The sequence below is a fragment of the Rathayibacter sp. VKM Ac-2856 genome (assembly GCF_013205055.1).
Taxonomy (GTDB): domain Bacteria; phylum Actinomycetota; class Actinomycetes; order Actinomycetales; family Microbacteriaceae; genus Rathayibacter.
Map to the genome: position 1 here is coordinate 55,693 of NZ_JABMLF010000005.1, position 224,727 is coordinate 280,419.

Here is a 224,727-nt window from a genome sequence, read left to right on the forward strand (position 1 = left end):
GACGGCGCGCACGAGCGCGTCCACGTCGGCCGCGGACCGCGGGGTGACGGCGGCGGCGGTCACTCCGCGGCGGGAGAGCAGCCAGGCCAGCGCGACGGCGGCGGGAGCGGCCGAGAGCTCGGCGCCGATGGCGTCCAGGGCGACCAGCACGCGGCGCCCTCGCCGACCGACGTGGGCCGCGGCGAGAGCGCCGTCGGGGAGCCGGCCGAGCCGCCGCCGGCCCCGCTCGACGCCGTCGAGGAAGCCGTGCGCCAGCGGCGCGGAGGAGAGGATCGAGAGCCCCTGGCCGGCGGCGACCATTCCGAGGTCGCCCTCCGCCCGGGCGCTGTCGAGGAGGCTGTAGGGCAGCTCGACGCCGGCGAGGCGCGGGTGGCCGTGACCGGCGAGCACCCGGGCCTCGAAGAGCTCCTCCGCGGTGAAGCCGGAGGCGATCGCGGTGCCGACGAGGCCGCGGGCGAGCAGCACCTCGAGGGCGCTGAGCAGCTCGTCGAGCCGGCCGGCGCCGTCGGGGCGGACCGCGAGGACGTCGAGACGCTCGATGCCGAGGCGCCGCAGCGACTCCTCGACCCGGGTCACCAGCGCGCGCGGCGAGGCCGTGGCGGACGGCGCGGCGCCGAGGCGGCCGAGCAGGCGGAAGCGGTCGCGGTCGCGGTGCCCGGCGAGCCAGCCGCCGATCCGCTCCTCCCCCTCGGGAGAGCCGTCGGCGACGACGACGCCGTCGCCGCCCCAGGCCGCGAAGCGCTCGAGCAGCTCGGGTCCGCCGAGGCCGCCGCGACCGAGCGCGGCGGCGTCGAGGACGAGCGGGAACAGGGACTCGGCGGTGTCGCCGAGACGGCGCCGGAGGGCGGCGGGAGCCACGACGGGCCCGCTGTCCGCGAGCGGCGGACGGACCGCGGTGCCGCGCTGCGTCCTCGCGGCCGAACCGGTCCTCACCCTCGCCACTCGCCCACTCCCCTGCGGCGGTCGGGTCCGCCGGGACCGAGAGTAGCCGAGCGCGCGGGCCGCCTCGCGGGGCGCTCGGACACGCTTAATCCGATCGTTACACGGTGCTTCCCCGCGGCGTCGCCGGCGTCGTCGGCGCCGGTGCGGCGACCCCGCCGGTGTCGGTGACGGCGGCTAGATTCGGGCCATGCAGCCCCTCACCCCGACCCCCTCGACGCCCTGGTGGACGAGCGCGGTCGTCTACCAGATCTACCCCCGCTCCTTCGCCGACTCCAACGGCGACGGCATCGGCGATCTCGGCGGCATCCGCGCGCACCTCGACCACCTCGCCGACCTCGGCGTGGACGTCGTCTGGCTGTCGCCGGTCTACCCCTCGCCCCAGCACGACAACGGCTACGACATCTCCGACTACCAGGACATCGATCCGCTCTTCGGCTCGCTGGAGGAGTTCGATCTGCTGCTGGCCGAGGCGCACGACCGCGGGATCAAGCTGGTGATGGACCTCGTGGTGAACCACACCAGCGACGAGCACGCCTGGTTCGTGCAGTCGCGGTCGTCGCAGGAGGACGCGAAGCGCGACTGGTACTGGTGGCGGCGCGGGCGCGACGGGGCCGCGCAGGAGTCCCCGCTCGACCCGGACGCCGAGCTCGAGGCCACCGCCGCGGCGGGCCTCGACGTCGCCGAGCCCAACGGCTGGCGCTCCTACTTCTCCGGGCCGGCCTGGACGCTCGATCCGGCGACCGACGAGTACTTCCTCCACCTCTTCGCGGTGCAGCAGCCCGACCTCAACTGGGAGAACCCCGAGGTGCGGCACGCGGTGCACGCGATGATGAACTGGTGGCTCGACCGCGGGGTCGACGGCTTCCGGATGGACGTCATCAACCTGGTCTCGAAGGACCTCGACGAGATCGACGGGCCGGGCGGCGGCTCCGGGATCGTCGGCGGCGTGGGCCCGCGGCTGCACGAGTACCTCCGCGAGATGAACGAGGCGGTGTTCGCCGGGCGCGACCAGGCCCTGATGACGGTCGGCGAGATGCCGGGCGTCACCCTCGAGGAGGCGGTGCTGGTCACCGATCCCGAGCGGCGCGAGCTCGACATGGTCTTCCAGTTCGAGCACGTCGGCATCGACCACGGCGTGGACAAGTTCCACCCGGTGCCGCTGGATCTCGTCGCCCTCAAGGCCAACCTCGCACGCTGGCAGGACGGGCTCGCGGAGCGGGGCTGGAACAGCCTCTACCTCGGCAACCACGACCAGCCGCGGCTCGTCTCGCGCTACGGCGACGACGGCGCCCTGCGCTACGAATCGGCGACGCTCTGGGCCACGCTCCTGCACCTGCAGCGCGGTACGCCCTACATCTACCAGGGCGACGAGATCGGGATGACGAACGTGCCGTTCGCCGGCATCGAGGACTTCCGCGACGTCGAGTCGCTGAACTACTTCGCCGAGGCCGTCGAGGAGCGCGGCGAGGACCCGGAGGAGGTGCTCGCCGGGCTGCGCGCGCAGAGCCGGGACAACGCGCGGACGCCCGTGCAGTGGGACGGCGGACCGCAGGCCGGCTTCACGACGGGCGAGCCGTGGATCCCGGTCAACCCGAACCACGTCGAGGTGAACGTGGCGGCCGACCGCGCCGCCGAGCGCTCGGTGTTCGAGTACTACCGGGCGCTGATCGCGCTGCGGCACGAGGACGAGACGGTGCGGCTCGGCCGGTTCGCCCTGCTCGAGGCGGAGCACCCGAGGCTGTTCGCGTTCACGCGGACCGGGGCCGACGAGCTGCTCGTCGTGGGCAACGTCTCCGGGGAGCCGCTCGAGGTCGCGCTGCTCGACGAATGGGCCGGCGCGGAGACGGTGCTCGGCAACGTGGCGGGTGCATCCGGCTCGACCCTCGGGCCGTGGGAGGCGCGGATCCTGCGCCGCTGAGCGATGTCGGGCCGCGCCTCCGCCCCGGCGGGGCGCGGCCCGGACCCGGCGACGCGCCTCAGGCGGAGGCGCGGTCGAGCTGGGCGATCTCGCTGCGGGTGATCGGAAGCGTGGCGGCGCCGAAGATCGACGCGAGCTCCTCGGCGCCCCGGGCGCGCACGATGACCGCGGAGACCTCCTGGTGCGCGAGCACCCAGGCGAGCGCGACGGTGCCGGAGTTGCTGGCGTGCGCGTCGGCGACCTCGTCGAGCGCCGCGAGCACCTTGTTGCCGTGCCGGCCGACGTAGTCCAGCGCCGCCTCGAACATGACCGACTCCGGCTCGTCGGAGCGGTGGCGCAGCTGACCCGTCAGGTAGCCGCTGGCGAGCGGCAGCCGGGCGAGGGTGCCGAGGCCCTGGCGGAGCACCTCGGGGGCGACGTCGGCCTCGTACTGCTTGCGCTCCATGAGGTTGTACTCGGCGATCACGGCGGTGAAGGCGGGCAGGCCGAGCTCGCGGGCGGCCTGCTCCGCCTCGGCGAGGGCGGCGCCGCTGAAGTGCGCCGCGCCGAGCGCGCGGACCGCGCCGCTCTCGATGAACGGGGCGACGGCCGCGAGGCTCTCGGCGATCGGGACCTCGGGGTCCTCGCTGTCGAAGGAGAGCAGGTCGATCCGGGTGCCGAGCCGCTCGAGGCTGCCCTCGATCGCGATCCGCACGTCCTCGGCGGCGAGACCCGGGGCGTCGGGGTGGCGGCCGACCTTGGTGGCGACGAGGAGCTCCTCGCGCCGGCCGCTCTGCTCGAGCCAGCGGCCGATCATGTACTCGCTGCGCCCGGTGGCGTAGTGGTCCGCGGTGGAGATCAGGGTGCCGCCGAGCTGCGCGAACGCGTCGAGCACCTCGGTCGTCTCGTCGATGCTCGCGGCCCAGCCGAAGACGGAGCCGTCGAGGGCGACCGGGTGCACGGGCAGACCGGTGGCTCCGAGGAGGCGGGGCGGAAGGGGCGTCTCCGGCGCGAGGGCCGGGGGCGTCGGGTCGGTCACGGGGTCCTCCGGTCGGGGCGGTGCGACGGCACGGTCCGGCCACCGTACCCCATGATCGGCGGGTGATCGGCACGACGGCGCCGCGCCCGGGAACGACGGACGCCCGCCCCACCGGAGTGGGACGGGCGTCGGTCGTGCGGGAGGGATCAGCTCTCGGCGGGAGCCTCGACGGGCGCCTCGGCGTCCTCGGCCACGACGGGCGCGAGGGACAGCTTGCCGCGGTCGTCGATCTTGGTGATCGAGACGAGCAGCTTCTGGCCGACTCCGAGGACGTCCTCGACGTTCTCGACGCGCTTGCCACCGGCGAGCTTGCGGACCTCGCTGATGTGCAGCAGGCCGTCCTTGCCGGGGAGGAGCGAGACGAACGCACCGAAGGTCGCGATCTTGACGACGGTTCCGAGGAACTGCTCGCCGACCTCGGGGTTGGTCGGGTTCGCGATGGCGTTGACCTGGGCGCGAGCGGCCTCGGCCGACGGACCGTCGACGGCGCCGATGTACACGGTGCCGTCCTCCTCGATGGAGATGTCGGCGCCGGTCTCGTCCTGGATCGCGTTGATCGTCTTGCCCTTGGGGCCGATCAGCTCGCCGATCTTGTCGACGGGGATCTGCACCGAGATCACGCGGGGCGCGGTCGGGGCCATCTCGTCGGGCTGGTCGATGGCCGCCGTGAGCACCGCGAGGATCGTGGTGCGGGCGTCCTTGGCCTGCTTGAGCGCGGCGTCGAGGACCGACGACGGGATGCCGTCGAGCTTCGTGTCGAGCTGGATGGCCGTGACGTACTCGGACGTGCCGGCGACCTTGAAGTCCATGTCGCCGAGCGCGTCCTCGGCGCCCAGGATGTCGGTCAGCGCCGCGTAGCGGGTGTGACCGTCGACCACGTCGGAGACGAGGCCCATCGCGATGCCCGCGACCGGGGCGCGCAGCGGCACACCGGCGTTGAGGAGCGACAGGGTCGACGCGCAGACGGAGCCCATCGAGGTGGAGCCGTTGGAGCTGAGCGCCTCGGACACCTGGCGGATCGCGTAGGGGAACTCCTCGCGGCTCGGCAGCACCGGCACGAGGGCGCGCTCGGCGAGGAAGCCGTGCCCGATCTCGCGACGCTTCGGCGAACCCACGCGGCCGGTCTCACCGGTCGAGTAGGGCGGGAAGTTGTAGTGGTGCAGGTAGCGCTTCTTCGTGACGGGCGACAGCGAATCGATCTGCTGCTCCATCTTGAGCATGTTCAGCGTGGTGACGCCCAGGATCTGGGTCTCGCCGCGCTGGAAGATCGCCGAGCCGTGGACGCGCGGGATGACCTGCACCTCGGCGTCGAGCGGACGGATGTCGGCGAGGCCGCGGCCGTCGATGCGCACGCCGTCGCGGAGGATGCGGCCGCGGACGACCACCTTCGTGACGGACTTGTACGCGGCACCGACCTGCGAGAAGGCCTCGGCGGAGAGCTGGCCGGACGCGATGCGCTCGGCGATCTGCTCCTTGACGCGCGCCTTGAGGGCGTCGTCGGCGTCCTGGCGCTCGACCTTGTCGGCGATCTGGTAGACGCGGACGAGCTCGTCGTAGCTGAGCTCGGCGACGTTGTCGTAGGTCTCCTGCGCGTAGGGCAGGAAGACCGGGTAGTCCTTGACGGGCTTCGCGGTCTCGGCGGCCAGCTTCGACTGCGCCTCGACGAGCGCGCGGAGGAAGGGCTTGGCGGCCTCGAGGCCCTGGGCGACGACGGCCTCGTCGGGCTTGGTGGCGCCCGCCTTGATGAGGTTCCACGAGACGTCGGTGGCCTCGGCCTCGACCATCATGATGGCGACGTCCGAGGAGCCGTCCTCGTTGGTGACGACGCGGCCCGCGACGGTGAGGTCGAAGACGGCGTTCTCGAGCTGCGAGGCCTTGGGGAAGGCGACCCACTGGTCGTTGCCCGAGCCGTCGGACATGAGCGCGAGGCGCACACCGGCGACGGGGCCCGAGAAGGGCAGGCCGGAGATCTGGGTCGAGGCGCTCGCGGCGTTGATCGCGAGGGCGTCGTAGAACTCGTCCGGCGCGATGCTGAGGACCGTGATGACGATCTGGACCTCGTTGCGCAGGCCCTCGACGAACGAGGGACGCAGCGGCCGGTCGATCAGACGGCAGACCAGGATCGCCTCGGTGGAGGGGCGGCCCTCGCGGCGGAAGAACGAGCCGGGGATCTTGCCGGCGGCGTAGGAGCGCTCCTCGACGTCGACGGTCAGCGGGAAGAAGTCGAAGTTGTCCTTCGGGTTCTTCGACGCGGAGGTGGCCGAGAGGAGCATGGTGTCCTCGTCGAGGTACGCGGCGACCGCGCCCTGAGCCTGCTGCGCGAGGCGGCCGGTCTCGAAGCGGACGGTGCGGGTGCCGTACGAGCCGTTGTCGAGAACGGCTTCGGCGAATGTGATTTCAGGACCTTCCAAGAGGTCTGTCTCCTTAACGTCTGCAGCGGCACCCCTCTGGGCGCCGGCGTTCGTCGGAGCGGCATGACGGTCAGGAATCGCACGCGATCCCACGGCAGGGCTTCGCGCCGTGCCGTCGTGTGGAGGGCGTTCGTGCTGGCCACCAGTAGAAGGGCTCCGGGTCTGCCCGATGTCGGCCGTTCTGACATCGCGAACCGGGACTCCACCACCGAGGACCAGCTTCCTGCCGGCCTGCTCCGTGGTTCGAACCCGATGACGACCGGCGGCCGCATCCGGATTCGGAACCGGTTCATGCTATCAGTGCGGGCCCCGATCGGCCAGGAATCGCGGGTCCGCCGCGCGGCTCCGGCCCGGGAGCACCGCCTCGCGACTACCAGATCGTGCCGGCCCCGACGGAGATCGCGGCGAGCATCAGGGCGCCGAGGACGAGTCCGACCACCGCGCGGGTCACGCCCGCGCCACGGCGCGCGCCGCCCTTGACGATCCCGACGACGCCGAAGACGACCGCCAGCAGATCCAGCGGGCCGCCGAGCAGCAGGCCGATGAACAGCGGGATCGGGGTGAGGAGCAGCCCGAGGATCCCGAGGACGAGAGACGCGGTGGCCGCGGCGTTGCCGACGGCCGGTGCCGCGGGCGCGAGCGGGGCGTGGTGCCCGGTCCAGGCCCGGCCGTCCCAGTAGCGCTGGGTGTTCACCTGACCCGGGTCGGGGTACCAGCCGGGCGGCGGACCCGCGGGGGCGGGACTCCCCCAGAACTCGGCCGGGGACGGCGCCCCGTGCGGCGGGGTCTCAGCCACGGGTCTCGTGCATGAGCAGCTGGACCCGCAGGCCGCCCTTGCCCTTCACGATGCGGGCGGGGATGCGCGGCTGCTTGCCGGCCTCGGTGAGGCGGGCGAGCGCCGCCTCGACGACGTTCTCGAGGCCGCGGGGCACGTAGCCGACGAGGTCGCTCGGCCGGTGGTTCGCGAAGAGCCGGACCGGCATCGGCGCGTCGGTGCGCTCCTCCTCGATCGTCCGGCGCGGGATCACCGCGGTGATCTCCTCCTCGCCGAGGGAGTGCACGCGGGCCAGCTCGTCCTGGTGCGGGAGGGAGTCTGCGATGCCGAGGAGGGTGTCGCCGCGCTTGGACTTGGGCCGCAGCTCGTAGTCGTAGTCGTCGAGCTTGCCCGAGCCGCGGTCGCCGGCGGGCAGGGGGTCGGAGTCGGAGCGTCCGAACGAGAAGAGCTTCATGCCTCCATCATGGAGCGCCGGGGCCGCCCGTGTCGCGGGCCGCGCCCCGTCGCTCCCGGCGTCGGCCGACGGGGTCAGACGGCGGAGCGCAGCATCCGCGCGATCGCGACGAGAACCAGCGCGAGCACCACGGCGACGAAGCCGACCAGCACCGGGACCGCGGGGAGGACGGCGAGCGCCGCTCCGATCAGGAGCACCGGGACGGCGAGCCCGACGTAGGAGGCGAGGAACATCCCGGCGAGCACCTCGCCGCGGGTCTCGTCGGAGGCGAGGGAGCCCGCGACCCCGAGGGCGAGGCGGAAGATCAGGCCCACCCCCGCGCCGGCGATCACGCCGCCGCCGATGAAGGCGGGCAGCACCACGGCGAGGGCACCCCAGGCGACCAGGGCGAGCCCGACGGTGAGGGCCGCGGCCGCGAGGATCAGCGCGCGGCGGACGGGCAGGCGTGCGGCGGTCAGCTGCGCGACGGCTCCCGCCGCGAAGACGCCGAACGAGACGACCCCGGCGAGCAGGTGCGAGGTCTCGCCGAAGCGGCCGGCGAGGAAGGTCGGCGCGAGCGAGGTGAAGAGGCCGAAGACGGCGAAGCCGGCGAACGCGCCGACCGCGGCCGAGAGGAAGGTACCGCGCGAGGCGGCGGGCACGGCGAGCCGCTGCGGCCGGTAGGCGGGCAGCTCCTCGCGGCGCTCCACGGTCTCGGGGACGAGGGCGACCGCGATCCCGAGGACGACCAGCAGCACGAGGAACACCTCGTAGGGCACGACCAGCGGGCGGTCGACCGTCACCGCGAGGATGCCGCCGATCAGCGGGCCGAGCGCGAGACCGCCGACGTTGACCAGGGTCGAGACGGCGCGGGAGGCGCCGGGGCCCTCCTCGGGCCGGGCGATCGCACGGAGCTCGGAGAGGTGGGCGGTCGCGGTCGCGGTGAGCGCTCCGACGCCGATGCCGGTGAGCAGGCGGGCGACGATGAGGCCGGGCACGTCGGGCCAGAGCAGGAAGACGATGCTCGCGAGCACCTCGACGAGGATCGAGGCGAGCAGGATCCGCCGCCGGCCGAGCCAGTCGCTGACGTGGCCGGCGAGGAAGAGGCTGGCGACCACTCCCACGGCGTAGGCCGCGAAGATCACCGTGACGACGAAGGCGGGGAAGCCGTCGCGCTGCTGGTAGATCGCGTACAGCGGGGTCGGCACGGTCGAGAAGGCCATCACGGAGAGGAAGGCGAGCGCGATCACCCAGAAGCCCAGGTGGTGCCCGAGCTCGGGGCGGCGCGCGGAGGCGGACGTGGTGCGGGCGGCGGAGCGCTCGGCGGGGGTTCCGGTGGTCGGCATGCGCCCAGAGTGCTCCTCCGGATCGTCCACGTCCAACGGAGGATCCTGGACTCATTGATCGGACCCGATGGATAATGCCGCATGGACGATCGCCAGCTCGCCGCCTTCGTCGCCGTCGCGGAGGAGCTCAGCTTCACCCGCGCGGCGGCCCGCCTCTACGTCGTCCAGTCGACGCTGTCCGCCACCGTCCGCGCGCTCGAGCAGGACCTGGGCGCTGCGCTGTTCACCCGGTCGACCCGGCGCGTGGCGCTGACCGCGGTGGGCGAGGCGCTGCTGCCCTCGGCCCGCGCCGCGATCGACAGCCTCGACCGGATGCGCTCGCTCGCGGCGGAGGACGCCGCAGGGCTGCGCGGGCGGGTCCGCGTCGGCACCTTCTCCGCGCTGGACATCCTCGATCTGCCCGGCGCGCTCGGCGTCTTCCGGCGCCGGCACCCGCTGGTGGATCTGCTCCTGCGCACCTCGCCGAGCGGATCGACTGGGCTCGCGGAGGATCTGCGGCGCGGCCGGCTCGACCTGGCGCTGCTCGCGCTCCCGGTCGCCGAGCTGGACGATCTCGCGGTGACGACCGTCGTCCGCGACGGCTACGTCCTGCTGGTCGAGAGCACGGACCCGCTGGCCCGGCTCGAGCGGCCGGCGCCCGGCGACCTCGAGGGCGCCGCCTTCATCGACACGCCGGTCGGCTTCGGCAACCGGGTCAGCGTCGACCGGGCCTTCCGCGCGGCCGGCGCGGCGCGGCGGGTCGCGACCGAGGTCGCCGACCTCCCCGCCATCCCCCGCTTCGTCCAGGCCGGACTCGGCCCGGCGGTGGTGCCCCGCGCGGGGATCGCACCGCTCGAGGGCGTGACCGCGATCGACCTCGACTGGCCGGGGCTCGTCTGGGAGGTCTCGGTCTGCAGCGCACCGCACGCCTCGGCGGCGGTGCAGGCGCTCACGGCGCTGCTGGCGGAGCGGGTGGACGCGGTCTGACCCGCGGCCCTCCGCTCAGCCCTCGCGCAGCGGTCCGCGGACGATCGAGTCGCCGGAGTGCTCCGGGTCGCCGTCGTCGGGCTCCTGGGAGATGTCGACGAGCGAGTACTCGGCCAGGTCGATGCCCGCCGGGACGGTGAAGCGGCCGTCCGCTCCGTCCAGCACGCCGAGGCCCACGAGCCCGGTCGCGTCGTCCGCGATCAGCCAGACCTCGCGATAGGTGTCGGCCGCGCCCTCCGCATCGAGGTGCACCACGAGCTCGCGCTCGCCGTCGGCGTCCTCGAGCTCGGCACTGCCGCTCGCCCCCTGCCAGGCGGGGAAGGCCTCGAGATCGGCGCGGGCGACCACGACCGCGTCGGTGCCCCGCGACGCCTGCAGCCAGACGCCGCCGACGACTCCGACCACGAGGGCAGCGAGCCCGACCAGCGCGGCGGGGAGCAGCCGGCGCGAGCGCGGGCGGCGGCGGGAGGGCCGATGGCGCCCGACCGGCAGCGCGGTCACCGGGGCGACGGGAGCGGCGGTCCCCGGCGCGCCGAGCGCGAGCTCGCCGCGGATCCGGTCCCAGACCTCGGCCGGCGGTGCCTCGAGGGTCAGCGAGCGGCTCTGCCGGCCGAGACCGGCGGCATGGCCGAGCTCGACCAGCTGCTGAGCGCACTCCGGGCACTCGTCGAGGTGGGCGGCGGCGTCGGCGGAGCCGGCCTCGCCGAGGGCGAGGAGGGCGAGCTCGTCGGGATCGAGGTGGGTCATGTGCTGCTCACCTCCAATCGGGAGCGGAGTCTGTCGAGACTGCGGCGGATGTGGCTCTTGACGGTGCCGAGCGGGAGTCCGGTGCGCTCGGCGATCTCGGTGTGCGTCAGGTCGTCGTAGAAGGCGAGGCTCATCACCCGCCGGGGAACGGGGTCGAGGCGGGCCAGCTCGTCGGCGACGAGCACGCGCTCCTCCAGATCCACCGGCGCCGCACCCTCGTCCACCGGGGCGACGGCGACCAGCGCCGCGGTGAGCCGGCGCTCCCGCGCCCGGTTCTCGTGGGCGTCCGCGATGCGCTTGCGCGAGATCCCGACGAGCCAGGCGCCCAGAGCGGCGCGACCGGGATCGAACCCCGCCCGACCCGTCCAGGCCGAGACGAACACCCGCTGGACCACGTCCTCCGCGTCGCCGCGATCGCCGAGCGAGCGCAGCGCGAGGGTGAAGACGAGCGGCGACCAGCGGGAGTAGGCCTCGGAGAGCGCCGACTCCTCCCCCGCCGCGAACCGGAGTCCGAGGCGCTGCACGAGGGCGCGCTCGTCACCGGCCTCGTCGTCGGGCTCGCGGGTCTGGGCGTCGCTCAGGGGGGTCCTCCTGGACTGGGGGCCGCGCCGGGGCGGAGGAGCCGGCGGCGCTGCGGTGGTGCTCATGCTACGGCCCGCTCTCGGCGGGAGGGCGGAGGGGGCCGATCGGAGTCATCGTCGGGCGGTCAGGGCGAGGGGGTCGCGGTGACGACCACGTTGCTCAGGTAGTGCCGGGTCTCGTAGTCGAAGTCGCCGCCGCAGGTGATCAGGACGAGCCGCGGGGCGCCGTCCTGCACGAAGACCGTCGAGAGGTCGACGGTGGTCTTCTCCGTCGTCTCCACGGTGTCGACCGTGTAGACGCGCTGCACGCCGTCCTCGCCGGTCAGCCCGATCCGCTGGCCTGGCTGCGCCTTCTTCAGCTCTGCGAACGGGCCGAGCCCGTAGGTGAGCGAGTCGACATGTGCGGCGATGACCGTGGTGCCCTCCGCCGCGTCGAGTCCGCGGCCGAAGCGGTACCAGCCGGCCACGTCGGTGTCGGGGACCAGCTCCATCGTGCCGTCGTCGGCGACGCCGACCGGCTGCACGGGCATGTCGATCGGGAGACCGTCGACCACGAGCCGCGTCGGTGCGAGGACGACCGGGGCCGGGGTCGCGCCCAGTCGCGCGTCGGCGACGGGGACGTCCGGGACCGCGGGCGCGGCCGCTGCGTCGGGAGTGCTGGAGGGGATCGCGGTCGGCGTCGACGTCTGGACCGGCGAGCTCGCGTCAGGGGCGGGCACGACCCCGACCGCCTGTGCCGAGCATCCGCCGAGGCCGACGCCGACCGCGATCACGCCGACCACGAGGAGGGCGCGCGGCCGGGTGGGGATCCTGCGCATCGCGTCCTCCTTCGTCGTGGTCGGCGGCCGGCCCGGGTGCGGGGCACGCCGGGCCGGCGGTCTTCAGTGCCGGTCGGGGACCGGCGGTCGTCCTCGTCGGTCAGCGACCGGCGACGGCCTTCCGGCGGCCGACCAGCGCGGCGCCGATGAGCGCCAGCGAGGCGAGCGCGGCTGCGCCCCACCAGCCGGCGGCGGCGTCGGTGCGGTTGTCGGCCGCGAGGCCGGCCTCACCGGCGGGCACGCCCGACGGCGAGGAGTGCAGTCCGCCGATGGTCTGCGTCGCGAGGGCGAGGTTGCCCTTCTCCAGGCTGCCCCAGGCGTAGACGATCGTGTTGACGCCCTCCTGGACCTGGACGTCGGCCGGGCCGATGACCGGGGCGGTGGTGCCGGTCGCGGCGACCACGGTCGAGATCGTGGCCGGCGCGAGGTTCAGGACGCCCTCGTTCGGGTTGGTCACGTTCGTCAGCACGGGCGAGCCGCCCGCGAGGATGTCGACGGCCGGCGCCGCGGCGATGTGGCGGACCGTCAGGCGACCCTCGCCCGCCGCGGTGGCGGAGATGTCGTTCGGGAACAGCGTGGCGGTGGGGGTGTTGTCGGGCTTCAGGTGCGCGGCGACGGTGTAGCTCTTGCCGGCCTCGAGGGAGAGGTCGACCGGGCCGATGACCGGGGCGCTCGCGTCCGCGGCGTCGGCGGCGGTGATCGCGACGGTGTAGGTGCCGGTGGGGAGATCCAGCGGGCCGGCCAGGGCGCCGGGCGCGAAGTCGTCGAGCGTCAGTGCTCCGTTGACGTACACGTCGACCGGGGTGTCGGGGACCGCGTGCAGCACGTAGAGGTCGGCCGAGTCGGCGTCGGCGGCGCTCGCGGGGGCGGCGGCGAGACCGGCGACGGCGAGGGTGCCGAGGCAGGCTCCGGCGAGCAGGCGGCGGGAGAGGCGGGAGGTGGTCACGGTGTTCCTCTTTCACGATGGGACCCGCGGGCGGGTCGGTGGGTTCTCGAGAAGGGCCTTCACCACTACTTCCGTCCGAGGAGCCTGGGCGGATGCACCGTTCCGGAGAATTCTCGAAGGAATTCTGCGCATCGGATGCGCCTTCGCACATCCGCCCTGGTCAGCGGCCCGATCCGGGTCTAGCCTCCGAGCAGAGGGAGTCCGCATGGTGCGTCGAGGCACGGTGGCGTCCGCGCTCGACGCGGCGCGGCGGGGTGGAGCGCGGCCCGGCGACCGCTCCCCGGCCGCGGTCCGCGGCAGCGCCGTGCGCGGGGGCCGACTGGGAGCGATCGCCGCCTGCGTCGGCGCGGTCGCCGTGCTCGCCCTCGCCCTCGGCGCGCTCGCCCCGCTCGCCGGTCTGCCGTCCGCGGCGAGCGGCGCCTCCGGACCCTGCGACGAGCCGCGCGAGCTGCTGGTCGCCTCCTCGGTGCTCGACGGGAGGGGCGAGGCCCTGGCCGGTCACCTGCTCGCCTGCACGGACGAGGACCGCCGGAGCCTGATGATCCACAACGGCACTCCCGTCGTCTGGCTGCTGAGCGGTCCGGGCGTGCGCGGGGTCGTCAGCCAGAGCGACCCGCGCCGCGACGCCGGGGTCACCGGACTGCTCAGCGCGTACTCCGCCAGGATCGGGCGCGGCCTGGTGGCCCCTCCGGGGGCGTCCGCCGCGATCTCGGCGGGACCGGGGCGGCTCGCTCCGCGGCCCGACAGGGAGGCGACGCGGCTCTTCCTCGCGCTGACGGCGATCATCGGCGCCCAGGATCAGGTGCGGGCCGACGAGCCGCAGCGGGCCCCGCGCAGCGTCGTGCGGACCGCGGCCCTGACCTGCGCGCTCGCGCTGGTGCGGGACGGCGCCTCTCCCGCGGCACCGGCGTCGATCGCCCGCGCGTCCGAGGAGCCGGCCTGCGCGGACGCCTGGGCGCGGGCGCAGGGCGTCGCGCTCGGGGACGGCTGGATCCTCCCGCCTCTCGCGCAGGCTCTGGCACTGCCCGGCCGGCCGGAGCTCGACGCGGCGCTCGCCCGCGCCGCGGACGACTGGTTCGCCGCGTCCGCCGGCTACTCCTGGGGCGGGATCGAGCGGCCGGAGCGGCTGGACTGAGCGGGCGCCCCGGGAACGCGGAACGGGCCGCCCTCCCAGAGGAGAGCGGCCCGTTCGGAAGAAGATCGCGGTGTCATCGAGACCCGCGCTCGACCCGGAGAGGGAGGAGCGAGAGGACTATCGACGGAGGCCGAGACGCTCGATCAGCGAGCGGTAGCGGCTGATGTCCACGTCCGACAGGTAGCCGAGGAGTCGACGGCGCTGACCCACGAGCAGCAGCAGACCACGACGCGAGTGGTGGTCGTGCTTGTGCTCCTTGAGGTGCTCGGTGAGGTCCTTGATCCGCTTGGTCAGGACGGCCACCTGCACCTCGGGGGATCCGGTGTCACCGGGGTGGGTCGCGTACTCTTCGATGATCGCCTTCTTGACGTCTGCTTCGAGTGCCATGGATGGGATCCCCTCTCTCTCGTTGCGCGGTGCCCTGCGCCTGATGCGTGGGCTCTCTTGATCCGCGGCCGTTGGACGGCAACCTCAGGAGCTTACCAGAGTGCGGGGGCCTGCGGAGGAGCGGGTCGAGTGCCGAAGCGGGTCAGGCGCCCACGGCCCGGTTCCAGAGCTCGACGAGCCACGGGGAGACGAGCAGCTCCCAGCCGAGGACGACGAGCACGTTCAGCGCCACGCCGATCCAGCCAGCGATCGGCGGCCGACCCTCGCGGCGGCGCGCGCGGATCGAGGAGACGCCGAGCAGCACGCCGACGAGCAGCAGGGCGTGGATGATCGCGGTGTAGAGGACTCCCACGAGCAGGTCGCTGACGGCCTGGTCGCCGGGGAAGGCGCCGAGCGAGATGATCGCGTACCAGACGAAGAACGCGATCGGGACGACGATCAGCGCGAGGAGGATCGACGCGGTCGCGGCTCCGTAGCGGCGGCGCAGGGCGGCGAAGCGGCCCTGCTCGGCGGCGGCCGGGGCGGCGGGGCGGCGGGTCCTGCTTCGGGGAGCGGAGGCGGCGGCGCGGCGCGCGGGGGCTGCTCCGGCGACGCGGGACGCGGGAGTGCGCGGGCGTCGGGGCGCGCCGTCGGAAGACGTGCTCATGCCCCCTACCCTACGGGCTCCGCTCCCGGGCACCCCGCCGCCGCAGGCTCGCGCGGCACGTCCGCCGAGCCGCGAGAATGGAGCGGGTGAGCCAGCCCCCCTCCGCGCCGCGGCGCAGCCACGTCGTCGACCTCTCCCCCCTCCGCGAGTCCCCCGCCTTCGCCCGCCTCTGGGCGGGCAACGTGATCTCGGGCATCGGCGGTCAGATGACCATCGTCGCCGTGGGCCTGCACATCTACGAGCTGACCGGGTCGACGCTCGCCGTCGCGATGGTCGGCGTGGTGGCGCTGGTGCCGACGGTGATCGCCGGGCTCTACGGCGGGATGCTGGCGGACGCGTTCGATCGGCGGCTGGTGCTGCTGCTCTCGGCGATCGTCGCCTGGGGCTCGACGGCCGGGATCGCGGCGCTCGCCTGGCTCGGCGCGGAGACGCCGCTGACCCTCTATCTGCTCACCGCGGTCAACGCGGTCGCGACGACCATCATCGGCGCGACCCGGATGACCGTGGCGCCGCGCCTGCTCCGGCTCGAGCTGGTGCCGGCCGCGGCCGCGCTCGGCGGCATCGCGGGCGGCGTGGAGGTGACCGTGGGGCCGGCCCTCGCGGGCGTGCTGGTCGCCTCCTCCGGCTTCGCGGTCACCTACACGATCGACGTCGTGCTCTTCCTCGCGGCGTTCCTCGGCATCGCCGGGCTGCCCGCGCTGGTGCCGGAGGGCGAGCGGCAGCGGCCGGGGCTGGAGTCGCTGCGGTACGGGCTGCGCTTCCTCCGCGGGGCGCCGAACATCCGGCTGTCGTTCCTGGTCGACATCGTGGCGATGACCTTCGGGCAGCCGCGGGTCGTGTTCCCGGCGGCGGCCGCGCTCCTGCTCGGCGGCGGGGCGGTGACGGTCGGCGCGCTCACCGCGGCGTACGCGGTCGGCGCGCTGCTGAGCAGCGTCTTCTCGGGGCGCCTGACCGGGGTACGCAGCCAGGGGCTCGCGATCGGCCGGTCGATCCAGGCCTACGGCGCGCTGATCGTCGGCTTCGGGGCGGTGCTGCTGGTGGCGGAGCTGACGCGGCACGACGCCTCGGAGCCGAATCTCGGCCTGATCGCGGCGGCCTCGGTCGCGCTCGCAGGGGCCGGTGCGGCCGACAACATCAGCTCGATCTTCCGGCAGACGATGCTGCAGACGGCGGTGCCGGACAACATGCGCGGGCGCCTGCAGGGCGTCTTCATCGTGGTCGTGACGGGCGGACCGCGGGTCGGCGACCTCTACACGGGGCTGCTGGCCTCGCTCGCCCTGCTCTGGCTGCCGCCGCTGGCCGGCGGGCTCGCGATCGTCCTGATCCTGGCGGCGGTGCTGCGGCTCAGCCCGGGCTTCCGGCGATACGACGCGCTGCACCCGGTGGCCTGACCGCGCCGCGACCCGGAGCGGGTGCGCGGCGCGGTGGCGGGTCACTCGCCGGCGTAGGCGCCGGCCGCGTTGCCCTCGGTGAGGTCGTTCGAGACCTCGCCGCTGTCGTCGTCGCGTCCCTCGACGCGGACGGGGCGGTAGACGTGCATGCCGTCGATCTCGCCGTCGAGCTCCCAGACGACCTCGACCTCCTCGCCGTCGATGTCGGCGACGCGGGTGAGGGAGCGCTGCGGGGAGCCGTCGATGAGTTCGAGGCGGATGCTCTCCTGCTCCGCGCCGCTGTCGAGCATGGCCGTGTACGTTGTGGTGTCCATGCCTCGACGCTAGACAGGCCGCGCGCGGGGCCGCCACCCCTTGCGGCGCGCGGGCTTCCGCGTAGCGTCGGCAGCATGACCGACACCACCATCACCCCCGCCACGGACGACGACCGCGCTCAGATCACCGAGATCGTGAAGAGCGCGAAGATCGGACTCCTCACCACCGTCAACGAGACCGGGCAGCTCGTCAGCCGCCCGCTCGCGGCGCAGGACATCGACTTCGACGGCGACCTGTGGTTCTTCACCCAGGACCCGTCCGCCAAGGTCGACGACATCCGTGCCAACCCGAGCGTCAACGTCGCGTTCGAGTCGAAGAAGGGCTACCTCTCGGTGGCCGGCTCGGCGACCGTCGTGCACGACCCCGCCAAGGTGGACGAGCTGTGGTCGCCCTCCGTCTCCGCCTGGTTCCCCGACGGCAAGGACGACCCGACCGTCGCGCTGCTGCGCGTCTCGGCCGAGACCGTCGAGCTCTGGGTGACCGACTCCCCCGCCCCCGTCGTGCTCTTCAAGGTCGCGAAGGCCGCCGTCACCGGCGGTCAGCCCGACATCGGCGAGAACCGCACCGTCTCCTTCGAGTAGGCGCCTCCCCCTCCCTCTCTCCCCCTTCCGCGAGATGCCACTTGTGCACGCTCGACACGGCGTGTCGCGTGCACAGGTGGCATCTCGCGGCGGGGAGAAGGCTCAGGGGCCGCCGAAGCGCTCGGTGCGGACGCGGGCGGGGTCGTGGCCCTGGGCGACGAGGGCGGTCGCGATCGCCTCGACGAAGGCGGTGGGGCCGCAGACGTAGACGGTCGGCTGCTCGGAGGCGGGGAGCGCGGCGGCGGCGAGGAGCTCGGGGGTCAGGCGGCCGGCCGGGCGCGCGGCGCCGGGCGGGGCGACGCGGGTGTACACGGTGTCGGTGACGACGCGGCCGCGCTCCGCGGGGAGCTCGCCGAGGGCCGTCAGGGCGTCGCGGTAGTAGGCGAAGACGCTCGAGCGCACGGAGTAGAGCAGGCGCATCGGGGCGCCGCTGCCGACCCGGCCGTGCTCGCGGGCCATCGCCATCAGCGGCACGAGTCCGCTGCCGCCGGCGATCAGCTGCACCGGCTCGGTCTGCTCGGGGCGCCAGACGAACCAGCCGCCGATCGGGCCGCGCACCTCGAGCCGGTCGCCGACCTCGAGTCCCTCCACCAGGTACGGCGAGACCTCGCCGTCGTCGAGGCGCTCGACCGCCAGCTCGACGAGATCGCCGTCGGAGGGCGCGCCGATCGAGTAGGAGCGGCTCGCCTGGTAGCCGTCGGGCGCGGTCAGGCGGACGTCGAGGTGCTGCCCGGCGAGGTGCCCGGGCCAGCCGGGGACGCGGAGCGCGATGAGGCGCGAGGTCGGAGTGAGCGGCAGGACCGACTCGGTCACCGCCTCCGTCCACATCACCAGTAGCGCTCCTCCTTCCAGGGATCGCCGTGCATGTGGTAGCCGTTCTGCTCCCAGAAGCCGGGCTCGTCGCCCGGCATCAGGCGCAGGCTGCGCACCCACTTCGCGCTCTTCCAGAGGTAGAGGTGCGGGACGAGCAGCCGCGCGGGGCCGCCGTGCTCGGCCGCGAGCGGCGCGCCCTCGTACTCCGTCGCGATCCAGGCCTTGCCGTCGCGGATCTCCGAGAGCGGCAGGTTGGTCGTGTAGCCGCCGTAGCTCTGCGCCATCACGAAGCGGGCGTCGCTCTCGATGCCCTCGAGCAGCAGGTCGACGGAGACCCCGCGCCAGTTCGTGCCGAGCTTGGACCAGCGGGTGACGCAGTGCAGGTCGGTGTGGACGTCCTCGCGCGGGAGGGCGGCGAACTCGTCCGCCGTCCAGCGGCGGACGCCTGCCGGACCGGCGTCGATCGAGAAGGCCCACTCGTGGATGTTCGGGGTGGGGCCGATGGAGAGGACGGGGAAGCCCTTCTCCAGGTACTGCCCCGGCGGGATGCTCGGATCCTCGGACCGCTTGCCGAAGAAGCCCCGCGTGATGATGCCCATGTCCGCCCTCGATTCGCCGGGTGCGCCCGGTCCGTGGATGCCGCTCGTCGCTCGCCAGGCTAGCGCTCGGGGCGCCGCCACCGCATCGGAGCGCGCCCGGCGAGCCCGACGGCGGTGTCGGAGGTGGGTGCGAGGATCTGCCCATGAGACGAACCGTCGTGCCGCCGTATCTGCTGGTCCGCATCGCCCGCCTCGACGACCCGGCGTTCGCCCGGGCCGCCCGGGCCGCGAGCCGCTCCCTCGAGCAGGACGTGCCTTTCCGGCGCGTCCGCCCCGGCGAGCCCTCCCCCGGGCGCTCGACCGCGACCGCCACTCCGATCCCCCGGGCCGACCGCGTCGCCGCGCTGCAGCGCACGATCTCGGACGCGGAGTCGACCGAGACCCTGCCCGGGACGGTCGTCCGAACCGAGGGCGCGCCGGCCACCGGCGACGCCGCGGCGGACGAGGCCTACGACGGCCTCGGCGCGATGTCCGACTTCCTGCAGAAGGCCTACGGCCGCGACTCGATCGACGACGCCTGGCTGCCGCTGGACGCGACGGTGCACTTCGGAGAGGACTACGACAACGCCTTCTGGGACGGCTCGCGGATGGTGTTCGGCGACGGCGACGGCCAGGTCTTCCGCCGCTTCACGGTCTCGCAGAGCGTGATCGGGCACGAGCTGGCGCACGGCATCACCGAGTACACCGCGAACCTCGTCTACCGGGGGCAGTCCGGCGCGCTGAACGAGTCGATCTCGGACGTCTTCGGCGCGATGCTCGAGCAGTTCGGCGCGGGCCAGGGCGCGGAGGACGCGAGCTGGCTGATCGGCGAGGGCCTCTTCACCGACGAGGTGCAGGGCACGGCGCTGCGCTCGATGATCGCGCCCGGCACCGCCTACGACGACGACGTGCTCGGGAAGGACCCGCAACCCGGCTCGATGGCCGACTACGTCGACACCGAGGACGACAACGGCGGGGTGCACATCAACTCCGGCATCCCGAACCGCGCGTTCGCGGTCGCGGCGCTCGAGCTCGGCGGTCCGTCGTGGGAAGGCGCGGGACAGGTCTGGTACGACGTGCTCACCGGCGGCGTGCTGACCGCCACCGCGGACTTCGAGGGCTTCGCGGCGCTCACCGTGGCCGCGGCGGCCGAGCGCTTCGGCGCGGGCTCCGAGGTCGAGGCGGCGGTCCGCACGGGGTGGACGACGGTGGGGGTCGAGCTGGCGGCGTAGGCCGCGGCGGGCTCTCCATGCTGGCCGGGTAGCCCGCGCGGCGGGCCCGCATGGTGGCCGGGCAGCCCGCGCAGCGGGCCCCCTTGCTGGTCGAGTAGCCCCGCAGGGGCGTATCGAGACCCGCCGTCGTCAGTGGTCGGGTCTGCAGACCTGCCTCTCGGCGACGGTGGATCTCGATACGCCCGCTCCGCGGGCTACTCGATCAGCATGGGCGGGCGGGCTGCTCGATCAGCAGGGGCGGGGGTGGGCGCGTACGATCGCGGCCATGGATGTGATCGTGTCGCGCAGTGGCGGCTTCGCAGGGCTGCGACGGGTCTGGCGGATCGACGTGGACGAGCAGCCGGACGAGCGCGCGTGGCACGAGCTGCTCGGCTCGCTCGACTGGGAGGACCGGCCGCGCGCCGGAGCACCGGCCGCCGGGCGCCCGGACCGCTTCGTCTACGAGATCCGGGTGCAGACGCACACGGTGCGACTCGGCGAGACGGAGCTGGACGGCGCCTGGCGCGAGCTCGTCGACCGGGTCAGGAAGGCGCAGCCGCGCTGAGGCGCGGTGCCGACGGACGACGAAGGCGCAGCCCCCGGTGATGGGGTGCTGCGCCTTCGTCGTCGTGAGGGTGGGTCTCGATACGCCCCTTCGGGGCTACTCGACCAGCATGGGGCGATACGGCCCCTTCGGGGCTACTAGACCAGCATGCGGAGGGGGCGGAGAGCCCCCCGGCAGGGAGCGCTACTTCGTGCCGAGCAGGTCGATCACGAAGATCAGGGTCTTGCCGGAGAGGGGGTGTCCTCCGCCGGCGGGGCCGTAGGCGAGGGCGGGCGGGCAGATCAGCTTGCGACGGCCGCCGACCTTCATCCCCGGGATGCCCTGCTGCCAGGCGCGGATGAGGTTGTTGAGGGGGAAGTTGATGGACTGGTTGCGGCTCCAGGAGGAGTCGAACTCCTCGCCGGTGTCGTACTCGACGCCGAGGTAGTGCACGTCGACGGTGGAGCCGGGCTGGGCCTCGGCGCCGTCGCCGATGACGAGGTCCTCGACGACGAGGGAGTCGGGGGCCGGGCCGTCGGGGGCGTCGAGCTCGGGCTTGGTCAGGTTCTCGCTGCTCATGCCCTCCATCCTAGGAGGGACGCCCCGGGCGCCGGATCCGGCGCCTCCGCTCACTCCACCAGGGTGAGGCGCTGGGTGGGCCGGGTCATCGCCACGTAGAGCGACGCGGCGCCGCGCTCCTCCGCCGCGATCAGCCGCGGCCGGGCGATGACGACGGAGTCGAACTCGAGCCCCTTCGCGTCGGCCGTCGACAGCACGGCGATCGGGCGGTCGAGACCCCGCGAGCCGCGGCCGACCTCGCGGCCGAGCTCCGCCTCCAGCCGGGCGGTGATCGCGTCGAGCTCGTCGTCCGGCGCGATCACGGCGAGCGTGCCCTCCGCGCCGATCGCGCGGTCCTCGCGGACGACGGCGAGCACACGGTCGGCGAGCGCCGCGTCACCGCGGTCGCGCACCGTGCGGACCGGCCACTCGGTGGAGCGCACCGCCTCGCCGGGGGTGATCTCGAGGCCGTTCTCGCGCGCGGTGCGCTCGGCGTAGGCGACGATCTGCGCGGGCGTGCGGTAGTTGACGGTCAGCTCCTCGAGGCGCCACGGGGCCGCCTCGCCGTCGCGGCCCTGCCGGCCGAAGGTGTCGCGGAGCGCGGCGTCCCAGCTCGAGGCGGCGGAGGCGCCGGACGCCTGGGCGACGTCGCCGACGATGGTGAAGGAGCGCATCGGGCAGCGGCGCAGCAGCACCCGCCACTGCATCGGCGAGAGCTCCTGCGCCTCGTCGACCACCACGTGGCCGTAGGTCCAGGAGCGGTCGGCCGCCGCGCGCTCGGCGGTGCTGCCGACGCTCGCGCGCTCGGCGAAGCCGGCGGCGAGGTCCTTCGCGTTGACGAGGCCGTCGACGCCCATGTTGCGGATCGCTGCCTCGGCGTTCTCGACGTCGCGGCGGCGCTGCTCCTTCTCGGCCTTCTTCTGCGCGTCGGCGTGGTCGTCGTAGGCGCCGAGCAGCTCGGCCGCCTCGTCGAGCAGCGGGACGTCCGAGACGGTGAAGGCGGCGTCGCGGTCCCGGCGGAGCAGGGCGCGCTGCTCCGGGGTCCAGCGCGGGGTGAGCGAGGCGAACCAGTTCGGCCGCGCGTAGAGGTCCTGCAGCAGCTTCTCCGGGGTGAGCGGCATCCAGGCGGTGTTGAGCGCGACGCGGACGTCGTAGGCGGTGCGGACGTCCTCGCGCAGGACCGCCTCGTCGGCCTCGTCGACCGTGTTGCCGTGGCTGCGCAGCTGGTCGGCGAGTTGCCGGGTCAGCTGGGTGATCATCGCCTTCACGAAGGTGACGCGGGCCTCGTTGTGCGGCTTGCGGGAGTCGCGGGCGCGCGTGATCGCCCGCTCCACGTCGTGCGGCTCGAGCCGCAGCTTCTCGCCGTTGACGTCGAGCACCAGCGTCTCGGCGGGGACGGCCTGGCGCGAGCGGACGGCGCGCTTGAGCAGCTCGGCCATCCGCGCGGAGCCCTTCACCCGGGCGACGGCCGGGCGGTCCTCCTCCACGATGTCGAGCCCCGGGTAGAGCTGGCCGAGCGTGGAGAGCACGACGCCGGTCTCGCCGAGCGAGGGCAGCACCGCCTCGATGTAGCGCAGGAAGGAGCGGGACGGACCGACGACGAGCACGCCGGAGGAGGCGATGCGGTCGCGGTGCGAGTAGAGGAGGTAGGCGGCGCGGTGCAGGGCCACCGCGGTCTTGCCGGTGCCCGGGCCGCCCTGCACGACGAGCACGCCGCGCAGCTCGGAGCGGATGATGCGGTCCTGCTCGCTCTGGATGGTCGCGACGATGTCGTGCATCCGCCCGGTGCGCTGGGCGCCGAGGGCCGCCATCAGGGCGCCCTCGCCCTGGAGCGCGGTGCCCTCGCGCAGCAGCTCCTCATCGAAGACCTCGTCCTCGAAGCGGAGCACCTCGCGGCCGCGGGTGGTCAGGTGCCGGCGGGCGCGCGTGCCCATCGGCCGGGCGGCGGTCGCCTGGTAGAAGGCGGCGGACTGCGGAGCGCGCCAGTCGAGCAGCAGGGTGTCCTGCTCGTCGTCGCGGAGGCCGATCCGGCCGATGTAGCGGTGCTCCGTCTCGGCGTCGGCGAGGGTGAGCCGGCCGAAGGCCAGCCGGTCGTCGGCGCCGGTGAGTGAGCGGATGCGGTCCTCGTAGAGCCGCGCGAACGCGTCGCGCTCCGACCGGCTCTGGTGATTGCCGCCGACGCTCTCGATGCGGACCGAGTCGAGCGCCTCCCTGGCCTGCGCGATCAGCTCGTCCAGGCGGGCGTAGAGCCCCGCCACGTACGCGCGCTCGCGCGAGAGCTCGGACTCGAGGATCGTGTCGCTGTCCGTCATCGTGCGCCCCTTCCGTGCCGGCGTCGCGGTCCGGGGCAAGAGGCGGATGCGCTCCGGGGACCGTCGAAAACAGGCGGTCCAGTCTAACGACCGCGCGGGCGCCGCCCGGCGCGACGGGGCCTCGCGGGAATCGCCGTGGGCGAACGCCGCCGCCCTCTTGCGGACGGCGGGTGAGAGGCGCATGCTGTCGGTCAAGAAGAGCTCGACGCCCCGTCAGAGCAGCCGGCCCTGCCGCTGCCGCAGGGCGTCGAGGTCTTTAACGGGCGGTCGCGGACCGGGTCGGCACCACTCCGGTCACCCCGATCCTGAGAGGCCGTTCAGGAACCGTCGAGCCCGGTAGGGTCAGGATGACCCCGGGACCCTCCGCGCTCCCGCCCGCCCGCCCGCGAACGGCCACGCCCCCGGGAGCCCGCATGACTCCGACGCCCGCCTCCGCACCGGTGCGCCGGCTGCGCTCGGTCCGGTTCCGGATCCTCGCGGCGATCCTGGTCGTCACCGCGCTCGGTCTGCTGGTCTCGGGCGGCGTCTCGTTCCTGCTGCAGCGCGATCGGATCCTGGCGTCGGTCGACGAGGAGCTGCGCCAGCAAGTGGAGAGCGTGCGAACGATCGTCGAGTCTCCGGCCGAGGCGGTGCCGATCGAGCTGGGCGAGTCGCCGCTGACCGCGGCGCCGACGGACGGCTCCGGCTTCACCGACATGGACGCACTGCTGCGCACCGTCCTCGGGCAGGTGCTGCCGCGGCTGGACGGGAGCACGGTCGGCCTGGTCGACGGCGCCGCCCGCTGGGAGCCGCAGCCCTACGCCCTCAGCTTCCTGCTCGACGACGACCCCGACTTCCTCGCGCGGGTGTCCGAGCAGACGGCGGAGGGAGCGACGGTGCTCGGCTGGGGCGAGACGGACGACGGGACGCTGCGCTACGCCGCGGTGCCGCTGCGCGTGGACGGCTCGGAGGCCGCCGGGGTGTTCGTGACGGCGGTGGACACCGACGCGCGGCTCTCGGACCTCGCCGACGTCTCGCGGAGCTACGCCGGCATCGCCGCCGCCGCCCTCCTCGCGACCGGGCTGGTGGGCTGGTTCGTCGCGGGCCGCCTGCTCTCCCCCATCCGCGAGCTCCGGCGGACGGCCTCCCGGATCACCGCGACCGACCTCGGCGAGCGCATCCCGGTCGGCGGGGACGACGACGTGTCGGATCTCACCCGCACGGTGAACGACATGATCGGGCGGCTCGAGGGGTCGTTCGACGCGCAGCGGCGCCTGCTGGCCGACGTCCGGCACGAGCTGGGCACGCCGATCACGATCGTCCGCGGTCACCTCGAGCTGGTCGATCCGGGTGACCCGGCCGACGTCGAGGCCACGCGCACGATCGCCCTGGACGAGCTGGACCGGATGGGGCATCTGCTGGAGGACATCGCGGAGCTCTCGGAGGCCGAGCGCGAGGACCGCGTCGCGCGACAGCCGGTCGACGTCGGCGAGCTCACTCGGCGGGTGCTGGCCAAGGCCTCGGGCATCCCCGGACGCGAGTGGCGGGCCGGACCGGTCGCCGAGGTGCGGATCCCGGCGGATCCGGCGCGGCTCACCCAGGCCTGGCTGCAGCTGGCCGACAACGCGGCGAAGTACAGCCCCGAGGGCTCGACGGTCGTGCTCGGCAGCGAGCGGCGGGCGGACCGGGTCGAGCTGTTCGTGACCGACGAGGGCCCCGGGATCCCCGCGGCGGCCCGCGAGCGGATCTTCGAGCGCTTCGGCCGCGTCGACGACGGGCGCGGCATCCGCGGCTCCGGACTCGGTCTCGCGATCGTCGCGGCCATCGCCCGCGCGCACGGCGGCCGGGTCGAGCTCGACTCCGTGCCGGGCCGCGGCACCCGCTTCGCGCTCTCCCTCCCCCTCGAGGCTCCCCGCACCGACGACGACCCCACCCCCCAGCACCCGAGAGGACGAGCCGAGTGAGCACCATCCTCATCGCCGAGGACGAGGAGCGCATCGCCGCCTTCGTCGAGAAGGGCCTGCGCTCGGCCGGCTACACCACGACCCGCGCGGCCCGCGGGGACGACGCTCTCGCGTACGTCCGCAGCGGCGGGTTCGACCTCGTGCTGCTCGACGTCGGCCTGCCCGGCATGGACGGCTTCGCGGTGCTGCGGGCGCTGCGCGCCGAGGCGGTGACCCTGCCGGTGATCATGCTGACGGCGCGCAGCTCGGTCGCCGACACCGTGGAGGGCCTGGACCTCGGTGCGAACGACTACCTGGCGAAGCCGTTCCGCTTCGACGAGCTCCTCGCGCGAATCCGCGTGCGGCTGCGCGAGGCGACGGCCGCGGTGCCCGGGCGCGGCGAGGACGACGGCACGCTCGTGCACGGCGGGGTGACGCTCGATCTGCGCTCGCGCCGGGCGACCGTCGAGGGCATCACGCTGGATCTGTCGGCGCGCGAGTTCGCCCTGGCCGAGGAGTTCCTGCGCCATCCCGAGCAGGTGCTCAGCCGCGAGCAGCTGCTCAGCCGCGTCTGGGGCTTCGACTTCGATCCGGGATCGAACGTCGTGGACGTGTACGTGCGCTACCTGCGCGGGAAGATCGGCGCCGAGCGGATCGAGACGGTGCGCGGGATGGGCTACCGGATGGTGGGCTGAGGCGGCGCGAGCGGCGGAGGGCGCTCCGCCCACGACGGCGGCCGTCGTCCGCGGCGGTCGCCGCCGTCAGTCGTCGGTGTCGTCGTCGACGTCGTCGTCCGGGTCGTCGGTGTCGTCGTCGTCGCCGTCGTCGTCCGCGTCGGCGGGCGCAGGGGCGGGGACCGGGACGACCGGGACCGGGGCGGTGCCGCCCTGCTCGGCCGGCGGGGCCTGCGGAGCCGGATCGGACGGCGGGCTGGTGGCCGCCGGGTCCCCGGCGCCGGGGTCGACCGCCGCAGGATCGGTCGCGGCGGGGTCTGCGCCGGACGGGTCGCCGGACGGGTCGCCGCTCGACGGGTCCGCGGACTCCCCCGCGCCGGGCTCCCGGCTCGGGCCGACGACGGGCGTGCTGCCGATCTCGGTCACCTGCTGCGGCTGCTGGAGCGCGGTCGCGACGGTGACGACGCCCCCGGTGATCGCGGCGAGGCAGAGCGCGGCGGCGGCGGCGAGCAGCACGGGACCGCGGCGGGGCATCGGCGTCTCCTGATCGGTCGTGTCGGGATCGGGACGGCGGAACGGGTTTCCTGATGATCTTCTCATGCGGAGAGGATCCTTCCTGCGGTTCGGGTGAGGGTACGGGCGGCGGAGGACCGCCAGGCCGGGCGGAAGAGGTAGAGGCAGGCGAGGCGGAAGCGGGCCGCCGTCTCGTAGACGGCGAGGCGCTCGGGTGAGGCGCCGGCCCGCTCGGCCGCGCGGTCGACGACGGCTCTCGCGCGAGCGGCGTCGTCCGCGGCGAGCAGACCCTGCGCGGTGCGGAGCCGGAGGTGGGCGCGCAGATTGCCGAGGTCGAGCGCGGCCTCGGCCCGGGCCGCGGTGTCGAGGTCGAGCAGGGTGAGGGCGTCCCCGGCGACGAGCAGCTGCTTGTCGTGCAGGTCGCGGTGGGCGAGGACCAGCGGCTCGGCCGGCGCGCCCAGGAGGGACTCGGCCACGCGCTCGGCGGCGGCGAGCACCTCGGCGCGGGCGGCGGGGACCAGCAGCGGCGCGGCGTGGGCCGCCCAGCGGGCGACGACGGCGGCCTCCGCCTCCGGCCCGTGCTCGGGCAGCTCGGCCGGGGCCGCGGGCAGGAGCGCCCAGCCCGCCGCCCAGCGCTCCCAGAGGGCGCGCCACTCGTCCTCGGTCGTCCGCGGGTCGGAGCCGACCTCGAGCACCGTGCGTCCGGGGAGCGCCGAGAAGCGGACGAGACCGGCCGGGTCGTCCGCCCGCTCGAGGATCCGCGGCAGGTCGAAGCCGGCGGCGAAGACTCCGGCGCTGCGGTGGGCCGCGCTGACGGCGGCGGCGGCCTGCGGCCGGAGCACCTTGAGGAAGCTGCCGCCGTCCGCGGCGCGCACCACGGCGCGGCGGCCGGGCCGGTGCACGATCACGGCGCCCTCGCGGCGGGCGTGCTCGAGCGCCGGGAGCCGGCGGTCGCGACCGGGCGGCAGCAGGGCGACGCCGCCCTCCGGTGTCCAGCGGCCGGCGCGGACGTCGGCGGCGCCGTCGGAGCGGGCCTCGAGCTCGACCCCGTCGCGGGCGGGCCAGGCGCGCGAGACGGTCCACGTCACGGCGTCCTCGACGATCTCGGCGGGGACCACGGGCGCGGTGCCGAGCGGGCTCGGGAGGGTCGGCGCGCTCGTCGCGTTCCGCGGGCTCGGCGTGCTCAGCGGGCTCAGCGGATCGGGCATGCGAGCACCTCCTCGGCGCGGGCGACGGCGGCCTCGACGCGCTCGCGCCAGTCCGGCTGCGCGGTGCGGAACGGCTCGACCGCGCGCAGCAGCACGCTCTCGACGGTGCGTCGGCGCAGCGCCTCCTCGTCGACGGCTCCCCCGGCCGCGCGATACGCGTCGAGCAGGGCTCCGGCGAGCGAGGAGCCGTCGGGCTCCGCCGCGAGGAGCCCGCCGAGGTCGCGCTCGGGCTCGTCGGCGCGGACCCGGTCGAAGTCGATCAGGCGGACGCCGTCGCCGACCAGGACCTGATCGGCCGAGAAGTCGCCGTGCACGACGACGGAGCGGGACGACGCCCCGCGGCCGACCGCACCGAGCGCCGCCCCGAGGCGCGCGAGGCGCGCTGAGAGGTCCGGCACGAGGTCCGCGAGGGCCCGCATCGCGGTGGCGAGCTCGCCCGGCGAGCCGGCGGGCACCCGCACTCCCCGCACCGTGTGCAGGCGGGCGAGCGCCGCTCCCGCGGTCGCGGCCGCGTCGACGCAGCGGCGCTCGGCCAGATCGCCCTCGCCCCAGCGCGGCGTCCAGGCGCCTTCGGAGCCGAGCAGCGTCGGCACGAGGACCGGCACGCCCTGATCGGCCAGCGCCGACTGCACGCGCGCCGCCTCGGCCGTCGCGGCGGCCGCCCCCGGCGCGACGATCTTGACGACGCGCGCACCGTCGTCGAGGACCAGCCGGCGGTGCGGATTGTGCCGGAGCACCCGCGAGGACGCGAGCAGGCCGGGATCGCTCTGCCCGAGGCGCCGCAGGCTCGGCGAGAGCTCGCGGTCGGCGAGCACGGGCCCGCTGACCGCGTGCAGCGAGGGGTGCTCGCGCAGCTCGACGCCGACGCGCGCGGCGCGCTCACGGGTCTTGCCGAGCTTGGCGGTGTCGGCGTAGGAGGCGATCCAGGCCGGTCCGTCGGACGACTCGTAGGCGACGACGACGTCCGCTCCGCGCTTCCAGCGACGACGCGTGACGCGGAGCGGCTCGCCGATCGCGTCCGCGAGCCGACGGGGGTCGAGCAGGTCGGCCAGGGCGGGCAGCGCCGGATCGCGGCGGGCGAGGTCGGCGACGGCCGCCTCCGTGGCGCGGCTCATGCGCGCACCTGCTCCCCGGGCTCCGTGGCCGCGGCGCGGTGGAACCAGGCGGCGACGCGGGAGTCGCGGCCGAGCAGCTCCTCGGGAGTGCCGTCCTCGACGATGCGGCCGTCCTCGAGCCAGAGCAGGCGGTCGGCGCCGGCGATGGCGGCGGGATCGTGCGTGATCGAGATCGTCGTGCGACCGCGGGTGAGCTCGGCGAGCGATCGGGCGACCTGCGCGCGCGCCTCCGGGTCCAGACCGGTCGTCGCCTCGTCGAGGACCACCACCGGGGCGTCCCGCAGCAGGGCGCGGGCGATGGCGATCCGCTGGCGCTGTCCGCCCGAGAGGGTTCCGCCGCGCTCGCCGAGCACGGTCTCGAAGCCGTGCGGCAGTGCCTGCACGAAGTCGAGCGCGTTGGCGCGGCGGGCGGCCTCCTCGACCTCGGCGTCGGTCGCGTCGAGGCGTCCGTAGCGGATGTTCTCGCGGACGGTCGTGGCGAAGAGGACCGAGTCCTGAAGCAGCAGCGAGATGCTCGAGCGCAGGCTCGCGAGCGTCGCGTCGCGCAGGTCCGTCCCGTCGATCGCGATGCGGCCGCGCTGCGGATCGGAGGCGCGCACGAGCAGGCTGACGAGCGTCGACTTGCCGGCCCCGGAGGCGCCGAGCAGGCAGACGCTCTCGCCGCCGCGCAGCTGGAGCGACAGGTCGGCGAAGAGCGGGCGGCCGTAGCCGTCGTCGACGCCGAGGGAGTCGAACGAGACCGCGCCGACGGTGGTCACGAGCGCTCGCGCACCGGGGCGGTCTTGCACCTCGATCTCCTCGTCGAGGAGGTCGGCGACCCGCTCGCCGGAGGCGGCGGCGCGCGCGATCCGACCGGTGTACTTGGCGAGGTCCTTCAGCGGCCGCATCGCGATCTTCAGGTACATCGTGAAGACGACGAGATCTCCCGGCGTCATCTGCCCCTCGAGCACGCGCCAGCCGCCACCGGCGAGGACGAGGGCCGTCGCGGCGCCGACGATGACGTCGGTGCGGCGCTCGAGCGCGGCGGCGAGGCGGCGCGCCTTCACTCCCTGGTGCAGCGCGGTCGCGTTGCCGCGGTCGAAGGCGCCGCCCACCTCCTTCTCGAGCCCGTAGGCCTGCACGACGCGGATGGCGCCGAGGGTCTGCGCGGCGGTGTCGGCCAGCGCGCCCTCGCCCTTGCGGGTGGAGCGCGAGGCGCTCGTGATCGAGGTGGAGCTGCGGCGCGAGGAGACGAGGTAGACGACCGCCGCGCCGACGACGACCAGGGTGAGCAGCGGATCCAGCCACAGCATCACGACGGTCAGCACGACCAGCGTGATCACGTTGCCGACCAGCGGCAGGCCCGCGGTGACCGCGACCTCCTGCAGCCGGCCGATGTCGCCGACCAGCCGCTGCACGGTGTCGCCGGCCGAGGAGACCGTGTGATACCGCAGCGACAGGGCCTGCACGTGGGCGAAGACGCGGGCGCGGAGCGCGGTGGCGACCCGCGAGCCGACCAGGGCGAAGGCGATGGTGGAGAGGTAGGCGGTGATCGCGCGCAGGCCCACCAGGCCCAGCAGGATCGCGCCGCAGGCGACGAGGAGGCCGACGGTGGCCGGCGGGGTGCCCGCGTTGGCGCCGGCGGTGGCGCCCAGGCTCGCGCTGACGCTGTCGATCACGATCTTCAGCGGCCAGGGCTCGAGGACCCGGAGGATCACCTCGGCGAGCAGCGCGACGAGGCCGCCGAGCATCAGCAGGCGGTGCTCGCGCAGGTGCGGGCGGACGATCCCGAGGCTGCGGCGGAGGGCGCCGGGGTCGGGGGTCGTGCGGCTCGCGCGGCTCATGCGGCCGCCTCCGCTCCGCGGGTGCCGCCGGGGAGGACTCCGTCGGGGACCGCGGCGAGGATGCGCTCCAGCACCCGGCTCCAGTCGTGCTCCGCGACCGCGTCGGCCCGGGCGGCCGCGCCCATCGCGCGGCGGCGGGCGGGGTCGGCCGCGAGAGCGCCGAGGGCCTCGGCGAGCGCCTCCGTCCGCCCGGGCTCGACGACGAGACCGGTGACGCCGTGCCGGAGGATCGCGGGGATCTGACCGACGTCCGTGGCGACCACGGGCAGCCCGGCGGCGAGGTACTCGTAGACCTTCAGCGGCGAGAAGTAGTCCTCGCCGGCGCGGGCCGGGTAGGGCGCGACGCCGATGTCGAGGCGGGCGAGCTGAGCCGGCATGTCCGCCGGGACGACGGCGCCGGTGAACTCCGCGTCGAGACCGAGCCGGGCGGCCTGCTCGCGCAGCGCGGGTCCTTCGGGCCCGTCGCCGATCACGAGGAGGCGGACGCGCTCGGGATCCAGGCGCGCGACCGCGTCGAGCAGGCCGCCGACGCCGTGCCAGGGCTTGAGGGTGCCGACGAAGCCGACGACGAGCGGTCCGTCCGCACGGGCGGGGCCCGGGGCGATCCGACGGGTGTTGACGCCGTTCGGAGCGACGAGCGGTGCGGCCGCGCCGTGCTGTCGGGTCCAGCGGGCGACGGGCTCCGAGACGCAGGCCACGACCGCCGCCGCGGAGAGCACCGCCCGGGTCGCCCGCTCCGCGCCGGCCCCGTCGATGAGGACGCGGTGCTCGCGCTGCTCGTCGATCAGGGGCGCGTTGACCTCGAGGACGGCGGCCACGCCGAGCGCTCGCGAGACGAGGGCCGAGGCGCGGCTGAAGAGGGAGTAGCGCTCGTGCACGAGGTCGCAGCCGTCGCGGACGACCGCCTCGGCGAGGCGGGCGGCGGCCTCGGTCACGGCGCGCTCGCGGCGGGCCGGGTCCTGCCCGCGGACGCGGTGCTCGAGCACGTCGACGTCGCGGAGATCGGCGGGGACGCTGTCGCCGGCTCGGGCGCAGTAGACGCGCACCTCGTCGCCGCGTGCGCGGTAGGCGCGGAGGATCTCCTGGGCGTGGACGGAGGAGCCCTTGCTGCCGAAGACCGGCACGCCGGGGTCGGCGCAGACGAAGGCGACGCGCATCAGGCCACCTCCGCCGCGGTCCCGGCGAGGGCGAGGACGGGGGCCGGAGCGGGGACGGGGGTCACCGCCGCGCGGGTCAGCCCGCCGAGCGTCCGCGCCTGCACGCGGGAGTCGAACTCCTGCTCCACCAGCGCGCGGGCGCGGCCGACGACGCCGGCGGTGTCGAAGCCGGGGTCCGCCACCCGCTGCAGGGCACGGGCGAGGTCGTCCGCGCGGCCGGGGCGGCAGAGCACGCCGGTGTCGCCGTCGCGGATCACCTCGGGGATCCCGGTGACCGCGGTGGAGATGCACGGCACCCCGGAGGCCATCGCCTCCAGCAGCACGGTGGGCAGTCCGTCCGCGTTGCCGTCGGCGCCCACCACGCAGGGGGCGACGAACACGTCGGCGCGGCGCAGCAGCTCGGCGACCTCGTTCTGCGGCAGCGGGCCGAGCAGCCGGACGCTGTCCTCGAGACCGGCCGCGCGGATCCGCTCGGCGAGCGCCTCGTTCAGCTCACCGCCGCCCGCGATCTCGACCTCCACCCTCGTCCCGCCGAGCGCCAGCATCGCGACGGCGTCCACGAGCACCGCGAAGCCCTTCTTCTCGACCAGGCGGCCCACCGCGGCGACCCGCAGTGCGCCGGTGCGCTCGGGGCGGGGCGCGAAGCCGAAGCGCTCGAGCTCCAGCCCGTTGTAGACGCGGTGCACGCGGTCGCGCGCGGCGGGGAAGCGCGCGGCGAGGTGGAGCACGTTGTAGTCGCTGACCGTCACCGCGAAGCGGGCGCCTGCGAGCTTGCGCTCCAGGTCCGCGCCGTCGACGGACTCGTGGAAGAGGTCCTTGGCGTGCGCGGTGAAGGAGTAGGGCACGCCCGTGAGCAGCGAGGCGAGCCGGGCCACGGTGGTGGCGCTCGAGGCGAAGTGGGCGTGCAGGTGCGTCACCCCCTCCCGCTGGAGCGCGGCGGCGAGCTGGACGGCCTGAGCGGCGTCCTCGGGGCTCGCGCGCAGCAGCTCCGGCAGCAGCCGGCCGACGCTCGCGAGGAGCTCGGGCGACTGCTCGGCGCAGCGCAGCCCCTGCCAGAGCGCGGACGCCTTGACCGGCTTGTCGAGGTAGCGGACGGGCGCGCTCACGCGGGCGAGCTCCGGGTGGAAGCGCGGGTCGTCGGGCGCGCGCAGGGAGAAGATCACGAGATCCTCCCCGGCGGCCTCGCGGGCGAGGATCTCGGAGACGACGAAGGTCTCGGAGAAGCGCGGGTAGACCTTGAGGACGTAGGCGGTGCGGGGCATCGGGGCTCCTCCGGTGGTGGGGACGGGCGCGGGGATCGGCGCGGGAACGGCGGTCGGGACGGGGACGGGGACAGGCGTGCGCACGGGCGACCCGGCGGACACGGGCGCGGTCGGCTCAGACGGCACGGTCCGCCTCCTCCACCGCGGTCCCGCGGGCGGCGGCGACCAGGCGGGCGGCGAGCGGCCCGACGGCGGCGAGGCCGTCCAGATCGATCCCCGTGCGGTGCACCTGCGCGCCGACGTTCGCGGCGAACCAGTCGCCCAGACGCTCGGCGCTGACCTCGGCCGGCTCCAGGACCTCGACGGCGCCCCGGGCGGCGAGCGCCTCCGCCCGCAGCCGCTGCTCCTGCCGGCGATGCGTGCGCGGGACGATCAGGGCCGGCGCGGTCGTGCTCATCACCTCGCAGACCGTGTTGTAGCCGCCCATGCCGACCACCGCGGAGGCGCGGCGCAGCAGCGCGAGCGCGTCCGGCACCGAGCGCACCACCGTCGTCGCGGGCCCCGCGAGGGCGCGGATCGCCCGGCGGTGCTCGGCCGGCATCTGCGGACCGGTGACGACGACGTGCCGATGACCCTCGGGGACCCGCGCGGCGACGGCCGCCTCCGCGACGGCGCGGCCGTCGGATCCGCCGCCGACGGTGGTGAGGACGAAGGGCTCCTCGACGACGGAGTGGCCGGTGCCCAGCCGCCCGTTCGCGAGGAACCCGGTGTGCGCGACGAGGTCCTGCAGTCCGCGCGGGATCTCGCCGGTGGCGACGAGGTCGTGCACCGTCGGGTCGCCGTAGACCCAGACGGCGTCGTACAGCTCCCGTACGGCGGCCGCCCCGCCGATCGCCTTCCACTCGGCCGAGACGGCGGAGCGGCGATCGAGCACGTCGCGCAGGCCGAGCACCACCACTGCGGCCGGGTTCGCCGCGCGGACGGCTCGCAGCGCCGGCTCCAGCTCGCCGTGCACGCCGAACGCGTGGCGGTCGACGATGAGGAGGTCCGGGGCGAAGGCGGCGAGGCCGGCGCGGACGACTCCTCCGCGCAGACCCGTGAGGGTGCGGAGCTCGACGTCGAGGTGCCGAGAGCGGTAGCCCTGCTCGCCGGTGGTCACGCCGGGGAGGGCGAGCCAGTCCCAGCCGTCGGGCGCGGCGAAGGCGGTGGCGGAGGACTGCCCGGTCACCAGGAGGCCGGTCACCTCCTCGCCGAGCAGCTCCGGCAGCGCCGTGTTCAGGGCGTGCGCGAGGGCGACGTTGCGGCGGACGTGACCGAGACCCACCGAGTCGTGCGAGTACAGGGCGATGCGGATGACCATGTCGTTCCTCCCGGAGCGGTGAGCGCGAGCCGGAGGCCGCGGCGGATCCTCGACCCGTGCTCACAGCCTCCCGACGGGCCGTAAGCCGGGTGTGAGACGGAGATGAGAGCCGTCTCATCTGCGGTCGGCGTCCGGACGACGGCGGGAAGAGAAGCGGCCCTCGCCGCGTTGCACGGTGCATGCCTTCGACGAGCAGCAGTGTCACCGCCCCCTCCCGCGCCTCGATCGACACCACCGAGTCGGCCCGCGCCGGCTGGGAGTCCTGGCTCGCGCGCCGCGCCGAGCGGGTCACCGGCCCGCGCGGCGACCTGGCCCTGGTCGAGACCCGCTGGCTCGAGCCCGGCGAGAGCGTCGACGACGAGACCGCGCTGGCCGGCTACGGCCCGACCGCGACCCTCACCCGGATGCGCCGCCCGAGCCTGGACACCGGCGAGGAGGAGTACGGCTACCGCGTCTGGGACGCCGCCTCCGAGGGCATCCGCTCGTTCGACGCGATCGAGACCTTCCCCTTCGACGCCGCGTGGGTGCTCGAGGCCTGGTTCGAGCCGGTCGACGACGCGCGCACGATCCCGTTCGAGCACCTGCGCGACAACGGCGCGACCCGAGAGCTGGTCGTGCCCGGCGACATCACCTTCTCCCTCGTCGACGACGGCCGGGCGCACGAGTACACCGTCGCCGCGTTCGACGACGGCGGCACCCTGCTCGTCCCGTTCGGCGACCCGACCAACCGCAGCGACGACCCGGCGCTCCGGAGCTACCCGGTCGGGCGCTTCCTCGTCGTGCAGCGCCTCGGCGGAGCGGCGGACGCCGGCACGCCCGGCCCGGTGCTGCTCGACTTCAACCGCGCCTACATCCCGCCGTGCGGGTTCTCCCCGCACTACAACTGCCCGCTGCCGCCCGCGCAGAACCGCCTGGGCGTCGCGGTGACCGCCGGCGAGCGCCGGGTGCTGCGCGCGGCCGCCTGAGCCGGAGCCGTTCTCCGCGCTGCGTCGCCCCGCGCGAGCGGGGCGACGGCATCCGTCGCCCGGCTCGGCTCAGCTCAGCCCGGCTCGGCTCGGCTCAGCTCAGCTCAGCTCAGGGCGATCAGGCGGTCGAGGGCCTCGGGCAGGTGTCGCAGCACGGAGACGTGGCCGTCATCGGCGTGCTCGAGCAGCTCGGCGCTCGGGAGCAGCGCGCGGAGCCGTCGCGCGTGGTGCGGCGGGATCACCCGGTCGAGACCGCCCTGGACGAGCAGGACCGGGCAGCGGATCGCGGCGAGGTCGACTCCCCAGGGCGCGGCGAACGCGACGTCGTCGTCGATCAGGCCGCCGTCGCCCCACTCCTCCGCGCGCGCGACGTCCTCGCCGAGGGCGCCCCACTCGTTCTCGAGGGCCGCGTGGTCGGCAGCCACGAACGACTCGGGATCGAACGCGTCGGTCTCGGCGAAGTCGGCGCGCGCCTCACGGCCGTCGCGCACCGAGGCGAGACCGCCCGGAGCGGCCATGCCGTCGAACCAGTCGGGCTGCCCGTCGAAGGGCGCGGGTGAGGCGAGCACCGCGACGCCGTCGACACGGTCCGGGAGCAGTGCGGCGCAGGCCAGGGCGTGCGGACCGCCGCCCGAGGCGCCCGCCGTCAGGATCCGGTCGAGGCCCAGCGCATCCAACACGGCGCGGACGTCCTCCGCCGCGGAGGCGACGCGGCGGCCGGGCTGCTCGGTCGACCCGCCGTAGCCGGGCCCGCCGTAGGAGAGGAGTCGGAGTCCGCCCGCGCGGGCGGCGTCGAGGACGGGGGCGAGCAGCGCGCCGGTCTGCGGAGAGCCGTGCTGCCAGAGCAGCGGACGGCCCGCGTCACCGCTGTCGTGCACGACGAGGAGCCGTCCCTCGGCGGTCGTGACCTCCATGGCGCGCACCCTGTCCTGCTCCTCTTCCCCGCGGACCGCACGGTCCGCTGATCGTCCGGGTCCGGACCGCTCAGCCGCCGGTCAGCGCCGAGCGGCGCGCCACGAGCTCGTCGAGCAGCACGCGCTCGTCGAGGGCGGCTCCGCGTCCGCCGCGACCCGCGAGCTGCTGCTGGCGGACGTGCGCGAGCCGGGTCGCCGAGCGGATGAAGCCGCGCATCGCGCGCGGGCGGTCGCCGCCGGCCACCCGGGCCCAGCGGGCGGCGGTGCGGCGCCCCTCGGCCGTGCCGATCATCCGCACCTCGGTCGGCGAGAGCCAGCCCGCGGCCGAGTACTCGCCCAGCCGCTCGAGCGTGACCCGGCGCTCCTGCCGGCGCAGCAGCGAGACGACCACGACGGCGACCACGAACAGCGGCACCTGCACGACGCCGTAGAAGCCGAACCAGTCGGCGACGAGGAAGGACGACCCGTTCCAGAGGGCGTGCAGGAAGGCCGCGAGTGCGAGCCCGAGGAGCGCGATCGGAAGCCGCGCGGCGGGCGGGCGGTTCATCGCGAAGCCCAGCGCGGCACCGAAACAGGACGTGAAGAGCACGTGCGCGAACGGCGAGAGCACGCCGCGGAGGAAGAAGGTGACGGCGAGCGAGCCGAGGCCGCCCTCCACCAGCGCGCTGCCGAAGTAGAGGATGTTCTCGACGAAGGCGAACCCGGAGGCGACGACCGCCGCGTAGACGATGCCGTCGACCGGCCCGTCGAAGCTGCGGCGCCAGATCAGCAGGATCAGCAGGACGCCCAGGCCCTTCGCGGACTCCTCGACGATCGGCGCCTGGATCACGGCGCCGACGAAGTCCGACTCGCTCGGCTGCGCCCCGGAGGCGTAGACCGCGATCTGCACGCCGAGGTCGACCAGCAGTGCGATCGCGACGGACCCGGCTGCGCCCCAGAGGAACGCGAACCAGAGGCCGAGCGGCGCCTCGGGCTCCCAGCGGTCGACCCAGCGGACCCCGGCCAGCACGACCAGCAGCGGCACCAGCGCGACGACGGCGCAGATCCCGGCGGCGGTCGCGCCGAGGCCCGAGACGACGTAGGCGAGCACGAGCAGGAGCAGGACGCCCAGCAGCGCGACGCCGATCGCGCCGAGCACCGTCGGGACGATCGAGGGTCGGGCGGGCGGCGGCGGCGGATAGGCGCTCATGGGCTCCGAGAGTAGGGCACCGGCGCCCGGCCGGTCCGGCGGTTGACAGCGGCCGTCCCGGCGCCGTGTCCGATTCCCGCGATCCCGCGGCGGCTCGGCGTGCCAGTCTCGGAGCATGCCCGACGATCCGCTGTTCGAGGAGCGCTACCGCGCGGTCGCGTCGCGCGACGCCCGCTTCGACGGCCGCTTCATCACCGGCGTGCACTCGACCGGCATCTACTGCCGCCCGAGCTGCCCCGCCGCCACGCCCCGCCCCGCGAACGTGCGCTTCTACCCCACAGCGGCCGCCGCGCATGAGGCCGGGCTGCGGGCCTGCAAGCGGTGCCTCCCCGACGCGGTGCCCGGATCGCCGGAGTGGAACCTCCGCGACGACACGGCGGCGCGGGCGATGCGCCTGATCGGCGACGGCGTCGTCGACCGCGACGGCGTCGAGGGCCTGGCCGCGCGCCTGGGCTACGGCACGCGCCAGCTCGGGCGCATCCTGCGGGTCGAGCTGGGCGCGCCGCCGCTCGCCCTCGCCCGGGCCCAGCGCGCGCAGACCGCTCGGCTGCTGCTCACGGGCACCGAGCTGCCGGTGTCGGAGGTGGCGTTCGCGGCCGGATTCGCGAGCATCCGGCAGTTCAACGCGACGATCCAGGAGGTCTACGAGCGCAGTCCGAGCGCCCTCCGCGCCTCCGCCCGCGGTGTCCGGACGGAGGCGGGTCGCCAGGCCGGGGCGACCACGCTCGAGCTGCGGCTCGCGGTGCGGGCGCCGTTCGATCCCGGAGTGCTCGCGGTCCTCGGCGCCGAGGCCGTACCGGGGCTCGAGGCGGCGGAGCCGGGGCGGTACTCCCGCTCGCTGGTGCTGCCGGGCGGACCCGCGGTCGTGCGGCTCGAGGCGGACGGCGACGCGATCCGCTGCACGGCGACCCTGCTGAGCGTCGCCGACGTCGGGCCGCTGGTCGCGCGGGTGCGGCGACTGCTCGACCTCGACGCCGACGCGAGCGCGATCGACGAGGCGCTCGCCGCCGACCCCGTGCTCGCGCCGCGGGTCGCCGCGAGGCCCGGGATCCGGCTGCCGGGCTCCGTCGATCCGGCCGAGACGCTGCTGCGCGCGCTCAGCGCACAGCGTGCGCCTGCTGCCGCCGCGCACGGGGTGCTGGCGCGGCTGGTGGCGGAGCTCGGCGAGCCGCTGCCCGCGGCGCTCGCGGCCGAGGGGATCAGCCGCTCCTTCCCCTCCCCCGCGGCGATCGCCGACGGGATCGAGGAGGCGCTAGGCGGTCCCGCGGGCCGAGCAGACCTCCTCCGCGGTGATCCCCTCCGCCGGGATCTCCTCGGCCGGGTCGCCGCCCTGCTCGCCGACGGCGGTCTGCACCTGGACGCGGGACTCCGCCGCGAGGAGCTCGTCGAGCGCCTGCTCGCGGTCGACGGACTCGACGCGGCGACGGCCTCCTCCGTCGCGACGCGCATCACCGGCGACCCGGACTCCCTGCCGGCCGACGACCGCGCCGTCCGCGCCGGCGCCGCAGCGCTCGGACTCCCCGCCACCCCCGCCACCCTCGCCGACACCGCACGCCGCTGGGCCCCCTGGCGCAGCTACGCGGCCCTCCACCTCGCCGCCGCCGCCACCCCTCCCGCCCTCCCCTCCCCTCCCGCGAGATGCCACTTATGAGCCCGACACGCCGCGCGAGGCGCACACAAGTGGCATCTCGCCGGCAGGACGACCTCCGCGAGATGCCACTTGTGTACACGACACGCCGGTGATGGCGTACGCAAGTGGCATCTCAGGGAAGAGAGGCGAGGGAGGACGGGGCGGGCTACTCCGCCTGGGGGTCGATGACGGGGAGGGCGGCGGTCATCGCCTCGATGCCGGAGAGGCGGGCGGGTGAGATCAGCCGCAGCACCTCCTCGCGCGACATGAGACCGGCCTCGACGACGAGGTCGGCGACGTTGCGGCCGGTGGCGAGCGCGGCCTTCGCGATCGCCGCGGACGCCGTGTAGCCGATGCTCGGCGTCAGCGCCGTCACGACCCCCACCGAGGAGGCGACCATCGCCTCGAGGCGGTCGACATTGGCGGTGATGCCGTCGATGCAGTTGATCCGCAGCGTGAGGCAGGCCTGGGTCATCCAGGTGATGCTCTGCAGCAGCGAGTGCGCGATGACCGGCTCGAACGCGTTCAGCTGCAGCTGGCCGGCCTCCGCCGCCATGGTGACGGTGACGTCGGCGCCCGCCACCGAGTACGCGACCTGGTTGACCACCTCCGGGATCACCGGGTTCACCTTGCCGGGCATGATGCTCGAGCCCGCCTGGCGGGACGGCAGGTTGATCTCGCCGAAGCCGGCCTGCGGACCGGAGGAGAGCAGGCGCAGGTCGTTGCAGATCTTCGACAGCTTGATGGCCGAGCGCTTGAGCGCGCTCGAGAACGACATGAAGACGCCGGTGTCGCTGGTCGCCTCGACCAGGTCCTGCGCCATCTCGAGGTCGAGGTCGGTGAGCTCGTTGAGGTGCCGCACGGCGGCGGCGCCGTAGCGCGGGTCGGCGGTGATGCCGGTGCCGATCGCGGTCGCGCCGATGTTGACCTCGGCGAGCAGCCAGATCGTCTCGGACAGCCGGGCGTGGTCCTCGCCGAGGGTGGTCGCGAAGCCGTGGAACTCCTGCCCGAGCGTCATCGGCACGGCGTCCTGCAGCTGGGTGCGGCCGACCTTGAGGACGCTGCCGAACTCCACGGCCTTCCGCGAGAACGCGGCCTGGAGGAGGGCGAGCTCGTCGAGCAGGCGCCGCAGCGACCAGGTCATCGCGATCTTGATGGAGGTCGGGTAGACGTCGTTCGTCGACTGGCTGCGGTTCACGTCGTCCAGCGGGTGCAGGAACGCGTAGTCGCCGCGGGGCCGGCCGGCGATCTCGAGCGCGACGTTCGCGACGACCTCGTTCGCGTTCATGTTGGTCGAGGTGCCCGCGCCGCCCTGGATGACGCCGACGACGAACTGGTCGTGGAACTCGCCGTCGATGATCCGGCGGCAGGCCTGCTCGATCAGCTCGGCCTTCGCCGGGGCGAGGCTGCCGATCTCGGTGTTCGCCCGGGCGGCGGCCAGCTTGACGGTCGCGAGGGCGCGGACGAGATCGGGGTAGATCGAGATCGGGCGCTTCGAGATCGGGAAGTTGTCCAGCGCCCGAGCGGTGTGGATGCCCCAGTAGGCGTCGGCCGGGATCTCGAGCGACCCCAGCGAATCGGTCTCGGTGCGGGTGGCGCCGTCCACGGGGGGTCCTTCCGGCTGGCTCTGCGGGTCGGTTTCTGAGGGGAGGATGCTCGGCTCGAGGATCACGTCAGCTCCATCGCTGTCGTCGTGCGACCCCGGGGGTGCAGGGGGTCCGCGGACTGCGGAGCCAGCCTACGCCGAGGCCTCGGAGGGCCGGTCCCGGGCCGCGGTGCGCCGGACGCCCCGCGCCACGGACCGGCCCTCCGAGGCTCGCGGACCCTCCCCCGCTGCCCCTCAGTCCACGCGGTCCGGCTCCGGGATGCTCGGTGCCGCGTGCAGGCCGCCACTCAGCGCGTAGCGCTCCTCGGGTGAGAGGATCAGGCGCTTCCTGCCCCAGACCGCGAAGCCGATCAGGATGACGACGTAGACCACCGCGATGGCGATGATGGCCGGCTGGAACGCCTCGTTGAGCAGGAAGCCGAGGAAGATCAGGACGTTGATCAGCCCGGCGATCACCGCACCCGGCACGCCCCAGGGGCTGCGGTACGGACGGGTCGCGTTCGGGAAGCGGCGGCGCAGCAGCACGAACGACACCATCTGCATGAAGTACGCGACGACCGCGCCCCAGACCGCGATGTTCAGCACGATGGCCCCGGCGACCGCGCCGGCGTTGTCCGGGTCGATCCGGCTGAGCAGGTCGACGACGACCAGGGCGACGAAGCCGATGGCGGCCCCGACCGTCAGCGCGATCCACGGGGTCTGGCGCTTGCCGGTGAGCGAGAAGACCCGCGGGTAGTAGCCGGCCCTTGAGAGCGAGTACATGTTCCGGCCGTAGGCGAACATGATGCCCTGCAGCGAGGCGAGGAGCCCGATCAGCGCGAAGAGCGCGAGCACCGCCGCCGCTCCGTCGCCGACCATCGCGCGGAAGCCGTCGAGGAGGGGCTCGGTCGAGACGCCCATGTCCTCGGAGCCGATCAGGGCGGTGTTGAGGAAGAGCACGAGCAGGCCGGTCACGATCAGGGTGCCGCGCGCCCAAAACCCGGCGCGCGGGATGTCGCGGACGGGGTCGTGCGCCTCCTCCGCCGCCAGCGGCAGCTCCTCGATGCCGAGGAAGAACCACATCGCGAACGGCAGGGCGAAGAGGATCGGGAGCACGCCGTGTGGGAGGAACTCGGTCTGGCCCGCGTCCGGCGCGATGTTCCAGAGGCTCGACCAGTCGAGCGCCGGCGAGAGCAGGGCCATCACCGAGAAGGCCAGGAGGATGGCGATGGACACGATCGAGACGACGATCGCGAAGCGGAACGAGATCGCCGCGCCCGCGGAGTTCAGCGCGACGAAGACGATGTAGAGCACCAGCCACCAGACCCACATGGCTCCGGAGAGGTCGAAGCCCAGCAGCTCGCTCGTCACCCCGTTCGCGTACTGCGCCGAGAAGAAGACGACCACGGCGGTCGTGGCCACGTACTCGATGGTCTCCGCCAGGCCCGTCACCAGGCCGCCCCAAGGGCCCATCGCCGAGCGGGCGAAGGAGTAGGCGCCGCCGGTGTGCGGCATCGCGGCGGACATCTCGCCGATCGAGAAGATGAGCCCGTAGTACATCACCACGAGGACGGCGAAGGCGATCAGCATCCCGCCGAACCCGGCGAAGTCGATGCCGAAGTTCCAGCCCGAGAAGTCGCCCGAGATCACGGCGGCGACCGCGAGGCCCCACAGTCCCCAGACGCCCGCGGAGCGGCGCAGGGTGCGCTTCTCGAAGTAGCCGGCCTCGGCCTCGCGGTAGGTCACCCCCGCTGTGCCGGTGACGTTCGCGGAGTCGGGTCCGGACGCCGTCGGCCGCCCAGCGCCCTTCCTCGCGGGAGTCTGCTTCGTCTGCTCTGCCATCGGGTCTCCTCGGCTCGGGGTGGTCCGAGCATAGGGACCTCAATGGACGCTGGGAAGACCGATGGCGTTACAGCGGTGTGAACGGCGCGGAACAGCCAACGGCACGACGTGCCGACCCGCCGCGCCAGGTCGACCCGCGTCCGCTCCCCCACTCGCGGCCCTGTGCTCTAATGGACCTCGATCCGACCAGGCGGCCCTGTCCGTCCGCCTGGCGGAGCGATCCCCGGAGGCACCCCATGACACCCGTCAGCGCCGATCGGGCCCCCGCGCGGGGCATGCTCACCCTCGACCGTCTCGACCAGCTGATCGACAGCGGCGAGATCGACACGGTGATCGTCGCGTTCACCGACATGCAGGGCCGCCTCGTCGGCAAGCGCATCTCGGCGCGGCTGTTCCAGGACGACGTCGCCGCGCACGGCGCCGAGTGCTGCAACTACCTGCTCGCCGTCGACGTCGAGATGAACACCGTCGAGGGCTACGCGATCTCCAGCTGGGAGCGCGGCTACGGCGACATGAAGATGATCCCCGACCTCTCGACCCTCCGTCTCGCGCCGTGGCTCCCCGGGACGGCCCTGGTCACCGCGGACCTCACGTGGCTCGACGACGCCCCGGTCGGCGAGGCGCCCCGGCAGATCCTCCGCGCGCAGCTCGACCGCCTGAGCGAGCGCGGCCTGGAGGCCTTCGTCGCCACCGAGCTCGAGTTCATCGTCTTCGACGACTCCTACCGCTCGGCCTTCGCGAAGGGCTACCGCGATCTGACCCCCGCCAGCGACTACAACATCGACTACGCGCTGCTCGCGTCGACCCGGATGGAGCCGCTGATGCGGGACATCCGCGTGTCGATGGAGGGCGCCGGACTCTACTGCGAGGGCATCAAGGGCGAGTGCAACCTCGGCCAGCAGGAGATCGGCTTCCGCTACGACGCCGCGCTGGTCACCTGCGACAACCACTCGATCTACAAGTCGGGGGCGAAGGAGATCGCCGACAAGCACGGCAAGAGCCTGACCTTCATGGCCAAGTTCAACGAGCGCGAGGGCAACTCCTGCCACATCCACCTCTCCCTCCGCGGCACCGACGGCACTCCCGTCTTCGCCGACGCGGAGGGCGAGCACGGGATGTCGCCCCTGTTCCGGCACTACCTGGCCGGCCAGCTCGCCGCGATGCGCGAGTTCACGCTCTTCTTCGCCCCGAACATCAACTCGTACAAGCGCTACGTCGATGGATCGTTCGCGCCGACCGCGGTCGCCTGGGGGCTCGACAACCGCACCTGCGCCCTCCGCGTCGTCGGCCACGGCCCCGGGATGCGCGTCGAGAACCGCGTGCCGGGCGGCGACGTCAACCAGTACCTCGCCGTCGCCGCGCTGGTCGCCGCGGGTCTGCACGGGATCGAGAACGAGCTCGAGCTGGAGGACGTCTGCACCGGGAACGCCTACGGCTCGGGAGCACCGCGCGTGCCGACCACGCTGCGGGAGGCCGCCGATCTGTTCGAGTCGTCCGCCCTCGCGCGCGCGGCCTTCGGCGACGACGTCGTCGACCACTACGTGAACAACGCCCGCGTGGAGCTCGCCGCCTACAACGCCGCCGTCACCGACTGGGAGAGGGTGCGCGGCTTTGAGCGGCTCTGACGGTCGGGAGGACTCTCCGCGCGGACCCGTCGCGCCGCGTCCGATCATCGGCCTCACCACCTACCGCGAGCGCGCCGTCTCGGGAGTCTGGGACGTCGAGGCCTCGTTCCTCCCCGCGAACTACATCGACTCGGTGACCCGGGCGGGCGGCGTGGCACTGCTGCTCCCGCCTCAGCCCGCCTCGGCCGAGACCGCCCGGGCGGTCGTCGAGCGCCTGGACGGCCTCATCGTCTGCGGCGGCAAGGACATCGACCCCGCCCGGTACGGTCAGCAGCCGCACCCGGAGACCGACGAGCCCCGCCCGGAGCGCGACGCCTGGGAGGACCACCTGATGACGGCCGCGCTCGAGAGCGACCTGCCGTTCCTCGGCATCTGCCGGGGCGCACAGCTGCTCAACGTCTCGCTCGGCGGCACGCTGCACCAGCACCTCCCCGACGTCGTCGGCGACCGCCGCTACCAGGCGGGCGGCGGCGTCTTCTCGCACGTCGACGTCGCCGTCGAGCCGCGGTCGCGCCTGCGCGGACTGCTCGGCGAGGACGCCGTGGTCGCGCAGGTCTACCACCACCAGGCGGTGGACCGGGTGGCCGACGGCCTGGCGGTCGCCGCCCGGACGGCCGACGGCACCATCGAGGCGCTGGAACTGCCGGATCGCCGCTTCGCCCTCGGCGTGCAGTGGCACCCCGAGGAGGACACCGCCGACACCCGCCTCTTCACCGGCCTCGTCGCCGCCGCCCTCGCCCACCGCGCGGCGGCGGACGACGCGGCCGACGCGGCCGACGATCGCTCCCGAACCACGAAGGACGCACTCCGATGAGCACGCAGACGCAGACCCTGGTCGACCCCTCGACCGGCGCCGCCTTCGACGAGATCGCCCTCGCCGATCTCGAGGCGGTGGACGCCGCGATCACGCTCGCCGCCGCTGCGCAGCGCGGCTGGGCGGCGCTGGCCCCCCTGGAGAGGGCGCGCGCGCTCCGCCGCTTCGCCGCCGCCGTCGACGGCGCACTCGAGGAGCTCGCGCAGCTCGAGACCCGCAATTCGGGTCACCCGATCACCCAGTCGCGCTGGGAGGCCGCGCACGTCCGCGACGTGCTCGAATACGCCTCCGCCGTCCCGGAGCGCCTGCTCGGCGCGCAGATCCCGGTCGCGGGCGGACTGGACGTCACTGTGCACGAGCCGCTCGGCGTCGTCGGGATCATCACGCCGTGGAACTTCCCGATGACGATCGCCTCCTGGGGGTTCGCGCCGGCGCTCGCCGCGGGCAACGCCGTCGTGCTGAAGCCCGCGGAATGGACGCCGCTCACCAGCCTCCGCCTGGCCGAGCTCGGACTCGCGTCGGGACTGCCGGAGGGGCTCTTCCAGGTGCTGCCCGGCCGGGGCGACGTCGTCGGCGAGCGCTTCGTGACGCATCCGCTGGTCCGCAAGGTCGTCTTCACCGGGTCGACCCGCGTCGGCAAGCGGGTGATGGCGGGCTGCGCCGACCAGGTGAAGCGGGTCACGCTGGAGCTCGGCGGCAAGAGCGCGAACATCGTCTTCGCCGACTCCGACCTCGAGCGCGCCGCGAGCACCGCGCCCTACGGCGTCTTCGAGAACGCCGGCCAGGACTGCTGCGCGCGCAGCCGGATCCTGGTCGAGCGGAGCGTCCTCGACCGCTTCCTCGAGCTGCTCGAGCCGGCCGTGCAGGGCGTCGTCGTCGGCGACCCGCGCGACGAGGCGACCGAGATGGGTCCCCTCGTCTCGGCGGCGCACCACGAGCGCGTCGCCGCGTTCGTCCCGGAGGGAGCGCCCGTCGCGTTCCGCGGCTCCGCCCCCGCCGGCGCCGGCTTCTGGTTCCCGCCGACGGTGCTGCTGCCGGGCAGCGGCGATGCCGTCTGGCGCGAGGAGGTCTTCGGCCCGGTCGTGTCCGTGCTGCCCTTCGACGACGAGGCCGACGCGATCCGCCTCGCCAACGACACCGACTACGGCCTCTCCGGGTCCATCTGGACCCGTGATCTCGGGCGTGCCCTGCGGATGTCGCGGGCCGTCGAGAGCGGCAACCTGTCCGTGAACTCGCACTCGTCGGTGCGCTACTCGACCCCGTTCGGCGGGTTCAAGCAGTCCGGGCTGGGCCGCGAGCTCGGACCGGACGCGGCGCTCGGATTCACCGAGACCAAGAACATCTTCTTCGCGGCCGACTGACCCGGCCGCTCCACCTCCCCCGCACTCGCACTCGCACCTCGAAAGGCCGTCCCATGGCGCTCCCTCCCCTCGACACCACTCCGATCGATCTCACGCAGCGCCTCGCCGGCAAGGTCGCCGTCGTCACCGGCGGCGCCAGCGGCATCGGCCTCGCCACGGCGACGCGCTTCGCCCGGGAGGGGGCACGCGTGGTCGTCGCCGATGTCGACGTCGCGCGCGGCACCGAGGTCGCCGAGGCGCTCGGCGGACTGTTCGTCCGGGTCGACGTGACCAGCGAGACCGAGGTGGACGCCCTCTTCCAGGCCGCCGTCGACGCCTACGGCTCGGTCGACATCGCCTTCAACAACGCGGGGATCTCGCCGCCCGACGACGACTCGATCGAGACGACCGAGCTCCCCGCCTGGGAGCGGGTGCAGGACGTCAACCTCAAGTCGGTCTACCTCTGCTGCCGCGCGGCGCTCCGGCACATGACGAAGCAGGGCCGCGGATCGATCATCAACACGGCGTCGTTCGTCGCGGTGCTCGGCTCGGCGACCTCGCAGATCAGCTACACCGCCTCGAAGGGCGGAGTCCTGGCGATGAGCCGCGAGCTCGGCGTGCAGTTCGCCCGCCAGGGCATCCGGGTGAACGCGCTCTGCCCGGGCCCCGTGAACACTCCGCTGCTGCAGGAGCTGTTCGCGGCCGACCCGGTGCGGGCGCAGCGCCGGCTCGTGCACATCCCCGTCGGGCGCTTCGCCGAGCCGGAGGAGCTGGCCGCCGCGGTCGCGTTCCTCGCCAGCGACGACGCCTCCTTCATCACCGGCTCGACGTTCCTCGTGGACGGCGGCATCTCCTCCGCCTACGTGACGCCGGAGTGAGCGCCGTGGACGCCGAGCCCGAGGGACGCGAGACCGCTCCCGCACCGAGTGGTGCGGAGGCGACCCTGCGGCGACTCGTGCCTCCGGCGAGCGCGGAGGAGGCGGTCCTCCGGCGCGTGCGCACGGGCAACGCCTTCGAGGAGACGGTCCAGCGGTTGATGCAGACGGTGAAGCTCGGACTGGTGGCACCGGGCGACCGGCTGGCCGCCGAGCGCGAGCTCGCGGCACGGCTCGGCGTCGGGCGCGACACCCTGCGGGAGGCGATCGCGTCGCTCGTGGAGGCGGGCTACCTCGTGGTCCGGCGAGGCCGGTACGGCGGCACCTTCGTGGTGGAGGACCTGCCGCCGGTGCCGACCGGGCGGCGCGGCTTCGACCGGGCCGAGATCGACGACGTGGTCGGGCTGCGCGAGATCCTCGAGGTCGGAGCCGCCCGGCTCGCGGCCGGAGCCGATCTGACGGCCGCCGACCGGGAGCAGCTCTTCCAGGCGCTCGCCGATGTGGAGGAGGCGACTCCCGAGGACTACCGGCGCCTCGACTCCCGGCTGCACCTGGCGATCGCGGAGCTGGCGGGAGTCCCGTCGCTTCTGCCGCTCGTCGTCGAGAGCCGGATGCGGGTCAACGCCCTGCTCGACGACATCCCGCTGCTGCCGAGGAACATCGCTCATGCGGACGAGCAGCACCGGGAGATCGTGACGGCGATCCTCACCGGGCGGGCGGCCGAGGCGGCCCGGCTGATGACCGAGCACGTCCACGCGTCTGCGGCCCTGCTGCGGGCCTTCCTCGCCTGAGAGACAGTGCGGGACGGTCAGTTGACGTCGGTGCCCGTCACGAGCGCGACGAACGGCACCAGGAGGCCGAGGAAGAGCAGCGCGACGACGAAGAGCGCGACGAGGCCGATCATGACCGAGTTGAGGACGATGCCCCAGATCGCGAGGGTGCGGCCGGTCGGCTCGCGGCGCAGGCCCAGGATGCCGAAGACGAGGCCGGCGACGGGAGCGATCACGGTGAGGCCGAAGAAGACCGAGGTGACGCCGAGGATGAGGCTGGTCAGCGAGAACGGGGTCGACGGCGCCGGGGTGACGGCGGCCGGGGCGACGGGCGGGGTGCCGTAGGGGGCGGGGTACCCGGCGGAGGGACGATCGGACTGCGGGCGGCGCGGCTCGGACACGGGCTCGGACTGCGGGCGCGACGGCCGCTGCTCCGGGACGGCCTCGGTCAGAACGGCGGTGGAGCCGTAGTCCTCGGTGGGCTGCTCGTCGGCGGCGGTCGTGCCGCGGGTGGCGCCGGTGGTGCCAGCGGTGGTGGCGGGGGTGGTCTCGGCGTTCGACATGGTCGGTGCTCCTTCTGCGGGGTGCGGTGCCGGGGGCGCCCGGCGATGCCTCCACGCTACGGAGGACGCGGATCCTCCCCCATCCGGATAACCCCCGGGCGGGCGGGGGAACCCCCCGCCCACTCCCGGGGGCCGGTGCGAGACTGGTGGTCCGGCGGTGCGCCGGGACGACTGCGAGGAAGCGGTGGCGGATGGACGACGACGAGACGCTGCGCCGTCGCCGCGACGGCCGGGGCGCCCGCGCCGTCTGGCTGGCCGGCCTCTCCGCGATCGCGGGCTTCGTGATCCTCTCGCCGCTGATCTCCGTCACGGCCACGGTGCTGGCCTGGGGCGCCCGTCGCCGCGGCGGCACCCTGAGCGACCGCAACGGTGTCGTCGCCGTCAACTGGCAGCTGACCTACCTCGCGCTCCAGATGATGCTCGTACCGCTGCACCTCGCGCTCGTCTCGGTCCGAGACACCTGGGGCGGCGGCTGGCCCACCGTGACGATCGCCGCCATCCTCGGTCTCTTCGTGCTGAACCTCGTCCTCTGCGTCGTCCTCGGCGTCCGCTCGGGCCGCGGCCACCCGGTCCGCCTCGTCATCGCCGTGCCGTTCGTGCGATCCTCCCGGCCGGTGCGCTGACCGCGGCTCGAGTGCCGGTTCCGCGACGTCGACCGAGGCCTGCGTCGGGTGTTCCCTTCAGCGCCGTCGGTGGCGGAGCACGAGCACCAGTCGGCTGATGAGCCAGAAGATCAGGACGCTGATGCCGATCTGCACGGCATTCAGTGGGCCGGTGACCCCGATGGCCCTGCTGATGACGCCGCCGACGGTCTGTGCGATGAACAGGATCGCGAGGAAGCCCCACGCTGTGTGCTCCCCGTACAACGACCTCCGACCGTCCCGGCCGGTCCTGTGCTCTGGATCTTCCACAGGTGAACCATACGAGGATGGTCAGTGACGAGTGCGCTTCCGGCGGCGCTCGCAGCGTTCCGGCGCGCTGCGTCGGCCCTTTGACCTTTCGAGCGTGTGACGGGGCCCTGCAGTGCGGACACCGCGGGGGACGGATGGGTACCCCGCGGGGTGGCAGGGTTGTCGGGTGACGCCGATCGCCTTCCCCTCGCCCGTGTCCGTGGTCGCCGACGACGGGACGCGGATCGCGACGTACTCGCTCGGGGACGAGGGCGCGCCGACGGTGCTGGCGGTGCACGGCTTCGCGTCGAACGCGGTGCTGAACTGGGAGACGGCGGGCTGGCTTCGGACGCTGAGCCGCGCCGGCTACCGCGTCGTCGCCCTCGACCAGCGCGGGCACGGCGCGAGCGAGAAGCCGCACCGGGCCGGCGCCTACGGGGTCGACCTGATGGTCGCCGACATCGTGCGCGTGATCGAGACGTACGACCTCATCGCCCCGCACTACCTCGGCTACTCGCTCGGCGCGCGGATGGGCTGGGTGCTCGGGATGGAGCACCCCGAGCTGCTGGCGACCCTCAGCCTCGGCGGGCTCACGGTCGGCGAGCCGCTGCAGCACTTCGATGCGGCAGCGGCGCGCGCGCGGGTGGCGGACGGCGGCGAGATCGACGACCGGTTCACCCGCGCCTTCATCGGCATGGCGGAGGGCGTCGCCGGGAACGACCTGGCCGCGCTGGTCGCCGTGGCCGACGGAGTGCGCGGCGGCGCGCATCCGAAGCTCGGCGCGCACCCGGACCTGCCGACGCTGATGGTGACGGGCGGCGCCGACCCGATCGCACCCGACGGGGAGCGACTGGCGGCGGAGGCGGGGGCGCGCTTCGTCAGCGTGCCGGGGCGCGACCACACGAGCACGGTGCCCGCGCGCGCGTTCAAGGACGCCGTGCTGGCGTTCCTGGCGGAGCACGCCTGACGGATGCGGGCGGGCTGCCGTCCGATCTGCAGGCGATCCGGGCAGGAGTGCGCTCTCGTCCGCGCGGATCCGACGGCGGAGTGCCTGATCGCCTGCAGATCGGACGGGGACCGGTCGCCGAGGTGCGCGGCGTAGCATCGCGGCATGCTTGCGATCCACGTCGAGAACCCCGGCCCCGACTCCCGCCTCGTGCTCCGCGAGACCGCCACCCCGTCGCCCGGACCGGGCGAGGTGCTCGTCCGGGTGCGGGCCGCGGGGGTCAACCGCGCCGACCTCGGGCAGCGCGCCGGCGTGTATCCGCCGCCGGCCGGAGCCTCGGAGATCCTCGGCATGGAGGTGTCCGGAACGGTCGTCGGCCTCGGCGAGGGCGTCACCTCGGTCGGCGAGGGCGAGGAGGTCTGCGCGCTGCTCTCCGGCGGCGGCTACGCCGAGTACGTCGTCGTCGACGCGGGCCTGCTGCTGCCGGTCCCCGAGGGCGTCGACCTGATCTCGGCCGCGGCGCTGCCCGAGACGACCGCGACCGTCTGGTCGAACCTGGTGCTCGTCGCCGGGCTCCGCGCCGGCGAGACTGTGCTGATCCACGGCGGCGGCAGCGGGATCGGCACCACCGCCATCCAGATCGCCTCGGCGATCGGCGCGCGGGTCGCGGTGACGGCCGGCAGCCCGCGGAAGCTCGACGCCTGCCGCGCGCTCGGCGCGGACATCCTGATCGACTACCGCGAGCAGGACTTCGTGGAGCGGATCGCGGCGGAGACCGAGGGCGGGGTCGACGTGATCCTCGATCCGGTCGGCGGCGACTACCTGGCGCGCGACGTCGAGGCGCTCGCGCTCGGCGGCCGAGTCGTCTTCATCGGCAACCAGTCGGGCGCGCAGGGCTCCCTCGACATCGGGACGCTGATGCGCAAGCGCGCTGCCGTGCACGCCACCACGCTCCGCGCGCGGCCGCTCGAGGAGCGGCGGGCGATCGTCGCCGCGGTGCGCGAGAGCGTCTGGCCGCTCGTCGCGGACGGGACGGTCCGCCCGGTGGTCGACGAGGTGGTCCCGCTGGCCGAGGCCGCGCGGGCGCACGAGCGGATGACCGCCTCCGGGCACATCGGCAAGCTGCTGCTCACCCCGTGACGGACGGCTGACGACGGAGCATCAGCCGAGAGGGCTCGTCGACCGCGATCGGCGATGACGAGCCCTTCCGGCTGATGCTCTGCGGCGCGGACCGGTCAGACCGCGGCGCGCAGCAGGCCGAGCGAGCGGTTGATGCCCTCCACGTCGACGCTCGCGGGGTCGAACGTCGCGCCGGCCGCGAGTCCGAGGGCGTCGAGCGCCTCCGCGTGGTCGGCGGACGACGGGTCGGTGGCGGCGCGGACCGTGTCGGCCCAGGCGGCCGGGCCACCGGGGGCGTCGAGGGGTGCGGCACCGCGCGCGCCCGTGCAACGGGGCAGCGGGACGCTCAGCGGCGCGACCGACTCGAGGCGGATGACGTGGCGCCACTCGTCCTCGAGGTCGTAGACGTAGAACAGCTCGTCGTCGACGCTCTCGAGCACCTCGGCGAGCGCGACGCCGCCCTCGTCGACGAGGTCGGAGCCGAGCTCCTCCGCGTCGGCGGGCGAGCCGATCGGCGCGTGCTCCTCGTCGGGGACACCGACGCTGAAGTAGTGCGGCTGCGCGTCGGTCCAGCCGAGCGAGAGCTGCAGCGCGAGGTGCAGATCGCGCAGCGACGACTCCGAGGACAGCTCCAGCCGGCGCCAGACGACGGGCTTGGTGCCCAGCAGCGAGACGTGCAGGCCGTAGGCGGAGTCGGTGTCCTCCGTCGCCTCGTCGAGGATCTCGAGGCGGGTCGCGTCGCGGGCGCCGAGGAGCACGATGCTCGCGCGGACGACCGAGGCGAGGACCGGCTGGAGGCCCTCGGGCAGCACGTAGCCGAACTCGGGCGAGTGCAGCAGCAGGCCGAGCTCGGCGGCGTCGTCGAGCATGCGCTCGGCCGAGCCGACCATCCGCTCGCGCTCGTCCAGGGCGTCCTCGAGCGAGACGTCCAGGTCGGCGGCGAGCTCGTCGACCAGCTCGCCGACGACGAGACCCTCGTGGATCTGCGCCTGGCAGGCCACTGCGATCCGCACCAGGACGGCATCGGTCGTGGTGATCGCGCGCTCACGGGGTGAGAACGCGCCGTTCTCGGTGTCGGCCGCGGCGAGCGCCTCCTGGGCGCTGACCAGCCACTGCTCGACGAAGCGGGCGATGTAGGCGATGCGCTCGACCGACGCCTCGTGCGCGTCGGAGCTGCGCCAGAGCGGAGCGGACTCGCCGAGCCCGGCGGTGGAGCCGTCGGACTCGAGCACGGCGGAGGCGACCAGCGCGTCCCACCAGGCGGAGACGGGGATGCGGACGGTGTCGTCGCTCGGAGTGGAGCTGGCGGAGGAGATGCCGGCCTCGACCACGATCTCGCGGGCGGCGCGCTCGGTGAGCGTCGCTCCGTCGGACGCTGCGAGGCGCTCGACCACGACGTCGGCGGCGTGCACGAGGGCGGTGGCGCGGGCGGCGGCGAGCTGCTCGGCGTCCGGGACGTCGTCGACCTCGAGCAGGTCGTCGAGGACGGCCTCGACGAAGGAGCCGGCGAGGTCGAGGACCTCGTCGAGCACGGCCTGGCACTCGTCGAGCTCCTCGTCGGTGCCGGTCCAGAGGTCCTCGTCGGTCAGGAAGTCGAGGAAGTGCTCGACGACCTCGGCCACCGTGAAGAGGGTGTCGTCGAGGTCGGCCTCGCTCTCCTCGCCGGAGAGATCGGCCTCGATCTGGTCGAAGACGGCCTCGAGGAGCTCGGCGTCGGGCTGCGCGAACGAGCCGCGCGGGCGCAGGTCGCGGGTCATGGCGAAGAGATCGGTGAGGACCTCGACGGCCTCGTCGACATCCAGGTGCTCGTGCAGGACGGCGACATCGGCGAGGTGCGATCGGTACCAGCTGCGGAACCGGACCATCAGCGCGGTCTCGGCGGTGCGACCGCCGCCCTGGCCGCCCTGGCCGCCCGATCCGCCGGAGCGTCCGCCTCCGGGTCGTCCCTGATTGCGCTTCTTGCCCATCGTTCCTCCGCGACCGCTCCCCCTCGACGACGGAGCAGTACAGCCTACCCAGTGCGGGCTCGCCGGGGCACGCGCGGAGGCCCTCCGGGATGAACGCCGCGCGAACGGCTCGACGGCCGGACGGACCCGCGCACCGGGCCCGGATGCGCGACAGGGTGCGGCGGGCGTAGCGTCGGGCCATGGGTGCATGGAGTGGGGAGCCGTTCGGCAACGACACGGCCAGTGACTGGGTCTACGAGCTGGACGAGGCGGCGGACTGGCAGTACGTGCGCGAGGCGCTGGACGCCGCCGTCGCGCCCGCGCAGGTCGATGCGGACACCGCGACCTGCGCGATCGCGGCCGCCGAGGTCGTCGCGCGCGGGCTGGGCCGCGAGGGCGGTCCGCACGCCGACACGATCGCGCACTTCGTGCAGCGGGCCGGTCGGCCGGACGCGGAGCTGGTCGCGCTGGCGCTCGCCGCACTGAGCGCAGCCGACTCCCCCGGGAGCGAGCTGACGGAGCTGTGGGAGGACGCGGATCCGGAGGAGTGGCGCGAGGCGAACGACGCGGTGCGGAGCGTGCTCGAGGAGGCCTGAGCTCGGGGCGCGGGGCGCGGTCGAGAGGACGGTCGAAGGGGCTCCGGGGGCGGACCGCCCGTCAAGACGCGGAGGACCGCCGCTCAGGCGTCGAGCCCGCTGATCAGCGCGCGGTGGAAGACCTCGCCGCGCTCGAGGGCCGCGATGTCCACGTGCTCGTCGACGCCGTGGATGCCGGCGCGCTGCTCCCTCGACATCAGCAGTGGCGCGAAGCGGTAGACCGCGGGCGCGACGCGGTGGAGGTGCCGGGCGTCGGTGGCCGCGGTGATGACGTAGGGGACGACCGCCGCCCCGGGGTGCGAGACGGCGAGCGCCGCCCGCAGCGCCGCGAAGGGCGCACCGTCGCTCGGCGACTCCGGGGACGGATCCTCCCCCAGGACGACCTCGACGGTCACCTCGCGGTCGCGGACGCGCCGCCGCACCCGCTCGACCGCGCCGGCCGCGGTCTCGCCGGGTGCCAGCCGCAGGTTCAGCACCGCCGACGCCTCGGCCGCGAGCACGTTGTCGGCGGCGCCGGCGCGGAGCATCGTCGGCGCGATCGTGGTCCGCACGAGGGCGGCCGTCTCGCCGCCGAGGGCCGCCAGCAGCGGGGCGGCGAGCCGCGGCCGTGCGCCGAGCAGGCGGTAGAGGACTCCGCGCGGCCCGGGCGCGCGATCCGCGAGGAGCACGAGGGCGCGGGCGAAGGACTCCGGAAGCCTCGCCGCGAAGGTCGAGGGCGTGAGCCGCGTGATCGCCCGCGCCAGGCGCCCGACCGCGGTGAGGCGCGGCGGGGCTGAGGCGTGCCCGCCGGCGGAGCGAGCGGTGAGCCGCAGCGTGAGCAGGCCCTTCTCGCCGACGCCGATCATCGCGACCGGTCCGACGACGCCCGGCAGCGGCGCCTCGACGACCGCGCTGCCCTCGTCGAGCACGAGCCACGGCACGACACCGCGCTCGTGCAGCGTCTCGGCGATCGCGCGGGCAGCGGGTCCGCGCACCTCCTCGTCACCGCCGAAGGCGAGCAGGACGTCGCGGGCCGGTACGACGCCGGCGGCCAGCAGGTTCTCCACCGCCTCCAGCACGACGACGAGCGGGCCCTTGTCGTCGAGCGCCCCGCGGCCCCAGACGGCGCCGCCGACGACGACGCCGCCGAACGGCGGGTGCGTCCAGGCGTCCGGGTCCTCGACGGGGACGACGTCGAGGTGCGCCATCAGGACGAGCGGATCGGCGGCCGAGTCGCGGCCGGGCCAGCGGTAGAGCAGCCCGCGGGCGGTGATCCGCTCGGGCTCGATCCGCGCGTGGGTGAGCGGGTAGAGCTCGCGCAGCAGCTCGAGCGCGTCGTCGACGGTCTCGAGCTCGGCCGAGATGGTGCGGAGCCGGATCAGGCGGGCGAGGCGCTCGGGCAGACCGGGCCGCGGGGTGATGTCGTGCACGGTGTCCTCGATCCGTCGCGGGCGTTCGCCCATCGTGGCGCACGGGGACGACACCGGCGCCTTCTCTCCGCTGTCGGCGGGGCTCGCCGGGGAGCCGACCGCTCCTCCGCGACCCGCTCCCGCCGCCGCCGGCGTGTTTCCAGCATGAGAACTTCCGCAGCCGTCTCGCGGCAGGGGTTGCGCCCGGCGGCGGTTCTCGCTGGACTCTCCGGATGACCGAAACGACGAACGCCGCCGCCAGTGCTCCCGCGAAGGGCGGAGGATCGCTGAAGAAGGTCATCACCGGTCCGCTGCTCTTCGCCTTCATCGTCGGCGACACGCTCGGCGCCGGCATCTACACGCTGGTCGGCACGATGGCCGCCGACGTCGGCGGCGTCATCTGGCTGCCGCTGCTGATCGCGCTCGTGATCGCCCTGCTGACGGCCGGCACCTACGCCGAGCTGATCACCAAGTACCCGCACGCCGGCGGCGCCGCGCGCTACGTCGACCGGGCGTTCGGCAAGCCCTACCTGTCGTTCCTCGTCGGCTTCCTGATGATGGCGTCGGGGATCACCACGGCGGCATCGCTCGCGAACGCGTTCGCCGGCGACTACCTCACCGCGCTGATCGACGTGCCGCCGGTGCCGACGGCGATCGTCTTCATCGCGATCCTCACGCTGATCAACCTGCGCGGGGTGAAGGAGTCGCTGACTGCCAACCTGGTCGCCTCGGTGATCGAGGTGAGCGGACTGGTCATCGTGATCGTCTGCGCGGCGATCTTCTTCGGCGGCGGCAACGGCGACGCGGCGCGCGTCCTCGAGTTCAACCCGGATGTCGCGCCGCTGCAGGGCGCGTTCGCCGCCTCCATCGTCGCGTTCTTCTCCTTCCTCGGCTTCGAGGCCGCGGCGAACATGGCGGAGGAGGTGCGGAACCCCTCGAAGGTCTACCCGCGCGCGCTCTTCGGCGCCCTGATCACCGCCGCCGTGGTCTACCTCCTGATCGCCCTCGGTGCCGTGATCGTGCTGCCGAACGAGGAGCTCGCGGAGTCCACCGGCCCGCTGCTGGACGTCGTCGCGGCCAGCGGCGTGGCGGTGCCGCCGTGGCTGTTCGGCCTGATCGCGCTCGTCGCGATCGCCAACGGCGCGCTGCTGTTCATGGTGATGGCGAGCCGCGTCGGCTTCGGTCTGGCGACGTCGGGCCTGCTGCCGAGCGCCTTCGGCCGCGTGCTGCCCAACCGCGGCACCCCCTGGGTCTCGATCGTCGTCGTCGGCGGCGTGACCATGCTGCTCAGCCTGATCGGCGACGTCGGGACGCTGGCCGAGACGACCGTGCTGCTGCTGCTGCTCGTCTTCATCTCGGCGAACATCTCGGTGCTGGTGCTGAAGAAGGACCGCGTCGACCACCCGCACTACTCCGTGCCGCGCGTCGTCCCGATCCTGGCGATCATCGCGAGCATCGTGCTGCTCACGCAGCAGACCGGCGTCGTCTGGCTCGGCACCGCGGGCTACGTCGTGGTCGGCACGCTGCTCTTCCTCGCGACGCGCTTCGGCAAGAAGAAGCACGCCGAGCAGACCGCGGCGGCCGAGCACGAGGACGCGGACCGCGCCTGAGCGGGCGCTCGCGCCGCTCGTCGCCGCACAACATCAGCTGAGAGGGGTGGGCCTCCCCTGTGGGGCGACGCCCCCTCGTCTCAGCTGATGTTGTGCGGCCGGTGTGCGAGCGTGGTGGCATGACCGTGTCGCTCGCGCCGTTCCCGCCCGCCGAACTCGCCGTCTGGCGGACCGTGCAGCGGGCCTCCTACATCGCCGACCGGATCCGCGCCGGAGACGACGAGGCGGCGGCGCACCGGAACGCGGAGGCGAACCACGAGCGGCTGTTCCCCGGCGGGGCACCGGCGCCGGGGCACGACGTGCTGCGGATCCTCGACGACGGGCGCCCGGTCGGGGTGATCTGGGTGGGGCCGCACCCGCAGGACCTCGACGGCGTCGGCTGGATCTGGGACGTCGAGGTCGACCCGGACGAGCGCGGCCGCGGACTCGGGCGCGCGGCGATGCTGTTGGCGGAGGAGCACGCCCGCTCGCTCGGCTACCGGGCGCTCGCGCTCAACGTCTTCGGCTTCAACGCGACGGCGCGGGGGCTCTACGAGTCGCTCGGCTACGAGACGACGGCGGTGCAGATGCGCAAGGAGCTCGGCGCGGCCGAGGGGTGAGTCACTTCGTCGCGTTCGGGTGGTGCGTGTGCACCTGCTCGAGGAACACCGTCCGTCCCACCACGAAGAACCACAGGCGCGCGTCGCCCTGCCGCGTCGGCTTGTGCTGCCAGCGCTCGTGGACCTCGTCACCCTTCGTCAGGACGCCCAGCTCGCCCCTCAACCGGTAGTTCGACGGGGTCGTCTCGGTCGGCGTCCGCGTCAGGAAGTCCCACGCCTCCGTCAGAGCGTTCCTGCTGGTGGCGCAGAGGTCGGTCCAGCCTCTCTGCGCCTGCAGCGTCGCGAAGCGGATCTCGTACTCGGACCTCTTCTGCGGCCGCTCGACCCGGCGCTCCCTCGGCACGACTACGGGCGCTCGACCACGATGCCGGTCTCGAGCCAGTCGACCGGCATGATCGCGAGTCCGTCGGCGATCGCCGTCGCCGACTCGCGCCAGGAGACCAGCTCGGCTGCAGCGAGGTGGGCGTGCCCGGTGGCGAACGACGCGCGGGCCGCCGACAGCAGGTCCTTGGCGCACTGCTCCCGATCGGGGCCCGACAGCGCCAGCATCCACGGGAAGACCTGCGCCATCCGCTCGCCGAGCGTCCCCCTGTCGTCGGTCGAGACCGCGATGAGCTGGGCCGCCAGCTGCAGCAGCTGCTCGCGCGAGTCCGCCTCGCGCTTGGACATCAGCACGAGGTCGTCGCCGTCCCGACGCGTGACGTCGACCGGCTGCTCCTCCGCCGCGGCGAAGACCGCACGTGCATTCCGGCTCAGCTCGGAGGACTGGAACGTCGGGATCGGAGTGGTCGCCATCTCTCGATGGTAGTTCAGAACGACTTCTGAAGTGGCGGAAGTCGCGGGACGCGTTCATCCGGGAGGCGGAGGCCGCTGTCCTGACGAGCCGCGGCGTGGAGCCCCGCTGTAGGTTGGCAGCCATGCCCGATGACGACGTCCTCGACGCCCTCCGCGCCTTCGTCCGGGAGCGGGAGTGGGCGCAGTTCCACACGCCGGAGAACCTCGCGAAGAGCATCAGCATCGAATCCGGCGAGCTGCTCGAGTGCTTCCAGTGGGGCGAGGGCGACCGCTCGGCGGCCGTCGACGAGCTCGCGGACGTGCTGACCTACTGCCTCCTCCTCGCCGACCGACTCGGAGTGGATCCCGACGCGATCGTCCTCGACAAGCTCGAGAAGACCCGGGGCAAGTACCCGGTGGAGAAGGCGCGGGGGCGGAGCGAGAAGTATGACCGGCTGTGAGCTCGAGCGGTTCCCGTTCGAGGCGGACCGGGTGCGCGCGTGGGGAGCGGCCGACCCCCGGCACCGCAATTGGCCGGTCGTCTACGTTCTCGACAGCGCCTCGGAGGTCTATGTCGGCGAATCGCTGAACGCCGAGGGCCGGCTGCGCCAGCACCTGGACTCGCCGGTCAAGAGTCGACTCGATCAGGTGCGGGTGGTCTTCGACGACACCTTCAACAAGTCGGCCTGCCTCGATCTCGAGTCGTTCCTCCTGCGGATGCTCGCCGGCGAGGGCCGCCTGACGGTCCTCAACCAGAACGCCGGCGTCACCGACGCCGACTACTTCGACCGCGACTCGTACCGCAGGACGTTCGAGGAGGTCTTCGAGGTGCTCCGCACCCAGGAGCATCTCTTCCAGCGGACCCTGCCGGAGATCGTCAACAGCGACCTCTTCAAGCTCTCGCCGTTCAAGGCCCTGAACCACGATCAGGCCGTCGCCGTCGAGGACATCCTCGAGGGCCTCTTCGCGGACCTCGAGTCGGGTGAGCGGAGCACCGTCGTGGTGCAGGGCGACCCCGGCACAGGGAAGACGGTCGTCGCGATCTACCTGCTCAAGCTGCTGCAGGACATCCGCCGGCACGATCCGGAGGAGCCGATGGATGCGGACTCCGTCTTCAGCGAGTTCTTCACGCCGGGGCACGCCGAGCTGCTGTCGACACTGCGCGTCGGACTGGTCGTGCCCCAGCAGTCGCTGCGCGGATCGATCTCGCGGGTCTTCGCCCTCACTCCGGGGCTGTCGAAGGACCTCGTGCTGACGCCGTTCCAGGTCGGCGAGAGCGAGGAGCCCTTCGATCTCCTGCTCGTCGACGAGGCGCACCGGCTCAGCCAGCGGGCGAACCAGCCGTCGGGGCCGCTCAACCGGAAGTTCATCGACATCAACGAGCGGCTCTTCGGCGAGGACTCCCTGGAGCACACGCAGCTCGACTGGATCCGCGCGCGGAGCGGGCACACGATCCTCATGCTGGACACCGCGCAGACGGTGCGGCCCGCGGACCTGCCCGCGACGGTCACCCGCGCGGTCCTCGCGGAGGCCGCGGCGAACGGCCGCGTCTACCCGCTCCGCTCGCAGATGCGCATCGCCGCCGACAAGGACTACGTGGGCTACGTGCGGGCCGTGCTGTCGGACGAGCCACCCGACCAGCGCGAGGACTTCGGCGAGTACGACCTGCGCTTCTTCGACGACCCCGGCGAGCTGCGGCGTGCCGTGGTGCAGCGCGATCGGGAGCACGGCCTGTCGCGCCTGGTCGCCGGGTACGCGTGGAAGTGGGTCACGAAGAAGGACAGGACCGCCTTCGACATCGTGATCGGCGACGAGTCGCTCCGCTGGAATCAGACGCAGCGCGACTGGATCAACTCCCCCGGCGCCCTCGACGAGGTCGGCTCGATCCACACCGTCCAGGGCTACGACCTGAACTACGCCGGCGTGATCATCGGCCGCGACCTCCGCTACGACACCGTCGCGGGGCGCGTCGTCTTCGACCGCTCGAACTACCACGACAAGAAGGGCCGCGAGAACAACCCGAAGCTGGGCATCACCTACAGCGACGAGGACCTGCTGGCCTACGTCCGCAACATCTACACGGTCCTGCTCACCCGCGGGATCAGGGGGACGTACGTCTACGTCTGCGACGAGGCGCTGCGCGAGCACCTCGCCCGCTACTTCTGAGCGCTCGACGCGCCGCGGGACCTCGCGTCAGGGGGTGGAGAAGGCGACGGTGAAGGCGCCGGCGGGGACGGAGGCCGCCGCGCTCGTCGCCGCCGGGAGGTCGGCGGCGCTCGCGAGGGTCACGTCGAGGTGCTCGGGGTCCGCTCGGACGCCGGTCGCGGGGACGGCGGCGGAGATCGCGGTCCAGAGGCGGTCCGCGTCGTCGAGCCACGGGCCCGGGGTGCCGCTGACGAGGAGTGCGCGGTCGGCGCTCTGGACGCTGACGTGCGGTGCGGGGGTGTCCGGGAGGAGGGCGGGGGCGCTCCTAGCGAGCGCGAAGGCGTCGGCGGCGGTCGCGCCGTCCGCCAGGAAGAGGCTCAGCCCGCTGATGCGGTCCTCGCTGTCGTCGGCGGCGAGGGCGAGGGCGGTGATCCGCGGGTCGTCGCGGAGGGCGAGGGCGGCGGCGATCCGGCCGGAGGTGAGGTCGGCGTCGCCGGAGACGGGGAGGGTGAGGTCGCGGGCGTCCAGGAGGATCCGGACGTCGCCGGCGGGGCGCGTCGAGGCGAAGGAGCTCAGGCGGCCGGCGAGGGCCGTCAGGTCGGCGTCGGCGAGGTCCTCGCGGGCGACGATCTCGGCGCTCACGCCGCCGGTGAACGGCATGTCCTCGACGGCCGAGAGCTCGAGGTCGGCGACGGCCTCGTCGCTGCCGAAGGTCCTCGCGAAGTCGGCGCGGAAGGAGTCGCCGCTGCAGCCGGTGAGCAGGAGCACGGTGGTCAGCACCAGGGCCGCGGCGCCCGGTCCGCGCGTCCGCCCCTGCCTCATCGGGCCAGCGTACGTCCGGGTCGCGGAGCGCGCGGGGAGTGGACGGATCGGCCTCGGCGTGCTCGCTGCGCGAGGGGAGGCGTCGATCCGGCGCGAAGGGTCGCCTGCGGGGCGGTGGGGCAGCCGTCGGTGACGGATCGGCTGGTCTGCGGGGGCGGGGCGGGACGCGGGAGCGCCGGTCAGGCGAGGGCGGAGACCAGCAGGGAGACGCCCGCGAGCACGGCGAGGGCCGTGGACCAGTAGCCGAGGACGAGCGCGAAGGTGGCGAAGCCCCAGCCGGCCTCGCCGGTGCGGCGGATCTGCGCGCGGGCGACGTGCCCGAGGATCAGCCCGACGAGGCCGATGACGAAGGCGGCCACGAAGGCGACGATCGAGAGGGTGTTGACGCGCGGATCCGTCACCAGCCCGGCGTCGCGGCGGGCGCGGCCCTGCGCGAGGGCGACGGGCACGCCGATCGCGGCGACGAGGACCGGCGACAGGACGCCGAGGATGATGATGAGGTGCCAGCCGGCGAGTCCTGCGAACATCCGACCAGCCTAGGAAGCGGAGCGCCCGGCGAGGATCCTCCGGCAGGAGGAGAAGCGGCGCCGCTGGAACCGGAGGACGGCCTGCCGAGCCGGACTCCTCCGGCCGCCCGGACCCGGGTCCGTCCCGGGGCCGCCCGCGACGCAGGCGGGCGGCCCCCGAGACGTCAGCTCGTCGAGGGGACGGCGGTGGGGTCACCGGTCGACGCGGCCGGCTCGGCGGTGGTCGACGCCATGCCGCGGCCGAAGGCCTGGCCCTGCAGGATCGCGCCGAGGTCGACGCCGGTCGCGGACTTGACGCTGTCGAACGTGGCCGCGAGGCTCGCCGCCTGCTCCCGGGCGATGTGGGTGCCGGCGGTGTCGCCGCCGATCAGGGTGACGGTGCCGACGTTCTGGTAGCCCTTGGCGAACTCCGCCATGAGGGCGGGGAGCTGGCCGATGAGCTCGCGGCCCAGGATCGCCTCCTGGTTCTCGCGGAGCGCCTCCGCCTCGGCCTGGATCGCGGCCGCGCTCGCCTCGCCCTTGGCCCGGATGGCCTCGGCCTCGGCTGCTGCGTTCGCACGCAGGGCCTCCGCCTCGGCGCCGGCCTTGGCACGGAGAGCGTGGGCCTCCGCCTCGGCGCGTGCACTCAGGGCCGCAGCCTCGGCCGCGGCCGATGCCTGACGGGCCTCGGCCTGGCGCTGGACGGCGTAGGCCTCGGCGTCGGAGACCTGCTGCGCCACCTGGCGGTCCGTCGAGGCCTTCTTCTCGCGGCCGTAGGCGTCGGCGTCGGCCTCGGTCTGGCGGCGGTACTTCTCGGCGTCGGCCACGCGCTTGACGTCGGCGTCGAGCTCGGCCTGCCGGTTCTCGGCGCGCTGGACGAGAACGGCCTGCTCGCGCTCGGCGCGGGCCAGGTTCTCGGCCTGCTCGGCCTCGGCGTTGGCCCGGCCGACCTCGGACTTCGAGGCGGCGGTGTTCTTGTCGAAGGCGGTCTGCTCGATCAGGTTCGCCTCGTCGGTGGCCAGCTGGCGGGCCTTGACCTCGCGGGCCGCGTTGATCCGGGCGACGTCGGCCTCGCGGCGGACGCGCTCGATCTCCTGCGCGCCGAGCGCCTCGATGTAGCCGTTGCGGTCGGTGACGCCCTGGATGGCGAAGGAGTCGAGCACGAGGCCCTGGGCGAGAAGGTCGCCCTTGATGCCCTCGGCGATCTCGTCGCCGAGCTTCTGGCGGTCCTGCATGACCTCCTCGACGCTGAGCTTCGCGACGACGCCGCGCAGCGCGCCCTCGAGCTGCTCGGTCGTGAAGACGTCGATCGACTGGTCCTGCGAGGCGAACCGCTCGGCGGCGGCGCGCACCTGATCGGGCGTCGAGCCGATCTTGACGAGGGCGACGCCCGCGAGGTGGATGGTCACGCCGTTCTTGGTCTGCGCGACCGGCTCCATCTTGATCTGCCGCGACCGCAGCGAGATGCGGTCGGAGCGCTGGGTCAGCTTGTTGACGAAGGCGCCGCCGCCGGTGATGACGGTCATGTTCGACGTCAGACCGTCGTCGCTCTTCTGCTTCTTTCCGACGATGACGATGGCCTCGTCGGCCTGCGGGACCTGGTACCAGGCCCGGAAGATGAAGAAGCCGATGATGGCGAGCAGCAGCACGACGCCGACGACGATGCCGGCACCGACGATCCAGAGCAGATCAGATTGCATGGACGAGGGACCCCCTTCTCGGAGCCCGCGGGCAGCGGGCTTCTGAGCGATGTACCGCTTCATCGTGGCATGTCCGGGCCGCTGGGGCCTCGGCCGGGCGGGGGATGCGACGGCCGGGCGCGGGACGCGCGGCGGCGGCGGATCGGGGTGATCCGGCGACGGTGGAGCACGACGAGCGGGACAGCGAGGAGACCTCGGTCTCAGCGCGGCCGGCGGACGACAGCACCATGCGTGGTCGGGCTCTGCGCGAGGGGATCTCAGCGGCGACGTCGCCGTGCGACTCCCGCGAGGACTTCAGTGCTGGGGTACCTGGACTCGAACCAAGAACAACTGAACCAGAATCAGCCGTGTTGCCAATTACACCATACCCCAATGGTCATCCGGAGGTGATCCCGGGACCAGGCGGCGGCCGGAGTAGAACTCGGCGCCGAGAGACGACAGTACCCTACGGACGCACGCCGCTCAAATCGGCGCCCCGATCGTGCACGGCGGGGGCCTCCGACTCGGGCGCGGCCTCGCCGAGACGGGCGCGGACGAGGTCGCGGTTGATCGCCGAGGCGACCTGCGCGCCGGAGCCGGCGGCGACGATCAGCTGCTGCGGTCCGGGCGCGGTGACCTCGCCGGCGGCGTACAGCCCGGGCACCGAGGTGCGGCCGCCCGCGTCGACGCGAAGGAAGCCGTCGGGGTCGACCTCGGGGCCGGCCGGGTCGAGGTAGTCGAGGACGGGCACCCAGACCGGGCGGACGAAGGCGCCGGTGCGCGGGATCACGTCGCCGTCGGCGAGGGCGACGCCCGTCATCACGGCGCGCTCCCCCACGAGGTCGGCGACGGGTCGGCGCTCGATGCGGATGCCGATCGAGTTCAGCAGCGACTCGTCGGTGTCGCTGACCACGCCGACCCCGTTGGTGAAGACGATGAGGTCGGTCGACCACTGCGAGAGCAGCATGGCGCGCTCGGCCAGGTCGGCGGTCTCGCCGATCAGCGCGAGGGGCTCGCCGGCCTTCTCGTAGCCGTCGCACTCCATGCAGCTGTGCACCGCGGTGCCGTAGTAGGCGCGGAGGCTCGGGAGCGTCGGCAGGCGCTCGGACAGGCCGCCGGCGACGACGACCGCGGTCGCGAGCACGGAGCGGTCGGCGGAGCCGCGGACGCCCTTCGCGGTGACGACGAACTCGCCGCCGGAGCGCTCGACGGCGGTGACCATGGCGTTGTGCACCTCGGCCTCCTCGTACTGCTCGAGCTCGACGCGGCCGAGGCGGCGCAGCTCGAGCGGCGAGACGCCGTCGCGGGTGAGGAAGCCGTGCGAGTGCAGGGTCGCGGCGTTCCGCGGCCGGTTGCTGTCGAGCAGCAGCACGCTGCGCCGGGCGCGGACGAGGTTGAGCCCCGCCGAGAGCCCCGCGGGCCCGGCGCCGATGATGACGACGTCGTAGTGGCCGCCCTGCACCTCCGCCACGATCAGCTCCGGGTGTCGGCGAGTCGGGCGAGGCGGGCGATCGACTCGGACTTGCCGAGGATCTCCATCGACTCGAACAGCGGCGGCGAGACGCGGCGGCCCGAGATCGCGGTGCGCAGCGGTCCGTAGGCGATGCGGGGCTTGAGGCCCAGGTTCTCGATCAGCGCTCCGGCGAGCGCCTCCTGGATCGCGGCGGTCAGCCACTCCCCCTCGGGCACGAGCTCGAGGGCGCCGATCGACGCGGCGAGGACCTCGCCGGCGTTCGCGGGCAGGCCCTTCAGCGCGTCCTCGTCGTAGGAGAGGGCGTCGGCGGTGGTGAAGAGGAAGCCGAGCATGCCGGGCGCCTCGCCGAGGAGGCCGATGCGCTCCTGGACGAGCGGGGCGGCGGCGTCGAGGACGGCGCGCTGGTCGGCGGTCGGCTCGCCCGCGAGGACGCCGTCCGCGATCAGGTAGGGGATCGTCCGCTCGGTGAAGTCGTCGACCGCGAGAAGGCGGATGTGGTCGCCGTTGATCGACTCGGCCTTCTTGAGGTCGAAGCGAGCCGGGTTGGGGTTCACGTCGGCGACGTCGAAGGCGGCGATCATCTCGTCGATCGAGAAGACGTCGCGGTCGTGGGTGAGCGACCAGCCGAGCAGGGCGAGGTAGTTGACCAGGCCCTCGGGGATGAAGCCGCGGTCGCGGTGGTGGAAGAGGTTCGCGGACGGGTCGCGCTTGGAGAGCTTCTTGTTGCCCTCGCCCATCACGTACGGGAGGTGGCCGAAGCGCGGGACGAACGTCGTCACTCCGATGTCGATCAGCGCGTGGTACAGCGCGATCTGGCGTGCGGTGGAGGGCAGGATGTCCTCGCCGCGGAGGACGTGGGTGATCTGCATGAGCGCGTCGTCGACCGGGTTCACCAGCGTGTAGAGCGGCTGGCCGTTGGGGCGGACGACGACGAAGTCGCTGAAGGAGCCGGCCGGGAAGGTGATCGGGCCGCGGACGAGGTCGTCGAAGGAGAGGTCGGCGTCGGGGACGCGGAGGCGCAGCGCCGGGCTGCGGCCCTCGGCGCGGAAGGCGGCGCGCTGCTCCTCGGTGAGGTCGCGGTCGTGGTTGTCGTAGCCGTGCTGCTTGGCGCGGCCGGCGGCCTCGTTGCGCGCGTCGATCTCCTCGGCGTTGGAGTAGCTCTCGTAGAGGTGGCCGGAGGCGAGCAGGCGCTGGATGACGTCCGTGTAGACGTCGCTGCGCTCGGACTGGCGGTACGGGCCGTGCGGGCCGCCGACGCCGACGCCCTCGTCCCAGTCGAGCTTGAGCCAGCGGAGCGCGTCGATGAGCTGCTCGTAGCTCTCCTCGCTGTCGCGGGCCGCGTCGGTGTCCTCGATGCGGAAGACGAAGGTGCCTCCGGTGTGCCGCGCGTAGGCCCAGTTGAACAGGGCGGTGCGGATGAGGCCGACGTGCGGCGTCCCGGTCGGGGACGGGCAGAAGCGGACGCGGACGTCGCTCCCGGTCGCGGTCGTGAACGGGTGCGCGTCGTGGGCGCGATCGGAGGGCGGGGTGAGCTCAGACATACGGGGCGATTCTAGCGGCGGGGGCGGTGCGGGGCGGCGGACTGGACACGGGGGGCCGGCGGGGGTGCGGGGTGGGGCGGGTGCCGGCGGCTTCGGCACGCGGGAACGGGTTGGGCTCGCCGGAATCGGGTGATTCCGCGAGCCGGAGGTGATTCCACGAGCCGGAGGTGGCAGGCAGCGAGGTCCGGCACGCGGAAACAGGCCCGGCTCGCCGAAAACGGGCGATTCCACGAGCCGGAGGTGACTTCACGAGCCGAAGGTGGCGAGCGGCGACGTTCGGCACGCGGAAACGGGCTCGGCTCGCCGAAAACGGACGATTCCACGAGCCGGAGGTGATTCCGCGAGCCGGAGGTGACTTCGCGAGCCGCAGGTGGCAGGCGACGACGTTCGGCACGCGGAAACGGGATCGGCTCGCCGAAAACGGGCGAGTCCACGAGCCGGAGGTGCTTTCGCGAGCCGGGGGTGACGTCGCGAGCCGGAGGGGGTCGGTGGCGGTGTTCGGCACGCGGGAACGGCTGGGCTCGCCAGGGACGCGCGATCTCGCGTGCCGGAGGGGGAGCTGCGAGCCGGGGCGGATCGACGTGCCGGGGGTGGAGTCGCGGGCGGGCGAGGGTGGCGCGCGGAGCTCTTAGCGCGAAGCAGTGGTCCGCGTCAACGGACTTCTCGTACGGGAGGAGCAGTGGTGGCCTGTGGCTACTGCTTCTCCCCGGGGCCGCTCGACGACGAGCGTGTCGCTCCCTGCCGCTCCGGACGCGCGAGCATGCCCGGAAAGGGGTCCCGATGAGCACGGTCGTTCTCGACACCGCCCTCTCAGCGCTCGCCCCCGCGCTCGCCCCCGCGCTCGACTCGCAGGACGAGCGGTCGACGACGCCCCGACCGCGATCCGTCGCGCCCCGCGACGGGGTCGACGCGACCCGCGAGCTGCCCGGCGAGTCCCGGGACGAGCCGGCCTCGCCGCGGGAGGAGAAGGACGCGCGCACGCTGTCGCTCTTCCAGGCGGCGGCCACCGCCGACGACGTGGAGGGCGCGCGGATCCGCGAGCGCATCGTGCTGGACCACCTCGGGCTGGCCGAGGCGATGGCGAACCGGGTGTCCCGCGGCGGCGGCGACCGCGCGGACCTGCGCCAGGTGGCGTACGTGGGGCTGGTCAAGGCCGCGCGGCGCTTCACTCCGGAGCGGGGCGACAGCTTCGCCGCCTTCGCCGTGCCCACGATCACCGGCGAGCTGAAGCGGCACCTGCGGGACCTCGGCTGGATGATCCGCCCGCCCCGCGGGGTGCAGGAGCTGCACCGCCGCTCGGCCGTGGTCGCCGACGAGCTCGCGCAGGAGCTCGGGCGCCACCCGAGCGACCGGGAGATCGCCCGCCGGCTCGGGGTCGAGGCGGCCGACGTCGCCGACGCGCGCGCCGCCGGGCACCCGCTGTCCCTCGACGAGACGGTCGGCGAGACCGGCGTGCGGCTGGGCGAGACGCTCGGCGGGGAGGACGAGGACCTCGCGGCGATCGACCGTCGGCACGGCCTGGCCGAGGCGCTCGCCGAGCTCGAGAACGGCCAGCGCGAGCTGCTCCGGATGCGCTTCGTCGAGGAGATGACGCAGCAGCAGATCGCCGACGCGCTCGGCACGACGCAGATGCAGGTCTCGCGCCTGCAGCGCCGGATCCTCGCCCAGCTCGCCGACCGCCTCGGCGCCCCCTCCCGCGGCCATCAGCCGAAGGCGCGGACCCGCGTCGCGTCGGTCGCCGTCGTCACGCCCGTCCACCCTGCGGCTCGGCTGCGGACCGCCTGAGGTGCACGTCGGCGCGCGAGGGCAGGGCGGCGAGCGCGTCGAGGACGTGCCCGGTCTGCACCGCCAGCAGCGCCGGATCGGGCTCGGAGGAGAAGACGTCGCCGCGGCGCAGCGACGCGTCGGTCAGCACGATGTGCGGGCCGCTGACCGGAGGGCCCCAGGCCTCGGGCGGCGCCGGTCCGAAGATCACCACGGACGGGATGCTGTAGGCCGACGCGAGGTGCGCGGCGCCGGTGTCGACGGTGACGAGGACCTCGGCCGCGGCGACGACCGCGGCGAACTCGGCCAGGTCGATCGCGCCGGCGAGCACCTCGCCGGTGCCGGCCAGCTCGGCGACCCGGCGGGCGCGGTCGGCCTCGTTCGCGCCTCCGGTGTAGACGACGCGGCGGCCCTGGCGGGCGAGCGAGCGCGCGACCTCGGCGAAGCGCTCCTCCGGCCACTCGCGCGAGCCGTAGAAGGCGCCGATGTGCACGATCGCGGCGCCGGCGACCGGGGCGGGCACCTCGGGAACGGCGATGCCGACGTCCTCCGGGTCGGCGTCCAGGCCGATCGAGTTGACCAGGCGGGCCCAGCGGGCGCGCTCCAGCTCGCCGTCGAGCCAGAGCGGGCGCGGATCGTCGTGGCTCGCGTCGGGGTCGAGGGCGGGCACCCGGAACTCCAGGCGGCGCCGGGGCTCGAGCGCGATCAGGGCGTCGCGCGACTCCGGGCCGTTGCCGTGCAGGTTGACGGCGAGATCGATGCGGCCGGGGGCGACCGGCAGCGGATCGTCCAGGCCGCGCAGGGTCGGCACGAGGGCGTCGAGGCCGTCGATCAGGTCGACGATCGGCTCGAGCCACGGCGTGGTCGCGAGGATCAGCCGGTGCTCGGGGAAGCCGCGGCGCAGCGCCTTGAGCGCGGGGACGGCCACGAGGATGTCGCCGAGCTTGAGGGCTCGCAGCGCGAGGATCTCCGGGGTTCCGTCCGGGGCGGTGAGAGCGCGCACGGCGCCTCCTTCCTGTCGGAGGTCCCGTACCCCGCTCCGGCCGGCTCAGACGCGCGGATCCGCGGTGAGTCGCTCAACGGCCGGGCGGGCACGGGCGGCGGCCGGCCCGACGCGCCCGAGCGGACGACTTCTCCTCCCCCGCGTTTGGAACCCCGAGCAGGGGGGTACGAGGGAGAGGTGAACGACTCGATCCAGCCGGGCTCGGCGCACCGCACCGCGGAGGACGCCGCCCCTCCGCGCGCCGTGCGCCTGCGCGGAATCCTCTTCGACCGCGACGCGACGCTCGTGGTCGACGTGCCCTACAACGGCGACCCGTCGCGGGTCGAGCCGATGCCCACCGCGCTGGATGCGGTCGAGCGGGCCCGCGAGGCGGGACTCGCCCTCGGCGTCGTGACGAACCAGTCGGGCATCGCCCGCGGGATCATCGATCGCGCGCAGGCCGACGCGGTGAACCGCCGGGTCGACGAGCTGTTCGGCGGCTTCGACTCCTGGCAGCTGTGCCCGCACGGCCCGGAGGACGGCTGCGACTGCCGGAAGCCCGCACCGGGCATGGTGCTCGCCGCGGCCGAGGCCCTCGGCCTGCCCGCCGACTCCCTCGCGGTGATCGGCGACATCGGCGCCGACGTCGGTGCGGCGGCCGCGGCCGGCGCCCGCGGCGTGCTGGTGCCGACCCCGATCACCCGCGCCGAGGAGGTGGCCGCCGCACCGCTGCGCGCAGCGACGCTCCTCGAGGCGGTCGAGCTGCTGCTCGCGATGCAGCCGGACGAGGACGCCGAGTGACCCGCCGCGTGCTGGTCGCCCGCCTGGACAGCGCGGGCGACGTGCTGCTGTGCGGACCCGCCGTCCGGGCGATCGCGGCCGACGCCGAGGTGCTGCTGCTCGCCGGTCCGCAGGGGGCGCCCGCCGCGGCGCTGCTGCCGGGGCCCGCGCAGGTGCGCACCTGGTCCTGCCCGTGGATCGGCGACGCCTCGACGCCCGTGGACGCCGCCCTGGTGGCGGAGCTGCGGGGCATCGTCGAGGAGTTCGCTCCGGACGAGGCCGTGATCCTCACCTCCTTCCACCAGTCGCCGCTGCCGCTGGCGCTGCTGCTGCGCCTGGCCGGCGTCGCGCGGATCTCCGGCGCCTCCGTCGACTTCGCCGGCGCACTGCTCGACGTGCGGCTGGTCCCGGGCGAGACGCTCGAGGAGGACCAGCCGGAGCCGGAGCGCGCGCTCGCCATCGCGGCGGCCGCGGGCTTCCCACTGCCCGAAGGCGACGACGGACTGCTCCGGGTGGACCGCGTCGGCGTCCTGCCCGCCGCGCTCGAGGGCGTCGGACCGTACGTCGTGGTGCACCCCGGGGCCGCCGTGCCCGCGCGCGCCTGGCCGGCCGAGAACGCGGCGCGCGCCGTCGAGCTGCTCGCCGACGCCGGCCTCGCAGTCGCGGTCACCGGCGGTCCCGGCGAGCGGGCGCTCACGGCGCTGGTCGCGGGCAGCCGCGGCATCGACCTCGGCGGGGCCACCGACTTCGCCGGCGCGGCCGAGGTGCTCGCCCGCGCCGAGGTCGTCATCAGCGGCAACACCGGGCCCGCGCACCTCGCGGCGGCGGTCGGCACTCCCGTGGTGAGCCTGTTCGCCCCCGTCGTCCCGGCGATCCGCTGGGCGCCCTACGGCGTCCCGGTCGAGCTGCTCGGCGACCAGCACGCGCCCTGCGCCGGCTCGCGGGCGCGCGTCTGCCCCGTCCCCGGCCACCCCTGCCTCGCGGGGGTGAGCGCCGAGGAGGCGGTCGCCGCCGTCCACCGGCTCCGCGCGCTCCCGCGCCGCGACTCGACGACATCCACGACGACCCCGACGGAGGCGATCGCATGAGGATCCTGCTCTGGCACGTGCACGGCGGCTGGGCGGACGCGTTCGTCCGCGGCGACCACGAGTACCTGCTCCCCACCACCCCCGCCCGCGACGGCTGGGGCCTCGGCACCGGCGGCCGCGACTGGCCGAGCACCGTCGAGATCGCCCCGGAGGAGCTGCGCGACGCCGACGTCGACGTCGTCCTCCTGCAGCGTCCCGACGAGCTCGCCGAGGCGGAGCGCCTCCTCGGCCGGCGGCTCGGCCGCGACGTCCCGGCGGTCTACGTCGAGCACAACACCCCCCGCGGCGACGTGCCCGACAACCGGCACCCGCTCGCCGACCGCGACGACCTGCTCCTCGTGCACGTCACGCACTTCAACGCGCTGATGTGGGACACGGGATCGACCCGCACCACGGTGATCGAGCACGGGATCAACGATCCCGGTCCCCTCTACACGGGCGAGCTCGCGCGCTTCGGCGTCGTCATCAACGAGCCGGTGCGCCGGCAGCGCGTGACCGGCACCGACCTGCTGCCGCGCTTCGCCGCGGTCGCCCCGCTCGACGTCTTCGGAATGAAGACCGAGGGACTCGTCGGGACGCCCGGGCTGCCCGCCGACCGGCTCGACGTGCTGGGGGACGTGAAGACCGGCGCGATGCACGCCGAGCTCGCCCGGCGCCGGATCTACCTGCACCCGTTCCGCTGGACCTCGCTCGGCCTCGCCCTGCTCGAGGCGATGCACCTCGGGATGCCGGTCGTCGCCCTCGAGACGACCGAGGCCGGCCGCGCGGTGCCGCCGGAGGCCGGCGCGATCTCCAACGACCTCGACGCGCTCGCCGCCGCCGCCCGCGCGCTGATGGAGGACCCGGAGCGGGCCGCCCTCGCCGGCGCCGTCGCCCGCGAGGCCGCGCTCGCGCGCTACAGCCTGAGCCGGTTCCACCGCGACTGGGACGAGGTGCTCGGCGACCTCGCCGCCGCCCCGCGCACCCTCTCCACCGCCGGAACCCGCGAAGGGAGCACCCGATGAGCACCAGCCGACCCCTCTCGATCGCGATGGTCTCCGAGCACGCCAGTCCGCTGGCCACGCTCGGCGGCGTCGACGCCGGCGGCCAGAACGTGCACGTCGCGGCACTCGCCGAGGCGCTCGCCCGCCGCGGCCACCGCGTCACCGTCTACACCCGGCGCGACGACGCCTCGCTCCCCCGCCGCGTGCCCTTCACCTCCGGGGTCGAGGTCGTGCACATCGACGCGGGACCGGCGAGCAAGGTGTCCAAGGACGAGCTGCTGCCGTTCATGGGCGACTTCGCCGTCGACCTCGCGAGCGACTGGCTCGACTCCCGGCCCGACCTGGTGCACAGCCACTTCTGGATGTCCGGGGTCGCCGCGCTCGACGCCTCCGAGCGGGCCGAGCGGGCCACCGGGCGCCGCGTGCCCGTCTTCCACACCTTCCACGCGCTCGGCGTGGTGAAGCGCCGCCAGCAGGGCGCGCTGGACACCAGCCCCGAGGAGCGCGCCTGGCTCGAGCCCGGCGTCGGCCAGCGGGCGGACGGCGTCGTCGCCACCTGCTCCGACGAGGCCTTCGAGCTCAAGGGGCTCGGCGTGCCGACCTCGAGCATCTCGGTGGTGCCCTGCGGCGTGGACCTCGAGCGCTTCACGCCCGACGGCCCCGTCGCCGAGCGCACGGGCCGGATCCGGCTGATGAGCATCGGCCGGCTCGTGCCGCGCAAGGGCATGGGCCACGCGATCGAGGCGCTCGCCCGCCTGGTCGCCGACGGCTGCGACGCCGAGCTGGTGATCGTCGGCGGCTCCGGCTCGGGCGACGCGCTCGCCGCGGACCCCGAGTACCAGCGCCTGCACGGCGTCGCCGAGGGCCTCGGAGTCGCCGACCGCGTCGTCTTCGCCGGCCAGCTCTCGCAGACGGAGATGCCGGCGATGCTCCGCTCCGCCGACATCGTGATCTGCGCGCCCTGGTACGAGCCGTTCGGCATCACCCCGCTCGAGGCGATGGCCTGCGGCGTGCCCGTGGTCGCCTCCTCCGTCGGCGGGCTGATCGACACGGTCGTCGAGGACGTCACCGGCGTGCACGTGCCGCCGCGCGACCCCGAGGCCCTCGCCGAGGCCCTCGCCGCGCTGATCGCCGACCCCGAGCGCGCCCGCGCCTACGGGGCCGCCGGCCGCGCCCGCGTCGAGTCCCGCTACTCCTGGGACCGCGTCGCCGCGGACACCGAGCGCGCCTACCTGACCACCCTCGCCGGACTCGGCGACGGCGGTGCCGCCATGACCGGCGCCGTCCGCACCTCCCTCTCCACCACCCCCCGGAAGGCGGCCCCGCGACGATGAGCATCGACACCGTTCTGGACACCCCGACGGACGCCGCGCGGCGCCTCGTCGACGACCACATCGCCCGCTCGCTCGACGTCGTCGCGCAGCTGGAGCGGCACTCCGACCGCATCGTCGCCTGGGGCGTCGAGCTGGCCGATCGCCTGCACTCCGGCGCACGGCTGCTGGCGGCCGGCAACGGCGGCTCGGCGGCGGAGGCGCAGCACCTCACCGCGGAGCTGGTCGGGCGCTTCGACGGCGACCGCATCCCCTTCTCCGCGATCTCGCTGCACTCCGAGACCTCGAGCCTCACCGCGATCGGCAACGACTACGGCTTCGACCACGTCTTCGCCCGCCAGGTCACCGCGCATGCGCGCGCCGGCGACGTCGTCGTGCTGCTCTCGACCAGCGGTCGCAGCGCCAACCTGCTGCACGCGGCCGAGGCGGCCCGCGCAGCCGGCGCCCGCTCCTGGGCGCTCACCGGCGACGGGCCGAACCCGCTGACCGAGGCCTGCGACGAGTCGATCGCGCTCGAGGGCCACGGCTCGAACGTGCAGGAGGCGCAGCTCGTGCTGGTGCACGCGCTCTGCCGGGCGTTCGAGCACCGGATCCGCGCGCGGACGGGGGCGGCCGCGTGAGCCGCCTGCGGATCGCCGTGGTCGGCGACGTGATGCTCGACGTCGATCTCTCCGGGCCGGCCGAGCGGCTGAGCCCCGACGCGCCCGTTCCCGTGGTCGACGTGTCGACCCGCGGCGTGCGCGCCGGCGGGGCCGGGCTCGTGGCGCGGATGCTCGCGCGCGACGGGCACGACGTCGTGCTGGTGACGGCGCTGGCGGACGGCGACGGTTCCGGGTCCGCCGATTCCGACGCGGCCGAGCTGCGCAGTGCCCTCGACGGCGTCCGCGTCGTCGCCGGAGCCTCCGGAGCACCGACGCCCGTGAAGACGCGCGTCGCCGCCTCCGGTCAGGCGGTCGTCCGCTTCGACCGCGGCTGCGAGCGCCCGCCGGTGCCGAGCGTGACCGAGGAGATGCTCGCCGTGCTCGGCGAGGTCGACGCGGTGGTCGTCGCGGACTACGGCCGCCGGCTCACCGAGGACGCCTCGCTCCGCGCCGCCCTCGACGCCCTCACCGTGCCGCTGGTCTGGGACCCGCACCCGCGCGGCACGGCGCCCGTCGCCGGGACCACGCTGGCGACCCCGAACCTCGGCGAGGCGACCGGCTTCTCCGGCGCCTCCGGCCGCGGCGTCACCCTCGCCGAGACCGCCGCGACGACGCTGCTCGAGCGCTGGGGCTGCGGCGCCGTCGCCGTGACGATGGGCTCCGGCGGCGCTCTGGTGCGCTCCCGCGGCGCCGGCGTCCCGGTGGTGCACCCGGCCGCCCCGGTGCCGCCGACCGACCCGTGCGGAGCGGGTGACCGCTTCGCCGCGTCCGCCGCCGTCGCGCTGGCCGGCGGGGCGACCCCGTCCGAGGCGGTCGGCGCGGCCGTCGCCGCGGCCGGCGCGTACCTCCTCGCGGGCGGCGTCGCCTCGCTCGCCGCACCCGCGGACACTGCCGCCCTGCACGGGGCGTCGGGGGTCGACGCCCTGCGCGTCGCTGAGGCCGTCCGCGGCGCCGGCGGCACCGTGGTCGCGACCGGAGGCTGCTTCGATCTGCTGCACGCCGGTCACGCCCGCACCCTCTCGGCCGCCCGGGCGCTGGGCGACTGCCTGATCGTCTGCCTGAACTCGGACGACTCCGTCCGCCGCCTCAAGGGACCGGCCCGGCCGATCATCCCCGAGGACGACCGGGTCGACCTGCTGCTCGCGCTCGAGTGCGTCGACGCGGTGCTCGTCTTCGGCGAGGACACGCCCGACGAGGCGCTGCGCCGCATCCGCCCGGACGTCTGGGTGAAGGGCGGCGACTACTCCGCCGAATCGCTGCCCGAGACCGCGACGGTCGCCGAGTGGGGCGGCCGCGTCCTGACGGTGCCGTACCACGCGGGCCGCTCCACCACCCATCTCGCCGCCGCGCTCGCGCGCGTCGGCTGACCGCTGTCGGCTCCGGCCGACCACCACCCGGCCGGCCCCGCCGACCGCCGCCCCACCACGTCGGCCCCGCCGACGACGAGGATCCTGGAAGGGACACCCATGACCACCACCCCCACCCCCATCGGCCGCGTCCTGATCACCGGAGGCGCCTCCGGACTCGGAGCCGCCGTCGCCGCCGCCGTGACGGCCGCGGGCGGCACGCCGATCGTCCTCGACCGCGACGTGTCGAACGTGCAGGAGGGCGTCGCCGCCTACCAGGTGGACGTCGCCAAGACCCGCGAGGCAGAGAAGGCCGTCGTCGAGATCGCCCGCGAGCACGGCGGCCTCGACGCCGTCGTCACCGCGGCCGGCATCGACCGCTGCGGCCGCCTCGTCGACGTCGAGCCGGAGGAGTGGGAGCGGGTGATCTCGGTCAACCTGCTCGGCACCGCGGCCGTCGTCCGCGCGGCGCTGCCCTTCCTCACCGAGACCCACGGCCGCGTCGTCACCGTCGCGTCCTCGCTCGCGATCAAGGCCGTCTCGGACGCGACCGCCTACTGCGCGTCGAAGTTCGGCGTGCTCGGCTTCACCCGCGCGCTCGCGGCCGAGACCAAGGGCGAGATCGGCGTCACCACGCTGATCCCCTCCGGCATGAAGACGCGCTTCTTCGACGACCGCGACGCCCAGTACAAGCCGGGCCCCGACGCCCTGCTGAACGACCCGGAGAACGTGGCGAACGCCGTCATGTTCGTCCTCGGCCAGCCGCGCGGCTGCGAGGTCCGCGAGCTCGTCATCACCCACGAGGAGGAGCCGTCCTGGCCCTGACCCGCTGACGCCCCGGTCGGGCCCCCGCGAGATGCCACTTATGAGCGCGACACGCCGTCGTCGCCGCTCATAAGTGGCATCTCGCGGTTGGGGAGGGGGCGAGCAGGGGGGACGGCGGGGTCAGCGGGTGGCGGCGAGGACTCCGCGGACGTCCTCGAGGACACGGGCGACGGGGACGTCGTCGACGAAGGACAGCTCGTGCTCGCAGCGCTCGGCGGTCCAGCCGACCTGGGTGACGTCGACGCCGCAGACCGGGCAGCGCGTGGTCCAGCTGAGCTGGAGGCGGTGCCGCTGGCGGCCGAGCGGCTGGGCATTGATCGCGTTGCCGACCCAGAAGACGCCGACCGTCGGGGCGCCGACCGCCGCCGCGAGGTGCCGGGGACCGCTGTCGTTGCCGAGCACGAGGTCCGCGAGCGAGAGCAGCGGAGCGAGGTCCGGCAGCTCGACGGCGTCCGCCCAGGACACCGCGCCGGGGGCGGCCGCGACGATCGCGTCGGCCGCGGGCGCATCGGAGGCGTCGCCCACGACGAGCACGCGCGCCCCGTCGGCGAGCAGCGCGCGAGCGACCTCGGCGAAGTTCGCCGGGCTCCAGCGGCGCCGCGTGTCGGTCGCGCCCGGGTGGATCAGCACCAGCGGTCCGCCGGCGGGCAGGGCGGCCGCGAGCCGGTCGCGGCGCTCCGGGTCGACCTGCAGCGACGGCTCGAGCCGCACCGCCGCCGCTCCCGCGAGCCCGACGATCTCGAGCGCGCGCAGCATCTCGTGCTGGTAGTAGACGTAGGGGATCGTGCGCTCCAGCTCGGCCGCGTCGTCGGTGCGCGAGCCGATCGTGTGCCGCGCGCCGAGCCGCTGCAGGAACGGGTTGGAGTAGCGGCCGCCGCCGTGCAGCTGCACCGCGAGATCGAAGCGCCGCGCGCGCATCCGCTCGGCGAAGTCCTCGACGACCCGCGGGTCCTCGCCCTCGCCGTCGCGGACGCCCTGCGCCACCGGCAGGATCTCGACGCCGCTCACCGGCGACTCGACGCCCTCGAGCAGGACGCGGTGCGCCGGAGTGCCGAGCAGCACGATCTCGGCGCCCGGGTACGCGGCGGCGAGCGCGTCGACGGCGGGCAGCGCGAACAGCAGGTCGCCGAGTCCGCCGCCACGCAGGACGGCGATCCTCTCGACTCCCTCGAAGCGGTCTCGGAGCGGGGCGATGGCGACCACGGCGGGGTTCCTCTCGGTGGGGCGGAGCCGCGCGCGGCGGTTCCGGGGGAAGGGGCACTCCTCCTCTTCCCCGTCCAGGGCGATCCGAAACCGGCGACGATCGTTACGAGACCATCGCAGAGGACCGCGAGGCACGTCGACCCGCCCTTCTGAAGACGCCGGGTCTCGATACGCCCCTGCGGGGCTACTCGACCAGCATGAAGGCCCTGCGGGCTCCTCGACCAGCACGAGGAGGGGCGCCGCCGCGTCCCTCTCGCCCGCTCAGTCGCCCGCGAGCGCCCCGCGCCGCACCTTGCCCGCGTCGTCGCGCAGCGGCGAGCGCCGCAGCCGCAGGGCCCGCGGCGTCCGCGAGCCGAGGTGCTCGCGCGCGAAGGCGAGCAGCTCCGACGCCGTCACGGCGCTGTCCGCGATGTCGACCGCCGCCTCGACCGCCTGCCCGAGCTCCGCGTCCGCGACGCCGAAGGCGACCGCGCCGCGCACCGCCGGGTGCTCCTCCAGCACCCGCTCGATCTCGGCCGGGTAGATGCTCACGCCGCCGCGCAGGATCAGGTCGTCCGCCCGGTCGAGCACGGTGAGGTACCCGTCGGCGTCGACGGAGCCGAGGTCTCCGAGGGTGTCCCAGCCGTCGTCCGTCCGCTTGGACTCCCCGCCCAGGTAGCGGTAGGTCGGCGCGCCGCGGCGCATCTGCACGAGCCCGGGCTCGCCGGGCGCGCACTCCGTCCCGTCCGGCCGCAGGATCCGCAGCTCCGTCCCGCCGATCGGCCGGCCGACGCTGCCCGGCCGCGCGAGCCACTCGTCGCCGCGGATCATCGTCAGCCCGTTCGACTCGCTGCCCGCGTAGACCTCGACGACCCGCTCCGCGCCGAGCCATTCGATCAGCGCCCGCTTGTCCGCGGGCGGGCACGGCGAGCCCAGGTGCAGCACGGTCTCCAGCGACGAGACGTCCGCCTCCCGGCGCCCCGGGGCGCGCAGCAGCCGGTGGATCGTCGTCGGCACCAGCAGCGCCCAGGTCACCCGGTGCTCGGCGATCGCCGCGAGCACCCGCGCCTCGTCGAAGCGCGGCAGCACCACCAGGCGCTGCCCGGTCAGCAGCCCGCGGAAGGCGTAGGTGAAGGTCGCGGAGTGGGTGAGCGGCCCGGCGACCAGCTGCACCCCCTCCCGCGGCAGGAAAGCCGCGACCGGCTGCGTCGGATCCATCAGCGCGGGCGCCGCGGCGAGCACGATCTTCGGCCGCCCGGTGCTGCCGGAGGAGGCGGGCGCCTTCCAGGACGTCGCGTGCAGATCCGGCAGCGCGTCGTCCGCGAGCGCCTGGTCGGGCACGAAGCCCGCGGGCACGGACGGCACGCCCGCCAGCTCCACCCCGACGGCGAGCGAGGGCCGGCCGAGCGCGCCCACCTCGGCGAGCTCCCGCGCCGAGAGTCCGCGCGAGAGCGGCTGCGGCGTCGCCCCCGCCTTCCAGATCGCGGCGCAGGCCACCACCAGCTCGGCGCTGTTCGGCAGCGAGACCGCGACGAGCGAGTCCGGAGTGACGCCCCGCGCCGCGTAGGCGCGCGCGAGCCGGTTCGAGGCCCGGTCCAGAGCGCCGGCGGTGAGCGTCGCGTCGTCCGCGACGACCACGACGCGCTCGGGGTCCTGCTCGGCCAGCGCCGAGAAGCAGCGCGAGAACGACCGCCGCATCAGGCGCCGTCCGCGTGCCGCCGGTACAGCGCCTCGTGACTCGCGGCCACGTCGTCCCAGGAGTGCGAGAACGCGAGCGCCCGCCCGGGCGCCGCGTCCCCCGCCTCCCCCGCGAGCGCCGCGGCGAGCGCGCCCCGGATCCCCGCCACGTCGCTCCCGTACGCCACCGTCCCGCCGAAGACCTCGCGCAGCACCGGCAGGTCGCGCGCGACGACCGGAACCCCCGCGGCGAGCGCCTCCATCGCGGCCAGGCCGAAGCCCTCCTTGGTCGAGACGAAGCCGAGGACCGCCGCGCCGGCGACGAGCCCGGCCAGCCGCTCCTCCGGCACCGTGCCGAGCACGACCGGTACGACGCCCAGCTCGGCGGCCCGGCGCTCGAACTCCTCGCGATAGCCCCGGTAGTCGAAGAGCGTCTCGCCGCCGCCGAAGACGAGGGCCGCTCCCGGCGCCAGTCCCGCGAAGGCCTCCAGCAGGTCGATGCTGCCCTTCCGCGGCTCGATGCCGCCGAGCGCGAGCACGTAGCGGCCGAGCCCGGCCCGCCACTCCCCCGCCACGTCGCCGCCGGCCGCGGCCGCGAACCGGGCGGCGTCGACCCCGTTCGGGATCACCGTCGGCACCCGCCCCCAGCCGTCCGCGATCTCGTCCGCCACCGCCCGCGACACCGCGAGCAGCCCGGCCGGCCCGGTGATCGCGCGCTCGTGGCACGCGATGAGCGCCGGCGTCGTGAACGCGTCCAGGTGGTGCACGGTCCGCAGCAGCCCTCCCGGCCCGGCGGCGCCCGCGTCGAGGGCGGCGTTGGCCGAGATGCAGTCCTGCGCGTGCACGACGTCCCACCCGCCGCCGTCCGCCCCGAGCGCGAGCGCCAGCGCATCGAGCGAGCGGACGATCCGGTCGCCCACGCTCTCGTCCTCCCGCGCCGCGAACGGCACGACCCGCACCTCGACCGCGGGGTCGACCGCGCGGAAGAAGGCGTCGTCGCCGCCGCGGCCGAGGGTCCAGACGGTCACCTCGTGCCCGCGACGGGCCAGCGCCTCGGCCAGGGCGAGCGTATGCACCACGCCGCCGCGGGGCTTCGTGGAGTAGGTCAGCTGCGCGATCCGCACGGGGGTCTCCTTCTCGCAGGGCGGCTCCCGTCGGCCGGGCGCCGGGTCAGACGGTGGGAGCCGCGCGGTGGTACGCGTGCTCGGCGCGGTCGCGCAGGTGGTCCATGCTGCGGCGGGCGCGGGCGACGGAGGCGGCGACGTCGTCCGTCGCGACCGCCAGCCCGCCCTTCGCCCAGGTCTTCGCGAGGATCTCGCCGGCCGGATCGACGACCTTCGCCTGCCCGAGGAAGCGGAGCCCGCCGAGCACGCCGGTCTGGTTGGAGGAGACCAGGTACACCTGGTTCTCCGCGGCGCGCGCGCAGTCGTAGAGGTCGAACAGGTGCGCCTGGCGGTCGTTGCGGATCCGGTCGGAGCGGTCGGTGACGCTCGCGGGCCAGGCGCTGAGGCAGCAGAGGATCTCGGCCCCGTCGAGGGCGAGCGAGCGGGCCGACTCGGGGAAGGTCTTGTCGAAGTCGATCATCATCCCGATCCTCCCCACAGCCGTGTCGAAGGAGCGGAAGGATTCGCCCGCCGCGTACGCCTCCGACTCGCCCAGCGGCAGGTGCACCTTCCGGTGCGTCCCGATCACCTCGCCGCCCTGCACGCAGACCGCCGAGTTGTAGCGCCGGACCTCGCCGCCCTCGAGCGCGCGCTCCGCGATCCCGAAGCAGACGGTGGTGTCGCCGGCCATCGCCGCGACGGCCGCGACCTCCGGTCCGTCGACCTCCACGGCCTGCGGCAGGTCGTCGGGGCCGGGGTGGTGCATGTCGAGCAGGTAGCCGCCGAGGGTCGCGTCCGGCAGCACCAGCAGGTCGATCCCGCGCTCCTGCGCGCTCGCGATCATGCCGGGCAGCTTGACGAGCGTGCGCTCGATGTCGCGGCCGAAGTGCGCCGCGACCGCGGCCATCGTGATCGTCGACATGGTCCTGCTCTCCGCCCTCCGCCGCCGGGCCGTGCGCTCGGGCCGAGCGCGTGGCCGTCACCGTACCGCGGCGCCCTCGAGCCGGTCCATTCGCGCGCCGTCGAGCAGCCGCCCCACCACGTGCTCCGCGTCCCGGGCGATCGCCTCGAAGCGTCCCGAGCCCCAGGTGTTCAGCCACGGCAGCCCGAGGAAGTGCAACCCCGGCACGGCCGTCGCGCCGCGCCGGTGGGTCGGGTGCCCGGCGCCGTCGAAGACGCCGATCTGCATCCAGGAGTAGTCGGAGCGGAAGCCGACCGCCCAGACGATGCTCGTGATGCCCGCGGCGGCGAGGTCGAGCTCCTCGATCTCGCGCTCCGGCCGCCAGACCGGGGTGTACCGGGCCTCGGTCGGCGCCGGGATCCCCGACCGCTCGATGTAGGCGTCGATGTCGTTCTTGATCGACTCGGCGACCGAGTCCGCGTAGTCGAGCGAGGCCTCCGCCGTCGGCGCGAAGCGGAGCGACGCCCCGTCCACCTGCTGCAGCCGTCCGTAGAGCCGCATCCCGTCGCGGGCGAAGGCGCGCAGGTCGATGTCGCGCCCGCCGCCGCGCCCGGTGACGTAGTGGTTCGTCGACTCCCGCTTGGACAGCCCGCCCACCTGCGCGTGCACGGGCACGTCGTACACGCCCATGTCCGCGAGCCAGGCGACGCAGTCGCGCCCGCGGTAGAAGCGGGCGACACGCGGCGCGGTCCCCAGCGCCAGGTGCACCTCGCGGCCCTCGAGGAAGAGGTCCTCCGCGATCTGCGCGCCGCTCTGGCCGGAGCCGACCACGAGCACGCCGCCCGCGGGCAGCGCCGAGGCGGAGCGGTAGTCGGCCGAGTGCAGCTGCACGATCGAGTCCGGGATCCGGTGCGCGACCGCCGGCAGCACAGGCCGGTGGTAGCCGCCGGTGGCGACGACGACCTGGTCGGCCGTGATGGTGCCGCGCGAGGTGACGATCTCGAACGCCCCGTCCGCGCCCTCGCGCATCCGCAGCACCTCGGTGTCCTCGGCGACCGGAGCGCCGAAGGACTCCGCGTAGCGCCGCACCCAGGCGTGCACCTCGTCGCGGGTCATGAAGCCGTCGGGGTCGTCGCCGTCGTAGGGGTAGCCGGGCAGCCGGCACTGCCAGTTGGGCGTGACGAGGGTGAAGTTGTCCCAGCGGCGGTCGATCCAGTCGTGCGCGATCGTGTCGCGCTCGATCACGAGGTGCTCGACCCCCTGGTCGGTGAGCAGGCGGCTGATCGAGAGCCCGGCCTGGCCGGCGCCGATCACCGCGACCGGGAGGTGCCGGCCGCTCTCGAGCGCGGTCATGCGCGGGCCCCCTGCGCGGGAGCCGCCTGCGCGGGAGTCGCCTGAGCGGCCGCCGGCAGCGGCGGATCCATCGCCAGCACCCGCACCCGCCCGCCCTCGAAGCGCGCGGCGGCCGCGAGGATCTCCGACTCCTGCTGCAGCGCGGACGTGCAGGCGAAGCCGAACTTCGCCCGCACCCGCTCGCTCGCGAGCCGCAGCGCCTCGGTCGAGCGCCCGACGAAGTCCTCGAGCGGGTAGCTCTCGCCCTCGGCGAGGTAGTCGTGCATCACCAGGCTCGGCGAGTAGCAGCGCTCCTCGACGCCGTCCGGCCACCGGACGTGGAAGGTCATCTCAGGCATGGACCAGCCCTCCGCTCCAGACGCGGTCGATGTCGTAGGCGTCCGGCCGGCGGTCGCGGAGGTGGAACATCCCGCCGCGCATCGCCTCGAAGGTGCCGCGCACGTCGATGTCGGCGACCGCCATCCCTGCGCCGAGCAGCGTCGTCGCGAGGACGTTGCCGCCCGGATCGACGACCTTCGCGTTGCCCACGTAGCGCAGCGACCCGAAGGTGCCCGACTGGTTCGACGCGAGCCAGAAGACCTGGTTGTCCAGGGCCCGGGCGATGTCGAACTGGTTGAAGCGGTAGGTCCAGCGGTCCTCCTGCAGATTCTCGGCCGTCGCCGTCCGCGCGGCCGGCCAGGCCGAGAGCGAGGCGATGATCTCCGCCCCGTCCAGCGCCATCGAGCGCGCCGCCTCCGGGAAGGCCTTGTCGTAGCAGATCTGCAGTCCGACCCGGCCGACCGGGGTCTCGAAGACCGAGTAGCCGGGCCCGGGCGAGTACGACATGTGCTCACCCAGCGGCTGGTGCACCTTGCGGTAGCTGCCGTAGATCTGCCCGCCGTCGAGCAGGGCGGCCGCGTTGTAGCGGGTCTCGCCGTCCGCGTCGAGCTCGCAGAAGCCGATCGCGACCAGCAGATCGCCCGCGAGCTCCTGCACCCGGCGCAGCTCCGGGCCGTCCAGCGCGATCGCCGGCGGCATCGACCGGGTGGTCGTCTTGACGGTGTCGCCGTGGTTGCCGAGGGAGGAGAGGTAGCCGCCGATCGCGGCCTCGGGCAGGACGAGGAACTCGACCCGCTTCTCCCGGGCCTCCTCGGCCAGCGCGGCGATGAGCGCGTAGTTCTGATCGAGGTCGCGGGTGAAGTTCGCCGCGACCGATCCGACGACGGTCATGGCGGCGGCCTAGAGGTTGTAGGTGGAGTTGATGATGGCGCCCTTCCGGGCGTAGTGGATGACGGCGTCCTGCACGTCGAGCGGGTGGCAGGGGATGGTGCCCTCGATCAGGTCCTCCTCGCGCAGGCCGTGCAGCGCCATGCCGAAGCGGCAGACGAAGACGCGGTTGCCCTCGTCGATGAAGGTCTTCAGCGCGTCGTTGATGTTCTGCTCGCCCGGGAAGCCGGAGTCGCCGACCGTCGGGAAGCCGCGGGTCGCCATCGCGTTGATCGTGCCCGGTCCGTAGAAGTAGACGGCCGACTCGAAGCCCTTGCGGGCCGCGCGGGTCGCCTGCAGGATCGCGACGAAGCTGACCGAGGACTCGTGGGCGATGCCGTGCACGAGGGTGAAGTAGGACTGCCCGGGCTCGGCCTGGTAGTCGGGGAAGACCTTGGTCGAGCCGTAGAGGCTGCTGCCCTTGGGCAGCGAGGGGTGCGCGATCTCGGAGCGCGACTTCTCGATGTTGGCGCTGATCTGCTCTTCGATGCTGGTCTGGTCGTCGGTCATGGGAACCTCCGGGGTTCGGTGAGGAGAGCGCCGGGCGGGGCGCGAGCGAGTGGTGCAGGGACAGGAGTGCCGGGTGGAACGGGCGGTGCTGTGATGCAGAGGCCGGCGTCGCCCGGGGCGGAGCGAGGGCGAGCGGAGCGACGGGGCCGGGTCGGGAGCGAGCGTCCCGACTGCGTCCAGTCAAGGCCGCTCGTGTTTCGAAGTGGTTTCGGCCAGAAGAAGCCTGCGTGACGGCGGGCCCGGGCCGGGCCGGGGCCGGGCGACTGCCGGATGTAACACGATCGCGTTCCGGACGTCATCGCTCCGAAACACCGCGTTGACCTAATGGATGGTCACGACGTCGGACTCCGCCGTCGCGCCCCGCTCGACTCGACATCTCCGAGGAGCACCATGACCGATCTGCAGACGCCCCGCTACCGCACCGCCGATCCCGCCGCCTCCGGCTCCCTCCCCTCCGACGCCGCCTCCTGCGCCGCCGACGCCTGCGGCCCCGCCCCCGTCCGCCGCACCGGCTCCTCCGCCCTGCGCACCCGCGTCGACATCGCCCTCCAGGGCATCCGCGTCGACGCCCCCGTGCACCGCGAGGCCGGCGCCGGCCCGAGCGACGACGGGCACGTGATGCTCGGCGGCCTCGGCGCCGCCATCCCGGTCAACCCGGCGAGCCCGTACGCCGTGACGAACGGCCGGCTCCTGCTCGACGGCGCCGACATCGGCCTCGACGTCGAGCCGGTGAAGCGCCCGCGCTTCTACGACCTCAGCACCGCCGACGGCGTCTCCTACAAGAAGATCGCGCGCCTGCACGGCCGGAACATCCTCGCCACCACCGTCGTCCAGACCTGCATGCGCTACGACGAGGCCGAGCGCTGCCGCTTCTGCGCCATCGAGGCCTCGCTCGCCAACGACTCCACCATCGCGGTGAAGACCCCCGCGCAGCTCGCCGAGGTCGCCGAGGCGGCCGCCCGGCTCGACGGCATCCGCCAGATGGTGATGACCACCGGCACCTCCAAGGGCCGCGACCGCGGCGCCCGGCACCTCGCCCGCTGCGTCCGCGCGGTGCTCCAGGCCGTGCCCGGGCTGCCGATCCAGGTGCAGTGCGAGCCGCCGGAGGACCTCGCGGCGCTGCAGGAGCTGAAGGACGCCGGCGCCCTCTCGATCGGCATCCACATCGAGTCGATGGACGACGACATCCGCCGCCGCTGGACCCCCGGCAAGGCGCGCGTCTCGACCGCGAAGTACTGGGAGGCCTGGGACGAGGCGGTGCGGATCTTCGGCCGCAACCAGGTCTCGACCTACCTCCTCGTCGGCCTCGGCGAGGACCCGGACGAGCTGGTCGCGAGCGCCGGCGAGCTGATCGAGCGAGGGATCTACCCGTTCGTGGTGCCGTTCCGGCCGCTCAAGGGGACGCTGGCGACGGAGGTGGACCACGTGCTGCCGCCGGCCGGCTCGCTGCTGGAGAAGGTGAGCGAGCAGGTCGCGTCGCTCCTGATCGCGGCGGGCATGCTCTCCTCGGGGCAGAAGGCGGGCTGCGCGGCCTGCGGCGCCTGCGGCGTGCTGAAGACCGCCGGCGCCTGATGGACCTCTCGATCCTCGAGGGGGTCCGGGCGGCCCCGCCGGCCGGCCGGGACGCGGTCGTCGTCGTCGTCGTCGCGGACCCCGCGGAGGCGCTCGCGTACCGGGCGCTGCGCCGCGAGGTCTTCGTCGGCGAGCAGGGCCTCTTCGACGCCGACGACCACGACGCTCTCGACGAGGATCCGCGCACTGTCGTCCTCGTCGCGCGCTCGGCCGACGGCGTGCTCGGCGGCGTGCGGATCGCGCCCGCCCTCGAGCAGGACCTCGGCTGGTGGACCGGCAGCCGCCTGGTGGTCCGCCGCAGCGCCCGCGGCGGAGCCGGGATCGGCGCCGCGCTCGTCCGCGCCGCCTGTGCCGAGGCCGAGGCGCGCGGCGTGCTCCGCTTCGAGGCCACGGTGCAGACGCAGAACGAGGTGCTCTTCCGCCGACTCGGCTGGGACCGCCTCGGCGCGACCGAGGTCGCGGGCGCTCCCCACGTGCGGATGCGCTGGCCGATCGACCGCTTCGACCGGCTCGCCCGCGGCGCGAAGGCCGCCCTCGGCCCGCTCCTCGACGCGTTCGCCGGCCAGCTCGGCGGCCCGGGCTTCCGCGGCGACGACGGCGCCCCCGTCCCCGGCTCCGACCTCGTCGCCGTCTGCGACGCGATCGTGCCCTCGATGGTCGAGCGCGATCCGGAGTGGGCGGGCTGGTGCTCGGTGCTCGTGAACGTCAACGACCTCACCGCGATGGGCGCCGACCCGGTCGGCCTGCTCGACGCGGTCGGCGCGCGCGACGCCTCCTTCGCCGCCCGGATCCTGCGCGGGCTGCGCGCCGGGTCCGAGGCGTGGGGCGTGCCGCTGCTCGGCGGGCACACCCAGCTCGGCGTCCCGGCCGCGCTCTCGGTCACCGGCCTCGGCCGCACCGCGCGCCCGGTGCCGGGCAGCGCCCCGATCGGCCACGAGCTGAGCCTGACCGCCGATCTCGCCGGCGGCTGGCGGCCGGGCTACGCCGGACTGCAGTGGGACTCGACCTCCTCGCGCCCGCCGGAGGTGCTGCGCGCCCTCGCCGCGAGCGTCGGTGCCGGCGCACCCGACGGGGCGAAGGACGTCAGCATGGCGGGCCTCGTCGGCACCGTCGGCATGCTCGCCGAAGCGTCCGGCGCGGGCGCCGAGCTCGAGGTCGCCGCGATCCCCCGCCCCACCGCCGCGGGCCTCGCCGACTGGCTCTCCTGCTTCCCCGGCTTCGCGATGCTGACCGCGGACAGGCCCGGCGCATCGCGGATGGGCACTCCGCACACGACGACCGCCGCCATCGGCCGCGTCGTCCCCGGCGAGGGCGTGCTGCTCCGCTGGCCCGACGGCGAGCGCACCCGCGCGATCACCGCCGCCGTCACCCGCCTCGGCGCCGCCTGACCCCGCGCTCCGCGCACACCATCAGCTGAGAGCAGGATTCATCGCCGATGGGCGATGACATCCGCTCTCCGCTGATGTTCTGCGGCACTGTCCGTTTGAGCCTCCCCCGCACGGGTACCGGAGGTCTGCACGCGCGTCCGCGACCCCTGCGGACGCCTCCGACCGAGAGGTGACCGTGACCATCGACACCGCGACCCCCACCGCCGGCACGACCGGCGCCCCCACCGACCTCGCCGCCGACGCCGTCCGCCGCGCCCGCGCCGCCTTCCCCGCCTGGGCCGCCACCGCGCCCGCCGAGCGCGGCGCCCTGCTCCGAGCCGCCGCCCACCGCGTGGCCGCCCGCGAGCAGGAGCTCGCCGACCTCAACACCGAGGAGACCGGCAAGCCCGCCGGCGACGCCCTCGGCGGCGTCCGCGCCGGCGTCGACACCCTGCTGCAGTACGCCGAGCTCGGCCCGCTGCACCGCGGGAAGAGCCTGCGCGGCGGCGCCCTCAACGTCGACCTCGCGCTCCCGCACCCGCGCGGGGTCGTCCTCGCGCTCACCCCCTGGAACGACCCGGTCGCCGTCGCCGCCGGCATGCTCGGCGCCGCGATCGTCTCCGGCGACGTCGTCGTGCACAAGCCCAGCGAGCGCAGCCCCGGCACCGGCGCCCTCTTCACCCGCCTGCTCGCCGAGGCCCTGCCCGCGGGCGTGCTCACCCTCGTCGAGGGCGACGGCACCGTGGGCGACGCCCTGGCCCGCACCGACGGCGTCGACGTCCTCGCGCACGTCGGCTCGACCGCCACCGGCCGCGCTCTCGCCCGGATCGCCGCCGTCACCGGCGCGCACACCATCCTCGAGAACGGCGGCAACGACGCGCTCGTCGTCGACCGCGACGTCGACCCGGTCTGGGCCGCCGAGCAGGCCGCCCTCGGCGCCTTCGCCAACGCGGGCCAGATCTGCACCTCCGTCGAGCGGATCTACGTGCACCGCGACGTCGCCGAGGCCTTCACCACCGCGCTGGTCGCCGAGGCCGAGCGCTGGCGCGACGGCCCGCTCCCCCGCCTGGTCGACGAGCGGATGCGCGACGCCGTGCACGAGCACGTCACCTCCGCCGTCCGCGACGGCGCGCGTGTCCTCACCGGCGGCGAGCCCGGCGAGGGCACCTTCTACCCCGCGACCGTCCTCGCCGACTGCACCGACGACATGCTGGTGATGACGGAGGAGACCTTCGGCCCCGTCGCTCCCGTCCTCGTCGTCGACGACTTCGACGAGGCGCTCACCCGCGCCGCCGCCGGCCCCTACGGCCTCGCGGCCACCGTCCTCACCGCCGACATGGAGCACGCGCACCGCGCCGCGGCGACCCTCCCGGTCGGCACCGTCAAGATCAACGGCGTCTTCGGCGGCGCCCCCGGCGGCAGCGCGCAGCCGCGCGGCACCAGCGGCTCGGGCTTCGGCTACGGCCCGGAGCTGCTCGACGAGATGACCACGACCACCGTCGTGCACTTCGGCCTCCCCGTCCTGCCCGGCGGCGCGCGATGAGCCTCGAGGGCTCCGCGCTCCAGCGGGCGAGCGCGCTGGTCGCGCACGTGCGCGAGCGGCCGCCCGTCGTCGCCGTCGTCGGCGACCTCATCCTCGACTCCTGGTGGCTCGGCGAGGCCGAGCGCGTCACCCGCGAGGCGCCCGCCCCCGTGCTGCGCCTCGAGGACGTCGTCGACGTCGCGGGCGGCGCGGCCAACACCGCGGCGAACCTCTGCGCGCTCGGCGCCGTGGTCCGCACGGTCGGAGTCGCGGGCCGCGATCCCGAGGGCGACCGCCTCCTCGCCGCGCTCGAGCGCGCGGGCCTGGACACCGGCGCGATCGTCCGCAGCGATGCCGCGACCACGATCAAGACCCGCGTCGTCGGCGGCGACAGCGTGATGCTGCGCGTCGACTCCGGCCCGCACCGCCCCTCGGACGCCGAGCTGGCCGAGCTCGCCGAGGCCGCCGTCCGCGCGGCCGACGGCGCCGACGCCGTGCTGGTCTGCGACTACGGCTCCGGGATCCTCCGCGAGGCCGTCGAGCGCGTGCTCGCCGCGCAGCGTCCCGGCCTCCTCGTGATCGACGCCCACGAGCTCGCCGACTGGGCCTTCGCCGCCCCGGACCTCGTCACCCCGAACGCGAAGGAGGCCGAGCGCCTCCTCGGCGCGCCCCTCGGCCGAGGCACCGAGCGCGCCGCCGCCGTCCGCGCCGCCGCCGACCGGCTCCGCGAGCGCTCCGGCGCCCGGCACGTCGTGGTCACCCTCGACCGCGACGGCTCCACCGCGCTCGACGCCGACGGCACGGTCAGCCGCACCTTCGCCCAGCCGGCGGAGGAGAAGCAGGCCTCGGGCGCCGGCGACACCTTCGCCGCGACCGCGACCCTCGCCCTCGCCGCCGGCCGCTCGCTCGCGACCGCCGTCGACCTCGCGCAGGCCGCCGCCGACGTCGTCGTGCAGCGCCCCGGCACCTCCGTCTGCACCGCGGACGACCTGCTCGCCTCGCTCGCCGCACCCGGCGCGGTCGTGCTCGGCGAGGACGGCCTGGTCGAGGTGCTGGCCGAGGAGGCCCGCCGCGGCCGCCGGATCGTCTTCACCAACGGCTGCTTCGACGTGCTGCACCGCGGCCACACCGCCTATCTCCGCCAGGCGCGCGAGCTCGGCGACGTGCTGGTCGTCGCCGTGAACGACGACGACTCCGTCCGCCGCCTGAAGGGCGAGGGCCGCCCGATCAACCCCGAGGGCGACCGCGCGGGCGTCATCGCCGAGCTCGGCTGCGTCGACTACGTGACGCTCTTCAGCGGCGACACCCCCATCCCGCTGCTCGAGCGCGTGCAGCCGGACGTCTACGTGAAGGGCGGCGACTACGCCCCCGACATGCTCGCGGAGGCGGTGGTCGTCCGCTCCTACGGCGGCACCGTCACCACCGTCGGCTACGTCTCCGAGCACTCGACGACCGAGATGGTGCAGCGCATCCGGTCCTCGTCGGCGCCGTGACCAGCCGGCGCTGGTCCGGGCTCTGGGCCCGCGAGATCCCGCCGGAGGCACCCGCCGTCGACGTGCTGATCCCGACGGTCGGCCGCTCGGCCGAGCTGGCGACGACCCTCGCGGGCCTCGCGGCGCAGGACGACCCGCCCTTCCGCGTGATCGTCAGCGACCAGTCGGACTCGGCCGCGACGCAGACTGACCCGACCGTGGTCTCGATGCTGCGCGTCCTCGCGGTCCAGGGCCGCGATCCGCTGGTGCGCCGCCACCTCCCCCGCCGCGGCCTCGCGGAGCAGCGCCACTTCCTGCTCTCGCTCGCCACCGCCCCCGCGGTGCTCTACCTCGACGACGACGTCTGGCTCGAGCCGGGGATGCTCGCACGGCTGCACGAGGCGCTCGAGCGCCTGGACTGCGGCTTCGTCGGCTCGGCCGTCCAGGGGCTCTCCTACCTCGGCGACGAGCGCCCGCACGAGCAGACCGCGTTCGAGCCCTGGGACGAGGGCGTGCGGCCCGAGCGGATCCGGCGGGGCACGCCGGAGTTCGAGCGCTGGCCGCTGCACAACGCCGCGAACCTCAGCCACGTGGCCGCCCGCCTCGACGTGCCGGAGGGCGCCTGGCGCGCCTACCGCGTCGCCTGGCTGGGCGCGTGCGTGCTCTACCGACGCGAGGCGCTCGTCGCCAGCGGCGGCTTCGACTTCTGGGAGCAGCTGCCCCCGGAGCACAGCGGCGAGGACGTCGCCGCGCAGTGGCGCGTCATGGAGCGCTTCGGCGGCGCGGGGCTCGTTCCCAGCGGCGCCGTGCACCTCGAGACGCCCACGACGGTCACCGACCGGCGCGTGGACGCCTTCGACCGGCTCTTCACCGAAGAGCACCAGCACTGACCGAACGACGAAAGGACAGCACGATGGATGCACCCAACCCGATCCAGGTCCAGAAGTACCTCGCCGGGATCGACTACCCGGCCTCGAAGGACACGATCGTCGAGACCGCCGAGAAGGAGGGCGCCGACAGCGACGTCCTCGACGCCCTGCGCGCCATCCCCGAGGGTGACTACGCCAAGCCCACCGACGTGAGCTCCGCAGTCTCCAACGTCTGACCCCCGCCGCGAGGTGCCACTTGTGAGCGCGACACGCCGTGTCCGCCGCTCACAAGTGGCATCTCGCCGCCGCGACGCGGGCTGCGCCCGCGCGCGGTACGTGGGGCGGTCCCGCGCTGGTCGAGTAGCCGTCCGCAGGACGCCCACCCTCTGCATGCTGGTCGAGTAGCCCCGAAGGGGCGTATCGAGACCCCGCCCCGTCGAGCCGCCGTCCACAGGACGGCCCCTCCATGCTGGTCGAGTAGCCCCGGAGGGGCGTATCGAGACCCCGCCCCCTACGCCGGCACGGCCTCGCGCTCCCGCAGCACGCCCGACTCCAGCGCCGCGAACGACAGCACCTTGTAGCCCTCGGACTCGAAGAAGATCGTCGCGCGGTCCTCCTCGACGCTCATGACCGTCCCCGCACCCCACTCGCGGTGCTCGACGGCCTCGTCGACGCTCAGCGGCGCGTCGCCGGACGCCGCCGACGCGACCTCGTCGGCCGCCTCCTGCCGCGCCTCGTGCCGCTCGCAGCCGTCGCAATTGCCGCACCACTCCGGACCCTCGACCCCGAAGTAGTCGAGCAGCACGCGCCGACGGCACTGCGTCGTCTCGGCGTACGCCCGCATCATCGACAGCCGCGACTCGGCGATCCGCTCGCGGGAGGCGAGCTCCTCCTTCACCGCACGCACCGCGTCGTCGCCGGTCGCGTCGCTCACGGCCCGCAGCCCGCCGTCGGTCTCCAGCAGATCCGCCTCGGCGAGATCGTTCACCAGCCGCGCGACGGTGCGCGGAGACTTGCCCAGCGCCTCAGCCAGCTCGGCGACCTGCACACCCGGCTTGTCGCTCACGGCGGCCCAGACCACGCGCAGCGCGGCCGGCTCGACCCGGCGCTTCGCGAAGAAGCGCCGGAGCCCCAGGTCCTCGAGCCGGTAGTGCAGCGCGGCCGTGGCCGGCTCGCCGTCGCGACCGGAGCGCCCGATCTCCTGGTAGTACGCGTCGAGCGACTCGGAGGTCGTCGCGTGCAGCACGAAGCGCACGTCGCTCCGGTCGATCCCCATCCCGAAGGCGGAGGTGGCGACCACGACGTCGAGCTCGCCGTCGCGCCACTGCTGGTGCACCTCGCGCCGCTCGCTCGTCTTGAGCCCCGCGTGGTACGCCGCGACGCTCCGGCCGTCGGCGGCGATCTCCGCCGCGTAGGTCTCGGTCTCCTTGCGCGTCGCCACGTAGACGAGCCCGGGCGCCGTCCAGCTGCGGGCCTCCTCGGCCACAGCCGCGCGCTTCTCGTTCTCGCTCTCGTGGCGGTGCACCACCAGGCGGATCTCGGGGCGGTCGACGCCGTGCACCTGCACCTCGGGCTCGGTCATCCCGAGCCGCTCGATGATCTCCTCGCGCACGGGCCGGGAGGCGGTCGCGGTCATCGCGAGCACCGGCGGGTCGCCCAGGGCGCTGCGGACGTCCTTCAGCCGCAGGTAGTCCGGGCGGAAGTCGTGGCCCCAGGAGGAGACGCAGTGCGCCTCGTCGACGACCAGCAGCGAGACCCCGGCCGCGGCGAGCCGGGCGACGTTCTCCGCCTTCGCCAGCTGCTCGGGCGCGAGCAGCACGTACAGCGGGCCGCCCTCGTCGATGCGCTCCCAGGCCCGCGCGACGGCGGCGGCACCCTGAGCGGAGTTGATGGCGACGGCGGGAGGAGCGGCCGGCGCGGCCTCGATCGAGGCGAGCTGGTCGGCCTGCAGCGCCACGAGCGGAGAGACGACGAGCACCACTCCGCCGCGCTCGGCGCCGGCGATCTGGTAGACGGCGGACTTGCCGCCGCCCGTGGCGAGCACGAGCAGCGTGTCGCGGCCGGCGGCGGCGGACTCGATCGCCTCGCGCTGCCCCGGCAGCAGCGACGTCCAGCCGAAGTCCTCCCGCGCGATCCGTTCCGCGGTGTCCCGCGTGACGGCCTTCGCGCTGCTCGCCGTCGCCGCACTCGTCTTAGACGCGCTCTTCGTCGTGGTGCTCTTCTTCGCGGCGCCCGTCTCGGACACGCTGCTCGTCGACGCGCCGCTCGTCTTCGCTGTGGCGCGCTTCTTCGCGGTGCCCGTCTTCGACGCGCTCTTCGTCGACGCGCTCGTCGTCGCGCTGCCCGTCTTCGGCGCGCGGGTCTTCTCGGTGGTCGTCGTGGTCGTCTTCTCAGCGGCGGTGCCGCCGGTGCTGCGGGTCGTGCGGGGCGAGCTCATGCTTCGACGCTACGACTCCGTCCCCCTCGACGGTCTCCGCTTGACAGCTCCGGGGAGCACGGTGAAGCACCCGCCCCGACCGCCCGAATCCAAGCGCCCCGAGCAGGGACACCGCACCCCGCCCATGCTGGTCGAGTAGTGCCGCAGGCGCGTATCGAGACCCATGCAAGCACGACGGCGGATCTCGATACGCCCTCTCCGAGGGCTACTCGATCAGCATGAGCTCCCGCCCTCGATCCATGCTGGTCGAGCAGCGCCGCAGGCGCGTATCGAGACCCACCTGCCGACCCCCACCCGCCCCGGCGACGTGTCAAGACCCTGCGCCCACCCGCGCCCGCGTGCTCCGATGGAGACCCCGACCGAGAGGAGCACCCGATGCCCGAGAACGTGAACGAGGACCTGCCCGAGCAGGAGGGCGACCTGACCCCGAACACCGGAGGCGCGCAGACCGTCCTCCCCGGCGAGGGCGCGACCGACGCGAGCGCCGCCGGCGCCGCTCCGGGAGGCACCGCGATCGACCGCGGCGTCGCCGACACGGTCACCGACGCCGACAGCGGAGGCGACACCGTCTCCGGCGACGCCACCCTCCCCGACGACGAGGACACGGACGCCCCCACCCCCGCCCCCACCGACAGCGCCCCCACGGACTGACCCCCGCCGCGAGATGCCACTTGTGCACGCGACACGCCGTGTCGAGCGTGCACAAGTGGCATCTCGCGGGGAGCGAGCTAGCCCCGCGCCACCACCGGGCTGAAGAGCGTGCCGATGCCCTCGATGTCGATCGCGACCGTGTCGCCGTTGGCGATCGGCCCGACCCCCGCCGGCGTCCCGGTCAGGATGATGTCGCCCGGCAGCAGCGTGAACACCCGCGACACGTACGCGATGATCTCCGGCACCCCGTGGATCATGTCGCCCGTGTTGCCGGACTGCAGCCGCCGCCCGTTCACGCGCGTCTCGAGCGCACTCTCGTTCCAGACGAACTCGGTCTCGATGACCGGCCCGATCGGGCAGAACGTGTCGTACCCCTTGGCCCGGGCCCACTGCCCGTCCGACTTCTGCAGGTCGCGCGCCGTGACGTCGTTCGCGATCGTGTAGCCGAAGACGACGTCCTCGTAGTCCTCCGCGCGCACGTTCCGCGCGATCGCGCCGATGACGACCGCGAGCTCGCCCTCGAACTCCACCTGCTGGCTGTCCTCGGGCAGCACGATCGCCTCGTCCGGCCCGATCACCGAGGTGTTCGGCTTCAGGAACATCAGCGGCTCGGCCGGGGCGTCGCCGCCCATCTCGGCCGCGTGGTCGGAGTAGTTCTTGCCGATCCCGATCACCTTCGAGCGCGGGATCACCGGCGCGAGCAGCTTCGCCTCGGCGAGCGGGATCCGCTCCCCCGTGGTCTCGAAGCCCGCGAACATCGGGTCGCCGGCGAGCACGACCAGGTCGTCCTCGTCCAGGATCCCGAAGTGGATCGCGCCTCCGTTGTCCCCGGAGCGCTGCGTGGCGAATCGTGCGATCTTCATGCGTCCAACCTCGTCATCCAGCCGTGCGTGTCCTCGCGACGTCCGTACTGGATGTCGGTCAGCTCCTCGCGCAGCGACATCGTCAGCGCGCCGGCCGGCGCGCCCTCCCGGCCCACGGAGAAGCCGTCTCCCTTGAGCTCCGCGATCGGCGTGATGACCGCCGCGGTCCCGCAGGCGAACACCTCCACCACGTCGCCGGACTCCACGCCGTCGCGCCACTCGTCGATCGACACCTGGCGGCGCTCGACGCGGTGGCCGCGGTCCTCGGCCAGCTGCAGCACGCTGTCGCGGGTGATCCCCTCGAGGATCGAGTCCGACTCCGGCGTGACGAGCGTGCCGTCCTTCTTCACGAGCACGACGTTCATGCCGCCGAGCTCCTCGATCCAGCGCGACTCCTGCGAGTCGAGGAAGAGCACCTGCGCGCAGCCGTGCTGGTACGCCTCCTGCTGCGGCAGCAGCGACGACGCGTAGTTCCCGCCGGTCTTCGCCGCTCCCGTGCCGCCCTTGCCCGCGCGGGCGAAGGACGTCGACAGCCAGATCGACACCGGAGCGACGCCGCCGGAGAAGTAGGCGCCGGCCGGGCTCGCGATCACGTAGTAGCCGACCTCCTCGGCCGCGCGCACGCCGAGGAAGGCCTCCTTGGCGAACATGAACGGCCGCAGGTACAGGCTCGTCTCGGGCTCCGAGGGCACCCACGCGCCGTCGGCCGCGATCAGCTGCCGCAGCGACTCGACGAACAGCTCGGTCGGCAGCTCGGGCAGCGCGAGCCGGCGGGCCGAGCGCTGCAGCCGGCCGGCGTTCGCCTCGGGGCGGAAGGTCCAGATCGAGCCGTCCGCGTGGCGGTACGCCTTCATCCCCTCGAAGATCTCCTGCGCGTAGTGCAGCACGGCGGCGGCCGGGTCGAGCTGGATCGGGCCGTACGGCTCGACGCGCGCGTGGGTCCAGCCGTCGGCGCGCGACCAGCCGATGTCGACCATGTGGTCGGTGAAGTGGACCCCGAAGCCGGGGTTGGCGAGGATGCGGGCGCGCTCCTCGTCGGAGCGCGGCGCGGGATTGGCGGTCGTCTCGAAGGAGAGGTCCTGCCCGGGGAGGGTGTCGGTCATGAGGGGTTCTTCCTGGAGTGGCGTGGGGCCCGGGGGGAGCGGGAGTCTGGGGAGGGGCCCGGAGGGTTCGGGGTCAGCGGAGCCTGGCGACGACGGAGTCGCCGATCGCGGCCGTCGAGCGCGGGCCGCCGTCGCGCGACTCGATGTCGGCGGTCACGGCCGCCGTCACGCGGGCGGCCTCGTCACCGCGACCCAGGTGGTCGAGCAGCAGCGCCACCGACAGGATCGCGGCGGTCGGATCGGCGAGCTGCTTCCCGGCGATGTCGGGCGCGGATCCGTGGACCGGCTCGAACATGCTGGGGAACGCGCCGTCGGGGTTGATGTTGCCCGAGGCCGCGAGTCCGATGCCGCCGCTGATCGCGCCGGCCAGATCGGTCAGGATGTCGCCGAACAGGTTGTCGGTGACGATGACGTCGAACCTAGCAGGATCGGTCACCAGGAAGATCGTCGCCGCGTCCACATGGAGGTAGTCGACGGCCACGTCCTCGTAGGTGGCCCCGATCTCGTCGACCAGCCGCTTCCACAGCGAGCCGGAGAAGACGAGCACGTTGGTCTTGTGCACCAGGGTCAGCTTCGAGCGGCGCTTGCGGGCCAGCTCGAAGGCGTGGCGCACCACGCGCTCGACGCCGTAGGCCGTGTTCACCGAGACCTCGTTCGCGATCTCCTGCGGCGTCCCCTGGCGGATCGACCCGCCGTTGCCGACGTACGGCCCCTCCGTGCCCTCGCGGACGACGACGAAGTCGACCTCGCCGGGCGCCGACAGCGGCGACGGCACACCCGAGTAGAGGCGGGTGGGGCGGAGGTTCACGTAGTGGTCGAGCGCGAAGCGCAGGCGCAGCAGCAGCCCGCGCTCGATGTTCGCGTCCTTCAGGCGAGGGTCGCCGGGCACGCCGCCGACAGCGCCGAGGAGGATCGCGTCGTGCGCGGAGATCGCGGCGAGGTCCTCGTCGGTGAGGACGTCGCCGGTCTCGAGGTACCGGCCGGCACCGAGCGAGAACGGCGTCTTCTCGATCACCAGGTCGGAGTCGGCGGTGACGGCGTCGAGGACCTTCACGGCCTCGGCGATCACCTCCGGTCCGATCCCGTCTCCGGGGATGACGGCGAGCTTCACGGTGCGGGTCATAGCGGTCCTCAGACGTGCGGGGGCGCGACGCGTGCGGGGCACTGGGGCGTGCGGAGCACTCGATCGTGCGGGGCAGGAGACCAGCCCAGCGTACTCTCGGGCCGCGGCCCGCGCCGGTCGCGCCGCGTCAGCTGCGGCGGAGCCGCCACGCGGCCACGACGCCGGCCAGCAGCACCAGCCCCACGCCGATCCAGGCCGACCAGCCCACGCCCGCGTCGAACGCGGCCCCGGCCGACGCCAGCAGGCTCGACGCGGACTCGGCCGGGATCTCGCCCGCGACTGCGACCGCACCGCCCAGGGTCTCCCCCGCGCGCTGCGCCTGCCCGGCGTCGAGGCCCTCGGGCAGGACCACGCCGGAGCGGTAGGCCGCCGTCAGCACCGTGCCGAGCGTCGCCGTGCCGAGCACCGCGCCCAGCTCGTACGCCGTCTCCGAGACCGCGGAGGCGGAGCCCGCCTTGTCGGCCGGCGCGTTCGCGAGCACCAGCTCGTTCGAGACGGTCTCGGCCGCGCCGATCCCGAGCCCGAGGAAGGCGAAGGAGACCGCGACGGTCAGCGCGGAGGCGCCGCCGGGCGCCGCGCTGCCGATCGCGAGCAGCGCGTAGCCGACCGCCGAGATCACGAGTCCGGCCGGCACGACGATCCGCGGCGAGATCCGACGGGCGATCGGCACCACGCCGAGCCCCGCGCCGATCATCACGACGAGTCCGGGGACCAGCACGAGTCCCGCCTCGAGCGGCGACAGGCCGACCACGAGCTGCAGGTGCTGCGAGACGAAGAACAGCCCGCCGACCAGCGCCACGACGCTCAGCAGATTGACCAGGATCGCCGCGCTGAACGAGCCGCGGCGGAAGAGCGAGAGATCGAGCATCGGCACCTCGCGGCGCTGCTGCCGGCGGACGAAGAGCACACCGCTGACGACGCCGACCACGAGCGAGAGCACCGCGACCGCGTCGATCCCGTGCTCGGCGGCCGACTTGATCGCGTAGACGATCGGCGCCATCGTCGCGAGCGAGAGCAGGATGCTGACGACGTCGACGGGACCCGGCCGCGGGTCGCGCGACTCCGGCACCAGGATCGGCGCGAGCACCACCAGCGGCAGCAGCACCGGCACCGCGAGCAGGAACACGGAGCCCCAGGCGAAGTTCTCCAGCAGCACGCCGCCGACGAGCGGGCCGATCGCCGAGCCGACCGCGAAGCCGGTCGCCCAGATCGCGATGGCCATCCGGCGCTGGTCGCGGTTCGGGAAGAGGCTGCGCAGGAGCGACAGCGTCGAGGGCATCAGGGTCGCGCCGAAGAGTCCGAGCGCGGCACGGGCGGCGATCAGCGCGCCGGCCGTGGGAGCGAAGGCCGCCGCGACCGAGACGACCGCGAAGCCGACCGCGCCGATCAGCAGGAGCCGGCGCCGGCCGACCCGGTCGCCCAGGCTGCCCATCGCGACGAGCAGTCCGGCGAGCACGAGTGGGTACGCGTCGACGATCCAGAGCAGCTCGGTGCCGGTGGGCCCGAGGTCCTCCGCGATCAGCGGCAGAGCGAAGTTGAGGACGGTGTTGTCGACCGAGACCAGCAGCACCGGCAGCATCAGCACCGCCAGCGCGAACCAGGCGCGGCGGCCGACGCGGGGTCCGTCGGGCTCGACGGCGGCTCCGGAGAGGGAGTCTCGGCTCGTGACGGTGGCGACGGGTGCGGTGCGGGCGGACACGGTGGTGCTCTCTCTCGACGGGGTGATCGCCACCGAGTATACCGTCCAGCCGGTACAGTAGCTAGAAGGTGGCGCCGAATCCGTCCCTAGGATGGAGCCCATGCCCGCCGCCCCCGCCCGCGACCGCGTCCTCGACGCCTTCGAGGCCCTGCTGATCGAGCAGGGCGAGCGCGCGGCCACCCTCGACGCCGTCGCCCGGGCCGCCGGTGTCTCCAAGGGCGGGCTGCTCTACCACTTCCCGTCGAAGGACGCCCTCGTCGACGGACTCGTCGGCCGGCTGGACGACCGCCTCGCCGAGGACATCGACCGGATCCGCACCTCCGACGAGGGCGTCGTTCCGTACCTGATCCGCACGTCGTTCGCCGCCGACACCCCCTTCGACCGCACCATCCTCGCCGTCTCCCGCGTCGCCCAGGGCAACGACGAGCGCGCGAGCGCCGGCCTCGCCCGCATCCACGACAGCTGGTACGCCGTCGTCACCGAGGCCGTCGGCGACCCCCTCGTCGCCCGCGCCATCGTCCTGATGAGCGACGGCCTCTACTACAACTCCGCCCTGCTCCCCACGGGCGACAGCCCCCGCGGCGAGGCCGACGACGTCCTCGCCGTCATCGCCCGCCTCCTCCCCCACTGACTAGGCGGAGCGGCCCCCGCCGCCCAGCTGAGAGGAGCGGTTGCCGCCGCCTGGCTGAAAGGAGCGGCCGCCGCCGCGCCCGCCCCATGCTCTTCGACCAGCGCCGCAGGCGCCCCCCATGCCGGTCGACCAGCGCCGCAGGCGCCCCTCATGCTGGTCGAGTAGCGCCGCAGGCGCGTATCGAGACCCACGCCTGCATACGCCCGATCTCGATACGCCCGCTTCGCGGGCTACTCGATCAGCATGAAGCCGCAGGCGCGGGCCGAGACCCGCCCGCTCCTACAGCCGCACGACCCCTTCGACGAGCGTCGCCGTCGCGCCGCCGATCCACACGTCGTCGCCGAGGCGCTCCACGAGCACGCGCCCCGCACGCCGCATCGCCGTGCCCTGCGCCGCCGTGTACCGCTCGGGCGCGAGCCCGGCCCCGATCAGCCACTGCGCGATCCCCGCGTTCAGGCTCCCCGTCACCGGATCCTCCGGCACCCCCGCGTCCGGGATGAACGCGCGCACCTCGAACGCGCACTCCGCCCCCGCCGGATGCGGCCCGACGACGCCGACGGCGAGCCCGCCGAGCAGCGCCGCCTCCGGCTCGATCGCGAGCACCCGCTCCGCCGACTCCAGCCGCAGCGCCAGCCAGCCGGGGCCGTTGTCCGCCCACTCGTGCCCGAGGATCTCCGCCCGCGCCAGCCCCAGCGCCGCGGCAGCGCGCTCCAGCGTCGGCTCGTCCACCGGCCCCGTGCGCTGCCGCGGCGGCGCGGCGAACGCGATCGCCCCGTCCGTCACCCGCAGCCGCACGAGCCCGGCCGCGCACTCCTGCACCAGCACGCCCTCCTCGCGCGGCACGCCGCCTCGAGCCACGCGTGCGCGCTGCCCAGCGTCGGGTGCCCCGCGAAGGGCAACTCCCGCCCCGGGGTGAAGATCCGCAGCCGGTAGTCGGCGTCCGGAGTCGTCGGCGGGAGCAGGAACGTCGTCTCCGACAGGTTCGTCCAGCGCGCGAACGCGGCCATGTCCGCGTCGGACACCCCGTCGCCGTCCACGACCACCGCCACCGGATTGCCGAGGAACGGCTCCGCGCCGAACACGTCGACCTGGGCGAACCTGCGCTGCACGGCGCCGTCCTCTCTCGTCGCGTCCGAGCTCTACTGCTCGGTGATGTCGATCTCCTGCATCAGGTCGGCGTCGATCGCGACGCGGACCTTCTCCAGCAGTCCGTCGGGCGCCGGCGAGTCGATCGTGATCACCGAGAGCGCCTTGCCGCCGGCCTCGGTGCGCGCGATCTGCATGCCCGCGATGTTGACCGAGGCGTCGCCGAACTCACGCCCGTAGACCGCGACGATCCCGGGCCGGTCGATGTAGCTCATCACGACGTGGTGCTTCGCGAGCGGCACCTCGACGTCGTAGCCGTTGATCGCGACGAGCTTCTCGACCTGCTTCGTGCCGGTGAGCGTGCCCGAGACCGAGATCTGCGAGCCGTCCGAGAGGGCGCCGCGGAGCGTGATCACGTTGCGGTACTCGTCCGAGACCGCATCGGTGATCAGGCGCACCTCGATGCCGCGCTGCTCGGCGAGCACCGGCGCGTTGACGTAGGAGACCGTCTCGGACACCACGTTGCTGAAGACGCCCTTGAGCGCCGCGAGCTTGAGCACCTTGACGTCGTAGCCGGCCAGCTCGCCGCGCACCTCGACGTCGATCGACGTCACCGGCGAGGCGGCGAGACCGGAGAAGACCTGGCCCAGCTTCTCCACCAGCGGGATCCCCGGGCGGACGTACGGGTCGATGACGCCGCCGGCGACGTTCACCGCGTCCGGCACCAGCTCGCCGGAGAGCGCCAGGCGCACCGACTTCGCGACCGAGACGCCCGCCTTCTCCTGCGCCTCGTCGGTCGACGCGCCGAGGTGCGGGGTGACGACCACGTTCTCGAGGGCGAGCAGCGGCGAGCCGGTCGGCGGCTCCTTGACGAACACGTCGAGCCCGGCGCCGGCGATGGTCTTCGCGACCAGCGCGCGGTGCAGCGCGTCCTCGTCGATCAGCCCGCCGCGCGCGACGTTGACGATGAACGCGGTCGGCTTCATCAGGCCGAGCTGCTCGTCCGAGATCATCCCGGTGGTCTCCGGGGTCTTCGGCATGTGGATGGTGATGAAGTCGCTCTGCGCGAGGAGGTCCTCGAGCGACAGGAGCGTGACGCCGAGCTGCTGGGCGCGGGCGCTGGTGACGTAGGGGTCGTATGCGACCACGTTCACGCCGAAGGCCTGCAGGCGCGCGGTGATCAGCGCGCCGATGCGGCCGAGGCCGATGATGCCGACGGTCTTCTCGTAGAGCTCGACGCCCGTGTACTTCGAGCGCTTCCACAGGCCCTGCGCGAGCGCGCTGTGCGCCGCCGGGATGTGGCGGGCGAGGCTCAGGATGTGCCCCACGGTGAGCTCGGCGGCCGAGACGATGTTCGAGGTCGGCGCGTTCACCACCATGACGCCGGCGGCGGTCGCGGCCGTGATGTCGACGTTGTCGAGGCCCACGCCGGCGCGCGCGACGACCTTGAGGGCCGGAGCCGCGGCGATCGCCTCGGCGTCGACCTGCGTCGCGGAGCGGACCAGGATCGCGTCGGCCGTGCCGAGTGCCTCGAGCAGCGCGGGGCGGTCGGTGCCGTCCACGGAGCGGATCTCGAAGTCGGGACCGAGGGCGTCCACGGTGGCGGGCGAGAGTTCTTCGGCGATCAGGACGACCGGCTTAGTCACGAGAGGCGCTTCCTTCGGGGAGGGGACGGAGCGGGCACCGAGCACGGGGCCCGGTGGAGCCCCCGCCACTGTAGCGGAGGGCCGCAGCCGCGCCCGGCCGTATGACGCCCGCTCTCGCCGACGGGCGCGGCCCGTCCCTAGAGCGAGACCAGGCTCTCGAATCCGAGGATCAGCTGCACGTCCAGCGAGAGGGCGGCCGAGAGGCACAGCGCCGCGACGAGCAGACCGGTGCGGGCGAGGAGCCCGCGGCGGCGGCCGAGCACGAGCGCCGTGACGAAGCAGACCACCGGCAGCGCCAGTCCGAGCAGCAGGACCGTCCAGCCCGTGCCGTTCAGGTCGGTACCGAGCGTCGCGGCGTAGGTGCGCAGCCCGACGAGGTTGCCGATCCCCTCCCAGACGTCCCAGGCGAAGAAGAGCGCGAAGACCGCGGCGATCAGCACGGAGAGCAGGAGCCGCTTCCCCCGGCTGTCGCGCCGGCCCGTTCCGCCGAGGGTCGCCTTCGCGGAGGAGTCGGCGGAATCGGCGGCCGTCGACGCGCCGGTCGTCTCGTTCGATGCGGTGTCGCTCATCACGCCCCCTTCAGGAACGGCAGGGGGGCCAGCAGGATCAGCCCGGCGACCAGCCAGAGCACCCGGGTCCGCGTGCGGGAGCCGCGCGTACCGAGCAGCACCGCGGCGAACCAGCAGGCGGGCCCGGCCACCGCGAGCCACAGGCCGAGCCCGTAGAGCCCGCCGCCGAGCGCGTCGCCCGCGAAGGTCGTGGCGCTCGTGGCGCTCTGCCGGGTCGCGGTGATCATCCAGCCGATCGTCCACAGCAGGTAGAGGCCGGCCGCGACGCCCATCGCGACGAGCAGCACGGAGGAGGCGGCCGCCGCGTCCGCGGCGTCGCGCTCCTCATCGGAGTCGTCGTCCTCGAGCTCGTCCTCGTCGTCCTCGCGCAGCTCGTCCGGCAGCTCGTCGACGTCGCCCTCGCGCGCCGCCCGGTCCGCCGGAGCCGAGCGGACCGCCCGCGGAGCCTTCCGCCGAGGGGTCCCGTCGCCCGCCACGAGCGTGGGGTCGCCGCCCTCGCCCGCCCAGCTGAGCGCGTCGTCGTCCCGGTCGTCCTCGGGTCTGCTGTCGATCACCGCAACACCCTAGCCGCGCGCCCTCGCCGTCACCTCGGAGCACCCCGACACCTCCCCGCCACCGCCCGGCCACCCGCCGTCCTCCCCCGCGGGCGACCCTTCCGGGATGGGGGAGCACTCGGGGACGGACGCGGGCGCGGCGGACGGCGGCCGGCGCCGCTACGTGGCGATCGGCGACTCCTTCACCGAGGGCGTCGGCGACCCGCACCAGCGCCTGCCCAACGGCGTCCGCGGCTGGGCCGACCGCGTCGCCGACCGGCTCGCCCGCGCCGAGCCCGGCTGGGAGTACGCGAACCTCGCCATCCGCTCCAAGCGGCTCGCGCAGATCACCGCGGAGCAGCTGCCGCCCGCGCTGGAGCTGCAGCCCACCCTCGTCACCCTCTACGCCGGCGGCAACGACATCCTCGACCTCGGCACCGACATGGGCGCGCTGATCGACGGCTACGAGCACCTCGTCGACGCGCTCGCGAGCACGGGCGCCTCGCTCGTGCTCTTCACCGGCTTCGACATCCCGGGCCTGCCCGCCCCGCGGATGTTCGTCAAGCGCAACCGCGTCTACAACAGCGCCGTGCGGAGGATCGCCCGCGAGCGCGGCGCCGTCCTGGTCGACTACTGGCGGATGCAGGCCTTCCGCGACGCCGCGATGTGGTCGAGCGACCGGATGCACCTCTCCAAGCGCGGGCACCGCGTGCTGGCGGCCGAGGTGCTCGACGTCCTGGGCGTCCCGCACACGATCTCGGCCGGACCCTGGGACGCACCCGAGCCGCTGACCCCGCGCGCGCTCCTGCGCGACCAGTACCGCTGGGCGCACGACTGGGTCCTCCCCCTGGTGGGCCGGAAGATCCGCCGGGTGACCCTCGGCGACCACCTCTCCCCGCGCTGGCCGGAGCCCGTGCTGGTCCCGCCGAAAGGCGGCCTGCGCCGGCTCGTCCGGGACTCGGCTCGCTGACCGACGGCGAGCTGCAGGACATCAGCCAGGAGCGGGTCTCATCGCCGATCGGCGATGAGCAGCCGTCTCCGCTGATGTTCGTGCAGGAGCCTCCGCCGAAGACCTGCAGGAGCGGCCCCGCGGAGTGTCCGCGCCGCTAGGACAGCAGCGGCAGCCCCGCCACCAGCAGCAGCGCCACAGCGAGCATCACGATCGGCGCCACCCGCCCCGCGCCGGCGCTCGACGGCGCCGCCCGCCGCGCGGTCCCGGTCAGTCCGCGGCGGTCGATCGCCGCCACTCCCCCGCGCACCGACAGCGGACCCTCCTCGAGATCGCCCGGCCAGCGCTCGACCAGCAGCCGGCGACTGCGCGCCAGCGCGGCGTCGGAGGCGCGCAGCACGGCGATCGGCAGGGCGTTCGCCTGCGACGAGCCGATCCCGGCCGCCGCTCCCACCGCGACGACGACCGCCGCGGTCACGACGGCCCCCTCCGTCCCCTGCAGCGCGATGACCGCGACCAGCAGCAGCACGCCGACGAGCGCGACGACGAGCCCGGCGAGCGAGAGCGCTGAGAACAGCGCCGAGCGCCGTCGCAGATCGCGGAGCGACGCCCGCCCGCGCGCCTCGGCACGAGCGGCGCGCGACGGCGCGAGGATCCCCGCGAGATCCGCGGGCGTCACCGCGTCCTCGGGCAGCCGGACATCGTGCGGCAGATCCGCCGTCTCGTCGAGGTCGTCCCGGTCGAGGTCCGCGGGCACCGGCCAGGCCGCCCGGGCGAAGCGCTCGGCCGCGCTCTCGGTCCTTCGGCGCAGAGCTGCCGCGGCCACGACGAGCACCGCGCCCGCGATCAGCGCGAGCGCGAGGGCCGTGACGGTCCGGAGCGCCGCGGGCGCCTCCTCGAGGATCCCGCCGGACGCCAGCGCCAGCGCCGCCGCGAGCCCGCCGCCGGCCACCCCGCACAGCACGACCCCGCCCGACACCGCGAGCGCCAGCCCGTCCCGCGCCGCGGCCACGCCCTCGTCCCACTGCCGCAGCCGCCGTTCCCGTCGCTCCATCCGCCCCACGCTACCCGCGCCCCGCCGCCCCGAGCACCCCTCGCCCACGGCGCATCAGCGTGCACACGTGAGGTCTCGATACGCGCTGCGCGCTACTCGACCACCAAGGAACGCCCACGCCCACGGAGCACGACCGCACCGGCTCCCGCCCATGCTGATCGAGTCGCCCGCACCGCGGGCGTATCGAGATCCACCGCCTGCACAAGCGAGGTCTCGATACGCGCTGCGCGCTACTCGACCAGCATGGAACGCCTACGCTCCGGAGCACGTCCACGCCCGCACCCGCTCATGCTGATCGAGTAGCCCGCACCGCGGGCGTATCGAGGTCCACCAGGTGCAGACGCGAGGTCTCGATCCGCCGCTCCGCGGCTACTCGACCAGCAGGGGGCCAGGACGAGTCGACCCGCAACGGGGCCCGGCACATCCGCAGGGCCCGCTCCGGGTCCACTCGCGCAGGACCTCGCTCCTGAGCGGACGCGTACGGGGCCCTGGCCAGGTCGCACAGCCCGTCCCGGGTCCACTCGCTCCGCCTCCGCGCGGAGCAGCCTCCGGACGCGAGGAAGCCCCGGCCCCGCCGACGCACCCGCTGCTGCGGGGCCGTCGGCAGGCCGGGGCTTCCTCGGTCCGCCCGTCGCTGCGACTAGCGCGCGACGCTGCCGTCGGTGTAGTCCTCGTCGGTCTGCTTCCAGGCGAAGAGCTTGCGCAGCTCGCGGCCGGTCTCCTCGATCGGGTGCTTCTCGCCCTTGGCGCGCAGCTCCTGGAACTCGGGCGCTCCCGCGTCCTGGTCCGCGATGAAGCGCTTCGCGAAGGCGCCGCTCTGGATGTCGCCGAGCACCGCCTGCATGTTCTGCTTGACGCTCGGGTCGATGACGCGGGGGCCGGACACGTAGTCGCCGTACTCGGCCGTGTCGGAGACCGACCAGCGCTGCTTGGCGATGCCGCCCTCCCACATGAGGTCGACGATCAGCTTGAGCTCGTGGAGCACCTCGAAGTAGGCGATCTCGGGCTGGTAGCCGGCCTCGACCAGCGTCTCGAAGCCGTACTGGACGAGCTGCGAGGTGCCACCGCAGAGCACGGCCTGCTCGCCGAACAGGTCGGTCTCGGTCTCCTCGGTGAAGGTGGTCTTGATGACGCCGGCGCGGGTGCCGCCGATGGCCTTCGCGTAGGACTTCGCGGTCTCCCAGGCGGTGCCGGTCGCGTCGTTCTCGACGGCGATGATGTCCGGGATGCCGCGGCCGGCGACGAACTCGCGGCGCACGGTGTGGCCGGGGGCCTTCGGCGCGATCAGGATCACGTCGACGCCCGCGGGGGCCTCGATGTAGCCGAAGCGGATGTTGAAGCCGTGCGCGAAGGCGAGCGTCTTTCCCTCGGTCAGCTTGTCCGCGATCTGCTCGCTGTAGATGGCGCGCTGGTGCTGGTCCGGCGCGAGGATCATGATCAGGTCGGCCCAGTCGGCGGCGTCGGCGACGCTCTTAACCTCGAACCCGTCGTCCTCGGCCTTGGCGGTCGACTTCGACCCCTCCTTGAGAGCGATGACGACCTGGACTCCGGAGTCGCGGAGGTTCTGCGCGTGCGCGTGGCCCTGCGAGCCGTAGCCGACGATCGCGACCTTCTTGGACTGGATGATGGAGAGATCGGCGTCGGCGTCGTAGATGAGCTCGGTCACGTGATGCTTCCTTTTCTGTGGATGGAGTGGGCGGAGCAGAGGTACGGCGGAGCCGTCAGTTCTTGAAGACGCGCTCGGTGATCGACTTCGAGCCGCGCCCGATGGCGAGCAGGCCCGACTGGGCGATCTCCTTGATGCCGTAGGGCTCGATGACCCGGAGGAACGCGGTGGTCTTGCCGGAGTCGCCGGTGACCTCGATCACCAGGGCGTCGGTCGCGACGTCGACCACGCGGGCGCGGAAGAGGTTCACGGCCTCGAGCACCTGCGAGCGGGTCACGTTGTCGACGCGCACCTTCACGAGCAGGTGCTCGCGGTGCACCGACTGGTCCGGGTCGAGCTCGACGATCTTGATGACGTTGATCAGCTTGTTCAGCTGCTTGGTCACCTGCTCGAGCGGGAGGTCCTCGACGTCCACGGCGACCGTGATGCGCGAGAGCCCGTCGAGCTCGGTCGGCCCGACGGCCAGCGACTCGATGTTGAAGCCGCGGCGGGCGAACAGCCCGGCGACGCGGGTGAGCAGTCCCGGCTTATCCTCGACGAGCAGGGAGAGAACGTGGTGGGTCATGCGGTCTACTCCTCGTCGTCCCAGGTCGGGCTGTGGTCTCTGGCGTACTGGACGTAGCTGTTCGAGACGCCCTGCGGGACCATCGGCCACACCATGGAGTCGCGGCTGACCACGAAGTCGATCACGACCGGCCGGTCGTTGGTGGCGATCGCGAGCTCGATGGCCGCGTCGATCTCCTCCGGCTTGGTGACCCGGATGCCGAGGGCGCCGTACGCCTCCGCGAGCTTCACGAAGTCCGGCACCCGGACGGTGTCGTGGCCCGTGTTGAGGTCGGTGTTCGAGTAGCGGCCCTCGTAGAACAGGGTCTGCCACTGGCGCACCATGCCGAGCGAGGAGTTGTTGATCACCGCGACCTTGATCGGGATGTCGTTGATCGTGCAGGTGGCGAGCTCCTGATTGGTCATCTGGAAGCAGCCGTCGCCGTCGATCGCCCACACGGTGCGGTCGGGCTCGCCGACCTTGGCGCCCATCGCGGCGGGCACGGAGTAGCCCATCGTGCCGGCGCCGCCGGAGTTCAGCCACGAGTTGGGGCGCTCGTACTTGATGAACTGCGCCGCCCACATCTGGTGCTGGCCGACGCCCGAGGCGAAGACTCCCTCGGGGCCGGTGATCTCGCCGATGCGCTTGATCACGTACTGCGGCGAGAGCAGGCCGTCGACCGGCTCGGTGTAGCCGAGCGGGAACTCCTCCTGCAGGCCCTTGAGGTAGGTCCACCAGTCGGCCGTGTCGGGCGCCGCGCCGTCGATCGCCTTCGCGAACGCGTCGGTGAGGTCCGGGAGGACGTCCTTGAGGTCGCCCACGATCGGCACGTCGGCGGTGCGGATCTTCGAGATCTCGGCCGGGTCGATGTCCACGTGCACGACCTTGGCGTTCGGCGCGAAGAGCGCCGCCTTGCCGGTCACGCGGTCGTCGAAGCGCGAGCCCAGCGCGAGGATCAGGTCCGACTCCTGCAGCGCGAGCACCGCGGGGACCGTGCCGTGCATGCCGGGCATGCCCAGCTGCTGCTCGTGCGAGTCGGGGAACGCGCCGCGCGCCATCAGCGTCGTGACGACGGGAGCGCCGCACGCCTCGGCGAACGCCAGGAGCTCGGCCGCCGCACGGGCGCGGATGATGCCGCCGCCCACGTAGAGCACCGGCTTCTTCGCCTCGGCCAGCAGCTGCGCCGCGGCCTGGATCTGCTTGCCGTGCGCCTTCGTCACCGGGCGGTAGCCGGGCAGGTCGATCCTGGGCGGCCAGACGAAGGGCGCCTCGTCCTGCTGCGCGTCCTTGGTGATGTCGACGAGCACCGGGCCGGGGCGGCCCGTCGTCGCGATCAGCACGGCGGAGGCGAGCGCCGAGGGGATGTCCTCGGGGCGGGTGACGAGGATGGAGTGCTTCGTGATCGGCATCGTGATGCCGACGATGTCAGCCTCCTGGAAGGCGTCGGTGCCCATCAGCGTCGAGAAGACCTGGCCGGTGATCGCGAGCATCGGCACGGAGTCCATGTACGCGTCCGCGATCGCCGTGACGAGGTTCGTCGCGCCGGGTCCGGAGGTCGCGATGCAGACGCCGAGCTTGCCGGTGGCCGCGGCGTAGCCCTCGGCCGCGTGGCCGGCGCCCTGCTCGTGGCGGACCAGGATGTGGCGGATCTTCGACGAGTCCATCAGCGGGTCGTAGACGGGAAGGATCGCGCCGCCGGGCAGGCCGAAGACGTCCTCGATCCCGAGCATCTCGAGCGAGCGGACGACCGCCTGCGCTCCGGTGAGCGACTCGACGGCGGAGGCGACCGCCGGCGCGGACGCGGCGGTGCGGGGTGGCTGGGGTGTCGGTGCGGTGGGCACGGCGGACGGGTCCGGGGTCATGCGGGTGTCGATTCCTTCGAAGCGTGATGCGGCGGCGGGCACTGGGGCTCGGAGAACGGGAGAGGAGCGACCGGTGCCCGGGAGGCGCGTGTGCGCGGCCGGCCCGAGCGGGCCGGGGTCACCCGGTGGTGGCGCCCTCGGCGGCCGAGCGGACGAGCTTGGCGTACTTGGCGAGGACACCGCGGGTGTAGCGCGGAGGGAGGGGCGCCCAGCCTTCTCGGCGGGCGGCGAGCTCGGATTCGTCGACGAGTAGGTCGATCGATCGAGCGGCGATGTCGACCCGAATCGGGTCTCCGTCGCGGACGAATGCGATGGGACCTGCGTCCACCGATTCGGGAGCTATGTGGCCGATGCACAGGCCGGTTGTGCCGCCTGAGAATCGTCCGTCGGTCAACAGTAGTACATCTTTTCCGAGGCCGGCCCCCTTGATGGCGGCCGTGATGGCCAGCATCTCGCGCATCCCGGGCCCGCCCTTGGGGCCCTCGTAGCGGATGACCACCACGTCGCCCTTCTGGATCTCGCCGTCGGTCAGCGCGTCCATCGCCGCGCGCTCCCGCTCGAAGACCCGCGCGGGTCCCTCGAACACGGAGGCGTCGAAGCCTGCGGTCTTGACGACCGCGCCCTCGGGAGCGAGCGTGCCCTTCAGCACGGTCAGCCCGCCGGTGGCGTGGATCGGGTTGTCGAGGGTGCGGATGACCTCGCCGTCGAGCGGCGCGATGTCCATCGCCGCGAGGTTCTCGGCGACGGTCTTCCCGGTGACCGTCAGGCAGTCGCCGTGCAGGAGGCCCGCGTCGAGCAGGGCCTTCATCACCGCGGGGACGCCGCCGTGGCGGTCGACGTCGTTCATGACGTACTTGCCGAACGGCTTGAGGTCGCCGATGTGCGGGATCGTGTCGCCGATGCGGTTGAAGTCGTCGATCGTGAGGTCGACCTCGGCCTCGTTGGCGATCGCGAGCAGGTGCAGGATGACGTTGGTGGAGCCGCCGAAGGCCATCGCCACGGCGATCGCGTTCTCGAACGCCTCCTTGGTCAGGATGTCGCGCGCCGTGGTGCCGTTGCGCAGCAGCTCGACGACGGCCTCCCCCGACTTGCGGGCGAAGTAGTCGCGGCGGCGGTCGGCGGCGGCGGGCGACGCGGAGCCGGGCAGGCTCATCCCGAGCGCCTCGGCGACGCTGGCCATGGTGTTCGCGGTGTACATGCCGCCGCACGAGCCCTCGCCCGGGGCGAACGCGCACTCGATGCGCTTGGCGTCCTCCTCGGACATGATCCCGGCCTTGACGCCGCCGACCGCCTCGAAGGAGTCGATGATCGTGATGTCCTTCTCGGTGCCGTCGGACAGCTTGACCCAGCCCGGCGCGATCGACCCGGCGTAGACGAAGACGGCGGCGAGGTCGAGGCGCGCGGCGGCCATCAGCATGCCGGGCAGCGACTTGTCGCAGCCGGCCAGCATGACGGTGCCGTCGAGGCGCTCGGCCATCATCACGGTCTCGACGGAGTCGGCGATGACCTCCCGCGAGACGAGCGAGAAGTGCATGCCCTCGTGGCCCATCGAGATGCCGTCCGAGACGGAGATCGTGCCGAACTGCAGCGGGTACCCGCCGCCCGAGTGCACGCCCTCCTTCGCGCTGCGCGCGAGGCGCTCCAGCGAGAGGTTGCAGGGGGTGATCTCGTTCCAGGACGACGCGATGCCGATCTGGGGCTTCTCCCAGTCGTCATCGCCCATTCCCACGGCGCGCAGCATCCCGCGCGACGTCGTGGCCTCGATGCCGTCCGTGACGGTGCGCGAACGAGGCTTCCAATCGATTTCCGGCATGTGACGAGGCTACCGCCTCGTGCACGGTGCTCCGGCGCTCCGGGGCGCGCCCGATCCGTCGCGAACGGTCGTGTCCCGCGCCCCGATCCGTCGCGAACGGTCGTGTCCGGAGCCGTGAGCCGACCGTCCGTGACGGATCGGCCGGCGAGACTCAGTCGGCGGTGGCGCGGAAGTCGGCGAGCATCGACAGGACGTGGGCGATCTGCTCGGGGCCGCGGACGCGGTAGGCGGCGGACGTCGTGCCCGCGCCGCTCTTGACACCCACGTCGCCGGAGCCGAGCACCGCGAAGGCGTCCTCGTCGGTGACGTCGTCGCCCGCGTAGAGCACGGCGGTCGCGCCGGTGTAGCGGCGCAGGTGCTGCACGGCCTCGCCCTTGGTGGTCGAGCGGACGGAGAACTCGAGGACGTTCTTGCCCTCGCGGACCGTGACGCCCTCGACCTCGGCGCGCGCCTCGGACAGGGCGACGACGTGGGCGACGCGGCTGTGCCGGTCCGTCGCGAGGCGGGTGTGCAGGGCGAAGCCGGCCGGCTTGTCCTCGATCCAGACGTTGTCGATGCCGCGGGCGATGCCCTTCAGCACGTCCTCGAGCACGCCGACCTTGGCCAGCTCCGTCTCGTCGAGGCGGACGGCGTCGTCGCCCGGGTCGAGGCGGATCTCGATGCCGTGCGAGCCGACGAGCAGCGCCTCGTCCGGCAGCTCGGCGACCTCCTCGAGACTGCCGAGCGCTCGACCCGAGACCAGCGCGACGCGGGTGCCGGGCAGCGCGAGCAGCCGGAGCACCGCCTCGCGCGCCTCGGGCAGCGCCCGGGCGTGCGCCGGGTCGTCGACCTCGGGAGCGAGCGTCCCGTCGAAGTCGAGGGCCACCAGCAGCCGGCCGGTCGCGGCGAGCTCGCGCAGCGCGGCGACCAGGCGGTCCGGCACGCCGGGCAGGTGCTCGCCGGGGGTCGGGGCGACGGTGGTCATCGCGACGCCTCCGCCTCGTCGCGGCGGGCGTCGTCGCGGCGCGCGTCCTCCGCTGCCCGGCCGCGGACGCCGTCCTCGTGGTGCTCGGCCTCCTGGCCCAGCGGCGCCTCCTGACCCCGCGGGGCCGGGTGCACGTCGAGCTGCTGACCCGCGGCGTGCTCGCTGAGCGCGTCGAGGAAGCTCGCGGACCAGCGCGAGACGTCGTTCTCGAGCACGCGGCGGCGCAGCGCCCGCATCCGGCGGGTGCGCTCGGCGCGCGGCATGCGCGCCGCGCTCTCGATCGCGTCCTTGAGACCGGCGATGTCGTGCGGATTGATCTGTACGGCCTGCTTGAGCTCGTCGGCCGCGCCGGTGAACTCGCTCAGCACGAGCACGCCGTCGTTGTCGAACCGGGAGGCGACGTACTCCTTGGCGACCAGGTTCATCCCGTCGCGCAGCGCGGTCACGAGCATCACGTCGGCGGCGAGGTAGAGGGCGACCATCTCCTCGCGCGGGTAGCCGTGGTGCAGGTAGCTGATGGCGGGGTTGCCGATCGTGCCGTAGTCGCCGTTGATCCGGCCGACCTGCAGCTCGATGTCGTCGCGGAGCAGCTTGTAGGTCTCGACGCGCTCGCGGCTCGGACTCGCGACCTGCACGAGCACCGCGTCCTTGGTGCTGAGGCGGCCGTCGGCGAGCAGCTCGCCGAACGCCTTCAGCCGGTGGCCGATGCCCTTGGTGTAGTCCAGGCGGTCGACGCCCAGCATGACCACCTCGGGGTCGCCGAGGTCGGAGCGGATCTGGCGGGCGCGCTCCTGGATCTCGGGGGTGCGCGCCATCGCCTCGAAGGCGGCGGAGTCGATCGAGATCGGGAAGTGTCGCGCGACGACGGGGCGGACGCTGGCGCCGCGGCGCGAGCGGTTGACCCGGCGGGTGCCGTCGACCGCGTCGTCCTCGACCGGCACCTCGACGACGGTGCTGCGGGTGTCGTAGCCGAGCAGGCGGCGGACCGCGCGGAGGAAGCTGCCCGCGTCGCCCTGGCGCTGGAAGCCGATCACGTCGGCGCCGAGCAGGCCCTCGACGATCTGCTTGCGCCAGGGGAGCTGGGCGAAGATGCCGTACGGCGGGAACGGGATGTGATTGAAGAAGCCGATCGTCACGTCCGGCCGGAGCTCGCGCAGCATCTTCGGCACCAGCTGCAGCTGGTAGTCCTGCACCCAGACGACGCCGTCCTGCTCCGTCACCGCGGCGGCGGCCTCGGCGAAGCGGCGGTTGACCCGCACGTAGGCGTCCCACCACTCGCGGTGGTAGGTGGGCGGCGCGATCACGTCGTGGTAGAGCGGCCAGAGGGTGTCGTTGGAGAAGCCCTCGTAGTAGTCCTCGAGCTCCTGGGCGCTGAGGGCGACCGGGACGATCTGGACGCCGTCGTTCTCGAACGGCGCGACGTCCTCGTCCGCGACGCCCGGCCAGCCGACCCAGGCGCCCTCGTTGGCGCGCATCACGGGCTCGAGCGCGGTGACCAGGCCGCCGGGCGAGGTCTTCCAGGAGGCGGTGCCGTCGGCGGCGACGACGCGGTCGACCGGGAGGCGGTTGGAGACGACGACGAACGCGTTGCGGGCGGTCGCGCCGGGGGTGCCCGCGGTCGCGGCGTCCCCGTTCTCGGCGGTGTCGGCGGTGCTGTCCTCGGTGCTGTCCTCGAGGGGTGCGGGGGCGGAGGCGGAGTGCGGAGGAATGGTGGTCCCGATCGTCGGTCGTGCCGTCTTCGTACCCGGCGAGGCTACCAGCCGCACCCGAGCAGGAGCCGGTCTCAGCCCTGCGCCAGGGCGAGCGCGAGGACCGCGCCGCCGACCGTCGGCACCACGGCGACGGCGCCGAGCAGCGCGTACTGCCGCCACGAGATCGTCACGCCGAGGGCGGTCAGCCGCTGGTGCCAGAGCAGCGTCGCGAGCGAGGCCCATGGGGTGATCAGCGGACCGGCGTTCACGCCGATGAGCAGGGCGACCAGCCGGACCGGATCGGCGGCGACCGGCTCGAGCGCGAGGTAGGCGGGCAGATTGTCGACGAGGTTCGCGGCCACGACTCCGGAGCCCGCGAGCCGGAGCAGCTCGCCGACGCCGCTCCCCTCGCCCGCGACGACGGCGAGCGCCGCTCCGAGGCCCAGCTGGTGCGCCGCCTCCATCACGACGAAGAGACCGGAGGCGAAGACGACCAGCTGCCACGGCAGCAGCGAGAGCGTCAGCGCCGAGGGCCGGCGGAGGGCGAAGAGCACGACGAGGGCGAGCGCCGCGACCGCCGCGGGGATCCACACCTCGAGCCCGGAGACGAGGGCGGGCAGCAGCAGGGCGACGACGACGCCGGCGCCGATCAGCAGGACCCGGTCCTCGACCGCGGTCCGCTCCCCCGTCCGGTAGCGCCCGGCCAGCTCGCGGCGGTAGCGGACGGCGAGCACGAGCACCGGGATCACCGCGGCGACGAGCGCGGGCGCTGCGGTCAGCGCGGCGAAGGCGAGCGGGCCGTCGACGCCGAGCCGCCTCTCTGCCAGGAGGTTGGTGAGGTTCGACACAGGGAGCAGCAGGGAGGCGCAATTGGCCAGCCAGACGGTCGCCATCGCGAACGGCAGCGGCGAGACGCGGACGTGCGCGGCGAGCAGGACGACCACCGGCGTGAGCAGCACAGCGGTCGTGTCGAGGGACAGGAAGACGGTGCTGACGATCGCCATCGCGACCACCAGGAGCCAGAGCAGAGCGGTCCGGCCGCGCCCCCAGATCGCCGCCCGCTCGGCCACGACCGTGAAGACTCCGGCCTTGGAGGCCAGCTCCGCCACCACGGTGACCGCGACCACGAAGGCGAGGATCGGCGCCGTGCGCTCGACCAGCTCGCCGAGCGCGTCCATCGGCAGGACACCGGTGAGAGCGGCGATCGCGCCGAGCACGAGCAGCACCGCCCCGATCACAGCCGTGCGCATGTCGTACCCGTTCTCCTCGGTGCGCGCCGCGGCGGAGCGCCGGGCAGCGGTTCACCGTAGCGGGCGGCACCGACGGCGGTGCCGTGCGCGGGCCGTTCGAGGTGTCGACGGCGGTGTCAACCGTTGCGGAGGAGGCGGGCGGCACCGCTAGCGTCGTCGTGACACCCAGGAGGCAATCGATGCGCAAGTTCATCCTCAATTCCAGCGTCATCAGCGCGATCGTCGGAGGCTGGTCCATCCTGCAGACGACGCGCAAGGGTCCGCGCGACTGGCGTCTGGCCCTGCAGTGGGTCAGCTGGGCGATCGCTCTCGCGGTCGCCATCGGCTCGGTCTCCTACGACTCGAAGGAGCTCGTCAAGGAGGAGCACGGCAAGAAGCGCGACCGCTGATCGCCGCACCGTCCTGACACGCCGCGTGCCATCGGCCGCGGCGTGTCAGCGGCTCTGCGCGCCGTCGCCCCTGGACACTGGAGGCATCAGCACGCGGCACGGGAAACGGGGTTCGTCATGAGGTTTCGTCTGAGGCGCCGCCAGCCGGCCCCCGAGGTCGTCGCGGCCCCCGCGCTCACGCAGGACGAGCTCTTCGCCGTCGTGCACGAGCGCCTGTCCGCGTTCGTCGGGGCCGAGGGCGCCTGGGTCGTCACCCGGCGCAGCCACGACGACCGCGACCCGATCTTCCACGGGATGCTCGCCCGCTCGCTCGCGCACGAGCTGTCCGCCGCGATCCAGGCCGAGCAGCTGCGCGCCGGCGTCGAGGCGACCGCGAACCCCGTCACCTCCGCCATCCCCGTGATGCGCGCGTCGACTCCCCCGGTCGTCGCGGAGCCCGCCGCCCCCGTCGCGGAGCCCGCCGCCCTCACCTGGGACCCGAAGCCGATCACCGTCTGGGCCGAGCCCGACGCCGCCGCGGCCCCCGCCCCGGCCGACGCCGCCCGCTGACCCCGCGGCGTCGCTCCGCGGCTCCTCGACCAGCAAGAGGAGCGCGGCGCTGAACTCATGCTGATCGAGTAGCCCTCGCAGAGGGCGTATCGAGATCCACCCGACTCTGCACGCCGGGTCTCGATACGCCGCTCCGCGGCTACTCGACCAGCATGAGCCGCGCGGCGCACCGCGCCCTGTTCGTTCTGCGGCGCACCACGCTCAGCCCATGCTGATCGAGTAGCCCTCGCAGAGGGCGTATCGAGATCCACCGTTGTCGGCACGTCGGTCTCGATACGCCGCTCCGCGGCTACTCGACCAGCATGGGCGCCGTCAGACCGCGGGCCAGGCCTCCGGACCCTCGCTGCCCGCCGGGTACTCGTCGAGCGGCACGTCGTCGGCGCGCCACGCGTCGATCGCCGGCTGGACGATGCGCCAGCACTCCTCGGCCGCGTCGCCGCGCACCGAGAGCGACGGGTCGTCGTCGAGGATCCCCGAGATGACCTCGCCGTAGGCCAGCAGCTCCCCCGCCCCGAAGGTCGCCTCGAGCGACGCGCGCTCGAGCGTGTACGGGTCGCCGGGGCCGTTGATGTTCAGCTCGAGCGCCATCTGGTCCGGCGCGAGGAACAGCCGCAGCACCGACGCCTCGGCCGTCCCGTGGAAGCCGGACGGCAGGTGCGGCACCGGCTTGAAGCGGATGACGACCTCGCGCCGCCGCTCCCCCAGCGCCTTGCCGGAGCGCAGCGTGAACGGCACGCCCGCCCAGCGCCAGGTGTCGATCTCGACGGTCAGCTCGGCGAGGGTCTCCGTCTTCCGCGACGGGTCGACGCCCTTCTCGTCGGCGTACGCGGGCAGCTCGCGCCCGTCGACCGACCCGGCGGTGTAGCGGGCGCGCCGCGAGCTCGCGGCGAGGTCCTCGCCCTTCAGCCGGGTGGCCCGCAGCACGATCCCCTTGGCGTCGCGCAGGTCGGCCGCGTCGAGCGTCGACGGCGGCTCCATAGCGACGACCGCGAGCACCTGCAGCAGGTGGCTCTGGATCATGTCGATCAGTGCGCCCGCGCCGTCGTAGTAGCCGGCGCGCCCCTCCAGGCCCAGCTGCTCGTCGTAGACGATGGCGACGCTCTCGATGTGCTCGGCCGACCAGAGCGGCTCGAGGATGCGGTTCGCGAAGCGCAGGCCGAGCAGGTTCATCACGGTCGCGCGGCCGAGGAAGTGGTCGACGCGGTGCACGCGGTCCTCGGGCACGAGGGCGGCGACGCGCGCGTTGAGGTCGCGCGCCGACTCCTCGTCGACGCCGAACGGCTTCTCGAGGGCGAGCACGGTGCCCTCCGGCAGGTCGTGCGCGGCGAGCGCGTCGCAGGCCTTCGCGGCGACGGCCGGCGGCAGGGCGAAGTAGATCGCTACCGGGCCCTCGCAGCTCGCGAGCAGCGCGGCGAGCGCCTGGGCGTCGGTGACGTCGACCTGCTGGTAGCGCGTCCCGGAGACGAGCGCCTCGATGCCGTCCCCCGACGCGGTCTCGGTGGCGAAGGAGGTGGAGACCACCTCGTGCCAGTGCTCCTGCGTCCAGTCCTCCTGGCCCGCGCCGACGAGGTGCAGGCGGCGATCGGGCTCCCGGGTCAGGAGCTGACCGACAGCGGGGAGGAGGAGGCGGGCGGACAGGTCGCCCGTCGCACCGAGGATGAGCAGCGTGTGGACCGACTGAGGCATGCGCCACACCCTACGGCGCCCCTGCCGAGCGTGTCCCGGCCTTGACGGCCCTGCTCGGGGGCCCGGCCGGCTCCGCCCGCCGCGGGAGCGCCCAGCGTTCTGCTGCGAAGATCAGCGCATGGTCTCCCCGATCGAGGACTACGCCGTCCTCTCCGACTGCTGCACCGCCGCTCTCGTCTCCCGCGAGGGCGGCATCGACTGGCTCTGCCTGCCCCGCTTCGACTCCGCCTCGATCTTCGGCGCGCTCCTCGGCGGTGACGACCAGGGCCGGTGGTCGCTCCGGCCGATGGACGCCGAGGCGACCGTGGAGCGCCACTACCTGGGCGACACCCTCGCGCTCGTCACGACCTGGACCACCGCCACCGGCGTGGTCGAGGTCACCGACGTGATGCCGCTGCGCGACGACCGCGCCGAGCTGGTGCGCCGGGTGAGGGGCGTCTCGGGCTCCGTGCGGATGCGGCAGGAGCTGCGGATCCGCTTCGACTACGCCCGCACGATGCCGTGGGTGCGCCAGGAGGGGACGGACGAGGACCCGCTGCTCGTCGCCGTCGCCGGGCCGGACGCGGTCGTCGTCCGCGGCGTGCGGCTCTCGGCGACCGATCACGTGCACTCCGCCGAGTTCGACGTCGCGCCCGGCGAGACGGTGGACCTCTCGATGGCGTGGTTCCCCTCGCACCAGCGCGCCCCGAAGGTGCTCGACGTCGACAGGGCGATCGAGCGCACGGTCGACTGGTGGTCGGAGTGGGCCGGATCGATCCGCTACGACGGCCCCTACCGCGAGGCCGTGGTCCGCTCGCTGCTGACACTCCGGGCGCTCACCGACGACCAGACCGGCGGCATCGTCGCCGCCGCGACCACGTCGCTGCCGGAGGAGTTCGGCGGCAGCCGCAACTGGGACTACCGCTACGTCTGGCTCCGCGACGCCTCGCTCACCCTCGAGGCGCTGCTCGCGCACGGCTTCGAGCGGGAGGCGCAGAAGTGGCGCGCCTGGCTGCTGCGGGCGGTCGCCGGCGCTCCGGAGGACGTGCAGATCATGTACGGGCTGGCCGGCGAGCGCGATCTGGCCGAGCGGACGATGCCGAGCCTGCCCGGCTACGACGGCGCGTCCCCGGTGCGGATCGGCAACGCCGCCGTCGACCAGTACCAGGCCGACGTGATCGGCGAGGTGATGGTGGCCCTGCACGAGGCGCGGGCCGCGGGCGTCGACGAGACGGAGTTCTCCTGGCCGCTGCAGCGCGCGCTGCTCGGCTTCGTCGAGGCCAACTGGCAGCGGCCGGACAACGGCATCTGGGAGATCCGCGGCGATCCGCGGCACTTCACCCACTCCCGGGTGATGGTCTGGGCGGCGCTGGACCGCGGTGTCCGGGCGGTCCGCGAGCACGGCCTCGACGGCCCGGTCGAGACGTGGGAGCGGCTGCGCGAGACCGTCCGCGCCGAGATCGAGGAGCAGGGCTTCGACGCCGAGCGCGGGCACTATGTGCAGTCCTACGGCTCGACCGAGGTCGACGCGTCGCTGCTCGTGCTGCCGATGGTCGGCTTCGTCGCCGCCGACGACCCGCGGATGCTCGGCACGGTCGCCGAGCTGGAGCGAGCGCTGATGCACGACGGGCTGCTGCACCGCTACCGCACGGAGTCCTCGGTCGACGGCCTCGCCGGCGGCGAGCACCCGTTCCTCGCCTGCTCGTTCTGGCTGGTCAGCCAGTACGCCGCCTCGGGCCGCCTCGCCGACGCCCGGACCCTGATGGACCGCCTCGTCGGCCTCTGCAACGACGTGGGGCTGCTCTCGGAGGAGTACGACGTCGAGAACCGTCGGCACGCGGGCAACACCCCGCAGGCGCTCTCGCACCTCGCACTGGTCCAGGCCGCCGACGCGATCGCGGCGCACCGATGAGCGGCCGCAGCACGCGCGCGCCGCGGAGGCGCCGCCGCCCGCTCCGGATCGTCCTGCTGAGCCTCGGCGCCCTCCTCGCGGTCGCGGTGCTCGCCTTCCTGACCTGGTCCTCGATCGTGATGGGACCCGATCCGGAGGCCCTCGCCCGCGTCGACGCGGACCCCGCGGTCGCCGTCGAGCGCACCGACAACGCGATCGTGATGAGCCCGACCGACGACGCCGGCACGTCCCTCCGCGGCACGGGACTCGTCTTCGTCCCCGGCGCCAAGGTCGACGCCGCCTCCTACGAGGCGACCCTCGCGCCGCTCGTAGAGGAGGGCGCGAGCGTCGTCATCACCCGGCCGATCCTGCATCTCGCGTTCTTCGACCTGCGCTCGCTCGAGACCTTCACCGAGCAGGCCGACGGCGTCGACGAGTGGCTGGTCGGCGGCCACTCCCTCGGCGGCGTGAAGGCCTGCCAGTGGGGCGACGACCCCGAGGTCGCCGGCCTGGTGCTCCTCGGCAGCTACTGCGCGAACGACCTCTCCGCCTCGGGTCTGCCGGTGCTCAGCCTGAGCGGCTCGGAGGACGGCCTCAGCACGCCCGCGAAGGTCGCGGCGGCGAGCGGCCGGCTGCCCGCCGACGCCGTGTCCGTCGAGATCGACGGGGCGAACCACGCCGCGTTCGGCTGGTACGGCCCGCAGCCGGGCGACGGCACCGCGACGATCAGCCACGAGGAGTCCGACGCGGAGATCGCCGAGGCGCTCCTCGCGTTCGCGGCGGAGCGGGGCTAGGCCCGCTCCTCCCCCGTCGCGGCTCAGTCGCGCTGGCGGCCGTCGCGGTCCGGCGCCTCGCGCAGGTCGATCATCCCGGTGAACAGGGCGCCGCGCTCGTTCGACTCCCGGTCGCCCGAGAACAGATTGTCGGGAGCCGATCGCACGTGGCTGCGAGGTGCCGGCGCGGTGCCCGCCTCCTCGTGCTGCATCTCGACGCGCTGGCGCGGCAGGGCGATCGGGTCGCTCTCGTGCAGCCAGGTGACCAGCCGCTCGCGCACGTAGCAGCGCAGGTCGAAGAGCGTCGGCGCGTCCTTCGCGGTGACGAGCACGCGGATGCGGACGTAGCCGCCGATCGCGTCGGTGACCTGGAGCACGCTCACGCGGTGGTCCCAGAGCTCGGTCTCCTCGAGGATGCGGTGCAGCTCCGCGCGCATCTCCTCGGGGCGCACGCGCCAGTCGAGGTCGAGCTCGACCGCGCCGAGCAGCTCGGAGCCGGTGCGGGTCCAGTTCTGGAACGGCTGCGTTGTGAAGTAGTTCGTCGGGAGCACCAGGCGGCGGTCGTCCCAGAGGTGCACGACCACGTAGGTCAGCGTGATCTCCTCGATCCGGCCCCACTCGTTCTCGACGATCACCACGTCGTCCAGGCGGATCGCGTCGCTGAAAGCCAGCTGCATCCCCGCGAAGATGTTGGTGAGGCTCGACTGCGCGGCGAGACCGGCGACGATCGACAGCACTCCGGCGGAGGCGAGCAGCGACGCCCCGGCGGTTCGCGCCTCGGGGAACGTGAGCAGCGAGGCGCCGATCGCGATCACGACGACGGCCGCGACGGCCACCCGCCGGATGATCGTCATCTGCGTGCGCAGGCGCCGGGCCCGCCGGTTGTCGGCGGTGTCGGTGCGGTAGCGCTCGGCGCCGAGGTCCTCGAGGAAGACGAAGGTCGCGCCGACCAGCCAGGCCGCGGCGCCGATCGTGGCGATCTGGAAGACCCTGTCGATCAGGCCCGGCCAGACGTCGCCGGAGACGGTCGCGGCGAGCGCGGCCCAGACGGCGATGGTCAGCAGCAGGACGCGGAAGGGGATGCGCACCCGGCGGATCAGCAGTCGCGCCCAGGTCTTGCGCTTGCCGATCGAGCGGAAGATCAGGGCGACGACCGCGGTCGCGACGACGGCGATCACGACGGCGATGAGGACGGCGAGGGCGATGCCGCCGATCTCGGGGAGGACGTCTTCGGGCACGGCGATCCTTTCGGGTGGGGAACGGGAGCGCGCACCATCGAGCGGATCGGACGAAGAGGGCAGCCTCGCACGGACGCGGCGACGGCGGTGCCGCTTGTGCGCGGATGCCCAGGCGGGGGGCCCGGCCTCGGGCACCCGCGGAAACGACGAAACGCCCGCCGCAGTGGCGAGCGTCTCGAGTGGTGCACCCCCTCGGACTTGAACCGAGAACCCACTGATTAAGAGTCAGTTGCTCTGCCGATTGAGCTAGAGGTGCGTGGCGACCGGCGAATCGTGCGTGCCGAACCGAGGGATCACATTACCAGCGTCCACCCCCGTTTCGTCAAATCGACACTCGGACGGCCGCGCCCCCTGCCGATCGAGCAGCCCGCGCAGCGGGCACCATGTTGATCGAGTAGCGGCCGGAGGCCGCGTATCGAGATCCACCCTCCTGCACACGTGGGTCTCGATACGCGCTGCGCGCTACTCGACCAGCAAAGGAGCGCACCGGGCGCCCCACCCATGCTGATCGAGTAGCGGCCGCAGGCCGCGAATCGAGATCCACGCGTGCAGAACGTGGGTCTCGATACGCGCTGCGCGCTCCTCGACCCGCGCGCGGCGGGGCCGCTCAGTATCGTGGACGCGTGACTCTCGACGACGACCTCCGCCTCGCCCTCCGCCTCGCCGACGCCGCCGACGCGATCTCGCGCGAGCGCTTCCTCGCCCTCGACCTCGTCGTGGACACCAAGCCCGACAGCACCCCCGTCTCGGACGCCGACCGCGCCGTCGAGGAGGCGATCCGCTCGATCCTCGCCGCCGAGCGCCCCGACGACGCGATCCTCGGCGAGGAGTTCGGCACCTCCGGCGACGCCGCGCGGCAGTGGATCCTCGACCCGATCGACGGCACCGCCCACTTCGTCCGCGGCGTCCCGATCTGGGCGACCCTGATCGCCCTGGCGATCGACGGCGTGCCGGTGGTCGGCGTCGTGTCGGCCCCCGCGCTCGGCAAGCGCTGGTGGGCCTCGAAGGGCGCCGGCGCCTGGGTCGACGAGAGCCGCGCCCCCCTCGGCAGCCTCGACCTGCCGGACGGCCTGCGCGGCGTCCTGGTCGCCCCCGCCGCCGAGGAGCCGCGCCGCCTGCAGGTCTCGGGCGTCGCCTCGCTCGCCGACGCGACCTTCAGCTACAACAGCATCCAGCAGTGGGACGGCGCCGGCCGGCTCGAGCAGCTGCTCGAGCTCGCCCGCACGGTCTGGCGCGACCGCGCCTACGGCGACGCCTGGCCCTACATGCTCGTCGCCGAGGGCCTCATCGACGGCGCCGGCGAGTTCGACGTCAAGCCCTACGACCTCGCCGCGCTCGTCCCCATCGTCCAGGAGGCGGGCGGCCGCTTCACCTCCGCCGACGGCGAGGACGGCCCCTGGCACGGCAGCGCCGTCGCCACCAACGGCCACCTGCACGACGCCGTGCTCGCGATCGCCGCGCGCCGATGAGCCGTCGCCGCTCGCTCCTCGTCGCGGCGGCCCTCGCCGCCTCCGCCCTCTCCCTCGCTGCCTGCTCCTCCGTCGTCGGCGCCGACGGTCCGGAGGCGGCGCGCGACGAGACCGGTGTCGTCACCACCGCGGGCACCGTCGACGCCTTCTCCGTAGCCGACGGCGACTGCCTCCAGGCGCCGGACGACGACCGGATCGCGGACTTCGAGGCCGTCCCGTGCGCCGACCTGCACGATCTCGAGGTCTTCCACGTCTTCGCGCAGCCCGGCGACGACTACACGAGCCGCAACACCCTCCTCGCCCAGGCGGACGCGGGCTGCGTGCCCGAGTTCGGAGCCGCCGTCGGCATCGCCTACGGCGACTCCGCCCTCGAGTACCGCAGCTTCGTCCCGTCCGAGGTGAGCTGGCGCCACGGCGACCGCGCCGTACTCTGCGCCGTCTACGACCCGGCGAACGGCGCGAGCATCGGCAGCCTCCTCGGCGCCGCGCGCTGATCAGCCCGACTCCTCCCCCGCTCTCCCGCCGAGGAAGCGGGCGAGCCACTGGGCGCTCGTCTTGAGCGTCCGGCGCTGGGTCGAGTAGTCGACGTGCACGAGACCGAAGCGCCGGGTGTACCCCCACGCCCACTCGAAGTTGTCCATCAGCGACCAGACGAAGTAGCCGCGCAGCGGCAGGCCCCGCTCGACCGCGTCGCGGCAGGCCCCGATGTGCTGCTCGAGGTACGCGGTGCGCTCGGGGTCGTCGACCGAGCCGTCGGGAGCGACGACGTCGGCGTAGGCCGAGCCGTTCTCGGTGACGACGAGCGGCAGCGCGGGCGCCAGGGCGTGCGCCTGCTCGAGGACGTCGAGCAGGCCGTCCGGGTGGATCTCCCACCCCATCAGCGTCCTCGGCGCACCGGTGTCGACGATCTCCACCGTCTCGCTGCCCGGGTACGAGCTCGCGGCGGCGGCGGCGACGGTGCCGGCGCGGACGGTGTGCCGGCTGTAGTAGTTGATCCCGAGGAAGTCGACCGGCGCGGAGATCGCGGCGAGGTCCTCCGCCGGCGCGTGCTCGGCGAACCAGTCCTGCTCGCCGAGGTCCTCGATGACGTCCTCGGGGTACGCGCCGGTCAGCACCGGATCGAGGAACAGCCGGTTGCTCAGCCCGTCGATCCGCCGCGCGGCGTCCCGGTCCGCGGCGCTCTCGGTGGCCGGGCGGACGGAGTAGAGGTTGAGCGTGATGCCGACCGTGGCGGTGGGCATCGCCTCGCGCAGGCGCGGCAGGGCGAGTCCGTGGCCGAGCAGCAGGTGGTGCGCGGCGCGGGCGGCCGAGGCACCCTCCGTCCGCCCGGGGGCGTGCACCCCGCTGGCGTAGCCGAGGAACGACGAGCACCAGGGCTCGTTCAGCGTGATCCAGTCGCCGATCACGTCGCCGAGCGACTCCGCGACGATCGCGGCGTAGTCGGCGAAGCGCGAGGCCGTGTCGCGCTCGAGCCAGCCGCCGCGCTCCTCGAGCGCCTGCGGGAGATCCCAGTGGTAGAGGGTCGCCCACGGCGTCACACCGCGCTCGAGCAGTCCCTCCGCGAGACGGCGGTAGAAGTCCAGGCCCGCCGGATTCCCCGGCCCCGTGCCGTCGGCCTGGATCCGCGACCAGGAGAGCGAGAAGCGGTAGGCGTCCACCCCGAGGTCGGCCATGATGCCGATGTCCTCGCGGTAGCGGTGGTAGTGGTCGTCGGCCGGCTCGCCCGTCCTGCCGTCGGCGATCGCACCGGGCCGGCGGGCGAACGCGTCCCAGATGCTGTCCCCCCGGCCGTCCTCGGACACGGCGCCCTCGATCTGGTACGCCGCGGTCGCGGTCCCGAAGACGAAGTCGGCGGGCAGATCGCTGCGCTGCACGTCAGGCCTCCTTCGACGGAGCGAGCCAGTCGCCGTCGCCGTTCTCGCTGAGGGCGATCAGGATGTCGTCGCGCTTGATGCCGAGCTCGGCGAGCCGGTCGACGATCAGGGTCGCGCCGCGCTGCTTGACCTCGGGGCTGTACCCGGTGAAGGCGAGGATCTGCACGAAGACGATGTCGCTGCGGTCGGCGTCGGGGTACGTGCGGCTGTAGAAGAGGTCGCCCTCCTCGTGCACCTGGAAGATCTGGAAGAGGTCGTCGGCCGGCATCTCCCAGCCGTCGACGAGAGCGCTGTGGATCGCCGCGCTCATCTGCGGTCGGAGGTGGGCGAGGGGCTGGTGCAGGTCGATGCGGACGAGAGGCATGGTGACTCCATTCGTGGAAGGGCGGGAAGGAACGGGGACGGCGGCGGATCAGGGACGGCGGCGGATCAGGCGGGCGACGCGTCGAGCCAGTGCTCGGCGCTCGGCACGAGCGACTCCATCTCGTCCCAGAAGTCGTCGGGGAGATCGGCCTCCGCGGCCGCGAGGGTCGGGGCGAGTCGCTCGAGGCGGCTGATGCCGACGACGGTCGAGCCGATCCGCTCCTGCCTGGTCGAGAAGCGGACGGCGGCAGTCGCGAGGTCGGTGCCCCGTTCCTGGCACACCCGGCGCATGCTCGCGATGGCGGAGAGGGTCGCCGGCGACGCGTCGCGGTAGCCGTAGCGGGTGCTCCGCCCGGTGGTGTCGGCGAGGATGCCGCCGCCGAGGACGGCGGCGTTGACGACGCCGACGCCCAGCTCGGCGGCGCGATCCAGCAGGGGCCCGGCGCTGCGGTCGACGAGGGTCCACCGATTGTGGACGAGGACCACGTCGAAGACGCCGAGGTCGAGGTACTTCCGCATCACGCGGACGTCGCCGCCGGCGAGGCCGACGGAGCCGATCTCGCCGCGCTCGCGCGCTTCGACGAGAGCCGCCACCGCGCCGTGGGGCGCCGTCATGGTCGCGAAGTCCTGGAACTCCGGGTCGTGCAGGTGCACGAGCGGCAGCGGATCGATGCCGAGCCGCGACCGGCTCTCCTCGAGCGAGCGCCGCACGCGGTCACCGCTGTAGTCGTCGCCGCGCGGGTCGACCTTCGTGATGACGACGACGTCGTCGGGGAGACCGCCGTGCTCGCGGATCCCCGCTCCGATGCGCTGCTCGCTGCGGCCCGACGAGTACCCGTTCGAGGTGTCGATCGTCCTGATCGGGCTCTCGAGCACCGCGCGGACGAGATCGATCGCGTCCCGCTCCGCGACGTCGTAGCCGAAGTTCTCGGGCATACTGCCGAGCGGTGCTCCGCCGAGCGTGATCCGGCTGACCCGCAGACCGGTCCCGCCCAGGGGCCGGAGGTCCGGCGCCGGCGTCATTCCGGCACGACGGCGTGGACGAGCCCGTCCGCGTCGCTGTAGAAGTCCACTCCGTCGACCGCGCCGACGGGCTCGGCCGTCGCCGGCACCGTCCCCGCGAACTCGGCCGCGACGAAGCCGGGTGCGTTCAGCTGAGGCGCGCGCTGCGACTTCTCGGCCCGCTCGTAGGTGAAGATCTCCAGCGAGCTGTCCCCGTCGCGCAGGAAGTCGATCTCGAAGCCGCGCGGGTCGCTCGGCTGGTGGATGCCGGCCATCCGGCGGTAGCCGAGGGCGCCGAAGTACTCGATCGTCCGCTCCAGATCGCTCACCGTCTCGGCGACGTGGTCGAAGCGGGGACGCTCCGGGGTGCCGAGTCCCCAGTCGCGGTCGACGGCCTCCCGGTCGTAGACCTCGTGGTACTGCAGCGGGCCCTCGACGAGCTCGAGCAGCGTGCCGTCGGGGTCGTAGAAGAAGGTGATCCGCACGTCGCCCTCCGCGTGGATCGGCTCCAGCTGGAAGGGGACGCCGGCGGCCTGCAGCGCCTCGACGCGCGCGTCGAGGTCGGCCACCTTGAAGCCGACGTGCCGGAACCCGGCCTGCAGGTCGTCCGGGACGAAGCTGCTGGCCTCGGCCGGCGCGAGACGCGCGAGTCGGAGGGTCGCCGTGACGAGGTCGAGGACGGCGGCGTCCTCGCTCGCGCTGACGACCTCCGCTCCGAGGAACCGCGTGTAGAAGTCGACCGAGCGGTCGATGTCGGCGACGTTGAGGAGGACGGATCGAATGGCCACGGGTGCCGTTCCTTTCTGGGAGTGAGCGGATGCTCGCGGGCGCGGCGAAGCCGCGGGGTCTCGGATCGAGACGGGAACGCGGCTCGCGAGCCGCGGAAGCAGGAGAGGGGGGCGGTCAGACGACCGTGATCGAGGTCGGCACGGCGACGCGGAGCTCGGTCCGCTCCGGTCGCGTGTGCGGGGTGAGCACGTGCTGGAGCACCAGGGTCGCGGCGCCGACCGCCGCGGCGGTGAGACCCGGATCGGCCAGCTCGACCGAGACCGGGTGGATGCTCCTGGTGCGGGCGAGCCGGGCGACGAGGTCCCGGATGGTCCGCACGTAGAGCGCGCCCGCGTCGGCGAAGCCGGGCCCCTGGAGGTAGACGCGGTCCAGATCGAGCAGGTTGACCACCGAGAGCACGGCGGCGCCGACGTAGCGGGCCGACGACTCGATCAGGGCGACGCACCGCTCGTCACCGCCCGCGGCTCCCCGGCTGATCGCGCCGAAGTCGTGCCGCAGCCGGCCGTGCTCCCCCGAGAGGCCGAGATCGGCACTCAGCGCGGGATCGCGCCTCGCGTTCGCGACGACCGCCTTCGGCGCGGCGAGGATCTCGAGGCAGCCCTGCGACCCGCACCAGCAGGCGGGGCCGTCGATGTCGAGCACCATGTGGCCGATCTCGCCGACGTTCGACGAGGCGCCGCGCGCGATGCTGCCGCCCACCATCAGGCCCATGCCGAAGCCGTTCGACATGTACAGCGTGGCGAAATCCTGGGTCGCCGGGATCCGGCCGACCCAGAACTGCCCGAGCGCCGCGCAGGCGGCGTCGTTGTCGCGGACGACGGGGAGGCCGATGAGGCTCTCGAGCGCCTCGCGGACGGCGAAGGAGTCCCAGTCCTCGGCGGTGACGGACAGGCGCTCCGCGCCGGCGCCCAGATCCAGCCCGGCGCCGGCGACCCCGACTCCGACGACGTCGCCCGCTGGGACGTGCAGGCGGCTGAGCAGCTGCTGGAGCTCCTCGGCGATGCGCTGGATCTCGATGCTCGGAGCGGCCCGGCCGACGCCGGGCGACACGAGCTGGCCGACGACGGTCCCGCCCAGGTCGGTGACGACGTAGGTGAGCCGCGTGTCGTCGAGCGAGAGCCCGACGGCGAAGCGGGAGCGCGGATTGAGCTCCAGCAGGCTGCGGCGCTTGCCACCGGTCGAGTCGCCGAAGCCCGTCTCGATGACCAGTCCCTCGTCGAGCAGCGACTTGACGATCTTGGTGATCGACGTCGCGGTCAGGCCCGACATCTCGGCCAGCTCGATCCGGCTCACCGTGCCGCTGGAGCGCACCATGTCGAGGATCGCGCTGCGGGTGTTCTCGGACGACGGGCCGAGCCTCCTGCTGCCGTTCATGCCGTCTCCCCCGCCACGACGAAGGGGCGCGGAGCCCGCACGCGGGTCGTCCGGTCGCCTGCGACGGCCGCGAGCATGCGCGTGCCCAGCAGGGCGCCGATCTCGCTGCCCCGGCGGTCGATCGCGGTGAGGGATCGGCTCGCGCTGCGGCAGAGCGCCGAATCGGTCCACGAGACGATCGCGACGTCCTCCGGCACCCGCAGCCCCTGCGCCGTGTAGGACTCGAGGGCGGCCGCGGCGAGCACGTCGCTGTCGAACACGAGCGTCACCGGCCCGTCCGCGAGGGCGGCGGCACCGGCGGCGACCGCGGCCGCCGTGCTGTGCTCGGTCCGCATCACCCTGAACGCCCCGCCGAGCTCCGCGCTCTCCATCGCCGCGGCACGACCGTCGGCGGTCTCGCCCTCGAGCGTGGCACTGATGAAGACGATGCGGCGCTGCGGCCTCGTGTCCAGGAACGCGCGGAGGACGTCGATGGACGCGTCGAAGTCGACGACCACCGCCGGCACGGCCGTCTCGACGGCCGAGTCGACCACTCCGGCGACGGGGAAGCCGAGGGAGGCGAGCAGCGGCACGCGGGGGTCGTCCTGCTCGACGCCGAGCAGGGCCACCCCGCAGATGCCGCCGACGTCGGCCCAGTGCCGGTAGACGGCCTCCTCGGCCACGGAGTCGTCGACCACCGCGGTCATCAGGCTGAGCCCCTCCTCGACCAGCGGGTCGGCGAGGGCGTGCACGAGGGACAGGACGAACCTGTCCTCCATCCTGCTGCGCGCCACCGCGAGTCCGATCCCGTTCACTGCTCCGCCTCCGCTCGCGGGACGACCCGCTCGTTCCGATCCAGCATGCTGTCCCTCTCCACTCCGCCTCACCCCCGGCGCCTACTTGATGGCACCCGCGGCCATGCCGCGCTCGAACTGCTTCTGCAGCGCCACGTAGGCAACGATCGTCGGAAGAGCCGTGATGACCGCGGCTGCGAGGATCTTCGGCGTGTCGTCGTTGTACTGCCGCCGGAAGAACTCGGGCAGGAGGGTGACGACGCCCATGTCCTCGCTGGTCAGGAAGACCTTCGGCAGCAGGTACGCGTTCCACGCGTTGATCAGCACGAGGACGGTCAGGGCGACCGCCATCGGCCGGGCCAGCGGGAGGAGCACCGACCAGAACATCCGGATCGTCCCCGCGCCGTCGAGCCTCGCCGCCTCGAAGAGCGCGTCGGGGATCCCGTCGACGTAGCCGCGCGTGATGAGCACGGTGAACGGGATCTGCAGCGCCGCGATCGGCAGGATCACGGACCAGAACGTGCCGAGCAGCTCCAGCCGCACCGCCGTCGCGTAGAGCGGGGCGATCAGGACGACCTCGGGCAGCGTGAGGGCCGCCATCATCATCCAGAAGTAGACCTCCTTCCGCATCACGCGGAGCTTCGAGAAGCCGAACGCCGCCATCATCGTCGCCAGGTAGATCAGCACGATGGAGCCGCCGGCGACGATCGCGGAGTTGAGGAAGAAGCGGGCGAAGCCCGGCACCGCGAGCACGGCCGCGTAGTTGCCCCAGCCGGCCCCGGCGAAGGACCGCGTGAGCATCGCGTAGATCGGGATGACGAACGGCAGCACCGCGATCGTGACGAGGAGCTGGAGGACGAGCCTCGAGCGGAGGGATCGGGTCTCAAACACGGGGCAGCTCCTCCTCGAGCACCGCACGGCGCTCCCGGCCGCGGCGCTGGATCACGACCGAGGTCACCAGCGCGATCACGAGCAGGATGATCGACAGGGCGGCCGCGTAGCCGAGGTTGCGCGAGGACCCCGCGGTCTCGGCGTAGATCATCGTGCCGAGGAACTCGGACGAGTGGGCCGGTCCGCCCTGCGTGATCAGCCAGACGTTGTCGAAGAGCTTCAGGGCGGTGATGAAGTTGAGGATCGCCAGCGACACCGTGATGGGTCGCAGACTCGGCAGCACGATCGAGAAGAGGATCCGGAGGTTGCCGGCTCCGTCGATCCGCGCGGCCTCGAGCATCTCGGGGTCGATCTGCGCCATGCCGGCGTAGAAGAGGATGAACCCGAAGCCCACCGATCCCCAGCAGCCGACGGCGACCACGACGAGCAGCGACGTCGTCGACTGGCCGAGCCAGCCCTGGGCCACCGCGCCGAGGCCGATCGCCTCGAGCAGGCGGTTGAAGGTCCCGTCGCTCTGCCACACCTGGAGGTGCGCCGGAGCGAGCGTGGCCGGGGCGACGACGACCGGGATCACGATGATCACCTTGTAGACGTTCGCGAGGAACAGCCGCGAGTGCATCGCTGCGGAGAAGAGCACTCCGCCGATGACCTGCACGAGGAACACGACGACGAAGTAGATCCCCGTGTTCCGCAGCGCCGTCCGGAACGTCGGGTTCGTGAGCGCCTCGACGTAGTTGCCGAAGCCGACCGGCGTCATCCGCTGCCGTCCGCCGCCCCAGTCGAAGAAGGAGAGGTAGCCGGAGTAGACGATGCTGTAGTAGATCAGGCCGACCGAGAGGATGAAGCCCGGGAGGATCCAGGCGATGCCGCCCGGGACCAGGTGCGAGGGGCGCCGGGCGGACCGCCCGGCTCGCCGGTCCTCGTCCGGCGGGGGCCGCCGGTGGACTCGCGGGGGTGCTGTGACCGTCATGGAGGGGTTCCGATCGCGGTTCAGTCGAGACCGATGGAGGTCGCCTCGGAGCCGGCCTGCATCTCGGCGGCGATCTCCTCGACGGACTTGTCGATCGTGGGGTCGAGGATCTGCTGGATCGCCAGCACCACCGCGTCGAGCGTCGTCTCGGAGGTCTGCCACTGGCGCGATTGGTCGGCGGCGGAGCTCTCCGCGATGAGCGACTCGATCGCCGCCTGCTGCACGGACTGGTCGACCAGCGCGATGCTGGACCAGTCCGGCGCGACACCCCGCAGCGCGGGGAGGAGGTCGAGGGCGTTCGCGACGTTCTGCTGGCCCGCCTCGGACATGGTCATCCAGCTGACGAAGGTCTTCGCCGCGCCGATGTTCGGCGAGTCGGCGTTGATCGCGAGGCCGTAGTCCGCCTCGCCGAAGACCGCCGAGCCGTTGCCCTTGCCCGCGACGTCGGGGAACTGCGCCGGCAGCTGCACGAAGCAGGTGGGGTCGCTCACGCCGGCCGCCTCGCGAGCCGCCTTGCACGACTCGGCGCCGGAGTACTGCGTGTACCAGAAGCCCATCTGGACCATGGCCGCGTCGCCCTTCATGAACTGCTCGTTCGCGAGGGGGTACTGGGTGCCGTCGAGGGCGTCGGCGGCGATGATGCCGTCGTCCTTCATGTCCTTGATGATCTGGAGCGTCTCGATGCCCTGCGGGTCGTCCCACTTCGCCTGGCCGGTGGCCGCCTCGATGAAGAAGTCGGGATCGACCGAGTTCGCGATCGCGTGGTACATCTCGCTCGGGAAGGTGTCCTCGCCGCCGGCGCCCATCGTGAAGCAGGTCTTGCCGAGGGCGGTGACCTTAGCGCAGGTGTCCACCCACGAGTCGTAGTCGGTGGGCACCTCGGCGCCGGCCTGGGTCAGGAGGTCCTGGTTGTACCAGAGGAAGCCGGCCGCCATCCCGCCGAGCGGCAGGGAGACGAGCCGTCCCTCCGAATCGGTCAGCTGCTCGACGTAGCCGTCGCCGAGCTCGGACTCCCAGCCCGAGCCCAACGCGGCCTCGGCGACGGGAGCGAGGTCGATCGCGTACGGGCCCCAGAGGTCGGGCGATCCACCGGCGGGCGAGAGGTCGAACACGTCGGGGCCCTTGCCCGAGTCCAGGGCCGGGGTGATCGTGGTGCGGAAGTCCACGTTCTCGAAGTTCTTGTAGGTGACCTCGATGTCCGGGTACTCCTCGTTGAACGCGGCGATGTACCGCTCGGCGACAGGGGTGTCGGGCGTCCAGCCCCACCAGGTGACCTCCCCCGAGTCGCTCGCCTCGACCGAGGCGTCACCCTCGGATCCGGCTCCGCTGCACCCGGCCAGAACCAGTGCTGCTGCCGCGGCGAGTCCGACTGCTGCCGGGAACCTGAACTTCGTCATCGCTGTTCCTTCTCTCACATCATTGTGGCGTCGTGGATCCGGCACCGGCCCGCGGCGGCGGGACGACCGCCGATCGCGCAGGGCTCCTGCCGTTCGATGGGGGCGACATTACGCGGGCGCCGCGGCTCGCGCCACAACTTTCCGAACTTTCTTTATTAAGTTCTCCCGATGGATGTGCGCGCTCTCTCCGAGCCTCGCCGCTGACGAGGCGGTCGCGCTCGGGTCGCCCGCGCCGTCAAGCCTCCCTGGCGGAGATTGACAGCATCGCGGCGCGCGCGCATCGTGGACGGACGATCACACACGATCGACCATCGGCTCGGGGGCGCCGCGACGCGCTTCAGGAGTCCGGATGCACGAGCACGCTGAAGGCGCCCCGGAGGGCATCGACCCGGAGCGGTCCGCGACCGCGCAGCACGAGCTCCGGCCGGCGGACACCCTCTTCACCCGGCTGCAGCGGCAGAGCGCGCTGCTCGCCGCCGCGGAGGCGCTGAGCGGGTCACCGGAGGAGGCCGTCCGGCGCTGGGGTCGGCTGGTGCACGACTACGCGCTGACCTCCGACCGGGTGGTGTCGGTGCACGGCGACGCCGAGGAGGCGGTCCTCGGCTGGCTGAAGCCGCGCGGGGTCGTCGCGCTGCTGGTCACCGAGGAGTGCTCCGACGACCACGCGGTCGAGCACCTGGTCGCGGCGCTCGCGGCGATGAACGCGGTGACGCTGACGGTGGACGCCGACCGCGCCGAGCGCCTCGCACCGCTCGTGCGCGCCCTCGTGCGGATGCTCCCGGGCGGGTTCGCCGAGCTCCCCCTGGACACCCACGCGCACTACCCGGAGGGGGCGACGGCGGCGGTCGTCACTCCGGAGAACCTCTATCGGGCCTGGACGCCGCCCGAGACGCTCGAGGAGCCCGCGACCGGCCCCGCGCGCGACGACGACGAGCGCCTCGCGCTGCTGACCCTGTACGGCCGCGTGCGACAGCTCGACGTCCGGCCGGAGTAGCGGCGGCAGCACAGGAGCGCGGACCACGAGCAGGCCGGACACCGGCGGCTCGGAGCAGCAGCTCCACGTGTGCGACGACGACCGGTGGTGGAGATGGGGGGAATCGAACCCCCGTCCATCGCTGTGATTCTGCGCCTTCTACGGGTGTAGCCAGTGAGAGCGTTCTGCTCGGCCCCGACCGTTACCACTGGCGCATCGGTCGACAGGCCCAGCCCGAGTTCGAGTCCCGCGTCGCCCTCAGGCGTAACGACGCAGCAAGTCCTCTAGATGACGCCAGGATCCGGGGCGAGGACGCACCCACGGGCTGACGGACTATCTACTCTGGCTTAGGCAGCGAGAGCGAAGTCGGTGCGCTTCTGTTCGGCACCTGTGTTTTTCAGAGATCGTTAACGAGATAACCCTGAATCCTCGACCCGCTTCTCGCAGTTTCGCAGGCAATGTCGAAACCGATCATCCCCGCGAGCACTCGCCGGCCGATGGCCGGTGGGAGTGGGTCGTCGTCGCACACTGTGGAGTTACGAGAGAAGAGTCTACCTCGTCGAGCGGGCCGTGACCCGTCGACGGCGCAGATCGAGCAGTCCGAGCACCAGCGCCAGCGCGATCAGCCCGAGCGTGACGAAGTAGCCGTTGCGGAAGGCGTCGTGGTAGCGGTCGAGCCCCTCGGCCATGCCCTCCTCGCTGGCGAGCGTGGCGAAGAAGATCGCCGAGGCGCAGGCCGTGCCGACCGCGGTGCCGACGCGCTGCCCGAGCTGTCCGACCGAGCCGGCGACACCGCCCTGCTCCGGCGAGATCTCGGCGAGCGTGAGCGTCTGGTTGGGCGAGACGACGAAGCCGCCGCCCGCTCCCGCGACGAGCATCGCGGCGCCCATCCCGTAGGCGGCCGTCTCGGCCGGCAGCAGCTCGGCCGCGAGCAGCACGAGGGTGAAGCCGATCACGACGAGCACGATGCCCACGACGACGAGCGCGCGGCCGTAGCGCTGGACCAGCTTGCCGCCGTACCAGGCGGTGACCGCGGAGCTCAGTGCGAACGGGATGCTGACCATCCCCGCGAAGACCGGGGCGAGGCCGAGGCCCTGCTGGAGGAAGAGCGTCGTCAGCAGGAAGGTCGCCGGGATCGCCGCGAAGTACGACGTCGCGACGAGGATGCCGTTGCGGTACGAGCTGGTGCGGAAGATCCGGAAGTCGATGACCGGCGTCCGGTCCTTCGCGGCGTAGTGCGCCTCCCACTTCACGAAGGCGAAGGCCGCCACTGCCGCGAGCAGCAGCCAGAACCACCGGAACGGCGAGTCCGTCGAGGCACCGGTGGTGAGCAGGAACGGCAGCATGAAGGCGAAGATCGTGACGCCGAGCAGGAGGAGCCCGACCGGGTCGAGCGAGGTGTCGCCCTGCGGTGTCCGCTGCACCTTCGGCAAGAGCTTCCAGGCGAAGACGAGCGCGGCGATGCCGAGCGGGATGTTCATCCAGAACAGCAGGCGCCAGCCGTCCTGCTCGCCGCCGATCGCGATGAGCAGACCGCCGAGGGTCGGCCCGAACGCCGTGGAGAGGCCGATGACGGCGCCGAAGACGCCGAACGCGCGCGCCCGGGCCGCACCGGTGAACAGCTGCTGCACCAGGCCGAGCACCTGCGGCATCTGGATGCCCGCCGCGATGCCCTGCACGAATCGGGCGACCACGAGCAGCTCGATGGTCGGCGCGACCGCGCAGAGCAGGCTCGCGAGAGTGAAGGCGGTGAGCCCGACGAGGAAGAGCAGCCGCCGCGACTTGATGTCGCCGAGTCGGCCCGAGGGCACCAGCGAGAGGCCGAAGGCGAGCGCGTAGCCGGCGACGATGAGCTGCAGCTGGCTCGGGTCGGCCGAGAGCGACTTCTCGATCGACGGCAGCCCGACGTTGACCTTGGAGAGGTCGAGGATCGTGAAGGCGGCGACGGAGACCGCGACGGCGAAGGCCCGCCAGCGCGTCTTCTCCTCGGCGGCGGAGAGCGGCGCGTCGGAGGCGCTGTCGGGAGAGGTCACGTCCCCAGTCTCTCAGGATCCGCGAGCCGCTCCCCCGGGCTTGCGCGAGGGCGGCGCCGGTCGACGGGCCGGCGTCGCCCGGAGCGACTCGGAGCCGGCCTACTCGCCGAGGCGGCGGCGGGTCGACATGGCGCGGTCGGCCTCGCGGCGGTCCTGGCGCTCGCGGAGCACCTGGCGCTTGTCGTAGTCCTTCTTGCCCTTCGCGACCGCGAGCTCGACCTTGGCCTTGCCGTCGCTGAAGTAGAGCGAGAGCGGGATCAGCGTGTACCCGCCCTCCTTCACCTTGTTGTGGATCTTGAGGATCTGCGCCTTGTGCAGCAGCAGCTTGCGCTTGCGTCGAGGCGGGTGGTTCGTCCAGGTGCCCTGGGCCCACTCGTTGATGTGCACGGCATCGAGCCACGCCTCGCCGCCGTCGACGAAGGCGTAGCCGTCCACGAGGGACGCGCGGCCGGCGCGCAGCGACTTGACCTCGGTGCCCGAGAGCACGAGTCCCGCCTCATAGGTGTCCTCGATGAGGTAGTCGTGGCGCGCCTTGCGGTTGGTCGCGACGACCTTCTGTCCCTGTTCCCTGGGCACGGCGGCTCCTCCAGTCCGAGAGCGATGACGAGACGCCCCGATCGGGGCAGCCCACCAGTATACGGCCGCGCGAGGCCCCATCCGCCGGGCCGCCCGATCCGCAGCAGGCCCGCCGGTCGGTCTAGACCCGCAGGTACCGAGCGATCGCCACGTTCGCCGAGACGGCGGCCAGCACGATGCCGACCAGGATGAGGATCGGCACGACGATGAGCGCGTCGTCCACGCCGACGAAGGACGTCAGCGGGATCCGGTACGCCAGGAAGCCCTGCACGAAGAAGACCACGATCGCCACGACCGCGACCCCCGCGAGGATCGAGCCGAGCAGCGCCGCGAACACGCCCTCGAGGATGAACGGGGTCTGGATGAACCGGTTGGAGGCGCCGACGAGCCGCATGATGCCCAGCTCCCGTCTCCTCGAGAACGCCGACAATCGGATCGTCGTGGCGATCAGCAGCACCGCCGCCACGAGCATCAGCACCGCGATGCCGATGGCCGTGTAGCTGGCCGCGTTCAGGATCGAGAAGATCTGGTCGAGGTACTGCTTCTGGTCCGTGACGCTCTCGACCCCGGAGACGCTCGACAGGCTCTCCACCAGCACGTCCGACTGGGTCGGGTCCTTCAGGTTGATCCAGAAGGTCTGGTTGAGCAGGTCGGGCGTGACGTACTCGGCGACCGGGTTCCCGGCGAACTGCTCCTGGAAGTTGGCGTAGGCCTGGTCGTGGTCCTCGAAGTAGGAGCGGTCGATGTACGGCGCGAGCGTGGCGCCCTCGAGCTGCGACTCGACGGTGTCGATCTGCTCCTGGGTCGCGTCGGATCCGCTGCAGTTCGAGCCGCCGGAGGTGGCGGTGCACATGTACACCGCGACCTGGGCCTTGTCGTACCAGAAGTTCTTCATCTGGCCGATCTGCATCTGCAGCAGGATCGCGGTGCCGACGAAGGTGAGCGAGATGAAGGTCACCAGGATCACCGAGACGACCATGGAGACGTTGCGTCGGAGGCCGCTCGAGACCTCCGACCAGATGAGTGCGAATCTCACTTGACGGGTCCTACATCCTGCTGGTCGTCCCCGGACTCGTCGCCCTCGCCCTTGTGGGCGCGCAGCCCCAGACGGGCCGCGAGCGACTCCTCGGGGAGGGCCCCGGTGTCGGCGGGGAGGTAGATCGGGCCGGTCTGGCTCTGCAGCTCGACCACGCGGGGCGAGGCAGGGGTCTCCGACGGCGCCGGGGGCGGCGGCGGGACGACCGGGTTCGAGCGCGTCGCGGGGCGGGCCGGAGCGACGTGCGTCTCCGGGGCCGCGGCCGAGCGGCGGCCCTCGGGGAGCCGGGGCTGCGGCGCGGTCTGCGGGCGCGCGAAGGCGGCGCCGTGCTCGGGCTGCTCCGGCGCCGCAGCGGCGGGAGCCGGCTCGCGGCGCAGGTCGACCTCGGGGACCTCGGCCGGGGCCAGGGCGCTCTCGGTGAGGACGGGGACCGCGATCGAGGCGGTCGCGGTCGGGTGGTCGTCGGCCGCGACCACGACGACGCCGTCGTGCACGACCGTGATGCTCTCGGTCTGGCCGTAGCCGCCCTGGCTCTCGTCGCGGACGATGCTGCCGGCCGAGAGCTCGATGACGCGCCGCTTCATCTGGTCGACGATGCCGGCCTCGTGGGTGGCCATGATGACGGTCGTGCCGCCCGCGTTGATCCGCTCGAGGAGCGCCATGATGCCGGCGCTGGTGGTCGGGTCGAGGTTTCCGGTCGGCTCGTCGGCGAGGAGCACCGCGGGCTTGTTCACGACGGCGCGGGCGATGGCCACGCGCTGCTGCTCGCCACCGGAGAGCTCGTGCGGCAGGCGCGCGGCCTTGCCGGCGAGGCCCACCATCTTGAGCGTGTCCGGGACCGCCTCCTGGATGTAGCCCTTCGACTTGCCGATCACCTGGAGGCTGAAGGCGACGTTGTCGAAGACGGACTTGTTCGGCAGGAGCCGGAAGTCCTGGAACACCACGCCCATGTTGCGGCGGAAGTAGGGGACCTTGCGGCTCGAGATCTTGCCCAGGTTCTGCCCGAGCACGTGGATCGAGCCGGAGGAGGGCCGCTCCTCCTTGAGGATCAGGCGGAGGCAGCTGGACTTGCCGGACCCGGAGGCGCCGACGAGGAAGACGAACTCGCCCCGGAGGATCTCGAGATCGATGGCGTTCAGGGCGGGTCTCGTGCCACCCCGATACTGCTTGGAGACGTTGTCGAAGCGAATCATGTCGGTACGAGGGTAAGCGACGATCCCGGAGTCCGGACCGTCAGGCTCCTCCCGGCGCGTCGAGCGGCCCCTCCCCCGGCACCGCGACGGCTCCGGTCAGGCGCTCCGCGACTCCCCCGGCCGCCGCACCAGGGCGACGACGAAGGCCCCGGCGGAGACGCCCGCGCACCCGAGGAGAGCGACCGCGAGAGCCGACGAGGCCCTCTGCGCCCCGGGAGCCGGCATCGACGTCTCCGGCTCCGTCCCCGCGCCCACCAGCGACAGCCCGAAGAGGAGGCAGACGGCCGCCGCCGCGGCCGTCGTCGCGATCGCGGGGGCGACGCCGCCCCCGCGAGCGCGTCCCCAGGCGAGCCCGAGGAGCACGGCGACCCCGAGCAGGAGCACCCCGGCGAGGCCGAGCGCCACCGCGAAGCCGAGCCCCCACCCCTCGTAGGGCTGCGCGTCGAGCGCACCGGTCGTGTTCCCGATGACGCACGCGACGACGAAGGCGCCCGCCGCGGCCACGAGTGCAGCGGACCCGAGAAGGAGGAGCTCCCTCGGGCGCACGGTCGACGACGTGCGCGAGGGCTCCCCGCCGGTCCGCCGCGTGGTGGACCGGCGGGGAGGGGTGCTCACCAGCGGAGGTCGGCCGAACCGTCGTGAACCGTTCAGAACGGGGCGGGGAGCGCGGCGGCGTCGATCAGCGCGGCGACGTCCGTGGAGGCGCCGCCGGCCACGACGGAGCCGGCGGGATCGGAGGGCAGCTCGACGTCGCCCTCGACGGCGAGGGACGACCACTCGCCCTCGAGGACCAGTCCGACGTCCTCCGCGAGGACGTCGGAGAGGGACGACTCGGAGGACGGCGCGAGGCCGGGGACCTGCTCGTCCGCGGACGCCGGGGTGCCGGCTGCGAGGGCGAGCACGACGCCCGCCGCGGAGGCGGTGAGCAGCAGAGGGGTCTTCGACATGGTTCCACCTTTCGTGAGGGAGTCTCGGATCGAGACCCTGCCACGGTAGAACGCGACCGGCTCACATCGCTCTCGTGCGCGGAACGTGGCACGGACCGCCCGCTGCGCTGCGGCCCGGCTCGGCGCCCGAGCGGTCGCCGCCGGTCAGGCGGACTTGCGCCAGCGGATGCCGGCGGCGATGAAGCCGTCGAGGTCGCCGTCGAAGACGTGCGAGGGGTTGCCGACCTCGTGGTCGGTGCGGAGGTCCTTGACCATCTGGTACGGCGCGAGCACGTAGCTGCGCATCTGGTCGCCCCAGCTGGCGGTGATGGTGCCGGCCAGCTCCTTCTTGGTCGCGGCCTCCTGCTCCTTCTGCAGCAGCAGCAGGCGCGACTGCAGCACGCGCATGGCGGCCGCGCGGTTCTGGATCTGGCTCTTCTCGTTCTGCATCGAGACGACCGTGCCGGTGGGGAGGTGGGTGAGGCGCACCGCGGAGTCGGTCGTGTTGACCGACTGGCCGCCGGGGCCGGAGGAGCGGAACACGTCGACGCGGATGTCGTTGTCCGGGATCTCGATCGCCCCGGCCTCCTCCATCAGCGGGATGACCTCGACCGCGGCGAAGGACGTCTGGCGCTTGCCCGCGGCGCCGAACGGGCTCATCCGCACGAGTCGGTGCGTGCCGGCCTCGACGGAGAGGGTGCCGAAGGCGTAGGGCGCGTCGATCTGGAAGGTGGCGGACTTGATGCCCGCCTCCTCCGCGTAGCTCGCGTCCATGACCGTCGCGGAGTACTTGTGCTTCTCCGCCCAGCGGAGGTACATCCGCATCAGCATCTCGGCGAAGTCGGAGGCGTCGACGCCGCCGGCCCCGGCGCGGATGGTGATGACGGCGGGGCGGTCGTCGTACTCGCCGTCGAGGAGGGTCTGCACCTCGAGCTCGCCCATGGTCTTCTGCAGGGCCTCGAGCTCGGCGATCGCCTCCTGCTCGGACTCGGCGTCGTCCGCCTCGTTCGCCATCTCGACCAGGACCTCGAGGTCGTCGAGGCGGCGCTCGATCGCGGTGATCCGCGCGAGCTCGGACTGGCGGTGGCTCAGCGCGCTGGTCACCTTCTGCGCGTTGTCGGTGTCGTCCCAGAGGTCGGGGGCGCCCGCCTGCTCGTTCAGCTCCTCGATCTTCGCGCGGAGGCCGTCGACGTCGATGACGGCGAGGATGTCGGAGAAGGTGGAGCGGAGAGCAGTGATCTGCTCGGTGAAGTCGTTGTCCAGCATGGTGACCCCAGACTACCGGGGGCGCCCGGGGTCGCCGCGGGCCGCCGGACGAGCGGCGCTTAGGATGGGGTCGGTGACCAGCACCGCCGAGCGCCCCTTCCCCGTCGGGCCGCTCCTGCTCTCCACCTTCCTGCCGACTCTCCTCTTCTCGGTCGGCGAGGGCGCGATCATCCCCCTCCTCCCCGCCGTCGCGGGCGATCTCGGCGCGACGCTGGCGATCGCCGGACTCGTCGCGGGCATGATCATGATCGGCGAGCTCGCGGGCGACATCCCCAGCGGCTGGATCGTCTCGCGGATCGGCGAGCGCGGCGCGATGCTCGGCGCCTCGGCCGCCTCGATCCTCGGCCTGGTGATCTGCCTGATCTCGACCTCGTGGGTGACGCTGACCGTCGGCGTCTTCCTGATCGGCCTCGCCACGGCGGTCTTCGCGCTCGCCCGGCACGCCTTCATGACCTCGTTCGTCCCGATCAGCCACCGGGCGCGCGCCCTCTCCTCCCTCGCCGGGGTGTTCCGGGCGGGCTGGCTGATCGGCCCGTTCCTCGCGGCGGGGGTCGTGCACCTCAGCGGCTCGGTCGAGTCGATCTTCTGGGTGCACATCGCCTGCTGCGTCGCCGCGGTCGTCGTGCTGCTGCTCGTCCCCGACCCGGCGACGGTGCTGCGCCGCGCGGCGGCCGCCTCCGCCGACCCGGCGCTCGACGCCGCCGTCGACGCCGCCGTCGTGCCGGAGTCCTCCCCCGGACTCGTCCGCACCCTCCGCTCCCACCGCGGGGTGCTGGCGCGGATGGGCTCGGGCGCGGCCGTGATCGGCGCCCTGCGCGCGAGCCGGACGCTGATCCTGCCGCTCTGGGCGGTCAGCCTCGGGCTCGCGGAGACCGACACCGCGATCATCATCGGCGTCGCCGGCGCCCTCGACTTCGCCCTCTTCTACGCGGGCGGCCAGGTGATGGACCGCTTCGGCCGCGGTGCCACGGCGATCCCCTCGATGATCGGCCTGGGCGTCGGGCACCTGCTGCTGGTGGCGACGCTGCTCGCGGCGGACCCGGTGCCGTGGTTCGTCGCGGTGGCCTGCGTGCTCGCCGTGGCGAACGGCATCGGCTCGGGGATCCTGATGACGATCGGCGCGGATCTCGCGCCGCCGGCCGACCCGGCGCCCTTCCTCGGCGCGTTCCGCTTCACCGGTGACGCGGGCAACGCCGCGGCGCCGATCGCGGTCTCCGCGCTGACCGCGGCCGTCTCGCTGCCGTTCGCCGCCGGGGCGATGGGCGTGCTCGGCCTGGCCGGCGCGGCCGCGCTCTCGCGCTGGATCCCGCGGTATCTGCCCCACCGGCGCCCGCGCGGCTGACCCGCTGCAGGGTCCCCTCCTACACTGGAGCCCGCACGCGGGAGTGGTGGAATGGCAGACACGCAGGATTTAGGTTCCTGTGCCGAGAGGCATGTGGGTTCGAGTCCCACCTTCCGCACGACGCCACCTTCGGGGGTCGGCCCGGTCTTCTCCACGGATTCGCGGGTACAGTGAGCGCGGTCGAGCGGCCGCAGACCGGGGACGGCTGAGGCGCCGGCCGGGCCGAACGGCACTGATCGACTGGAGAACCGTTGAACCACGCCGCCCTGATCCCCTGGCTGGACCCCGAGACGATCCTCACCTCGTTCGGTCCGTGGGGCGTGCTGGTCGTCTGCGCGATCGTCTTCGCCGAGACCGGCCTGCTGATCGGCTTCCTCTTCCCCGGTGACACGCTGCTCATCATCACGGGCCTGCTCGCCCACGAGAACGCCTCCAACGGCGGCCTCGGAGTGCCGATCTGGCTGATCTGCCTCGCGATCGGCTTCTCGGCCTTCGTCGGCGGCGAGGTCGGCTACCTGATCGGGCACAAGGCCGGGCCGCGCATCTTCGAGCGCAAGGAGTCGGGCCTCTTCAGCGTCGAGAACGTCAAGCGCACCAACGCCTTCTTCGAGCGCTTCGGCGGGCTCGCCGTGATCCTCGCGCGATTCGTGCCGATCGTCCGCACCTTCGCGCCGATCGCGGCCGGCGTCGCGCACATGAACTACCGCAAGTACAGCCTCTACAACATGATCGGCGCGCTCGTCTGGGGCAGCGGCGTGACCCTCATCGGCTGGCTGCTCGCCTTCATCCCGCCCGTCGCCGACTTCGTCTCGCACTACATCGACGTCATCCTGATCGGCGCCGTGGCCCTCGCGATCATCCCCACGCTCTTCCACTTCCTCCAGCAGCGCCGCAAGGCGCGCCTGGCCGCCGACAAGGACACCGACGCGGCCGAGGCGAGCGCCCTCGTCCTCGACCCCACCGCCGTCGACGACGACCGCCGCAAGCACTGACCCGAGCGCACCCCTCGTCGCTCCCCGCGAGATGCCACTTGTGCACGCCCGACACGGCGTGTCGCGCGCACAAGTGGCATCTCGCGGGGGCGGGCTGCGCCGCCCTTAGGAGAGGGTGGTCGCCAGGGACGTCAGTTGCGTTCGGAGGGCGGTGAAGGCGCGGGCTCGGTGGCTGCGGGCGTTCTTCTCGGCGGGGGCGATCTCGGCGGCCGAGAGGGCCGAGTCGGCGGGGACGAAGACCGGGTCGTAGCCGTGGCCGTTCGTGCCGCGGGGACCGGCCGCGATGGCGCCGTCCCAGCGGCCCTCGACGACGATCTCGCGGCCGCCGGGCAGGACGGCCTCGGGGACGACCAGCGCGATCGTGCAGACGAAGTGCGCTCCGCGGTGCTCCGGCTTCACGTCGGCCAGCTGCGCGAGCAGCAGCTCGTAGTTCGCGACCGCGTCGTGCGGGCGGCCCGACCAGCGCGCCGAGAAGATGCCGGGCGAGCCGCCGAGCACGTCGACGCAGAGGCCGGAGTCGTCGGCGAGCGCGACGAGACCGGTGTGCGCCGCGGCGGCGCGCGCCTTGATCAGCGCGTTCTCCCGGAAGGAGACGCCGTCCTCGACCGGCTCCGGCCCGTCGTAGGCGCGCACGCCCACGCCCGGCAGCGCGCCGGAGAGCATCGCGCGGAACTCCTCGACCTTGCCCGCGTTGTGGGTGGCGAGGACGAGATCCAGGCTCACGCGCCCTGCCCCGCGGCGAGCGCCTCGCTCTGGAAGCGGGCCAGGTCGGCCGCGCCGCCGACGGCGAGGTCGAGCAGCGCGTCGAGCTCGCGGCGGTCGAACGGAGCACCCTCGGCGGTGCCCTGCACCTCGACGAAGAGGCCGCGGCCGGTGACGACGACGTTCATGTCGGTCTCGGCGCGGACGTCCTCCACGTACGCCAGGTCGAGCATCGGGACGCCGTCGATGATGCCGACGGAGACCGCGGACAGGCTGTCGATCAGCGGCTGCGCCTTCTGGCCGACGTACTTCTTGCCGCGCGCCCACTCGATCGCGTCCACCATCGCCACGTAGGCGCCGGTGATCGCCGCGGTGCGGGTGCCGCCGTCGGCCTGGAGGACGTCGCAGTCGATCACGATCGTGTTCTCGCCGAGGGCCTTGGTGTCCACGACCGCGCGGAGGCTGCGGCCGATCAGGCGGGAGATCTCGTGGGTGCGCCCGCCGACCTTGCCCTTGACCGCCTCGCGGTCCATCCGGGAGTTGGTGGCGCGGGGCAGCATCGCGTACTCCGCGGTGACCCAGCCCTTGCCCTTGCCCTGCAGCCAGCGCGGGACGCCGTTGGTGAAGGAGGCGGTGCAGAGCACCTTGGTGTTGCCGAAGGAGATCAGCGCGGAGCCCTCGGCCTGGGTGCTCCAGCCGCGCTCGATGGTGATCGCGCGCAGCTCGTCGGGCGCGCGGCCGTCCTTGCGCGTCACGGTCGGCTGGGCGGCGGGCTGGGCGGCGGTGCTGTCGGTCACTCGGGTCTCCCTGGAGTCGTGCGTCGCGCGGCCCGGTCGAGCTCGCGGAGGTTGATCGTGCCGGTCTCGACGAGGTCGACGCTCGAGACCTCGGGGCCGAGGAAGCGGCGGGCGAGGCGGACGAAGTCGCTCGACCCGGTCTCCTCCCAGCGGTACGTCGGCGGCGCGGCGGCGGTGCGCTGCAGGCCGTGGGCGACGAGCGTCCGGTACACGTCGAGCGCGGTCTCCTCGGCGCTCGAGACCAGTCGGACATCGGGCCCCATCACGTAGGCGATGGCGCCGCGCAGCAGCGGGTAGTGCGTGCAGCCGAGAACGAGGGTGTCGACACCGGCCCTCTTCATCGGCGCGAGGTACTCCTCGGCGAGCGCCAGCAGCTCGTCGCTCCAGGTGACCCCGGCCTCGACGAACTCGACGAAGCGCGGGCAGGCGGCGGTGACCAGCTCGAGGTCGGGAGCGGCGACGAACGCGTCGTCGTAGGCGCGCGAGCGGATCGTGCCGACGGTGCCGATCACGCCGACGCGGCGGTTGCGGGTGTCGCGGACGGCGCTGCGGACGGCGGGCTGGATGACCTCGATCACGGGGATGCCGCGGCCGATCGTGTAGCGCTCGCGGGCGTCGCGCATCATCGCCGCGGACGCGGTGTTGCAGGCGATGACGAGGAGCTTCGCGCCCTGGTCGACGAGGGTGTCGAGCGTGTCGAGGGCGTAGGCGCGGACGTCGGCGAGGGGCTTCGGGCCGTAGGGCGAGTGCGCGGTGTCGCCGAGGTAGACGATCGACTCGTTCTGCAGCTGGTCGATGACGGCGCGGGCGACGGTGAGTCCGCCGACGCCGGAGTCGAAGATGCCGAGGGGTGCGTCCGTCACGGGGGAACAGCCTACCCGCGCCCTCCGCGGAGCCTCGGAGCCCGGGGCCCCGCGAGCCGCTGCGGCCGGATGCGGGGGCCGCGGGCGCCGCATGGAACACTGGGCGGATGGATGCCACGTCCTTCCTCACCGACCGCTACGAGCTGACGATGGTCGAGGGCGCTCTCGGCAGCGGCACCGCCGAGCGGCGCTGCATGTTCGAGGTGTTCGCGCGGAGCCTCCCGCCCGGCCGCCGCTACGGGGTGCTCGCCGGCACCGGCCGCCTGCTGGAGCTGATCTCGCGCTTCCGCTTCGGCGACTCCGAGCTGACCTGGCTGCGCGAGAACCGCGTCGTCGACGCCCGCACCCTCGACTGGCTGGCCGACTACCGCTTCAGCGGCGACATGTGGGGCTACCGCGAGGGCGAGGTCTACCTGCCCGGCTCGCCCGTCCTGATCGTCGAGGCGCCGTTCGCCGAGGGGGTGCTGCTCGAGACCCTCGTGCTGAGCGTCCTCAACCACGACAGTGCCGTCGCGAGCGCCGCCGCCCGGATGGTCTCCGCCGCCGACGGCCGACCGCTGGCCGAGATGGGCTCGCGCCGGGCCGGCGAGCGCTCGGCCGTCGCCGCTGCGCGCGCCGCCCACATCGCCGGCTTCGGCGCCACCTCGAACCTCGAGGCCGGCCGCAGCTGGGGTGTGCCGACCATGGGCACCTCCGCGCACGCGTTCACGCTGCTGCACGACTCGGAGGAGGAGGCCTTCCGCGCGCAGGTCGCCGCGCTCGGCTCCGGCACGACCCTCCTCGTCGACACCTACGACGTCACGGCCGCCGTGGACCTCGCGGTCCGCGTCGCCGGCACCTCGCTCGGCGCGGTGCGGATCGACTCGGGCGATCTCCCCCAGCAGGTCGCCGCGGTCCGCGCGCAGCTGGACGGGCTCGGCGCCACGGGCACCCGGATCACCGTCACGAACGACCTCGACGAGTACGGGATCGCGGCGCTGGCCGCCTCGCCCGTCGACTCCTACGGCGTCGGCACCTCCGTCGCCACCGGCTCGGGGCACCCGACCGCCGGGATGGTCTACAAGCTGGTCGCGCACGAGGACGACGCCGGCGAGTGGGTCTCGGTGGCGAAGAAGTCGGCCTCGAAGGCCTCCATCGGCGGGCGGAAGGCCGCGGGCCGCCGCCTGACCGAGGACGGCGTGGCCGTCGAGGAGGTCGTGCACGTCGGCGCCGGGCCCGAGGGCGCCGTCGGCGAGGACGAGCGCGCCCTGCTGGTGCCGCTGATCGAGGACGGGCGGATCCGCGAGGAGCATCTCGGGGCCGCCGGTGTCGTCGCGGCGCGCGAGCACCGGGCGAACACCGTGCTGGAGCTGCCGCTGGACGCGCTGCGTCTCGGTCGCGGCGACCCGGTCATCCCGACCCGCTACGCCTGAGCGCGGCGGCCGGCCCGCTTCCGGCCGCGGGACGGGCGGGCCCGGCTCCCGCTGAGGGGCCGGGCGCGCGCCCTACTTCATCCGGGCGTAGATCTCCTTGCAGGAGGGGCAGACCGGGAACTTCTCCGGGTCGCGACCCGGCAGCCACTTCTTGCCGCAGAGGGCGCGGACGGGCTTGCCGGTCATCGCGCTCTCGAGGATCTTGTCCTTCGGGACGTAGTGGGAGAAGCGCTCGTGGTCGCCCGGCTCGATCGTCTCCTGGTTGAGGAGCTCCTCGAGCTCGCGGTCGAGGGTGGCGGTTCCTCCGCCTCCCTCGAGGGGGTCGGTGCTGCTGTTCTCGAATCGGGACGTCATGCGTCCGATCCTACGCTCGGAGCGCCCCGGCGGCAGGGGCCGGGCACAGCGGCCGGGACGGGGCTCAGTAGCGGCTGGTGAAGGAGACCAGCTCGGCCGCGCGGCGGTCGAAGAGGAGGCCGCCGAGCAGCACGCCGAGGGCGAAGACGACGGCCGCGCTGCCCAGGCCCACGAGGATCGCGCGGTCCCGGTCGCCCTCGAAGAACAGTGCCTGGACCGCCAGGACCACGGCCGGCGCCGAGAGCAGCAGACCGAGGCCGAACGCGAGGGCCTGCGCACCCGCTCCGCTCGCTCCGGGAGCCTGCGGCTGGACGAACGCGCTGTCGCCGGGGCGCGGAGCCGGGTAGGCGAGCCGCGCCGAGACGGCGCTCGCGACGCCGGCGGGCACGAGCAGGAGCGCGCTGTTCACCGCGATCAGCACCGGCAGCGCCCCGTCGAGCCCGGAGGTCGCGCTGCTGACGAGCGAGCCGAGCACGACGACCGGGACGCCGAGCAGCAGCGTCGGGAACGCCCGGCCCAGCCGGTCCGACCAGCCGCGCACCCCGGCGGCCGCGTGCAGCCAGAAGGCCGAGCCGTCGTAGGCGACATCGTTGTGCAGGAACCAGCCGAGGAAGAGGGCGACGAGCGGGACGGGCAGCAGCGAGAGCAGCGGGAACGGCACGCCGACCACCGCGAGCAGCACCACGGCGACCACGGGCAGCAGCGGCACGGCGACGAGCGAGGCCTGGTAGCGGGGGTCGCGGAGCCAGTACGTCATGGTGCGCGCCGCGATCGCCCCGGTGCGGCTGCCGCCGAGGACGTCGAACCAGCCGAGGCGCAGTCCCCGTGGCGGCCGGGAGGTGCGCTCCGGACGGCCGGTGAGCGCGTGCACCACGAGCCACCAGAGCGCGGCGGCGGCGGCCAGGGTGACGAGGGCGATCAGCAGCGGCCCGGCCGCTGCACCGTCGGCGGCGCTCGGCGCGATCGCCCAGGCGGCGCCGAAGGGGGTCGGCGCGAGGGCGTCGGCGAGGCGCCCGAGCGCGTCCGAGCCCTGGCCGCCCCAGTCCAGGCCGGTGACGAGGACGAGCGCGACGGGCACCGCGAGCAGGAGGACGAGGCCGAGGACGGCGAGCAGCTCGCGCGCGGTGCGCGAGGGCACCAGCGCCGACGAGGCGGCGAGGCCGATCCGGGCGAGGAGCGCGGCGGTGAGGACGCCGAGCAGCGGGCCGACGACCGCGAGCGCCCCGGCCGCGGGGAAGAGCCGGACGGTCGCGGCGCCGATCACGACGAGGGCGAGCACCGGCACGGAGAGCAGCCCGGTCAGCGCGAGGGCGGCCGCGAGCCGGCCGCTCGGGATGCCGAAGAGCCGGAACGCGCGCGGATCCATCGGGTCCCTCGGGCCGAGCAGGAACGGGAGCACCAGGAAGCCGAGGGTCAGGACCGCTCCCCCGGCGACGACCGCGTCGGAGGCGAGCCAGGTGCCCGGCTCGACCGAGCCGAGACCGGCGAGCAGGCCCGCCGTCGACAGCACGACGACGAGGAGCCCGAGCAGGGCGCCGCCCGTCCGGCGTGCACCGGCGCGGAAGGCGCCGAGGAGGACGTCGAGCCTCAGCCGGAGAAGTCGTGCAGCCACTGCAGCCCCTCGGCGATCTGCTTGCCGCCCGCGAGCTCGAGGAAGCGCTCCTCCAGCGTCGCGGTGCCGGCGACCTCCTCGACCGAGCCGGCGGCGAGCACCTTCCCGCCCACGATCACCGCGACGTCGTCGCAGACCCGCTCGATGAAGTCGAGGCCGTGGCTGGAGAGCACGACGGTGCCGCCGCCCGCGACGAAGCGCCGCAGCACGGTGATGACCGCCGCCGAGGACACCGGGTCGACCGACTCGAAGGGCTCGTCGAGGACGAGGACCCGCGGCGCGTGGATCATGGCGCCGGCCAGCGCGACCTTCTTGGCCATGCCGGCGGAGTAGTCGGAGATCAGGCGCTCGAGCGCGTCGGTGAGGCCGAGCGCCTCGGCCAGCTCGACGGTGCGCTGCTTGGCGGTCGCCCGGTCGATGCCGCGGAGGGCGGCGGAGTAGTAGAGGAACTGCGCTCCGGTGAGCCGGTCGAACAGGCGCAGGCGGTCGGGCAGCACGCCGATCAGCGGCTTCGCGGCGCGCGGGTCCTTCCAGACGTCGACCCCGTGCACGAGGACGCGACCGGTGTCCGGGCGGAGCAGGCCCGTCATCATCGACAGCGTCGTCGTCTTGCCCGCGCCGTTGGGGCCGATGATCCCGTAGAAGGTGCCCGCGCGGACGGCGAGGTCGATGCGGTCCACGGCCACGGTGCGCCCGAAGGTGCGGGTCAGGGCGTGCAGCTCGAAGACGACGGGGTGCTCGGGATCCGCGGCGGCGGCGATCCCAGAGGGCTCCGGCGACTCGGTCGGAGCCTGCGACTCGGCGGGCGGAGCGTCGTCGCGCTCGGATTCCTCGGCGTTCGTCGCGGACGTCATCCGGCTACGGTAGCAACTCGTTCGGGGCGGGGCCGGGGCGCGCCGCGGCCCTCCGACGGGGCGCGGCGGAATCGGACCCGGAGACACGGCCATCGGCAACCCCTGGCCTTCGAAGGCGTGCACAGTACACTAAGTGCTGACCCAGGGAGCGATCAGGTCGCTTCACACCGGTTAATGATCGCTACGCGGCGGTGAACTCATCGCTCCGCGGCTGTCGACACGAGGAGAACACATGACGAGCACGCCCTTCCCGGCCGCATCCACCGGCGCCCCCGCCTCCGTCGTGATCCTCGCCGCAGGCATGGGCAGCCGGCTCGGCCGCTCCCTGCCCAAGCCGCTGACGCCGCTGAGCGACGGCCGCACGATCATGCAGCAGCAGTTCGACAACATCCACCACGCCTTCGGCACGAAGGTGCCGGTGAGCATCGTCGTCGGCTACAAGCTCGAGCACATCATCGAGGCGTTCCCCTCGGCGACGTTCGTCTACAACGAGCAGTACGACCAGACCAACACCTCGAAGAGCCTCCTGCGCGCCCTGCAGGCCTCCGGTCAGGGCGGCGTGCTCTGGATGAACGGCGACGTCGTCTTCGACCCGCGCATCCTCGACCGCACCGCCGGCCTCATCGCGAAGGACGTCTCCTTCGTCACCGTCAACACCGCCAAGGTGTCCGACGAGGAGGTCAAGTACACGACCAGCGCCGAGGGCTACATCGACGAGCTGTCCAAGACCGTCAAGGGCGGCCTCGGCGAGGCGGTCGGCATCAACTACGTCTCCGCCGCCGACAAGCCGGCGCTCATCCGCCAGCTGGCCCGGGTCGACGCCCAGGACTACTTCGAGCGTGGAATAGAGTTGGCGATCGAGCAGGACAGACTGCTCGTCGAGCCGATGGACATCTCCGACCTCTACGCCGTCGAGGTGGACTTCGCCGAGGATCTCGAGCGGGCGAACCTCTTCGTCTGAGGCTCGCGCCTCCTCCGGCTCGGTCCGAGCCGGAGAGGAGTCGTCTGCCGTGAGCAGTCCCGCACGCGCCGACGCCGCCGCGTTCGCGCCGCGCCCGCAGCGCTCGCGCGGCTGGCGCTACCGGCACTCGCTCTGGCTGCTGACCAAGCGCGACCTCACCGTCCGCTACGCGACCAGCGCGCTCGGCTACGTCTGGTCGGTGCTCGACCCGCTGGTGATGTCGGGCATCTACTACTTCGTCTTCACCGTCGTCTTCCAGCGCACGGTCGGCGAGGACCCGTACATCGTCTTCCTGCTGGCGGGCCTGCTGCCGTGGATGTGGTTCAACCAGGCCACCTCGGACGCGACCCGGGCCTTCCTCCGCGAGGCGAAGCTCGTGCGGTCGACGTCCATCCCGCGCACCATCTGGGTCGGCCGCATCGTGCTGTCCAAGGGCATCGAGTTCGTGGCGAGCCTGCCCGTGCTGGTGCTCTTCGCGGTCGTCTCGGGCGCGGGAGTGACGCCGGCGATCCTGCTGTTCCCCCTCGCGATCCTGCTGCAGGGCGTGCTCACGCTCGGCGTCGGACTGCTGGTCGCCCCCCTGGTCGTGTTCTTCCGCGACCTCGAGCGCGCGATCAAGCTCGTGCTGCGCTTCCTCTTCTACGCCTCGCCGATCATCTACTCGACGGCGAACCTGCCCGAGGCGATCCGGCCCTGGGCGGCGCTCAACCCCCTCAGCGGGATCTTCGCGCTCTACCGCTCCACCTTCTTCGCGAGCGAGCTAGACCTGCCGCTCATCCTGACCTCCGTGCTGATCTCGTTCCTCGTGCTCGGCCTCGGCCTGATCGTGTTCCGCCGCTCCGAGCGCGCGGTGCTGAAGGAGCTGTGACGATGACGAGTGCCGGCGACTCCCCCGTCGTCATCGACTGCCGCGGGCTCGGGATCCGCTTCCGGCGCAACCGGCGCGGCCGCCGCTCCTTCAAGGACCTCTTCGCCGGCGGCTCGCGGCGCTCGCGCCCGGGCGAGTTCTGGGTGCTGCGCGGACTCGACGTGCAGGTGCGCGCGGGCGAGGCGATCGGCGTCGTCGGCCGCAACGGCCAGGGCAAGTCCACGCTCCTGAAGCTGGTGGCCGGCGTGGTGCTGCCGGACGAGGGCGTGGTCGAGGTGCGCGGCGGAGTCGCCCCGCTGATCGAGATCACCGGCGGCTTCGTCGCCGATCTCAGCGTCCGCGAGAACGTCTACCTCACGGCGGGGCTGCACGGGATGTCCAAGCGCGAGGTGGACGAGCGCTTCGCGTCGATGATCGAGTTCGCCGAGATCGGCGACTTCCTCGACACGCCCTACAAGCACCTCTCCAGCGGCATGAAGGTGCGGATCGCGTTCTCGGTGGTGTCTCGGCTCGAGGAGCCGATCATCCTCGTCGACGAGGTCCTCGCCGTGGGCGACAAGGCGTTCCGCGAGAAGTGCTATGCCCGGATCGAGGAGCTCCTCGCCGCCGGCCGGACGCTGTTCTTCGTCTCGCACAACGAGCGCGACCTGCGGCGCTTCTGCACCCGCGGGCTCTACCTGGACAAGGGCCGCCTGGTGCTCGACGGACCGATCGATCAGGTCCTCGCCCGGTATTCTGAGGACTACGCGCCGAAAGCGCAGCCCGCCGCGGAGTGACCGGCAGTCCGAGCCGCACGGCCCGCTGCTCCCCGTGACCACGACGCGCGGGTCCTCACGACGCAGGAGTGCAGACATGTCCTCGAAGAAGGACCGCAAGGACCGCGACGAGCTCGAGCAGGCCGGCACCGCCGACGTCGAGAACGCGCAGCTGGCCCGGATCCTGGACCGCGTCCTCGCCGTCCAGCGGCCCGCGGTGCTCGCGAACATCCGCTCGCTCCGGCGCCGCCGCCCGGACGCGACCCCCGAGCAGCTGATCCGCTCGCTCGAGCGCCAGTACCTCTCCAGCGTCGCCGCCGGCGGCGCGGCCATCGGAGCGACCGCGGTCGTCCCCGGCATCGGCACCGCCGCCTCCGTCGCGCTCTCGGGCGCCGGTGCGATCGGCTTCCTCGAGGCGAGCGCGCTCTTCGCGCAGTCGGTGACCGAGGTGCACGGCATCCGCCTGGAGGATCCGGACCGCGCCCGCGCTCTCGTCCTCACGCTGATGATGGGCTCCTCGGGCAGCGAGCTCGTGCGCCAGGTCGCCGGGCACGCCACCGGCACGAGCACCGGGATGAACCAGTACTGGGGCTCGGTGGTGACCAAGGGGCTGCCGTCGTTCCTCGTCGGCGAGCTCGCCGACCGGGCCAAGAAGTCGTTCGCGAAGCACTTCCTCGCGCAGCAGGGCGCCGGGCTGGTCGGCCGGGCGATGCCGTTCGGGATCGGCGCGGCGCTCGGCGGGGTGGGCAACGCGATGCTCGGGCGGAAGGTGGTGCAGAGCGCGCGCGACGCGTTCGGGCCGGCGCCGAGGGAGTTCGGCAACGTCTTCGTGCTGCCGCCGACGAAGGCCGAGCGGAAGGCGCTGGCCGCCGCCGCCGAGCCGCTGGAGCTGTACGTGCGCGACTACGGCGGGACCGGGGAGAAGGTGGCCCTGCTGCTGCACGGTCTCGGCTCCGACTCGCGGGTCTGGTACGCGCTGGTGCCGACGCTGCACGAGCACGGCTACCGCGTCGTGGCGCCCGACCTCGCCGGGCACGGCGGGTCGCCGAAGTCGCCGGCGTACTCCATCGAGCACTGGGCGGACGACGTGCGCGCCTCGGTACTGCAGACGCCCGACCTCGTCCTCGGGCACGGACTCGGCGCGGTCGTCGCCGCGCGACTCGCCCCGGAGTACGGTGCCGAGCGGCTGATCCTGCTCGACCCCGCGTTCTCGGATGCGAAGGGACTGACCAGCGCCCTGCGCCGCGCCGGCTCGATCGCCCACGTCGAGAAGGGCGACGCGGAGGACCTCCGCCACCGCCACCCGATCTGGACCGACGAGCAGATCGAGCTCGACGTCTCGGCGCACGCGCTCTGGGACCCGGAGTCGGCTCGCGGCCTCACGGCGCGCGGCGCGGCCGACGCCCCGGACGCGTTCCCGGTGCCGACGCTCGCCGTCCTGCCGGAGGATGCGCTCGGCCACTCGTCGCTCGGCGGCGTCCTCGCCGACCACGGCGCGGAGGTCCGCACCGTGCCCGGCGCGGGCGCCTCGATCCTGCGCGAGGACCGCTCCGCACTCCTCGCAGCCCTCGCCGACCGCCTCTAGTCCAGGGGACGCCGGGCCTGCAGCCCGCTCATGCTGATCGAGTAGCGGCCGCAGGCCGCGTATCGAGATCCACCCACCGACAGCGCGAGGTCTCGATACGCCGCTGCGCGGCTACTCGACCAGCATGGGTCGCCGGGCCTCCGGCCCGTCCATGCGGCCCCGGCCTTCGGCCCATCCATGCGACTTGGGCCTGCGGCCCGCTCATACTGATCGAGTAGCGCCCACAGGCCGCGTATCGAGATCCACCCACCGACAGCGCGAGGTCTCGATACGCCGCTGCGCGGCTACTCGACCAGCATGGGTCGCCGGGCCTGCGGCCCGTCCATGCGGCTCATCCGTACGGCCCATGCGTGCGGTCCGAGCAGGCGGCCGCTCCATGCGGCCCGGGCCTGTGGCCGGCTCATGCTGATCGAGTAGCGGCCGCAGGCCGCGTATCGAGATCCACCCGCCGACAGCGCGGAGCGCTCCTACTTCTTCGCCTTCGCCGCGGCCTTGGCCGCCTGCTTCGTCGCGCGGACCTTCGCGAGCGACTCGGGCGAGACGATGTCGGCGACCGAGCGGAACGAGTCCTCCTCGCCGTAGGCGCCTGCGGCCTCGCGCCAGCCCGCGCCCTCGAAGCCGCGGCGCTTGCCGAGCAGGGCGAGGAAGATCCGCGCCTTCTGGTCGCCGAAGCCCGGCAGGGCCTTCAGGCGCGCGAGCACCGTGCGGCCGTCGGGGTCGTCGCGGGTCCAGATCGCGGAGGCGTCGCCGTCCCAGTCGTCGACGATCGCGCGGCAGAGGGTCTGCACCCGCCCGGCCATGTTCGCCGGGTAGCGGTGGATCGCCGGGGGCGTCCGCGACAGCTCCGAGAAGCGGTCCTCGTCGAAGCCCGCGATGGCCGCCGCATCGAACGGCGCCCCCTCCTCGCCCAGGCGCTGCTCGAGCTTGAGCGGCCCCGAGAACGCCGTCTCCATCGCGACCTGCTGGTCGAGGAGCATGCCGATCAGCAGCGCGAGCGGGTCGCGGGTGAGCAGCGCGTCGGCGTCGGCGTCGTCGGTGATGTGCAGGGCGGAGTCGGCGGTCATCCTCCAGGGATACCACGGACGCCGGGGTCGCCGCGCAGCAGGCTCCGGACCGTGCGGTCGATGATCGCCAGCCCGGCGCCGAGCTCCAGGTCGCTCGCGCTGCCGTAGCCCAGGACGAGCGCCTCCTCCTCCGCGTGCTCGGCGAGCGCGTAGTCGTCGAGCGGCGCGACGAGGAGCCCCTCCGCCGCGAGCGCCGCCACCACCGTCGCGGCCATGAGCGGCTCGGGCAGGCCGAGCACTACGTGCAGGCCGCCGTCGAGCCCGCGCGCCGTTCCCCAGTCGATCCCCTCGGAGAACTCTCGGACCAGCCCGCGCCGGTGCGCGTAGCGCCGCCGCGAGCGCGTGAGGTGGCGCCGGAAGCCGCCGCCCGCCATGAACGCGGCGAGCGCCTCCTGCGTCGGCCCCGAGACCGAGGCGTCGCGCTCGGCGTCGACCTCCCGCACAGCGCCGTGCAGCCAGGACGAGGGCGGCAGCGCGAGGAAGGCGACCCGCAGCCACGGCGACACCGTCTTGGAGAAGGAGCCGACGTGCGCCACTCCCCCGCTGCCGTCCAGCGACGCCAGCGCCGGCAGCGGCGCCCCCACGTAGCGGAACTCGCTGTCGTAGTCGTCCTCGATCACCAGCAGCCGCTGCGTGGCCGCGCGCCGCACCAGCTCGAGGCGCGCGGCGAGCGCCAGGCGGCCGCCGGTCGGGTACTGATGTGACGGAGTGACGACCACGACGTCCGCGCCGGCGGCGGCGAGCGCGTCCAGGTCGATGCCGTCCGCATCCACCCGCACTCCGACGACCTCGTGCCCCTCGGCCCGCAGTCGGCGCCGCACGGCCGGGTAGCCCGGGTCCTCGACGGCGACGCGCACCGGACGGCCGAGCGCCGCCGCGGCGGACCGCACCAGCAGCGTCACCGCGTCGGCCGTCCCGCTGGTCACGAGGACGTCGTCCGCCTCCACGTCGATGCCGCGCGAGCGCCGCAGCTGCTCCGCGATCTGCGCGCGCAGCCCGGGGTGCCCGGCCGCCGACGGCAGCTCCGAGGGCGGAGCCGAGAGCGCCGGCCGCCAGGCGGCCCGCCACTCCGGCCCGTCGAGACCCCGCGTGTCGGGACGGCCCGGCCGCAGATCGAGACGCACGGGCTCCGGCACCGCACCGGTCTCCACCCGCTCGACGCGCGACCGCGCCGGCACGACCACACCGTCCGCCGCCACCGTCACCGCCGCTCGCGGATGCGCGACGAGGTAGCCCTCGCCGACCAGCTGATCGACCGCCGCGACGACCGAGCCGCGCGAGACGCCGAGCTGCTGCGCCAGCACCCGGCTGGACGGGATCGGGTCGCCCGCCCCGTAGCGCCCGTCGAGCACCGCGGCCCGCAGCGCCTCGGCCAGGCCCGAGCGGACCGACCCGCGCTCGGGAACCCCCAGCAGCAGCGGCACCTCGAGATCACCGGACGCCATCGACTCCCCCGCTCTGGACCACTCGACCGGTGGCTCCCTGGCATTCTCGCAGATCCAGTCCGACCGCGATCCTCAGGGCATGGACACCCTCGCCCCCACCGACCGCACCCGCGTCACCCGCCTGCGCGATCGCCAGGTCCTCGACCGCGGCGCCCTCGACGCCCTCCTCGACGAGGCGCTGATCGCGCACGTCGCCGTCGTCCGCGACGGCGCCGCGATCGTGCTGCCGATCCTCTTCGCCCGCGACGGCGACGACCTGCTCCTGCACGGCTCGAGCGGCGGCGGACTCCTGCGCGAGGCGGCCCGCGGATCTCTCCTCACCGTCGCCGTGACCCTCGTGGACGGCCTCGTCGTCGCCCGCTCCGCCTTCGACAGCTCGATGAACTACCGCTCCGCGATGGTCCTCGGGAGCGCCGAGCCCGTCGAGGGCCCCGCCAAGGCCCGCGCCCTCGACCTGCTGACCGAGCGCTTCCTCCCCGGCCGCAACGCCGAGATCCGGCCGAGCACCGCCCGCGAGATCGCCGCGACCCTCGTCCTCCGCCTCCCCCTCGCCGAGGCGAGCGTCAAGATCCGCGCCGCCGGCCCCTCCGACGACGCCGACCAGACCCCCGGCGTCTGGTCCGGCACCATCCCCCTGGTCACGCGCACCCTGCCCCCGGTGCTCGCCCCCGGCTCCGCCGCCGAGCTGCCGGCGTCCGCCGCCGCCTTCACCACCGCGGTCGACACCGCGGCGCCGCCCTTCCACTGATCCCGCGCCTCCCGCACCGCGCGGACGCGGCGCCGATGCGCCGCCCCGGCTCCGCACAACCTCAGCTGAGAGCACCCGGCCTCCCCCGACAGAGGAGGGACCCCCGTCTCAGCTGACGTTGCGCGCGCCTCCGGCCGCAGAACATCAGTCGACAGTGCTCGTCATCGCTGATGGGCGACGAGACCTGCTCTCGGCTGATGTTCTGCATCCGTCTCGGCTCCCGACGGCGCCGCCGAGGCCTGCTGCTCGGACGCGGTGGGTCTCGATACGCCCCTCCGGGGCTGCTCGACCAGCATGCTTGGGTCCCGCTGTCACCGCGGAAGTACACCAGCGCCAGGTCTCGATACGCCCCTGCGGTGCTACTCGACCAGCATGAACGCGCGACCCGCCAGGTCCGCTGGGAGCACGCGCGACAGGTCTCGAGACGCCCCTCCGGGGCTGCTCGACCAGCATGGGCGGCAGGAGATCCGCCGCCGAAGGCGCGGGTGCGGTGCCTCGTCGCGGCTCCTGGCTCGGGCCTGGCGGGCGCGCCGAAGGCGCGCGGGAAGGAGCCGCGACGAGGCACCGCGCCCGCGCCGTCACGCAGTGACGCGCAGCCGGTCCGCGACGAGGCACCGCACCCGCGCCGTCACGCAGTGACGCGCAGCAGCACCGCCGAGCGCCGGACCTACTTCGTGTCCTGCCTCGGGAACACGACCTTCTGCACGACGATGATCACCGACGCCGCCACCGGGATCGCGACGAGCGCGCCCAGGACGCCCGCGAGCGTCCCGCCCGCGACCGCCGCGATCACGACCACCGCGCCCGGCACCGACACCGCCCGGTTCATGATCCGGGGGCTGAGGACATACGCCTCGACCTGCATGTAGACCAGGTAGTAGATCGCCGCGACGAGCGCCGTCACCGGGGAGGCGAGCAGGCAGGCGAGCGAGATGATGACGGCGCCCGAGATGGTGCCGACGAGCGGGATCAGCGAGCCGAGGAAGGCGACGCAGGCCAGCAGGGCCGGCACCGGTCCGCCGATGATCAGCAGCAGGACGAAGGTCAGCACACCGTTCACCGCCGCGAGCGACACCTGGCCGACGACGTAGCGGCCGACCGCGCCGGTGATCTCCTCGCCGACCTCGCGCGCCTTCGGTCGGTGCGAGGCGGGGGCGAAGCGGTACGCGACCGACTTCATCGAGCGCAGCGAGGCGAGGAAGTAGAGGGTGAGGATCAGCACGATGATCGCGCCGGTCACGCCGGTGGCGATGCCGCTGCCGACCGCGAGGATGCCGCCGCCGAGGGAGAGCAGGTTGTTCGGGTTGCCGATGAAGCTCTGCACGTTGCCGATGAGCGCGTCGACCTCGACCACGCCGCTGAGCTGCCGCTCGAGGTCGAGGACCCAGGGCTGCGAGGCGATGTCGGAGACGATCCGGGGCGCGCTGGTGACGAAGATCGTCAGCTGCTCGATCAGGATCGGGATGATGTAGAGGAGCAGCCCCGCGAAGATCAGCAGCACCGAGGCCAGCACGATCGTGATCGCGAGCGCGCGCGGGATCCGCTTGCTCTCGAGCCAGGAGACCAGCGGGTCGAGTCCCAGGGCGAAGAACAGCGCGACGAACACGTAGGTCAGCACGGTACCGAGCGAGACGACGAGACCGCCGACCACGAGGGCGACCAGCACGCCGAGGCCGCCGAAGAGGCCGATGCGGAACGAGCGGATGGTGAACTGCGGCCGCTCGGGATCCGTCGACACCACGATGTCGGACTCCACCGCGGGCTGGGCCGAGGCGGCGGCGCGCCGGCGGGAGCGGGCGAACGCGCGCGGGGTGATCATGCGTCGAGCGTAGCGGGGCGCGGAGGGGCCCCTGCGCCGCGGGGGAAGGCTTGACGAGCGGGCGTCGGAGGGGTCGCCGGCGGGCCGCTCAGCGCTCGGGATCGTGCTCGTCGACGACCGCGTCGTCGCGGTGCAGCTCAGCGTGCCGGTCCCACTCGGCGAGCAGCTGCTCGATGGCCTCGTGGAAGCGGCGGGTGGCGGCGCCGGGGCTGGTGTCGCCGAAGTAGTGGGCGACCCAGCGCTCGAGCCGCTCGACGGCCGCCGCGTCGTGCTCGACGCTCTCGAGGCGATCGACGACCGCGCCCGCCTCCTCGGCGCGCAGCCACTCCGCATCGCCCAGGTAGCCGGATTCGTCGACCTCGGCCGCCGGGCTGATCGGCCGGGTCACCAGCAGGGGGCGGCCGGTCGCGAGGCGGTCGTAGACCATGGCCGAGACGTCCAGCACCGCGACATCGGCGGTGAGCTGCCAGCCGAGCTCGGCGGAGGTGTCGTGCACGTGCCGGGCCGTCGGGTCGGCCGCGTTGGCCGCCGCGATGAGGGCGGCGATCTCGCGATCGGCGGCTCCGTAGGCCGGGTCGACGGCGCCGCTGCGCGGGTGCGGGCGGTAGACGAGGCGGTAGCGGGGGTCGGCGAGCAGGGCGCGGGTCAGCGCGACGCCGTGGGTGCGGATCGAGCCGTAGCCGGCGGCCGGGCGGTCGCCCTCCCAGGTGGGCGCGTAGAGCACGACCCGGCGCTCGTCGGCGGGATAGGGCGTGCGGCCCGAGACGTGGTCGGCCTGCGGTCGTCCGATGGCGAGGGTGCGCTTGTCGAAGTCGAAGTCCCAGAGCACCCGGCGAAGGCGGGCCAGGGCGGCGTCGCCGGCGATGAAGCTGTAGTCGTACGCCTTGAACTGGTTCGTCGTCATGTACATCTTGTCGCTCTCGCCGTGGTTGACGAAGACGTGCCAGCGGCGCCCGTAGCGCATCATCTGGAAGTTGCGGGCGTTCTGGTTGACGTAGAGGACGATCCGCAGCGGCTGCTCGTCGATGGCGCTCTCGAGGTCGGCGACGGAGCGCACGTGGGCGACCGGGACGGGGCTCTCCCGCAGGAGGGCGCGGGTCGCCGTGGCGTTGCGGGAGAGGACGACCACGGGGTGCGTCCGCGCCAGCTCCTGCAGCGGGGCGTACCACTGGCGCAGCTGGTAGAGATTGATGTCGCCGTCGGCGAAGTAGACGCCGATCTCGAAGACGCCCGGCGTCAGCGGCTCCCGCGCGGCGATCTCGCGGGCCACGTCGCGGCGGGCGCGCCGGGCGGTGAGCAGATCACGGGCCACTCCGCGCGCCAGCGTCGCGTCCCGGAGGAGTCGGGAGAGGACGTCGCGGGGTGCGGGCTTCATCCGTCCAGGCTACAAGCCGGGCTCGGCGGAGGGGTGGCGGTGTCCGGCCCTTGCTGCGGAGTGGCCCGTGGAGCGCGCCCCCTTCATGCTGATCGAGTAGCCCGCGGAGCGGGCGTATCGAGATCCACCGTCGCAGACACGGTGGCGTGCCGCCTCAGGTATCGGCGAGGGTGGGTCTCGATACGCCCCTGCGGGGCTACTCGACCAGCATGGGGATACGCCCCTCCGGGGCTACTCGACCAGCATGGACGCGGCCGGGGTCACCCGCAGCCAGACGAACTGGAGGGGGGCGAGGCGGAAGCCCTCGCGGAGGTCGACGGCGATCTCGGTCACGAGGTCGAGGGCCTCGGGGGCGAAGCCGCCGAAGCGCTCGGGCGCGACCTCCTGCGCCTCGTCCGAGACGTTCGCGAGGACGAGCACCGACTCGCCGTCGCCCGGGCGGAGGTAGCCGAGCACGTGGTCGTTCACCGGGTCGAAGGCGATCAGCGCGTTCCCCGCGAAGAGGTCCGTGCGCTTCCGGATCGCGATCAGGTGCAGCAGCCCGCCGAAGACCTCCGCCGCGTCCGCTCCCGGGGTCTCCCGCTCGGCGTAGCGCGCCTCGGGGCGCCGCGGCCGGTTCACCCAGCGGGAGTCGCCCGCCGTGCTCGGATCGTCCAGGTAGGAGTGGTCGTTCAGTTGGCCGACCTCGTCGCCGAGGTAGAGCAGCGGCAGCCCGCCGGTGCTGAGCGCGATCGAGTGCGCCAGCAGCACCCGGTCGATCCCGTACGGGTCGCCCGCCTCGACGCCCGCGAGCGAGGCGGTCGTGCCGGAGACGCGCCGGTCGCCGGTCCGCGGGTTCTCCTGGAACGGCACGCCCCGGGCGAAGGTGCCCTCGAAGCGGTCCGTGTAGAAGTCGTTGAGGAAGCGCCGGTGCCCGGCCGCATCGATCCCCAGCTCGGCCGCGTCCTCGTCGGCGAACGTCCAGCCGATGTCGTCGTGGCCGCGGACGTAATTCACCCAGGCCGTGCCCTCGGGCAGCGCGTGCCGGCGCTCGAGGGCCTGCGCGAGCAGCCGGGCGTCGCGGGTCGCGAGCGCCTCCCAGGTCAGGGCCATCTGCAGCGGGTTGTAGGAGAGCTGGCACTCCTCGACGTCGATGTACTCGATCACCTCATCGGGGTGCACGATCGCCTCGGACTTGAACAGCAGCGACGGCGCCGCGAGCCGGCAGACCTCGTTGAACGCGCGCAGCAGCAGGTGCGCCTCGGGCTGCGACTCGCAGGTCGTGCCGAGCTCCTTCCAGATGAAGGCGACGGCGTCCATCCGCAGCGCGTCGACGCCCTGGTTGGCGAGGAAGAGCATCTCGCCTGCCATCGCGCGGAAGACCTCGGGGTTGGCGTAGTTGAGGTCCCACTGGTAGCGGTGGAAGGTCGCCCAGACCCAGCGGCCGTCCTCGAGCTGCACGAAGGAGCCGGGGTGGTCGTCCGGGAAGATCTCTCGGGTCGTCCGCTCGAACGCGTCCGGCTGCTCGCGGTCGGGGTAGATCCAGTAGTAGTCCTCGAAGCGCTGCTCGCCCGCGAGCGCCTTCCGCGCCCACTCGTGCTCGTTCGAGGTGTGGTTGAAGACGAAGTCGACGACCAGCGCGATGCCCTGCTCGCGCAGCTCGGTCGCGAGCAGGCGCAGGTCCTCCATGTCGCCGAGGTCCGGCCGCACGCGGCGGTAGCTCGACACCGCGTAGCCGCCGTCCGACTCCCCCTCGGGCGCGTCGAAGACCGGCATCAGGTGCAGGTAGTTGAGTCCGATGCTGCGGAAGTAGGGGATCTCGGCGCGCAGCCCCGCGAGGTCGCCGGCGTAGCGGTCGACGTAGCAGACGCCGCCGAGGGCCTTGTTCGAGAGGAACCAGTCCGGGTGCTGACCGCGACTGCGATCGAGCGCGCGCAGGTCCTCGGGGCGCTCCTGCCACGAGGCCGCGGCGAGCTCGACGAGGTCGACGATCTGCTCGGCGAGGTCCTCGCGGTGCCGGTACACCGCGGCGAGCAGCTCGACCAGCCGCGGCAGCCGGGCGTCCAGGCGCTCCTGGAACTCCGGATCGGCGACCGCGCCGTCGAGCGCGTCGAGGCGCGAGCGCACGGCCGTGAGCAGATCGTCGGGGGTGGGCTCCGCATCGTCCAGCACTGCACCGGGCAGAGCTGTGGCGGGGAGCTGCGTCGAATCGAACACCGTCGTCCTTCCGAGGGGCGTCCGCCCGGCGGGGGGCGGATTCCCCGATGCTAGACGATCGGGGGACGACCGGCGACCGCCATGCGGAGCACCGTCCGGGCTGCCAGAACGCGGCGCTCCCCGGGGTCGGCACTCCAGCCCTCGCGCCAGCCGGCGAACCAGGCCCGCAGCGCCGGGCGATCGCTCCGCCAGCGCAGGCACTGGATCGCCGTCCACGAGGCGACGTAGGCGAGGGCCAGCGGCGCGGGCAGCGAGCGACGGGCGAGCCACACCCGGTTGCGGGCGTTGAGGCGGTAGTAGTCCTCGTGCCGGGTCTGCTGGATCACCGGGTGCTGCGCGACGAGCTCGCCCGCGTACCAGGTGCTCCGCCCGGTGTCCCAGACCCGCCAGGCCAGCTCGATCCCCTCGTGCGCGTAGAAGAAGGGCGCCGCCCAGCCGCCGGTCCGCTCGAAGACGTCGCGCCGCAGTACGACCGCGCCCTCCCAGACCGAGAAGACCGGACCGGAGCGGCGCGGGTCGCCCTTGAGGATGCGCGGCGTCCAGCGCCGGGGCGCCGGAGTGCCGTCGACGCTGTCGACCCGGGGCTGCACCATCCCGATCCGGCGGGGCGAGGCGAGCAGGGCGACCGCGTCACGGAGGAAGCCCGGCGACGGCACGCGCGCGTCGTCGTCGAGGAAGAAGAGGTACTCGCCGGCGACGGCGGGCACGCCCGCGTTCCGGCCGGCCGGGATGCCGAGGTTCTCGGGCAGGGCGAGCGCGCGGACCCCGTCCGGCAGCCCCTCGGGCGCCCAGCCGTTGCCGACGCAGACGACGTCGAGCTCGACCCCCTCCTGGGCGAGGACGCTCGCGAGCCCGGCCGCCAGGTCGTCCGGCCGGGTGCCCTGGGTGAGCACGACGACGCCGACGCGCGGAAGCGCACCGGTCACCGGCTCAGGAGCGGACACGCTTGGACGCCATGATCGCGACGAAGTGGCCGACGAGCGCGAGGAGCGCGAGCGGCAGCAGCGCCGACACCAGCACGCGGTCGGCGGTGCCCGCGCCCACCACCAGCCCGACGAGACTCGCGGCGAAGGCCAGCATGGTCAGCTCGACCGAGTGGTACAGCCGGTGGAACGGCACGAAGCGCGCGGCGCGGCGCAGGCGCGCGAGACCGGAGGAGGACGGCGTCGCCTCGCCCTTGGTGTCGGCGAGCCTGGTCAGCCCCGCGTTCGCGCGGGCGACGTGCACCATGTCGTTGAGGGCCTTGTTCAGCACGATCACCAGGGCCAGCGCCAGGCCGATCGTGGTCCAGAGGAAGTCCTCGGGGGCGTCGAACGGCAGGCCCGCCGCACGCAGGCCGAGCGCGATGGGGATCAGCGACTCGGTCGTGTAGTGGCCGACCTTGTCCAGGAACACGCCCGCCGGCGACGAAGTGCGGCGCCAGCGCGCGACCTCGCCGTCGCAGCAGTCGACGAGCATCTGCAGCTGGCCGAGGATCAGCGCGAGCGCGGCGCCCGCGACCCCGGGGATCAGCAGCGCGGCGGCGGCGCTCCAGCCGACCAGGATCATCAGCCCGGTCACGCCGTTCGCCGAGATCGACGTGCGCAGCAGCAGCATCGTCAGGTACGGCGAGAAGCGGCGCAGGTACAGCGATGCCGTCCAGTGCTCGGCGTTGCGGCGCCCGCGGACCTCGGGCGGCTGGGCGACGGCGCGCAGCTCGGCGATCGTGCGCGGTCTGGCGGTGCTGGTCATGCGTCCCTCGCGGTGTCGGCGGCGCTCTGGTGGCGGTGCGCGGCGATGTTGCTGGTGAGGCCCGCGAAGCCGAGGACGAAGCCCGTCCCCCAGGCGACGTGGATGGAGGGGATCACGACGAGGAACCACAGCATCGTGCGCGGTCCGTCGGCGCGGGCGACGGCGACGGTCGCGGCAGCGACGAGCGCGAGGTAGCCGACGGGCACGACGAGCCCGAGCAGCAGCCAGGGCGCCGCGCCGACCAGCGCCTGCACCGCTCCGGCGACCCCGGCGAGCAGGCCGAGGGCGAGCAGCGCCACGAGGACGGGCGGCGCGAAGTAGCGCAGCGACCGCGAGGCCGGGAACAGCCGGGTCAGCTCGCCCCGCCACATCCCGGTGGAGAGGAACTGCCGCAGCAGCGCCCGCATCGACGGCCGCGGGCGGTAGGTGACGGTGAGGCGCGGGGTGAACCAGACGATCCCGCCCGCCTCGCGCAGCCGGCGGTTGAGCTCCCAGTCCTGGCCGCGCTTGAAGCGCTCGTCGAAGAGCCCGGCGCGCTCGAGGGCGGAGCGGCGGAAGACGCCGAGGTAGACGGTGTCCGCCGGTCCCTCCTCGCCGCCGACGTGGTGCGGGGTGCCGCCGAGGCCGATCCGCGAGCCGTAGGCGCGGGCGACGGCGCGCTGGAACGGGGTGAGCCCCTCCGCCGCCATCACTCCCCCGACGTTCGCGGCGCCCGAGCGCTGCAGCGCCTCCACGGCGATCCGCGCGTAGTCGGGCGGGAGCACGGAGTGGGCGTCCACTCGGACGACGACGGGGTGGCGGGATGCGCGGATCGCCGCGTTCAGCCCCGCGGGGGTCGAGCCGACGGGGTTGGCGACGACGCGGATCCGCTCGTCGGCGGCGCTCAGACCGGCGACGAGCTCCTCCGTGCCGTCGATGCTGGGCGCGAGGGCGAGGACGACGTCGAAGGGCCCGGTGTAGTCCTGCGCGAGCAGCGAGTCGACGGCCGCGCGGACGTGGGTGACCTCGTTCAGCACGGGCATCACGTAGGAGACGCCGGGCAGATCGGGGAGGTCGTCCGTCGGGATCTCGGGCTGCATGGGTCCAGTTCGTGAGGCGGGGCCGGGCGTCCTGGCCGGACGCGGGCGCCCCACACTACCAGCGGGCCGCGCCCCGCCCGGCGGACGCGGAGCAGCCCCCGCGGACGGATCCGCGGGGGCTGCCGAGCGGACGTCGGTCCGCCGCCGGAGGGGTCAGCTGGTCGCCATGGTCCCCAGCGTGACGTCGAGCTCGAAGCTCTTGCCGCCGCGCACGTAGGTCAGCGTGACGTCGGCGTTCGCGGCCTGCGCGCGGACCTGGGCGGTGAGGTCGGAGGCGCTCGTCACGGGCGTACCGGCGATGCCCGTGACGATGTCGCCGGCCGCGAGACCGGCGGCCTGGGCGGCGCCGCCGCTGGTCACCTCCTGGATCCTCGCGCCGAGGACGTCCTCGGTGGAGTCCGAGACGCTCGCGCCGAGGAGGCCGTGGGTGGCGGAGCCGTTCGCGATGATCTCCTTCGCGACGCGCTCGGCGACCGCGCTGGGGACGGCGAAGCCGACGCCGATGTTGCCCGACTGGCCGCTCGAGCCGGAGGACTGGCCCGCACTCGCGATCGCGACGTTGACGCCGATCAGCTCACCGTCGCTGTCGAGCAGCGCGCCGCCCGAGTTGCCCGGGTTGATCGCCGCGTCCGTCTGGATGACGGGGAGCGAGATCGTGCTGGTCGCCTGGGTCTGCGGGGTCTGACCGGGGATGTCGAAGTTGAACGGGCTCTCCGTGCCGCCGCTCGAGCTGTCCCCCGAGTCGTCGGGAGCGGCCGAGGAGGCGACCTGGATGCTCCGGTTGAGCGCGCTGACGATGCCGTCGGTGACGGTGCCGGAGAGGCCGAGCGGTGCCCCGATCGCGACGGCGGTGTCGCCGACGTTGACCTCGGAGGAGTCGGCGAAGGTGATCGGCACCAGGTCCGTCGCGTCCGCCAGCTTGATCACGGCGAGGTCGAGGGTCGGGTCGGTGCCGACGATGGTCGCGGTGAAGATGCGGCCGTCGGACGTGGTCACGGTGACCGCGCCGTCCGAGATCTGGCCGTCGAGGGTCACCACGTGCGTGTTGGTGAGGACGTAGCCGTCCTTGGAGAGGACGATGCCCGATCCGGTGCCGGAGGAGGAGCTGCCGGCGACGGCGATCGTGACGACGCTCGGGGTGGCCTTGGCGGCGACCGCGGTCGCGGTGGTCGCGTCCTCCGCGTTGTTCACCGTGATGGTCTGCGAGCCGCTGGAGGAGACGACGCGGGTCCCGGCCCCGTTCGAGGCCGACCAGAGACCGAAGACGCCGGCTCCGGCGACTCCGCCGACGACCGCGCCGATGGCGAGGGCCGCGACGACGCCGACTCCGGCGCGGCGCTTGGTCGCCGTCGGGCCGGCGGGGGGCTGGCCGCCGCCGAACGAGCCGTGCTCGCCGACGGGCGGCTGCTCGGTGCTCTGCACGGTGTGCGCGGCCGGAGGGGCGAACTGGCCGTAGCGCGGGGTCGGCGGGACCGGCTGGGCCTGGTTCCCCTCCGCGGAGTTCGAGGTGTAGGGCGGCTGCGGGGCCGTGCCCCCGGGCAGCGGGAGCGTGGGGTGCTGGGCCTCGGGGAGGGGCTCGGTGGCCCCGGTGGACGACGACGGCGCTCCGGTGCCCTCCGAGGAGGTGGGCTGTCCGGGGGTGTGCTCGCCGGAGATGGGGTGGTTCGCCTCGTGGCGGCGATCCTCCGGCGTGCGGGGATCCTCCGGCTGACGAGGACCGTCGTGACTCTCGGTCATGGGTGGTGCTCCTTCCAAGCGGGGATAGCTTGACCAGCCAACCTGTGCGTTCCTTATGACGCTCCTGCAAGCGGCACCCCAATGCGCGACCGTGCGCGGTGACGGCCTCAGCCGCCAGACTGGCGGGGTGAGCATCCACGGATCCTGGACCCGCGCCGCCGCCGGCGCCGGTCTTCTCGGCCCGAGCGGCGAGGTCGCCGCCACCGTCTTCAGCGAGATGAGCGCGCTCGCCGCGCGGACCGGGGCGATCAACCTCGGCCAGGGCTTCCCGGACGAGGACGGGCCCGAGGAGGTGCTCGAAGCGGCGCGCACGGCCATCACTGCCGGTCTGAACCAGTACCCGCCGGGCCCCGGCTTCCCCGTGCTCCGCGAGGCGGTCTCGGCGCACCAGCGCCGCTTCTACGGACTCGAGGTCGACCCGGACGGCGAGGTGCTGGTCACGACGGGCGCCACCGAGGCCCTGGCCGCGACGATGCTCGCGCTGCTCGAGCCCGGCGACGAGGTCGTCACCTTCACTCCGCACTACGACGCCTACGGTGCGCTGATTGCGCTGGCGGGCGGCGTGCACCGCACAGTGCCGCTGCGGGGCTCCGACTTCCACGTCGACCACGAGGAGCTGGCGGCCGCGGTGACCGACCGCACCCGCGTCATCCTGGTCAACGACCCGCACAACCCCACCGGGTCGGTGCTGCCCGCCGAGACGCGGGAGCTGATCGTCCGGCTCGCGCACCGGCACGACGCGCTGATCGTCACCGATGAGGTCTACGAGCACCTGCGCTTCGACGGCGCGCACGTGCCGATCGCGACGCTGCCGGGGGCGCGGGAGCGCACCCTCACCGTCTCCTCCGCGGGCAAGACCTTCAGCACGACCGGCTGGAAGATCGGCTGGATCAGCGGCCCGCGCGAGCTGATCACGGCGGTGCTCGCGGTGAAGCAGTTCCTCACCTACGTCAGCGGCTCGCCGTTCCAGGGCGCGGTGGCGGTCGGCCTCGGGCTCGGCGACTCCTTCTTCCACGGCATCACGTCGACGCTCGAGCGCAAGCGCGACCTGCTCTCGACCGGGCTCGCCGCGGCCGGCTTCACGATGTCGCCCTCCGCGGGCTCCTACTTCGTCGTCGCCGACGCGGCTCCGCTGGGCTGGGACGACGGTGTCGCCTTCTGCCGGGCGCTGCCGGGCCTCGCCGGAGTGGTGGCGGTGCCGGTGTCGGCGTTCTGCGCCGACGCGGACGCCGAGGCCTACCGCTCGCTCGTGCGGTTCGCCTTCTGCAAGCGCTTCGAGGTGCTCGACAGCGCGGCGGAGCGGCTAGCGGGACTCGCGCGCCGCGGCTGACCGGCGGCCGGCCCGCACGGGGCGGACCTCGAAGCGCCGCAGCGCGAGCGCGGGGTTCTTCTCGCGGGCCGCGGCGATGCGCTCCTGCGAGAGCCAGGCGACAGCGACGTCCTCGACCTCGCCGAGCGTCGCGATCTCGACGCCCATCGGGTCGACGATCATGCTCGTGCCGACCCCGATCGGCGGCGTCTGATCCGCAGCGACGAGGTAGATCGTGTTCTCGAGGGCGCGCGCGGTGACCAGGGTGCGCCAGTGCGCCTCCTTGAGCGGGCCGCGCACCCACTCGGCGGGAGCGGCGACCACGTCGGCGCCCGCGTCGACGAGCCAGCGGGTGACCTCGGGGAAGCGCAGGTCGTAGCAGGTCTGCAGACCGACGACGAGGCCGCCGACCTCGAAGGTCTGCGGGACGCCGATCTCGCCGGGCGCGACCCAGTCGGACTCGGTCTGGCCGAAGGCGTCGTAGAGGTGCAGCTTGCGGTAGGTCGCGACGACCGCTCCCCCGGGGTCGACGGCGACGAGCGTGTTCGCGATCCGCCGGCCGTCGTCGACCGACTCGACCATGCCCTCGACGAGGTGGACGCCGAGCTCGCGGGCGATCTCGCCGAGACCCTGGACGAAGGGCCCGTCGAGCGCCTCGCCCGCGGCCACGAGCTCGGGTCCGAGCGGATCGACGAAGAACGAGCTGTACTCGGGGAGGACGACGACGCTCGCGCCGCGCTGCGCCGCGACGCCGGCGAGGCGCCCGATGACGGCGAGGTTGGCCTCGCGGTCGGCGGTGGGAGCGAACTGCGCCACGGCGAAGCCGACGGCCGCGCCCTTCGCGGGCCCGGCCGCCTTCCGCGCCGACGCCCTGCGCTGCGCCGCCATCAGCTCGGCGGGTAGAGGAAGAGCGGGACGCTCGAGGCCGGGATCGTCCGCGCGTGGTACGCGTGGTCGTTGCCCCAGTTGTACTCCTCCAGCGAGACCGTGCCGTCGCCGTTCACGGACTGCACGTAGGCGACGTGGTTGCCGTTGAACCAGGCGACGCTGCCGGGGACGGGCGTGGTGCTGGTCTCCCAGCCGTGCGACGCCCACTGGCCGGCCCAGGCGTAGGCGCTGCCGCCGCCGGGGGTCATGTTGCCCCAGGTCCACTTGAACGGCGCGCCGGTCGAGCCCTGGTCGCGGTTGAGGCGCCAGGCGACGAAGTCGACGCACTCGCGGTAGTAGTAGCGCAACGGCGAGAGGCCGCCGCCCTGGTCGTCGGTCAGCGCGTCGCGCCAGGGGTAGTCGTCGCCCTCCTCGCGCGGGGTGACGGAGGTGCTGGAGCCGGCCGAGCGGCTCGTCGCGGCTCCGGTCGAGGTGCCGGCGGCCTCCTCGGCGGCTGCCGCTTCTGCGGCCGCAGCGGCGTCGGCGGCGGCCTTCTCGGCGGCGGCGGCGAGGGCGCGCGCCTGGGCGGCGGCCTCGTCGAGCTGCGCCTGCGTGGGCGCGGTGAAGGAGTCGCGGATGACCTGCTCCTGCACGGCGGTCGAGGCGACGGTGAGCTTCTGGTTGCCGAGCGCCTGGATCCGGGCGGCGGCCTCGATCGCGGCCTGCGAGTCGGGGGCCGGGTCGAAGGAGTAGGCGGGGAGGGCCATCACGGCGACCATGCCGGCGATCGCGGCGGCGGCGACCGTGCTGACGGTGGTGCGCAGGACGCGGCCCCGGCGGCGGCGGACCGGCGCGACGGCCGCGAGGACGGGGGTGCGCACCGCGACGGGGGCGACGGGCACCGGACGGGTGCGGGGCGCGGCTCCGGACGCGGACCGGGGCGCCTGTGCGGCGGACTCCGCCTCGCGCCGGCTCCGGCGGGTCAGGTGGACCCCTTCGTTCGCGGTCCCCTCTCGGGTCGCTCCTGCGGTCTCGTCCACCTGATCGTCGCTCACACCAGCACCCTTCGCGTCCCCGGACGAGGATAGCGTGCACCCTCCTACGACACACCGAGCGACCCGGACGTCGAGCCGCGCGGGTCGCGATCCGCCCTCCGGGCTGCTCGCCCAGCAGGCATCTGCGCGTGGGTCTCGATCCGCCCTCCGGGCTGCTCGACCAGCACGGGCTGCGCCCTCCCTGCAGGGGCCGCCCCGCCCGTGCAATGCCGCCCCGTCCACGCGGGGCCCGCCCCGTCCACGCTGATCGAGTAGCCCGCGCAGCGGGCGTATCGAGATCCGCCGACGACCGCGGGCGCGCCCGGTCGGCAGTCCCCTGCCGCTCGCGTCCCGGGCGGAGTAGCGTCGCGCGGAGGACGCGGCGACGGCGCCGTGCGGACGGGAGTGCGGTCATGATCCGGAGCGAGCGGGCCTTCAGCGGCTTCAGCGTGCACGACGTCGAGGCGGCGAGGGCGTTCTACGGCGACGTCCTGGGCCTCGACGTGTCGATGAACGCGATGGGGATCCTCGACATCGCCTTGCCGGGCGGCGGATCCGCCATCGCCTACCCCAAGCCCGGTCACGAGCCGGCCGGCTTCACGATCCTGAACTTCGCGGTCGAGGACGTCGACGCCGCCGTGGCGGAGCTGAACGCCGCCGGCGTCGTCACGAAGATCTACTCCGACAGCGAGCTGCCGACCGACGAGACCGGCGTGATGCGCGGGCACGGTCCGACGATCGCCTGGTTCCGCGACCCGTCCGGCAACGTCCTGAGCGTCATCGACGCGGCGGCCTGATCGTCGCTGCTGACGAGCACCGCCGTTAAAGACGGAAGCCGGTCGCTTTAGCGACCGGCTTCCGTCTTCTTGTTGCGGGGGCAGGATTTGAACCTACGACCTCTGGGTTATGAGCCCAGCGAGCTACCGAACTGCTCCACCCCGCGGCACAAGAGAAGACATTACACGGGGATCAGAGCGGATGCAAATCGGCGGCAGAGCAGATCGCGGAGGTGGGGTCGCGCGGCCGGTCAGGCCCGCTTCGACGCCGTCCACGCGACGCCGTCCACGGCTCCCGCGGCCAGGTCCAGGCGCGTCGCGCTCAGGGCCGCTGCGATCTCGTCGGACGAGCGCTCCCACGTGCGGACGGCGGCGTCGACGACCCGCGGCCGCTGCTGCGACCCGATCACGGCCGTGCCGCCGGGTGCGAGGAACCACTCGACGATCCGCGCCCACTCCTCGACGTCCGGGAGCCAGGCGACGGCGTCGAGCGTCGTCACGACGGCGTCGAAGGCGTCGGGCTCGGGCAGCATGTGCCGCAGCTCGTAGACGTTGGCGCAGACGAAGCGGGAGCGCTCCGCGAGACCCCGCTCGCGCGCCGCCTCCCGAGCCCGGCGGATCGCCGGCATCGAGAAGTCGACGCCGATGACGTCCTCGCCGCGCTCCGCGAGCTCGAGCGCGTCGGCACCGGAGCCGCACTGCAGGTGCAGCACCCGGGCGCCCGCCGGCACCGCCGCCGCGAACGCCCGGAGGGGCGCGCCGTCATCGGCACGCCCCTCCCAGTACTCCCGGTTCGGATCGAGCCACTCCCCTGCACGCAGGTGCTCGCCACGATCGACCTGGACCATCGGCCTACTGCTGCCCCTCTGCCGCCAGCGCCCGCTGGAGCGCCTCGGTGAGCTGCTCGTCGGCCGCCGCGAACGCGGTCAGGTCGCCGGAGCGCAGTGCCGACTCGCGGGCGGCGAGAGCGGCGCTCGCGTCGCTCAGCGCGGCCTGGAGCTCGGTCTGGTCGCCGGTCGCACCGCCGGTGCCGCCCGTCTCCGTGCCCGCGTCGCCGGTCCCGGTGTCGCCGGTGCCCGGGTCGGCCGTGTCGGTCGGCGTCGGGGTCGGCGTGACGACCGTTCCGGTGTCGCCGGCGTCCGCTCCGGAGTCGCCGCCGAAGAGGCTGTCCAGTGCGGCGTCGAGCGTGTCCTCGAAGGCGATGTCGTCGCCGAACGCGACCAGCACCTTCTGCAGGAGCGGGAAGCTCGTGTCGCCGTTCGAGCTGACGTAGATCGGCTGCACGTAGAGCAGACCGCCGCCGACCGGGAGGGTCAGCAGGTTGCCCCGCGTGACGGTGGTGTCACCGCGCTGGAGCAGCGCCAGCTGGTTCGCGACCGTCGGGTCGGTGTTGAACGCGTTCTGCACCTGACCGGGGCCGGGCACCGTGTCGTCGCTCGGCAGCTCGAGCAGGCGGAGCGTGCCGTAGCCGTCGGCCACCGCGCCCTCCGACGAGCCCGCGTCCGAGTCGGCGACGAGGTAGCCGGTGAGCACGTTGCGGCTCGCCTGGCTGCCGGGCGTGCTCGCCGGGATGTACGTGGAGTACAGCGAGTACGACGGCGTCTCGACGTCCGGCGTCTGCAGCGTCAGGTAGTACGGCGGCTGCAGGGTGTCGCCGCCGACCGCGGCCGCGGCGGAGTTGCCGCTGGTCGGGTCGTTCGGCGTGGACCAGGCTGCCTCGCGGGAGTAGAAGGAGCCCGCGTCGGTGACGTGGTACGTGCCGAGGACGGCGCGCTGGACCTTGAAGAGGTCCTCCGGGTAGCGGACGTGGCTGAGCAGCTCGCCGGACATCTCGCTGATCGGCTCGACGGTGCTCGGGAAGATCTTCTGCCAGGTCTGCAGGATCGGGTCCTCGGTGTCCCAGGCGTACAGCGTGACGCTGCCGTCGTAGGCGTCGACCGTCGCCTTGACCGAGTTGCGGATGTAGTTGACGTCGTCGGTCGGGAACTGCTGCTGCGTGTTCGTGTCGGCGATCGCCTGCGAGAGGCTCTGCACCTCCGAGTACGGGTAGTCCGCGGAGGTGGTGTAGCCGTCGACCACCCAGACGACGCGGTCGTCGACCACGGTCGGGTAGGCGTCCGAGTCGAGCGTCAGGTACGGCGCGACCTTCTGCACGCGCTGCACCGGGTCGCGGTCGTAGAGGATCTGCGACTGCGCGTTGACGCCGTCCGAGAGGAAGATCTGCTCGGACTGGAACTTGATCGCGTAGACGAGCTTCTTGAAGACGTTGTCGAGCGAGGGTCCGCCCTCGCCGTCGAAGGTCGTGTAGGTCTGCTGCTCGCCCTCGGTGCCCGACGGGTAGTCGAGCTCGATGTTGCGGTCGCCGGTGCCGCCGACGATCGAGTACGCCGGCGAGTTCTCGCCGAAGTAGATGCGCGGCTCGTAGTCGCCGAGGTCTCCGGTCGTCGGGACGCCCGACTCGATGAAGACGGGCTCGCCGTCGGCCGAGCGCTGGTTGCCGTAGGCGGCGACCAGACCGTAGCCGTGGGTGTAGACGAGCGTCTGGTTGTACCAGGTCTGGTTGTTGCCGAGGCCGTTGAGATTCAGCTCGCGGACGCCGACGACGGCGTCCTGCGTCGCGCCGTCGATCGAGTAGCGGTCGACGTCGAGCGCGTTCTGCTGGTCGCCGAAGGAGTAGTACTGGCGGAACTGCTGCAGCTGCGAGAAGGCGTCGGTCACGACCGCGGGGTCGAGGATGCGGATGTTGGCCGTGGTCTCGGCGTCGGAGCGCAGCGCGCCCGGCTCGGCGTCGGTCGTCGCGTCGTACGGGATGACCTGGACGTCGGAGACGCCGTAGGCCTGCCGCGTCATGTCGATGTTGTCCTGGATGTACTGCGACTCGAGCGTGCGCTCGTTCGGCTCCACCTGGAACTTCTGCACGACCCACGGGTAGAGCGAGCCGACGAGCAGGCTCGCCACGATGAGGAGCGCGGTGCCGATGACCGGCAGGCGCCAGCGGCCGATGAAGGCCGTGATGATGAACAGGACCGCGATCAGCGCGGAGATCGCCGCGAGGATCTGCAGGCCGGGGATGGTCGCGTTGACGGAGGCGTAGGTCGCGCCGGTGATGCGGACACCCTGACGGCTGAGGGTCGCGTACTGGTCGAGCCAGAGGCTGACCGCCTGCACGAGCAGGTAGAGCGCCGCGATGATCGCGAGCTGGATGCGCGACGACTTCGAGATGCGCACCTCGCGGCCGTTGATCCGGATCGCGCCGTAGAGGTAGCCGGTGGCCAGGGTGGCGAGCGCCGAGATGATCAGGACCGCCGAGGCGAAGCCGACGATGCTCTGGTAGAAGGGCAGCTCGAAGAGGTAGAAGGACGTGTCGAGTCCGAACAGCGGATCCGTGTCGCCCGAGGGCGTGCGGTTCCAGAAGGTGAGGCTCGTCTGCCAGCGGGTGGACGAGGAGACGCCGGCGAAGAGGCCGAGGACGGCCGGGATGCCGAAGGTCGCCAGGCGCCGCAGCGGCTCGACGACCTGCTGGTAGCGGTCGATCTGCGAGTTGAGCTTGGCGTAGACCGGGCGGAGCCGGTACGCGAGCGTCAGGCTCACGAAGACGGGGACGGCCATCGCGACGAAGCCGATGACGAACAGCCCGCCCGCGGCGAACCACTGCGTCGTGAGCACCGAGAGGAACCCGAGCTGGTCGTACCAGAGGATGTCGGTGTAGAGGCCGGCGAAGACGAAGAACGCCACCACCAGCACGGCGACCACCACGACCGTGACGGCGAGAACGCTCCGTCTCTTGCGCGGCGGGGCTTCGGTTGCTGCAGAACTCACGGATAAGCCTCTTGCTGTAGAGATGTGACGGGAGGCTCCCCATGGTAGGCGACGCGTGCCGGGGTCACCTGAGCGTCGCCCTCAGGGAGCGGTCGCGCGCCTCCGCTCTGAGCGGACACGCCGCGGCCCGTCTCCCGCACGCCGGTCGAGCAGCCCCGCGGGGGCGCGCGCCCCGTGCGGGTCGAGCAGCCCCACAGGGGCAGGGGGGCGCGGCGGGACCCGCCCGCCCATGCTGGTCGAGTAGCCCCGCAGGGGCGTATCGAGACCCCGCGCCGATCCGCGGGCCGGCGATCATCGTCGAACGGACGCGAAGCGGCCCCCGGCCAGCACGCAGGCCCCGCTTGCGGTCCACTCGCACGCCGACGATCCCGCGAGTGGACCGGAGCCGGGGTCTCCTGCTTCGACAGTGCCCACCCTGCGTCCACTCGCGGCGGTGGATCTCGGTGCGCCCGCTGCGCGGGCTACTCGCCGGCGTCAGTCGATCGGGGTCGCGGCGTCGCAGGTGGGGAGGGCGGCGGTGTCGCCGGAGTCGATGCCGCGGAGGGCGGCGAGGGCGTCGTCCAGGGTCGCGACGCTGAAGACGCTCAGGCCGTCGGGGACGTGGCCGACGACCTCGTTGCAGTTGTCGGCGGGAGCGAGGAAGTACTGCGCCCCCGCGTCGACCGCGCCGAACATCTTCTGCCGGATGCCGCCGATCGCGCCGACCTCGCCCGCGACGTCGATGGTGCCGGTGCCGGCGACGGACTCGCCGCCGTTGAGGGCGCCCTCGGTGAGCTTGTCGATGATCCCGAGCGCGAACATCATGCCCGCGCTCGGCCCGCCGACGTCGTCGAGGCGGATGTCCACTTCGAAGGGGAAGTCGAAGACCGCGCCGGCGACGATGCCGATGACCGCCGCTCCGTCGACCTCGACCGGGGTGACCTGCACGTCCTGGTCGGCGCCGTCGCGCTCGACGGTGAGAGTGATCGGCTGCTGCGTGCCCGAGGCCTGGACGGCGTCGCGGAGGGCCGGGACGTCGGCGACCGGCTCACCCGCGACGGCGAGGATCTCGTCGCCGGGCTCGAGCACACCGTCGGCGGGCGAGTCGTCCGGGATCTGCGCGACCGAGACGCGCTGGCCGATCGGGTAGCCGAGCTCGGTGAGCGCGGCCGCGATCGCCTCCTGCTGCGAGCCGGTCATCTCGGCCTGGTTCGCCTCGTCGCGCTCCTCGACCGTGGAGGTGGGCGGGAAGATCTGCGCGACGGGGACGACGGCCTTGGTGCGGTCGAACCAGGCGGCGGCGACCTCGATCCAGGTGGGCAGGCTCTGCGGGTTGCCGACCACCGAGACGGTCAGCATGTCGAGGGTGCCCTCGGTGGGGTAGGTCGGCTCGTCGGGGATGGAGATGAGCGGCACGTCCTCGCCGCTCGTGCCGAGGGTGTCGAAGACAGGGCCCGGCTGCTCGATCACGTACGGGGAGGGGGTGACGCCGAGGCCGACCACGAGGGCGACGCCGGAGAAGAGGACCGCGGGGCCGACCCAGGCGCGCCGGCCGCGCGGGGAGGAGGGGCGCGGGTCGGCGGAGAACAGCACAGGGGGGCCTTTCTGGGGACGTGCAGGGCGGCGGCGCCGGCGTGTTCGCGGCGGGCGGAAGCGGGTCGGGGCCGGGCGGTCGACTTCACGTCGTGGCCTCGGACGCTCGGGCTAACGTAGCTTGCACGACTGGGAGTCGTGTCACGATCCGTCGCCCGAACCGGGCGTGCAGAGGCCGGCTCCACCCGACGAGGGAGGGCTCTCCGAATGGCCGAAGGCGACAACGCGGACCGACCGGGCGGCGGCTCCGAGGACGAGTTCCGCGAGATGCTCCGGCAGTTCCTCTCCGGGGACGGACCCATCGACCCGAGCAGGCTCGCGGGCGCCGCGGGCCTCCCGAACGACCCGGCCGCGCTGCAGAACCTGCTCTCGCAGCTGCAGAGCGCGATGCAGCAGACGGGAGGCGGCATCAACTGGTCGCTCGCGCTCGAGCAGGCGAAGCAGCTGGCCCGTGCCGAGTCCGTCCCGGTCACCGACGCCGTCCGCGCGCCGTTCGACGGCGCCTTCGGCGTCGCGGCGCTGTGGCTCGACGAGGTCGCCTACGTCTCCGAGCTGAGCCGCGCGCCCCGCACCATCAGCCGGCTCGAGTGGATCTCGCTGACGATGCCGGTCTGGACGCAGCTCGCCGAGCCGGTCGCCCTCAGCATCTCGAACGCGCTCACCGGTGTGATGCGCGACCAGGCGCCGGAGGAGATGCAGTCGATGATCGCCGGCGCCGAGGACATGATGCGCGGCATCGGCGGCACCCTCTTCGCCCTCCAGCTCGGCCAGGTGGTGGGCCAGCTCGCCGCCGAGGTCGTCTCGGGCGGCGACATCGGCATCCCCCTGCTCGAGGAGAACGACGCGGCGATCCTGCCGCAGAACGTCGCGGCGTTCGGCGAGGGCCTCGACATCCCCGTCGACCAGGTGCAGATCTACCTCGCGGTGCGGGAGCTGGCGCACGCCCGGCTGTTCCGGCACGGCAAGTGGGTCCGGCTCGCGCTCATCTCGCAGATCACCGACTTCGCCCGGGGCATCACGATCGACACGAGCCGCCTCGAGGAGCTCGCCGAGAACTTCGACCCCTCGAACCCCGAGGAGCTGCGCGACGCGATGACGTCCGGCGCGCTGATCCCGCCGAAGACGGAGGAGCAGCTCGCGGCGCACGGCCGCCTCGAGACGATGCTCGCGCTGATCGAGGGCTGGGTCGACGTGGTCACCGCCGCGGCGACCACGCGCCTGCCCAGCGCCGGCGCGATCGCCGAGACCGTCCGCCGCCGCCGCGCGTCCGGCGGCCCCGCCGAGTCGGCCTTCGCGACCCTCGTCGGGCTCGAGCTGCGGCCGCGCCGGCTCCGCGAGGCCGCCGCGATGTGGCAGGCCGTCACCGACGCGGTGGGCCCGGAGGCGCGCGACGCGCTCTGGTCGCACCCCGACGTGCTCCCCGGCTCGGAGGACCTGGACGACCCCTCGCGCCTGGTCGCCCGCCTGAGCGCCGAGGCCCGGGGCGAGACCCCGGAGCCCGACGAGATGGACCGCGCGCTCGAGGAGCTGCTGAACGGCACGACGCCCACGGCGCCGGAGGACGGCGTCGACGGCGACGTCGACGGCGGCACCGCGGACGGCACCCGTCCGGACGACGACGGCACCCCGCCCACCGGCGATCGACCCGTCTGACCCCACCGTCCGACCCCCGCGCGGGAGCGGTCCACGACCTGTGGACAACTCCCGCGCCGCCGAGCCGCTCTCGGCCATGATCTCCCGATGGTCCTCCGGCTCGATCCCCGCTTCCCCCTCGTCTGGCGCTCCGCGACCGCGATGCAGATCGGCCTCGACCACCCGCGCGTGGTGCTCGAGGGAGTGGGCTACGCCGAGGAGCTGCTGCTGCACGCGCTGCGGCTCGGCACGAGCACCGGCACGGCACGGCTGATCGCGACGCGCGCCGGCGCCTCGGACGCGCGAGTCGACGAGGTGCTCGCGGCTCTCCGCCCCGTCCTGGTGCGCCGCATCGACCCGACGCCGCCGGTGCCCCCGAGGGTGGTCGTCGAGGGCGCCGGCTCGGCGGCGGACGCCCTGCGCGGTCTGCTGCGCGGCGAGGGCTGCGAGCTGGTCGGCGAGGACGCGCTGCCGGAGCTCGCGGTGCTGGTCGCGGACTTCGCGGTCGCGCCGGCCCGCGCCGCGCACTGGCTCTCGAGCGATGTGCCGCACCTGGCGGTCGTCTTCGGCGACGAGTCGGTGCGGATCGGCCCGCTCGTCGAGCCGGGCGCGGGGCCCTGCCTGCACTGCGCCTACCGCGACCGGATCGACCTCGACCCCGACTGGCCGCGGCTGGTCATCCAGGTGCTCGGCGCGACCGCGGCGACCCGGACTCCGCTCTCCAGCGCCGCCGTCGCGGTCGCGGCTGCCGACGCCGCGCTCCGGCGGCTGCACGCCGGCTGGACCGGGCTGCGGAGCAGCGTGCGCACCTACTCGGACGCCTCCGGAGCGTTCAGCGAGCGCCGGCTGGAGCCGCACCGCGAGTGCGCGTGCCGATCTCTGCGAGGAAGCGCGACGGCTCCCGCCGCGTGACCCGGCCCACCGTCGACTGCGACCAGGACAGCCGCAGCCGCTGCCGGGCACGGGTGATGCCGACGTAGAGCAGCCGGCGCTCCTCGTCGATCGCCTCGAGCCCGCTCGCGTACGAGATCGGCAGCAGGCCCTCGGTCAGCCCCATCAGGTGCACCGACTCCCACTCGAGCCCCTTGGCGGAGTGGAAGGTGGCCAGGGTGACCGCCGCGCGGTCCGGCTCGTGGTGCACCTGCTGGCGGGCGAGGAGGTCGTCGGTGAACTGCTTGAAGGTCCAGCCGGCCGGCGCCTCGTCGACGAGCCGGGCGAGCGTGTCCAGCGACTCCCAGCGCTCGCGCACGGCGCCGGGCGCGGAGGGCGGCTCGGCGCTCCAGCCCAGCGAGCGCAGGACGTCGCTGACCGACTTGAACAGCGGCTCCCCCGAGATGGAGACCGAGGCCGCGCGCAGCTGCATCACCGCCTGCTTCACCTCGGGCAGGTCGAAGAAGCGCTTGCCGCCGCGCAGGTGCGCCGCGACGCCGCGCTCGTGCAGTGCGCGCTCGAGGATCGCGGACTGCGAGTTGGTGCGGAAGAGGATCGCGATGGCGGAGGGGCGCACGCCCGCCTCGATGTCGGCCGCGACGCGCGCCGCCACTCCCCTGGCCTCGGCCACGTCGTCGGGGTAGGAGTCGATCGCCGGCTCCGGAGCGGCCGCCGTGGCGGGCGCGCCGGCCGCGGAGTGCAGCACGAGAGCGCCGGGCCGGCCGCGCATCAGGCGGTTCGCCGTCTGCACGATCGGTGGCGCGGAGCGGTAGTTCTCCTCGAGCCGCACGACCGTCGCGGCCGGCCAGCGCGTGCCGAAGTCGAGGAGGTAGTCGGCGCGGGCGCCGGCGAAGGAGTAGATGGTCTGGCTCGCGTCGCCGACCACGCAGAGGTCGCTGCGGTCGCCGAGCCAGAGCTCGAGCAGCCGCTGCTGGAGCGGGTTCACGTCCTGGTACTCGTCGACGACGAAGAAGCGGTACTGCTCCCGGACCTGCATCGCCATCGCGGGCTCGGACTCGAGCATGCCGGCCGTGACGAGCAGGACGTCCTCGAAGTCGATCTGGCGGCGCTGGTCCTTCAGGCCCTCGTACTCGTCGACCATCGCGACGGTCTGCTCGAGGGTCAGGCGGCCGGGCAGGGCCCGGGTCCGCGCGGCGACGGCGTACTGCTCGAGCGAGAGGGCCGAGACCTTCCGCCACTCGATCTCGGCGGAGAGGTCGCGGAGCGTCGCGGTGTCCAGCTTCAGCCGGAGCCGCTCCGCCGCGTGGCCGAGCAGCCGCGCCTTGCCGTCGAGCAGCTGCGGCATGGTGCCGCCGACCAGCTGCGGCCAGAAGAAGCCGAGCTGCGAGAGCGCGGCGGCGTGGAACGTCCGGGCCATGACGCCGCCCGCGCCCAGCACCCGCAGCCGGGAGCGCAGCTCGGCGGCCGAGCGGCTGGTGAAGGTGAGCGCCATGACGCGGGCGGGCGTGTAGACGCCGGTGGCTACGCCGTGCGCGATCCGGTGCGTGATGGTCCGCGTCTTGCCGGTGCCCGCGCCGGCCAGGACGCAGACCGGGCCGAGCAGCGCCTCCGCCGCCTCGCGCTGCCCCTCGTCGAGTCCGTCGAGCAGGGTCACGCGACGATGGGGCCGTTCTCGAGCGATCCCCCGTACCAGTCCTCGATCATCGCGCGGGCGATCGACGAGCGGCCGGGCAGCAGCACCGAGTCGAGCGAGTCGTGCAGCTGCTGGCGGGTGAACCAGCGCAGGGCGACGATCTCCTCGCCGTCGGGCAGGAGGTCGGCGGGGGCCTGGTCGTCGGCCAGGCGCGCGGTGAAGCCGACCATCAGCGAGGCCGGGAACGGCCAGGGCTGCGAGCCGAGGTACTGCGGGTCGACGACGCGAATGCCCGACTCCTCGAAGATCTCGCGGACGACGGCCGCCTCGAGCGACTCCCCCGGCTCGACGAAGCCGGCCAGCAGCGAGAAGCGGCCGGTGCCCCACATCGCGTTGGAGCCCAGCAGCAGGCGGTCGTCGGCGTCGAGGACGCAGACGATGATCGCCGGATCGGTGCGCGGGAAGACCTGGCTGCCGTCGGCGGGCGAGCGGCGGACCCAGCCGCCCTGCTCGACGACGGTCGCCTCGCCGTTGCGCGGCGAGAAGCCGTGCGAGGCGTGCCAGTTGACCATCGCGAGCGCCTCGGTGAAGAGGCCGGCGTCGCGGTCGCTGAGGTGCTCGGCGAGGGTGCGCAGCGCGCCCCAGGCGGCGTCGTCGGGCGCGAGGGCGCTCGCCTGCTCCTCCGTGAGCACGGCGGCGACGACGGGGGTGCCCGCGGGCTCGCCCTCGGCGTCGACGGTGGTGCGGCCGAGGTAGAGGCGGAGCGCGCCGGCCGGCACGTCGGCCGCGGGGCGCAGCGCGAGGCTCTCGCCCGACACGAGGGCGCGGTCGCCGCGGAGCAGGAGGACGCGGGTGGCCGGGTCCGCGTCGAGCTCGTCGAAGAGCTCGGGGCGCGCGCGGGCGAGGTAGTCGCGGTCGACCGCCTGGCGGGCGAGCGGGAGTCGGTCGGAGAAGGACGGGATCATGCGGGCTCATTTCGAAGCGGTGCCGGGGGACGGCCGGTGCGGGGCCGAGGAGGTGGCGGGCCGGGAGGCGACCGGGAGGAGCGCGGCTCCTCGACGGCATCGGCTGGTCAGCGCGTGGCGACCGGCCGGTCGGGCGCCCGGCGACCTACCCTGGTGAGCATGGCCAGATCCCATCTCACTCTAGCCGCGCTGGCCACTTCGGCCGTCGAGGGCCTCGACGTCCGGACCGCGCGCGAATTCACGCACTCGACGCACGGGGACTTCGACTCCGCGCTCCTGACCACGCGCGACGGCGCCCGCCTGGTGGTGCGCGTGCCGACCTCGCCGCTGGCCGAGCAGGAGCAGCTCGGCGACCTCGTCGCCCTGCGCGCGCTCACCGCCGGCATCCGCAGCCGCCTGCCGTTCGATCTGCAGGAGAGCATCGGGCAGACGCCGTTCGACGGCACCCGCGGCGTCGTCTACCAGTACCTCGAGGGCGACCGCGTGCTGATCGACGACGTCGAGGCCTCGAGCGGGCTCGCGGACTCGATCGGGCGCGCGATCGGCGCGATCCACTCGCTGCCCGCGTCGTTCGTGCAGGAGGCGGGACTGCCCGTCGCGTCGGCCCGCGACAGCGTCAACGAGACGGTCGCCGTGATCGAGCGCGCGGCCGACACCGGGCACGTCCCCGCCGCGCTCGTCGCGCGCTGGGAGTCGGCCTCCTCCGACGAGGCGCTCTGGCAGTTCGACCCGACGGTGGTCAACGGCTCGATGACCTCCGACTCCTTCCTCCGCACCGGCGACTCCGTCAGCGCGGTGCTCGGCTGGGCGGCGCTGCGCGTCGGCGACCCGGCGCGCGATCTGCACTGGCTGCTCAGCGCGCCGGGCGCGGGCACGGCCTTCGCCGCGTACTCGCGGATGCGCGCCGGGGCGGTCGACCGCACGATCCGCCAGCGCGCCCAGCTCTACGCCGAGCTCGAGCTCGCGCGCTGGCTGCTGCACGGGACCGAGACCGAGGACTCGGCGATCGTCGACGACGCGGTGGGCATGCTCGACCTCCTGGTCGACAGCGTCCTCGGCGACCTCTCCGCGCCACTCTCCACCGACACCGGGCCGGTGCTCGAGGTCTCCGAGGTCGAGGAGCTGCTGAACCGCACCCCCGGCGCGCGGACCGGCTCCTCCGCTCACGGCCGCGGGCTCGCCCCCGTCGCCGAGGAGAGCGACTCCGAGAGCTCGCGCTCCGAGTAGAAGCGCTCGGGCCGCAGCACGAGGTCGTCGGCGACGAAGTAGAACACCGCGTCGACGCTCTCCAGCGGCACGCCCTTCCAGCGCGAGTAGGCGAGGCGGTACAGCGCGAGCTGGAACTGCTTGAGCTCGAGGTCGGCCGCGTCCTTCGGGGCGCGGCCGGTCTTCCAGTCGACGATCTGGAAGCCGTCGTCGGTGCGGTAGACCGCGTCGAGCTTGCAGACGACGACGTGCCCCGCCAGCTGCAGGTGGATCTCGATCTCGACCGCCTCGGGACGGCGATCGGCCCACTCCGAGCGCTCGAAGGTCTCGATCAGCCCGGCGAGCTGCTCGCCCTCGGCACCGGCCGCCGTCGCGCCGCCGTCGTCGAGCTCGTCCGGGAAGGTGTCGACGGCCTCGGACTCGCCCTGGATGCCGAAGCGGTTCTCGACCCAGGAGTGGAAGGTCGTGCCGAGCCGGGTCTGCCGGTACGGGCGCTCGGGCATCGGCCGCCGCAGCTGCGCGACGACCTCGGCCGGGGTGCTGACGATGTCCTTGAACCGCGACGCGGGGATGCGGGTGGGCAGGCCGACGCGCTCGCCGCCCGCGAGGCGCACGGCGCGCTCGGCGAGCAGCAGGCGGACGTCCGCGCCGCGGGCGCCGAGCAGTGCCGGCTCGGCGACGCGCACGCGCTCGGCCGCCGCGCGCACGCGGTCGCCGCGGGCGCCGAGCGGATCGTGCGGCCAGTGGAAGGTCCGCGGGGCCTGCTCGAGCGGGTTCTCGAGGTTCGACGGCTCGGCCGGGAGCTCCGGGAGCGCGTCGGCCTCGGCGAGGTCGCGCAGGAAGACGCCGGGCCCGCGCGGCTTGGCCTGGCCGGCCCACCAGGATCCGCTGAGCAGCAGGTGGTGCCGCGCCCGGGTCACGGCGACGTAGGCGAGGCGGCGCTCCTCGGACTCGTTGCGCTCGCGCAGGGTGTCGCCGAAGTCGGCGATCGCGTCGACGACCTCCTTCTGCGTGGCGCAGCCGCGCCAGGCGAGGTCCGGCAGCTCGGCCGCGTCGCCGCGGAAGGCGTAGGGCATGGCGCCGAGGCGCACCCAGCCGCGGAAGCCCTCGACGGGGGTGCCGGGCAGCTCGCCGTCGACCATCCGCGGCACGGCGACCAGGTCCCACTCGAGGCCCTTCGAGCCGTGGATCGTGAGCAGCTGGACGGTGCCGGGCTCCGGGTCCTCCGGGCGCGGCGCGAGGCCGTCGCGCTTGTCCGCGAGCACGAGCCAGCGCAGGAACCCGCGGAGCGACGAGCCGGTGCCGGCGCCGCGGTCGTCGGTCTGCAGGTAGCCGGACACCGCCTCGCGGAACGCCTCGAGATTGGCGCGGCCGTCGCTGCGCGACTCGTTGGCCTCCACCTCGATGTCGAGGCCGAGCTCCTGCTCGACCAGGGTGACGAAGTCGAGCAGGTCGAGGCCCGCACGGGCGCGCAGCCGGGCGAAGAGCGTGCCGGCGTCGTGCAGTCGGCGCAGCCCCTCGTCGCTGAAGGAGGACAGCGCGGAGTGGTCGATCCGGCCGTCGTCGCCGGGGCGCCGCGAGGCGATGAAGTCGAGGGCCTCGATGATCGAGCCGCCCTCGCCCTCGGTGACGGAGGCGCGCATCCGCTCGCGCACCTCCTCCGGCAGCAGGCGGTGCGCGTGGTCGCGCGAGGCGAGCCAGGAGGCGAGATCGCGCAGCGCGCGCAGATCGCGGACGCCGAGGCGCCAGCGCGCGCCGGCGAGGAGGCGGACGAGCTCGCTGCCCGCGGCCGGGTCCTCCACCACGGTGAGCGCGGCGACGAGGTCGGCGATCTCCGGCTGGCGGAGCAGGCCGCCGATCCCGAGGATGTGGTACCGGACGCCGTGCCGGGCGAGGGCGGCGGCGAAGCGGTCCATGTGCGCCCGGACCCGGAACAGCGCCGCGGCCGACGGCGGATCCTCCCCGCGCTCGGCGCTCTCGGCGATCCGGCCGGCGAACCAGCGCGCGACGTCGTCGGCCTCGTCCTCGATCGTCTCGGGGAAGGTCAGCTCGACGGCGTGGTCCGAGGCGCCCGGCCCGGCGGCGAGGCGGTCCACCGGCACGGCGCTGCCCGCGGTGAGCGGCGCGACGACGGCGTTCGCCGCGGCGAGCACCCCGTGGCCGTTCCGCCAGCTGGTGGACAGCGAGAAACGGGCCGCGGAGCCGAAGTCGAGCGCGAAGCGGCCGAGGCCCTCGGCGCTCGCTCCGCGCCAGCCGTAGATCGACTGGTGCGGGTCGCCGACCGCCATCACGCCCTGCTCGGCGAAGAGCCGCGCGAGCAGACGGGTCTGCAGCACCGAGGTGTCCTGGTACTCGTCGAGCAGCACGACCCGGTAGCGGGCGCGGTGCTCGTCGACGACGCGGGGCACGCGCTCGATGATCCGCAGTGCGAGCGCCACCTGGTCCGAGAACTCGACGAAGCCGCGCTCCGCCTTCGCCTCCTGGAAGCGCTCGGCGAGCGCGGTCAGCACCGGCAGCGCGCCGACGGCCTGCAGCGCCTTCTCGAGCTCGCGGTAGAGACCGGAGCCGCTGGAGCCGCGGGGCAGCTCGCCGAGGCGCAGGAACTCCTCCGCGAAGCCCGCCACCTCGGCCGGGTCGGCCAGGTTGTCGGCGAGATCGTGGGCGAGCGCGACGGTGAGATCGGTCAGGCGGTCGATGCTCGCCTCGACCTCGAGGATGCGCGGGTCGGCGGTGTCGGCGACGACGCCGCGGGCCAGGTGCCAGGCGGACGCCTCCGAGAGGACGGTCGCATCGCCCTCCCGGCCGATGAGCGCGGCGTTGTCGCGGAAGATCGTGTTCGCGAAGGCGTTGTAGGTGGAGACCGTGGCGGCCTCGAACGGGTCGGGCTCGGTCTGGTCCTCGCGCAGCGGCAGCAGGCCGGCCGCCCCGAGCTGGTCGATCCGGCGGCCGATCCGCTCGCCGAGCTCGGCCGCGGCCTTGCGGGTGAAGGTGAGGCCGAGCACCTCGGACGGCGCCGCGAGCCCGTTGGCGAGCAGCCACAGCACGCGGTTCGCCATCGTCTCGGTCTTGCCGCTGCCGGCGCCGGCGACGACGAGGGCCGGGGCGAGCGGGGCCTCGATGACGGCGCGCTGCTCGAGGGTCGGCGGGCGGAGGTCGAGGGCCTCGGCGATGGTCAGGGCGTCGATCACGGTCGGGGTCCCTCCTCGGGGTGCGCAGCGGAGTCGGCGACGGAGTCGGGGTCCGCGACGGGATCGGGGTCCGCGGCATCGAGGGCGGAGTCGTCCGGAGCCGCGGTCTCCTCCTCCTCCTCCTCCTCCTCCTCCTCCGTCTCGACCTCGTCGAGCGTCAGCAGCCCGTCGCCCGAGACCTCCGGCACGGCGTGGATCCGGTACCGCAGCGCGTCGCCCGGGGAGAAGGGGACCGCGTCGAGCAGCCCGGAGAAGCCCGCGGACGCCATGCCGCGCGCGGCGGCGCGGACCCGCTCGCGCAGCGCCTCGAGCTCCTCCTCGCCGAAGCGGGGCTGCACCACCTCGCGGTAGAGCGACCCGCGGACGCCCTTGGCGACGAACAGCAGCTTCGCTCCGCCGCCCTCGTCCGGGCCGGCCGCCTCGATCGCGCCGCTGGCGACCGCGAGCTGATAGCTCCCGAGCTGCGCGTGCTCGGCGATGTCGGCCTGGCGCGGGGTGCTCCGGCCGGTCTTGAGGTCGACGATCACGACCGAGCCGTCCGGCGCGCGCTCGACCCGGTCGATCGAGCCGCGGATCCGGGCGGGCGGCACGTCGATCTCGAACTGCTGCTCGCGGCCGAGCACCGCGCCGCCGCCGCGCTCGAAGTCCGCGAGGTAGGCGGCGAGGCCCTCGACCAGGCGGCGGGTCACCCGCAGCTGCCGCTCGCCGAGCCACGGCGACTCGAAGACCAGCTCGGGCCAGCGCGACTCGAGCTCGGCCCAGAGCGCCTCGGGCTCGGTGCTCGCCGCGTTCTCGAGCACCCAGTGCACGAGTGTGCCGACGCCCATCGCCGTGCTCGTCGTCGAGCCCGACACGGCGTCGACGAACCAGTCGAGCGGCGAGCGCTCGAACGCCTCGAGCCGGCTGGGCGAGACGGAGACCGGACGCTCGGGGTCGTCGAGGTCGAAGAGCGGCTCGGTGGTCGAGGGGTCGAGGACGCCGTACCAGGAGGAGGGGTCGGCGCCGGGCACCTCGGCCAGCGCCAGCGCGCGCAGCCCGCGGATCGCGGCGGGCGCCTCGGCCGAGTTCGGCGTCGTCGCGGTGCGGCGGAGCCCCGCGACCGCCCCGCGCAGGGTCAGCGGCACCGCCGACGCCGCGTCGAGCCGCGGAGCATCGGGCGGGGTGAGCCGGAAGAAGAGGGACGGCGTCTCGTCCTCGCCCGCCACGGCGCTGAGCACGAGCTGGCGGCGGGCGCGGGAGGCGGCGAGCGCGAACATCCGCAGCTCGTCGTCGAGCGTGGCCTTCCGCGCGTCCAGCGGCAGGTCGCCCTCGCCGCGCGCGTGCCGGATCAGCCCGTCCGGGTCGAGCAGCGAGCCGCGCTGGCGGAGGTTCGGCCAGACGCCGTCCTGCAGGCGCGCGACCACGACCACGTCGAACTCGAGGCCGACGACGGAGGAGGGGGTGCCGATCAGCACCGCGTCCTCCACCGAGCGCGGCGCGAGCGTGTCCTCCGGAACCTCCGCCTCGAGGATCTCGGTGACGAAGCCGATGGCCGAGTGCCCGGGCGCCCGCTCGACGAAGCGCCGCGCCGCGCTGAAGAGCGCGACGACGCCGTCGAGGTTGCGGTTCGCCTCGGCGGCGGTGAGCCCGGTGCCCAGTGCCAGCTCGCGCCAGGAGGAGGCGACGCGGCTCGACTCCCAGGCCGACCAGAGCAGCTCCTCGATCGAGCCCTGCTCGGCGTGCAGCCGCCGGATCCGGTCGATCGTGACGGCGAGGCGCTCGGCCTGCCGGGCCGGCCCGGAGTCGATCGTCGCGAAGCGGCCCGGCGCCTGGAGCGCCTCGACGAGCAGCGGGTCGCTCGCGCGGATGCCCCCGCCCGCGAGCTCCTCGGCGCGGAGGGCGAGGCGCAGGCGGCGGAGCCCTAGCCGGTCGACGCCGCCGAACGGCCCGAGCAGGAGCTCCGCCGCCAGCTCCGCGTCGAGCGGCCGCTCGCCGACCGCGACCCCGATCAGCACGAGCAGCGACCGGGCGGCGTGGTCGTCGCGAAGCGCGCGGCCCGCCAGCACCGAGCGCGTGGGCACCTCGGCGACGGCGAGCGCCTTCAGCAGCGGCTGCACGGCCGCGCCGGAGCGGACGACGACCGCCATCCGCCGCCAGGCCACGCCGTCGCGCAGGCGGCGCTCGCGCAGGAGCCGGGCCACGGTCGCGGCCTCGCGCGCGGCGGTCGGCGCGTGCAGCACGAGCAGGGCGGCGGGAGCACCGTCCACCTCCGCGGGGGCCGTCGCGGCGCGCTGCCGGCCGGCGGCCGCCGTGCCGATCCGCTGCGTCGCCGCGGAGACGAGGGCGCGCAGGGCCGCGCCGTGCCGGTGCACGCGGCCGAGCACCAGCGTCTCGGCGTCGCGCACGCCGATCGCCGGGCCGAAGCGGCCGAGGGTGTCGGAGGCGGCGCCGCGGTAGGCGCTCGTCGCCACGTCCGGGTCGCCGAACGCGATCACGGTGACCCCGCGCTCGGCGAGGGCGCGCAGCAGCACCACCGTCGACTCGCTCGCCTCCTGCATGTCGTCGACGATCACGAGGCGCAGGGCCCGGATCCGCTCCCCGCCGCCGTCGCCGCGGATCGTCTCGGCGGCGAAGGCCGCGAACTCGGCCGCGTCGAGCTTCGTCCCCGCCTGCGGCGCCATCCAGTCGACGACGTCGCGGAACTCCTTCAGCACCGCCGCGGCGGCCGACCACTCGCCGCGATCGGCGTCCACCGCGAGCCGGCGGATCGCGGCGGTGTCGAGTCCGTGCTCGGTGGCCCGCATCCCGAACTCGCGCAGCTCGGTGCGGAAGGTGCGCAGCCGCAGCACCTCCGGGCTGAACTCGTCCGGCCAGCGCGGCCCGGTGCCCTCCTCGAGGTGCCCCTCGAGCAGCTCGGAGAGGATGACGTCCTGCTCGCCGCCGGTGAGGAGGGTCGGCCGGTCGATCCCGAGCTCCTTCGCCGCGGCGGTCACCGCCTCGAACGCGAGCGAGGTGGCGGTGCGGGCGAGCGGGCCCCGCGTCGGGACGCCCAGGCGCAGCGCGAGCACGTCGCGCAGCGCGGTCGCGGCCGTCCGGCTGGCGGCGAGCACGGCGATCGACTCGGGCTCGTAGCCGCGCTCCAGCACGCGCTCGGCGACGAGCTCGACGATCGTGCGCGTCTTGCCCGAGCCGGGTGCGCCGAGCACAGCGGCGCTCCGGCCGTCGGGCAGGGCGAGGACGGCGCGCTGCGACTCGTCGAGCGCCGGCCCGGCCGGCTCGTCGAGGGCAGGGTCGCGGGAGGCCGGGTCGCGGAGAGCCGGATCGTCGCGGACGGGCGCCTCGTCGGAGGCGGGTGCCGGGGTTCGAGGAGCGCTCACGCGACCACGCTAACGAAGACCCCCGACACGGCCGTCCGGCCGCGCGCGGGCCCCGCGCAGACGGTCCGCTCAGCGCGAAACCGGCGCCGTCCGCCGGGCGGGACCCCGTATCCTGACAGCCACGTCCCCTCCCGAAAGGCACTGCTGGTGGAAATCCGTATCGGAATCGTCAACACCCCGCGCGAGCTCAACTTCGAGTCCTCGCTGTCCGTGGCCGAGGTCGAGAAGACGGTGACCACCGCGCTCGAGGCGGGCGCCAAGGTCCTCCGCCTGCGCGACGAGAAGGGCAAGATCTACATCGTCCCCACCGAGACCATCGCCTTCGTCGAGGTCGGCTCCGAGGAGTCGCGCCGCGTCGGCTTCGTCGCCTAGCCCCTCCCGCACGGTCACGTCGTGGAGCTCCTCTTCGTCACGCTCGGCGGGATCCTGCTCGGTCTCGCCGCCCGCTACGGGCTGCCGCACCGGCACCTGCACGGGTCGGTCCTGATCCCGGCGATCGGCGGTGTCGTGGCCGCGGTCGTCTGGGTCGCGCTGACCTGGGCCGGTCTGCCGTGGGACGGCGGGCTGATCTGGATCCTGGCGCTCGGCCTCGCGGCCGTCGCTGCCCTCGCGGCGGACGTCGCGCTGGGCCGCGCGCGGACCCGTCGCGACGACACCGCCCTCGAGGCGATGCTGGCGGGGCGCGTCGCCCCCGATCGCGTCGCTCCCTGAGCGCACCCCTCCATCACGCGAAGGCGCGGGAGTCCCGGACTCCCGCGCCTTCGTCGTTCCCGGCGAGGCCACTGCGAGGTGAGGTCACTTCGGCCTCGGTCTCCCCGGCGCACGGCTGCGCCGAATTCAGGCGGGCAGCGCCTCGACCCGCTCGGTCGCGGCGAGCGCCTCCGCCACTGCCGCGCGGATCGGCTCCACGATCGGGAGCACGCCCGCGAACTCCGCCGCGAGCCGCTCGGCCGCCGCGCTGAGCGGACCGCCGCCGATGATGACCGCCTCGGCCCCGGCGGCGCGCGCCCGCAGCACCGCCGCGTGCAGCTCGCGGAGCAGCCGCTCCGGATCGTCGAGCTCCTCGGCCGGCGACGCGGTCAGGAAGCAGCCCGCGTAGCCGTCGAGGCCGCCCGCCTCCGCGACCAGCGCGCGGATCACCGGCTCCAGCCGGCCCGTGGTCGTCGCGACGGCGAACCGGCGCCCGCCCGCGCTCGCGGCCCGCACCGCCGCCGCGCCGATGCCGACGACCGGCAGTCCGGTCGCCTCCGCCGCCTCCGCCGCACCCGGGTCGCCGAACGCGGCGACCACGATCGCGTCCGGCGCGTGGGTCGATGCGGCCCGCCGTGCCGCCGCGACGACGTGCACCGCCGCGGCGGCCAGGGCCACCGGTGTGGTGATCATCGGAGGACCCTCGGCTGCCGTCTCCCCCGCGACCCGCACGTCCTGCCCGCGCACCGCGTCCCGCGCGACGGACACGAGGAGCCGGGTGGTCGCGAGAGAGGTGTTGGGGTTCACGATCACGAGGGTGCGGCGCACGATCAGTCCTCCGCCATCGGGCGTCCGACCGTCTCGCGCGGGAACTGCACGGCGATCGCGCAGACCGCGAACAGCCCGGCGAGCAGGGCGAACATCCCGCCGACCCCCGAGGCGTCGAGCACGACGCCGGCGAGGAGGGGGAAGAGCCCGCCCGAGAGCGAGCCGAGCGCGAGGATCACCGAGGTGCCGAGCCCGCGGATCCGCGTCGGGTATTGCTCCGGAGCGAAGAGCCAGATGGTGGTGTTGAGCACGATCACCGAGAAGTTGAAGAGGAAGCCGAAGACGAGCACCAGCGCGACCGTGGTGCCGAGGAAGCCGAAGCCGAGCCCGGCGCCGACCCCGAGCACGGCCGCGACCGTGAGGGTGAGCTTGCGCGGCAGCCGACGGGCGGCGAGGGCGGCGACCAGCGCGCCGACGAGCGAGCCCGACTGCATCAGGAGGGTATACCAGAGAGCACTGGTGATGTCGAAGCCGCGGGAGGTGAGGATCAGCGGGATCAGGGTGAGCATCGAGATCTGCGCGGCGTAGGACATGCAGACCGCGACACCCAGGGCGATCGTGGTGCGGCGGTGGCGGCGGCCGAAGAGCTCGGTCCAGCGCGGGGTGGTCGCGGCGGTGACGGGCTGGTCGGCGGCTCCGCCGAGGTAGTCGACCTCGTCGGCGAGCGGACGGTGCAGGCGGCCCTGCGCGAGGCGGTTGATCACGGTGTTCGCCTCGGCGACGCGGCCGCGGGCGGCCAGGTAGCGCGGAGTCTCGGGCAGCGCGCGGCGGTAGACCACGACCGCCAGGGCGGGGATCACCAGGAGGCCGAAGAGCCAGCGCCAGCGGTCCTCGCCGGTGAAGACGGTGAAGACGATCACGCCGAAGAGCGGGGCGAGCATGTTGCCGAGCCCGGCCGCCGCCACGTTGATCAGGCCGACCGCCGTGCCGCGGTGCTTGGCGGAGAAGAACTCGGCGAGCATGATCACGGCCGTCGCGATCTCGCCGCCGAGGCCGAGCCCGACCAGGAAGCGCGCCGCGACCAGGATCTCGTAGCTCGGCGCGACGGCGCAGAGCAGCGAGCCGACCGCGAAGACCATCAGGTTCGCGCCGAGGAGTGTGCGCCGCCCGATCCGGTCCATCACCACCCCGGCGAGGACGCGGCCGAGCGCGACCGCCGTGAAGGTCGCCGTGTTGAGCAGTCCGATCTGCGCCCCGGCGAGGCCCCAGTCGGCGGCGAGGATCGGGCCGGCGACGCCGACCGTGTTCTGCTCGATCGCGTCGAAGAAGACGCCGAAGAGGATCATCGCGACGATGCCCAGGTGCGCGCTCGTGACGCCGATGCGCGAGTAGGCGGCCTCGATGCGGTCGCCCATCGTCGTGGCGGGGGGCGGATTCGTGACGGTGCTCATGGGGCGGGTCCTTCCGGCGAAGAGGATGAGGAGGGCCTCGGTATACCGAAGCACTCCGATCACGGTAGGACCGACCCGGCCCGCGGGTGTTTCGCGCAGATGAAGACGGCGTTACAAGGGGCGACGGAGGCGGCGGTCGCGGCCCGCTACTCTTCGAGGACCGAGGACGGGTAGACCGAAGGGAGCGCCGATGCCGACGAAGAGCCCCGCGCAGACGATGTCGCAGCGGGTCTACGAGGAGCTGCGCGCGCGGATCCTCGACGGCCGGCTGCCGGCGGGCGAGCCGATCCGCGAGCGCGACCTCGCGGCCGAGCTGGCCGTCTCGCGCGTGCCGATCCGCGAGGCCCTCCCCTGGCTCGAGCTCGCGGGTCTCGTCACGGTGCGCCCGCGCAGCACGGCGCTGGTCTCGATCGTCCGACGGCGCGACGTCGAGGAGCTCTACGACATCCGCTCGGCGCTCGAGCCGCTCGTCGCGCGCAAGGCCGCGGAGGCGGTGGCCCGCGGCGCCGATGCGACCGCGCTCACCGCCGTGGTCGCCGAGGCGAGCGCCGCCCTGGCCGCCGACGATCTGGCGCGCTTCCACTCCGAGAGCGGCCGCATCCACGGCGCGATCGAGGCGATCGCGGGCAACCGGCTCCTCATCACGACGATGCGGCCGCTCGACGAGCGCAGCAACCGCCTCAACATCGCGAACATCCAGGCCGAGCCGGGCGTCCGCCACGACGAGCACGTGCGACTGGCGGAGGCGATCGCCGCCGGCGACGCCCCGCTCGCCGTCTCCGTCGCCCACGCCCACGTCGAGTGGGGTCGCGCCCGCACCATCGCCACCCTCGCCCACGTCCCCGGCTTCATCGAGGACTGACCCCCTCCCTCCGCGCTCGAGCCGCCGGCGAAGCACTCCTGAGAATGCCGACCGAGCAGCCCGCCCGACGGGCGTCCGCCATCATGCTGACCGAGCAGCCCACGCACCAGCCCTGCCGAGTCCACGCTGATCGAGCAGCCCACGCACCGACCCTGCCGAGTCCATGCTGACCGAGCAGCCCACGCACCGACCCTGCCGAGTCCACGCTGACCGAGCAGCCCACGAAGCGGGCGTATCGAGATCCACCGTCACCGGAACCCCGGTCTGCAGACCCACCCGCCGACGCACGCGGGTCTCCCCACGCCCCTCGGAAGCCGCTCGACCAGCAGCACGCGCGACGCGACCGAACCTCCGGCACGCGAAACCGAGTCCGGCACGCGAAAACATGTGGATCCAGCGAGCCCGACCCGATTCCACGAGCCCGAGCTACCCGACACCCACCTCCGGCACGCGGAAACACCTCCGGCACGCCAAAACGAGCCGATCCCGCGAGCCGAAGCCGATTCCACGAGCCCGAGTTACCCGACACCTACCTCCGGCACGCAGAAACACCTCCGGCACGCCAAAACGAGCCGATCCCGCGAGCCGAAGCCGAATCCACGAGCCCGAGCTACCCGACGCCCACCTCCGGCACGCAGAAAGACCTCCGGCACGCGGAAACGAGTCGATCCCCCGAGCCGAAGCCGATTCCACGAGCCCGAGCTACCCCGCGCCCACCTCCGGCACGCAGAAAGACCTCCGGCACGCGGAAACGAGCCGAGCTAGCGAGCCGGGGCCGATTCCACGAGCCCGAACCGGCGGAACCCCGGCAGGGCTCCGTCAGGCCGTCAGGCCGAGCGCGTCCATCCGGCGGGTGTGCGAGGCGATCAGCTCGGTGAAGACCGGCTCGATGCGCGACTCGTCCGAGTCGGGGTTGCCCGAGCCCATCAGTGCCGAGCGGGCGACCAGGAGGGTGTCGCCGACCAGCCGGCGCCCCCAGACGGCGAGCCGGGAGCCGAGCCGCTCGTCGGCGGCGATCTCGCGGCGGAGGATCGCCACCAGCCCGTCGACGCCGGTGTCGGCGCCCAGCGTCTGGGCGATCCGCGGACCCACGTCGTTCGGCAGACCGCCGGTGAGCCGGATGAAGAAGTCGTCGAGCAGCCCGGCGGTGATGTACGCCGACAGCAGCGTCTCGTGCAGGTCGGCCCCGCGGGTCAGGTGCTCGAAGGTGTCGATCGCGGGACGGAACGGCGCCATCGCCTCGCTCGGCTCCACGTCGCGACGGCGCAGCTCGGCGACCACCGCGTGGTGCTTCGCCAGCGCGGTGCCGGCGGCGGCCGAGATCGCCTCCTTGTCCGCCAGGTCCTCCGTGCCCGCCACTCCGCGGGCCAGCGCCTCGAAGACGGCGAGCTGGAGGTAGGCCACCTGCCCGAGGTAGGGCAGCAGCTCGGGCGTGAGATCGGCCAGATCGACGCGATCGCGCTTGCTCGTCGACTCGCCGCGCGGGGTCAGTCGGGGAGCTTCGCCGAGGGGACGTCGACGTCGGAACCAGGCTGCCATCCGATCAGTGTAGGGCGCACGCCACCCGCGCTTCCGGGGCCGACGACCCCCGGGGCAGTAGACTCGCCGGGATGTCACCGGCGCTGGATCGGTGACCCTGCGCCCGGGTCGTACAGGGGCGTGGACCGTTCGACACGACAGGCGCTTCACTCCGTGACTTTCTCCGACCTCACCATCGACGACGACATCGTCGCCGCACTCGCCGCCAAGGGCATCCTCGAGCCGTTCCCGATCCAGGAGCAGACCATCCCCCTGGCCCTGCAGAAGCAGGACATCATCGGCCAGGCCAAGACCGGCACCGGCAAGACCTTCGGCTTCGGCCTCCCCCTCATCCAGGCCCTCGGCAAGGACCCGGAGCCCGGCGTCAAGGCGCTGATCGTGGTGCCGACCCGCGAGCTGGCCGTCCAGGTCACCGAGGACATCGAGCTCGCCGCCTCGAACCGCCCGACGAAGATCGTCTCCATCTACGGCGGCAAGGCCTACGAGGGCCAGATCGAGCAGCTGAAGGCCGGCGCGCAGATCGTCGTCGGCACCCCCGGCCGCCTGCTCGACCTCGCCGGTCAGCGCCTGCTCTCGCTCGCGAGCGTGCAGACGATGGTCCTCGACGAGGCCGACAAGATGCTCGACCTCGGCTTCCTCTCCGACATCGAGAAGCTCTTCGCGCAGACCCCGGCCACCCGCCACACGATGCTCTTCTCGGCGACGATGCCGGGCGCGATCGTCGCGCTCGCCCGCCGCTTCATGAACAAGCCGATTCACATCCGCGCGACCGACCCCGACGAGGGCATCACGCAGGCGAACATCAAGCACATCGTCTACCGGGCCCACTCGCTCGACAAGGACGAGGTCATCGCGCGCATCCTGCAGGCGGAGGGACGCGGCAAGACCGTGATCTTCACCCGCACCAAGCGCGCCGCGGCCCGCATCGTCGAGGAGCTCAACGACCGCGGCTTCAACGCCGCCGCCGTGCACGGCGACCTCAACCAGGAGCAGCGCGAGCGCGCGATGGCCGCCTTCAAGGCCGGCAAGAAGGACATCCTGATCGCGACCGACGTCGCGGCCCGCGGCATCGACGTCAACGACGTCACCCACGTGATCAACCACACCATCCCGGACGACGACCAGACCTACCTGCACCGCGTCGGCCGCACCGGCCGCGCCGGCAAGACCGGCATCGCCGTCACCTTCGTCGACTGGGAGGACCTGCACAAGTGGGCCCTCATCAACCGAGCGCTCGAGTTCGGGCAGCCGGACCCGGTGGAGACCTACTCCTCGTCGCCGCACCTCTACGAGGACCTCGCCATTCCCGCCGGCACCAAGGGCCGCCTGAAGCCGACCCCGATGCCCGCCGAGGCCAAGGCCGACGCGCGCCCCGAGCGCTCGACCCGCCAGCGCGAGCCGCGGGAGCCGCGCGAGGGCCGCGAGCCGCGTCGCCGGAACCGCGGCGGAGACTCCACCGAGACCGCTCCCGCGGCCGAGGGCGGAGCGGAGCCGACCGGCCAGGCCCCCTCGAGCGAGAGCAAGGAGCACCACGACGGCAACAGCGAGCCGCGCCGCCGCACCCGCCAGCGCCGCCGCAGCCCCCGCCCGGACGGCCAGGCCTAGCCCGCGCCGGGGCCGGGGCCCCTACCCGGCCCCGGCCCCGGCCCCGCCCGATCTCGATACGCCCGCTCCGCGGGCTACTCGATCAGCATGATCGCGCGCGCACCGTGTGAGCCGTCGACATCTGATCACGGCTGACCGTGCCAGTCGCGCACGCCGGCCACCGCCCGTCACGCTGGTCGCGGAGCCCAGCAGCCCAAACATGCTGGTCGAGTAGCCCCGCAGGGGCGTATCGAGACCCCGCGCCCAAGCAGCGCCTACTCCGCGTCCACTCGCGCGCACCGGAGCACGCGAGTGGACGCGCACCGGGCGCTGCAGCAGCAGCAGCCCCCGTCACGGGTCCGCTCGACCGAGCCCCGCGTCAGCGCGGGCGCGCGGAGGCGCGGATCGCGTCGACCGTCGCGCGGGCCGTCGTGTTCTCGCCGAGGCGGTTGGGCTTGCCGGTGCCGTGGTAATCGCTCGACCCCGTCGTGACGAGGGAGTAGCGCGCCGCGAGCTCGCGCAGCCGGCGCTTGCCCGCGGCGGTGTTCTCGCGGTGCTCGACCTCGAGCCCGAAGAGCCCCGCGTCGACCAGGTCCGGCAGCATCGACTCGATCGCGATGCCGCGCGTGCTGGTGGCCGGATGCGCGATCACCGGCACGCCGCCCGCGGCGCGCACGAGCCGCACGGCCTCGACCGGGTCCGGCGCGTAGTGCGGCTGGAAGTAGCCGCCGCGCCAGTCGAGGATACCCGCGAAGGCCGCCGAGCGGTCGGTGGCGAGGCCCCGCGCGACCAGGGCGTCGGCGATGTGCGGCCGCCCGATCGTGGTGCCGGGGCTCGTCTGCGCGAGCACGTCGTCCCAGGTGAGGTCGTAGTCGGCCGCGATCGCCGCGACGATCGCCTGCGCGCGGTGCGAGCGCTCCGAGCGGATGCGCTCCGTCTCGGCGACGAGACCCGGATCCGCGGGGTCGGGCAGATACGCGAGCACGTGCACGCTCGCCCAGCCGACCCGCGAGGACAGCTCCATGCCGGGCAGCAGGTCGATGCCCGCCTCGTCGGCCGCGGCGATCGCCGCCTCCCACCCGCGGGTGGTGTCGTGATCGGTCAGCGCGACGCCGTCGAGACCGGCCTCGGCCGCCGCGGCGACGAGCACCTCGGGCGGCTCGGTTCCGTCGGAGACGAGCGAGTGGGTGTGGAGGTCGTACCCGCCTCCGGGGACATGCATCCCGCCATCGTAGACGCGAGTCCTGCGGACTCCCCCGGATCGATGCCCTAGCCTGAGCCGGGATGGGGACACGACTGGTGAAGTTCGCGGTGGCGCTCGCGGTGGCGATCGTCCTGCTGGTGGTCGCGGCACCCGGCTTCTTCGGCCTCGCCGGGCAGACGCCGTTCGCGCAGCTCGTCTCCTTCCGCACGGCCACCGCGGTGGCCGCCGTCGCCGGAGCCGTGGTCCTCGTCGTTGTGGCCGTCCTGGTCGAGCCCGTGCGCCGCCTCGCCCTCGTCCTCGCCGCTCTCGGCGTCGCCCTCGCGCTCGTGCTCGGCGGCCTCCAGGTCCTCCGCGGCGACGACTCCGCCCCACCGCGCGCGCACCGCCTCGGCGACCTGCGCGTCCTGAGCTGGAACCTCCTGCACGACGGCGTGCCCGCCGAGACGGTGGCCGAGCTCGCGAACGCCAACGCCGCTGACGCCGTGGCCCTGCTCGAGGTCTCCGAGGAGCGCGCCCAGCAGATCAACGACGCGCTCGCCGCCGCCGGCCGCCCGATGATCCTGCACCTGGTCGCGGGCGCGAACCCGACCGACGGCACCGCCCTCCTGCTCTCGCCCTCGCTCGGCGGCTACTCCGTCGACGCCTCGAGCACGCCGACCGCGACCAGCGCCTCCCTCGTCGCACGCCCCGACACTCCGGAGCGCCCGGTGATCGCGGCCGTGCACACCACCGCTCCCCTGCCCGCCCAGGCGACGGAGTGGCGGAGCGACCTCGCCCGGCTCGCCGACCTCTGCACCGCCGAGGAGGACCTGATCGTCCTGGGCGACCTCAACTCGACGCTCGACCACTGGGCCTCCCTGCCGGGCGACTCCGATCTCGGCGGCTGCGCCGACGCCGGAGCGCTCGCGAACGCCGCCGCCGTCGGCACCTGGCCGACGAGCCTCCCGACGGCCCTCGCCGCTCCGATCGACCACGTGCTCTTCTCCGGCCGCTGGGACGTCTCCGGCTTCGACGTCCTGAACGACCAGGACGACGCCGGCAGCGACCACCGCCCGGTGCTCGCCCAGCTCTCGGTGCGCGGGATGGTCAAGGAGGCGTCCTGACCGCTGCGTCCCGCTCCCCCGGCCGCCGTCCACGGCGGGAGGGGGACAATGGAGGCATGACGAACACGGACGAGCAGACCACCACCGCCGCACCGGAGACCGTCGCCGCCGCACCCGCGCCGCGCGCGACCACGAACCGCTCCACGACCCCCGGCTCCGATCAGTTCCGCGACTTCATCGCCTCGGGCTGGGCCCCGCGCGAGGACGCGCTCCCCGCGCCGCGCGAGCAGGCCGCCTTCGCCGCCCGCCGCCGCGAGCGCCTCTCGGCCCTGCACACCGGCGTCCGGCTGATCGTGCCCGCCGGCCGGCTGAAGCAGCGCGCCAACGACACCGACTACCCGTTCCGCGCGCACTCCGCCTTCACCTGGCTCACCGGCTGGGGCTCGGACTCGGAGCCCGGCGCCGTCCTCGTGCTCGAGCCCGCGGGCGAGGGCCACACCGCGACGCTCTACTTCCGCGAGCGCGCCGGCCGCGACTCGGACGAGTTCTACGCGAACTCCGAGATCGGCGAGTTCTGGATCGGCCCGCGCCCCTCCCTCGCCCAGGTCGCGAGCGACCTCGGACTCGAGACCCGCGGCATCGCGGAGCTCGACGCCGTCCTCGACGCGGCAGACGCGCCGGTCGCCGTGCTCCGCGAGGCCGACCCGCTGGTCACCGCGCGCCTGGACGCCCGCGCGGACGGGACGGCGGACGACGACGCGCTCGACCGCGCCGCCGTCCTCGAGCGCGACCTCTCCGAGCTGCGCCTGGTCAAGGACGAGTACGAGATCGCCGAGCTGCGCGCCGCGGTCGACGCGACCGCCCGCGGCTTCGAGGACGTCCTGGCCGACCTGCCCCGCATCGTCCGGCACGAGCGCGGCGAGCGCCTGATCGAGGGCGTCTTCAACGGCCGCGCCCGCGCCGACGGCAACGCGGTCGGCTACGACACCATCGCCGCCGCCGGAGCGCACGCCTGCATCCTGCACTGGACCCGCAACGACGGGCCGGTCCGCCCCGGCGACCTGGTCCTCCTGGACGCCGGCGTGGAGCAGGAGAGCTACTACACCGCCGACATCACGCGCACCTTCCCCGTCGACGGCCGCTACACCGACGCGCAGCGCCGGGTGCACGAGACGGTGCGCGAGGCGGCCGACGCCGCGTTCGCGATCGTCCGTCCCGGCATCCGCTTCCGCGAGGTGCACGCCGCCGCGATGGCTGTGATCGCCCGTCGCACCGCGGAGTGGGGCCTGCTGCCGGTCAGCGCCGAGGAGGCGCTCGAGGCCGACAACCAGCAGCACCGCCGCTACATGGTGCACGGCACCAGCCACCACCTCGGGCTCGACGTGCACGACTGCGCGAAGGCCCGCCGCGAGATGTACCTGGACGGGATCGTCGAGGCCGGCATGGTCTTCACGATCGAGCCCGGCCTCTACTTCCAGCCCGACGACCTCACCGTCCCCGAGGAGCTGCGCGGCATCGGCGTGCGGATCGAGGACGACGTCCTGGTGACGGCGGACGGCGCCGAGAACCTCTCCGCCGGCATCCCCCGCTCGGCCGACGACATCGAGGCCTGGATGGCGCGGCTGGCCTGATCACCGGGGCCCGCCGTCGCGCGCGGCGGCGGGCTCGGACGGCGGACGCGGCCGGCGCGCGCGGACGGTCGGCTCAGGCGGCGACGGCCCCGAGGACGCCCTGCTGTGCCGCGGCCGCAGCGAGTCCCTCGAGCAGGACGGCGAGCTGACCGGCCGGCGCGGCGGGATCCTCCGGGTGCCACTGCACGCCGATGATCGGCGCCTCGCGGTGCTCCAGCGCCTCGACCACGCCGTCGTCCGCGCGCGCGACGATCCGCAGACCCGGGGCGAGGACGTCGACCGCCTGGTGGTGCGCGCTCTGCACGGCGAGCGCCTCCGCGCCGAACAGGCCGCCGAGGGTGGAGCCCGCCGCGAGCGCGACGTCGTGGCGGTGCATGCGCTCGTGGACGGGCGCGTCGATGTTGAGGTGCGCGGCGTCCGGGCCGAGGTCCGGGACGAGCGTGCCGCCGAGGGCGACGTTGACGATCTGCAGGCCGCGGCAGATGCCGAGCAGCGGCGTGCGGCGGGCGAGCGCACGGCGCACCAGCGCGATCTGCGCGGCGTCGGCCCGCTCCGCGTGCGGGCCCTCGCCGGCGTAGCCGCGTGCGACGCCGTAGCGCTCGGGGGCGATGTCCTCGCCACCGGCCAGCACGATCGCGTCGGCGCCGAGCGTGCGCTCGAGCAGCTGCGCGGTGCCGAGGTCCTCGGCGGCGAAGCGCTCCGCCTCCCAGCCGAGCTCGCGGGCGAGGCCCAGGATGCGGCCGTTGAGCATCTGCACGTAGGAGTGGTACTCGTCGCGTCCGGGGCGCGTCGAGGCGACTTCGACGATGGCGAGCGTTCCTGGCATGCCTCCATCCTGGGCGGGCCGCCGCGGAGGGTCGAGCCGCGATGACACGGGCGGTAACACAGGGCCCGTACGATCACGGAGTGACCTCGCCGACCCCGTCCCTCCTCGAGCGGCTGCACCGCTCCCGGGCCGATGCCTCCGTCCTCGCGGGCACCACCTCCGAGCGGCAGGTGCGTCCGCTCCGCGAGGCGATCGAGGCCGCCGCCGAGCGCGACGAAGCCGCCGCGACCGCGCTGCTGGACGCCGTCGACGCCCAGACCGCGCTGCTCGAGCGCGCCGAGACGCAGCTGAGCGCGCTGGAGCGCTCCGTGCGCGACGACCTCGACCGGGCGGGCACGCTGACGGGTGTGCGGACGACCGCGCAGGTCGCCTCCGCCGCCGACGTCGTCACCGCCTCGGCCGCCGCGACGGCCCTGCTGCTGAGCGTCGACGACGCCCGCTCCTCCGAGATCCGGCACGACCCGTCCGCCGTGCTCGCCCTGCTGCTCGAGGCCGACGCGGCGCTGGACGCCGTGGTGGCGGGCTACCGCGACCCGCGCGCGCAGGCCGAGCGGCAGCTCCTGCTGGTCGAGGGCGCCCGGACCGTGGCCCTGCTCGGCGCCGACGCGGTCGCCCTGCTGGCGGCGGTGCACGGCGACCGGGTGAGCGCCGCGCCGCGGATCCTCGCCGAGGAGACCCGCGCCCGGCTGGACGCCGCCCTGCACCTGGCCGCGGCCGATCCCGCCGGCGCGCTCGAGCGGGCGCGGGCCGCCGACGACCGGGCCCGCTCGGCGCTCGACGAGGCGCTGATCGACCTCGACGGCCCCGCGGCGCCCTCCGCGGACGCACTCGGCGGCGCTCCCGGCGAGCTGCCCGCCGCCTGATCCGCGGGCGGGGCGCGCGGAGGCGGACCCCCGTGGACCGCGTGCCATAGTGAGACCCATGGCCTCCTTCCTCGTGGTTCCGCAGTGGCAGGGGTCCGCCTCGACGCGGGCCATGCGCCTGGTCGACGGAGCCGAGGCGATCCGCGGCGATCTGCCCTCCTCCGCCACCACCGTCGTCGAGATCCCCGCTGAGGCGGGCGATGCGCAGGACACCGGCGTCCGCCGCTACGCCTCTGTCGCCGTGACCGCCGAGCGGGTCCGCGAGGCGCTGGCCGGCCGCACCGGTCCCGTCGTCACCGTCGGCGGCGACTGCGGAGTGGAGTTCGCGGCGATCGGGCACGCGGTGCGCACCTCGCCCGGGCCGGTCGCGCTCGTCTGGCTCGACGCGCACCCGGACGCGAACACCCCCCAGACGTCGCCGAGCGGCGCGTTCTGCGGCATGGTCCTCTCGGCGGTCCTCGGCCGCGGCGTGGGGCTGCTCAGCGCGTCCGCCGCCGACCGCATCGCGGACGAGCGGGTCGTCCTCGCGGGCGTCCGCGCCTCCGACCCGGGCGAGCTCGAGGGCCTGCTCGAGCGCGGCGCGACCCACCTCGGCGTCGACGCCCTCGACCCGGAGTCGCTCGTCGCCGCCGTCGAGGCCACCGGGGCGGGCTCGGTCTACGTCCACATCGACCTCGACGTCCTCGACCCGGCCGAGGTGGCCGGGCTGTTCGACCCGGTCCCCTTCGGCGTCCCCTCCTCGCGGCTGGTCGAGTGCCTCTCGGCGCTGCGGGCGCGGTTCCCGCTCGCGGGCGCGGGGATCACCTCCTTCGCCCCGTCCTCGCCGACGGCGGCCGTCGACGACCTGCCGACGATCCTCCGCCTGGTCGGCGCGACGACCCGCGGCGTCTGAGCGCGGACTCCGAATCGGCGCCCCGGCGCGACCCGGTGTCGGCGGCACCGGGCAAGATGGTCGGACGCGACCCGAGCGGAGGACCGATGAGCGACGACCGGCGACGTGTGCGCACCGAGAGGCGCGGGCACGTGCTCGAGATCGTCCTCGACCGGCCCGAGAAGCGCAATGCGGCCGACTTCCGGCTGCTGAGCGAGCTCGCCGCGGCCTACGGCGAGCTGGACCGCGATCCGGAGCTGCGCGCGGGCGTGGTCCTCGCCGAGGGCGCCCACTTCACCGCCGGGCTCGACCTGGCCGACATCGGCCCCCGGCTCGGCGGCGACGGGCTCGACTTCGTGCCCGAGGGCGGCCTGGACCCGTGGGCGATCCGCACCCGCGCGGTCACCAAGCCCGTCGTCATCGGCCTGCAGGGCACCTGCCTCACGCTGGGCATCGAGCTCGCGCTCGCGAGCGACGTCGTCCTCGCCGAGGAGTCGACCCGCTTCGGCCAGATCGAGGTCGCCCGCGGCATCCTGCCGTTCGGCGGCGCCACGCTGCGCTTCCCGCGCGCGGCCGGCTGGGGCGACGCGATGCGCTGGATCCTCACCGGCGACGAGTTCGACTCCCGCGAGGCGCACCGGATCGGCCTGGTCCAGGAGGTCGTGCCGGACGGCACCGTCGCGGAGGCTGCCCGGGCGCTGGCCGGGCGCATCGCCGCGCAGGCTCCGCTCGCCGTCCAGGCGGCGCTCGCGAGCGCCCGGCTCGCGGTCGCGGGGTCCGACGCCGAGGCCGCCGCCGCGCTCCCCGCCGAGCTGGCGCGCCTCGCCGCGTCCGACGACGCGCGGATCGGCATGGAGGCCTTCCTCACCCGCACCCGGGCGGAGTTCACCGGCCGATGAGCGAGCAGGCACCCGTGACGACGACCGTCCCCACCCCGTCCGCGGCGGAGCACTCCTCCGTGCTCGAGGCCCAGCGCGAGCGCGCGGCCCAGCAGCTCGAGGTGCGCCTGCGCTACGGCGACCAGGTCTGGGAGCTGCGCGAGGTCGACCACTTCGCCGTCTTCTCCCGCCGCTCGAGGGCCCGCCGGGCCGGCCGCGCGCTGGTCGCCTCGGGCTTCGAGATCGCGATCTCGCGCCTGCGCCTGCGCCTCGTCCTGGTGGCGAGCCACCACGCCGCGGTGGACGAGGAGGCGACGACGGCCTTCCTCCGCCAGGTGATCGAGGTCGTCGAGCGCGAGGGCGGCCGCTACGACGGCTGGCGGGCCGAGATCGTGCCCGCGCACTGAGCACGTCCATCGAGCCCTTCCCCTGGGCACATGCACCGAGCACATCCACTGAGCACATCCTCCGGGCCGCAGAGCGCCGGAGTCCCGAGCAGAACGGGCGAGCAGCCCCCGAACGATCCGGAGAGACCATGACCACGCCGAGCACCGACACCGCCGACACCGACACCGCCGCCGCGGAGAACAGCGCCGACGTCTTCGACCTGATCGTCGTCGGCGCGGGCCCCGTGGGCGAGAACATCGCCGACCGCGCCGTGCAGGGCGGCCTGACCGCCGCCATCGTCGAGAGCGAGCTGGTCGGCGGCGAGTGCTCGTACTGGGCCTGCATGCCGTCGAAGGCGCTGCTGCGGGCGCCGATGGCGCTGCGCGCCGCCCGCGACCTCCCGGGGGCCGCCCAGGCCGTCACCGGCGGGGTGGACGTCGCCGCGCTCCTCGCGCACCGCGATTCCGTCACCAGCGGCTTCGACGACCACGGCCAGGTGCAGTGGCTCGAGGGCGCCGGCATCGAGCTCGTCCGCGGGCACGGCCGCCTCAGCGGCGAGCGCGAGGTGAGCGTGACCGCACCCGACGGCTCCGTCCGGGTCCTCCGAGCCCGGAGCGCCGTCGCCGTCGCGCCCGGCACCAGCGCCGTCGTTCCCGACATTCCGGGGCTCCGCGCCGCGTCGCCGTGGACCAGCCGCGAGGCGACCAGCGCCGAGATCGTCCCGGGCCGCCTCGTCGTCATCGGCGGCGGCGTCGTCGCCTGCGAGATGGCCACGGCCTACGCCGGCATGGGCTCCACGGTGACCCTGCTCGCCCGCAGCGGACTGCTCTCCCCGTTCGAGCCGTTCGCCGGCGAGCTCGTCGGCGACGCCCTGCGCGAGCTCGGCGTCGACGTCCGCCTCGGCGGCTCCCCCGCGTCCGTCGAGCGCCGCGCTGACGGCACCGTCGCCGTGACCCTCGAGGGCGGCGACGTCGTCGAGGCCGACGAGATCCTCGCCGCCACGGGCCGCGCCCCGCGCACCGAGGACCTCGGCCTCGAGGTCGTCGGCCTCCAGCCGGGCGAGTCGCTGCACGTCGACGACACGATGCTCGTGCTCGGCGAGGACGGCTCCCCGGTCGGCTCCGGCGCGCCCTGGCTCTACGGGGTCGGTGACGTCAACCACCGCGCGCTCCTCACCCACCAGGGCAAGTACCAGGCCCGCGCCGCCGGCGACGTGATCGTCGCGCGCAGCACCGGTGCCGAGGTGAAGGACTCTCCGTGGGGTGCCCACGTCGCCACGGCCGACCACGAGGCCGTGCCGCAGGTCGTCTTCACCGACCCGGAGGTCGCCTCCGTCGGCCTCACCGCCGCCGCGGCCGAGAAGGCGGGCTACCGCACCCGCGTCGTCGACTACGAGATCGGCTCGATCGCCGGAGCCTCGCTCGCCGCGGTGGGCTACACCGGCACGGCGCGGATGGTCGTGGACGAGGAGCGGAAGGTCGTGCTCGGCGTCACCTTCGTCGGCAAGGAGGTCGGCGAGCTCGTGCACTCCGCGACGATCGCCGTCGTCGGCGAGGTGCCGCTGTCGCGCCTCTGGCACGCCGTGCCGTCCTACCCCACCATCAGCGAGATCTGGCTGCGCCTGCTCGAGACCTACGGACGCGACAGCGCGTGAGCGCCCTGCGGCGCGCGGTCGCGGTCGTCGCCCTCGACCCGGCGATCACCCGGCCCGGCTACCTCTTCGCCTGCGCGGTCGGGCTGGTCTGGGGCGCCCTCTGGAGCACCGGCCCGATCGAGCGGCGCAACGGGCTCGTCGTCTTCACCGGACTCCCCTCCTGGGCGTTCGGGCGCGGCGGCTCCTGCGTCGGCACGAGCTACCTGACGGACAGCAACGTCTCGGACCGCGTGCTCGAGCACGAGGCCGTGCACAAGGAGCAGTGGCGGACGTTCGGCATGTGGTTCCCGCTGATGTACCTCGTCTCCGGTCGCGACCCGCTGCGGAACCGCTTCGAGATCGAGGCCGGCCTGGAGAAGGGCGGCTACGTCCGTGGTCGCTGATCAGACCGGACGCGTCGTCGTCCTCACCGGGGCGAGCTCCGGGATCGGCCGGGTCGCGGCCGGCGCACTGGCCTCGGCGGGCGCCCGCGTCGCCGTCGTCGGGCGGAACGCCGAGCGCACCCGCGCCGTCGCGGCCGAGATCGGCGGCGATCCGTTCGTCGCGGACTTCGACCGCCTCGACGACGTCCGCGACCTGGCCGCGGCGCTGCTCGCCCGCTACGACGGCATCGACGTGCTCGCCAACAACGCCGGCGGGCTCGTCTCGCGCCGCGGCGAGACGGTGGACGGGCACGAGCGGACGATCCAGAGCAATCACCTGGCGCCGTTCCTGCTGACCCGGCTGCTGCTGCCCCGCCTGATCGAGACGGGCGCCGCGCGGCCGGGAGCGCGGGTCGTCGGCACCGCGAGTGCCGCGAACCGCATCGGCCGGCTGTCCCTCGACGACCTCGATCGGCGACGCGGTCCGTGGCTCGGCGGCTGGCGGGCCTACGGCACCTCGAAGCTCGCCACGATCCTGTTCGTCCGCGAGCTGGCGGAGCGCCTGCTGCCGACCGCCGTCGACGCCTACTCGTTCCACCCGGGCATCGTCGCGACCGGCTTCGGCGCGGACTCGCGGCTGATGACGGTGCTGTCGGCGCTGTCGCCCGGCTCCCCCGGCATCTCCGCCGAGGCGGGCGCCGTCCCCCTGATCACCCTGGCCTCCGAGCCGGACGTCGGCGCGGCGAGCGGGACCTACTTCGACGGCCTGCGCCCGGGCGGCGCCGTGGCCGCGCAGGCCCGCGACCGGCAGCTGGGGCGCGACCTCTGGTCGCTCTCCAGCCGCCTGGTGGGCGTGCCGACCGCGCTCTGACCGGACCCCTCGTGGACCCTCGAGCGCTCGGCCGCGCTAGTTGGCCTCGGAGCGGCCCGTCCGCCAGTAGCCCATGAAGGCGACGCGCGTGCGGTCGACGCCGAGCTCGGTGACGAGGCAGCGGCGGATGAGCTTGATCGCGCCCGCCTCGCCGGCGATCCAGGCGTAGAGCCCCGGGTCGGTCCGCTCCGCGGGCACCTCCCAGAGGATCTCGGTGTCCACGTCGACGTCCGACACCTCGACCCCGCGGTGGTGCGCCGTCAGGAAGCGGGTCGCCCACGCCCGGACGGAGCCGCCGAGCTGCGCGCCCGGAGTCGTACCCGAGCGCACCAGCCAGTGCACGCGGACCCCGGCCGGATGCCGCAGCGGCAGGCGGTCCTCCGCGCTCGGCACCTCGAGGAACGCGGCGCCGGTGGCCGTGTCCGGCAGGCTCTCGAGGATCGCGCTGATCGCGGGGACCGCGGTCTCGTCGCCGGCCATCAGCAGCGTCGTGGCGGCGCCCGGGTGCCACTCGACGCCGCCGCCCGGCAGCTCGGAGCGCGCATCGGGCGCGATGATGACGACCCGGGCGCCGACGCGGGCCGACTCCACCCAGGCGGAGGCGGGGCCGGTGTCGCCGTGCGCGACGAAGTCGACGTCGACCTCGGCGCGCTCGGGCCGGGTGGCGCGGATCGTGTAGGTGCGCAGCGGATTCCGCAGGGCGTCCGGCAGCTCGCGCCAGCGCGTGTACCAGTCGGGGGCGAGGCCGTCGGGGCCGCCCTCGTCGGCGACCGAGGTCATGAAGTCGTCCGCGCTCGACGTCGGCGTCGGCACGACCAGCTTGATCCGCTGGTCCGGCCCGGTGCAGGCGACCGACCCGAGGTCGTCGCCGGTCAGGGTGATCCGGATGAAGTGCGGCGCGATCCGCACCGCACGGGCGACGGTCGCGAGGTACGGCCGGTAGGCCGGGCGGGCGGGGGCTTCGGTCAGCGGAGGCACCGCTCCAGTCTCGCAGACAAGGTTAGCCTTACCTAATCCTGAGTGGCTCTCAGGGAAAGCGGCCCGCGGTGGAGACCGCCACCGGGCCGAGCGGGGCTCAGCGGGCGGTGTGCTGCGCCGAGACGCGCAGGCGGGCGTCCACGTCGGCGGCGAGCTCCGCCACGACGGCGCCCTCTCCCCCGACCCAGGCGCAGAAGTCGTGCCGGTCGTCCGCCCAGGGGTAGTCGCCGTCGACGACGGACATCTCGCCCATCCAGGCGCGCACCGCGCGGTCGAGAGCGACGCCGCGCGTGCAGGCGAGGCCGGTGCCGGGAGCGCCGGAGCGCTGCGCGCGGCCGAGCCAGGTGACGCAGACGCGACCGGGCGCGGTGAGCGGCGGGAGTCCGCGGGCGTCGTCGACCTCGACGAACACCTGGCCGCGGGCGTTCGCGGGGAGGGCGTCGAGCATGCTCTGGATCCAGGGCACGACGGTCTCGTCGCCCGCGATCAGGAACTGCTTGACGTCGATCGGCTCGTCACCGTCTCGTCCCTCGAACATGCACATCGGAAGTAAGTATAGGCATGCCTAACCTCACGGCCAAGGGTCCGAGGCTGCCCGTTCGCCGAGCGTCGCGTGCACCCGTCGACCGGCGTGTGCGCCCGCCGCCGCCCGCCCGTCACCACTGCGGCGGGTGCCGCCGCTGCCAGCGCACGCGCCGCTCGAGCTGCGCGCCGAGCGAGAGCAGCACGGCCTCGCCGCCCGGTCGGCCGATCAGCTGGATCCCCATCGGCAGCCCGTCCGCCGTGACGCTCAGCGGGAGCGCGATCGCGGGGAGTCCGCTCACGTTCACGAACGACGTGTACGGGGTGTACTGCACCTGCTGCTGGAAGTTCCGCTCCGGATCCCCGGCGTCGTACCAGCCGACCGGCCGCGGCGTCATCGTCATCGACGGCGTGAGGATCGCGTCGAACGGCGAGAACGCGGCGATCACCGCGCGCTCATAGGCCGACAGCACCCCCGCCGCCTCGACGATGTCGCGCGCCGAGCGGCGGCGGCCCTCCCGCACCAGCCACTGGGTCAGCGGCTCGAGCAGCTCGAGCTCGTCGCCCTCGACGGGGAGCGTGGACGCCCCGCTCTGCCAGAGCATCCGGAAGGCGTCGGGGTACGCCGCGGAGGGCGGCAGCACCGCGTCGTCGAGCCCGTGCCCGAGCGCCGACAGCGCCGCGATGCCCTCGTCCAGCGCCGCGCGGGCCTCCGGATCCAGGCCGATCTCGTACTCCTCGTCCCAGGGCGAGGCCGTCAGCACGCCGATCTGGAACCGGCCCTCGCCGCGCACGGCTGCGCCGAGGAACGAGCCGTCGCCGTCGCCCGGTGCGGTCAGGGCGGTGCGCTGCGGGACGACGCCGTTCCGGCGCTCGAGCATCCCCTCCAGCAGCATCCCCGCGTCCGCGACCGAGCGCGTCAGCGGACCGGCGACGACGAGACCGCCCACCCCGCCGACCCCGGAGGACGCCGGCACCCGCCCGCGCGAGGGCTTGAGGCCGACCAGGCCGCAGGCCGCCGCGGGGATGCGGATCGATCCGCCGCCGTCGGAGCCGGGCGCGAACGGCAGCAGTCCCGCGGCCACCGCGGCGGCCGCTCCCCCGCTCGAGCCGCCTGCTCCGCGCGAGGTGTCCCACGGCGTCACGGTCGGCGGCCCGACCCGGTTCTCGGTGTACGAGGGCATCCCGAACTCGGGCGCCGCGGTCTTGCCCAGGCTGATCGCGCCGGCCCCGTCGAGCACCTCGACGATCTCGTCGGAGGCGTCCGGGACGAACGACTCGCGCAGCCGCGACCCGAAGGTGGTGCGCACGCCCGCCCGGCGCCAGAGGTCCTTGTCTCCGCTCGGGAGCCCCCACAGCAGCGCGGTGCGCGGGACGGAGTCGATCGCGGCGGCGCGGGCGCGCGCCGCCTCCGCGGTCACGGTCGTGAACGCGCCGATCTCGGCGTTCCAGCGCTCGATCCGGGCGAGGTAGTGCTCGGTGAGCTCGAGCGGGGTGATCTCGCCGCGCTGCAGCCAGTCCCACTGCTCCTGAGCGCTGAGGTGGTGGAGTTCGAACATGGAACGACCCTATTCCGCCGCCTCGGTCGCGCTCTGCGCGCACCGGGTCGAGCGGAACAGGGTCGTTCCGGGTGGGGCCTAGGCGGCGCGGCGGCCGATCTCGCGGACGCCGTCCTCGCTGCCGAAGCGGCTGCCCGCGGCGACGACCGTGTCGCGGTCGACCCGCGCGCCGGTCGCGACGACGGCCGAGCCGCCGATCCGCGAGTAGCTGCCGATGTGCGCGCCGGGGCCGATGATGGCCTCCGGGCCCACGTGCACGTTCGCGCCGATGAAGGCGCTGTGCCCGATCATCGCGTCGCGGTCGACCCAGCTGCCGGCGCCGATCCACGCGCGCTCCCCGACGGTCGCGCCGGGCTCGACGTAGGCGCCGGTCTCGACGTACGCCGACGCGGAGACGCGCGATCCCGGAGCGACCATGCCGCGTCCGTTCGCGTGACGGCGGTAGACGATCTCCTCGTCGCCGCCGCGCGCTCCCCGTCCCTTGCTCATTCCTGTTCCTGCCATCTGCCTCGAGCTCCTCCGAGCGGTCCGATGGGCGGGGCTGTCGGGCCCCACCCCGCTATCGGAGACAACAGCGCGCACGGCCCGGGCATTCCCCCCGAAGGGGGCGCTCAGTCCCGCGGCTCGACGGCGTCGGCGACGGCGGTGACCACGGCGCGGAAGCGCTGGGGAGCGTCCCGGATCCGGCGCCGCGCGAGCACTCCCGCGAGAGCCGACGAGGCACCCGCCGCGACGATCTCGCACTCGACCCGGGCGCCGTCCTCGTCGGGCAGCACGCGCCACTGCTCGACCCCGGCGACCGGGAGCCGGCGCTCGAGGCCGTCCGCCGTGCGCTCGAACGCCGGCCCGTCGTCGGCCGCCAGCACGTCGGCGAGCGCGGCGAGCACCGGCGCGGGCTCGGCGTGCAGGATCGAGGCGAGGGCGAGGAGGCTGCGCATCGGGGCAGTCTGACACGCTCCGCGGATCCCACCCTGCCGGCCCATGCTGGTCGAGTAGCCCCGCAGGGGCGTATCGAGACCCACCGTCGTCGACAGGGCGGCCCTGCACACCGGACGTCCGATGCCGGTGGATCTCGATACGCCCGCTGCGCGGGCTACTCGATCAGCATGGAGGGGCCTCGATCAGCATGGCGAGGCCTCGATCAGCATGGTGTCGCCCCGCTCAGCCTGCAGTCGCCCCGCTCAGCACGCAGCCGCCCCGCTCACGAGCGCTCGTCGAGCACCCTCCGCAGCCAGTCGAACGAGGCCTTCGGCACGCGGTCGCGGCTGCGGGAGTCGAGCGCGACCAGGCCGTGGGGCCGGGTGTAGCCGTGCTGCCACTCGAAGGCGTCCACGAGCGTCCAGAGCTGGACCGCCTCGAGCGGCAGCCCCTCGTGCACGGCCTCGGCCAGCGCGCCGAGGTGCGCACCGAGCCAGCGGATCCGCTCCGTGTCGACGATCTCGCCCTGCCGGTCCGGCAGATCCGGGTAGCTCGCGCCGAGCTCGGTCAGCACGAGCGGCGGCAGCCTGTCGCCGTAGCGCTCGACGAGACCGCGCAGCACCGACACCGGGGCCCACGGCGCGAACGGCGAGCCGTCCCCGGTGCGGTCGAGCTCCGGCCAGGGCCGCCCGTGGAAGGGCAGCGCCGGCGGGGCGCCCGGCCCGGTCGGCAGCGACGGATCGCGCCCCGTGGCGATCCGCTGCGGGGCGAGCGGAGCGACCCCGTAGAAGTCGAGCGGCGCGCTGATCCGGGCGAGGTCGACCGGATCGACGCCCGCCAGCGGCGCGAGGAACGGCGGCAGCTCCTCCGGACCGGCCGGGTAGGCGCCGGTGAGGAGGGCGTCGGCGACGAGCCGGTTCTGCAGGACGTCGGCGAGCGCCGCCCACGCGCCGTCCCGCTCCGACTCGCTGGCCGGCTCGACCACGGCCTGCGCGTCGACGAGGCCGATGCGCCCCGCGAGGTCCGCCGAGCGCAGGGCCTCGACCGCGACGCCGTGCCCGAGCAGCTGGTGGTGCAGCGCGGGCAGCGCGCTGAAGAGGCGACCGGCGCCCGGCGCCTGCCGGGTCAGCGCGTAGCCCTCGAGGAAGACGGTCGACGGCTGATCGAGGGTGATCCAGTCCGCCACCCGGTCGCCCAGGCGCGAGCCGATCTCGAACGCGACGTCGCCGAAGCGGAAGGCCGTGTCGCGGTTCATCCAGCCGCCGCTGAGCGCCGAGGGGGTGTCCCGGTGCTGCAGGGTGAGCGCGATGCGGATCCCCGCCCCGGCGATCGCGTCGAGCAGCCGGTCGTAGAAGCCGAGCCCGCCGCGGTCGATCAATCCGCGCCCGTCCGGCTGCAGCCGCGTCCACGAGATCGAGAGCCGCAGCTCGTCGATGCCGAGGTCGACCATCAGGGCGAGGTCCTCGCGCCAGCGCAGCAGGAAGTCGGTGGCGAACTCGGGCGTCGCCTCCTCGGCGATGGTGCCGCGCCGCAGCGCGAAGTCGTCCCAGACGGACCGGCCGCGCCCGCCGGCCTCGAGCAAGCCCTCGGTCTGGAAGGCGCTCTGCGCGAGCCCGATCCGCAGGCCCGCCGGGAGCAGCCGCCCCAGCTCCCGCGGATCGTCGAAGCGCGCGGTCTCGGCGCGCACCTGCTGCCGGTCGCGTCCGCGCGCGTCGTCCTCGCTCATCTTTCCTCCGAGTCGTCGATGGGTATATTGTCGCGGAAGCGCTCTCCCGCTCGGACCAGGCCCTCCGCCGCCGGACGGAGACCGGTCACCCCTTCGGTGTACATCCGGCAACGGGGGCGCGCCGCGCTTGACACTGCCCGCGCACGCCCGTGCAATGGACGCACCGTGATTCCGAGTGTCGCCGCGTCTGTACCGGGGGGTTCCGCGACGAGGGGTCCGTCGGTCCTGCCGACGAGCCGCCTCCGCCGCTCCCCCCGTTCGTCGCGCCGTCCGGCCGCCCTGCTGCTCGTGCTCCTCGTCGCCCTGGGCGCCGCCGCCGGGCTGACGGCGCCGAGCGCGGAGGCCGCCGCTCCCCTGACCATCACGGCCCCGGTCACCGGCACGGTCCTGCCGAGCGGCGCGATCACCGCGACCGGCACCGGCACCGCGGGCGACCAGATCCAGGTCGGCCGCACCGGCAGCACCGAGCCGCTCTGCATCACCACGGTCGCCGCCGACGACACCTGGGCCTGCGCGCTCGATCTCGACGACGGCCGGATCAGCCTCACCGCCGTCGAGCTCCTCGCCGCCGGCGGCACGACCTCGGCCCGCACTGAGATCGCCGTCCTCAGCGCCCCGGTGATCGAGTCGGTCGACGGCTCGGCCACCTCCGCCGGGTCGGTGAGCGGCACCGCCTACCCCGGGGCGAGCGTCGCGGTCACCTCCGACGGCGGCGCCTCCTGCCTCGCCACCGCCGACGGCGCCGGCCGCTGGTTCTGCCAGCTCGCCCCCACTCCCGCCCCGGGCAGCTACCGCGTGACCGCCACCCAGTCCGCCTCCTTCGCCGGCAGCACCGTCTCGCCCGCCAGCGCGGCGGTCAGCCTGGTCGTCGATACCGCGGCCCCGGTGGCGCCCGTCCTCTCCTCCCCCGGCCCGGGCGCCGCCCTCCCGCTCACGGGCGCGGTCTACTCCGGCTCGGCGACCGAGGGCACGCGGGTCTACGTCTACGTCGACCTCGTCAACACCTGCGACGCGCCGATCACCGGCGGCTCCTGGAGCTGCACCGGCGGCACGGTGACCGCAGGACCGCACCGCGTCTCGGCCATCGCCGGCGACGCGGCCGGCAACTACAGCTCGCGGAGCCCCTGGATCGACGCGACGTTCTCGGCCTCGACGGGGACGCCCTCCGCCACCCCGAGCGCGACCGCGCCCGGTCCGACCGCGTCGGCCCCCGGCGGCGGCACGCCCAGCACCGCGCCCGGCTCGCCGACCGCCCGGCCGACGGCGCCCGGCGGCTCCGCGACCCCGTCGCCGACCCGCCCGGGCCAGTCCGCTCCTGCACCGGTACCTGCGCCCACCGATGGCGCCACGGCCGCACCCGCTCCCGGCGCTGCGCCCAGCGACCCGCCGCCGACCGTCCCCGCCCCCGCCCCCGACGGCGGTTCCGCCCCCGGTGGCTGGAGCGCCGCGACCGGCATGACCACCGCGCTCTCCTCCGGCGCCCCGATCGGCACGATGGCCGACTGGATGCGCTCGCTCGCCCTGGCCGTCGCGTCCCTCGCCCTGGTCGTCGTGCCCGCCCGCCTCGCCGTCGCCGGACGGGCACCGCGCGAGGCGCGCACCTGGCGCCTGACCGGCCGCAACCGGGCCCGCGTGGAGTACGACGACCGACCCGAGCCCACCCCCGTCTCGGTGCGCACGATGGTGGTCGGGATGATCGGCTGCGCCGCGGGGCTCGTGCTGCTCTCCGGCCGGATCGACGGGCAGCCCGCCTACCTCCGCCTGCTGATCGCGGTGATCGTCGCGGTCGCGCTGGTCAACGCCGTCGCCGCGGGCGTCCCCGCGCTCGTCGGCCGCCGCATCGGCCTGCCGGGCATCCGCATCGTCGCCTCGCCGCGCGCACTGCTGCTGGTCGCCGGGGCCGCCCTCCTCTCGCGCTTCGCGGGCCTGGACCCGGCCTTCCTCTTCGGAGTCGTGATCGGGCTGCTGCTGCCGGAGGGCGCCTCGGCCGTCGATCGCGCGAAGCTCGCGACGGTGCGCGTCGTCTCGCTGCTCGGCCTCGCCGCCCTGGCGTGGGGCGCGTCCGCCGCCGTCCCGACCGACGGCTCCTTCGCCGCCGTGCTCACCGCCGAGGTGCTCAGCGCCACCACGCTGATCTCGGTCGGCTCGAGCGTCGTCCTGCTCTTCCCGGTCGGCCGCCCCGCCGGTCAGAGCATCCTGCGCTGGTCGCCGGCGCTGTGGCTCGGGCTGACGCTGCTGGCCAGCACGGTGCTCTTCCTCCTGCTCACGCCGACGATCGCGAGCTGGGCGACCGACGGCGGGGGCGGCCCGGCGCTCTTCGCGGTCGTGGCGTTCACCGCGGTGTGCACGTCGATCTGGGCCTGGCGCCGCTTCGTCGACGTCGGCGAGTAGCGACCGCTCGCTCCGGCGGTCAGCCGATCGCGGCGAGCTCGCGCACGTCGTCGTCCGGCAGCACGTCCACGACGGCGCCGACGGTCATCTCGGCGAGGGTCGCCAGGCCGTCGTAGACGCTGAGGAACGCCGTGTCCGCCGCATCGCGACCGGTGGCGATGCGCACCAGGCTCGAGCGCGGCGCCAGCGTGGTCGCGTCGACGACCCGCCAGGAGCCCTCGATCCAGGCCTCGGCGACCGCGTGGAAGTCCATCGGCGCGAGCCCCGGCGCGTACACCGCGACCAGGCGGGCCGGCACGTCGAGGGCGCGCAGCAGTGCCACGACGAGGTGGGCGAAGTCGCGGCAGACTCCGCGGCGGGCCAGCAGGGTCCGCTCCGCGCCGTCGGTCGGCAGGCTGGATCCGGTCACGTAGGCGAGCCGGGTGCCGACCCAGGAGCTGACCGAGGCGAGCAGGTCGGCTCCCTCGAGGCCGGCGAACTCCGCGCGCGCCGTCGCCCAGAGGATGTCGGACTCCGCGTAGCGGCTCGGCCGGAGGTAGCGGAGGCGGTCGACCTCCTCGCCGGGCAGCGGCTCGAGCCGGCCGTCGACGCTCGCGGCGTAGTCGACGACGAGGCGGCCGACCCCCGCCTCGAGGACGTGCAGCCGGGTGCCGTGCTGGTCGAGCACCTCGCGGGCGGCGACGGGGCGGCCGTCGAGCTCGAGCGACAGCGTCTCCGGCGACCCGTAGGCCTCGGCGACCGCGATCGAGAAGACGAGCGTCGCGGGTCGCCCGACGTCGAGGACCAGGCGGGCGGAGACGTCGCGCTTCACGCGCCCTGCTCGCCCTTCGGCGGCGGGGTCGGTGCGGCGTCCGGCTCCTGCACGAGCTGCAGTCCGCCGGAGGAGTTCGCGGAGACCGTCAGCAGGTCGATCCAGGTGCGGTTGATCGACGGCACGCGGCCGCCGAAGTACTTGAAGTAGAGCGGCACGGACGGGTCGAGCCAGATGCTGGAGCGCCCGTCGCCGACCGCCGGGTCGTCCCGCCAGGAGAAGAAGAAGCTCTCGCGACGGCGGAGCTTGTTCGCGATGACGATCTGGACGTGCGTGAGCGTGCGGTCATCGAACTCGATCTCGACACCCGAGGCTCCGTAGAGCAGCTTCCCCATGAAGGACTCCCGACCACCCGTCGCCGGGCGGTGCATGACGGTGCCCGCAGGCACGAGAAGAGGAGACGCCACGAGGCGGCCCCGGGCGGTGCGCCTCCGGGACGGCGGCGCAGGCGCTCCGACCGGACGAGGACCGCCCGGCCACGACTCTATGCGAGGGCGGGCACCACTGTGGGGGATTGACGGGATCGCCCGCGTGCGGCGGAGTGCGGACGGACCCGCCCGCCCCACCGCGACGCGCCGATCCGCCGTCCCGCCGATGTCGGAGGTCGGACGTACGGTACCCGCATGATCGAATGCGGAAGCTGCGGAACCGATGCCGTCGTCCTCGACCGCTCCGGCGGGACCGACCCGGAGGGAGCGCCCACCGAGGAGCTCGTCGTCCTCTGCGCCGAGTGCGCCCCCGACGAGATCACCGCCGCCCTCGAGGCGGCCCTCCTCGACTCGGCGCCCCTCATCGAGTCGGCGCCGCTCGCGAGGAGCGCGCACGCGCGGGCGGCGTAGCCGGACCTGGCGCTGGCTCCACGTACTTCGGCGTCGCCACTGACTGAGGCCCCGCAGAACGGGGCCTCAGGCTGGCGACGTTCCGGCGAACGGCCCGTCGTCCGTCCAGGCTATATCGGCGGCAGGAGGGCCGCAGCCGATGGCGCGAAGAGTGCCCCCACTGGGACTCGAACCCAGACTGAGACGATTTTAAGTCGTCTGCCTCTGCCGATTGGGCTATGGGGGCGACCATCGGGCGGCGCGATCGCGCGCGCCGCCCGACGGTGCTGTCAGGACGTCGGAGACGTCAGGACTTCGCGGGCTCGCCGCCGACGGTGACGGGCGCACCGGCCGGGCCGGGCGTGCCGGCCGGAGCCGACTCGGCGGCCGGAGCGGCCGGGCGGGGACGCGACGCGTAGGTCTCGAAGGAGCCGCGCGGGTACTCGCGGGCCTCGATCGAGGCGATGTCGCGACCGAGCCAGAGGTTGTTCCACCAGCCCCAGACCACGCGGAACTTGCGCTCCCACGAGGGCATCGCGAGACCGTGGTAGCCGCGGTGCATGACCCAGGCCGGGAAGCCCTTGATCGCGATCTTGCCGGACTGGAAGACGCCGATGCCGATGCCGAGACCGGCGACCGCTCCCGCGTTCTTGTGGAAGTAGTCCTTCGGCGCCTCGCCGCGGAGGACCGCGATGATGTTGGTCGCCATCAGCTTGCCCTGGCGGACGGCGTGCTGGGCGTTCGGCACGCAGAAGCCGCCGACGCCGCCGCCAGTGAGGTCGGGGACGGCCGAGACGTCGCCGGCACCCCAGGCGCCCTCGACGATGACGTCGTCGTGGCCGACGCGGAGGTCGGCGCGCACGCGCAGGCGGCCGCGCTCCTCGATCGGGAGGTCGGAGTTCTTGATCGACGGGTTCGCCATGACGCCGGCGGTCCAGATGATCAGGTCGGACTCGAAGCTCTCGCCCGTCGACAGCTCGATGACGCCGCCCTCGGCCGACTTCAGCTGGGTGTCGAGGTGCACGGTGGCGCCGCGCTGGTCGAGGTTCTTCAGGACCCAGTGGCTCGTCTCGAGCGCGACCTCGGGCATGATCCGCCCCATCGCCTCGACGAGGTGGAACTTCGTCTCCTCGAAGTCGATCTCGGGGTAGCGCTTGAGCAGCGCGCTCGCGAACGAGCGCAGCTCGGCGAAGACCTCGATGCCGGCGAAGCCGCCGCCGACGACCGTGACGGTCAGCAGGCGCGCGCGCTCGGGACCGGCGGGGAGCGTCGCGGCCTTGTCGAAGTTGGTGAGGATGCGGTCGCGGATGGCGGTCGCCTCCTCGATCGTCTTCAGGCCGATCGCGTTGTCGGCGACGCCCGGGATCGGGAAGGTGCGCGAGACGGAGCCCGCGGTCACGACGATCTGGTCGTAGACGAACTCGTAGGGCTCGCCGACCGTCGGGGTGATCGTGGCGGTCTTGGACGCGTGGTCGATCTTGGTGACCTTCGCGGCGAGGATCGCGGTCTTCTTGAGGTGGCGGCGGAGCGAGACGATCGCGTGGCGCGGCTCGATGGATCCGGCGGCGACCTCGGGGAGGAAGGGCAGGTACGCCATGTAGGGCAGCGGGTCGACGATCGTGACCTCGGCCTCGTTGGCGCGGAGGTACTTCTCCAGCTTCCACGCGGTGTAGAAGCCGGCGTAGCCGCCTCCGACGATCAGGATTTTGGGCACGGTGAACACTCCAGAGGGATGGACAATGCGAACACCCTGCTTCTCGCGAAGTGCCCGCTCTCGATGCGGGTGGCAGCACTGACCCCGACTGGGAATCAGCCTAGCGAACCGCGCGTCGAATCGCGTCGACCCGCCGGGCGGCAGGGCCGCCGACGGCCACCCGGAGCGCTCGGACGGCGAGGGCTCGGGCCTCGAGTGCTCAGACCTCGAGCGGGCGGCACTCGCAGCGCTCGGGCGACCAGTCGGCCCGAGCCAGCGCCAGATCGCCGATCGGGTTCACTCCGGGGCCCGCCGCGAGGGCGTGGCCGGCGAGGGCGTGCAGGCACTTGACCCGCGTCGGCATGCCGCCGGAGGAGATGCCCGCGATCTCGGGCACGACGGCGATGCTCTCGCGGTCGGCGAGGAAGGCGCGGTGCGCGGCCGCGTGCGCGTCGCGGAGCTCCTCGTCCGCGGCCAGGAGCTCGTTGTACTCGACCATGACCTGGGTCGCCTCGAGCTGCGAGATCGCGGCGGTGGCGGCCGGATGGGTCAGGTAGTAGAAGGTGGGGAACGGGGTGCCGTCGCTCAGGCGCGGGCGGGTCGAGACGACCGTCGGGTTGCCGCAGACGCAGCGCGCGCTGATGCCGACCACGTCGCGGGCGGGGCGGCCCAGCTGGGCGGAGACCACGGCGATGTCGTGCTCGGTGGGCGGGTCGAACGGGGGCGTGGTCACGGAGGACTCCAGGGGGCGCGGGGACCGGAGGGAACTCTCCAGTGTAGGCGGGAGCCGGCCGGGCGGCCGGGATCGAGCATCCCGGGGCGAGCACCGCGGGTCAGGGGGCGGGGACGGGCTCCGGCGTGAGCTCGTCCGCCGTCGGGTCGCCGAGTCCGGCGACCGCGATCGAGGAGAGCAGCGAGCCGGCCCAGTCGCTCTGCGTCTTCTGCACCGAGTCGGATGCGGGCTGCGCGGCCTGCTGGGCGACGGCGATGTCGTCGAGCACGAGGTAGCTGACCTCGCCCGGCATCACGAAGTAGAGCCGCTCGCGGGCCTGGGCGCGGATGAACGCCGGGTCGGACCAGCGCACGCGCTGCTCGTCCAGGTTCTGCGACTGCGTCTTGGCCGCGTCGACGGAGCGCTGCAGCTCGGCGATCTCCGCACGCTGCTCGACGAAGTTCTTCACGCTGGGCGCGAGGACGACGACGGCCAGGATCATGATGCCCATCACCAGCAGGGTGAAGCCGGAGCCGCGGACCCCGGCGACCCAGGCGGAGGACGGCGCGACGGGCGGCTGCTTCGCGCGCGGCGGTCGCGAGGACCTCGGCGCGGCGCCGCCGGGCGTCGACCCCGGGCGCTTCGCGGAGGCGGCCTTCGAGCCAGGCGCCTTCGCACTGGACGCCTTCGCGGAGGGCGCCTTCACGGAGCCGGTCTTCGAGCCGGACGCCTTCGAGGAGGCGGGCTTCGACGCTCCGCCGGCGCCGTCACCGGCCTTCGACGCGGACGACGCGGTCGTCGCCTCGGCGGCGGACGGGCGGCGGGAGGCGCTCCCGGGAGCGGAGGGCCGGCGGGGCGGTCGGGCCATGAGCGGGTGCCTCCTCGGGCGGGCGGTCGAGCGGATGGAGGGCGGAACGGAAGCGGCCCCGGTGCCCGCACCGAGGTGCTGGGCTCCGGGGCCGCTCCGGCGGGGAGAGACTACGCCGAGAAGCGGGGGAAGGCGGAGCGACCCGCGTACGTCGCGGCGCCTCCCAGGATCTCCTCGATGCGCAGCAGCTGGTTGTACTTCGCGACGCGGTCCGAGCGCGCGGGGGCGCCCGTCTTGATCTGGCCGCCGTCCACCGCGACCGCGAGGTCGGCGATGGTGGTGTCCTCGGTCTCGCCGGAGCGGTGCGAGAGGATCGCGGTCATGCCGCTGCGCTGGGCGAGGGCCACGGCGTCGAGCGTCTCGGTGAGCGTGCCGATCTGGTTCACCTTGACCAGGATCGAGTTGCCGGCCTTCTCGGCGATGCCGCGGGCCAGGCGCACCGGGTTGGTGACGTAGAGGTCGTCGCCGACGAGCTGCACCTTGTCGCCGATCTCGGCGGTGAGGTGGGTCCAGCCGGCCCAGTCGTCCTCGTCCAGCGGGTCCTCGATGGAGACCAGCGGGTAGTTGGCGACGAGGTCGGCGTAGTAGGCGGAGAGCTCCTCTGCCGAGAGCTTCTTGCCCTCGAAGGTGTACTTGCCGTCCTCGTAGAACTCGGAGGAGGCGACGTCGAGCGCGAGGCCGATGTCCTTGCCGGGGGTGAAGCCGGCGGCCTCGACGGCCTTGAGGATGAAGTCGAGCGCCTCGCGGTTCGTGGGCAGGTCGGGGGCGAAGCCGCCCTCGTCGCCCAGGCCCGTGGCGAAGCCGGCCTTCTTCAGCTGCGACTTGAGCGCGTGGTAGATCTCTACGCCCCAGCGCAGGCCCTCGGAGAAGGACTCGGCGCCCAGCGGGACGGCCATGAACTCCTGGATGTCGACGCCGGTGTCGGCGTGCGCGCCGCCGTTGATGATGTTCATCAGCGGGACGGGCAGGGTGTGCGCGTTCGGGCCGCCGACGTAGCGGAAGAGGTCGAGGTCGGCCGACTGCGCGGCGGCCTTGGCGACCGCGAGGCTGACGCCGAGGATCGCGTTCGCGCCCAGGCGCGACTTGTTCTCGGTGCCGTCGAGCTCGATCAGCTCGGCGTCGACGAGGCGCTGGTCGGTGGCGTCGAAGCCCTCGATGGCCGGGCCGATCTCGTCGATGACGGCGTCGACGGCCTTCTGCACGCCCTTGCCGAGGTAGCGCTCGGCGTCGCCGTCGCGCAGCTCGTAGGCCTCGAAGGCACCGGTGGAGGCGCCGGAGGGGACGGCCGCTCGCGAGGACGCGCCGTCCTCGAGCAGGACCTCGACCTCGACCGTGGGGTTGCCACGGGAGTCCAGAATTTCTCGGGCGACGACTGCCTCGATAAGGGCCACAACTATCTCCTCTTGACGGGTGGGCTCCCGGAGGGCGGGAGCGGTCGGGAAGGAGTCTACTGACCGCCCCGGAACGCGAGGCGTCCGGGAGGCGTCGCTAGACTCCCAGGGCCCGAACGGCACCCGCGCCGATCCGCTCCCGCCCACCGGAGGACCCCGTGACCAGCACCGCCGCCGACCTCGTCGCGCGCCTCACCGAGGTCGTCCCCGACTTCCCGAAGCCCGGCATCCTCTTCCGCGACCTCACCCCGGTCTTCGGCGACGGCGAGGCGCTGCGCGCGGTCGCGGACGCGCTGATCGAGCCGTACCGCGGGCGGATCGACGCGATCGCCGGCGTCGAGGCGCGCGGCTTCCTCCTCGCTGCGGCCGCCGCCTACTCCGCGGGCCTGGGCGTCGTCACGATCCGCAAGCCCGGCAAGCTGCCGCGCGCGGTGCTGAGCGAGCAGGCGACGCTCGAGTACGGCAGCACCGAGCTGGAGGTGCACGAGGACGCGGTGCCGAAGGGCGCCCGGCTGCTGCTCGTCGACGACGTGCTCGCCACCGGCGGCACCCTCGATGCGAGCTGCCGCCTGATCGAGCGCGCCGGCTGGTCCCTCGAGGGCATCGCCGTCGTGATGGAGCTGGACGGCCTCGGCGGCCGAGCCCTGCTCTCCCCGCGCCGCATCGACGCGATCGTCACGGTCTGACCCACGCCCCCCTCCCCTCCCCCCTCTCCCCGCCCGCGAGATGCCACTTGTGCACGCGACACGCCGTGTCGGGCCTGCACAAGTGGCATCTCGCGGAGGGGAGCGGGGCGAGGGGCTCGGGGGTCAGGAGAGGGAGAGGGACATCCGGGACAGGACGAAGGTCTCGATCACCTGGACGACCATGTAGAGGATCAGCGAGACGCCGGTCACGATGACGACGGCCGACCAGATGTCGTCGAAGCGGGCCTGGGCGGTCCAGCCCGCGATGCCGCCGCCGATGCCGTCGCCGGTGGAGAGCCACTCGGCCAGCAGCGCGCCGGTGATGGCGCCGGGCACGGACACGCGGATCGCCGCGAACAGCGAGGGCAGCGCGCCGGGGATCGCGACCTTGCGGATCGCGGTGAGCGTGGATCCGCCGTAGACCGACACGACGTCGAGCATCTGCGGCGAGGCGTTGTTGAGGCCGAAGGCGATCGTCACGAGCGCCGGGAACAGCACGACGATGCCGCCGACCACGGCGACCGAGGCGACCGTGCCCTGGCCGAAGACCAGGATGATCAGCGGCGTCATCGCGATCAGCGGGACCGAGCGCAGCAGCAGCGCGAACGGCATCAGCGCGTGCTCGATCCCCTTGGAGAGCCGGAACAGGATCGCGACCAGGATCGCGACCACGAGACCCGCCGCGAAGCCGATGAGCGAGTCGAGCATGGTGACGGCGAAGAGCCCGCCGAGCTCGGCCCGGTGCTCGGCCGCCGTCTCGTCGGTGACCAGGTGCGCCCAGACGTCCCACGGGCCCTTGATCACGTACGGGGAGACGCCGCTGAAGAGGATGACGCCGATCCAGATCGCCAGGACGATCACGATGGTCGACAGGGCGATCAGCAGGCTCTTGCGCAGGCTCTTCAGCGTCGCGCCGAGGGCGGCGCTGCGCAGCTGACGGCGGAGCTCGTCGACCGCGATGATCTGCGTCGGGCTCGACTGCTCGGTGCGGTCGGGGATCGTGGAAGTCATGTCATGCCCGCTTTCCGGAGGACCACGGGGCGATGAGGCGCCCGATCAGGCCGACGACGCCGTAGCCGATCAGGGCGACGGCCGCGCAGAGGAGGAAGAGCGCCCAGACGCGGGGCGAGTTCAGCGAGACCTGCGCCGCGACCAGGATCGGGCCGACGCCGGTCTCGATCTTGCCGAAGTACTCCCCCAGGATCGCGCCGAGGAAGGCCGCGGGGACGGCGATCTGCAGCGCGGAGAGGATGTTGGGCAGCGCGGCGATCGCGCGGACCTTGCGCAGCTGGGTGAACTTGGTGCCGCCGTAGACGGTCACGACGTCGAGCGAGGCCCTGTCGGCCGCCTTGAGGCCGAGCAGGCTGCCGACGACGGTGGTGAAGAAGACGGAGAGCCCGGCGAGGAAGATCGCGGTGGCGCTCGGCTGCCCCGGCGCGTCGGAGCCGCCGAGGATGAGGAGCACGAGGGTCCCGATCGCGACGATCGGCACGCAGTAGGTGACGACCGCGAGCTGCGAGACGATCCCCTCCAGCCACGGCACGACCAGGACGAGCGCGGACAGCACCAGGGCGATCACGTTGCCCCAGAAGTAGCCGACCGCGGCCTCGCCGATGGTCACCGAGAAGTTGGCCCAGTAGAAGGACGCGCCGTCGTCCGCGATGGTCTGCGCGACCTGGATCGGCGTGGGGACCGGGGCGTAGGTGGTGCCGCCCGTGGGGGCGGTGATGAGGGCGATCACCCACCAGACGGCGATGATGCCGACGATGCCGATCAGCCCCGACGCCCAGGGCGGGAGGGAGCGCGAGCGGCGCTCGGTCGGCGGGACGGGAGCGGGGAGGACAGTGGCCACGGGGTTCCTCAGTGGTCGTCGGCGGCCGCGCCGCCGTCGCCGAACAGCAGCTCGGAGGCCTGGTCGACGTACGCGTGGAACTCGGGGGTGCGCTGCATCTCGGGCGTGCGCGGGCGGGGCAGGTCGATCTCGATGATCTCCTTGACCCGGCCGGGTCGCGGGCTCATCACGGCGACCTGGTCGGAGAGGAAGATCGCCTCGGAGATGCCGTGGGTGACGAGGAGGGTCGTGGCCGGCTTCTCGGTCCAGATCCGCAGCAGCTCGAGGTTGAGCTTCTGCCGCGTCATGTCGTCGAGCGCGCCGAACGGCTCGTCGAGCAGCAGCACCTCGGGCTTGAGGATGAGGCAGCGGGCGATCGAGACCCGCTGGCGCATGCCGCCGGAGAGCTGCGCCGGCTTGGCCTTCTCGAAGCCGCGCAGGCCCACGAGATCGATCAGCTCGTCGATGTAGGACTGGTCGACCGACTTGCCCGCGATCTCGAACGGGAGGCGGATGTTGGACATCACGCTGCGCCAGGGCAGGAGCGCGTGGTCCTGGAACGCGATGCCGAGCTTGTTGTCGCGGCGCAGCTCCTTCGGCGTGCGGCCGTCGACGCGGATGGAGCCCGAGGTGGGCTCCTCCAGGCCGGCGAGGATGCGCAGGATCGTGGACTTGCCGCAGCCCGACGGGCCGAGCAGGGCGAGGAAGCTGCCCTGGTCGGTGTGCAGGTCGGTGTCCTGCAGCGCCGTGACGCTGCGGGAGCCCATCCGGAACGTCTTCGACAGGCCGTGGATCTGGATGCCGGTGCCGCCGGCACCCTGCTCGTGCAGGGTGCCGGCGTCGGTCGTGTCGGTCACGAGTGGTGCCCTCCGTGGTGCTGGTTCGACAGCCGCGCTCAGGCGGCGTACTTGACGAGGTCGGGGTTCTCCTCGTAGACCTCGGCGAGGAGGGACATGTCGAAGAGATCGGCCGCCTCGACCTCGATGCCGGCGCCGGCGAGCGAGGCGAGGGTCTCCTCCTGGAGGCTGTCCGAGATCGTGAAGAGGCCGTTCGAGGCGGTCTCGTCCGAGACGACGAGCTCCTCCGACTGGATCGTGGAGCCCTTCTTGGAGGACTCCTCGTCGAGGCCGAGGTCCTTGCCGTAGGTCTCGATCGCGAGCATCGCACCGGCCTCGGGGTCGTTGACCGCGTCGGTCCAGCCCTTGATCTCGGCGACGAGGAACGCCTTGAGCGCCTCGCGCTTCTCCGCG

Annotated in this window: 205 protein-coding genes, 5 tRNA genes, 1 other RNA gene and 1 pseudogene (2 of these 212 cut by a window edge); 79 read left to right on the forward strand and 133 right to left on the reverse strand. The window is 73.7% G+C overall.

What is annotated here, in order from left to right:
- Positions 1-933 carry the 5' portion of an aldo/keto reductase gene (locus HQQ82_RS15470; RefSeq protein WP_173234801.1) on the reverse strand. Its footprint begins 54 nt before the window's first position, so only the first 933 of its 987 coding nucleotides appear in the window; the start codon lies at positions 931-933; its stop codon lies off the left edge, out of view.
- Between the two features lie 196 nt (positions 934-1,129).
- On the opposite strand from HQQ82_RS15470, the gene HQQ82_RS15475 reads away from it, so the two are divergent.
- On the forward strand, positions 1,130-2,860 hold the full coding sequence (locus HQQ82_RS15475) for an alpha-glucosidase (RefSeq protein WP_173234803.1): 1,731 nt from the start codon (positions 1,130-1,132) through the stop codon (positions 2,858-2,860).
- Between the two features lie 58 nt (positions 2,861-2,918).
- Here HQQ82_RS15475 and HQQ82_RS15480 read toward each other — a convergent pair whose 3' ends face one another.
- The 5 genes from HQQ82_RS15480 to HQQ82_RS15500 form a co-directional block, all read right to left on the reverse strand.
- The gene (locus HQQ82_RS15480) at positions 2,919-3,878 is read right to left on the reverse strand and encodes an aldo/keto reductase (protein WP_173234805.1); all 960 of its coding nucleotides are present in this window, start codon (positions 3,876-3,878) and stop codon (positions 2,919-2,921) included.
- 146 nt (positions 3,879-4,024) lie between these two features.
- Entirely contained in the window at positions 4,025-6,289 is a 2,265-nt protein-coding gene (locus HQQ82_RS15485; RefSeq protein ID WP_173234807.1) for a polyribonucleotide nucleotidyltransferase, read from the reverse strand.
- A 370-nt stretch (positions 6,290-6,659) separates the two neighbouring features.
- Positions 6,660-7,085 (reverse strand): DUF2510 domain-containing protein, encoded by a 426-nt coding sequence (locus HQQ82_RS19605; RefSeq protein WP_216848674.1) that lies wholly within the window; start codon positions 7,083-7,085, stop codon positions 6,660-6,662.
- Positions 7,078-7,518, reverse strand: coding sequence for a hypothetical protein (locus HQQ82_RS15495; RefSeq protein ID WP_173234808.1), 441 nt, complete (start codon positions 7,516-7,518; stop codon positions 7,078-7,080). Before HQQ82_RS15495 ends, HQQ82_RS19605 begins: the two co-directional genes overlap by 8 nt.
- A gap of 74 nt (positions 7,519-7,592) precedes the next feature.
- A complete protein-coding gene (locus HQQ82_RS15500) occupies positions 7,593-8,843 on the reverse strand; it encodes an MFS transporter (RefSeq protein ID WP_173234810.1) in 1,251 nt (416 codons plus the stop codon).
- Between the two features lie 81 nt (positions 8,844-8,924).
- Here HQQ82_RS15500 and HQQ82_RS15505 point away from each other — a divergent pair, with 81 nt between their 5' ends.
- The gene (locus tag HQQ82_RS15505) at positions 8,925-9,809 is read left to right on the forward strand and encodes a LysR family transcriptional regulator (protein WP_173234812.1); all 885 of its coding nucleotides are present in this window, start codon (positions 8,925-8,927) and stop codon (positions 9,807-9,809) included.
- Positions 9,810-9,824: 15 nt separating this feature from the next.
- Here the strand turns inward: HQQ82_RS15505 and HQQ82_RS15510 are convergent, their stop codons facing one another.
- From HQQ82_RS15510 to HQQ82_RS15525, 4 genes are all read right to left on the reverse strand, one after another.
- On the reverse strand, positions 9,825-10,556 hold the full coding sequence (locus HQQ82_RS15510) for an anti-sigma factor (protein WP_173234814.1): 732 nt from the start codon (positions 10,554-10,556) through the stop codon (positions 9,825-9,827).
- On the reverse strand, positions 10,553-11,203 hold the full coding sequence (locus tag HQQ82_RS15515; RefSeq protein WP_173234815.1) for an RNA polymerase sigma factor: 651 nt from the start codon (positions 11,201-11,203) through the stop codon (positions 10,553-10,555). Before HQQ82_RS15515 ends, HQQ82_RS15510 begins: the two co-directional genes overlap by 4 nt.
- Positions 11,204-11,262: 59 nt before the next feature.
- Positions 11,263-11,955, reverse strand: coding sequence for a class F sortase (locus HQQ82_RS15520; protein ID WP_173234817.1), 693 nt, complete (start codon positions 11,953-11,955; stop codon positions 11,263-11,265).
- 100 nt (positions 11,956-12,055) lie between these two features.
- Complete coding sequence (locus HQQ82_RS15525; RefSeq protein ID WP_367947967.1) at positions 12,056-12,901, reverse strand: DUF4397 domain-containing protein; 846 nt, start codon at positions 12,899-12,901, stop codon at positions 12,056-12,058.
- 205 nt (positions 12,902-13,106) lie between these two features.
- Here HQQ82_RS15525 and HQQ82_RS15530 point away from each other — a divergent pair, with 205 nt between their 5' ends.
- A complete protein-coding gene (locus HQQ82_RS15530) occupies positions 13,107-14,036 on the forward strand; it encodes a hypothetical protein (protein ID WP_173234818.1) in 930 nt (309 codons plus the stop codon).
- Between the two features lie 117 nt (positions 14,037-14,153).
- On the opposite strand, the gene rpsO is transcribed toward HQQ82_RS15530, so the two are convergent.
- Both rpsO and HQQ82_RS15540 read right to left on the reverse strand, forming a co-directional pair.
- Positions 14,154-14,423: a 30S ribosomal protein S15 gene (gene rpsO / locus HQQ82_RS15535; protein ID WP_123447896.1), complete on the reverse strand. Its 270-nt coding sequence runs from the start codon at positions 14,421-14,423 to the stop codon at positions 14,154-14,156.
- A 142-nt stretch (positions 14,424-14,565) separates the two neighbouring features.
- Entirely contained in the window at positions 14,566-15,069 is a 504-nt protein-coding gene (locus tag HQQ82_RS15540) for a hypothetical protein (protein ID WP_173234820.1), read from the reverse strand.
- Positions 15,070-15,155: 86 nt separating this feature from the next.
- Here HQQ82_RS15540 and HQQ82_RS15545 point away from each other — a divergent pair, with 86 nt between their 5' ends.
- The gene (locus HQQ82_RS15545; protein WP_367947968.1) at positions 15,156-16,460 is read left to right on the forward strand and encodes an MFS transporter; all 1,305 of its coding nucleotides are present in this window, start codon (positions 15,156-15,158) and stop codon (positions 16,458-16,460) included.
- 41 nt (positions 16,461-16,501) lie between these two features.
- Here the strand turns inward: HQQ82_RS15545 and HQQ82_RS15550 are convergent, their stop codons facing one another.
- Complete coding sequence (locus tag HQQ82_RS15550; RefSeq protein ID WP_173234824.1) at positions 16,502-16,774, reverse strand: hypothetical protein; 273 nt, start codon at positions 16,772-16,774, stop codon at positions 16,502-16,504.
- Positions 16,775-16,849: 75 nt separating this feature from the next.
- Here HQQ82_RS15550 and HQQ82_RS15555 point away from each other — a divergent pair, with 75 nt between their 5' ends.
- Entirely contained in the window at positions 16,850-17,356 is a 507-nt protein-coding gene (locus HQQ82_RS15555) for a pyridoxamine 5'-phosphate oxidase family protein (protein WP_173234826.1), read from the forward strand.
- A gap of 102 nt (positions 17,357-17,458) precedes the next feature.
- Here the strand turns inward: HQQ82_RS15555 and HQQ82_RS15560 are convergent, their stop codons facing one another.
- Together HQQ82_RS15560 and HQQ82_RS15565 are read right to left on the reverse strand one after the other, a co-directional pair.
- The gene (locus tag HQQ82_RS15560) at positions 17,459-18,184 is read right to left on the reverse strand and encodes an FAD-binding oxidoreductase (protein WP_173235270.1); all 726 of its coding nucleotides are present in this window, start codon (positions 18,182-18,184) and stop codon (positions 17,459-17,461) included.
- A complete protein-coding gene (locus HQQ82_RS15565; RefSeq protein ID WP_173234828.1) occupies positions 18,184-18,768 on the reverse strand; it encodes a molybdopterin-dependent oxidoreductase in 585 nt (194 codons plus the stop codon). The genes HQQ82_RS15560 and HQQ82_RS15565 overlap by 1 nt, the downstream gene beginning before the upstream one ends.
- Positions 18,769-18,911: 143 nt before the next feature.
- Between HQQ82_RS15565 and HQQ82_RS15570 the strand changes: the two genes are divergently transcribed.
- Both HQQ82_RS15570 and HQQ82_RS15575 read left to right on the forward strand, forming a co-directional pair.
- On the forward strand, positions 18,912-19,979 hold the full coding sequence (locus HQQ82_RS15570) for a M4 family metallopeptidase (RefSeq protein WP_173234830.1): 1,068 nt from the start codon (positions 18,912-18,914) through the stop codon (positions 19,977-19,979).
- Positions 19,980-20,244: 265 nt separating this feature from the next.
- Positions 20,245-20,523: a protealysin inhibitor emfourin gene (locus HQQ82_RS15575; protein WP_173234832.1), complete on the forward strand. Its 279-nt coding sequence runs from the start codon at positions 20,245-20,247 to the stop codon at positions 20,521-20,523.
- A gap of 183 nt (positions 20,524-20,706) precedes the next feature.
- Here the strand turns inward: HQQ82_RS15575 and HQQ82_RS15580 are convergent, their stop codons facing one another.
- Together HQQ82_RS15580 and HQQ82_RS15585 are read right to left on the reverse strand one after the other, a co-directional pair.
- Positions 20,707-21,081: an FKBP-type peptidyl-prolyl cis-trans isomerase gene (locus tag HQQ82_RS15580; RefSeq protein WP_160090294.1), complete on the reverse strand. Its 375-nt coding sequence runs from the start codon at positions 21,079-21,081 to the stop codon at positions 20,707-20,709.
- Between the two features lie 50 nt (positions 21,082-21,131).
- Complete coding sequence (locus HQQ82_RS15585; RefSeq protein WP_173234836.1) at positions 21,132-23,372, reverse strand: UvrD-helicase domain-containing protein; 2,241 nt, start codon at positions 23,370-23,372, stop codon at positions 21,132-21,134.
- 413 nt (positions 23,373-23,785) lie between these two features.
- Between HQQ82_RS15585 and HQQ82_RS15590 the strand changes: the two genes are divergently transcribed.
- Complete coding sequence (locus tag HQQ82_RS15590) at positions 23,786-25,315, forward strand: HAMP domain-containing sensor histidine kinase (RefSeq protein WP_173234838.1); 1,530 nt, start codon at positions 23,786-23,788, stop codon at positions 25,313-25,315.
- A complete protein-coding gene (locus HQQ82_RS15595) occupies positions 25,312-25,989 on the forward strand; it encodes a response regulator transcription factor (RefSeq protein ID WP_173234840.1) in 678 nt (225 codons plus the stop codon). The genes HQQ82_RS15590 and HQQ82_RS15595 overlap by 4 nt, the downstream gene beginning before the upstream one ends.
- Before the next feature lie 66 nt (positions 25,990-26,055).
- Here HQQ82_RS15595 and HQQ82_RS15600 read toward each other — a convergent pair whose 3' ends face one another.
- The 7 genes from HQQ82_RS15600 to HQQ82_RS15630 all read right to left on the reverse strand — a co-directional run bounded on the left by HQQ82_RS15600 (position 26,056) and on the right by HQQ82_RS15630 (position 34,346).
- Positions 26,056-26,568 (reverse strand): hypothetical protein, encoded by a 513-nt coding sequence (locus HQQ82_RS15600; RefSeq protein WP_173234842.1) that lies wholly within the window; start codon positions 26,566-26,568, stop codon positions 26,056-26,058.
- Positions 26,565-27,689, reverse strand: a complete 1,125-nt coding sequence (locus HQQ82_RS15605) for a hypothetical protein (RefSeq protein ID WP_173234843.1) — start codon at positions 27,687-27,689, stop codon at positions 26,565-26,567. Before HQQ82_RS15605 ends, HQQ82_RS15600 begins: the two co-directional genes overlap by 4 nt.
- Complete coding sequence (locus HQQ82_RS15610; RefSeq protein ID WP_173234845.1) at positions 27,674-28,804, reverse strand: phosphotransferase family protein; 1,131 nt, start codon at positions 28,802-28,804, stop codon at positions 27,674-27,676. Before HQQ82_RS15610 ends, HQQ82_RS15605 begins: the two co-directional genes overlap by 16 nt.
- Positions 28,801-30,627: an ABC transporter ATP-binding protein gene (locus tag HQQ82_RS15615; protein ID WP_173234847.1), complete on the reverse strand. Its 1,827-nt coding sequence runs from the start codon at positions 30,625-30,627 to the stop codon at positions 28,801-28,803. The genes HQQ82_RS15610 and HQQ82_RS15615 overlap by 4 nt, the downstream gene beginning before the upstream one ends.
- Entirely contained in the window at positions 30,624-31,784 is a 1,161-nt protein-coding gene (locus tag HQQ82_RS15620) for a glycosyltransferase family 4 protein (protein WP_173234849.1), read from the reverse strand. Before HQQ82_RS15620 ends, HQQ82_RS15615 begins: the two co-directional genes overlap by 4 nt.
- Positions 31,784-33,046 carry a glycosyltransferase gene (locus tag HQQ82_RS15625; protein ID WP_173234851.1) on the reverse strand — a complete coding sequence of 421 codons (1,263 nt, stop codon included), beginning with the start codon at positions 33,044-33,046 and terminating at the stop codon, positions 31,784-31,786. Before HQQ82_RS15625 ends, HQQ82_RS15620 begins: the two co-directional genes overlap by 1 nt.
- A 115-nt stretch (positions 33,047-33,161) precedes the next feature.
- Positions 33,162-34,346 (reverse strand): glycosyltransferase family protein, encoded by a 1,185-nt coding sequence (locus tag HQQ82_RS15630; RefSeq protein WP_173234853.1) that lies wholly within the window; start codon positions 34,344-34,346, stop codon positions 33,162-33,164.
- Positions 34,347-34,525: 179 nt separating this feature from the next.
- On the opposite strand from HQQ82_RS15630, the gene HQQ82_RS15635 reads away from it, so the two are divergent.
- Positions 34,526-35,311, forward strand: coding sequence for a DUF1684 domain-containing protein (locus HQQ82_RS15635; protein WP_173234855.1), 786 nt, complete (start codon positions 34,526-34,528; stop codon positions 35,309-35,311).
- Between the two features lie 104 nt (positions 35,312-35,415).
- On the opposite strand, the gene HQQ82_RS15640 is transcribed toward HQQ82_RS15635, so the two are convergent.
- Together HQQ82_RS15640 and HQQ82_RS15645 are read right to left on the reverse strand one after the other, a co-directional pair.
- Complete coding sequence (locus tag HQQ82_RS15640) at positions 35,416-36,225, reverse strand: alpha/beta fold hydrolase (protein WP_173234857.1); 810 nt, start codon at positions 36,223-36,225, stop codon at positions 35,416-35,418.
- Positions 36,226-36,295: 70 nt separating this feature from the next.
- Complete coding sequence (locus HQQ82_RS15645; RefSeq protein WP_173234859.1) at positions 36,296-37,414, reverse strand: PrsW family intramembrane metalloprotease; 1,119 nt, start codon at positions 37,412-37,414, stop codon at positions 36,296-36,298.
- Between the two features lie 115 nt (positions 37,415-37,529).
- Here HQQ82_RS15645 and HQQ82_RS15650 point away from each other — a divergent pair, with 115 nt between their 5' ends.
- Positions 37,530-39,065: a bifunctional transcriptional activator/DNA repair enzyme AdaA gene (locus HQQ82_RS15650; protein ID WP_173234861.1), complete on the forward strand. Its 1,536-nt coding sequence runs from the start codon at positions 37,530-37,532 to the stop codon at positions 39,063-39,065.
- A gap of 145 nt (positions 39,066-39,210) precedes the next feature.
- Here HQQ82_RS15650 and HQQ82_RS15655 read toward each other — a convergent pair whose 3' ends face one another.
- Positions 39,211-40,650: an aspartate ammonia-lyase gene (locus HQQ82_RS15655; RefSeq protein ID WP_367947969.1), complete on the reverse strand. Its 1,440-nt coding sequence runs from the start codon at positions 40,648-40,650 to the stop codon at positions 39,211-39,213.
- Between the two features lie 234 nt (positions 40,651-40,884).
- Complete coding sequence (locus tag HQQ82_RS15660) at positions 40,885-42,471, reverse strand: amino acid permease (RefSeq protein ID WP_173234863.1); 1,587 nt, start codon at positions 42,469-42,471, stop codon at positions 40,885-40,887.
- Positions 42,472-42,707: 236 nt separating this feature from the next.
- Between HQQ82_RS15660 and HQQ82_RS15665 the strand changes: the two genes are divergently transcribed.
- From HQQ82_RS15665 to HQQ82_RS15685, 5 genes are read left to right on the forward strand one after another with little or no spacing between them, the layout of a single operon-like run.
- Positions 42,708-44,096, forward strand: coding sequence for a glutamine synthetase family protein (locus HQQ82_RS15665; RefSeq protein WP_173234865.1), 1,389 nt, complete (start codon positions 42,708-42,710; stop codon positions 44,094-44,096).
- Positions 44,083-44,910 (forward strand): gamma-glutamyl-gamma-aminobutyrate hydrolase family protein, encoded by an 828-nt coding sequence (locus tag HQQ82_RS15670; protein ID WP_173234867.1) that lies wholly within the window; start codon positions 44,083-44,085, stop codon positions 44,908-44,910. Before HQQ82_RS15665 ends, HQQ82_RS15670 begins: the two co-directional genes overlap by 14 nt.
- Positions 44,907-46,271: an aldehyde dehydrogenase gene (locus HQQ82_RS15675; protein WP_173234869.1), complete on the forward strand. Its 1,365-nt coding sequence runs from the start codon at positions 44,907-44,909 to the stop codon at positions 46,269-46,271. Before HQQ82_RS15670 ends, HQQ82_RS15675 begins: the two co-directional genes overlap by 4 nt.
- A 53-nt stretch (positions 46,272-46,324) precedes the next feature.
- Complete coding sequence (locus HQQ82_RS15680) at positions 46,325-47,128, forward strand: 3-oxoacyl-ACP reductase (RefSeq protein WP_173234871.1); 804 nt, start codon at positions 46,325-46,327, stop codon at positions 47,126-47,128.
- Positions 47,125-47,916, forward strand: coding sequence for a FadR/GntR family transcriptional regulator (locus HQQ82_RS15685; protein ID WP_367947970.1), 792 nt, complete (start codon positions 47,125-47,127; stop codon positions 47,914-47,916). The genes HQQ82_RS15680 and HQQ82_RS15685 overlap by 4 nt, the downstream gene beginning before the upstream one ends.
- Positions 47,917-47,933: 17 nt before the next feature.
- On the opposite strand, the gene HQQ82_RS20410 is transcribed toward HQQ82_RS15685, so the two are convergent.
- Positions 47,934-48,458, reverse strand: coding sequence for a DUF4190 domain-containing protein (locus HQQ82_RS20410; protein WP_301952492.1), 525 nt, complete (start codon positions 48,456-48,458; stop codon positions 47,934-47,936).
- Positions 48,459-48,649: 191 nt separating this feature from the next.
- On the opposite strand from HQQ82_RS20410, the gene HQQ82_RS15695 reads away from it, so the two are divergent.
- On the forward strand, positions 48,650-49,081 hold the full coding sequence (locus HQQ82_RS15695) for a DUF4870 domain-containing protein (RefSeq protein WP_173234873.1): 432 nt from the start codon (positions 48,650-48,652) through the stop codon (positions 49,079-49,081).
- A 57-nt stretch (positions 49,082-49,138) separates the two neighbouring features.
- Here HQQ82_RS15695 and HQQ82_RS15700 read toward each other — a convergent pair whose 3' ends face one another.
- Positions 49,139-49,324, reverse strand: a complete 186-nt coding sequence (locus tag HQQ82_RS15700) for a hypothetical protein (protein ID WP_173234875.1) — start codon at positions 49,322-49,324, stop codon at positions 49,139-49,141.
- Between the two features lie 211 nt (positions 49,325-49,535).
- Between HQQ82_RS15700 and HQQ82_RS15705 the strand changes: the two genes are divergently transcribed.
- Positions 49,536-50,315 carry an alpha/beta hydrolase gene (locus HQQ82_RS15705; RefSeq protein WP_173234877.1) on the forward strand — a complete coding sequence of 260 codons (780 nt, stop codon included), beginning with the start codon at positions 49,536-49,538 and terminating at the stop codon, positions 50,313-50,315.
- 144 nt (positions 50,316-50,459) lie between these two features.
- Positions 50,460-51,434 (forward strand): NAD(P)H-quinone oxidoreductase, encoded by a 975-nt coding sequence (locus HQQ82_RS15710; RefSeq protein ID WP_173234879.1) that lies wholly within the window; start codon positions 50,460-50,462, stop codon positions 51,432-51,434.
- Between the two features lie 95 nt (positions 51,435-51,529).
- On the opposite strand, the gene HQQ82_RS15715 is transcribed toward HQQ82_RS15710, so the two are convergent.
- Positions 51,530-53,380: a plasmid pRiA4b ORF-3 family protein gene (locus HQQ82_RS15715; RefSeq protein WP_173234881.1), complete on the reverse strand. Its 1,851-nt coding sequence runs from the start codon at positions 53,378-53,380 to the stop codon at positions 51,530-51,532.
- Between the two features lie 179 nt (positions 53,381-53,559).
- On the opposite strand from HQQ82_RS15715, the gene HQQ82_RS15720 reads away from it, so the two are divergent.
- A complete protein-coding gene (locus HQQ82_RS15720; protein ID WP_173234883.1) occupies positions 53,560-53,955 on the forward strand; it encodes a DUF4259 domain-containing protein in 396 nt (131 codons plus the stop codon).
- Between the two features lie 83 nt (positions 53,956-54,038).
- Here HQQ82_RS15720 and HQQ82_RS15725 read toward each other — a convergent pair whose 3' ends face one another.
- Entirely contained in the window at positions 54,039-55,418 is a 1,380-nt protein-coding gene (locus HQQ82_RS15725; protein WP_367947971.1) for a M20/M25/M40 family metallo-hydrolase, read from the reverse strand.
- Positions 55,419-55,576: 158 nt separating this feature from the next.
- On the opposite strand from HQQ82_RS15725, the gene HQQ82_RS15730 reads away from it, so the two are divergent.
- Both HQQ82_RS15730 and HQQ82_RS15735 read left to right on the forward strand, forming a co-directional pair.
- Positions 55,577-56,953, forward strand: coding sequence for an APC family permease (locus HQQ82_RS15730; protein ID WP_173234885.1), 1,377 nt, complete (start codon positions 55,577-55,579; stop codon positions 56,951-56,953).
- Positions 56,954-57,072: 119 nt separating this feature from the next.
- The gene (locus HQQ82_RS15735; protein ID WP_173234887.1) at positions 57,073-57,552 is read left to right on the forward strand and encodes an N-acetyltransferase; all 480 of its coding nucleotides are present in this window, start codon (positions 57,073-57,075) and stop codon (positions 57,550-57,552) included.
- Position 57,553: 1 nt separating this feature from the next.
- Here the strand turns inward: HQQ82_RS15735 and HQQ82_RS15740 are convergent, their stop codons facing one another.
- Both HQQ82_RS15740 and HQQ82_RS15745 read right to left on the reverse strand, forming a co-directional pair.
- Positions 57,554-57,895 carry a hypothetical protein gene (locus HQQ82_RS15740; RefSeq protein WP_173234889.1) on the reverse strand — a complete coding sequence of 114 codons (342 nt, stop codon included), beginning with the start codon at positions 57,893-57,895 and terminating at the stop codon, positions 57,554-57,556.
- 2 nt (positions 57,896-57,897) lie between these two features.
- A complete protein-coding gene (locus HQQ82_RS15745) occupies positions 57,898-58,347 on the reverse strand; it encodes a prevent-host-death protein (RefSeq protein WP_173234891.1) in 450 nt (149 codons plus the stop codon).
- Positions 58,348-58,469: 122 nt separating this feature from the next.
- On the opposite strand from HQQ82_RS15745, the gene HQQ82_RS15750 reads away from it, so the two are divergent.
- The gene (locus HQQ82_RS15750; RefSeq protein WP_173234893.1) at positions 58,470-58,787 is read left to right on the forward strand and encodes a nucleotide pyrophosphohydrolase; all 318 of its coding nucleotides are present in this window, start codon (positions 58,470-58,472) and stop codon (positions 58,785-58,787) included.
- Positions 58,774-60,492, forward strand: coding sequence for a DUF2075 domain-containing protein (locus HQQ82_RS15755; RefSeq protein ID WP_173234895.1), 1,719 nt, complete (start codon positions 58,774-58,776; stop codon positions 60,490-60,492). Before HQQ82_RS15750 ends, HQQ82_RS15755 begins: the two co-directional genes overlap by 14 nt.
- Before the next feature lie 27 nt (positions 60,493-60,519).
- Here the strand turns inward: HQQ82_RS15755 and HQQ82_RS15760 are convergent, their stop codons facing one another.
- The 6 genes from HQQ82_RS15760 to gltX form a co-directional block, all read right to left on the reverse strand.
- On the reverse strand, positions 60,520-61,293 hold the full coding sequence (locus HQQ82_RS15760) for a hypothetical protein (protein WP_173234897.1): 774 nt from the start codon (positions 61,291-61,293) through the stop codon (positions 60,520-60,522).
- 179 nt (positions 61,294-61,472) lie between these two features.
- Entirely contained in the window at positions 61,473-61,820 is a 348-nt protein-coding gene (locus HQQ82_RS15765; RefSeq protein WP_173234899.1) for a DUF4190 domain-containing protein, read from the reverse strand.
- 164 nt (positions 61,821-61,984) lie between these two features.
- On the reverse strand, positions 61,985-63,499 hold the full coding sequence (locus tag HQQ82_RS15770) for an SPFH domain-containing protein (protein WP_173234901.1): 1,515 nt from the start codon (positions 63,497-63,499) through the stop codon (positions 61,985-61,987).
- Between the two features lie 300 nt (positions 63,500-63,799).
- A tRNA-Gln gene (locus tag HQQ82_RS15775) sits at positions 63,800-63,871 on the reverse strand.
- 73 nt (positions 63,872-63,944) lie between these two features.
- The gene (locus HQQ82_RS15780; RefSeq protein ID WP_367947972.1) at positions 63,945-64,949 is read right to left on the reverse strand and encodes an NAD(P)/FAD-dependent oxidoreductase; all 1,005 of its coding nucleotides are present in this window, start codon (positions 64,947-64,949) and stop codon (positions 63,945-63,947) included.
- A gap of 2 nt (positions 64,950-64,951) precedes the next feature.
- Positions 64,952-66,493: a glutamate--tRNA ligase gene (gltX, locus tag HQQ82_RS15785; RefSeq protein WP_173234903.1), complete on the reverse strand. Its 1,542-nt coding sequence runs from the start codon at positions 66,491-66,493 to the stop codon at positions 64,952-64,954.
- Positions 66,494-67,273: 780 nt separating this feature from the next.
- Here gltX and HQQ82_RS15790 point away from each other — a divergent pair.
- Positions 67,274-68,278, forward strand: coding sequence for a sigma-70 family RNA polymerase sigma factor (locus tag HQQ82_RS15790; RefSeq protein ID WP_173234905.1), 1,005 nt, complete (start codon positions 67,274-67,276; stop codon positions 68,276-68,278).
- Here HQQ82_RS15790 and HQQ82_RS15795 read toward each other — a convergent pair.
- The gene (locus tag HQQ82_RS15795) at positions 68,238-69,260 is read right to left on the reverse strand and encodes a glycosyltransferase family 9 protein (RefSeq protein WP_173234906.1); all 1,023 of its coding nucleotides are present in this window, start codon (positions 69,258-69,260) and stop codon (positions 68,238-68,240) included. The two genes, HQQ82_RS15790 and HQQ82_RS15795, sit on opposite strands and share 41 nt — an antisense overlap.
- Before the next feature lie 177 nt (positions 69,261-69,437).
- Here HQQ82_RS15795 and HQQ82_RS15800 point away from each other — a divergent pair, with 177 nt between their 5' ends.
- The 7 genes from HQQ82_RS15800 to HQQ82_RS15830 all read left to right on the forward strand — a co-directional run bounded on the left by HQQ82_RS15800 (position 69,438) and on the right by HQQ82_RS15830 (position 76,233).
- Positions 69,438-70,040, forward strand: a complete 603-nt coding sequence (locus HQQ82_RS15800; RefSeq protein ID WP_367947973.1) for an HAD family hydrolase — start codon at positions 69,438-69,440, stop codon at positions 70,038-70,040.
- Positions 70,037-71,107: a glycosyltransferase family 9 protein gene (locus tag HQQ82_RS15805; protein ID WP_367947974.1), complete on the forward strand. Its 1,071-nt coding sequence runs from the start codon at positions 70,037-70,039 to the stop codon at positions 71,105-71,107. The genes HQQ82_RS15800 and HQQ82_RS15805 overlap by 4 nt, the downstream gene beginning before the upstream one ends.
- Positions 71,104-72,111 (forward strand): glycosyltransferase, encoded by a 1,008-nt coding sequence (locus HQQ82_RS15810; protein ID WP_173234908.1) that lies wholly within the window; start codon positions 71,104-71,106, stop codon positions 72,109-72,111. Before HQQ82_RS15805 ends, HQQ82_RS15810 begins: the two co-directional genes overlap by 4 nt.
- On the forward strand, positions 72,108-73,424 hold the full coding sequence (locus tag HQQ82_RS15815) for a glycosyltransferase (RefSeq protein WP_216848676.1): 1,317 nt from the start codon (positions 72,108-72,110) through the stop codon (positions 73,422-73,424). Before HQQ82_RS15810 ends, HQQ82_RS15815 begins: the two co-directional genes overlap by 4 nt.
- The gene (locus HQQ82_RS15820) at positions 73,421-74,041 is read left to right on the forward strand and encodes an SIS domain-containing protein (protein WP_173234911.1); all 621 of its coding nucleotides are present in this window, start codon (positions 73,421-73,423) and stop codon (positions 74,039-74,041) included. The genes HQQ82_RS15815 and HQQ82_RS15820 overlap by 4 nt, the downstream gene beginning before the upstream one ends.
- 5 nt (positions 74,042-74,046) lie before the next feature.
- A complete protein-coding gene (locus HQQ82_RS15825; protein ID WP_173235279.1) occupies positions 74,047-75,429 on the forward strand; it encodes a PfkB family carbohydrate kinase in 1,383 nt (460 codons plus the stop codon).
- Positions 75,430-75,528: 99 nt separating this feature from the next.
- A complete protein-coding gene (locus tag HQQ82_RS15830) occupies positions 75,529-76,233 on the forward strand; it encodes an SDR family oxidoreductase (RefSeq protein WP_123733999.1) in 705 nt (234 codons plus the stop codon).
- A gap of 120 nt (positions 76,234-76,353) precedes the next feature.
- Here the strand turns inward: HQQ82_RS15830 and HQQ82_RS15835 are convergent, their stop codons facing one another.
- From HQQ82_RS15835 to HQQ82_RS15870, 8 genes are all read right to left on the reverse strand, one after another.
- Entirely contained in the window at positions 76,354-77,436 is a 1,083-nt protein-coding gene (locus HQQ82_RS15835; RefSeq protein ID WP_173234913.1) for a glycosyltransferase family 9 protein, read from the reverse strand.
- Between the two features lie 261 nt (positions 77,437-77,697).
- The gene (locus tag HQQ82_RS15840) at positions 77,698-79,113 is read right to left on the reverse strand and encodes an AMP-binding protein (protein ID WP_173234915.1); all 1,416 of its coding nucleotides are present in this window, start codon (positions 79,111-79,113) and stop codon (positions 77,698-77,700) included.
- Positions 79,113-80,216: an MSMEG_0565 family glycosyltransferase gene (locus HQQ82_RS15845; RefSeq protein WP_173234917.1), complete on the reverse strand. Its 1,104-nt coding sequence runs from the start codon at positions 80,214-80,216 to the stop codon at positions 79,113-79,115. Before HQQ82_RS15845 ends, HQQ82_RS15840 begins: the two co-directional genes overlap by 1 nt.
- Before the next feature lie 46 nt (positions 80,217-80,262).
- Complete coding sequence (locus HQQ82_RS15850) at positions 80,263-81,117, reverse strand: carbon-nitrogen hydrolase family protein (RefSeq protein WP_173234918.1); 855 nt, start codon at positions 81,115-81,117, stop codon at positions 80,263-80,265.
- A 57-nt stretch (positions 81,118-81,174) separates the two neighbouring features.
- Positions 81,175-82,449 (reverse strand): MSMEG_0569 family flavin-dependent oxidoreductase, encoded by a 1,275-nt coding sequence (locus HQQ82_RS15855; protein ID WP_173234920.1) that lies wholly within the window; start codon positions 82,447-82,449, stop codon positions 81,175-81,177.
- Positions 82,446-82,787 carry an MSMEG_0570 family nitrogen starvation response protein gene (locus tag HQQ82_RS15860; RefSeq protein ID WP_173234922.1) on the reverse strand — a complete coding sequence of 114 codons (342 nt, stop codon included), beginning with the start codon at positions 82,785-82,787 and terminating at the stop codon, positions 82,446-82,448. The genes HQQ82_RS15855 and HQQ82_RS15860 overlap by 4 nt, the downstream gene beginning before the upstream one ends.
- Positions 82,780-83,658, reverse strand: a complete 879-nt coding sequence (locus tag HQQ82_RS15865) for a carbon-nitrogen hydrolase family protein (protein WP_173234924.1) — start codon at positions 83,656-83,658, stop codon at positions 82,780-82,782. The genes HQQ82_RS15860 and HQQ82_RS15865 overlap by 8 nt, the downstream gene beginning before the upstream one ends.
- Positions 83,659-83,667: 9 nt before the next feature.
- A complete protein-coding gene (locus tag HQQ82_RS15870) occupies positions 83,668-84,204 on the reverse strand; it encodes an MSMEG_0572/Sll0783 family nitrogen starvation response protein (RefSeq protein ID WP_173234926.1) in 537 nt (178 codons plus the stop codon).
- 390 nt (positions 84,205-84,594) lie between these two features.
- On the opposite strand from HQQ82_RS15870, the gene HQQ82_RS15875 reads away from it, so the two are divergent.
- The 6 genes from HQQ82_RS15875 (at position 84,595) to HQQ82_RS15900 (ending at position 91,242) form a co-directional block, all read left to right on the forward strand.
- Positions 84,595-85,776, forward strand: a complete 1,182-nt coding sequence (locus HQQ82_RS15875) for an MSMEG_0568 family radical SAM protein (protein WP_173234928.1) — start codon at positions 84,595-84,597, stop codon at positions 85,774-85,776.
- Complete coding sequence (locus HQQ82_RS15880; protein ID WP_173234930.1) at positions 85,776-87,164, forward strand: MSMEG_0567/sll0787 family protein; 1,389 nt, start codon at positions 85,776-85,778, stop codon at positions 87,162-87,164. The genes HQQ82_RS15875 and HQQ82_RS15880 overlap by 1 nt, the downstream gene beginning before the upstream one ends.
- Before the next feature lie 181 nt (positions 87,165-87,345).
- Positions 87,346-88,686 carry an aldehyde dehydrogenase gene (locus HQQ82_RS15885; protein ID WP_367947991.1) on the forward strand — a complete coding sequence of 447 codons (1,341 nt, stop codon included), beginning with the start codon at positions 87,346-87,348 and terminating at the stop codon, positions 88,684-88,686.
- Entirely contained in the window at positions 88,683-90,158 is a 1,476-nt protein-coding gene (gene rfaE2, locus HQQ82_RS15890) for a D-glycero-beta-D-manno-heptose 1-phosphate adenylyltransferase (RefSeq protein ID WP_173234934.1), read from the forward strand. The genes HQQ82_RS15885 and rfaE2 overlap by 4 nt, the downstream gene beginning before the upstream one ends.
- The gene (locus tag HQQ82_RS15895) at positions 90,155-91,027 is read left to right on the forward strand and encodes a glycosyltransferase (protein ID WP_367947975.1); all 873 of its coding nucleotides are present in this window, start codon (positions 90,155-90,157) and stop codon (positions 91,025-91,027) included. The genes rfaE2 and HQQ82_RS15895 overlap by 4 nt, the downstream gene beginning before the upstream one ends.
- A gap of 23 nt (positions 91,028-91,050) precedes the next feature.
- Positions 91,051-91,242, forward strand: coding sequence for a DUF2795 domain-containing protein (locus HQQ82_RS15900; RefSeq protein ID WP_173234936.1), 192 nt, complete (start codon positions 91,051-91,053; stop codon positions 91,240-91,242).
- Positions 91,243-91,517: 275 nt separating this feature from the next.
- Here HQQ82_RS15900 and HQQ82_RS15905 read toward each other — a convergent pair whose 3' ends face one another.
- Positions 91,518-93,251, reverse strand: coding sequence for a RecQ family ATP-dependent DNA helicase (locus tag HQQ82_RS15905; RefSeq protein ID WP_173234938.1), 1,734 nt, complete (start codon positions 93,249-93,251; stop codon positions 91,518-91,520).
- Between HQQ82_RS15905 and HQQ82_RS20665 the strand changes: the two genes are divergently transcribed.
- Positions 93,217-93,582: a hypothetical protein gene (locus tag HQQ82_RS20665; protein WP_173234940.1), complete on the forward strand. Its 366-nt coding sequence runs from the start codon at positions 93,217-93,219 to the stop codon at positions 93,580-93,582. The genes HQQ82_RS15905 and HQQ82_RS20665 overlap by 35 nt on opposite strands.
- A 236-nt stretch (positions 93,583-93,818) precedes the next feature.
- Positions 93,819-94,094, forward strand: a complete 276-nt coding sequence (locus tag HQQ82_RS15915) for a hypothetical protein (protein WP_173234942.1) — start codon at positions 93,819-93,821, stop codon at positions 94,092-94,094.
- A 77-nt stretch (positions 94,095-94,171) separates the two neighbouring features.
- On the opposite strand, the gene HQQ82_RS15920 is transcribed toward HQQ82_RS15915, so the two are convergent.
- The 4 genes from HQQ82_RS15920 to HQQ82_RS15935 form a co-directional block, all read right to left on the reverse strand.
- Positions 94,172-94,957: a fumarylacetoacetate hydrolase family protein gene (locus HQQ82_RS15920; protein ID WP_173234944.1), complete on the reverse strand. Its 786-nt coding sequence runs from the start codon at positions 94,955-94,957 to the stop codon at positions 94,172-94,174.
- Entirely contained in the window at positions 94,954-96,060 is a 1,107-nt protein-coding gene (locus HQQ82_RS15925; protein ID WP_173234946.1) for a branched-chain amino acid aminotransferase, read from the reverse strand. The genes HQQ82_RS15920 and HQQ82_RS15925 overlap by 4 nt, the downstream gene beginning before the upstream one ends.
- Before the next feature lie 73 nt (positions 96,061-96,133).
- Positions 96,134-97,183, reverse strand: coding sequence for a 3-isopropylmalate dehydrogenase (locus HQQ82_RS15930; RefSeq protein ID WP_173234948.1), 1,050 nt, complete (start codon positions 97,181-97,183; stop codon positions 96,134-96,136).
- A 127-nt stretch (positions 97,184-97,310) separates the two neighbouring features.
- Positions 97,311-98,915: an MFS transporter gene (locus HQQ82_RS15935; RefSeq protein ID WP_367947976.1), complete on the reverse strand. Its 1,605-nt coding sequence runs from the start codon at positions 98,913-98,915 to the stop codon at positions 97,311-97,313.
- Between the two features lie 67 nt (positions 98,916-98,982).
- Here HQQ82_RS15935 and HQQ82_RS15940 point away from each other — a divergent pair, with 67 nt between their 5' ends.
- A complete protein-coding gene (locus HQQ82_RS15940; RefSeq protein WP_173234950.1) occupies positions 98,983-99,513 on the forward strand; it encodes a TetR/AcrR family transcriptional regulator in 531 nt (176 codons plus the stop codon).
- A 279-nt stretch (positions 99,514-99,792) separates the two neighbouring features.
- Here the strand turns inward: HQQ82_RS15940 and HQQ82_RS15945 are convergent.
- The 4 genes and pseudogenes from HQQ82_RS15945 to HQQ82_RS15960 all read right to left on the reverse strand — a co-directional run bounded on the left by HQQ82_RS15945 (position 99,793) and on the right by HQQ82_RS15960 (position 103,368).
- Positions 99,793-100,622, reverse strand: a pseudogene (locus HQQ82_RS15945) (PhzF family phenazine biosynthesis protein).
- A 30-nt stretch (positions 100,623-100,652) separates the two neighbouring features.
- Positions 100,653-102,245 carry a phosphoglycerate dehydrogenase gene (gene serA / locus HQQ82_RS15950; RefSeq protein ID WP_173234952.1) on the reverse strand — a complete coding sequence of 531 codons (1,593 nt, stop codon included), beginning with the start codon at positions 102,243-102,245 and terminating at the stop codon, positions 100,653-100,655.
- 137 nt (positions 102,246-102,382) lie between these two features.
- Positions 102,383-102,814: a hypothetical protein gene (locus HQQ82_RS15955; protein ID WP_173234954.1), complete on the reverse strand. Its 432-nt coding sequence runs from the start codon at positions 102,812-102,814 to the stop codon at positions 102,383-102,385.
- Positions 102,814-103,368, reverse strand: a complete 555-nt coding sequence (locus HQQ82_RS15960) for a hypothetical protein (RefSeq protein WP_173234956.1) — start codon at positions 103,366-103,368, stop codon at positions 102,814-102,816. Before HQQ82_RS15960 ends, HQQ82_RS15955 begins: the two co-directional genes overlap by 1 nt.
- 106 nt (positions 103,369-103,474) lie before the next feature.
- Between HQQ82_RS15960 and HQQ82_RS15965 the strand changes: the two genes are divergently transcribed.
- Positions 103,475-104,317 carry an SGNH/GDSL hydrolase family protein gene (locus HQQ82_RS15965; RefSeq protein ID WP_173234958.1) on the forward strand — a complete coding sequence of 281 codons (843 nt, stop codon included), beginning with the start codon at positions 103,475-103,477 and terminating at the stop codon, positions 104,315-104,317.
- 136 nt (positions 104,318-104,453) lie between these two features.
- On the opposite strand, the gene HQQ82_RS15970 is transcribed toward HQQ82_RS15965, so the two are convergent.
- From HQQ82_RS15970 to HQQ82_RS16005, 8 genes are all read right to left on the reverse strand, one after another.
- Complete coding sequence (locus HQQ82_RS15970; protein ID WP_173234960.1) at positions 104,454-105,350, reverse strand: hypothetical protein; 897 nt, start codon at positions 105,348-105,350, stop codon at positions 104,454-104,456.
- Between the two features lie 640 nt (positions 105,351-105,990).
- The gene (gene ilvC / locus HQQ82_RS15975; protein ID WP_173234962.1) at positions 105,991-107,016 is read right to left on the reverse strand and encodes a ketol-acid reductoisomerase; all 1,026 of its coding nucleotides are present in this window, start codon (positions 107,014-107,016) and stop codon (positions 105,991-105,993) included.
- A gap of 55 nt (positions 107,017-107,071) precedes the next feature.
- On the reverse strand, positions 107,072-107,581 hold the full coding sequence (ilvN, locus tag HQQ82_RS15980; protein WP_159984246.1) for an acetolactate synthase small subunit: 510 nt from the start codon (positions 107,579-107,581) through the stop codon (positions 107,072-107,074).
- A 5-nt stretch (positions 107,582-107,586) separates the two neighbouring features.
- A complete protein-coding gene (locus tag HQQ82_RS15985) occupies positions 107,587-109,422 on the reverse strand; it encodes an acetolactate synthase large subunit (RefSeq protein ID WP_173234964.1) in 1,836 nt (611 codons plus the stop codon).
- A 118-nt stretch (positions 109,423-109,540) separates the two neighbouring features.
- Entirely contained in the window at positions 109,541-111,235 is a 1,695-nt protein-coding gene (gene ilvD, locus HQQ82_RS15990; protein WP_173234967.1) for a dihydroxy-acid dehydratase, read from the reverse strand.
- Between the two features lie 151 nt (positions 111,236-111,386).
- Complete coding sequence (gene otsB, locus HQQ82_RS15995; RefSeq protein ID WP_173234974.1) at positions 111,387-112,199, reverse strand: trehalose-phosphatase; 813 nt, start codon at positions 112,197-112,199, stop codon at positions 111,387-111,389.
- Positions 112,196-113,965, reverse strand: a complete 1,770-nt coding sequence (locus HQQ82_RS16000; RefSeq protein ID WP_367947977.1) for a trehalose-6-phosphate synthase — start codon at positions 113,963-113,965, stop codon at positions 112,196-112,198. Before HQQ82_RS16000 ends, otsB begins: the two co-directional genes overlap by 4 nt.
- Positions 113,966-113,982: 17 nt before the next feature.
- Entirely contained in the window at positions 113,983-115,140 is a 1,158-nt protein-coding gene (locus tag HQQ82_RS16005; protein WP_173234976.1) for an SLC13 family permease, read from the reverse strand.
- A gap of 179 nt (positions 115,141-115,319) precedes the next feature.
- Between HQQ82_RS16005 and HQQ82_RS16010 the strand changes: the two genes are divergently transcribed.
- Both HQQ82_RS16010 and HQQ82_RS16015 read left to right on the forward strand, forming a co-directional pair.
- Entirely contained in the window at positions 115,320-115,529 is a 210-nt protein-coding gene (locus HQQ82_RS16010) for a hypothetical protein (RefSeq protein ID WP_173234978.1), read from the forward strand.
- 117 nt (positions 115,530-115,646) lie between these two features.
- Complete coding sequence (locus HQQ82_RS16015) at positions 115,647-116,078, forward strand: hypothetical protein (RefSeq protein WP_173234980.1); 432 nt, start codon at positions 115,647-115,649, stop codon at positions 116,076-116,078.
- Between the two features lie 312 nt (positions 116,079-116,390).
- On the opposite strand, the gene HQQ82_RS16020 is transcribed toward HQQ82_RS16015, so the two are convergent.
- Positions 116,391-117,764, reverse strand: a complete 1,374-nt coding sequence (locus tag HQQ82_RS16020) for a glucose-6-phosphate dehydrogenase (protein ID WP_173234982.1) — start codon at positions 117,762-117,764, stop codon at positions 116,391-116,393.
- Between the two features lie 118 nt (positions 117,765-117,882).
- Here HQQ82_RS16020 and HQQ82_RS16025 point away from each other — a divergent pair, with 118 nt between their 5' ends.
- Both HQQ82_RS16025 and HQQ82_RS16030 read left to right on the forward strand, forming a co-directional pair.
- On the forward strand, positions 117,883-119,655 hold the full coding sequence (locus tag HQQ82_RS16025) for a glycoside hydrolase family 15 protein (protein ID WP_173234984.1): 1,773 nt from the start codon (positions 117,883-117,885) through the stop codon (positions 119,653-119,655).
- Complete coding sequence (locus tag HQQ82_RS16030) at positions 119,652-120,428, forward strand: alpha/beta hydrolase (protein WP_173234986.1); 777 nt, start codon at positions 119,652-119,654, stop codon at positions 120,426-120,428. Before HQQ82_RS16025 ends, HQQ82_RS16030 begins: the two co-directional genes overlap by 4 nt.
- Positions 120,429-120,451: 23 nt before the next feature.
- Here the strand turns inward: HQQ82_RS16030 and HQQ82_RS16035 are convergent, their stop codons facing one another.
- Positions 120,452-121,645: a mechanosensitive ion channel domain-containing protein gene (locus tag HQQ82_RS16035; RefSeq protein WP_173234988.1), complete on the reverse strand. Its 1,194-nt coding sequence runs from the start codon at positions 121,643-121,645 to the stop codon at positions 120,452-120,454.
- 180 nt (positions 121,646-121,825) lie between these two features.
- A tRNA-Lys gene (locus HQQ82_RS16040) sits at positions 121,826-121,901 on the reverse strand.
- Positions 121,902-122,268: 367 nt separating this feature from the next.
- Here HQQ82_RS16040 and HQQ82_RS16045 point away from each other — a divergent pair.
- Together HQQ82_RS16045 and HQQ82_RS16050 are read left to right on the forward strand one after the other, a co-directional pair.
- Positions 122,269-123,114 (forward strand): inositol monophosphatase family protein, encoded by an 846-nt coding sequence (locus tag HQQ82_RS16045; RefSeq protein WP_173234990.1) that lies wholly within the window; start codon positions 122,269-122,271, stop codon positions 123,112-123,114.
- Positions 123,111-123,608 (forward strand): septum formation family protein, encoded by a 498-nt coding sequence (locus tag HQQ82_RS16050; protein WP_173234992.1) that lies wholly within the window; start codon positions 123,111-123,113, stop codon positions 123,606-123,608. The genes HQQ82_RS16045 and HQQ82_RS16050 overlap by 4 nt, the downstream gene beginning before the upstream one ends.
- On the opposite strand, the gene HQQ82_RS16055 is transcribed toward HQQ82_RS16050, so the two are convergent.
- From HQQ82_RS16055 to HQQ82_RS16095, 9 genes are all read right to left on the reverse strand, one after another.
- Positions 123,609-124,988 (reverse strand): GH1 family beta-glucosidase, encoded by a 1,380-nt coding sequence (locus HQQ82_RS16055; protein WP_173234994.1) that lies wholly within the window; start codon positions 124,986-124,988, stop codon positions 123,609-123,611.
- A 1-nt stretch (position 124,989) separates the two neighbouring features.
- Positions 124,990-125,352 carry a tautomerase family protein gene (locus HQQ82_RS16060; RefSeq protein WP_173234996.1) on the reverse strand — a complete coding sequence of 121 codons (363 nt, stop codon included), beginning with the start codon at positions 125,350-125,352 and terminating at the stop codon, positions 124,990-124,992.
- 65 nt (positions 125,353-125,417) lie between these two features.
- The gene (locus HQQ82_RS16065) at positions 125,418-126,374 is read right to left on the reverse strand and encodes an aldo/keto reductase (protein WP_173235011.1); all 957 of its coding nucleotides are present in this window, start codon (positions 126,372-126,374) and stop codon (positions 125,418-125,420) included.
- On the reverse strand, positions 126,371-127,141 hold the full coding sequence (locus tag HQQ82_RS16070) for a VOC family protein (RefSeq protein WP_173235013.1): 771 nt from the start codon (positions 127,139-127,141) through the stop codon (positions 126,371-126,373). Before HQQ82_RS16070 ends, HQQ82_RS16065 begins: the two co-directional genes overlap by 4 nt.
- 115 nt (positions 127,142-127,256) lie before the next feature.
- Entirely contained in the window at positions 127,257-128,516 is a 1,260-nt protein-coding gene (locus tag HQQ82_RS16075) for an ROK family transcriptional regulator (RefSeq protein ID WP_173235015.1), read from the reverse strand.
- On the reverse strand, positions 128,513-129,310 hold the full coding sequence (locus HQQ82_RS16080; RefSeq protein WP_173235017.1) for a substrate-binding domain-containing protein: 798 nt from the start codon (positions 129,308-129,310) through the stop codon (positions 128,513-128,515). The genes HQQ82_RS16075 and HQQ82_RS16080 overlap by 4 nt, the downstream gene beginning before the upstream one ends.
- A gap of 81 nt (positions 129,311-129,391) precedes the next feature.
- Positions 129,392-130,180 carry a carbohydrate ABC transporter permease gene (locus HQQ82_RS16085; protein ID WP_173235019.1) on the reverse strand — a complete coding sequence of 263 codons (789 nt, stop codon included), beginning with the start codon at positions 130,178-130,180 and terminating at the stop codon, positions 129,392-129,394.
- Positions 130,173-131,150: a carbohydrate ABC transporter permease gene (locus HQQ82_RS16090; RefSeq protein WP_173235021.1), complete on the reverse strand. Its 978-nt coding sequence runs from the start codon at positions 131,148-131,150 to the stop codon at positions 130,173-130,175. The genes HQQ82_RS16085 and HQQ82_RS16090 overlap by 8 nt, the downstream gene beginning before the upstream one ends.
- Before the next feature lie 20 nt (positions 131,151-131,170).
- A complete protein-coding gene (locus HQQ82_RS16095) occupies positions 131,171-132,547 on the reverse strand; it encodes an ABC transporter substrate-binding protein (RefSeq protein ID WP_173235023.1) in 1,377 nt (458 codons plus the stop codon).
- 349 nt (positions 132,548-132,896) lie between these two features.
- Between HQQ82_RS16095 and HQQ82_RS16100 the strand changes: the two genes are divergently transcribed.
- On the forward strand, positions 132,897-133,541 hold the full coding sequence (locus HQQ82_RS16100; RefSeq protein WP_173235025.1) for a hypothetical protein: 645 nt from the start codon (positions 132,897-132,899) through the stop codon (positions 133,539-133,541).
- An 85-nt stretch (positions 133,542-133,626) separates the two neighbouring features.
- On the opposite strand, the gene ssrA is transcribed toward HQQ82_RS16100, so the two are convergent.
- The 8 genes from ssrA to prfB form a co-directional block, all read right to left on the reverse strand.
- Positions 133,627-133,999: a transfer-messenger RNA gene (ssrA, locus tag HQQ82_RS16105) on the reverse strand.
- A gap of 72 nt (positions 134,000-134,071) precedes the next feature.
- Positions 134,072-135,553 (reverse strand): MFS transporter, encoded by a 1,482-nt coding sequence (locus HQQ82_RS16110; RefSeq protein WP_173235027.1) that lies wholly within the window; start codon positions 135,551-135,553, stop codon positions 134,072-134,074.
- A gap of 99 nt (positions 135,554-135,652) precedes the next feature.
- A complete protein-coding gene (gene smpB, locus HQQ82_RS16115; protein WP_173235029.1) occupies positions 135,653-136,129 on the reverse strand; it encodes an SsrA-binding protein SmpB in 477 nt (158 codons plus the stop codon).
- Between the two features lie 121 nt (positions 136,130-136,250).
- Complete coding sequence (ftsX, locus tag HQQ82_RS16120; protein ID WP_173235031.1) at positions 136,251-137,165, reverse strand: permease-like cell division protein FtsX; 915 nt, start codon at positions 137,163-137,165, stop codon at positions 136,251-136,253.
- Positions 137,162-138,358 carry a cell division ATP-binding protein FtsE gene (gene ftsE / locus HQQ82_RS16125; RefSeq protein WP_173235033.1) on the reverse strand — a complete coding sequence of 399 codons (1,197 nt, stop codon included), beginning with the start codon at positions 138,356-138,358 and terminating at the stop codon, positions 137,162-137,164. The genes ftsX and ftsE overlap by 4 nt, the downstream gene beginning before the upstream one ends.
- Before the next feature lie 96 nt (positions 138,359-138,454).
- On the reverse strand, positions 138,455-138,862 hold the full coding sequence (locus HQQ82_RS16130) for a hypothetical protein (RefSeq protein ID WP_173235035.1): 408 nt from the start codon (positions 138,860-138,862) through the stop codon (positions 138,455-138,457).
- A gap of 143 nt (positions 138,863-139,005) precedes the next feature.
- Positions 139,006-139,305 carry a hypothetical protein gene (locus HQQ82_RS16135; RefSeq protein WP_173235037.1) on the reverse strand — a complete coding sequence of 100 codons (300 nt, stop codon included), beginning with the start codon at positions 139,303-139,305 and terminating at the stop codon, positions 139,006-139,008.
- A 144-nt stretch (positions 139,306-139,449) separates the two neighbouring features.
- Complete coding sequence (gene prfB / locus HQQ82_RS16140) at positions 139,450-140,550, reverse strand: peptide chain release factor 2 (RefSeq protein ID WP_173235039.1); 1,101 nt, start codon at positions 140,548-140,550, stop codon at positions 139,450-139,452.
- Between the two features lie 73 nt (positions 140,551-140,623).
- On the opposite strand from prfB, the gene HQQ82_RS16145 reads away from it, so the two are divergent.
- From HQQ82_RS16145 to HQQ82_RS16155, 3 genes are all read left to right on the forward strand, one after another.
- Entirely contained in the window at positions 140,624-141,892 is a 1,269-nt protein-coding gene (locus tag HQQ82_RS16145; RefSeq protein WP_367947978.1) for an MFS transporter, read from the forward strand.
- A gap of 37 nt (positions 141,893-141,929) precedes the next feature.
- Positions 141,930-142,010, forward strand: a tRNA-Leu gene (locus HQQ82_RS16150).
- A gap of 133 nt (positions 142,011-142,143) precedes the next feature.
- A complete protein-coding gene (locus HQQ82_RS16155) occupies positions 142,144-142,884 on the forward strand; it encodes a DedA family protein (RefSeq protein ID WP_173235043.1) in 741 nt (246 codons plus the stop codon).
- A gap of 105 nt (positions 142,885-142,989) precedes the next feature.
- On the opposite strand, the gene rdgB is transcribed toward HQQ82_RS16155, so the two are convergent.
- The 3 genes from rdgB to murI are packed head-to-tail and all read right to left on the reverse strand — an operon-like array spanning position 142,990 to position 145,246.
- On the reverse strand, positions 142,990-143,607 hold the full coding sequence (gene rdgB, locus HQQ82_RS16160) for an RdgB/HAM1 family non-canonical purine NTP pyrophosphatase (RefSeq protein WP_173235045.1): 618 nt from the start codon (positions 143,605-143,607) through the stop codon (positions 142,990-142,992).
- Positions 143,604-144,341, reverse strand: a complete 738-nt coding sequence (rph, locus tag HQQ82_RS16165; protein WP_173235283.1) for a ribonuclease PH — start codon at positions 144,339-144,341, stop codon at positions 143,604-143,606. The genes rdgB and rph overlap by 4 nt, the downstream gene beginning before the upstream one ends.
- A 38-nt stretch (positions 144,342-144,379) precedes the next feature.
- Entirely contained in the window at positions 144,380-145,246 is an 867-nt protein-coding gene (murI, locus tag HQQ82_RS16170) for a glutamate racemase (RefSeq protein WP_367947979.1), read from the reverse strand.
- 107 nt (positions 145,247-145,353) lie between these two features.
- On the opposite strand from murI, the gene HQQ82_RS16175 reads away from it, so the two are divergent.
- Entirely contained in the window at positions 145,354-146,658 is a 1,305-nt protein-coding gene (locus tag HQQ82_RS16175; RefSeq protein WP_173235049.1) for a nicotinate phosphoribosyltransferase, read from the forward strand.
- Positions 146,659-146,730: 72 nt separating this feature from the next.
- Here HQQ82_RS16175 and HQQ82_RS16180 read toward each other — a convergent pair whose 3' ends face one another.
- The 3 genes from HQQ82_RS16180 to HQQ82_RS16190 all read right to left on the reverse strand — a co-directional run bounded on the left by HQQ82_RS16180 (position 146,731) and on the right by HQQ82_RS16190 (position 149,478).
- Positions 146,731-147,012: a DUF3039 domain-containing protein gene (locus HQQ82_RS16180; RefSeq protein ID WP_123448008.1), complete on the reverse strand. Its 282-nt coding sequence runs from the start codon at positions 147,010-147,012 to the stop codon at positions 146,731-146,733.
- Between the two features lie 64 nt (positions 147,013-147,076).
- Entirely contained in the window at positions 147,077-148,624 is a 1,548-nt protein-coding gene (locus tag HQQ82_RS16185) for an ABC transporter permease (protein ID WP_173235051.1), read from the reverse strand.
- Positions 148,600-149,478, reverse strand: a complete 879-nt coding sequence (locus HQQ82_RS16190; protein ID WP_173235053.1) for an ABC transporter ATP-binding protein — start codon at positions 149,476-149,478, stop codon at positions 148,600-148,602. The genes HQQ82_RS16185 and HQQ82_RS16190 overlap by 25 nt, the downstream gene beginning before the upstream one ends.
- 232 nt (positions 149,479-149,710) lie before the next feature.
- Here HQQ82_RS16190 and HQQ82_RS16195 point away from each other — a divergent pair, with 232 nt between their 5' ends.
- The 4 genes from HQQ82_RS16195 (at position 149,711) to HQQ82_RS16210 (ending at position 153,647) form a co-directional block, all read left to right on the forward strand.
- Positions 149,711-150,439 (forward strand): NTP transferase domain-containing protein, encoded by a 729-nt coding sequence (locus tag HQQ82_RS16195; protein WP_173235055.1) that lies wholly within the window; start codon positions 149,711-149,713, stop codon positions 150,437-150,439.
- Between the two features lie 49 nt (positions 150,440-150,488).
- Positions 150,489-151,307: an ABC transporter permease gene (locus HQQ82_RS16200; RefSeq protein WP_173235057.1), complete on the forward strand. Its 819-nt coding sequence runs from the start codon at positions 150,489-150,491 to the stop codon at positions 151,305-151,307.
- A gap of 2 nt (positions 151,308-151,309) precedes the next feature.
- Entirely contained in the window at positions 151,310-152,083 is a 774-nt protein-coding gene (locus tag HQQ82_RS16205; protein WP_173235059.1) for an ABC transporter ATP-binding protein, read from the forward strand.
- A 76-nt stretch (positions 152,084-152,159) separates the two neighbouring features.
- On the forward strand, positions 152,160-153,647 hold the full coding sequence (locus tag HQQ82_RS16210) for an alpha/beta fold hydrolase (protein WP_173235061.1): 1,488 nt from the start codon (positions 152,160-152,162) through the stop codon (positions 153,645-153,647).
- 467 nt (positions 153,648-154,114) lie between these two features.
- Here HQQ82_RS16210 and HQQ82_RS16215 read toward each other — a convergent pair whose 3' ends face one another.
- Positions 154,115-154,711, reverse strand: a complete 597-nt coding sequence (locus HQQ82_RS16215) for an HhH-GPD-type base excision DNA repair protein (RefSeq protein ID WP_173235063.1) — start codon at positions 154,709-154,711, stop codon at positions 154,115-154,117.
- Positions 154,708-156,156, reverse strand: a complete 1,449-nt coding sequence (locus HQQ82_RS16220; protein ID WP_173235065.1) for a PLP-dependent aminotransferase family protein — start codon at positions 156,154-156,156, stop codon at positions 154,708-154,710. Before HQQ82_RS16220 ends, HQQ82_RS16215 begins: the two co-directional genes overlap by 4 nt.
- A 79-nt stretch (positions 156,157-156,235) precedes the next feature.
- On the opposite strand from HQQ82_RS16220, the gene HQQ82_RS16225 reads away from it, so the two are divergent.
- Positions 156,236-156,904, forward strand: a complete 669-nt coding sequence (locus tag HQQ82_RS16225; RefSeq protein ID WP_173235067.1) for a pyridoxamine 5'-phosphate oxidase family protein — start codon at positions 156,236-156,238, stop codon at positions 156,902-156,904.
- 667 nt (positions 156,905-157,571) lie between these two features.
- Here HQQ82_RS16225 and HQQ82_RS16230 read toward each other — a convergent pair.
- The 7 genes from HQQ82_RS16230 to HQQ82_RS16260 form a co-directional block, all read right to left on the reverse strand.
- Positions 157,572-158,723: an AI-2E family transporter gene (locus HQQ82_RS16230; protein ID WP_173235069.1), complete on the reverse strand. Its 1,152-nt coding sequence runs from the start codon at positions 158,721-158,723 to the stop codon at positions 157,572-157,574.
- A gap of 88 nt (positions 158,724-158,811) precedes the next feature.
- On the reverse strand, positions 158,812-160,098 hold the full coding sequence (locus HQQ82_RS16235; protein ID WP_254071568.1) for a hypothetical protein: 1,287 nt from the start codon (positions 160,096-160,098) through the stop codon (positions 158,812-158,814).
- 231 nt (positions 160,099-160,329) lie between these two features.
- Positions 160,330-162,294: an amylosucrase gene (locus HQQ82_RS16240; protein WP_367947980.1), complete on the reverse strand. Its 1,965-nt coding sequence runs from the start codon at positions 162,292-162,294 to the stop codon at positions 160,330-160,332.
- Positions 162,295-162,344: 50 nt separating this feature from the next.
- Positions 162,345-163,220 carry a glycosyltransferase gene (locus tag HQQ82_RS16245; RefSeq protein WP_173235286.1) on the reverse strand — a complete coding sequence of 292 codons (876 nt, stop codon included), beginning with the start codon at positions 163,218-163,220 and terminating at the stop codon, positions 162,345-162,347.
- A gap of 4 nt (positions 163,221-163,224) precedes the next feature.
- Positions 163,225-164,025 carry a CDP-alcohol phosphatidyltransferase family protein gene (locus tag HQQ82_RS16250; RefSeq protein ID WP_173235072.1) on the reverse strand — a complete coding sequence of 267 codons (801 nt, stop codon included), beginning with the start codon at positions 164,023-164,025 and terminating at the stop codon, positions 163,225-163,227.
- Positions 164,022-165,104 carry a glycosyltransferase family 2 protein gene (locus HQQ82_RS16255; RefSeq protein ID WP_173235074.1) on the reverse strand — a complete coding sequence of 361 codons (1,083 nt, stop codon included), beginning with the start codon at positions 165,102-165,104 and terminating at the stop codon, positions 164,022-164,024. Before HQQ82_RS16255 ends, HQQ82_RS16250 begins: the two co-directional genes overlap by 4 nt.
- A 153-nt stretch (positions 165,105-165,257) precedes the next feature.
- Complete coding sequence (locus tag HQQ82_RS16260) at positions 165,258-166,841, reverse strand: S1C family serine protease (RefSeq protein ID WP_173235076.1); 1,584 nt, start codon at positions 166,839-166,841, stop codon at positions 165,258-165,260.
- Positions 166,842-166,968: 127 nt separating this feature from the next.
- Here HQQ82_RS16260 and HQQ82_RS16265 point away from each other — a divergent pair, with 127 nt between their 5' ends.
- Positions 166,969-168,171 (forward strand): pyridoxal phosphate-dependent aminotransferase, encoded by a 1,203-nt coding sequence (locus HQQ82_RS16265; RefSeq protein WP_173235078.1) that lies wholly within the window; start codon positions 166,969-166,971, stop codon positions 168,169-168,171.
- Here HQQ82_RS16265 and HQQ82_RS16270 read toward each other — a convergent pair.
- Positions 168,145-169,038, reverse strand: a complete 894-nt coding sequence (locus HQQ82_RS16270) for a carbon-nitrogen hydrolase family protein (protein WP_173235080.1) — start codon at positions 169,036-169,038, stop codon at positions 168,145-168,147. The two genes, HQQ82_RS16265 and HQQ82_RS16270, sit on opposite strands and share 27 nt — an antisense overlap.
- A complete protein-coding gene (locus tag HQQ82_RS16275; RefSeq protein ID WP_173235081.1) occupies positions 169,038-170,072 on the reverse strand; it encodes a CHAP domain-containing protein in 1,035 nt (344 codons plus the stop codon). Before HQQ82_RS16275 ends, HQQ82_RS16270 begins: the two co-directional genes overlap by 1 nt.
- Positions 170,073-170,464: 392 nt before the next feature.
- Between HQQ82_RS16275 and HQQ82_RS16280 the strand changes: the two genes are divergently transcribed.
- Positions 170,465-170,848 carry a VOC family protein gene (locus HQQ82_RS16280; protein WP_173235083.1) on the forward strand — a complete coding sequence of 128 codons (384 nt, stop codon included), beginning with the start codon at positions 170,465-170,467 and terminating at the stop codon, positions 170,846-170,848.
- A 72-nt stretch (positions 170,849-170,920) separates the two neighbouring features.
- Here HQQ82_RS16280 and HQQ82_RS16285 read toward each other — a convergent pair.
- The 4 genes from HQQ82_RS16285 to HQQ82_RS16300 form a co-directional block, all read right to left on the reverse strand.
- Positions 170,921-170,994: transfer RNA gene (locus HQQ82_RS16285), tRNA-Met, on the reverse strand.
- Positions 170,995-171,078: 84 nt separating this feature from the next.
- On the reverse strand, positions 171,079-171,675 hold the full coding sequence (locus tag HQQ82_RS16290) for a bifunctional 2-polyprenyl-6-hydroxyphenol methylase/3-demethylubiquinol 3-O-methyltransferase UbiG (protein WP_173235085.1): 597 nt from the start codon (positions 171,673-171,675) through the stop codon (positions 171,079-171,081).
- A gap of 4 nt (positions 171,676-171,679) precedes the next feature.
- Positions 171,680-174,646, reverse strand: coding sequence for a UPF0182 family protein (locus tag HQQ82_RS16295; RefSeq protein ID WP_367947981.1), 2,967 nt, complete (start codon positions 174,644-174,646; stop codon positions 171,680-171,682).
- A gap of 474 nt (positions 174,647-175,120) precedes the next feature.
- Positions 175,121-176,218: a S16 family serine protease gene (locus HQQ82_RS16300; RefSeq protein WP_173235087.1), complete on the reverse strand. Its 1,098-nt coding sequence runs from the start codon at positions 176,216-176,218 to the stop codon at positions 175,121-175,123.
- Between the two features lie 207 nt (positions 176,219-176,425).
- Between HQQ82_RS16300 and HQQ82_RS16305 the strand changes: the two genes are divergently transcribed.
- Both HQQ82_RS16305 and HQQ82_RS16310 read left to right on the forward strand, forming a co-directional pair.
- Positions 176,426-177,871 carry a zinc-dependent metalloprotease gene (locus HQQ82_RS16305; RefSeq protein ID WP_173235089.1) on the forward strand — a complete coding sequence of 482 codons (1,446 nt, stop codon included), beginning with the start codon at positions 176,426-176,428 and terminating at the stop codon, positions 177,869-177,871.
- An 87-nt stretch (positions 177,872-177,958) separates the two neighbouring features.
- On the forward strand, positions 177,959-178,762 hold the full coding sequence (locus tag HQQ82_RS16310; RefSeq protein WP_173235092.1) for a hypothetical protein: 804 nt from the start codon (positions 177,959-177,961) through the stop codon (positions 178,760-178,762).
- On the opposite strand, the gene HQQ82_RS16315 is transcribed toward HQQ82_RS16310, so the two are convergent.
- Together HQQ82_RS16315 and nudC are read right to left on the reverse strand one after the other, a co-directional pair.
- Positions 178,683-180,395 carry an ATP-dependent helicase gene (locus HQQ82_RS16315; protein WP_173235094.1) on the reverse strand — a complete coding sequence of 571 codons (1,713 nt, stop codon included), beginning with the start codon at positions 180,393-180,395 and terminating at the stop codon, positions 178,683-178,685. The genes HQQ82_RS16310 and HQQ82_RS16315 overlap by 80 nt on opposite strands.
- Positions 180,392-181,339, reverse strand: a complete 948-nt coding sequence (nudC, locus tag HQQ82_RS16320; RefSeq protein WP_173235096.1) for an NAD(+) diphosphatase — start codon at positions 181,337-181,339, stop codon at positions 180,392-180,394. Before nudC ends, HQQ82_RS16315 begins: the two co-directional genes overlap by 4 nt.
- Positions 181,340-181,498: 159 nt before the next feature.
- Between nudC and HQQ82_RS16325 the strand changes: the two genes are divergently transcribed.
- Positions 181,499-182,566: a phosphotransferase gene (locus tag HQQ82_RS16325; RefSeq protein ID WP_173235098.1), complete on the forward strand. Its 1,068-nt coding sequence runs from the start codon at positions 181,499-181,501 to the stop codon at positions 182,564-182,566.
- On the opposite strand, the gene HQQ82_RS16330 is transcribed toward HQQ82_RS16325, so the two are convergent.
- Both HQQ82_RS16330 and HQQ82_RS16335 read right to left on the reverse strand, forming a co-directional pair.
- A complete protein-coding gene (locus tag HQQ82_RS16330; RefSeq protein ID WP_173235100.1) occupies positions 182,503-185,733 on the reverse strand; it encodes an ATP-dependent DNA helicase in 3,231 nt (1,076 codons plus the stop codon). The two genes, HQQ82_RS16325 and HQQ82_RS16330, sit on opposite strands and share 64 nt — an antisense overlap.
- The gene (locus HQQ82_RS16335; RefSeq protein ID WP_173235102.1) at positions 185,730-189,089 is read right to left on the reverse strand and encodes an ATP-dependent DNA helicase; all 3,360 of its coding nucleotides are present in this window, start codon (positions 189,087-189,089) and stop codon (positions 185,730-185,732) included. The genes HQQ82_RS16330 and HQQ82_RS16335 overlap by 4 nt, the downstream gene beginning before the upstream one ends.
- 147 nt (positions 189,090-189,236) lie before the next feature.
- Here HQQ82_RS16335 and HQQ82_RS16340 point away from each other — a divergent pair, with 147 nt between their 5' ends.
- Together HQQ82_RS16340 and HQQ82_RS16345 are read left to right on the forward strand one after the other, a co-directional pair.
- Positions 189,237-189,461 (forward strand): DUF3107 domain-containing protein, encoded by a 225-nt coding sequence (locus HQQ82_RS16340; protein WP_123447586.1) that lies wholly within the window; start codon positions 189,237-189,239, stop codon positions 189,459-189,461.
- A gap of 21 nt (positions 189,462-189,482) precedes the next feature.
- The gene (locus tag HQQ82_RS16345) at positions 189,483-189,800 is read left to right on the forward strand and encodes a hypothetical protein (protein WP_173235104.1); all 318 of its coding nucleotides are present in this window, start codon (positions 189,483-189,485) and stop codon (positions 189,798-189,800) included.
- Between the two features lie 126 nt (positions 189,801-189,926).
- On the opposite strand, the gene HQQ82_RS16350 is transcribed toward HQQ82_RS16345, so the two are convergent.
- Both HQQ82_RS16350 and HQQ82_RS16355 read right to left on the reverse strand, forming a co-directional pair.
- Positions 189,927-190,607 (reverse strand): aspartate/glutamate racemase family protein, encoded by a 681-nt coding sequence (locus HQQ82_RS16350; protein ID WP_216848680.1) that lies wholly within the window; start codon positions 190,605-190,607, stop codon positions 189,927-189,929.
- A gap of 2 nt (positions 190,608-190,609) precedes the next feature.
- Complete coding sequence (locus HQQ82_RS16355) at positions 190,610-191,998, reverse strand: MFS transporter (RefSeq protein WP_254071569.1); 1,389 nt, start codon at positions 191,996-191,998, stop codon at positions 190,610-190,612.
- Positions 191,999-192,188: 190 nt separating this feature from the next.
- On the opposite strand from HQQ82_RS16355, the gene HQQ82_RS16360 reads away from it, so the two are divergent.
- Positions 192,189-192,860 carry a GntR family transcriptional regulator gene (locus tag HQQ82_RS16360; RefSeq protein ID WP_173235106.1) on the forward strand — a complete coding sequence of 224 codons (672 nt, stop codon included), beginning with the start codon at positions 192,189-192,191 and terminating at the stop codon, positions 192,858-192,860.
- Positions 192,861-193,679: 819 nt separating this feature from the next.
- Here the strand turns inward: HQQ82_RS16360 and HQQ82_RS16365 are convergent.
- The gene (locus tag HQQ82_RS16365; RefSeq protein WP_173235108.1) at positions 193,680-194,399 is read right to left on the reverse strand and encodes a ferritin-like fold-containing protein; all 720 of its coding nucleotides are present in this window, start codon (positions 194,397-194,399) and stop codon (positions 193,680-193,682) included.
- A 153-nt stretch (positions 194,400-194,552) separates the two neighbouring features.
- On the opposite strand from HQQ82_RS16365, the gene HQQ82_RS16370 reads away from it, so the two are divergent.
- Positions 194,553-196,004: a DEAD/DEAH box helicase gene (locus tag HQQ82_RS16370; RefSeq protein ID WP_173235110.1), complete on the forward strand. Its 1,452-nt coding sequence runs from the start codon at positions 194,553-194,555 to the stop codon at positions 196,002-196,004.
- Positions 196,005-196,362: 358 nt separating this feature from the next.
- On the opposite strand, the gene HQQ82_RS16375 is transcribed toward HQQ82_RS16370, so the two are convergent.
- Positions 196,363-197,205: a PHP domain-containing protein gene (locus tag HQQ82_RS16375; protein ID WP_173235112.1), complete on the reverse strand. Its 843-nt coding sequence runs from the start codon at positions 197,203-197,205 to the stop codon at positions 196,363-196,365.
- Between the two features lie 62 nt (positions 197,206-197,267).
- Between HQQ82_RS16375 and HQQ82_RS16380 the strand changes: the two genes are divergently transcribed.
- Both HQQ82_RS16380 and HQQ82_RS16385 read left to right on the forward strand, forming a co-directional pair.
- Entirely contained in the window at positions 197,268-198,290 is a 1,023-nt protein-coding gene (locus tag HQQ82_RS16380) for an endonuclease/exonuclease/phosphatase family protein (protein WP_173235114.1), read from the forward strand.
- 56 nt (positions 198,291-198,346) lie between these two features.
- Complete coding sequence (locus HQQ82_RS16385) at positions 198,347-199,861, forward strand: aminopeptidase P family protein (protein ID WP_173235116.1); 1,515 nt, start codon at positions 198,347-198,349, stop codon at positions 199,859-199,861.
- 73 nt (positions 199,862-199,934) lie between these two features.
- On the opposite strand, the gene HQQ82_RS16390 is transcribed toward HQQ82_RS16385, so the two are convergent.
- On the reverse strand, positions 199,935-200,687 hold the full coding sequence (locus HQQ82_RS16390; protein ID WP_173235118.1) for a gamma-glutamyl-gamma-aminobutyrate hydrolase family protein: 753 nt from the start codon (positions 200,685-200,687) through the stop codon (positions 199,935-199,937).
- Between the two features lie 80 nt (positions 200,688-200,767).
- Between HQQ82_RS16390 and HQQ82_RS16395 the strand changes: the two genes are divergently transcribed.
- The 7 genes from HQQ82_RS16395 to HQQ82_RS16425 all read left to right on the forward strand — a co-directional run bounded on the left by HQQ82_RS16395 (position 200,768) and on the right by HQQ82_RS16425 (position 206,573).
- A complete protein-coding gene (locus HQQ82_RS16395; protein WP_173235120.1) occupies positions 200,768-201,550 on the forward strand; it encodes a hypothetical protein in 783 nt (260 codons plus the stop codon).
- A gap of 58 nt (positions 201,551-201,608) precedes the next feature.
- Entirely contained in the window at positions 201,609-202,442 is an 834-nt protein-coding gene (locus HQQ82_RS16400; RefSeq protein ID WP_173235122.1) for an arginase family protein, read from the forward strand.
- An 86-nt stretch (positions 202,443-202,528) separates the two neighbouring features.
- Positions 202,529-203,320 carry a crotonase/enoyl-CoA hydratase family protein gene (locus HQQ82_RS16405; protein WP_173235124.1) on the forward strand — a complete coding sequence of 264 codons (792 nt, stop codon included), beginning with the start codon at positions 202,529-202,531 and terminating at the stop codon, positions 203,318-203,320.
- A 14-nt stretch (positions 203,321-203,334) separates the two neighbouring features.
- Positions 203,335-203,706, forward strand: coding sequence for a ribonuclease E inhibitor RraB (locus tag HQQ82_RS16410; RefSeq protein WP_173235133.1), 372 nt, complete (start codon positions 203,335-203,337; stop codon positions 203,704-203,706).
- Positions 203,707-203,834: 128 nt separating this feature from the next.
- Positions 203,835-205,340, forward strand: coding sequence for an NAD(P)/FAD-dependent oxidoreductase (locus HQQ82_RS16415; RefSeq protein ID WP_173235134.1), 1,506 nt, complete (start codon positions 203,835-203,837; stop codon positions 205,338-205,340).
- A complete protein-coding gene (locus HQQ82_RS16420; RefSeq protein ID WP_367947982.1) occupies positions 205,337-205,723 on the forward strand; it encodes a Fe-S oxidoreductase in 387 nt (128 codons plus the stop codon). The genes HQQ82_RS16415 and HQQ82_RS16420 overlap by 4 nt, the downstream gene beginning before the upstream one ends.
- A complete protein-coding gene (locus HQQ82_RS16425; protein ID WP_173235135.1) occupies positions 205,713-206,573 on the forward strand; it encodes an SDR family NAD(P)-dependent oxidoreductase in 861 nt (286 codons plus the stop codon). Before HQQ82_RS16420 ends, HQQ82_RS16425 begins: the two co-directional genes overlap by 11 nt.
- A gap of 36 nt (positions 206,574-206,609) precedes the next feature.
- On the opposite strand, the gene HQQ82_RS16430 is transcribed toward HQQ82_RS16425, so the two are convergent.
- The 6 genes from HQQ82_RS16430 to HQQ82_RS16455 form a co-directional block, all read right to left on the reverse strand.
- Positions 206,610-207,551, reverse strand: a complete 942-nt coding sequence (locus tag HQQ82_RS16430) for a siderophore-interacting protein (RefSeq protein WP_173235136.1) — start codon at positions 207,549-207,551, stop codon at positions 206,610-206,612.
- Positions 207,552-207,648: 97 nt separating this feature from the next.
- Entirely contained in the window at positions 207,649-208,089 is a 441-nt protein-coding gene (locus tag HQQ82_RS16435) for an SIP domain-containing protein (RefSeq protein WP_173235137.1), read from the reverse strand.
- Between the two features lie 118 nt (positions 208,090-208,207).
- Positions 208,208-209,632, reverse strand: a complete 1,425-nt coding sequence (locus HQQ82_RS16440) for an amidase (protein WP_173235138.1) — start codon at positions 209,630-209,632, stop codon at positions 208,208-208,210.
- A gap of 78 nt (positions 209,633-209,710) precedes the next feature.
- Complete coding sequence (locus tag HQQ82_RS16445; protein WP_173235139.1) at positions 209,711-210,121, reverse strand: DapH/DapD/GlmU-related protein; 411 nt, start codon at positions 210,119-210,121, stop codon at positions 209,711-209,713.
- A 122-nt stretch (positions 210,122-210,243) separates the two neighbouring features.
- Positions 210,244-210,570 (reverse strand): hypothetical protein, encoded by a 327-nt coding sequence (locus tag HQQ82_RS16450; RefSeq protein ID WP_173235140.1) that lies wholly within the window; start codon positions 210,568-210,570, stop codon positions 210,244-210,246.
- Positions 210,571-210,833: 263 nt separating this feature from the next.
- Positions 210,834-212,276 carry a glycoside hydrolase family 1 protein gene (locus HQQ82_RS16455; protein WP_173235141.1) on the reverse strand — a complete coding sequence of 481 codons (1,443 nt, stop codon included), beginning with the start codon at positions 212,274-212,276 and terminating at the stop codon, positions 210,834-210,836.
- 288 nt (positions 212,277-212,564) lie between these two features.
- Between HQQ82_RS16455 and HQQ82_RS16460 the strand changes: the two genes are divergently transcribed.
- Complete coding sequence (locus HQQ82_RS16460; RefSeq protein ID WP_173235142.1) at positions 212,565-214,667, forward strand: hypothetical protein; 2,103 nt, start codon at positions 212,565-212,567, stop codon at positions 214,665-214,667.
- 19 nt (positions 214,668-214,686) lie between these two features.
- On the opposite strand, the gene HQQ82_RS16465 is transcribed toward HQQ82_RS16460, so the two are convergent.
- Together HQQ82_RS16465 and HQQ82_RS16470 are read right to left on the reverse strand one after the other, a co-directional pair.
- A complete protein-coding gene (locus HQQ82_RS16465; RefSeq protein WP_173235143.1) occupies positions 214,687-215,478 on the reverse strand; it encodes a transglutaminase family protein in 792 nt (263 codons plus the stop codon).
- Entirely contained in the window at positions 215,475-215,813 is a 339-nt protein-coding gene (locus HQQ82_RS16470) for an ATP-dependent DNA ligase (protein WP_068211888.1), read from the reverse strand. Before HQQ82_RS16470 ends, HQQ82_RS16465 begins: the two co-directional genes overlap by 4 nt.
- Before the next feature lie 288 nt (positions 215,814-216,101).
- On the opposite strand from HQQ82_RS16470, the gene HQQ82_RS16475 reads away from it, so the two are divergent.
- Positions 216,102-216,317, forward strand: a complete 216-nt coding sequence (locus tag HQQ82_RS16475) for a hypothetical protein (RefSeq protein WP_173235144.1) — start codon at positions 216,102-216,104, stop codon at positions 216,315-216,317.
- 152 nt (positions 216,318-216,469) lie between these two features.
- Here the strand turns inward: HQQ82_RS16475 and HQQ82_RS16480 are convergent.
- The 5 genes from HQQ82_RS16480 to eno form a co-directional block, all read right to left on the reverse strand.
- Positions 216,470-216,543: transfer RNA gene (locus HQQ82_RS16480), tRNA-Leu, on the reverse strand.
- Between the two features lie 60 nt (positions 216,544-216,603).
- Entirely contained in the window at positions 216,604-218,010 is a 1,407-nt protein-coding gene (locus HQQ82_RS16485) for an NAD(P)/FAD-dependent oxidoreductase (RefSeq protein WP_173235145.1), read from the reverse strand.
- A gap of 199 nt (positions 218,011-218,209) precedes the next feature.
- Complete coding sequence (locus HQQ82_RS16490; protein WP_173235146.1) at positions 218,210-218,722, reverse strand: DUF501 domain-containing protein; 513 nt, start codon at positions 218,720-218,722, stop codon at positions 218,210-218,212.
- Positions 218,723-218,822: 100 nt separating this feature from the next.
- Complete coding sequence (locus HQQ82_RS16495) at positions 218,823-219,569, reverse strand: septum formation initiator family protein (RefSeq protein ID WP_173235147.1); 747 nt, start codon at positions 219,567-219,569, stop codon at positions 218,823-218,825.
- Between the two features lie 110 nt (positions 219,570-219,679).
- A complete protein-coding gene (gene eno, locus HQQ82_RS16500) occupies positions 219,680-220,960 on the reverse strand; it encodes a phosphopyruvate hydratase (protein WP_173235148.1) in 1,281 nt (426 codons plus the stop codon).
- A 158-nt stretch (positions 220,961-221,118) separates the two neighbouring features.
- On the opposite strand from eno, the gene HQQ82_RS16505 reads away from it, so the two are divergent.
- Entirely contained in the window at positions 221,119-221,646 is a 528-nt protein-coding gene (locus HQQ82_RS16505) for an adenine phosphoribosyltransferase (RefSeq protein WP_173235149.1), read from the forward strand.
- A 123-nt stretch (positions 221,647-221,769) separates the two neighbouring features.
- Here the strand turns inward: HQQ82_RS16505 and HQQ82_RS16510 are convergent, their stop codons facing one another.
- The 4 genes from HQQ82_RS16510 to HQQ82_RS16525 form a co-directional block, all read right to left on the reverse strand.
- On the reverse strand, positions 221,770-222,657 hold the full coding sequence (locus HQQ82_RS16510) for an ABC transporter permease (RefSeq protein ID WP_216848681.1): 888 nt from the start codon (positions 222,655-222,657) through the stop codon (positions 221,770-221,772).
- 1 nt (position 222,658) lies between these two features.
- Positions 222,659-223,498, reverse strand: coding sequence for an ABC transporter permease subunit (locus tag HQQ82_RS16515; RefSeq protein WP_173235150.1), 840 nt, complete (start codon positions 223,496-223,498; stop codon positions 222,659-222,661).
- 8 nt (positions 223,499-223,506) lie between these two features.
- Positions 223,507-224,244 (reverse strand): ABC transporter ATP-binding protein, encoded by a 738-nt coding sequence (locus HQQ82_RS16520; RefSeq protein ID WP_123705595.1) that lies wholly within the window; start codon positions 224,242-224,244, stop codon positions 223,507-223,509.
- A gap of 128 nt (positions 224,245-224,372) precedes the next feature.
- Positions 224,373-224,727, reverse strand: the final stretch of a protein-coding gene (locus HQQ82_RS16525) for an ABC transporter substrate-binding protein (protein WP_254071570.1). The gene runs 737 nt beyond the window's last position; 355 of the gene's 1,092 nt are visible here — the last part of the coding sequence; the start codon falls outside the window, past its right edge; the stop codon is at positions 224,373-224,375.

Excerpts from the sequence above, each read along its gene's own strand:
- HQQ82_RS16365 (WP_173235108.1), bottom strand. The coding sequence starts at position 194,399 with ATGGCAGCCTGGTTCCGACGTCGACGTCCCCTCGGCGAAGCTCCCCGA.
- HQQ82_RS20410 (WP_301952492.1), bottom strand. The coding sequence starts at position 48,458 with ATGTCGAACGCCGAGACCACCCCCGCCACCACCGCTGGCACCACCGGC.
- HQQ82_RS15505 (WP_173234812.1), top strand. The coding sequence starts at position 8,925 with ATGGACGATCGCCAGCTCGCCGCCTTCGTCGCCGTCGCGGAGGAGCTC.
- HQQ82_RS16255 (WP_173235074.1), bottom strand. The coding sequence starts at position 165,104 with ATGCAGCCCGAGATCCCGACGGACGACCTCCCCGATCTGCCCGGCGTC.
- HQQ82_RS16280 (WP_173235083.1), top strand. The coding sequence starts at position 170,465 with ATGATCCGGAGCGAGCGGGCCTTCAGCGGCTTCAGCGTGCACGACGTC.
- HQQ82_RS16510 (WP_216848681.1), bottom strand. The coding sequence starts at position 222,657 with ATGACTTCCACGATCCCCGACCGCACCGAGCAGTCGAGCCCGACGCAG.
- HQQ82_RS15745 (WP_173234891.1), bottom strand. The coding sequence starts at position 58,347 with ATGGCGACCACTCCGATCCCGACGTTCCAGTCCTCCGAGCTGAGCCGG.
- HQQ82_RS15675 (WP_173234869.1), top strand. The coding sequence starts at position 44,907 with ATGAGCACGCAGACGCAGACCCTGGTCGACCCCTCGACCGGCGCCGCC.
- HQQ82_RS16065 (WP_173235011.1), bottom strand. The coding sequence starts at position 126,374 with ATGACGCCGGCGCCGGACCTCCGGCCCCTGGGCGGGACCGGTCTGCGG.
- HQQ82_RS15970 (WP_173234960.1), bottom strand. The coding sequence starts at position 105,350 with ATGGAGCGACGGGAACGGCGGCTGCGGCAGTGGGACGAGGGCGTGGCC.
- HQQ82_RS15550 (WP_173234824.1), bottom strand. The coding sequence starts at position 16,774 with ATGGACACCACAACGTACACGGCCATGCTCGACAGCGGCGCGGAGCAG.
- HQQ82_RS15665 (WP_173234865.1), top strand. The coding sequence starts at position 42,708 with ATGACACCCGTCAGCGCCGATCGGGCCCCCGCGCGGGGCATGCTCACC.
- HQQ82_RS16445 (WP_173235139.1), bottom strand. The coding sequence starts at position 210,121 with ATGAGCAAGGGACGGGGAGCGCGCGGCGGCGACGAGGAGATCGTCTAC.
- HQQ82_RS16305 (WP_173235089.1), top strand. The coding sequence starts at position 176,426 with ATGGCCGAAGGCGACAACGCGGACCGACCGGGCGGCGGCTCCGAGGAC.
- HQQ82_RS15735 (WP_173234887.1), top strand. The coding sequence starts at position 57,073 with ATGACCGTGTCGCTCGCGCCGTTCCCGCCCGCCGAACTCGCCGTCTGG.
- HQQ82_RS16095 (WP_173235023.1), bottom strand. The coding sequence starts at position 132,547 with ATGACGAAGTTCAGGTTCCCGGCAGCAGTCGGACTCGCCGCGGCAGCA.
- ilvD (WP_173234967.1), bottom strand. The coding sequence starts at position 111,235 with ATGCCGGAAATCGATTGGAAGCCTCGTTCGCGCACCGTCACGGACGGC.
- HQQ82_RS15820 (WP_173234911.1), top strand. The coding sequence starts at position 73,421 with ATGAGCATCGACACCGTTCTGGACACCCCGACGGACGCCGCGCGGCGC.
- HQQ82_RS16220 (WP_173235065.1), bottom strand. The coding sequence starts at position 156,156 with ATGGCGTCCGGTGATCTCGAGGTGCCGCTGCTGCTGGGGGTTCCCGAG.
- HQQ82_RS16020 (WP_173234982.1), bottom strand. The coding sequence starts at position 117,764 with ATGCCTCAGTCGGTCCACACGCTGCTCATCCTCGGTGCGACGGGCGAC.
- HQQ82_RS16385 (WP_173235116.1), top strand. The coding sequence starts at position 198,347 with ATGACGAACACGGACGAGCAGACCACCACCGCCGCACCGGAGACCGTC.
- HQQ82_RS16270 (WP_173235080.1), bottom strand. The coding sequence starts at position 169,038 with ATGGCGGCGCAGCGCAGGGCGTCGGCGCGGAAGGCGGCCGGGCCCGCG.
- HQQ82_RS16025 (WP_173234984.1), top strand. The coding sequence starts at position 117,883 with ATGGTCTCCCCGATCGAGGACTACGCCGTCCTCTCCGACTGCTGCACC.
- HQQ82_RS16225 (WP_173235067.1), top strand. The coding sequence starts at position 156,236 with ATGGACACCCTCGCCCCCACCGACCGCACCCGCGTCACCCGCCTGCGC.
- HQQ82_RS15600 (WP_173234842.1), bottom strand. The coding sequence starts at position 26,568 with ATGAGAAGATCATCAGGAAACCCGTTCCGCCGTCCCGATCCCGACACG.
- HQQ82_RS15720 (WP_173234883.1), top strand. The coding sequence starts at position 53,560 with ATGGGTGCATGGAGTGGGGAGCCGTTCGGCAACGACACGGCCAGTGAC.
- HQQ82_RS15650 (WP_173234861.1), top strand. The coding sequence starts at position 37,530 with ATGCCCGACGATCCGCTGTTCGAGGAGCGCTACCGCGCGGTCGCGTCG.
- HQQ82_RS15695 (WP_173234873.1), top strand. The coding sequence starts at position 48,650 with ATGGACGACGACGAGACGCTGCGCCGTCGCCGCGACGGCCGGGGCGCC.
- HQQ82_RS16310 (WP_173235092.1), top strand. The coding sequence starts at position 177,959 with ATGGTCCTCCGGCTCGATCCCCGCTTCCCCCTCGTCTGGCGCTCCGCG.
- HQQ82_RS15680 (WP_173234871.1), top strand. The coding sequence starts at position 46,325 with ATGGCGCTCCCTCCCCTCGACACCACTCCGATCGATCTCACGCAGCGC.
- HQQ82_RS15635 (WP_173234855.1), top strand. The coding sequence starts at position 34,526 with ATGCCTTCGACGAGCAGCAGTGTCACCGCCCCCTCCCGCGCCTCGATC.
- HQQ82_RS16520 (WP_123705595.1), bottom strand. The coding sequence starts at position 224,244 with ATGGGCTCCCGCAGCGTCACGGCGCTGCAGGACACCGACCTGCACACC.
- HQQ82_RS15870 (WP_173234926.1), bottom strand. The coding sequence starts at position 84,204 with ATGACCGACGACCAGACCAGCATCGAAGAGCAGATCAGCGCCAACATC.
- HQQ82_RS16375 (WP_173235112.1), bottom strand. The coding sequence starts at position 197,205 with ATGCATGTCCCCGGAGGCGGGTACGACCTCCACACCCACTCGCTCGTC.
- HQQ82_RS16415 (WP_173235134.1), top strand. The coding sequence starts at position 203,835 with ATGACCACGCCGAGCACCGACACCGCCGACACCGACACCGCCGCCGCG.
- HQQ82_RS16195 (WP_173235055.1), top strand. The coding sequence starts at position 149,711 with ATGACGAGCACGCCCTTCCCGGCCGCATCCACCGGCGCCCCCGCCTCC.
- HQQ82_RS16290 (WP_173235085.1), bottom strand. The coding sequence starts at position 171,675 with ATGGTCCAGGTCGATCGTGGCGAGCACCTGCGTGCAGGGGAGTGGCTC.
- HQQ82_RS16075 (WP_173235015.1), bottom strand. The coding sequence starts at position 128,516 with ATGAACGGCAGCAGGAGGCTCGGCCCGTCGTCCGAGAACACCCGCAGC.
- HQQ82_RS15940 (WP_173234950.1), top strand. The coding sequence starts at position 98,983 with ATGCCCGCCGCCCCCGCCCGCGACCGCGTCCTCGACGCCTTCGAGGCC.
- HQQ82_RS15510 (WP_173234814.1), bottom strand. The coding sequence starts at position 10,556 with ATGACCCACCTCGATCCCGACGAGCTCGCCCTCCTCGCCCTCGGCGAG.
- HQQ82_RS15605 (WP_173234843.1), bottom strand. The coding sequence starts at position 27,689 with ATGCCCGATCCGCTGAGCCCGCTGAGCACGCCGAGCCCGCGGAACGCG.
- HQQ82_RS15955 (WP_173234954.1), bottom strand. The coding sequence starts at position 102,814 with ATGAGCGACACCGCATCGAACGAGACGACCGGCGCGTCGACGGCCGCC.
- HQQ82_RS15500 (WP_173234810.1), bottom strand. The coding sequence starts at position 8,843 with ATGCCGACCACCGGAACCCCCGCCGAGCGCTCCGCCGCCCGCACCACG.
- HQQ82_RS16260 (WP_173235076.1), bottom strand. The coding sequence starts at position 166,841 with ATGACCGAGAGTCACGACGGTCCTCGTCAGCCGGAGGATCCCCGCACG.
- HQQ82_RS15610 (WP_173234845.1), bottom strand. The coding sequence starts at position 28,804 with ATGAGCCGCGCCACGGAGGCGGCCGTCGCCGACCTCGCCCGCCGCGAT.
- HQQ82_RS15880 (WP_173234930.1), top strand. The coding sequence starts at position 85,776 with ATGGACCTCTCGATCCTCGAGGGGGTCCGGGCGGCCCCGCCGGCCGGC.
- HQQ82_RS16060 (WP_173234996.1), bottom strand. The coding sequence starts at position 125,352 with ATGCCTCTCGTCCGCATCGACCTGCACCAGCCCCTCGCCCACCTCCGA.
- HQQ82_RS15645 (WP_173234859.1), bottom strand. The coding sequence starts at position 37,414 with ATGAGCGCCTATCCGCCGCCGCCGCCCGCCCGACCCTCGATCGTCCCG.
- otsB (WP_173234974.1), bottom strand. The coding sequence starts at position 112,199 with ATGACCACCGTCGCCCCGACCCCCGGCGAGCACCTGCCCGGCGTGCCG.
- HQQ82_RS15770 (WP_173234901.1), bottom strand. The coding sequence starts at position 63,499 with ATGCAATCTGATCTGCTCTGGATCGTCGGTGCCGGCATCGTCGTCGGC.
- HQQ82_RS15710 (WP_173234879.1), top strand. The coding sequence starts at position 50,460 with ATGCTTGCGATCCACGTCGAGAACCCCGGCCCCGACTCCCGCCTCGTG.
- HQQ82_RS15630 (WP_173234853.1), bottom strand. The coding sequence starts at position 34,346 with ATGGTCATCCGCATCGCCCTGTACTCGCACGACTCGGTGGGTCTCGGT.
- HQQ82_RS15760 (WP_173234897.1), bottom strand. The coding sequence starts at position 61,293 with ATGAGGCAGGGGCGGACGCGCGGACCGGGCGCCGCGGCCCTGGTGCTG.
- HQQ82_RS15855 (WP_173234920.1), bottom strand. The coding sequence starts at position 82,449 with ATGACCGCGCTCGAGAGCGGCCGGCACCTCCCGGTCGCGGTGATCGGC.
- HQQ82_RS15915 (WP_173234942.1), top strand. The coding sequence starts at position 93,819 with ATGCCCGAGAACGTGAACGAGGACCTGCCCGAGCAGGAGGGCGACCTG.
- HQQ82_RS15625 (WP_173234851.1), bottom strand. The coding sequence starts at position 33,046 with ATGCCCCGCACCGCCTACGTCCTCAAGGTCTACCCGCGCTTCTCCGAG.
- rfaE2 (WP_173234934.1), top strand. The coding sequence starts at position 88,683 with ATGAGCCTCGAGGGCTCCGCGCTCCAGCGGGCGAGCGCGCTGGTCGCG.
- HQQ82_RS16090 (WP_173235021.1), bottom strand. The coding sequence starts at position 131,150 with ATGACGGTCACAGCACCCCCGCGAGTCCACCGGCGGCCCCCGCCGGAC.
- HQQ82_RS15755 (WP_173234895.1), top strand. The coding sequence starts at position 58,774 with ATGACCGGCTGTGAGCTCGAGCGGTTCCCGTTCGAGGCGGACCGGGTG.
- HQQ82_RS16380 (WP_173235114.1), top strand. The coding sequence starts at position 197,268 with ATGGGGACACGACTGGTGAAGTTCGCGGTGGCGCTCGCGGTGGCGATC.
- HQQ82_RS15875 (WP_173234928.1), top strand. The coding sequence starts at position 84,595 with ATGACCGATCTGCAGACGCCCCGCTACCGCACCGCCGATCCCGCCGCC.
- HQQ82_RS15565 (WP_173234828.1), bottom strand. The coding sequence starts at position 18,768 with ATGGGCATCATCACGCGGGGCTTCTTCGGCAAGCGGTCCGAGGATCCG.
- HQQ82_RS15660 (WP_173234863.1), bottom strand. The coding sequence starts at position 42,471 with ATGGCAGAGCAGACGAAGCAGACTCCCGCGAGGAAGGGCGCTGGGCGG.
- HQQ82_RS16475 (WP_173235144.1), top strand. The coding sequence starts at position 216,102 with ATGATCGAATGCGGAAGCTGCGGAACCGATGCCGTCGTCCTCGACCGC.
- HQQ82_RS15860 (WP_173234922.1), bottom strand. The coding sequence starts at position 82,787 with ATGCCTGAGATGACCTTCCACGTCCGGTGGCCGGACGGCGTCGAGGAG.
- HQQ82_RS15620 (WP_173234849.1), bottom strand. The coding sequence starts at position 31,784 with ATGCGCGTCGCCTTCGTCTGCGCCGACCCCGGCGTGCCGGTCTTCGGC.
- HQQ82_RS15475 (WP_173234803.1), top strand. The coding sequence starts at position 1,130 with ATGCAGCCCCTCACCCCGACCCCCTCGACGCCCTGGTGGACGAGCGCG.
- HQQ82_RS15570 (WP_173234830.1), top strand. The coding sequence starts at position 18,912 with ATGAGACGAACCGTCGTGCCGCCGTATCTGCTGGTCCGCATCGCCCGC.
- nudC (WP_173235096.1), bottom strand. The coding sequence starts at position 181,339 with ATGATCCCGTCCTTCTCCGACCGACTCCCGCTCGCCCGCCAGGCGGTC.
- HQQ82_RS15840 (WP_173234915.1), bottom strand. The coding sequence starts at position 79,113 with ATGCGGCGGTCGTTCTCGCGCTGCTTCTCGGCGCTGGCCGAGCAGGAC.
- HQQ82_RS16180 (WP_123448008.1), bottom strand. The coding sequence starts at position 147,012 with ATGACGTCCCGATTCGAGAACAGCAGCACCGACCCCCTCGAGGGAGGC.
- HQQ82_RS16135 (WP_173235037.1), bottom strand. The coding sequence starts at position 139,305 with ATGTCGAAGACCCCTCTGCTGCTCACCGCCTCCGCGGCGGGCGTCGTG.
- HQQ82_RS15640 (WP_173234857.1), bottom strand. The coding sequence starts at position 36,225 with ATGGAGGTCACGACCGCCGAGGGACGGCTCCTCGTCGTGCACGACAGC.
- HQQ82_RS15865 (WP_173234924.1), bottom strand. The coding sequence starts at position 83,658 with ATGACCGTCGTCGGATCGGTCGCGGCGAACTTCACCCGCGACCTCGAT.
- HQQ82_RS16050 (WP_173234992.1), top strand. The coding sequence starts at position 123,111 with ATGAGCCGTCGCCGCTCGCTCCTCGTCGCGGCGGCCCTCGCCGCCTCC.
- rpsO (WP_123447896.1), bottom strand. The coding sequence starts at position 14,423 with ATGGCACTCGAAGCAGACGTCAAGAAGGCGATCATCGAAGAGTACGCG.
- HQQ82_RS16175 (WP_173235049.1), top strand. The coding sequence starts at position 145,354 with ATGGATGCCACGTCCTTCCTCACCGACCGCTACGAGCTGACGATGGTC.
- HQQ82_RS15810 (WP_173234908.1), top strand. The coding sequence starts at position 71,104 with ATGAGGATCCTGCTCTGGCACGTGCACGGCGGCTGGGCGGACGCGTTC.
- HQQ82_RS16190 (WP_173235053.1), bottom strand. The coding sequence starts at position 149,478 with ATGACGTCCGCGACGAACGCCGAGGAATCCGAGCGCGACGACGCTCCG.
- HQQ82_RS16440 (WP_173235138.1), bottom strand. The coding sequence starts at position 209,632 with ATGTTCGAACTCCACCACCTCAGCGCTCAGGAGCAGTGGGACTGGCTG.
- ftsE (WP_173235033.1), bottom strand. The coding sequence starts at position 138,358 with ATGATTCGCTTCGACAACGTCTCCAAGCAGTATCGGGGTGGCACGAGA.
- gltX (WP_173234903.1), bottom strand. The coding sequence starts at position 66,493 with ATGTCTGAGCTCACCCCGCCCTCCGATCGCGCCCACGACGCGCACCCG.
- HQQ82_RS15790 (WP_173234905.1), top strand. The coding sequence starts at position 67,274 with ATGAGCACGGTCGTTCTCGACACCGCCCTCTCAGCGCTCGCCCCCGCG.
- HQQ82_RS15765 (WP_173234899.1), bottom strand. The coding sequence starts at position 61,820 with ATGTTCGCAGGACTCGCCGGCTGGCACCTCATCATCATCCTCGGCGTC.
- HQQ82_RS16015 (WP_173234980.1), top strand. The coding sequence starts at position 115,647 with ATGAGGTTTCGTCTGAGGCGCCGCCAGCCGGCCCCCGAGGTCGTCGCG.
- HQQ82_RS15925 (WP_173234946.1), bottom strand. The coding sequence starts at position 96,060 with ATGACCGACACCCTCCCCGGGCAGGACCTCTCCTTCGAGACGACCGCC.
- HQQ82_RS16470 (WP_068211888.1), bottom strand. The coding sequence starts at position 215,813 with ATGGGGAAGCTGCTCTACGGAGCCTCGGGTGTCGAGATCGAGTTCGAT.
- HQQ82_RS16030 (WP_173234986.1), top strand. The coding sequence starts at position 119,652 with ATGAGCGGCCGCAGCACGCGCGCGCCGCGGAGGCGCCGCCGCCCGCTC.
- HQQ82_RS15560 (WP_173235270.1), bottom strand. The coding sequence starts at position 18,184 with ATGTGGACGGAGGCGGTGACCGAGTCGGTCCTGCCGCTCACTCCGACC.
- HQQ82_RS15985 (WP_173234964.1), bottom strand. The coding sequence starts at position 109,422 with ATGACCCCGGACCCGTCCGCCGTGCCCACCGCACCGACACCCCAGCCA.
- HQQ82_RS15715 (WP_173234881.1), bottom strand. The coding sequence starts at position 53,380 with ATGGGCAAGAAGCGCAATCAGGGACGACCCGGAGGCGGACGCTCCGGC.
- HQQ82_RS16355 (WP_254071569.1), bottom strand. The coding sequence starts at position 191,998 with ATGAGCACCGTCACGAATCCGCCCCCCGCCACGACGATGGGCGACCGC.
- ilvN (WP_159984246.1), bottom strand. The coding sequence starts at position 107,581 with ATGACCCACCACGTTCTCTCCCTGCTCGTCGAGGATAAGCCGGGACTG.
- HQQ82_RS15615 (WP_173234847.1), bottom strand. The coding sequence starts at position 30,627 with ATGAGCCGCGCGAGCCGCACGACCCCCGACCCCGGCGCCCTCCGCCGC.
- HQQ82_RS15730 (WP_173234885.1), top strand. The coding sequence starts at position 55,577 with ATGACCGAAACGACGAACGCCGCCGCCAGTGCTCCCGCGAAGGGCGGA.
- HQQ82_RS16455 (WP_173235141.1), bottom strand. The coding sequence starts at position 212,276 with ATGAGCGAGGACGACGCGCGCGGACGCGACCGGCAGCAGGTGCGCGCC.
- HQQ82_RS16235 (WP_254071568.1), bottom strand. The coding sequence starts at position 160,098 with ATGAAGCCCGCACCCCGCGACGTCCTCTCCCGACTCCTCCGGGACGCG.
- HQQ82_RS15520 (WP_173234817.1), bottom strand. The coding sequence starts at position 11,955 with ATGCGCAGGATCCCCACCCGGCCGCGCGCCCTCCTCGTGGTCGGCGTG.
- HQQ82_RS16390 (WP_173235118.1), bottom strand. The coding sequence starts at position 200,687 with ATGCCAGGAACGCTCGCCATCGTCGAAGTCGCCTCGACGCGCCCCGGA.
- HQQ82_RS15555 (WP_173234826.1), top strand. The coding sequence starts at position 16,850 with ATGACCGACACCACCATCACCCCCGCCACGGACGACGACCGCGCTCAG.
- HQQ82_RS15750 (WP_173234893.1), top strand. The coding sequence starts at position 58,470 with ATGCCCGATGACGACGTCCTCGACGCCCTCCGCGCCTTCGTCCGGGAG.
- HQQ82_RS16010 (WP_173234978.1), top strand. The coding sequence starts at position 115,320 with ATGCGCAAGTTCATCCTCAATTCCAGCGTCATCAGCGCGATCGTCGGA.
- HQQ82_RS15920 (WP_173234944.1), bottom strand. The coding sequence starts at position 94,957 with ATGAAGATCGCACGATTCGCCACGCAGCGCTCCGGGGACAACGGAGGC.
- HQQ82_RS16215 (WP_173235063.1), bottom strand. The coding sequence starts at position 154,711 with ATGACCGCCGACTCCGCCCTGCACATCACCGACGACGCCGACGCCGAC.
- HQQ82_RS16435 (WP_173235137.1), bottom strand. The coding sequence starts at position 208,089 with ATGTTCGAGGGACGAGACGGTGACGAGCCGATCGACGTCAAGCAGTTC.
- HQQ82_RS15900 (WP_173234936.1), top strand. The coding sequence starts at position 91,051 with ATGGATGCACCCAACCCGATCCAGGTCCAGAAGTACCTCGCCGGGATC.
- HQQ82_RS16210 (WP_173235061.1), top strand. The coding sequence starts at position 152,160 with ATGTCCTCGAAGAAGGACCGCAAGGACCGCGACGAGCTCGAGCAGGCC.
- HQQ82_RS15830 (WP_123733999.1), top strand. The coding sequence starts at position 75,529 with ATGACCACCACCCCCACCCCCATCGGCCGCGTCCTGATCACCGGAGGC.
- HQQ82_RS16495 (WP_173235147.1), bottom strand. The coding sequence starts at position 219,569 with ATGGCCCGACCGCCCCGCCGGCCCTCCGCTCCCGGGAGCGCCTCCCGC.
- HQQ82_RS15515 (WP_173234815.1), bottom strand. The coding sequence starts at position 11,203 with ATGAGCACCACCGCAGCGCCGCCGGCTCCTCCGCCCCGGCGCGGCCCC.
- HQQ82_RS16100 (WP_173235025.1), top strand. The coding sequence starts at position 132,897 with ATGCACGAGCACGCTGAAGGCGCCCCGGAGGGCATCGACCCGGAGCGG.
- HQQ82_RS16400 (WP_173235122.1), top strand. The coding sequence starts at position 201,609 with ATGGCCTCCTTCCTCGTGGTTCCGCAGTGGCAGGGGTCCGCCTCGACG.
- HQQ82_RS15575 (WP_173234832.1), top strand. The coding sequence starts at position 20,245 with ATGGATGTGATCGTGTCGCGCAGTGGCGGCTTCGCAGGGCTGCGACGG.
- HQQ82_RS15930 (WP_173234948.1), bottom strand. The coding sequence starts at position 97,183 with ATGACCCGCACCGTGAAGCTCGCCGTCATCCCCGGAGACGGGATCGGA.
- HQQ82_RS16230 (WP_173235069.1), bottom strand. The coding sequence starts at position 158,723 with ATGATCACCCCGCGCGCGTTCGCCCGCTCCCGCCGGCGCGCCGCCGCC.
- HQQ82_RS16360 (WP_173235106.1), top strand. The coding sequence starts at position 192,189 with ATGCCGACGAAGAGCCCCGCGCAGACGATGTCGCAGCGGGTCTACGAG.
- HQQ82_RS15590 (WP_173234838.1), top strand. The coding sequence starts at position 23,786 with ATGACTCCGACGCCCGCCTCCGCACCGGTGCGCCGGCTGCGCTCGGTC.
- HQQ82_RS15580 (WP_160090294.1), bottom strand. The coding sequence starts at position 21,081 with ATGAGCAGCGAGAACCTGACCAAGCCCGAGCTCGACGCCCCCGACGGC.
- HQQ82_RS16405 (WP_173235124.1), top strand. The coding sequence starts at position 202,529 with ATGAGCGACGACCGGCGACGTGTGCGCACCGAGAGGCGCGGGCACGTG.
- HQQ82_RS16450 (WP_173235140.1), bottom strand. The coding sequence starts at position 210,570 with ATGCGCAGCCTCCTCGCCCTCGCCTCGATCCTGCACGCCGAGCCCGCG.
- HQQ82_RS15815 (WP_216848676.1), top strand. The coding sequence starts at position 72,108 with ATGAGCACCAGCCGACCCCTCTCGATCGCGATGGTCTCCGAGCACGCC.
- HQQ82_RS15530 (WP_173234818.1), top strand. The coding sequence starts at position 13,107 with ATGGTGCGTCGAGGCACGGTGGCGTCCGCGCTCGACGCGGCGCGGCGG.
- prfB (WP_173235039.1), bottom strand. The coding sequence starts at position 140,550 with ATGCTGGACAACGACTTCACCGAGCAGATCACTGCTCTCCGCTCCACC.
- HQQ82_RS15495 (WP_173234808.1), bottom strand. The coding sequence starts at position 7,518 with ATGAAGCTCTTCTCGTTCGGACGCTCCGACTCCGACCCCCTGCCCGCC.
- HQQ82_RS16325 (WP_173235098.1), top strand. The coding sequence starts at position 181,499 with ATGGCCAGATCCCATCTCACTCTAGCCGCGCTGGCCACTTCGGCCGTC.
- HQQ82_RS16250 (WP_173235072.1), bottom strand. The coding sequence starts at position 164,025 with ATGACCAGCACCGCCAGACCGCGCACGATCGCCGAGCTGCGCGCCGTC.
- HQQ82_RS16205 (WP_173235059.1), top strand. The coding sequence starts at position 151,310 with ATGACGAGTGCCGGCGACTCCCCCGTCGTCATCGACTGCCGCGGGCTC.
- HQQ82_RS16005 (WP_173234976.1), bottom strand. The coding sequence starts at position 115,140 with ATGCGCACGGCTGTGATCGGGGCGGTGCTGCTCGTGCTCGGCGCGATC.
- HQQ82_RS15965 (WP_173234958.1), top strand. The coding sequence starts at position 103,475 with ATGGGGGAGCACTCGGGGACGGACGCGGGCGCGGCGGACGGCGGCCGG.
- HQQ82_RS15850 (WP_173234918.1), bottom strand. The coding sequence starts at position 81,117 with ATGTCGACGATCACGATGGCCGCGGTCGCGGCGCACTTCGGCCGCGAC.
- HQQ82_RS15585 (WP_173234836.1), bottom strand. The coding sequence starts at position 23,372 with ATGACGGACAGCGACACGATCCTCGAGTCCGAGCTCTCGCGCGAGCGC.
- HQQ82_RS15540 (WP_173234820.1), bottom strand. The coding sequence starts at position 15,069 with ATGAGCACGTCTTCCGACGGCGCGCCCCGACGCCCGCGCACTCCCGCG.